The organism is Arthrobacter sp. GAS37 (assembly GCF_044908325.1).
Classification (GTDB): domain Bacteria; phylum Actinomycetota; class Actinomycetes; order Actinomycetales; family Micrococcaceae; genus Arthrobacter; species Arthrobacter ramosus.
In genome coordinates this window covers 114,777-281,957 of the sequence record NZ_JBIYDB010000003.1, presented here as the reverse complement: position 1 = coordinate 281,957, position 167,181 = coordinate 114,777, and the positions used below count along the sequence as shown (strand labels likewise).

The following is a 167,181-nucleotide window of genomic DNA, read 5'->3' as shown; positions in this document are numbered from 1 at the left end:
TGCATCGAAAGGGTGCTCCTCACGATCAGGAAAATATGGCGTCGAATACCACTATTTTCCCTTGTCGGAGCACCCTTTCACCGGTTTAACACACCCCCCCCCGGCAGACCTGCCATGAAAACCCCGGGTTAGGCGCTGCTTTCGCGCACGCACAGGGTTGGTTTCAACCGGATGGATTCGACGCGTTCACCGTCCAGAAGCCGCTTCAGGAGCTGCACCGCCGTCCGCCCGATATCCAGCATGGGCGAGCGGACAGAGGTCAGCGGGATCGGGAGCTCCGAGGCCAGGGAGGTGTCATTGAAACCCACGACCGCCACGTCACGGCCGACGGTGAGGCCATGGGATCGTATTGCCCCCATGGCGCCGATCGCGGCAAAGTCATTGACGGCGAACAGGGCAGTCGGGTGAGGGTAGCAGTCGGTCAGGATTGCCTCGGCAGCTTCTCGCCCTCCGGCAGTGTCGAACCGCGACCACACCACGGCTTCCTGGGCAATTTTGCCACCCAGAGCATGCCATCGATCCACGAAACCGGCCGTCCGGTCAACCGCGGTGCTGGCATAGGGCTCACCGGCGATCACGGCGACGTTCCGATGCCCCTTGCTCCACAGATGGTCGGCCACAAGCTGGCCGCCGATGACATCGTCGCAGGTGGCCGATGGGTAGCCAGGCACGCGGCGGTTCATGAGCACGAAAGGAACCTTGCGGGCAGTCAACTCCCGCAACAGGCTGCCGTCCAGGTGTGCGTCTCCGATGATCAGCCCGTCCACCCGGCGGGCCAGCATGGTGTCCGTTTTCCTGCGTTGTTCCTCCGGGTCGTCTCGGGAGTTCATGACAAAAGTGGAATAGCCGTGCTCGGCCGCGGCCTCTTCAATGCCCTCGTACATGATGGCCAATACGAGGTCCGAAAGCCGCGGCACAATCACACCCAGAAGGTGGGTGCGCCGTGTCCGCAGGCCAGTGGCCTGGGGGTCCGGAGAGTAGCCCCGTTTCCGTGCCAGATCACGCACGCGTTGGGCAGTCACAACGGAGGCCGCCCCTCGCGCCACTTCGGAGCCGGAGTGCAGGATTCTGGACACGGTCGACGGGTGTATACCCAGCTCGTTTGCCAGGTCCTTCAGCGTGACTGTTCGGCCGTCGTCCGTGCTGTCGTCCAATTCATTCCCCTGCCTCAGCGCAAAAAGTCTTCAGCACCCAGCGTGCCCGATGACCTGCGGATCTCTGGTTTCTGAACCCTTGACGTGCCGCACTTCACATTCTATAGTCATTTCAGCATGTACCCAATCGATTGGGTAGATGCGATACCGGCACCCGGACGGCGTATTTGCATCTTCGAACCCCCGGGCGTCACCGCAGGAAACATCACAAGCATAATTTACCCATCTACCCAATCGATTGGGTATGAGCCTGGCAGCAGGTACAAGACATTACGGAGCGGAAATGACTGTCACAGATTTGCGTGGAGCCCATGTGGTGCTGCTGGCCACGGGCGGAACTATCTCTTCGCGTGCGTCAGGGGACGGGGGAGCCGCCGTGGCCTCGGACACGGGGGAGCAGGTGTTCGCCAGTATGGGGGTCCCGGCCTCTCATCCGGTCCGAGTGGTCGATGTTTTCCGAAAGGGTTCATACCTGCTGACCGTCGATGACATGATCGCCATCTGCGCCAAGATAAAGGAGACCCTGGCTGACCCCCAGGTACTTGGGGTAGTGGTCACGCACGGTACCGACACGATGGAGGAGACGGCCTACCTTGTCGCTCTCACCCACGATGATCCCCGCCCCGTGGTGTTCACCGGAGCGCAGGAGTCCGCCGACTCCGCGTCCCCGGACGGTCCAGACAATCTCAACCGTGCCATCGCTGTCGCCGGCTCCCCCCAGGCCCGCGACAAGGGCGTGCTGTTGGCGTTTGCCGGCACGATCTTCCCTGCTGCCGGAGTACGCAAGAGTCACACAACGAGGCTCAATGCTTTCTCCAACCCGGATTTCGGAACAGCGGGATGGGTGTCTGACAGTGGCGAAGTCCGGATCCAGAAGGCAGCGCCCGGCATCGAGCCGCTGCCTCTGCCGTGCGCAGCAGCCGGGTCGCCGCGCGTGGACCTGATTGCCGCCTACCCTGGAGCGGATTCCACACACCTGCGGGCCTCCCTCCATGGCGGGGCGGCGGGAATTGTTCTCCAGGGGACGGGAACCGGCAACGCCAACCGCGAACTGTGCCCGGAGATTGCTGAGGCTACGGCGGCCGGAGTCGTCGTGGTCACAAGCACCCGGGTGGACGCCGGTGCCGTGGTCCCGCGCTACGGCGACGGCGGCGGGGAGGACCTGCGCGCGGCCGGCGCCATACCGTCCGGGCTGCTCCGGCCATCCCAGTCGCTGATCCTTCTCAGTCTTCTGCTCAGACTAGACACTCCGAAGGCCCGCATCGCGGAGATCTTCGCCCGCCGCGGCAAGCTCCCCTGATCGTTCCCCCTAAACACAAACACAACGTAAACAAAACAAACGCAGTGAAAGGTTGATCTCATGACTAAGGACATCCAAGTCGCATTCGGCGTCGACGTGGACGCCGTCGCCGGAATGCTCGGATCCTACGGGGGCGAAGACTCCCCGTGTGACATCTCCCGCGGGCTGTTCAGCGGAGAAGTCGGCGGCCCGCGCCTTATCCGGCTCTTTGAAAAGTACGGACTGCCCGCTACCTGGTTCGTACCGGGTCACTCAATCGAGACCTTCCCGGACCTGACCCGGATGATCGTCGATGCCGGGCATGAGATCGGCGTTCACGGGTACTCGCACGAGAACCCGATCGCCATGACTCGTGAGCAGGAGACGGCTATTTTGGACCGGTCGATCGAACTGATCGAAAAGGTCTCAGGCCGCCGTCCCACCGGCTACGTCGCACCGTGGTGGGAATTCTCACCTGTCACCAACGAAATCCTGCTCGAACGCGGGATCAAGTACGACCACTCCTTGATGCACCGCGATTTCGAGCCCTACTACGTCCGGGTCGGCGACAGCTGGAAAAAGATCGACTATACAAAGGCCGCCGAGACTTGGATGGAGCCCCTGGTCCGGGGTCAGGAAACCGACTTGGTCGAGATCCCCGCCAACTGGTACCTCGACGACCTGCCACCCATGATGTTCATCAAGGCCGCTCCGAACTCACACGGATTTGTCAGCCCCCGGGACATCGAACAGATGTGGCGCGACCAATTTGACTGGGTGTACCGGGAAATGGACCAGGCAGTCTTCACCATGACCATCCACCCGGACGTCTCCGGTCGCCCCCAGGTGCTGCTCATGCTCGAACGGCTCATCGAACACATCAACTCCCACGACGGCGTCAGCTGGCTCACTTTCGACCAGATAGCCGACTCCTTCCTCGCCCGCAGCCCCCGAAAGGAAAACAACTGATGAGTACCCAGCAGGCCGCCGTCGACCTGACGCAACCGGCACCGAACGAGAAGCGCCGCTTCCCGGTCTTCTCCAAGCGCAACACCAGCATCGCCACCGTCCTCGCCCTGCTCGCCTGGACCGTCGCCGTCTTCGACTACGGACTGTTCGGCACACTCCTGCCAGCCATGCAGGAGGAATTCGGCTGGACAGCAACAGAAGCTTATGCAATCAACACCTGGATCGCCGTCGGTACCGCCGTCGTCTGCTTCGGCATCGGCCCGGTCATCGACCGCCTTGGCCGCCGCAAGGGCATGATGACCACTATCGGGGGAACCGCTGTAATCTTCGGGCTGACCGCGCTGATCCCGACCGGGATCCCGCTCCTCAGCAACGGCCTGCTGGTCCTGATCCGTTCTTTCGGCGGGCTCGGATTCTCCGAACAGGCCGTCAACGCCACCTACATGAACGAGGTCTACCAGGTCACCGAAGTCGCCGACAAGCGCAAGCGTCCCGGCTTCCACTACTCGTTCATCCAAGGCGGCTGGCCGCTGGGCTTCCTGCTGGCCAGCGCACTCGCCTTGGTCTTCCTTCCCTCCCTTGGATGGCGTGCCCTGTACCTGATGGCGACCATTCCGGCCGCGATCATCGTCTGGGTCATCTCAAGGAAACTGAAGGAGACCCCTCAGTTCGAACTGCACCACAAACTGACCCAGCTTGAGAAGGCCGGCAAGTCCGGGGAAGCCCACTCCCTCGCGCACGCCTACGGCGTCGAGCACTCCTCCGCGGCCCCGCTCAAACGCATCTGGGAACCTCACCTGCGCCGGAACACGATCATCTTCTCCCTGGCCTGGATCTTCAACTTCTTCGGCATCATGATCTTCAGCATCCTCGGCAGCTCCGTCCTGAAAAACGCCAAGGGCGTGGAACTCTCGGACGCCTTCTGGATGCTCATCGTGATCAACATGCTCGCCTACTTCGGCTATGTCTTCCACGGCTGGCTTGGCGACAAGATCGGCCGGAAGCGGACCATCATCGGCGGCTGGATCCTCTCCGGAATTTCCTTCACGATCATGCTCAGCCCCATCGCCACCAGCCCGTTCATGATCATCCTCACCTACGGTGCCGGACTGTTCTTCCTGGTTGGGCCCTACGCAGCGATCCAGTACTTCATGGCCGAGTGCTACCCGGTGAGCTGCCGCGCCACGGGCACCGCATTCATCGGCGCCATGAGCCAGCCCGGCGTGATCCTGGGCGGGGCCCTCTTCACGGCAGCAGCCGCCGGATCCGGAACAGGCCCCGCCGCACTCTGGGTCGGAGCCGTGGGAACACTGTTCTCCGGACTCCTCATGATCGCCGCCAAGCCGCCCGTTGAAGCCCTGATCGAAGACCACCCCCGTGACATATGACAACAAGGTAGCCATCATCACCGGAGCAGCCAGCGGCATCGGACGAGCCCTGGCGGTCCACTACGCACTACGCGGAGTGCGCTCCATCATCGGCACGTTCCCAGGAGATCCCCATGATCCGGAGGAAACCCTCCGCCTGGTGAAGGATGCCAACGGTGAGGCGGTCATCCAGGAAGTGGATGTCCGCACCACCGTCTCGGTGGACGGGCTTGCCCAACGGGCTATGGATGAGTATGGCCGGTTGGACTACGCCATCGCGAATGCGGGGATCCTGCGGAACTCACCGCTGGAGGAGATGTCCGATGAACGATGGCACGACATGCTCAACGTGGACCTCACCGGGGTGCTCCGGACCTTGCGTGCCGGCGCGGCGAGAATGACGGAAGGCGGGGCCTTGGTGGCTGTCTCCTCCATCGCCGGCGGCGTTTACGGGTGGGAGGAACACGCACACTACGCCGCAGCCAAGGCCGGGATCCTCGGCCTGATCCGCAGCGTCGCCGTGGAACTTGGGCCGCGCCAGATCCGCGCCAACGCTGTTATACCTGGTCTCATTGAAACCCCGCAATCTCTGGACCCCGTCAACTCGCTAGGCCCTGAGGGACTACTGCGGGCTGGAAAAGACATTCCCTGGGGGCGTGTCGGGACGCCGGAGGAAGTCGCAAGCGTCATCGGCTTCCTCACCTCCGACGATTCCCGCTACATCACCGGACAATCCCTGATCGTAGATGGTGGACTCACCGTCAAAATGCGATCCTAACGGGGAAAGGACACAATGAGCACCCAAATAGACACTTCCATGGCCGGATCTGGTCGGGCCGTAGTGGTCACCGGCGGCTCCAGCGGGATTGGCCGGGCGATCGCAGACGCATTCAGGGACAACGGTGACAGCGTGGCGGTCCTGGACAGGGCCGCAGGGAACGGAGTCATCCACGTTGATGTCGCAGACGAACCCAGTGTCAAGGCGGCCTTTGCGGAGGCCCGTAAACGGCTCGGTCCGATCGACATACTTGTCAACAGTGCAGGGCTTCTCACAGAATCCCCGCTGGAAAACATGTCCCTGGACAAGTGGAATGAAACCATTGCCGTGGACCTGACCGGCGTATTCCTTTGCTGCCGAGAGGTGGTGGGGGAGATGCGTCAGCAAAAATGGGGACGCATCATCAATATCGCCTCCCAACTGGCAATCAAGGGCGGTGTGGGACTGAGCCACTACAGCGCCGCCAAGGCCGGAGTCGTAGGGCTGTCCAAGGCACTCGCTCTGGAATTGGCACCCGACAACGTCCTGGTCAACTGCATCGCCCCCGGCCCGATTGAAACGCCCCTCGTGGAAGGCATCTCGGAAAGCTGGAAAGCGGCCAAACGTGCGGAACTTCCGCTGGGACGCTTCGGCACGCCGGCCGAGGTAGCACCCGCTGCGTTACTGCTCGCCAGCGATCCCGGCGGGAACCTGTTCGTCGGACAGACCCTCGGCCCCAACTCCGGCGACGTGATGCCCTAAGAAAGGGGGACCGCATGTGCGGTGCCTGCGGAACAACCACCGTACCTGACCCGGTCCTCGGACCAGTGCGGACCAAGCGAATGCACCTCGTCGTTGCCGGCACGGTCAACGAGCTGTGCAGCGGACGACCCGGAGCCCCCAAAGTCAGCGCGCTCCCCGACGGCTGGCTAGTTTCCGGACCGTCGGGGGCGGCGCGGCTGTTCCATACCGTCGAAGAGCTGTGGGGCGGCGTGATCGGGTGTTTCACCGACGAGTCCCCACTGCAGGGCCTGCTCAAGGAGCAGCAGACCTATGCAGCCGAACCGGAGAACGCCGGACTGCCGGCGCGCACGGCCCGAACTGGCATCGGGCTTACCGAGCTGGCAATATCAACCCCGGCAAGGACTCCCCGGTGCCATACCCCGCGCATTCCTCCCACACGAGAAGACTCTCCTCAATAGCCGAGGAGATCGCCCGAAAACGGCGGGGCCGGCAAAACTCCCTTTCCCGCTGTCCGACGCCTTGACCTGCAGAAAAGCCGTCGGTGATATTCCCATAAATGGCCCACCCCTCGCAGTCCCCGAAGCCTCGGCCCGGCTTCACTGACTTCGCGGCCGGCTACCAACAACGGCACCGCCCAAGGGCCAGCCCATACAACACAGAGAACCGAAGGATAGATAATTGGGAACAAGCAACCCCGAACTGACGCTGAAGGTGTCGGCCACGGACCGTGCCAGCATGGACCGCCAGCTCGACATCGCGGTAACTGCCGCCCGAGCCCGGGCAATGCGAGAACGACGCCGGGGAATTCTCGTGACACGTCACGGACACGATTCCTTCACCGTCGCACTCAGTGACACCGTGCCCTTTGGCCTGACCCGGGAACGCGACGATTGGTGAACTGAGTCCGAGACAAGCGAATAGGCGGCAGCGGCCAAAGGACCCGGAATGAATCCAGTGGCCAGTTTCCTCAGTCAGTCAGGCTGATGATTTGCGCGCCGAGCGGCTGGGTATCCGATTATGAGCCTGGACGCAACCGTTTTCGATGATGGGGTGCGCCCTTCGCTCCGATGGGCTGACTCCTTTTCCCCGGAAATCCCTAAAGAATATGAAGGAGGTAGTTGGGCCGAATTTCGCCCCGCTCTGGTCAACCGTTCAACTCGGAGCCACTGAGCTACCCGATCGTGCAGCCTCGGCCTCGGAATTTTATCTCTGGTTTTCAACGGTTTTGTAACTGCACAGCCTCAAGTGTCGCGGTCATATCGGGCTCCTCCCAGCCAGGCTCACCCCGCCCGGCTAGTCAAGCCGGATACACCGTTATCTCCACAGTCTCTTCTAGGGAGGCGAGCAAGCGTTTATCCAGTCTAGGAGGCTTGAGCGCCTGGTCCGAATCCAGCCTGCCGGCACCGCACACCGGCCCTTAGCCTGGATCTACCGGTGTTGCTGGGGAGTTACCGGCGCCATTCCCCGGAAGTTTCCGGCCGCTTCTGTAGTGTTGGTTGTTGAGACCGAACGAAGGCGGGATGCTCCTTGGGCCGCAAGACACTTGTTGACGATGTGGTCGACGGACTGTTGGATGACATCCTTGAAGGCAAGCTTGGGCCTAATGATGTCCTCCCCAGCGAGTTGGAGATAGCCGACCTCTACGACGTCAGTCGGCTCACCGTGCGTGAGGCGCTCAAGGTGCTCGGGGCACAAAACATCTTGTATGTGAAGGCTGGCCGCGGCACGTTCGTCAACCCGCCGGAGACCTGGACGGGACTCGGTGCGATCTTCCGGGCTGCCTCACGCGGCAGTAGCGCGGAGCAGGTGGCGGCTGGGCTCATCGAGGTGCGTCGCATGGTGGAGACGGGGGCGGCCGGGCTTGCAGCAAAGCGGCATTCTCCCGAGGACGCGGAACGGATGAGGCAGTGCATCGACGACATGAAGCTCTCGCGAGCCGCTGGCGATCTGGATCGGTTCGTGGCGGCCGACATCGGGTTCCACGACGCCGTGCTTAGGGCCTCGGGCAATCCGTTTGTCCGGGCGCTCCTCGCCCAGCTGGGTCAGCTCCTGTACACGGCCCGGCGGGAAACCTCCGCCGTACCGGAGATCCAGCTCCACGCCATCCACTTTCATCAGCGCGTGCTGGATAGCATCCTCACCGGTGACGCCGAGCTCTCCCGGCAAGTCATGGATGAGCACATGGACCAGACGTTCGAAGACTACGAACGTTACGTGCACAGCGCCAAGCCCTGAGGCAGGCAGTAGCTTCTCATTGCCAGGGTGCTATGCAGAAGTCACATTTCGATCCGACTCTTGACGCCCCTTCAATGCCATCGTATTCTTCTTGTCAGATCAGATGTCTGACATCTGACTGGCTGAATGAATGCCTCCAACTCAAATCCCCGGATTCACGCCGAGCGCAGTTGCACGGTGCGGGTCCCACAGACAGAAGGTCAAAGATGACTTCCCTCACGATGCGGTCCGCAGCCCTCGGTGAACTAGGTGAGCGCACGCTGCGCAAGGTACGCCGCCGCATCATGCCCCTGATTGTGCTGTTGTACTTCGTCTCTTACCTCGACAGGAACAACGTTGGTTTCGCCAAATTGACCATGAGCTCGGACATTGGCCTCAACTCAGCCGCCTACGGACTCGGTGCCGGGATCTTCTTCCTCGGATACGCCCTGCTCGAAATTCCGAGCAATGCGGGCATGTATCGCTTCGGCGCACGTAAATGGCTGGCCCGGATTCTCATCACCTGGGGCCTGCTTGCCGCGGCCATGGCCCTGGTGAACGGCGAGTCCACTTACTACATCGTCCGTTTCCTTCTGGGGGCGGCCGAGGCCGGGTTCTTCCCGGCCATCCTGTTCTACCTGACGCTTTGGTTCCCCGCAGCGCAGCGAGTCACCGTGCTGGGGATCTTCATCCTCGCGCAGCCATTGTCCAACGCGCTGGGCGCTCCGGTCTCCGGACTGCTGCTGCAGATGGACGGCGTCATGGGCCTTCACGGCTGGCAGTGGCTCTACATCTTCGAGGGCATCCCGGCGGTCTTCCTGGGTCTTCTCACACCGATTCTCATGACGGACCGGCCCCGCGACGCCAAGTGGCTCAAAGACGACGAGCGCGAATGGCTGGCTGACACCATGGACGCGGAACTTGCCCGCAAATCAAAGTCCGGACACCACAACTTCCTCGCCGGACTCAAGGACAAGCGCACCCTTGCATACTCGGCCCTGTACTTCGGTCTGGTCTGCGGCATTTACGGACTGGGCCTGTGGATGCCTACCATTGTCTCGGCCCTTGGCAAGTTCTCGACGACGGAAGTCGGCTTCATCGTCTTCATCCCTTACGCCATCGCCGCCGTGTTCGTGTACTGGTGGAGCAAACGGGCGGATGTGACCGGCAAACGTGCCTGGCACACCGCCGCCAGCATGGTTCTCGCCGGCGCGGGCCTGCTCGCAGCGGGCTTCCTGCTCCCGATCAACCCCCTCGTCGCAATGGTGGGCCTCATCGTCTCCGCCATGGGCATCTATGGGGCCATCGCACCGTTCCTCTCCATGCCCTCGGCTGCGCTCACCGGCGCAGCCGCAGCCTCGGGCCTTGCCCTGATCAACTCACTGGGCAACCTCGGCGGCTTCGTGGCACCCTACGCGGTGGGCCTTTTGAAGGACGCCACCGGCAACAACCAGAGCGGCCTCGTCTTCCTCTCCCTGTGCCTCGCCGCTACCGGCGTTGCCACTTACCTTTACGCACGCAAACGCCCCGAAGGCGACGCCACTCTCGCCCAGGCAACCGGGCCTTCCGACGCCTCCTGATCCCGCACTACCGAAGGAAACCAAGCAATGACCTCCACCAATTTCCCCGCTGAACGCACCGCTGTACTGACCGGAGCAGCGTCGGCCCGAGGCATCGGGCGGGCAGCCGCGGACCGCATGGCCAGCGAAGGCTGGGCCGTGGCCATCCTGGACATCAACGGCGTCGACGCGAAGGCTGCAGCTGACGAGATCACCGCAAAGCACGGCGTCCAGACGATCGGGCTGGCCGCCGACGTCTCCGACAAGGACTCGGTGGACACCGCAATCGCCCAGGTGGAGGCGGAACTGCCGCCAATTGTCGGCCTCGCCAACATCGCCGGTATCAGCAACCCCACCCCGTTCATGGAAGAAACCGTGGAGGGATGGGACCGAGTGTTCGACATCAATATGCGCGGCACTTTCCTGGTCAGCCAGGCCGTACTCAAGGGCATGATCGAACGCAAGGTCGGGCGCATCGTCAGCATCTCCTCCATCTCGGCCCAGCGCGGCGGCGGCACCTTCTCCAAGGTGGCCTACAGCGCCTCCAAGGGAGGCGTCATCGGCTTCACCCGCGCCCTGGCCCGCGAAGTCGGCGAGCACGGCATCACCGTCAACTGCGTCGCACCTGGCCCCATCGACACCGACATCATGGGCGGCACCCTCACAGAGGAACGCAAGGCAGAAATGTCCCACGGCATCATGATGGGCCGTGTGGGCACCCGCGAGGAAGTAGCTGCACTGATGAGCTTCCTCCTCAGCGGGGAAGCAGGCTATATCACCGCAGCAACATACGACATCAACGGTGGCCTCCAGGTCTCCTGATCGTTCGAACGGCAAGAATGAGTGTGGCCCGCAGCGGGAGCTGCGGGCCACACCCATTTGTGCGGGCAGGGGCGCAACGTCGACGTCCGTTGATTCGCGACGGGGATCTTGAAGGTCTCCAGCCAGGAACCCGCACTGAACCCCCGCAGCGCACCGGAGCACACGGCCTGGCCTCGGAGGTTTTGGGGCCTGCCTTCAGCTTTGACGCCCGCGACCTCGCCCTGCCTGCCGGCTTCACCGACCTCCTCGGCGAGCTCAAGAACCGGGTCCGGGCCGCCCGCACCCAGGCAATCCGGACCGTCAACACCCAGCTCATCGCACCGCACTGGTCCATCGGCAAGACCATCCTGGAACGCAAGCAACTGAAGGATGGGGGAGCGGGGTCATCGGAAGGCTGGCCGAAGACCTGGGAGCTGAGTTCCCGGACATGAAGGGCCTGTCGCGGTCAAACCTGCAGTACATGAGCAGCTTCGCTGAGGCCTGCCCAGCATTCGACCCAAATGTCCTACAGCCTGTGGGACATTTGCCGTGGGGCTATATTCGCACTATTCTCGACAAACGTCTCGAGCCGCTGGCAAGGGATTGGTATGCCGCTGCCGTCCAGCATGGCTGGTTCCGCAACATGCTTATGAACAACACCCTGGAGCGTGAAGTCGTCGTGCTTGGGGAGAGCCACGCGGAGGCTCACGCCGATGTGACTGGTATCCAGGGTGGTGCGCACGAGGCTTTCCTGTGGCCAGATGCCCAGGGTGTGGCCGATGAAACTGAGGACATCGGCAGGGGTTTTGATGGTGAGCGTTTCCATGATCTTTCTCCCTCAGAGGCGGCATCGGCCGTGGGCGTTAGTTTTCGGCGTCGTTCTGATAGAGGATTCACTGCTGGGCATGAGGGGCCGGAGTGCAACTTGGGGAACCGGGAACGATCCAAAAGTTCGCGAGGAAAGAAGCGGAGCGCCGAGCGAAGTTTTGGATCGGGGCCGGCGCAAGGCGCCCTGGTTGCGCGGAGGGCCCGCCCAGCGATGATCGAGCATCAGAATGACAAACAGCGAAGAGTCGGCCCGGTTTCGTGCCACCCCGGCGCTTGCTGCGTGAACACGGGGGCGCCGCATCCGGTGCCCAAACCGCCACAAGCTGAACTACACACAAATCCGGGCTCCGCGTTCTCTGCCGCTCGGAGGAGTGTCTCGAAATCTTGGTGTTTTGAATCCCATGCCATGCAGGACAAGGCAGCCTGGGGATATGAGAGCGAACGATGAGGAAATGAGGTCATTTGGCGCTGACCCCGAATCCGGTGAGGGATCGGGGGTCTTCTCCCCCTGATCGACCGGCTAGCGACTATGACTTATTGCCAGATGCGCATGCCGAACCTCACGGTCGCCAGAACTTATGGCAGTCACAATGACGACGTGATCATGTTCGTGAAAGTCCTCCAGAACATCCTCTTTGCTGGCGGCTTTATCGCCATCCGTGTTCTCGCTGCAGTGATCAGCGCTTTAGGCAAGCCCGGGCTGGGGGTAGCCATCTTAGTAGTCGTCTCGGCCCTGGCTTTGATGCTGGCGGTCGCCACGGGCATCGCGAACACGCGCCGTAAGCGGGCCGTCAAAGCAGCGCAAAAGGCTCGGGCTGCCCGCGTTTCCATTCCGGCAACGACGTACAGCGCGCGCAAACGGCAGAGGCCTTTGATCACGACCCCGAAACGGTCTGGGCGCTCATTCGGCCCGCCGAGAGCGCTGTCCTGCTCTCGGACGCCGAGCGTGCCTTCACCGTCCCCGGAACACCAACCGGTGTAGGAGAGCAGCAATGCATCATCGGACGCGACGGCACGATGTCCATCATCGAAGTCATTGGCGAGGAGACCCCGAGGTGGGCCGCGACAAGGTCTGTCACGCCCGACAAGACGAACAGCCGATCCACCTACACGCTTGAACCGACGCCAACAGGATGCACCCTGACCATGGGAATCGTCATGGAACTGCCGGCAGGCTTCAAATTTACCGAAGACCCCGAGCACTGGTGGGAGTCCCGCGCCCGCACCTATCTGAAGCGAGTCAAGGAAGTCCTCTCCGCCCGACAGGGATGACCCTCTCCGAGACCGCGCTCGAACCGGCATTACGGTGTTTTTGTCAATCCACCCCGGCGGCTTAGGGGAATGAGCCGAAAAACAACTCGCTGGACGAAAAGTTCTCAAGGCCCAGCCGAAGGCATGCGGCATCGGGGATCGTCAACCATGAAGGACCAGCGGGGGGCTGCGGAAATCCCTCCCGGCGGACAGGAGGAAGTAGCGGCTGTGCGGGGTTTCGGACGCGCGGCGGTCGGGCATTACTGGCGGACCCCATTGCAACCGACTCACCTTTAACTCACCTTAATCAGCGTCAACCAATGACAATTCATCACCCATCGTTGCCTCCAAAAACCCCGAGAATCCGGGCGAAAACACTTGGATTCAAGGCGCACAGAGGCCTTTGGTCCTAAAGCGGGGGTCGTCGGTTCGAATCCGACAGGGGGCTCCGATTGTGACTTTGACCTGCGGGTTTAGTGCCGTACGTGGGCTGGCAAGGGGCCAATTCCAGCAGCGATTCGGCGGGGTTTCTCGGTTCGAATCCCATCGCGGATTGAACAGGGCTCTGACGCGAAGATTGAATTCGCGTCAGAGTCCGCTGCTGCGGTCAGCTAACGCGGTCGAGGGTCACTTGGTAGCCCATGGTTTCGAGCTGGTGGACTGCCCGGCTCTTTGCCCGTTCCGGCTGTAAACGGGTGTAGAAATCGCTGCCGGGGTCCTCGTAGAGGGTCCCGTCCATGCCCGTGTGCCATATCGAGACGAGCATTTTGTGCTGGATCGCGACGTTTGCCTTCTGCGGACCCCGCCGGGAAGCGATCCGACGGTATCGGGCGCCGAGGTAGGTTGTCGGGTTCTGTGCACAGGCCATTGCCGCGGCGCCAAGGGCTCCTTGGAGGTAGGGGTTGCCTGGACGGGTCCTGGTGGATTTGACCCGTCCAGCGGACTCGTTACTGCCCGGGTCGTGCCGGCCCAGGATGCAAGGTGGCCGGGTGTGGGGAATCTGGACATGTCCCCTCCGATTTCGGCGATGATCACGTCGGCGGTCAAGACGCTGATGCCGGGAATGGTGGTGATCAGCTCTCGGAATCCTTGAAAGGGTTTGATCACCGCTTGGATACGCGCGGTGATGTCCTCGATCGCGGCCGAGTGCCGGTCGATCAGGTCCAAATGCACCTGGGCGAGGAACGCGTGGTGCTCGCTGAACTGGCTGGTCAGCGCCTCGATCAGCTCCGGGATCTTCGAGCGCAGCCGTCGCTTGGCCAGGTCCGCGGGGGCTGAGGGGTCGCGCTGGCCCTCGATCAGGGACTCGAGCATCAGCCGTCCGGAAACACCGGTGATGTCGGAGGCCACCGCGGAGAGTTTGATCCCGGCGTCTTCGAGGAGTTTCTCGAGCCGCTGGATCTCACGGCCTCGTTCACGGGTGATCGCGGTCCGGGCCCTGGTCAGGTCCCGTAATCTACGTATCGGCTCCGGTGGAACAAACGAACCACGCACCAGGCCGTGCGCACGGAGCTGGGCTAGCCAGGTGGCGTCGGAGACATCGGTTTTGCGGCCTGGAAGATTCTTCACGTGCCGGGCGTTGACCAACATCACCTCGACGCCCGGCAGGTCTTCGAGCAGGTAGTAGAAGGGCTTCCAGTAGTCTCCGGTCGCTTCCATCACCACACAGGTGACCCTCTCAACGGCAAGGTGTTCTCGCAATGCGAGGATCTGGTTGGTCATCGAGGCCCAGGTCGTCACGGTCTCGATTGTTTTGCGACGCCCTGACGCGGCGATCCGGACACAGACCTTTGCGTCCCTCTTGGAGATGTCGAGCCCGGCACAGCGGACATGGACGACTTCCATGGCTACTTCCTCCTCCATATCAAACAGGACCATCACTGATGTCCGTCGCGGGGAGGGCAGGGAGAAAAGGTAAGTCTGACGCTCGTGCTCGAAGGCAACAATCCACGGTTCCCGTGGAGCCCATCCACCACCATGCTGACCTACAGGCTCAGCGGCACTACAGAGCAATCGGGGTCGACCACGACGGACCCTTTCAGTGTGCGCCATGTAGGCGAGCAACGACCACAGACCAGCCGCTGCCAAATCTTCGCGCACCACGGCGCGCCCAGGAACGAAGGCGCCGCATTGCTGACCTGCGGTTTTAATTCGGCAGGTGGCATGGAAGAAGCCGATTCCAACCATTGCTCACCATGAACTCACCATAATCAGACCGCTTAAGACCGGCGGATTCAGACGACGGCTACACCCTCAAATGCGATGAGGGGCAAACCGGCTGGCGTGCCACTCATTCTCTGTCCTTACGTGATGCAAAGAACGTCTCATATCGATGAATGTGCCAGGAACATCCACAACAACAGAGCCGTTGGCTTCAGGGACGCGAATTTTCGCCTAGGATCAAGCGCGGAGCTTTTCATTGCTGTCGGGGGACGATGCGGCTACTCGGTGGCGGAAATTTCCAGGATTCTGAGCGCGATACGCAAGGCGAATTTGGTGTCAGGGTTTTCGAGCGGTGCGTCCAGGAGTTCCTCGATTCTTTCGATCCTCTTGACCACCGTGTTTCGATGGACTTCAAGGGCGCGCGATGTTTCCGCGAGGTTAGATTCGCTTTGAAGGTAGGTGTTAAGCGTTTTCCTCAGATAGTCGGCGTCTGGTTCGGACAGTCGTTTTAGAAACTTGGTGGCTTGTCGAACGAGTGCGGGATCATGGAGCGTAGTGCGGATCAATTGGGTGGCGACGGATTCCTGGGCGTCAACAATCTGCCGGCGTCCCTTGCTGGAGCTTGCTTGGCGAGCGAAGTCTTCGGCCTCGGCGATGCTTCTTGCAAATCCCTCCGGTCCAAGGCGTGGCCTGGCGACGCCAAAAACGATTCCTGTTTCTGGCGGTGGTCGTAGGGAATCCAGAGCGGCGACGAAGTCCCGGTAGTCTCGCCGGGTTGGTTGGTCCTGCCGTGTTTCCCAGATAAGCCAATGATCGATGTATTCGGACGAGTCCACTGTGTAGTCATACCGGGTCAAAGCGGCTGGAAGCATTCTTCCGATGTCGTGGGCCAGGGATTTCCGTGGGGCACGAACGCTTACGAGGGTGTGCCATCCGTTTAAGTTCCAGCCGACGCTGAGAGCTTGAGAGATGACGTGATCCGGAATTGCTCCGCCAGCGACAGCGAGCTGTGAGACGATCGCTGATCTTGCGGATTGAAACTGCTCGCTCGCGAAGCGTTGACGGCTGAGCCACCTGAGCAACGAAAGGGCCCCTAATTCCATGAGTTCTTGTGCAGCCTCCAGCTCGAAGGGCGGGGCGTCGGGCTGGAATTCCGCGAGTATCCAAAGCGCTGGATCGTCGTCCTCCATGAGCGGGGGCAACGGAACCGATATAAGGTTTGGGGTTTGGCTGGGGTCAAACAAGGGCGACGCCTCGATGTTGCCGAATGCGAGCGGCCGTTCCACTGCGCCTGCGAGCGGCAGGCCGAGCGAATTGATCACTGCTATCCGCGCGTTGACATACTTTCTGAGTTCAGCAACGACGCCCTCGGGGCTTGGCTCCATCTGATGGACGGCGTGGGTGAAGGCCGTCATATTAATTGACCGTGCCCAGAGATCCGATCCCATGAACCTGCTGAGGGAAGCGGCCACGGCCACAGTCGCTCGGGGCTGGTGGAGCGCAACCACGTTCATTCTCAGTTTTCGCGCAAGTTCCAGGGTAGAAAGGCCGAACTCCGAGAGTGGTTGGAAGTCTTGAGGCGTGGTTGGTATCAGGATCACTGCGCCCACGCCCTTTCGCTTCAGCTGCGGAAGCAGAATTTCCAGGGCATAGGAGGGAATCCAAGAGGATATCCAGATGCCTTCGAGACTGCTGACCTGCACTTCGTCTGGTGGATCAAGATAGGCAGTGGTGGCGGCGCCGCTGGCGCTGATCTCGTTAGTGCAGATGAACGTGAAGCTCGAAACGGGGTGTTCCAGGATCACGGAGCTGTCCAGCAGCATCGGACACCGCAGCAGTTCACGGAGGGTCAGCCGGGCTGTCACGGCGAGTCTTCAAGGGAAGGGATTGTGTACCCGTAGCCGGAAATGTCGACCAAGGCCTGCGCAGCGGATTCGCTCCATTCGCCCGGGGCCTCAAAGACAACGATGTCTACCCCGTAACCGGGCAGGATACGTTCGCTGAGGAGGGGAATGCCGGTATGGCTGTCCAGGAGGCAGATAATCTGGGGGGCCTTAGCAAGCAGCCGGCCTTCGTCCAGGAGCAGCAGGAATTCGTTCTGTGCCTCGATTCTAAGGTATCTTCCTGCGGCCCGAACAATCATCGTTCCTTTGGCCTGCACCCCGGCACCGGAATCACGGGGGGCGGGTTCCCAGCGGACGTCCACAACACTTCCTCGGCCCACGAAAAGGCATCCCGCAGTGTGGGAACAAAAATGAGATATCGCATCACTCACGGACTGCGTTAGTTTCTTGGAGTGCTGGAACTGGCGTCCAAGCTCCAATGCTCGTCCAAGCGTCCGGCTTATGCCGCCTTCCCTCGCCTGTAGCGCATCCATGGGGTACCCCGCGAACGCCACCCAGCCGCCAAACAATCCCATGAGAACGCGCAGGGCACGCTCGGCTTCCTCGGCAGTTGATCCTGAAATTTCGACGCACCTCCCTGAAGTGTCGACCAAAGCACAAGGAGTCATCGAGACACCCTGCGCGTTGAAAGTTGTCTGATGCAGTCCTGAGAGTCCTCGCCCCATGCCATCCATGTCGACCAGCGGGATGCCCAGGGCCGCGGCCACAAGGATCGGTGCATAGGCATTGATCCCAGCCATTTCGAAGGCACAAACAAGTGCTCGCCGCCCTGGAAATTTCTGGGCAACCGCATCAAAAGCTCTTACGTACGGCTCCGATCCGCTGGGCTTTTCGCTGAAGGCCAACGCCGACCCGGCCAGACCAACGGCCACTACGACATCGCCAGGAAGGATTTTACTTGGCGGAAATACGGTCACGCCGCCGCAATGTTCCAACAGACTCCGAGTCAAAAGCGACATGGCGTGAGTGTCACCGGCCCCTCCCGAGCCCAGCATTCTCGCGCCAAACTCCAATGCTTCCAGGTCCGTGGCCGTTAGAAGCCAAGACATGGGCTCCCTCCTTCGGATGCGTGCGTGGGGGACGAATGTGTTAAGTATGCACATGATGAGGCCATTTAGTAGTCAGAGCAACCATTGATAAACGACCGCCACGGGCCGTAGCTTCGTTTCATTCCCTCCTATCCCTGGACCTCTTCCGGGTAGGTACCTCATAGCCAAGGAGCAGCGATGGCAACAACTACTGATAAGAAACACTCGGGGGAGGAGGACTACGCCCTGGAACGTGTTCCTGACCACGCCCGCTACAGCTGGTGGTCGGTGGCCGTTCAAAGGTTCGGCCAGATGTCAGCGCTTTCTCAGTTCCTTCTGGGGGCAGCCCTGGGATTTGGAATGGACTTTCCCACCGCCTTGCTCGCCATCTTCCTTGGATCAGTGATCCTGGAGGCGGTTGCCACCATGACGGGAATCCTTGGCCAAAAAGAAGGCCTCTCAACTTCCGTTCTCGCTAGATGGACGGGCTTTGGACGTCATGGATCCAGCATCATCGCCCTGTTCATCTCACTTAGCCTGGTCGGATGGTTTGGTGTCCAAAGCGGCGTGGCCGCTGGAGGACTTGCCAATCTGGCGCCAGCTATTCCCGCATGGGCGTGGGCCCTTGCGGTCGGCGGCGTCGTGACGGCGGTAGTCATTTACGGCTTCAAGAGCATGGCCTGGACCGCTTACATTACGATCCCCGCGTTCCTCCTGCTCGCCGGTTGGTCGATTCTCTCTGAGCTGCAAAGGCACAACCTCGGCGATCTGGTTAACCAGCCGGCCCCTGGACCGGTCCTTAGCCTGGCCGCTGGGACAACACTGGTGGCAGGCGGATTCATTGTCGGCATGGTAATTACCCCGGACATGACGCGCTTCAACCGCAGACCCTCCGACGTCGTCAAGCAGACGCTGCTCGGCGTCACCCTCGGGGAATTCATGGTGGCCATCGCCGGCGTTCTCCTTGCCCATGCACTTAAGACCAACGACATTATCGCAATTGTCACGTCCAGCAGCGGGTTTGTCGGCACGATCATCATCGTTGCCGGCACGATCAAGATGAACGACTGGAACTTGTACTCGGCATCCCTGGGTATTGTGAACTTCGTCGAGACAGTATTCAAGAAGCGAGTGAGCCGCACGAGCGTCACCATCTTTATCGGGATCCTGGGCAGCGCACTCGCCGCTGCCGGAATACTGAACTACTTTGTCGATTTCCTGATCCTGCTCGGAGTCACGTTTCCCCCCATCGCCGGCATCATGGTCGCCGAATATTACATCGTAAAGAAATGGCGCGGCGTCCTATCCGCATCTGCCCCCGGCCTGCCGGCAACAGAGCCAACGTGGGTCATTGGGACCCTGGTGGTCTGGGCCGCCTCGGTGCTGATTGGAACGTTCCTGCCATGGGGGGTAGGGTCCCTGAATTCGCTTGGTGCTTCCCTGATTCTCTACGTCATCGCGGGCAAACTCGGCCTGATCAAAGGCACATCCGAAAAGGCGCTCTCACGCCGATCGATTACTGAACAACGCGCACTGCAGGAGGAATACAAGTGAAGATAGGCATCGATGTCGGCGGGACCAACACGGACGCGGTACTCATTGACGGAAGCGAGGTCCTCGCAGGTGTAAAAAGTCCGACAATGAGCGATGTCGGAGAAGGGATTACCGGGTCCCTCCGGCGACTACGGAGCGCGTACCCCTTTGATTCTGCCGACATAGACGCCGTCATGATCGGCACCACCCATTTCATCAATGCGCTTGTCGAAGCCGAGCGGCTGGCACCGACGGCGGCAATCCGGCTCGGACTTCCCGCAACGGGCGGGCTGCCCCCGTTCGTCGGCTGGCCGACACGGATTACTGAAGCGCTGCACGCCTTGCCCTACATGTGCCGCGGCGGTCATGAGTTCGATGGACGGGAAATCTCTCCGATCGATCCTGACGAGATACGCAGGGCTGCCCAGGACGCCGTAACCAATGGGGCACGCAGCTTCGCAATCTCGTCCGTGTTTTCCCCAGTCAACTCGGAGTTTGAACAGAGGGCAGCGGAAATCATAAACGCCGAGTTTCCCGAACTTCCGGTCAGCCTTTCCAATGAAATCGGCAGAGTCGGGCTCCTCGAGAGGGAAAATGCAACTATCATCAATGCCGCCCTTCGTGAGCTTTCAGCAGATGTGTGTTCCTCACTCGATCAATCCCTGATGGCGCTAAACATCCACGCCCCGCTGTTCCTGAGCCAGAACGACGGCACATTAATGGATGTCGATTTCGCCCGAAAATACCCAGTGGCCACCTTTGCCTCAGGACCGACCAACTCAATGCGGGGCGCCGCCTACCTCTCGGGCCTCAAAGACTGCATAGTGGTCGACGTTGGCGGAACAACGACTGACGTCGGAGTTCTCCAGTCCGGCTTTCCCCGCGAGGCGGCAACAGAAATCGAGGTGGCGGGAATCCGAACCAACTTCCGTATGCCTGATGTGTTGTCAGTAGGCCTCGGCGGCGGCAGCCGCATCAGGTTCGACAATGGTGTGACCGTCGGGCCCGACAGTGTTGGCTACAAGGTCACGGAGGAGGCGCTCGTTTTCGGAGGCAAAACTCTGACGGCGACCGACATCATGGTCGCGGCGGGTGATGCGGAGATCGGTGACCCCGGCCGTGTCAGCCATCTGAATCCTTCAATGGTGAAGGCGGCCAAAGTCGAAATTCACCGAAGGATCGCGGAGACGGTCGACCGGATGCGCACGAGTTCCGACCTCGTCCCGGTGGTCGCAGTCGGCGGCGGTGCGTTCCTGGTACCAGAACAGATGGCCTGCGCCAGTGACGTTGCCCGTCCGGGGCACTCCGGAGTAGCAAATGCCATCGGCGCCGCTATAGCCCAAGTCGGTGGCGAAGTCGACCGTATCTTTGCTATCCCGCCAGGAAAGCGCGAAGAAGTGCTCGACCAGGCCAGGGAGGAAGCAATCAGCAAAGCCGTAGCTGCCGGAGCCAAAGCCAGCACTGTCCAAATCGTGGAGATCGATGAGCTGCCCCTGGCCTATCTGCCAGGAAACGCGTCCCGGGTACGCGTCAAAGCGGTCGGCGACCTGCCGTCGTCGAAATAGCCCCACCCGGAACGCTGACTGCAGGAAGTAGAAGGAAGAACAACATGAGTTTCTATCTGTCACTAGACGACGTCCCTGACTTGGCGCGGGGCGCGGCAATACTGGGTACAGGCGGCGGCGGAGATCCGCTCATCGGCCGCCTCCTCGTCGAGGAATGCCTCAAAAACGGAAAGAAGATCGAAATCCTCGATCCGACCGAACTTGATGATGATGACTTTGTCATTTCCACGGCCATGATGGGCGCTCCGACTGTCGTAGTCGAGAAGGTCCCCGCCGGCACTGAGGCAGTCCGGTCGCTCCGTGCTTTGGAGAGACACCTCGGAAAAACAGCCGATGCAACAATCCCCATGGAGTGCGGTGGACTGAATTCCATGATTCCTCTGGTCGTCGCCGCCGAAGCGGGTATCCCAGTAGTGGACGGCGACGGAATGGGGCGAGCCTTCCCGGAGCTTCAAATGGAAACGTTCGGAGTCTATGGAGTGTCCGGATCGCCGCTCGCTGTTTCTGACGAAAACGGGCACACGTGCATCGTCGATACGGGCCACGACAACCAGAGGATGGAGACTTTCGCCCGCGCGGTCACCATCAAGATGGGGGGCGCGGCATACATCGCCGAGTATCCAATGAGCGGAGCAGACGTCAAGCGTACTGCGATCCGCAACACCGTCACCCTGGCCCTCAATATCGGCCGGACTTTGCGTAAGGCCAAGGACAAACATCTTGATCCGCTGGCAGAACTCAGTGCTTTCCTGAAGGACACAATATACGGTCATGGAACCGTGCTCATGCGGGGAAAAATCGTTGACGTTGAGAGGTTCGTTAGGGACGGGTTCACCCAGGGGTTTGCCACTGTGGAGTCGTTTGATGTTGGCGACGAGATGCGGATCCAGTTCCGGAACGAGAACGTCATTGCACACAAGAATGGTGCGGTCGTTGCCATTGTTCCGGATCTTATTACGATAGTTGATGTTGATCTGGGCACACCCATCACTTCCGAGGCCCTGCGGTTCGGACAGCGGGTGGCCGTCTACGGAATCTCGACTCCTGCCATCATGCGGACCCCGGAAGCGCTGCAAGTCTTTGGCCCCCAGGCTTTCGGACTCCATGAGCCATGGGTTGCCCTAGAGGAATTAAGCGCCGCCCGATGACATCGTTTCAGACTCGTTCCGCGCTGGCCGACACCCTGGTTTTTGACGGCCATAACGACTTGCCTTGGGCTCTGCGGCAGAAATTCGATTCCCGCGTCGAGGAGATCGACTTGTCGCAGCACCAGCCCCGCTTGCACACAGACATTCCGCGGCTCCGGGAAGGCCGGGTCGGTGCCCAATTCTGGTCAGTCTTCGTCCCGTCCAACATGCTGCCGGCGGACGCCGTTGTGGCGACACTCGAACAGATCGACTGCGTGCACCGGATCATCTCCAAGAATCCCGAAACCTTCAGCCTGGTGGACTCTGCCGCTGGCGTAAGAACCGCCGTCGCAGAGGGAAAAATTGCCTCGCTGATGGGTATCGAAGGAGGGCATTCCATCGACGCGTCGCTTGGCGTGCTTCGGATGATGAGACGTATAGGCGTCCGCTACATGACTCTCACACATAACGACAACACGCCGTGGGCGCGCTCGGCGACGGGCGAGCAGGTCGACCATGGGCTCACCGATTTCGGCAGACGCGTGGTCGGCGAAATGAACCGTCTCGGGCTGATAGTGGATCTATCTCACGTAGCCGAGCAGACGATGCATGACGCGCTGAATACGAGCTCTGCTCCTGTAATTTTCTCCCATTCATCTTGCCGCAGCGTCACCGACCACGTCAGAAACGTGCCGGATGCCGTGCTTGAGAGATTGCCTGGGAACAACGGTGTGCTCATGCTTACCTTCGTTCCCGCCTTCATCTCAGAGGCCTGCGCGGACTTTGAGCGACATTCTGATGAACTCCGGCAGAGACTCGGCCTTCGGACAGGGTTCCATGCGGGCCAGGCGGAAGAGGACATCGCGGCCGCCGCAGAGTTTGCCCGGTGGACGTCCCAGAACCAGGCTCCGCAGGCCACCATCGCCGACATCGTTAGACACATGGAACATGCACGCGAAGTAGTAGGACCCCAGCATCTCGGCATTGGAGGGGATTTCGATGGCATCGAACAACTGCCCCGCGGAATTTCCGGGGTATCAAGCTACCCGACGGTCATGGATGCACTAGCCGAACGGGGCTGGTCCACTGCTGATCTGCGCAGCCTCGCTTTCGGCAATGTCCTCCGGGTGCTGGAAGATACGGAGGCGGCCGCGAACCAAGATCTGATCCCTACGTCCCGGCAGCATGCAGAAATCGCCCACCAACGCTGATGTCTGTCGCTAGCGTAAGGCGGGCAAAATCAGCGAGGAAGCTGCCCAGGTTATGACGAGGCCATTGCATTGAAGCGCTCTTTAGCACGTCCATGCTGGCTGGCGGACGCGGCTAAGACTCCTCTGGACAGTAAAAATACCCGATCGAAGGGCAACACATGATTGGCAATCCGTTGCGGGATCTGGAACTCACCGACGAGGTGACTGTCCTGATGCACAAGTTGTACCGCCATCTGCACGCCAACCCCGAACTGTCCATGCAGGAACATCGGACCGCAAGGCTCATTGCCGATCATCTCACTGCCATCGGTGCCGAGACCTTTCGCTGTGGCGGGACCGGCGTCGTCGGGGTACTGCGCAACGGCGAGGGGCCAGTCGTGGGTTTCCGGGCCGACATCGACGGTCTGCCGATCAAAGAGGAAACAGGACTTGATTACGCCAGTCAGGCCACCGGTGCCCTGGCTGACGGGACTCAGGTTCCGGTAATGCACGGTTGCGGCCATGACATGCACATCACCGCAGCGTTGACTGCGGCGGCCTTGCTCGCGGATGCCACCGATACCTGGACCGGGACAGTCGTCTTCCTCTTCCAACCGGGGGAGGAGACGGCCGCCGGAGCCCGGGCGATGGTCGACGATGGTCTGTGGAACAGGGCCCCCAAACCGGAGATAATCTATGGCCAGCACGTCGTGCCGAGTATGGCGGGCACGGTAAGCATCAGCCGCGGTACCGCTATGGCCATGGCCGATTCCTGGAAGGTCACCGTGCACGGGCGTCAGGCGCATGGTTCCCAGCCCCAAGAAGCGATCGACCCGATCGTGCTCGGAGCCCACATGTTGGTCCGGCTGCAAACCATCGTTTCGCGTGAGCTGGACCCCATGCAGTCCGCAGTCGTGACAATCGGAACCTTCCACGGGGGCCTAAAGGAAAACATCATTCCCGCCACGGCCGAGTTCACCATAAACGTACGGACCTTCGACCAGAAAGTGCGCGAAGCCGTGCTGGCATCAATCCGGCGGATCATCCGCGCAGAGGCAGAAGCCTCCTCTGCGCCGCCTCCTGAGATTGAGGAGCTGTATTCTTTTCCACTGTGCTACAACGATCCGGCGGCGACAGATCAACTTATCGAGGAATTTCGGGTCATGATCGGAGAGGATGGGGTCCGCGAGGTTCCGCCGATGATGGCCAGTGAAGACTTCGGGACGCTCGCAGCCGCTATCTCGGCCCCCTCGGTTTACTGGACCTTCGGAGGCTATACCGCGGAGACCCTCAAAGCTGACGGGCACATCGCCGGCAACCACTCGCCACATTTCGCCCCAGCTGCGGAACCCACCCTGAGCACTGGCGTCCGGGCTGCTATGACGGCGATCCTGTCCAAAGTTGGCTGCTGACAGCCCCCGCGAGCCTTTGGTGGGCAGCCGGCGCGAGCATTGGGAAGTTCAGGAGGAAGTCTGGACGCATCACGTACTTTCCGTCGGCGCTATTCGACACGATCTGTCCCGTGTGTCTGAGGCGCGCAAGTCTCGCCGGTGAGCCACCAGGTCCGATAGCCGAATTCGGAGATGTATGAGTGCTCGTGATTTTCGCGGCGATGTCCATAGACACTGAGCAACATGCCATGCTCCGTCGGACGATGGTTAAGCGTCACAATCGTGCGCATTGGTCCCTGAGCGCCGGGATCTCGTGGTCAAGGACCCGTCGTGGTCACGACTGCCTGGGTTTGGCTTCTACTGGGTGAGCTGGGCGATAAGGGTGTAGGTGACCAGGATGGCCAGCAGTACGACGAAGATCCGCAACGCCCACAGGGCTTTGCGGGTGCCGGGGCTCATTGCGATCGGGGGGACCGGGCGGGATTTTGCTGCGGACAGCTGGCCTTGTTCAAGAACCGCGGACGGATCCTCGCTGTGATACTCAAAGCTCTTCATCGTGGTCCTTGTCGGTTGCGGAAGTTCCGCGGATTTGGGGTTCGTTGGGTTAGGCCGGGATGAGGCCGATGGTCTGGAGGAAGGAGATGATTCCGTAGCCCGCGGCGCAGAGGGCGATGAAAACGATCACCAAGGTTCCGAAAATATTCGTCACGCGCGTGTTGGCCCATTCGCCCATCAGCTCACGGTCGCTGGCCAGCATCATCAGGAAGACCAGCGTGACCGGGAGTAGCACGGTGGCCAGCACATTCGCGTTCAGTGCGATGGCCAGCAGCGGCGCACCGGGGATGAGGATCACTGCTGCTGAGATCAGGGCCGTGGTGACGCTGACCCCGTAGAATAGGGCCGCGCCGCGGGGGGAACTGTTGAAGCTTGCCGAGACCCCGATGCATTCGCCGGCGGCGTAGGCGGTGCTGGCTGAGATGGTCAGGATCGCCACCGCTCCGGCTTCGATGAGACCCAGAGCGAAGACGGCGCCGACCGGTGTTCCCGCCACGGCGCTGAGGGCGGCAGGGAACCCTGCCCCGGCGAGGCCCTGGATGGCTTCGCCGCCATGGGTGAACAGAACCGCTCCGGCAATGAGGGCTGCGCAGCCAAAGACCGCGGCTAGTCCTGCCCCGACTGCCGTGTCGAGGCGGCCGTGTTTGAGGTCATGGTGGGTTATTCCTTTATCTGCCGAGGCGCTCTGCTGGAAGAACACCATCCACGGTGTGACGGTCGCCCCGATGGTTGCGGTCAGCAGAAGCAGAAGCGTTGTGAGCCCTCCGGTGGGTAAGGGTGACCAGGTGGCGAAGGCGTGGCCGATGGCGGCCGGATCCGGGTGGACCATTATTGCGGCGACCAGGAACAGGCCGTTGAACACGGCCAGGGCCAGGACGATCCGTTCCCAACGCCGATATTGCCCTCCGGTCAGGGTCAGGATCACCAGGAGGATGCCTAGGGCTGCAGCGAACGGTGCTCCCAGACCGAAGAATGCCAGGCCGACACGGATGGCGACGAACTCGGAGACCAGGGTGACGAGGTTGGTGAGCACGAGGTCCGCTGCTCCGAACCACCCCCAGAGGCGGCCGTAGCGTTGCAGGACGAGTTCCCCGTATCCGCGGTGGGTCACGGCGCCGACCCGCATGGACATTTCCTGGCAGAGGTAGGACATCGCGAATAGGACAACGATGAAGGGCAGGAAGAACCCGGTGCCGTAGCTGGCTCCGTCGGCGGCGTAAGAGACCATGCTGGGCCCGTCGTTTTCCCCCAGCATGGCCAGCAGCCCCGGACCGGCCAGCAGCCACGCTAGATGGTGCCGTTTTCCGGAGCGCCGTGCCCGCCTGACCCGTGCCCGGTCAGAGGACCGGACCACGTCCTCCCGAGTCAGGGATGAACCGTTCGTATCCACGACGGTCACCACCCGGCCCGGCGGACCGAAACAGGCGGGCAACGGACACACACCGGCGCTGACCGGACGTGGACCGTTGGATGGGACACGGCAAATAAGGAAAGCCTCGTATCAGAATCAGAATCAGAATCAGAATCAGAGGCTGCGGAGGAGACAGCGACGCGAACAGAATGGGGGCTGATCTTTAAGAGCATTGGTTCCTTCCGGAAGGGTCTTGGACAGGCTGTCCCGGCCCGAGGCTGGTCCAGCCCTGGGCCGGGAAGGACACCCCGGCCGGGGGTGACAATGTCTTCTTCAGCACGCCTCGGCTGGCTTTGTCTGTCGATGGACGCCACCCACCAGCGCCTGAGCGAAGCATGTTATTGCCAACCGAAATTGGACGGTTTGGGTGGCTTCTTCAAACGACGCCTTTCTGGAGCATGAAGCACGCATAGGGCTGATCTTCGGTGGTCTGCACCACGACGAAGGAATCCTGTACCCGCCTGTAAAAGTCGTGTCGCTCCACGGCTCCGTAGACCAGTTCTAGGCCGGTGGACTCGGCAGCGGGTTGATGTTTCTTAGCATGGATCTTCTTTCGATCTACGAGAACAGGTTGACGACCGGCGCTAAATCTTTTTATGCCCGAAAAGCAACTGCGTAATGGGCAGGTCCCTAGGAAAGCCGGCCAATATTGGCCCAGGCCTGACTCACTGCCGAGCGAAGCGAACGTAACCCGCGGCAGACCAGCGGGCCTTCACGGGCAGCGCGTCCCTCCCTCCGCGGCGAACAACATCCCGCAGCTGCCTCAAGTTGCGCCCGGACTTCGGAACGGCGGAGGTTTGGAAAATTGCTGACTATAGACAACAGCGCCGGAAGGCCTCTACGCTATCGATATTGTCAATATTCACTCTATCTAACATTCATTTTGAGTGGAACACAAGGAGGTCGTGTGTGAATAAACTCATCGGATCACGGAATATTACTCGGGTGCTGGCGCGCGTTGCCGTCGACGCCGCAGTCAGAAAGTCCACGGAGATGGGTGTGTGCGTCAGCATCGCAGTGGTCGACAGCGCCGGACACCTAGTGTGTTTCGAACGAATGGACAGTGCGCCCTTTCAGACGGCGAAAATCGCAGTTGACAAGGCGTACTCTGTCGCCGGTAACGGCATGGCCACGCACGAGTTCTGGGAAGTTGTCCGTCAGGAGGAAGCCCTGCTGCATGGCGTGGCCACGATCGAAGGGGCAACCATTATCGGTGGAGGACTACCTGTCCTGCACGACGGCGAACTGATCGGTGCCGTTGGAATCTCCGGAAAGAGCTCCATGAAACAGGACCGTGAGATCGCCGAAGGTGCCATCGAGGCTGTTGCAGCTTCTCTGGCGCCCTGAAGCTTCGATTTCGCGTAGCTCGAGCACACCTTTCCTCGCAGAACCCCTGCCTCAACGTCCCAATGTAGATGTCCAGCCCCAAGGAGCACCTTATGTCAATACAGCCAATTCCCGACTTTGCCCTCAACGACGGATCTACAATTCCCCAGATCGGCCTGGGCATCTTCGGCCCAAACGACGCCTCTGCCGCCGACACCGTGGCTACGGCACTCAAGCTTGGATACAGGTCATTGGATACGGCCGAACAGTACCAAAATGAATCCGGCGTGGGCGAAGGAATCCGCCGCTCCGGTGTCCCTCGGGACGAAATATACGTCACCACCAAGTTGGGCAATGAAAGCCACGGCTATGACGCGGCGCTCCGCGGATTCGAAGGCAGCCTTAAGCGGCTCGGCCTCGACTACGTCGATCTCTTCCTGATCCATTGGCCGATGACAAAGATTGACAAATACGTCGAGAGCTGGCGGGCACTTGAGCGTCTCCAAAAAGGAGGCCTGGCAAAATCAATCGGCGTCGCAAATTTTCAGATCCACCACCTTGACCGTCTGATGGCGGAATCACGCGTGGTTCCCGCCGTCAACCAAATCGAGCTCCATCCCGCCCTGCACCAAGCCGAGTTGAAGGCATACAACACCTCACATTCCATTGCGACGATGGCCTGGTCCCCCTTGGCCGGGAACCCGTTTGCTAACCGCAAGCTGACCGACAGCCCCGTCCTCCTGAAGATCGGCGCGAAGTACGGGAAGACTGTGGCCCAGGTGATCATCAGATGGCACCTCGACCAAGGAAACGTCGTCATCCCCAAGACCGTGAGTCCCGACCGAATGATCGAGAACACGCACGTCTTCGACTTCGAGCTCGAGGAAACCGATCTCGCTGAGATCGCCGCACTCGAGACCGGAATCCGGAACCCCTACGACCCCGACCTCATGGATTGAGTACGCTCCAACCGCTTTGCGTGACCACCATGTAGTTTGCAACATCAAATAACAAATTTCTTGGCCGGAAGCTTCCGCTTTCGAAGACGTGACGATAGTGTTATTAACCACATCATGTAACACTCAACGACGAGGATACAAAAATGATTCAGCGTTCATTGACTGCCAGGCAGTCGAACCCCAGTTGGACCTTCATTCGGGCGGCCGCCTTTGTGGGCGCCGCTGCCATTGCACTCTCCGCATGTGCAGGAAGTCCGGGTAATGCCGGAGCCTCGAAGGAAGACTATTACCTTCCCGAGAACCTCGCCCTTTATGCGCCCGACAGTGCCACGGTACTCAAACCGGCTCCGGGGAGCCCGGTCACAGGACCCGTCACAAAACAGACCCTGACCCTCCCTTATGCAGGAGCCTTGCCCGTCCCCGACGGACCCATCGGAGACCCGGCGAAAACCTACACCTTCTGCTTCTCTCAAGGGCTGGCCAACAATCCCTGGTCCACTGCACAAAAGGAAAGCCTCATGATCGAGGCCGCCAAGCATCCCAATGTCCAGATCAAGTACACAGAAACGAATGATCCGAGCGCACAAGTCGCGGACCTCCAGTCCTGCGTGAGCCAAAAGGTCAACGGCATCCTGGTATTTCCCCAGTCAGTGGGTCCACTGACTCCTGCCATCGATGCAGTCTGCAAAGCCGGCATTTTCGTCATCGGCATGGAACGGACGGTAGACACCGACTGCCCTGATTCCTGGATCTACCTCGACTACAAGCAAGGTGCCATCCAGATTGCCAACACCATCGGCGACTCGCTGAAGGGTAAAGGTACCGTCGTGGAGACGCAAGGAACGATGGGTTCCTCTCCGCAGATTCTGCGGCACGAAGGGTTCATAGCCACCCTGAAGTCCAAGTACCCGGACATCACCCTTAATGAAACTTCTCCCGGCGACTTCGATCGCACGAAGGCATATCAGGCCGCACTCAGCTTCCTCCAGTCACCTCAGGGGCAGAAAATCGACGCGTGGTACACCCAATACAGCGAAATGGCGCTGGGTGTTTACGCCGCGATGCAGCAGACGGGACGGACGAACATTCCTCTATATACGTGGGGGGACGACAAGGCCACTACTGCGGCCATCCAGCGCGGCGAAGTCCTAGCCGCTGTTCCCGCCACGCCCCTGCACGCCGATCTGGCCCTTCGAGTAGCCATCCAAGCCATTGATAAAAAAGATTTCCCGAAGCGCATCATGCTTCAGCAGCCGCTTCTCCTGACCAAAGAAAACGCCGACGCGTACGACAAAACCACCTGGGGCTCCGCGGGCTAAGCGGGGTAAAAGCCGATTCTCGGCTGCCATTAACGCCGACCAGGAAAGGTAATTCTCATGTCAAAATTCTGGCTTCCAGCACGACAAGAACCGGAGCAAGCCGCCCCCGAGGCCGTCAATGGCACCGGCGACGGGCCTGTTGTGGCTCTGCGTGGCATAACCAAGAAGTATCCAGGCGTGCAGGCACTCACCTCTGTGGACCTGGACATCTTTCCGGGGACCGTCCACGCGATTAGCGGCGAGAACGGTGCAGGAAAGTCGACGTTGTCGAAGGTCATCTGCGGACTCGTGCAGCCCGATGCAGGGGAGGTGTATATCGACGGAAAAAAGGTGCATCTCACCTCTCCTCAAGACGCCCGCCTTCTGGGAGTCAGTGCGGTCCCGCAGGAACTTTCCCTTGTTCCCAATATGTCAGTAGCGGAGAACATCTGCGTCGCCTCCTTCCCTGCGCGCTCCGGGGTGGTCTCACGCAAGGCTCTCAGGGCCAAGGCGCAACCGGTGCTTGACTCGCTCGGCCTCACCATCGATCCGTTCTCAGAGCTGAGCGAGCATTCCCCCGGCATCCAACAACTGGTCATGATCGGAAGGAGTTTTGTCGGCAAAGCCAGGATCATCATTCTGGACGAGCCAACCGCTGCTCTGACGGAACCGGAAGTCGCGCACCTTTTCGAGGTTGTGGAAAAGGCCAAAGCTGCCGGCACAGCTTTCATACTGGTCAGCCACCGCCTTCAGGACCTCTCGCGGATTGCCGACACGGTTACCGTGCTTCGGGACGGGGTCAAAATCGTCACCGAGCCAATGAGCCGGATGAGCCATGACGATATCGTCAAGGCAATGGTGGGGCGGCCCATTGAACGGTTCACACATGAGATTCACGACGGCGGCGGCATCCAGTTCGAGGTCAAATCCGGCCATCTCGAGATGACCCCGAGACTGTCGGTGAAGAACCTGTCGAGCCTCGGCAAATTCGAGGACATCAGCTTTGAGTTGAACCCCGGAGAAATCGTGGGCATGGGCGGGCTGCTGGGAGCAGGCCGCAGCGAAGTTGCACGGGCGATCTTCGGCGTCGACAGCTACGATTCCGGCACCATCGAGGTGAACGGGGTGCCGCAACGGCTACGCAATCCCCGGCAAGCCATCCGCGCGGGCATCGTGATGGTTCCTGAGGAAAGGAAAAGCCAGGGACTGGTACTGGACATGACCATCGAAGAGAACTTCACGCTCTCGCAACCGGAGGTCATCTCTAAAGGCGGGTGGCTCAGTAGGACGGGGTCTGCGCAGCTGGCACGGGACCTGATCGGCAAGCTCAGCGTGAAGGCGGCCGGAGCCGGCGTCCCCGTAGGGACATTGAGTGGGGGAAACCAGCAAAAAGTTGTCATTGCCAGGTGCTTCCTCAACGACTTTCCGGTCTATATCTTCGACGAACCCACGCGGGGGGTCGACGTGAACGCGAAGTTCCAGATCTACCGACTCATCAATGGACTCGCAAAGGGTGGAGCCGGGGTACTCGTTATCTCCTCTGAGTTGTCTGAGTTGCTGGCGATTGCGGACCGGATCCTTGTCATGCGGGACGGCCGCCTTGTGGATGACATTCCGGCCATCGGGGCCACAGAAGAACGCATCCTCTCCTCCGCGATGGTCTAGATCAGGCCCCGGAACCATTCTGATTCTCTGAGAAGGAACAACGCACATGAGCACTGAAGTCGCAACGCCGACTCCCCAAAAGCAGAACTTACGTCGGGAATGGGCCCCGGCGGCCCTACGCAAAGCCGGAGCGCTCCCGGCACTCGTTGTCGTCCTGATCCTGGGGTCGGCCCTTTCCCCATTCTTTATGACTGTCGACAACATCCGGAACGTCCTAGGTCTAGCCTCGATCATCGGCCTACTGGCAGTGGGACAGGGATTCGTGATAATCGCTGGCGGCGCCGGCATTGATCTTTCGATCGGAGCCACCTTGGCCCTGGCGGCCATCGTCGGGGCGAAGATGGCGCCATACGGCCCCGTCGGAGTAATCGTCGGCGCGTTGTTGACTGGACTTTTCGTCGGCACAATCAACGGGCTGGGAATCGCCTTCGGTCGGTTGCAGCCCTTCATCATCACCCTTGGAACAATGACCATCGCCACTGGCGCCGCTTTTTTCCTCTCGGGCTCCAACCCGATCCGGCTGCGGGGCGACAACGCGCTGAAATGGCTCAGCACTGACTTATTCGGCATACCGGTTCCGGAGATCGTTTTCGTTCTGACCGTTGCGATTGCTCAGATTGTGCTGTCAAAGACTGTTTTTGGGCGTCAAATCTACGTCTTGGGCGGCAACGAGGAGGCGGCCCATTTCGCCGGCATCCCGGTCGTTCGGCACCGCATGACGGTTTACATGATTTCAGGTCTCTGTGCCGGCATGGGAGCGCTTGTCCTGATGTCACGACTTCAGACTGCTGACCCGGCCTACGGCCGTGGCTATGAACTTGCAGCCATCGCGGCTGTCGTCGTCGGCGGCGCCCCGCTCACGGGCGGAGTCGGAACCATTCGCGGCGTTGCAGTCGGCGTCCTGATCATCCAGTTCATCACCAACATCCTTGATCTGCTCAACGTCAATCCCTATATCCAGGCCATGGTTCAGGGACTCATCCTGATCGCGGTCGTCGCACTCAACAGGCGCGGTTCGGCAACCTCGGTCCAAGCGCTGAAACGGTCTGTGCCGCTGATATGTGGTCTGGCACTGGGCGCGATCCTCCTCTTCGGCTTACCGCACTGACGCGTTCAGTCCGGCACCCGTTCAATCCAAAAAGGTCACCGCTTCAGAGGTGCAAAGAAAGGTTAGGTAGTCATGATTCCCAGGAAGAAACCTGAGCCGGTCGAAGTATTGATCATCGGCGCAGGCGCCTCCGGCGGCACGGCCGCCAAGGTGTTTACAGAGGCCGGGATCCGTGTGGTCGCACTTGACCGGGGCCCATTCTTGCGAAATGAACAATTCTCCGGTGACGAACTCAAATACCTGAACCGGAACTACGTATGGCCTGATCCTCAGCTGAAGCCACGTACGTACAGGCCCGACGAGGAAAGCCCCGAAGAAGAAGTCCAGTTCTCCCCGACTCCACAGGGTGTCGGGGGCGGAACGATCCATTGGGGTGGCATCGTTCCCCGGATGACGGAGGACGACTTCCGCCTCCGTTCGCTGCACGGTGATATTCCCGGCGCGAGCCTGGTCGACTGGCCCATCGAATACGGTGACCTTGAGCCTTACTACACGCGCGTTGAATGGGAGCTTGGCACTTCGGGACTTGCAGGCGCCAACCGATGGGAAGGACCGCGTTCCAAGGGATACCCCACGAAGCCGGTCGAGCTAACGCACTATGGGCGTGTTTTTGCACAGGCCATGAAAAAGATGGGCCAAAGCACGTTCCCGATTCCGCAGGCAATGGTCACCGAGCCGTATCGAGGCCGCAACGCGCACGTGAATTCGGGCTTCTGGCAGCAGTATGGCGACCCCGTAGGGGCCAAATCTTCAACGGCGAATACGTTCATTCCGGACGCACTTGCCACGGGGCTGCTTGATCTCAGGCCGGACTGCTATGTCCGGGAGATCATTCTTCACCCGGACGGAACAGCTAAGGGCGCCATTTACACCGATGCCGACGGCAATGAGGTTAAGCAGCTTGCCGATATCGTGATCTGCTGCGCCGGGGCAATTGAAACCACACGCCTGCTCCAACTATCGAAATCAGCGAGCCATGCCAACGGGCTCGCCAACAGCAGTGGTCTGCTAGGAGCAAACGCCACTTTCCACGAGTACCTGTTCGCGATCGGGCTGTTCGACAAGGAGGTGGTGGATCCCCTGTATCCCTGGGCCGGCCACTACATGAACACCATGTCGTTCGACTACTACCAGACTGACTATGACCGCGGTCACATGCTGGGGACGCTCATCTTCGCCTCGATGCTTGGCCATCCCGTCAACTGGACCTTCCCCGGGCGACCCACTTGGGGGCAGGCCTCGAAGGACGCTGATCGCGATCTGTTTAACCACAGCATGAAGCTCGGTGTCATGGTCCAGGATCTACCCGTGGAATCCAACCGGGTAGACCTCGACCCAAACGTCGTCGATGCCTGGGGACTGCCAGTCGCCCGCATTACCCACACTCCCCATGCCAACGACTTCGCTCAGGCAAAGTGGCAGGTCGCGAAGAACATGGAAATTCTGGAGGTGGCAGGCGCCAGCAAGATCATCCCGGTCAACCTCGAAAAGATCACAGGCAACTGCTGCCACGAAATGGGTACTGCACGGATGGGTAACGACCCGTCAAAGTCCGTCGTCGACAAATGGTGCCAGACCCACGATGTGCCGAACCTTTACATCTTCGACGGCAGCTTCTTCCCAACCTCGACCGGCGTGAATCCGACGCTTACCATCATGGCCAACGCCTGGCGGTGCACTGAACGCATCATCCATGTCCGAGGCAAAGGCCGCACAGCAGACTGATGCCACTTTCCCTGATTAAACAGACAACAAGGAGGGTTTCTCCCATGGTCAGCCAATCCCAGGCCCACTGGCCCACGGTGCCGATTTCGGCTCGAGACGTAGACGGGCCCCTGTTCTTTACGGACGAGGAGTGGACCCTAGTCCGGGCCGCGACTGCCAGAATCATACCCACGGATTACGATCCCGGAGCGGCGGAAGCCGACGTCGTACGATTTCTTGACCGTTTTCTTTCCGGTGACTTCGTGTATGCCAGCGCCACTGGTGACGGATTCCTGGAAATACGCGGGAAGGAAGCCGAAGCCTGGCAAGCGCGAATCAAGCACAGGCAAACGGTATACCGCGAAGGACTAGCGGCCCTGAAAGCGCTCAGTTTGGACAAATACGCCAAGGACTTCCACGAGCTGTCGGATGACGAGCAGGACGCACTGCTCGTTGAAACCTCCGGACGGCCAAAGCCGCGGCATGTTCAGTTGCACGATGACGAAAATTTCAACTCGGGGGAGGGCGGCCCGCCCCCGACCAACCAGCCCGTCAGCGACAGTGGCCTCGGATTCTTCGACATGCTCGTCGCCCACACGCGTCAGGGCTTCTACGCCGATCCCGTGTATGGGGGGAACAGGGACTTTGTCGGGTGGCGAGTCATTGGGTTCGACGGGCCGAAATCATTGGGGGACACTGTAGCCGGCCATTATACGACGACTGACTACATGATCATGGGAGCCACCTGGCCGTATGCCCAAAGTCCCAGGGTCCAGCGCTTCGGCCGCTAGGGCGGGCTGAAGCCTGGCAAGTTTTCGTTACCGAGCCCAAGCACAGGCGCCTCATGTGTTATTTATTGTTATAAGAATCATCGAAATCCTGAAGTTAGGGCTAAAAACCCTTGACGGACCCCTTACCAGCTGTAATAGACTGATAAATGTCACAAGATGTTAGACATAACATAACTGTTTGTCCAGCCAACGGAGATTGGAGTAAGAAAAGTGGAAAAGACCCGCATCATTCTCGATACGGATATTGGAACCTACTACGACGACGCCTTTGCGGTGATGTTCGCGGCTCAGTCGCCGGAGCTGATCGTCGAAGGCGTCACTACCTGCTACGGAGACACGCACCTGCGCGCTCAGATCGCAGTCAAGGTCCTGGAGGCGGCCGGCCGTAGCGACATCCCCGTGTTCAAGGGCATCGGTATGCCGATGCGCGGCCACGCACTGATGTTTGGTTTCGAGGGCGAAGGCATTCTCGAAGACGGTGAGGAGCCCCAATACGAGGATCAGCACGCGGTTGATTTCATCATCGAGACGATCATGAACAACCCTGGTGAAATCAAGGTCGTCACGCTGGGTACGGTGTCAAACGTCGCCCACGCGATCCTTCGCGAACCGCGGGTCGTGGAGAACATCAAGGAACTCATCATCATGGCCGGCGTTGTTATCCCGATTGTGGATGAGAAGGGCGTCCGTCGCTCGCCTCGCGAGGAGTACAACTTCAACAACGATGCCATCGCTGCTGAAATTGTTCTGAACTCCGGCATGCCGATCACGTACGTTCCGTGTGATGTGACGCTCTACACCCCACTCTTGAAGGAAGACGAAGACCGCATCAGGAAGGCCAACACTCCTATTACGGAAATGGCCACCCGGATCCTCGACCTGTGGCCCCCGCAGGAGAAGCTGATCTACACCGCCGTGGGAATTGCAACCGAACACACGGCGCTGTGGCTGCATGATCCGCTCGTTGTCATGCATGCCTTCGATCAGACCCTGCTGAAGCTGTTCCCGCTGCACATCGCCACGGAGTACAACCTGACGCCGATCGAACGTGATATGTATGTTGCGAACGCGAATGGACAGCAGGATCTCTTGCGTACCAACCCCAAGAAGCTGCCTCCGAACATGGACGTGGCGCTCGAAGTGGATGGTCCCCGAGTCAGCCACTTCTTCGCAGATCGTCTTACCGCACCCCTCGGAAACGGCGTTACGAAGGAACTGGAAACCCAGGGCGCCTCTGCGTAGATTCCGCATATCGAACATGAGCCGCTCCGCCCGAACACAGGGCGGAGCGGCTCATGGCTCTTGGGCAAACTCCCGGTGGAAGGATGTTTCGCCTACTCATGATCGTTTTCAACAGAAATCCAATGCCGGCGCGACCAGGTGCTGGCCGCATATTGGTGAAATGAGCAGGACATGAATCCAGGTCTGGGACAAACATCCCTTGGGAGGCGCACTAGAAAGGCAGCCACTGAAGGCCGACCCGGTCCGCGGCTCCCAGGACGACGTACGATCTTTGTGCTGATTCTCTTGGTTTCGTGGATTGCGACGTTTTTCCAGGACAATGTGGGTGCAGCCGCTCAGAAGGCTTGCTATGAAGCCATCAGTGCGGCCCTGCACGATTCCGGCTCGATTGCATTCAGCGATGTCACGAGATCGGGAGGCGACCCGGAGTGGACGGTCAATCTGACCGCCGACGTGGAAAATCCACAGGGAGCTGCAACCCACCTCAAATATGTGTGCCGAACGCGCCATGAGCCCGGCAGTACAGAATGGAACGTCGACTCCTTGTCACGGTAAGGCGACGCCGGCACGGTTCCGCCGACGCGCTCATCGGGCAGGTCGCAACAACATCCCTTCCCCAGCAGAAAGTGAAGAAACAACTTGAATACCACACGTAACAAGCAAGTCGTCGTCGGCGCTGACTTTGCGGGATTTCCGCTCAAAGAAGCCGTCAAGCGGCATCTCATCGAGCGCGGCTGGAGTGTTACCGACCTGACACCAGTTCAAAAAGATGCGCCAATGTACCATCGCGTAGGGTTCCTTGTTGGCTCACGCATCTCTGAGCGTGAATTCGAGAAAGGATTGCTGTTCTGCGGTTCCGGCATGGGGATCCACATCGCCGCCAGCAAGTGTCCCCACGTGCACGCCGCTGTCTGCGAAAGCGTGGTGACGGCTCGACGCGCCGCGACGGCAAACAATGCGAACGTTCTTGCAATGGGAGGCTTTTACACCGCGCCACGCCTCGGAATGGCGATGGCCGATGCTTTTCTCGAAAGCAGCCTTGGTGACGGATACGAAGACTGGGACGGCTTTTTGGATTACCACCGGATCGGCTTCGACGAGTGTGAGAGCTTCGATTACAACTCCTACAAAGCCAACGGATTCGAGGTCATTGATCCGATGCACGCCGACCTCGGTCCAGAGCCACGCGGCCTTGCCTTTTAGAGGACAACTCTCAGCACAATGAGGGCCTTTCAGGCTTGTGGGCCTCGGTGCGGGGATGGCGCGCCATCACGGGCTTCACGAGGCTGATGCCGTCCCCGCCCCGTCTGCTTACGCTCGGCGATGGCAACCAATGCTTCAGCCGTGATCGAAAGTCCCAAAACCTTCGCAATCTGCGCCGAGTTTATGGCATTCCGCCCAGCTTACGCTCATGTCACACAGGATCACTTGCAAAGGAGTCACCTTGGACGTTTTGGCGAAATACGCACTGACTGGCCGGAAGGCAGTAGTTACCGGCGGCAACAGAGGCTCGGGCCTCGGGCGCTCTTGGAAGCAGGCGCTCAGGTCGTTTTTATTTCCCGCGACGGGGCGAGAAATGACCTGGTAGTAAAGGAATTACGTCCTGAGGGCTACCATGTGGCTGCGCTAGTGGCAGACCTCACGAGCAAGACCGAGCTCGTCGAAGCCATCGATAGTGCGGCATCACGGTTGGGTGGCATTGACATTCTTGTGAACAACGCTGGCACGTGTTTCCACGGAGACGCAGAGGACGTCAAGGAGGAAGAGTGGGACGCTGTCTTCGACTTGAACGTCAAGGCTCTCTTCAACGCGAGTGTGCTGGCTGCTGATCATATGAAGGGCAACGGCGGCGGTTCGATTGTGAACATCGGATCCATGTCCGGTCAAATTGTTAACCGACCACAAAACCAGCCGGCGTACAACGCGTCGAAGGCAGCTGTTCATCACCTCACAAAATCCTTGGCGGCCGAGTGGGCGAAGTTTGATATCCGCGTTAATGCGGTTGCTCCGGGATATGTTAAGACAGAATTGGCACCTGTTGATCGGCCGGAATTTCAACGCTTTTGGATTCAGGACGCACCAATGAACCGCTGTGCCGCTCCCGAGGAAATAGCACCATGTGTCGTATTTCTAGCAAGCGAAGCGGCGTCGTTCATCACAGGAAGCATTCTGGTGGCAGATGGCGGATATACAGCCTTTTGACAATGATCGACATTGATTTTCGACCAGCGCTGACAGGGTAGCCGATGTCACCGGACGGGCAGGTACTGCAAGACCGGAGACAGTTTTGATTCCTCGTGGCTCCGCAGGTCATTGGCCGTCGGGTAGGAAGACTGGGCGCCGAGTCTCATGACTGAGAAGGAGCCCGCAGCAACGCCCAACTGGACCGCCTCCGACAGTGATCCGCCGCCGGCCACGCACGCCGCGAGTGCGCCGACGAACGCATCCCCGGCCCCGGTGGAATCGACCACGGAGCCAATCGCTGGAGCCGAAACGTGGCCCTCATTCTTCTGGTCGAGCCAGTAGGCGCCTGCCGCGCCCATTGTGATGACTACCGAGGAGGCGATCTCGCCGAGCTGACGGGCTGCATCGCCGGCGCTTGCTTCATCGAATACGGGCCTGGATATCAGCGCGCTGGCCTCGGACTCATTCACCACAAGGGGATTGGCATGGCGAAGGAGACGTTCATCAATAGGCACGTATGGGGCGAGGTTAAGTACACATCGCAATCCAGCCCGCTGTGAGGCATTCAAGGTTTCCTGGATAGCAGCCACCGGCACCTCTGCCTGGACCACAACGACTGCACCGCGGCGAACGTCGTTCAGGGATTCTCTGACGTGGGCCTCGGACAGGCCAAGATTCGCGCCGGCAACCACCGAGATGGAATTCTCCCCGTTGGGGAAGACCGAGACAAACGCGGCGCCACTTCGTGCGCCCGGCAGGATCTGGACCTGGCGAGTATCTATTCCCTCAGCCTTTAGGCTGCTGAGCATTGATGCGCCCTCGGCGTCGTCTCCGAAGGCTGCGATGAACCTGACGGAACTCCCCAAGCGTGCCGCGGCCACGGCCTGATTGGCACCCTTGCCGCCTGATTGCGTGTGGAAGCGGTGTGCCAAGACTGTCTGCCCGGGTTCTGGCGGCGCATCAAGCTCAATGATGTAGTCCTGATTTGCGGACCCGACGATGACTACTTCAGCGGACATGCTTCTCCTTATGGCATCTTGGATGCCGGTTGTTGATTTTGACCGAAGCGAATCATCGGCCGGGCATGCGACGGCGACGTTCACGGCACGAACGTTCCGCAATTTTGTAGGTTCTTCATCGGAGGAAGGCTGCGGCGACGCCCGCGTCGACCGGGATGTGCAGGCCGGTGGTGTGCGAGAGTTCGTTGCTGGTGAGCACGGCGGCCGCGTTGGCCACGTGCTCGGGCAGGACTTCGCGCTTGAGCAGGGTGCGCTGGGCGTAGTACTTGCCCAGTTCCTGCTCCTCGACGCCGTATACGGCGGCGCGCTTGGCGCCCCAGCCGCCGGCGAAGATCCCGGAGCCGCGGACCACGCCGTCGGGGTTGATGCCGTTGACGCGGATGCCGTGCTCGCCCAGTTCGGCCGCGAGGAGCCGGACTTGGTGGGCTTGGTCGGCTTTGGTGGCGGAGTAGGCGATGTTGTTCGGGCCGGCGAAGATGGAGTTCTTGGAGGAGATGTAGATTATGTCTCCGCCCAGGCCTTGGTCGATGAGGACTTTCGCTGCGGCTTTGGAGACCAGGAAGGAGCCTTTGGCCATGACGTTGTGCTGCAGGTCCCAGTCCTTTTCGGTGGTTTCCAGGAGCGGCTTGGAGATCGAGAGGCCGGCGTTGTTTACCACCAGGTCGAGTCCGCCGAACGCGAGCACGGCTTCCTGGATCGCGGCCTGGACCTGGGTTTCGTCGGTCACGTCGGCCCGGATGCCGATGGCGACGTCGTCACCGCCGAGTTCCGCGGCGACGGTTTGGGCGTTTTCCAGGTTCAGGTCGGCGATCACCACGCACGCGCCCTCGGAGGCGAGGCGGGTCGCGATCGCCTTGCCGATGCCCGACGCCGCGCCCGTCACCAAGGCGATGCGCGTGGCGTGGGACTTCGGCTTGGGCATCCGGGCCAGCTTGGCCTCTTCAAGGGCCCAGTACTCGATGCGGAATTTCTCGGATTCCTCGATCGGGGCGTAGGAGGAGATCGCTTCGGCGCCGCGCATCACGTTGATCGCGTTCAGGTAGAACTCCCCGGCGACGCGGGCGGTTTGCTTGTCCTTGCCGTAGGAGAACATGCCCACTCCCGGGACGAGCACGATCGCGGGGTCCGCGCCGCGCAGGGCGGGCGAATCGGCGTGGGCGTGCCGGTCGTAGTAGGCCTGATAGTCCTCGCGGTATGCGGCGTGGAGTTCCTTGAGCCGGGTGATGGAGTCCTCGATGGGCGCGTCCGCGGGCAGGTCCAGGACCAGGGGCTTGACCTTGGTCCGCAGGAAATGGTCCGGGCAGGAGGTCCCCAAGGCGCCCAGCCGCGGGTGCTTGGCACCTTCGAGGAATTCAAGGACGACGGCGTCATCACTGAAGTGCCCCACCTGCGGTTTGTCCGCCGACGCCAGGCCGCGGATCACCGGGGCGAGGGCGGCTGCTTTGGCTTTGCGTTCCGCTTCAGGGAGTGCGGCGTAGCCGGGCAGTTTCGGCCCGAACGGCTCGGCCCGGCCGTTCTCGGCGATGAACTTCTCGGCCTGGTCGATGATCCACAGCGAGTTCGCCTCGGCTTCCTCGCTCGTAGCCCCCCAGGCGGTGATGCCGTGGCCGCCCAGGATGGTGCCGATGGCCTGCGGGTTGGCGTCCTTGATCGCGGCGATGTCCAGGCCCAACTCGAAACCGGGACGGCGCCAGGGCACCCAGAGGACCTTCTCGCCGAAGATCTTGGACGTCAGCGCCTCGCCATCCACCGCCGTCGCGATCGCGATCCCCGAGTCCGGGTGCAAGTGATCAACATGCGCGGCATCGACCAGGCCGTGCATCGCGGTGTCGATCGACGGGGCGGCGCCGCCCTTGCCGTGCAGGCAGTAATCGAACGCGGCCACCATCTCGTCCTCGCGCTCAACGCCCGGGTAAACACTCTTCAACGCCCGGAACCGGTCCAGCCGCAGCACCGCAAGGTTGGCTGCCGTGAGCGTGCCCAGGTCCCCGCCGGAACCCTTCACCCACAACAACTCCACATCCTCGCCCGTCACCGGGTCCGTCCCGGTGCCCTTGGCCGAAGTGTTCCCGCCCGCGAAGTTGGTGTTCCGCTTATCCGCGCCCAAGCGGTTGGAACGGGCAATCAGGTCTTCAACAGCGTGGTTTTCCATGTGACTCATGCTTCCAATCGGGCTAGGTGCTGAGGTGCTCAGCGGCTGTTTGGTCAGCGTTACTCGGTTGGCAGGACAACTCGCTGTCCCGCTCATCGAACGGAGGGCGTTTGCCGCTGGAGGGGCAGATTTCCCCGCCAGCGGCACCCCCAACGTCGACGTGGTGCTCGACTTAGAAGTCGTATTTGCCGATGTTGCTCTTGTCGAAGACGATCGGGTCACCTACGTCAAGGACTCCGTCTTTCCCGACGGTGTATTTCCCCAGCCGCCCGGCCGTGAAGGTTTCGCCTTCCTTGCCGCTGATCGTTCCCTTGGTGAGCGCGTCGATCGCGTAGGTCGCCAGGTAGCCCATGTCCTTCGGGCTGTACAGTGCAAAGGCTGAGACGGTGCCGTTGTTGATGTAGTCCCGAGTCGCGTTCGGCGTGCCGAGGCCGGTCAAAGCGACCTTGCCCTTGAATGACGAGTCGGAGATGTAGCGCGCCGCGGCCGCCAGGCCCACATTCGTGCAGGCGATGATGCCCTTGAGCTGAGGGTGTGACTGCAGCAAGGCGGCGGTCTTGTTGAACGACTCCTGGTCGTCGTCGTTGCCATAGACGGTATCCACAAGCTTCAGGTTCGGATGGTTCTTGGCCAGCTCGGCCTTCATTCCCGAAATCCAAGCGTTCTGGTTCTTAGCGTTTGCCGATGCACCGAGGATCGCGACCTCTCCGCTCTCGCCGATCTGCTTTACGAGCAGGTCCACCTGAATCTTCGCAATGCTCGCATCAGTCGCCGGGGCTATGAACAAGTCCCTGAACTTAGGCTCAACGTCGGAGTCGAAGGTCACTACTTTTGTGCCGGCCTTGCGTGCCGCAGTCAGGGCCGAGCCCGGAGCAGTCGGGTCGCTTGCCGAGAGTACGATTCCGGTAGTCCCCTGTTGGCTGAGTGTGTTGATGAAGCTGACCTGGGCATCTGCAGCCGAAACAGCGGGGCCGACCTCAGCAAACGTCCCCTTGAGCTCCTTCGACGCTTCCTCGCTGCCTTTGGCGGCATCCTGGAAGTAGGGATTGCCCAGCGCCTTGGGCAGGAAGCCAATGCTCAGGTCCTTGGCCGCGCCCTCCTGGGAGGAGCCGGGCGATCCAGAGGTCTCGCCTGCGCCGCAGGCGGAGGTGACAAGGGCCACGCTGGCGGCGACCGCTGCCAGTGCTGCCAGTCGAGAGGGACGTGACCCCCGGGATGTGAATAGCGACATTTCTTTGGTTCCTTTCAATGACGAACAAAAATGAGATGGCCTGGATCGGAGATTCGCCTACCCACGATTGGCTGGGGCTTTCGATGCCCTTTCTTTGGCGGCCCGGGGAATTTTCCCCTTGAGCCAGGCAAAGAAACTTGGTGACACAATCGACGCGACCAGCAGCGCGCCGACCACAATGTTGATGACGTCGGAGGTTACGTTGACAAAACGCAGGGCACTTTGAAGCGTGCCGATCAACAGGACTCCGGCGAGCACTCCGTGAAGGGCGCCCTTCCCGCCGAAGATGGAGACGCCGCCTAGAAGGACCGCGGCGATGACGGTCAGTTCCAGTCCTTGCGCGTTGTCACCGCGCGCGCTCCCGTAACGGAACGTGAAGTAGATGCCTGCAAGGGCCGAGACGAGTCCCGACAGGACAAAGAGGATGAACTTTGTCCGCTGGACTTTTACACCGGAGAAGGCGGCGACTTCCTGGTTGCGTCCGATGGCGAATATCCCGCGTCCGAAGGGCGTGAAATGAAGCAGGAGGACGAAGGCCAGGGCCAGAATGACGACTAGAACGATGACGTAGGGGATGCCGCTTTTGCCGAATATGGACGTCGTTAGTGTCGTCCAGTACTCGGGAAAGTTCACCACGGATTTCGTTCCAAGGATGCCGACGGCGATTCCACGAAATAGCGCTAGCGTCCCGATTGTCACGGCCAGGGAGGGTAGCCCGACGACGGTGACGAGAAGACCGTTGATGGCACCGCAGAGAATACCGAGCACCAGAGCTGCCAGCGCTGCGAGTTCAACGGGCCAACCGGCGTCGAACAAGGCTCCGAGCGTGACGTTACTCAGTCCGACTATGCTTGCCACCGAAAGATCGATTTCCGCTGAGATCAGAATCAGGGTCATCGGCAAGGCGATGAGGAGGATCGGCGTGGCATCCAGCAGCAAGTATCCCAAGGTGAGGGGACTGGAGAACTTGCGGATCGACGTCGATGCGCCGACAGCCACGATGATCAAGGCGATGACCACCGCGAATTCGCGGGTGAGGAGGAACCGCTTCCACGCCGGGGAACTGTAGTAGGGATAGGCTCGGCTCCGGGACGGGGCGGAGTGTAAGGATGTGGATGAGTCAGTCATTTGCGTTGTCCCTGATCTCGATGAGTTTGTGGAATCGGCGAAGGGCGAGAACCCGATCCAGCGCGATGGCGCCGAGGATGAGGGCACCGACGACCGCCTGCTGCCAAAAATCCTGCACTCCCAGGAGCGGCAGGGCCCGATTGATGGTCAGCAGGAGCACGGCACCGATCGCGGCTCCGAGCACGCTTCCGCTTCCGCCGAAAATAGCGATTCCGCCGACGACGGCGGCCGCGACAGAGATAAGTTCAAAGCCGGTTCCAGCCTGCGAATCGACAGTCCCATAACGGGCGGCGAACAGGACGCCGGCGAGTCCGGTCAGGGCCCCACATGCCACGAACGCGAGTATTACCCGCTTAGCGATGCGCAGGCCATACAGCGTTGCTGCTGAGGGATCGGAGCCGATGGCGTAAAGCTCGCGGCCCCCGCGTGTAGTCCTCATGTACCATCCGACGGCGACGAGCACGAGCGCGGCGATGATGGCCAGTGTGGGAATGTTCAGGAACGAGCTGACGCCGAAGCCGAGGAAGTCGCGTGGCATGTCCGACGCGTTGATCGGCTTGCGGCCGACCCACCACACGTCCACACCCCGGTAAATGTAAAGCGTACCCAGCGTGACCACGAGGGCGGGAACTTTTGCGCAGGCGATCAGTGCTCCGTTAATCAGTCCGAGCAGAGCACCGAGGGCGATTCCGGCAATAATGACGACCGGAATCGGCAACCCCGGGAAATCAACGAAGAGGCGTCCGGTCAGGTAGGCGGTGAGCCCGACGACGGATCCGACTGAAAGGTCAATGTTGCGGGTAATGATGACCATCGCCTGTCCGATGGCCAGGAGCACAAAGATTGCCGGAGTGAGGAGGAGGTCCCGGAAGCCGTCGGTGCTGACGAGAAACGCGGGGCTTCGGACCGTTGTCACCACGAGGACCATGAGGAGGGCGAGAACTATGCCCGTTTCGCGGGACTTCACGAGCGTTTCGATAGCCCGCGCTGCGGGGTTCTTGCGTGCGGGGGAGATGAGGGTTGTCACTGTGTCGGCTCCATCACGTTCGTGGCGGCCACGACCTGTTGTACGTCGTGCGTTGCTGCGAACATCACCGCTTCCGCCGTCGCCTCTGCGCGGGGGATCTGTGACGTGATTCTTCCTTCACGCATAACGAGAACACGATCGGCCATGCCGAGTACCTCCGGTAGTTCTGAGGAAATCATGAGGATTGCGAGCCCCTGGCCCGCAAGTTGCGAGAGCAGGCGGTGGACCTCCGCTTTGGTTCCCACGTCGATGCCGCGGGTCGGCTCGTCGACGATCAGTACCCGTGGCTGAGCCGCGAGCCACTTGGCCAGGACAATCTTTTGCTGATTGCCGCCCGAGAGCGTTCCTGCTGCCGTCGCCAGGGAATGGGACTTGACCTGCAGGCGCCGGGCCCACACGTCAGCGGCCAGGTTCTCCGCCTTGGCGGAGAGGAGACCGAAACGAACGAGTCCTCGGCAGATGGACAGCGTCAGATTTCGTGCCACACCGAAATCCAGGATGAGGCCCTGCTGACGCCGGTCCTCAGGCACAAGCGCGACGCCGAGCTTCATTGCCGCGGCAGTGTTTTTTCGCGGAACCGTTTCGCCATAGACCGACACATGGCCCGAATCGTAGCTGTCGACACCGAAGATGGCTCGGGCGACCTCACTACGCCCGGCCCCAACGAGGCCGGCGAGGCCAACAATCTCTCCGGCCCGGACGGTGAAGTTGATGTCGTGGAACGTTCCCGTGGAGTTCAGGTTCCGGACCTCCAGGGAGACCTCGCCGATTGTGGCTTCCTCCTTTGGAAAGAGTGAGTCCACATCCCGGCCGACCATCTTGCGCACGAGCGAAGGGACGTCCGTCGCATCGATCGGATCGGTGGAGATATACTCGCCATCACGCATGACGGTCACCGTGTCGCAGAGTGCATACACTTCCTCGAAGCGGTGCGAGATGAACAGCAACGCACGCCCCTCGTCGCGGAGTGCCCTGGCGACGGCAAACAGCCGGTCCACCTCGGCGAGGCTAAGGGCCGCCGTCGGCTCGTCCATGACCAGGACCTTCGCATCCAGCGATATCGCCTTGGCAACTTCGATGATTTGTTGATCTGCGATGGACAGTCCCTGGGCGGCCCTGTCAGGATCAATATGCACATTTAGGCGGTTGAATATCTCCTGCGCGTGCTTTCTCATCGCGGCCCGGTCGATCCGTCCCCAGGACTTCATGGGCTGGCGGCCCATGAAGATGTTCTCGGTGACGGAAAGGTCCGGAAAGAGTGTCGGCTCCTGGTAGATGACCGCGATGCCGGCATTCTTGGATTCGGCAGTGGACGGAAAATCCACTTCGGTACCGTCGAGAGTAAAGGAACCGGTATCCCGGTGGTACAGACCTGCAATGATCTTGACGATTGTTGACTTGCCGGCTCCGTTCTCACCCATCAAGGCATGAATGGAGCCGGCCTTGAGCGTCAACTCGCCGTTTCGGAGCGCCTGCACCGCCCCGAACGACTTCGAGACTTTGGACAGCTCAAGCACAACGTCGCCGGTGGCGCCGATCTTGGCCGAGTGGCTGGACAATTGGATCAATCCCTTCCCGTCGGGGTGGTGGTCATCAATGGGTTCAGAATGAACCGGGGCGGCACTGGGTTCACTGGTGTGGACCGCCGGGACTGAGAAGCTCCTTGCGGCGGAGGTGTTCGTCCGGACGCGAGTCAATGCGCTCGGCGTCTGGTTCGGACAGGTGTGTGGTGTTGCCGATGGAAAGGGCGCCACCGATGATACGGGCGCATTTCACAGCCATTTCTGTGATCTGCAGAGCCTCCGTGGCAGACTGCCCCAAGGCAAACATTCCATGATTGACAAGGTAAAGAGCCTTCGGGGGACCGCCGAACGCGGCGATATGGTGCTGAAGCTCGCGGCGTGCGATGCGGGCCAGTTGGAGCCCCGGGTCCGTGTAGGGAATGAGCAGCTGGTGCTTGCCCAGGACCACCACCTGATCGGGAAAGAGGGTTCCTGAGACGAGCTCCGTGGCTTGGTCGGAACACAGCAACGCATTGACGCTGACGGGATGGGTGTGAGCGACAACCGGCGTCCCACCGTATTCTTGGCAGACAGCGTGGAGCAATGCCTCAACGGATGGCCTCTTGTCTTCGGAGTCGACGAGGCTTTCCATCAGCACGCGGGCAACCGTTTCATCGTCGGCCGTGTCATCGTCCAGGAGGGCCAGAAGCGGGGCCAGCCGGACCTCAACTAAGTCTTTTCGGGCGGCCGTCGCCATGTTGGACCCTGACGCCTTGACAAACATTGTCTCCGGCGTGGCCCGCCCGGAGACGTTTCCTTCGGCAAGGATCACTAGGTCCCGCCCGGGTTCCCCGAGGGTTCGGCAGAGCCTGACAATGTCGTCGGCTATTTTATGGCTCACGACTGTTCCTTTCGCGCGGCTTGGATGTAGTGCAGCTTTTGCCCGGCTGTCTGCCAGGCAAGCAATGAGGACTTGTTGGAGGCCGGGTTGTACCGCAGCGGTTCGGTGCTGGCCCGAACGATCTTGCGGGCGTGGGCCACGTTTTCGACGGCACCCGTCGAGATGGCTTGGACCAGGAGATTGCCCATGGACGTGGCTTCGGCGGGACCGGCAAGAACGGGGCGCTGGCACGCATCGGCGGTCAGTTGGCACAACAGCGAGTTTCTGGCACCTCCGCCGATCATGTGGATCACCTCGACGGGTTCCCCGCTGATCTTGCGGGCAGTGGTGATCGCCGCCCGGTATGCCAGCGCCAGACTGTCCACGATGCATCTGGTCATTTCGGCATGACTTTCGGGAACCGTCTGACCGCTTTGTCGGCAATAGCCCGCAATTCGTGCGGGAAGGTCGCCAGGCTCCAGGAAGGCAGGGTCGCTGACGTCGATGACAAATTGACGGGCCGGCACACCCTGGGCTGCCTGCAGGAGATCCGGAATTGTGAAGCGGCTACGATCGTTTCCGTTCCATTGCCGGACACATTCCTCGAGCAGCCATAGACCTGCCAGATTCCTCATGAAAAGTGTCGTGCCGTAGGCGCCTTGCTCATTCGTGAAATCTGCTGATCGTGCATCCTCGGTAAGTACCGGCCGGTCCAGTTCGAGTCCCACGAGCGACCACGAGCCGCACGAGATGAACGCATGGGGTTCTTCGGCGGGTAACGCCAGCACGGCCGACGCGGTGTCATGTTCGGCGACGCGGTACACCGTCAGCGGCTCGTCCGCTGAGATGGCGTCGCGGACGGCGGGAAGAATTTCCCCGGCGAGGGTCCCGGTATCGCACAACTGCGGCAAGGCAGAGAGTGGAATACCGGCCCGTGAGGCCAGTTGCGGAGACCAGTCACCGGTAGTTACGTCCACGAGTTCGGTGGTCGACGCTATTGAACGCTCCGCCCCGAAAGTGCCCGTGAGGCCGTGCACCCACAGATCCGGGATCAGTAGGGCTTTCTCCCCGCCCGTCAGTTCACCTCGCTCGGCGGCATCCGACAACTGGTAAAGGGTATTGATGGGGAGGGGATTGATGCCTGTGATGCTGTAACCGACCCGCGCCGGAATCCGCCGACGGAGCCGTTCAACGGTCTCGGACGAAGCTGACCTGTAGTGGCGCGCACGCGGGAGGGCCTGTGCGCCAGGGCGGACGATGCCGTAGTCGACACCCCAACTGTCGATGCCTGCGCCACTGGCCGAATGGCCCCGTTCGCGCAGTGACGTAATCGCGGTGCGAAGACCAACGAGCGTCTGTTGAAACAACCGGGTAGTGTCCCACTCCAAAACGCCCGCGATCAGGAGCGGGTCGTTGCTAAATCGTGTTACTTCTTTCAGCTCGATCTGTGTATCTTCGATGATTCCGTAACAGACCCGCCCACTCGTTGCTCCAAGGTCAACCGCTATAAACGCAGGCATGGATCCTCACTCTCGACACTGAAAGACGGCGATGCACCGAGTGGTACATGTTGTGAAATTTATCAACGAATTTCACCCAACGCAAGGCATCTAAACATGAACTAACAAATGTCGGCTAGGATTACGCTCATAACAAGCGAGGGGAAGACATGACGCTAAGCGGCTCTGCAGCCACTGAAGAACGGCGAGAAATGCTCAGGGTGATTCTTCGCGAGGAAGGCACGGTTGATTTGGCCGCAGCCTCTGAAAAACTCGAAGTGCACCCCATGACCGTTCGCCGCGATCTCGATTTCCTGGAACAGGAAGGGATCGCTCGGCGTGTCCGGGGCGGTGCGGTCTACGTCGGCACCGAGGATTTTCATCAACGCCAAGGTCGGCATTTTGCCGCAAAACGACGTATCGCCGAGAAGTTAGTGCCCCTGATCAAGTCAAACCAGGCCATCGGTCTCGATGCATCAACGACGGTCTTTCAGCTCGCAAGCGCGCTAAAGGACGTCGAGCAACTCTCGGTTATCACGAACGGACTGGCCACCTTCACGGCCCTTCAACATCGGCCAGGGATACGCGCGTACCTCACCGGAGGGGAATCCGAGGAGCAAAACGCCAGCCTCGTCGGGCCGTTGGCTGTGGCTTCGTTGTCCAGTTTCCTGCTGAATACATGTTTTCTCTCGACGACTTGCATCGACCCGGTCATCGGCACCAGCGAACCCACTATGGCTCAGGTTGAGGTGAAGAAGGCGATGGCGGACGCGTCCCAGTTTGTCGTCATTGCCACGGACTCATCGAAGCTCGGTACGCGGTCCGTCGCTCGTGCCCTTCCAATGACCAGGATCGATCTGCTCGTCACGGAACTCGACCCCAAAGACCCGAAACTGGACCCTTTCCGAGACGTCGCTGACATCCTCTGAAGCAGGCACAAGGCTCCTCCCAAATGGCAAGGGAATGGGCGGTCCCCACCAGATGCTCGGTCCGACATCGGTCGACAAGCCCAAGAGGAGGCAGTTTCCGAGACTCAGTGAGGGACTGCGGTAGGGAAGGTCACACCTTGATCCCTGCAAGGCAGTGGATCCGTGGTCGGAACGACATCATCACGGCAACTTATGGCCAGTTCAGATTCCTCCACCAGATCAAGCAGGTCGTCCCAGACGCCAGAGGGGATCCTCCACTGGGCAAGGTCCGTGACAAAATCGGCTTTCGACGGGGTGCTGGCGCCAACGATCGTTGAGGCAACCCGTGGATCAAGCGTCGAGAACTGCAGGGCAGCTGCCGCCAGGGGGATGCCATACGCCGCACAGATCAAGCGCATCTTATCGCTGCGTTCTAGACGTGCCGGACCCCTCTCCCGGTTCATGCCCTGGGTAGACCTTTCCTCCCCATCCAGAAGTAATCTGCCGGTGAATGGCGCGGCATTTACGAAGGCCACCTCCCGGGAGACGGCATTCTGGATCAGCGGCTCGGCCGCACGATCCAGCAGGTTATACGGAACGTGGCTGATCACCGCGTCGAACGCGTCAGTTTGCAGGTACTTCAGTTGAAGATCTATCGGACCGCCCGCAATACCGAGATGATTGATCAGGCCCTGATCCCGCAACCCAACGAGCGTTGCAAGAGCGCCGCTACGCGCCGTTGCTGATTCAAAGCTGAACTCTTCGGGTTTACGCAGCAAGACGAGCGGGAGAAGGTCGAGGCCAAGGCGCTGAAGGCTCTCTTCCACGGCGCGGACAATGCCGTCCCCCGAGAAGTCGAGCGCTAAGGCGGGTCCCACGCTACGCGTCAGGACGAATCCATCTGGCAAGCCGCCTGCTTCAGAAATGGCCCGCCCAATACACCGTTCTCCTTCGGCTCCCTGCCAGTATTCACCATTCGCATCGATGAAGTTGAAAGGTCCTTCCAGCACTCTCCGGATGGTCTCCAAAGCGGTTTCGAAACCGGGCCCGTAATGCAGCTGGCTAGTGCACGCATCCATCGTGCTAAGGTTGATGCCCACTGATGACGCCGACAGGCCCGCACGGCCAAGCATTCGTTTTCTCATCTTTACCCTCGTGCAACCCTTCGTTTGGTTTTGTGACCTTCCTTAGCCTCGGTAGCTGTAGCCGAGAATTTCTGCCACTTTTACAACCCACCCCTCGTTGGCTGTAAGGGCCGCCCGGCACCGGCCACCTGCCAGTGCCGACACAGGCGTTGTGGCTGCCCGGTCTTCTCTAGGCACCCTGATAGGCGCCTTTATCGTCTCGCGGCTTGTACTCGCTCGTGAGTGAGCGCGTCGCCGCCGGGAAGGCTGACGAAGGCTTCCTCTTCTATGCCGAGATCCGCGTACACCTTGTGCAGTGCGGCGACCACGGCGCCGACGGCACCCGAGAAGTCACCCAACTCGGCAGGAGCGAGCCGGGGAGACACGCGGAGATTCTGCTCTAGAGCCGCCTGGTAGCGGTCGAGTGTCGACGCGAGGGAGTTCGCGATGCCGCCGCCGAGGACGATCGTCTGCGGATCGCATGAAACCGTTGTGGCCGTGAGAACGATCAAAAGAGCTTGATCGAAGTGGGCGCGCAATGCCTTCAGTGCGGGGCCCGCATCGCTAGCGAAGAGCTGGCTAGGGGCGGCGAGATCGATGCCCGCTTCGGCGGCACGGCGGATGATCCCGGCACCGGTGACCATGTGCTCAAGGCGAGTCCCAAGGGGTCCGACGGGCAGCTGCCCGAATTCACCGATTAGTCCGTGGTCGCCCTGAAGGATTCGGCCATCGATCGCCAGGCCGGCGCCGAGACCGGAACCGATCGTGACCATTGCAGCGTTGGACGCGGAACGTGCCGCGCCGAAATGCTGTTCACCGAGGAGCGCATAGTTGGCGTCGTTGTCGAAGCCGACCGGCCTGCCCATCGCATTCTCGACGTCGTCCAGGAACGTTGGCGCCTCGATCTGGGCCAAGTTGGGTGCGTTGGAAATGGTGCGCTTCTGCTGACTCACAGCCCCCGGCAGGCCAACGCAGAGGTGTTCGACCCGATCCCAGACGTCTCCGGCCGATGTGCGCGCCGTGGAGGCCAACCAGTGTGCAAGCTCGCGCGCGGTCGTCGCAGTGGGCGTCGCGATCTCGAGGGCAAGGAGCGGACGAGCAAGCAGGTCGGCGACGACGAGACGCACGTTGGACGCTCCGAGGTCCACGCCGACGACGAAACTGCGATTGGACACCACGTCGAGCTCGACGGCCCGACGTCCGCGGGATTCGGAGATGATCTCGGCAGTCTCGGTGACGATTCCTTCAGCGATCAGCTGGTCGACAGCACGGGTGACTGTCGCCGCGGAGATGCCTGATGCTTCGGCAATCCATTTGCGGCTGGCAGGTCGCGACATCATTAGGGCCGTCAAGACCGCCTTGCGGTTCAGTTCTCTAGTGTCTTGGACCATCGGGCCTCCTTTTGCAATCAGTGTGAATTCAAAGTTAGCCTAAATCGCCCTGGCGATCCAGCCATCTCGGGGGTCGGTTTACTGGCCGGTTCTTTTGTGATGACACTTGCCGGGCGGGATTCTCCAGCAGAGGCGGCTGCGCGATTGGCCTCGTCCCGCGTGACTGAGTATGACCCGTAGCCCTGATTTCACGGGGCCAAACCGTCGGGCGACGACGCCGCTCAGACTTCCCAGTGAGAGTCGTGAACGGGGCGAAAGCGCAGGGCGGAAGGTGCCCCGCGTCTTCGTCTGTGATCCCTCCGAGACCTATTCGTTATAATCGGGGGGTTGACTTTAGTTGCGCACTGAAATCAAAATGGATTACGCACAGTCGAAGATGACAGGGCCACGGACCAACCGCTACCTGTCACCGGAACTGGCATCCCACCCGGTCACGGAAGGTAGACCCCATGAGCACAGCACCCACGGTCCGACGGTTCGGCCTTCGTGCCGCCGTCGGCGCACTTGCGATCACGCTCGCCCTCGCTGGCTGCTCCAGCGGAGGCGGCGGCACGGCCGCTTCGTCCGGGCCCGCAGCCAAGCCCAGCCTGGAGTTCGCAGGTCCGAACGGCGAGAAGCCCGGTGCCCTCTCGGAGCTTTCGCTGACGAGTAGCGAGCAGGCGAAGGTGAAGGACGGCAAGTACACCGCCGCCTTCGTCTGGCACACGTCCTCGGACTTCGTGACCGCCGTCGAGAAGGGCGCGCGTGAGGAGTTCAAGAACCTCGGGATCGACGTCGTCGCGAGCACGCAGGCCAACTTCAACGCCGCTACCCAGGCCAACAACGTTCAGACAGTCCTCGCGCTGCACCCGAACATCATCGTTACCATCGCGGTCGACCCCACTTCCGCCGCCGAGGCGTTCAAGCCCGCCGTCGACGCTGGAACGAAGCTCGTCATCATGACCACGCCCCCCGCCGGATACCAGGCCGGCAAGGACTTTGTGTCCATCGTGACGGAGAACCTGGCCCAGGCAGGGCAAGCCAACGCCGAGATCCTGGGCGACGCCCTCGGCAAGACCGGTGAGGTGGGCTATATCTCGTACAACGCCAACTTCTGGTTCACGAACCAGAGGGACAAGTCATTCAAGGATTGGCTGGCCTACGAATACCCCGACATGAAGATCGTTGACTCCGAAGGCTTCGCCGATGAGACGGCCACCCAGACGATCGCGGCCGCTATGATCGCGAAGAACCCGAACATCAAGGGCATCTACGTGTCATGGGCGACGGCTGCGCAGGGCGTCGTGGCCGCGATCAAGGCGGCCGGGCGGAGCGACATCCAGGTGGTCACGAACGACCTGGACACCACCCTCGCGGCCTCGATGGCCTCTGGAACGAACGTGGCCGGAATGGTCGGAAACGGATCCCTCGGAATCGGCAAGGGTCTCGCCTTGGCCGGAGCATACGGCGTCCTCGGCAAGACCGCGCCGGCGCTGGTCGCCTCGGACCCGACCAAGGTCACTAAGGCAGACCTCGACAAGGGATGGCTTTCCGACTACGGCACCCAGCCGCCGTCTAGCATCACCGGCGGTTGACCTCGAACCGAGCGGGGCGGACGGTCTCCCCCCACCGCCCGCCCCGCTCGCCACGCACCCCAAGCACCAAGCACCACGAAGGAGACATCGATGTCAGGGCAAGTCACAACCGTTCTCGGTACGGTTCCGACCGATGACCTCGGCAGGGTCATGCCACACGAACACCTCCTCTCGCTGACCCCGGGACCATGGCTCACCGGCGGGCTGCGGGACGACGCCGTCGATCGGGCGGTGGAGGCCCTCGGGTCGCTCCGAGAGCTCGGATTCGGGACCGTCGTCGACCTCAGCCCTTACGGTGTCGTCGGTCGTGACGACAATGGCGACAACGCTGCACTGCTCGCCGAGATCTCGCGCAAGACGGGCCTGCACATCATCTCCGGAACCGCGTTCTACCTTGAGTCCTACTCTCCCGAGTGGGCACACGACGCCGACGCCGGCGTCCTCGCCGAGCGCCTGATCCGGGATGTCGTCCACGGCATTGGCGATTCGGGCATCCATGCAGGCATCTTCGGCGAACAGGCGACAAGCCTGGGTGAGATCACCGCGTACGAGGAGAAGTGCCTCCGCGCCGTCGCCCGCGCTCAACGCGAGACCGGACTCGCGATCATGACCCACACCACCCACGGCACGATGGCGTTCGAGCAGCTCGAGATACTCAGGTCCGAAGGCGTTGACCTGGACCGAGTGGTCATCGGCCACTTGGACACCCAGCTGAGCCCCGAATTCGTACGCCGCGTCCTGGATGCCGGGCCCCGCATCGCCATCGACACGATCGGCAAGGAGAGCTGGGATTTCTTCCTTAGTCCGGCCCCCGCCCCTCGCCCGGACGGCGAGTTCGACAAGCACGCCTTCCACCGGTCCGACGCCGGACGCGCCGACCTTGTCGCGTGGCTGGTCTCACTCGGATACACCGACCGCATCCTGCTCTCCCAAGACCTCACCGGAGCCGAAGTCTGGATGAACCCGAAAACCCACGGGATCCACGGCTACTCCTACCTCGGCGCTGTCTTCGTTCCCGAGCTCCGCGCACGCGGGGTCTCGGACGCGGACTGCGAAAGGCTCCTCACTGCCAACCCCGCAAGCGTGCTGGAGGTGCTGTGAACGTTCTTCAGCATTCCTCCGTCCCGGTTTCGCGGTTCGTCGTCGGTGTCGATCTTGGCGGAACCAAGGTGCGTGCCGGCATCGCCGGCCTCGACGGTCGGGTGCTGTTCCAGATGACCGAACCCACCGCTCCGGATGCTGGGCCCGATCTCGTTCCACAGTTGTCCGCACTGGTGGCTGCCCTGGCCTCGGCTGTCGGGTCCGATGTATCGGCAGTCGTCGCTACGGCGGTCGGAGGAGCGGGTGTTCCCGACGGCGACTCGGGCCGATTCGAGCGCGCGCCGAATCTCGGCGAGCTCGACGGTTTCAGCCTGGCAGCCGACCTCGAGGAGGCGCTGGGGCATCCGGTGGTGCTGGAGAACGATGTCAACATCGCGGCTCTCGGCGAACTGTACGACGGCGTCGGCCTCGCGTACGACAGCTTCGCGTTCGTATCGGTCGGCACCGGCATCGGCGTCGGTCTCATCCTCGACCGTCGGCTGTGGGCCGGAGCGAGCGGCGGCGCCGGAGAGATCGGATACTTGCCGTTCGGTGCCGACCCGCTCAACCCCGCCAGCCACCGTCGCGGTCCGCTCGAAGAGGTGGTCGCGGGCGACGCCATCGGCCGTCGGTACGCGGCGTCCTCCGACGCAGCCGCCCCCGAAGCCACTCCCGATGCCGTCGAGGTCTTCGACCGGGCCGGCCGCGGGGACCCCTGCGCGGCCGCCTCGCTCGACGAGGAGGCGAAGTGGATCGCCTATGCCCTCGTCGCGGTCGACGCTGTCGTGAACCCGGGACTCTTCGTCCTCGGCGGGGGAATCGGCACCCGCATCGAACTCCTCGCGCCCATCCGCGCGTGGATGACGCGCCTCGGCCGAGCCGACCTCGAGGTCGTCATCAGCCGGCTCGGCCCCCGCGCCCCCATCGCCGGCGCCGTGCGCCTGGCCATCGACAAGGCCCTCCAGCCACAAGAAAGAGAAGCATCATGACCATCACGACCCACGTCAAGACAGGGACGGCCATCGACGTCCTCCGGCACATCGATTGGAGGCAGTATGTCGTCTACATCGGCTTCGTAGTCGTCTTCGCCTACTTCGCCATCACCCAGGCCGGCAACTTCCTCAACACCACGACCCTGGTCAACATCATCACCCAGGCCGCCCCCATCACCGTGATGGCGGTCGGCGCGGTGTTCGTCTTGAGCGTTGGTGAAATCGACCTCTCCATCGGTTCCACCGTCGCACTCGCGTCCCTCGGGTCGGCCGTGACGCTGCAGGCGACCCACCAATGGTGGTTGGCCGCGTTGGCCGGACTCGCCATCGGCGCTGGGGTCGGCGCGGTCAACGGGATCTTTATCACTCTGGTGCGTCTGCCATCCTTCCTGGTCACCCTGGCCACAATGGGCCTGGTGGCCGGACTCGCCCAGCAGGCGACCAACCTGCAATCGGTTCCGGTCACGAACAGCGCCTTCGGTTGGCTGTTCGGCGGCGGGACGCTTCTCGGGATCCCCATTCTGATCTGGTGGACAGTCGCGATCGTCGCCATCGGCTGGCACGTGCTCCGTCAGCGCTCGTTCGGCGCGCACGTGCTCGCAGTGGGCAACAAATCGTCGGCAGCGGCGGTGAGCGGCATCCGAGTGAACCGCGTGAAAATGATCGTCTTCATCGTGAGCGGCATGGCGGCGGCCCTGGCCGGCCTCCTCTACGCGGGTCGTCTTGCCGGCGCGACGTACACGCTCGGCAGCTCCGACCTGATGAGCGTGCTCGCCGCGGTCATCGTCGGGGGCACCTCCCTCACCGGAGGCAAGGGCTCCATCATCGGAGCCCTTGTCGGCAGCCTGTTCATGAGCATGATCAACTACGGTCTGCTCCTGGGCGGCCTCAACGTGGCACAGCAGCTAATCGTGCGCGGCATCATCATCCTCGCCGCCGTCTCCCTCTCGCTCCGCGCCAAGAAGAACAGTTAGGCCCACCGATGTTCGTAGACCTCCTTCGCCGCCGCAACCCGGCGCTTCTGCAAGCGGCCGCCCGGTTCCACCAGAACGGTCAGATCCCGGCCAACACCTATGTGATCGACCTCGATGCGGTGACCCGAAACGCGGCCGCCATCTCGGCCGAAGCCAGCCGACTCTCCCTGACGCCCTTCGCCATGACGAAACAGATCGGGCGCAACCCTGACGCCTCCCGGGCAATCGCCGCCGGCGGCATCGACAAAGCGGTCGGGGTGGACCTCGAGTGCGCGATCGCCGCCGCAACCGGGGGCCTCGGGATCGGTCATCTGGGGCACCTCGTCCAGATTCCCAAGCATCGCGCCGCTGAGGCCGCCGCACTCGAACCGCTCTACTGGACGGTTTTCTCGGAAACGAAGGCAGCCGAGGCCGGCGCGGCCGCTCTGGCGCACGGCCGGGTCCAAGACGTCCTGTTGCGTATCCAGGCCCCGGGCGATCGTTTCTATCGCGGACACGAGGGCGGGTTCGACGCCACCGACGTCGTCGGCGCTGCCGACCGGATCGACGCCATTGGGGGCGTTCGGTTCGCTGGCATCACCACCTTCCCCGCAACGCTGTTCGACGCCACAACAGGTGCCACCCGCTCCACTCCGAACCTCGCCACGCTCACCACGGCCTTGCGGGCACTGGAACGGGCGGGCCGCCGGGATGTGCAGGTGAACGCGCCAGGAACGACCTCCGTTTCCATCCTGGCAACGCTCGCCGAAGCCGGTGCCACCCAAGTGGAACCGGGACACGGCCTGACGGGCACCACTCCGATCCACGCGGTGCAGGACCTCGTGGAGGAACCCGCCATCGCCTATGTCTCCGAGGTCTCCCACCTCTGGAATGGCGACGCCTACGTCTTCGGCGGTGGCCTCTACGTCGACCCGGTGCTCGGCGGCTCGACGACCACAGCGCTCCTTGTGGCGCCGGATACCAACGCGGTCACTGCGCCTGAGCTACGGGTGGACATGCCGGCAGCCGACGCGATCGACTATTACGCCACCGTTCCCCTCGGTGACCATCGCGCACAACCAGGCGACACCGTGCTGTTCGGGTTCCGCCCCCAAGTGTTCGTCACCCGCGCCCTCACCGCCGGCATTTCGGGTCTCTCCACCGGAACGCCGACGGTCGCCGGTATCTGGTCTTCCGACGGCTCAGCACCCCTCACCATCTCCGACACCCTCGCTGCACCCAGGAGGACAGCATGATCATCGCAGACCCCACATCCACGCCCAAACCCAACGACGGAACGGTCAAGCCGCTCCGGCTCGACGGCATCAGCAAGCACTTCGGCGGCATCGTTGCCATCAAGCGGTTCGACCTCGAGATCGAGCCCGGCGAGATCGTCGCCCTTGTCGGCGACAACGGTGCCGGCAAATCGACGCTTGTCAAGATCATCTCCGGCCTCTACCAGCCCACCGACGGGGAGATCTGGTTGAACGGGGAACGCACCATCTTTCGTGACGCCTCCGATGCGCGCACGAAGGGCGTCGAAGTCGTCTACCAGGATCTCGCACTCGTCGACCTCCAGCCGGTGTACATGAACCTGTTCCTCGGCCGCGAACTGCGCAAGCCGCCGTTCGGCACGCTCGATCGCAAGGAGATGGCAACACGCACGCAGGCGCTCGTCGACGAGCTGGATGTGCGCATCCCCTCTGCGAAGTCGACACTCAGCGACCTTTCGGGCGGCCAACGACAGGGTATAGCCATCGCGCGCGCTACCCATTGGGCCAGCAGCCTTGTGCTCATGGATGAACCGACGGCGGCCTTGGGGGTGGCCGAGACCGCGAAGGTCGAGGAGACCATCCTCAAACTCAAGGAGCGCGGCGCCGCCGTACTCGTCGTCAGCCACAACATGGAGCAGGTCTTCCGCATCGCCGACCGGGTCACCGTCCTCCGACGTGGGACACAGGTAGGAACCCGGCGTGTCGCCGACACGTCCCACAATGAGCTGATCTCGATGATCACGGGGCTCGCCTCGTGAGCGCGGCGATCATCGACGGGCCCGGGGCACTAATGCGGGCGGAGATCGCCGAGCAGCCCAGCCGCTGGCTCGACCTGCTTGATGACCAGCGGCCCGCCATCGACGCCGCCGCCGACCTGATCCGTGAAACACAACCGGAACTGCTCGTCTTCGTGGCACGAGGGTCAAGCGACCATGCCGCGATGTACGGCCAATACCTCGTCCACAACCTTCTTCACATCCCGGCCATGCTGGCGACCCCGGCAACGGTGACCGCGTTCGACACCAGCCTCCGCTACCCCTCGACTGTCGCCCTCGCCGTATCCCAGTCGGGCCAGTCCCCAGACCTGCTCGCGACCGCCGAATCCATTGCCGAAGCGGGCGTGCCCATCGTCGCGATCACCAACGACTCCCGGAGCGCCCTCGCCGCACTCGGCTGCGTTCATATTCCGCTCGCGGCCGGGCCGGAACTCTCAGTTGCCGCGACCAAGACATACACCGCGGAGCTCCTGGCCATCGCACTCGTGGTGTTCCGCGTCGCTGGCCTCGATTGGGACGACATCGGAACTCGCGTCCGTGCCACAGCGGAGGAGGCGATCGCAGTCCTCGGTCAGCCGGTCGACGAGTTTGTCGATGCTTTCGAGGGTCGCGAACGCATCCTCATCGTCGGCCGAGGCTACGGGATGGCTACCGCGAAGGAGGGCGCCCTCAAGCTCATGGAGACGAATGCGATCGCCGCCTCGGGCTGGAGCGCCGCCGATGCGACCCACGGCCCGCTCGGGCAGATCGTTGCTGGTACGGGCATCATCGCGTTGACGGGCGGCGACGCAGGCCGCGACTCCGTCATCTCCTTCGCCGAAGCGGCCACCCGGCTCGGCGGGCTCGTCGCTGAGCTGGGCGGCCGGACAATCGCGGACGCCCAGGTCCGCGTGCCGAGCGCCACCGTGGCGACCGAACTGTCGCCGCTCGTCGACATTCTCCCGCTGCAGAGACTGGCCCTGGAACTGGCACTACGCCGCGGACTCGACCCGGACAATCCAGTGGGTCTCGCCAAAGTCACCAAGACCCACTAATCCGCGCGCGATGCCCCGGGCCCGCCCGGTCGCCCCGGTTGATCGTCAGGCTCAACAAGTGCGGAAACGTGGGCGTATCCCTGCCCTGGCCGTGGGCAACCAGCAACGCAACACCAGAGGCGGGCCGTTGCCGTCAACCAGAATGGCAAACAGCCAAGATCCTTCTGGCTATTCACGGCTGGGTTGTGGCATGCGGCATGACGCTAGGAGTCCATTAGCGTCCTCGTCGCGCCCAGGGTATCGGACGAAATGACAGACAGAGCCAGGCAGCCCGCAATTGCAACCGACTCACCTTTAACTCACCTTGATCAGCAACAACCAATGACAAATCGTCGCCCATCGTTGACTGCAAGAACCCCTAGAATCCGCGCGAGAACTACCAGTTTCGAGGCGCACTTAGGCGTCAAGGCCTAAAGCGGGGGTCGTCGGTTCGAATCCGGCAGGGGGCTCCGATTGTGGCTAAATGGCTCTGCTGATGCGTGCCACGCATATGCGGCCGTTGTCCTGCCTCTGGATGAGGGCCAGCCGTTTGCCGTCCGCGATGAGCTTAAGGGTGACTTTGTCGCCTTTACTTGCAGGGCCGATCGGGCTTGAGAATCGGTAGAAGATATAGAACGAGCGCCGGTTTCCTGCGTGGTCCTTCGCTTCGAGGCGGATCGTGACGCCGTTCCGGGCGGCGGTCTTCCGTGCGACCGTGACCTCGACCTGACGCCACTGGGCTCCGGAGGCAAGTAATTTGCGGATTCCGCCATAGTCTCCTAGCTCATTCCTGAGTACGAGGGCGATTGCGGTCGGGAGGATCAGCAGAAATATGCCCATGGTCACGGGATCGGGATGGTTCGCGTCGTTGGCGCCGTCGATCCAGATGTCATGCGGATCGGCTGTGTCGACGTCGATCGTTGTCCGGAACCCGGGCCCGGGCAGAGTATTGCACTTCGCGTTGACTTTGGCGACGCTGTGCAGCTGGTGGCCGTTGACGGTGTAGTCCACGTCCAGCTGACACGAGGAAACGCGGCGTGCCGAGGTATCGGTTTGTGCCGTGACCGTCCCGTCGTTCTTGGTGTAGCTGGCGAGTGTGTGTTTGATCCCCGCGATGATGGCCCATCCGAGCCAAGCTGAGACCAATGCGATGACGACGACAGCGGCGGCTCGTTTGAGCCAAAGCCTCCTGCGAAGCCAACTTCCTTTCCACGTCGGGGGTGCGGAGTCCGGCGGTATGGTGGCCTGCAACCGAGTGCTCTTGGTGAGCTGGACCCATGGTCCCGTCGCCTCGCTGCCCCTGACCGCCGACGGAGCTTCGATGGTTTCGCGTGCAGAGTGCCGAGGGGTTCTCAGTGGAAGATTGCCGAGCTCGGACGAGGTCAGGTTCGCCTTTGCCGTGAACCATGTGCGGGACATGGCGCTCGTGTTCCACTCGCTCTCGACCTTGCGCGCCGCATCCGAGCCTGTCAGCGTCCAGGGCAGATACTGGCCGGTTCCGAATGCCCCCGGAACCAATGATCCTTCGGAAACGAGCTCTTTGATCGCATCCAGGGTGAATTCCCTAGCCTGTCGATGATCCGAAAGAAGACCACTGCCCCTTGCGAGGGCGACTAAGTCGGAGGCGCTGAGCCACCGGTCAGCGGCCGCTGCCATCAGCGGCTCCCGAAGAGCGTCGGCCTTCACGCGGGCACGTCGGCAGGAACATCGCCTGGAGCCCGAGCCGAGTTGTGTCCAAAGATGTGGGTCATTGCGTTTCCCCCGCCGCGGATGCTTCCCCGTTCTTACGGCAAACTATCGCATAATCGGGGAGCGGCCGAAACGGCGATCTGGTCTAATGTTGACCGATGATTGAACCGCGCCAACTTAGTGAAAGCGTCAGCATGCGCGTACTGCGCATAAGTGATGCGGCTGCGCTCGCAGCCGCATATGTGCGCAACCGTGACTACCTTTCACCCTGGGAGCCAATGCGGCCCGAGGAGTACTACACCGTAGATTGGCAGTCCTCGGACATTGCCAACCGCCTCGTCGCGCAAGAGGCAGGGGAGGCGTATCCGCTCGGGCTGTTCGACGGCGATCGACTCGTCGGCCGATTCAACATGGCAGGAATCGTCCGCGGTCCCTCCCAGAGCGCGGGCCTGGGTTACTGGGTGGACGGCGCCTACGCGGGCCGCGGACTGGCGTCGGCGGCAGTCCACGCGATAGTCGAAATGGCGCGCGACGAACTCGGACTGCACCGCATCGAGGCGAGCACCCTTCTGCACAACGCTGCCTCGCAGCGCGTGCTGCTTAAGGGCGGGTTCCAGCAGATTGGCATGGCGCCGCGATACCTGCAGATTGCCGGAAAATGGCAGGACCACAATCTCTACCAAGTGGTCCTTCACGACTAGAACCGTATACGGGCTCGCCAAGTACGCTATCGCCATGCAGATTCGTGAATGCACCCTCGACGACCTGGCGCAGGTGAATTCGCTCTGTGACGCCAGTGAGCGAAAGCGCTGGACCAGCGACATGATCGCCCCAAGGAGCGACCGAGTCGTTTTAGTGGCCGTAGCAGACGGCGAGGTCATCGGCGTGGCCAAGACGCATTTCCACTCGGATCCGGAAGGCCGCTCGCCCGCAGGCCACTATCTCGGGGGCGTGGTGGTCGCTCCGGGGTTTCGACGGCGACGGGTCGGTTCTGCCCTCACCCTGGCGAGGTTGGAATGGATCTGGTCCCGGGCGTCGATTGCTCACTACTTCGCAAACGAACACAACACGGCATCCATCAGAATGCACGATGCTCTCGGCTTCCAACCGGTCGCCCGATTCTCGGAGATTCGCGGAGTGACCGCCGACGACGGCCGGTCTGAACTCATTCTCTTCGCGGCGTCCCGGTAAGCGATTGGGCTCGTTGACTACGGCGCCTCGCCTGACAGCCGGACGGCCTGCCCGCACAAGTGTGCGGGCAGGCCGTCAGCTCTTGAACGCTTTGAAGTGTCAGGGGCGGAAGAGTTCCTCGAAGGTGCCCGAAGTGGTGGGTGAGCAGGTGTTCGCCAGGCAGCCCAGGTGCCACAGGTGCTGGACCGTGGAGAGCAGGGTGTAGTGGTCGGAGAGCTGGTTCGTGGTCTTGTGCGGGCCTTCGGCCGAGTTGATCACGATCATTGGTGCGTGGCCGCCGCCCAGGACCGCGCCGTTCTGTCCGACCGGGCTGCCCGGGCCGCCCGTTGAACCCGAGTAGTCGTTCTCGTCCCAGGCCAGGACGATGCTGGACTTGCTCGTCTTCCACGTTGGGGAATCCATGATCTGCTGGACGGTCTGCTTGACGTAGGCATCGCCGAGCTGGATCGCGCCGTGGTCGAGGCCGGAGTCCGGGTAACCGCACTGGGGCAGTCCGATGAGGGCTGCTCCGGAGGGTGAGATCCCGTGCATGTCGTGGCACTGGTTGGGACTGATCCAGACGAAGTTGGGCACGTTGCCGCTCGCGAGATCGGTCTTGAGGTTGTTCTCGAGCGGCACGATGTTCTGCAGGCGCGGGCTGCCCGGGTAGTTGATGTCCGAGAAGTACATGAACGGGTTATGCTTCTGGGCGTACAGCTTGACCGTGGTGGAGCCGATTGTGGGTGCGTATTCGACCTGGGAGCCGGCGCTCGGGAGGTTCTCCATGTATGCCTTCCAGCTCAGTCCCTTGTTCTCGAGCTGGTCGACGATGGTCTGGCCGGAGAACATATGCGGAGTCGCGGAGGCGCTGGCCGCCTGTTCTGGCGTGAGCTGCCCGGTGACTCCTGTGTCGCTGGAACCGGGTACGAACTCTTCGGGGGCGCACGTGACATTCGCGCCCGCTTTGCAGTCGTCCCAGATTCCTTGGAAGCTGCCCGAGATGGCTGAGAGGTAGTTCGGGAGGCTCGGGTGGGTGACGCCGTGGTAGTTCGCCGCGGTGTTGTAGCGCTGCGCGAGGGTGTTGATGTAGGGCGCGTCGGCGGTGTTGCCGATGATCTGGTCGTAGCCGTGGTTCTCCATCATGATGACGAAGACGTGGTCAGGACCGTTGGCCCCTTGCCCGCTCGCTTGGGCGACGGAGCCGGACGTGACCTGCGCCGTGGCGGGGGCAACCGCGCCGACGACTGCGGCGCCTGTGAGCGCGACGGTGGCTGCCATGGCAACCATGGCTCCTGCCTTGCGGCTTTTCAGCACATTGAGCATTGAAATTGTCCTTTCGGGTTGCGCTCCAGTCGGAGCGCCCATAGTCGGGGTGAAGCAGCGGGGTGAAGAACAGTTGGCGACGGGTGGGCGACAGCCCGTCATCGGCCGAGCTGGGGGTCGGACGTGAGCGCCCGGCTGTCGTCGAGGCGCCCTGCGAGGACCCGCACGAGCTTCGGATCCGCCGCGGCGGTGAGCTTGAGGTCGTACCAGCCGCCTTGCGCCGGGATCACCACGGTCTTGGCCTGGCCCGGGTTGAGCGCGAGGGCCTGCGACCCGGCGCCGTATGCGTCCGTGAGCGTGAGGGCGGCCGCGGCAGGGCCAGCGTTCTCGATCCGGAACCGAGCGTGTCCGGACACGCCGTCGCGGGTGACGGTCGCCCGGATGTCCGCGGCCGCCGTCGTGCCCGCGAAGCGGCGGTACCAGCCCGCCGGGCCGTGCATCTGCACGTCGTACTCGGCGCCAAGCGCCCACGACGCATCGAGGGTCGCGCCCGCTCCGATCGTGTACGAGTACGGGCCTGCGGGAAGGAGATTCGAGCGGACCTGCACGTGTGCGCCGAGCGCCCCGGCGTTCGACCAGTGAGCGGAGAGCTTGCCGCCGGCCACCGAGACCGCGACGTCGAGTGCGTACCCGAGCGGGCGCGACGGGCGCGTGCCCTTCTCCTGGGCCGGCATCGAGTTGACTGCCGGAGGCGTCGGCACGTAGCTCGGATGCCGTTTGTGGTCAGCGGGCTTGAATGCCGAGGTGTCGGGCAGGGCCGGCGCCGCGCCCCCGTTCGCCGAGAAGTCGAACGCGCTCGTGAGGTCGCCACACACTGCGCGGCGCCATGGCGAGATGTTGGGGGACTTCACACCGAAGCGTGACTCGAGGAAGCGCACGATCGAGGTGTGGTCGAACGTCTCCGAGCAGACCCACCCGCCCATGCTCCAGGGCGAGACGACGAGCATCGGCACGCGTACGCCGAGACCGTAGTGGCCCGGGACGTCGGCGATGCCGGAGAACGTCATCCGGCCGTCGTACCACTCGCCCTCGGTCGAGACCGTGGATGCGCCCGGGATCTGCGGGGTGTTGGGGTGCGGCGGGACGACGTGGTCGAAGAAGCCGTCGTTCTCGTCGTACATGAAGAACACGGCCGTCTTGCTCCAGACGTCCGGGTTGGACGTGAGGATGTTGAGGATGTTCGCCGTGTACCAGGCTCCGAAGTTCGGCGGCCAGTTTGAGTGCTCGGTGTATGCCTCGGGGGCCACGACGTAGGAGACCTGCGGGAGCTTCCCGCTCGCGACGTCCTCGCGGAAGATCCGGAACAGGTCGTCGCCGGCCTTCGCGTTCGTGCCGCTCAGCGCCTTCTCGTACAGCGGGCTGCCGGGCTTCGAGTTCTGGTACTGCGTGAGGTATAGGAGCGAGTTGTCGCCGTAGTTGCCGATGTGCGCGTCGCCCGTCCAACCCCAGGAGCCCGCAGCCGTGAGGCCGTCGCCGACGTCCTGGTACACCTTCCAGCTCACGCCGGCCTTCTCAAGCTCCTCGGGGTACGAGCTCCACGAGTAGCCGACCTCGGCGTTCCACAGGTCGGGGCCGCCGGCCTTGTAGTCGTTGCCGTCCCAGCCCGTGAACATGTAGTAGCGGTTGGGGTCCGTGGGGCCGAGCAGCGAGCAGTGGTATTGGTCGCAGATCGTGAACGCGTCCGCGAGGGCGAAGTGGAACGGGACATCGCCGCGCTCGTAGAACGCCATCGTGGCCTCGGACTTGGCGGGGAGCCACTTGTCGTACTTGCCCACGTTGAAGGCCTCGTGGGTGAGCTTCCACGAGTGGTCGAGGTCCTCCATGAACTGCATGCCGAGATTCGGCGCGGTCGGGTGGTAGGGGAGGATGTCCCGCGTTCCGTTGTTCTGCGCGAACGCGTCCTTCCCGCTCGGGAGGATGGCCGGATGCGGGTCACCGAACCCGCGTACGCCCTTGAGCGTGCCGAAGTAGTGGTCGAAAGCGCGGTTCTCCTGCATGAAGACGATCACGTGCTCGACGTCTTTGATCGAGCCGGTGGCACGGTTGGCCGGGATGGTCGCGGCGCGCGCGATGCTCTCGCCGAGCATCTCCGCGATTGCGGTACTCGCCGCGGTAGCCCCTGATAGTTGAAGAAAACGTCGACGGTTGAGACCTGACATGAGCTGCTCCCAGTGCTTGGCTTTGCTGACGAAAACCCCCGACCGACTCTTCCAGCACTAGGCAAAGGCTAAGTGCCGGAAAAGCAAACTTTGGACAACATGCGGGGAGGCGAGCATGTGGCGTTCATCTGCCTTGAGCCTCGCCCCGGGGGTGGCTGGGCTTTTCGGTCTTTCGGGCGGTGAGATAAAGACGGTGGGCGGTGATGACCAGGACCAGCCAGGCGGCGCCGAGGGTCCAGGCTGCCAAGACATCGGTGAGCCAGTGGTGGCCCAGGAACACCCTGCTTAGGCCGATGGTCAGGGCGAAGAGGGCCGCGGCGGTCACTGTCCACGCGCGGGCCCGGCGGGAGCGGCAACGCAGGATGACCAGGTAGGCGACGATTCCGGCGATCACGAACGAATTCAGCGAATGTCCACTGGGAAACGAGGGGGAATACTCGTAGGGCGGCACGGCATCGCTGAGTGGTGGCCGGGCACGGCCGATGAGCTGCTTGCCGGCGATGGTCATGAGGAGGGAGCCGGCCGCCGCGGTCACAATGAGGATCGCTGGCGTCCAGGAACGGCGCCGGAGGACCAGCACGGCGGTGGCGATCACGGCCAGGATCGGCATCCCGATTCCCCCGCCCAGATCGGTGTAGGCAGTGGCGGTGGCGTCCAATGCAGGGCTGCGCAAGGTCATCGCTGCCTCCAAGACCGGGTGGTCCAGGGCGGCCACGCCATCTGCTTCTGTCACCGCCTCGTACACCCCGCCGGTCGCGAAGGCCAGCAGTGATGCGACTACGGCTCCGGCAGCCAGGATCAGGATCAGCGCACCGTATGGGCCGAGACGGGCACTGAGGCGTTGTGCGCGGGAAGCGAGCCACCTTCCGGCGGGGGTCTTCCACCGGGCCAAGTCAGTGTCACCGACGAACCGGTCGTCGATGAGCTCGCCTTTCCCTCCGGCTGACTCGTCGTCGGACGTGCCTTGGGGGTGAACGCCCATTGTCTTCCGCCTCACATCGTGAATGGATTTGATCAGTAAGGTTACCTTCTAGGCTGTTTGAAGACCGGACACCAGAGGATTGGCCTCGGCCCCCGGAGGGAGCACTGAGTGGATAGTGATGCTGGCACGTGGTTCCTGAGTCGCGCTGAGCGCGGGAATCTGGCCACAGATGTGCACTCGGGCGGTGCCGGGTCTCCGGCGTGGTCGGAGGGCAACCTCGTGCGTCCCCTGATTCATGGAGCGAGCTACTTTGCCCGACTGCATGAGGAACTGACTGCTCTGCAGGCGGGAGACCGTGTGTGGTTCACCGACTGGCGTGGCGACGCCGACGAGCGGCTGCTGGCCGACGGACCGACGATCGGGGACTTGCTCGCGGGGTTGGCCCGCGCGGGGGTGGAAGTGCGGGGCCTTGTCTGGAGATCCCACGGAGAGCGGGTATCGGCCCCGATGAGCGGCCGATCCAACGAGCTTCTCAGTCGCAAGATCAACGACGCCGGCGGGGAAGTGTTGCTGGATCAGCGTGTCCGCCTGTTCGGCTCCCATCACCAGAAAATGTTCGTCATCCGCCGTCGTGACGATCCATCGCGGGACGTCGCGTTCATTGGCGGGCTCGACCTTTCCCACAGTCGACGGGACGACGCCGATCATGCGGGAGACCCGCAAGCGGTGACCATGGATCCCCGGTACGGGAAACGTCCCCCATGGCACGATGCCGCGCTCGAGCTGCGTGGCCCCGTGGTCGCGGATGTCCTGGCAGTGTTCGCTGAACGGTGGAACGACCCCCACCCACTGGACCGACGCACCCCGTACCGGATGCTGCTGCAACGCCTGGCCCGTATGCCCCGGCACCCCGAACCGCTCCCGGCCGCTGCACCGCCGCCGCCCGCTGCCGGCCCCCATGCCGTGCAGCTGCTGCGCACCTACGGTGTGAAACGTCCCCCGTTCCCGTTCGCGCCCGAAGGGGAACGCAGCGTTGCCCGCGGATATGCGAAAGCCTTCGCCCGCGCCCGCTCGCTGATCTACATCGAGGACCAGTACCTGTGGTCGACCGAGGTCGCAGCCGGAATCGCAGAGGCCCTCGGACGGAACCCCGACTTGAACGTGATCGCCGTCGTGCCCCGCTACCCCGACTCCGACGGCCCCCTAGCAGGGCCGCCTAGCCGGATCGGGCAACTTCGCGCCCTCAGGATGTTGCGCCAAGTCGCACCCGACAGGGTCGGCGTGTTCGACCTGGAGAACAGCTCCGGAACTCCGATCTACGTCCACGCCAAGATCTGCATCATCGACGACATCTGGTTCACCTGCGGCTCAGACAATTTCAACCGCCGGTCCTGGACCACCGATAGCGAGCTCACCTGCGCCGTATTCGACACCGCTGCCGACAACGGGGAGCCGCCCGGCACTGACGGCCACGACGCTTCCCGGCCGCTGGCCCGCGGGCTCCGGCTCCAACTCTGGGCAGAACACCTGGGCATGGACCTGAACGATCCGCGGCTCCGCGACCCGGCGGCTGGGCTCAAGCTTTGGAACACCAGCGCCGACGTTCTCGACCACTGGCATGAAACCGGGCGCCGCTCGCCCCGCCCCACAGGAAACGTGCGGCATCACATCCCCGAACCCGTTTCGGTCCTCCAGCGTATCTGGGCGGATCCGCTCAGCCGCTTCGTCGTGGACCCGGACGGCCGTTCCCGTCGGCTGCGCGGCACCACCCGGTTCTAGGCAAGCATTGGTTGAAGCGCCCCCAGCGCGTTTATGGCCGCCCGGATTCAGGCGGCCATCACAGTGTCGGCGGATGACCGGACGGAGATGTTGACATCTGACTGTTGGGGATCGATCAGGGCCGGAAGTCGGCGGGATTTCGAGCAGCGGCGGAGCGCTTCCATGGCCGCCGGATCGACGTTGGCGCCGCTAACGTCGATTTCAAGGGCCAGACCATGCATGAGGGCGTTGGCCCGCCTCGCGACTACGTAAAGGGCGTGGAGGCTCCGGGAGGTTAGCCGTCCATGGGCTGTGATGCGGACTTGGGCACCATCGATGTCCATTTTTACGAGAAGCCGGATTTTTTCGGTCATGAGTCCTCTTCCGATCAGGAACCGCGACGCTGCGGCCCGGAACAAAGACTAAACGGAGGATGTGACGCAGGCAACAGTTACCTCCGTTTGCGGCCTAACTGATTGCGAACCATCACTTATGACTGGCCCATAGCTCTTCAGGGAATCCTGGCATAGGGTTTGACCCATTACCCGCTGGCTGCCCCATTGGGTTCATACGCACGATGTGGGCGTCCGGGCATGAACTTTGAACGCGGGATCTGGCCGACGCCGATTCCCGAATGATGAAGACGTGAGGGAGAAACATGACGCTTGCTCGTGCTGGACATCGAATGGCCACTCATCGTCCCTGTGTTCCCGCAACGCCGCCCAGGGTGCCGGCGTGTGGGCAGTGCGGTCCTGGGTTTCCTTTGACCTTCCATGAGTATGTTCCGGCGGTCTATGCGGTCGATGGCAGCGGATTGCGGCCGCCGTCGGCAAGCTACAGCTGTCCAAGATGCGGTACAAAGGACAACCATCAGGTTCCGTCGGGCTGGGCCCCGCCTGAGTGGCAGTGGTACTCCTGAGCCGCGTCGCTTAACGCATGGGACGACGGCGGGAGGCCCCGCCGTCGTCCGCTGTTCAGTCTTCAAGGAAAGCTGGCGTGAACAGTAGGTTCAGGCCCTCTGCCATGGTCGGATGGGTGATGACTGCATCGCGCACGGCGGCGTAGTCCAGTCCTGCAAGTATTGCCATCTGCACCGCGGCAATGACTTCGCTGGCTTCGGGTCCTAGCAGGGCGGCGCCGAGAATCCTGTTGGTCTCGCGGTCTATGACCGCCTTCCAGATACCCTCCAGGTGTCCCACGGTCCGGGCCCGGGGAATGGCCGAAACCGGCATTTTGGCGATGCGGACCTTGTAGCCTGCGTCCCGGGCGTGCCGCTCGCTCAGTCCAACACGGCCAAGTTCGGGGGTCGTGAATACGCTGTAGGGGATCAGCCGGCCGCTGGTGCTGCGTGGCTTGCCAGCGCCCTTCCTTGCCGCCAGGTTGGTCTTCAACACCCGGTAGTCGTCATAGGAGGCATGCGTGAACTGGGGCGTCCCTGCGGCGTCGCCTGCTGCCCACACTCCTTCTGCCGTGGTGTGCAGCTGATCATCGACCCTGATGAATCCGTGGTGGTCAAGTTCCACGCCGATACCTTCGAGATTGATGCCGTCGGTCATTGGTTTGCGTCCCACCGCCACCAGGATGTCATCGGCGGTGACTGTGTCACCGGAGGAGAGCGTCACGGTAACGGTTCCGTTTGCGGCGCGGCTGATCCGTTGTGCCCTGGTCCCCAGCCGAACGGTTATGCCGGCGTCAGTGAAGTTCTGTTCGATGGCAGCGGCGACGTCCGGGTCCTCCCGAGGAAGCAGTTGCCCGCCGCCCTGGACGACGGTGACTTTTACCCCGATGGTGTTGAGCAGGTCCGCGAATTCGCAGCCGACGTATCCGCCGCCAAGGATGATGATGCTCTCCGGCAGGGATTCCAGTTTCAACAGGGTGTTGCTGGTCTGCACTTTCGATTCCGGCAGGCCCTCGATGGTCGGCAGGAGCGGTTCGGTGCCGAGATTCAGTACGACGTCGGTGCCTCGCAGAGTGCGCACGCCGCCGTCGTTCAAGGTCACCTCGACCGTCCGGGGAGCGACGAACTTCGCCTCGCCGAGAACGAAGTCCATTCCCGATCCAATGAAGGAGGACAGCTGGCCCTTGACCATGGTCTCCACGACGTCTTCCTTGCGGTGGCGCAGCAGTTTGAGCTCCATGAGCGGGTCCTCGGCCCCGGAAATGCCAAATTCGGCGGCCCGGCGGATGGTTTCCAGTACCCGGCCGCTGTTGATGAGGGTCTTGGTGGGGATGCAGGCAACATTGATGCACGTCCCCCCGATCATCGAACGTTCGATCATTGCAACGTTCCTGCCCGCCCGGGCCAAGTCCATCGCCAGGGTTTTCCCGGCCTTTCCACCGCCGACCACCAGCAGGTCCACGTCCTCGGGGCTCATGGTGTTGCGCCTTCCGTCGCCAGGTAAGACAGTGCTGAGACTACGTGGGTTTGGACGCCAATGGACAGAGTCGGGTCGATCACCGGCGCGAAGAGCGGGGAGTGGTTGGCCGGAATGTCCCGGGCTACTGTTCCGCGTTCGACGGCGGCCCGGTAGGTTTCGGGATCCACGCCGCCTAGGAGCCAGAACGTGTATGGCACCCCGAATGCGTCCGGAATGCGGCTGAAGTCCTCGGACGCGGTCTGCTGTAAGGCCTGGCGCACGGAGTCCGCCCCGAAGTGGGCGGAGAATGCGGCCCGGACCTTCTCTGTCACGGCCTCGTCGTTGCTGGTGAGCGGGAATTGCTCGTAGTACTCGAAATCAGGGTCTTGTGGTGATCCGGCGGCGGAGCACTCGCCCTTGACTATCCGCTCAATGGCCGCGAGGACGGACGCACGGACCCGGGTGTCGTAAGTGCGGATGTTGAGCAAGAGGGTAGCTCGGTCCGGGATGATGTTCGACGTCGCTCCGGCGTTGAGCGCCCCCACAGTGACAACCGCGAAGTCGCCCGGCTTGGTCTCCCGCGAGACGATGGACTGCAGCCTGATCACGATCGAAGAGGCCAGCACCACCGGGTCAACGGACATGTGCGGCATCGAGCCGTGCGCGCCCTTCCCGTGCACGGTGATCTTGAGCGAGTCCGCGGCCGACAGGACTGGGCCGGCCGTGGTGGCGATCCTCCCCGCCGGGATCGGCATCACATGCTGGGCGAAGGCGACGTCGGGCCGCGGCACTTTGGCGACGAGTCCGTCGTCGACCATCGTCTGGGATCCAGCCCCGATCTCTTCGCCAGGCTGGAACAGCGCGATGTACGTCCCGGACCATGCCGCGCGCCCGTCGGCCATGAGCTTGGCTGCGCCGAGCAGTCCGGCGACGTGCAGGTCGTGTCCGCACGCGTGCATGACCCCGTCGACGGCAGACGCATAAGGCAGCCCGGTAGCCTCGGTCACCGGTAGCGCGTCCATGTCTGCGCGGGCAAGCACCGTTGGGCCGTCCCCGTTTGCGAGGATACCGACGACGCCGGTGCCCCCGATGCGTGTTACGGCATAGCCGAACGCCGCGAGTTTCTCCTCGAGGAGCATCGAAGTCCCATGCTCCTCGAGGCTTAGCTCGGGGTGCCTATGCAGATCGATGTACGTATCCCGGATCCAACCGAGCTGTGCTTCAAGGCCTGCCAGGACTGCTTCGCAACCGCTCATGGACCATCGCTCTCAGTAGCAGATCGGAGGAACCAGCATAGACCCAGAAACCGAACAGGGGGAGTGTAAATTGAGTCGATGATTCACGTTGAGCCCGACGATCCGGCACGCGCGGATGTCAACCAACTCCTGAGCGAACACCTGGCGGACATGTTCGCCACATCGCCGGCCGAAAGTGTCCACGCGCTGGATCATTCGGCGCTTTCCGCGCCGTCGATCACCTTTTGGACGGCCCGCGACGGCGGCACCCTCCTCGGGTGTGGCGCGCTCAAACTCATTGAATCCTCGGACGGCGCAGCGAAGCACGGCGAAATCAAGTCGATGCGCACCACGGCCAGTGCGCGGGGGCGCGGCGTCGCCACTCTCGTGCTCAAGCACATCCTGGACGAAGCCCGAAGCCGAAACTACGAGCACATTTTCCTGGAGACAGGAACCGAGGACTATTTCGCTCCCGCACGGCGCCTGTACGTCCGCAACGGATTCACCCAGTGCCCACCTTTTGCCGACTACACCCTGGATCCACACAGCGTTTTCATGGAACTCCGCCTCTGAGCGAACGGAACTCAGCAGACGTTTCCGAAGCCGCGAGCAGGTCACTCCGCGTCGCGGCTTCGGGAGGGGCGGTACTAGTCAGCGAGGATGTGGTATAGCGCTCGCCGGGTTTCGTCGATCTTTTCCATGGCCGCCGTGCGTTGTTCGTCGGTTGCGGCGAAGCGGAATTGGTGGATAACCCCCATAAGCTTTGCCACGCTCTGGTGAAACGCGGGTCCTGATCCTTCTGGATCGATGTTCCACGCATTTTCCAGCTCCTCGGCGTGCTCCGCTACGTATGCTTTCCCTGCATCGGTGAGTGTGAACTCGGTGCGCCGACCTTCGCCGACGGGTGCAATGAGCTCCTCGTCAACGAGCTGCTGCAGCGTCGGATAGACGGAACCCGGGCTTGGGCGCCACGATCCGGACGTCTTCTCGGCAATTGTCTTGATGAGTCCGTATCCATTGGATGGCGCTTCGGCCAGCAGGGAGAGGATCGCGAAACGAACGTCGCCCTTATTGGCCCGGCGCTGGCCGCCGGGACCAAAGCCCGGGCCGAAGCCCGGCCCGAAGCCCGGTCCGAAACCGCGGCCTGGCCCAAATCCGCGGCCAGGTCCGAATCCGCCGTGTCCGTGGGGTCCGCGACGGCTCCGGCCGCGTCCGAAGCGTTCCATGTCCGGACCGCAATCTGTGTGCTTGTTGTCGTGAATGCCTTTCATAACGGCATCGTCCCTTCAGTGTTGTGTGGGTTGCCCTGAGGCTCGCAGTTTGTTCTGCGATAGTTAACGATATATCGCTGACTGTCGTTAAACAAGACCCGCACTTTTGCCCGAGCTGGGCTGCGACGCCGCCCGGGGATACCCGATCGCTCCGACGACGGCCCCCTCGGAACTTAGGATGGTCGTGAACGAGATTGAGGACACTGAATGAGTGAACAACTTACGACCATCGAGGTCGAAGAATTCCTGCCGTATTCGCCTGCCAAGGTTTGGCGGGCGCTGACGGAGCCCGGGCTGATCGCCCGCTGGTTGATGGAAAACGACTTCAAAGCAACCGTCGGGCACCAGTTCCAGATGCGCGGGATTCCCGTTCCGGCAGTCGGTTTCAGCGGCTTGGTGGCCAGCGAAGTCCTTGACGTCGAAACGGAGAAGCTACTGCGTATCTCATGGCGGGACGCACACTCCGGAAACAGCCTCAACAGCACGGTGACCTGGTCAATCACCGCGGAGGACCCGGGCACCCGGCTGTCCCTTGTCCACGACGGGTTCGATCCCAACGAGCCGACCCATGTGGCATCGCACCGCATCATGAGCGGCGGATGGCGAAACCACGTGCTCCCGCTGCTCGGTCAGACCCTGGCCGAACTCGACAGCCCTGAACTCGACAGTGCTGAATCCGACAGCTAAGGCAAACAATGCAATTCGTCGTCTTCTACAGCTCGGATCCTTCGGCACTCCCGGGACTCCAGGCCGTCTACCCCAGGCACGTTGAATATATGCAGGCGTTCGCCGCCGAGGGCGGCCTGATCGGCATCGGGACTTTCAACAACCCCGCCGTAAACGGTTCGATGGGCATCTTCACCAGCAAGGAAAGGGCGGAGCAGTTCATCGCGGGCGATCCTTTCGTCCTGGAAGGGCTGGCCGTACCGAGCGAGATCCGGGAATGGAACGCAGTCATGTTCAGCTCACAGGGTCCCGACTGACACTCGGTCAACTTCCGCCCACCTCAGCGGCAAGTCTCCATAACAGGCTGCGGCGCCTTAGGTTCGATTCCCCACGCGGCCCGGTGTAACGCGGTCGCGAGCCAACCCCGCAGTCGAGCCAGCCGCAGTCGACTTGCCGGGCGTGCTGGAACAACCGGTGCCCCGGGCAGAGCACTGCGGCTGTCACTGTTCACGATGCTGATGACTGCGCAAGCCATCATCAACGAAAATTCCATAGTCATCTTCTTCTCATCTAAACGTGGAGCCCTGAACTGGTAAATCAGTTTTGCGGCTGGAAGAAACCCGAATACTCAAAGGCGGAACCGCCGTCGTTCAAGGTTCTGATAAAGACGCTAAGCGCTCCGGAAGACGATGTCAGCAGCTGTGCCGCTCCCTGCTTTTCCTAGGATTGACGGTCCCACCCTCACCGCGCGCGGGCCGGGCGATATCGAACAAATGGGCGGATACGGCTGGCTGCCGTATCCGCCCACGGTGCTTGGTTGGGTTGGGAGTTAGTGACCGGGGCCGCCGGTTTCGGTTGCGGTGATTTTGAAGCTCGCATCGAGCTTGACGGTGGCGTGTGTGCCGTCCGACTTGGTGATGTGGGCTTCGTAGGCGGCGCTGCCGTCGTCTTCGGTGGTCATGTTCTCCACCGTGGCGCCGGAGTTGGCGGCCAGAACAGCGGCCTTGACCTTGCTCGCGGTGTCACCGCTGAGGTCGGTTTCGTTTCCGTGGTTGCCATGGCCGCCCTTCCCGCCTCCGGGGCCGCCGGTTTCGGTCGCGGTCACCTTGAAGCTCGTATCGAGCGTGACGGTGGCGTGCGTGCCGTCCGACTTCGTGATGTGGGCTTCGTAGGCGGCGCTGCCGTCGTCTTCGGTGGTCATGTTCTCCACCGTGGCGCCGGAGTTGGCGGCCAGAACAGCGGCCTTGACCTTGCTTGCCGTGTCGCCGGTCAGGGCCGTTTCGTTTCCGTGCGTGCCGCCGTCCGTGGCGGGGGCGGATGGGCTGGCGGTCGAGGTGTCGGTAGTTGCGGCGTTGGCCGGCAGGGCCATGGCGGTGAGGGCTCCGCCGCCTGCGACGGCGCCGATCAGGGCCGCTCCCACTGCGATTTTCCGGACTTTGTTCACGATGTTGCTCCTTAGAGGTTCAACTCCGAGGGGTTCGAAGCTATACCCATCCTCGAACCCCACACTTTGGCCCCTCTATACCTGTGCTGTGCCTGAACTGTGACAATTCCGTCTGGCTCACAGGATCCGAAAGCGTGGCACCACGCGCTGTCCATCAGCAGGCTGGCCGGTTACGAACGTCGCTCGAGACATGCTGCTTGAGCAGCGAGCCGCCGGCTTCTGCCTTCAGTTCTCGGTTTTCAACCATGACCTGCCCGCGCAGGACCGTCATGCTGGGCCACGCGGCCACCTCGTAGCCGTCCCACGGGGTGTAGTCGGCCTCATGCAGGTCCTCAGCGTGGATGGCCCGCTTCACAGTGGTGTCCAGGACCGCCAAATCGGCGTCGCTGCCCACCGCGATCACGCCCTTCTGCGGGTACAACCCGAGGATCTTCGCCGCGTTGGCGGAGGTGATGTCAACAAAGCGGGTGAGATCGAGACCGCGCTTGGCCACCCCTTCGGTGTACGCGACAGCCATGCGCATCTCGACGCCGGCATGACCGCCCGTGGCGTCAAGAATGGTCTTGCCACGGGTCTTCACCTCGAGGTCGGTGCACACGCCGTCGGTTGCCAGGGTGCTGAGTGAGCCTTCGAGCAGCGATTCCCACATGGAGTCGCGGTCGGTTTCCGATTTCAACGAAGGGTAGGTGTGGTAAATCGCGCCGTTCTTCTGTTTGTAGTCTTCCGCGGTGAAGTACGCGTAGTGGGGGAGGATCTCGCCGTAGACCGCTTGACCGCGCCCGCGTGCCTCGCGGATGGCATCCACACCTTCGCGGGCGCTCACGTGCATGAGGTAGATGGGCGCACCGACGTGCTCCGCGAGCGTAATGACTCGCTGGAAGGACAACTTTTCCGAGAGGTTGTTGTGGGCATGGTGCATGTTCTCCAGCCCGATCCTGCCTTCGCGCTGCAATTGCTTGTAGGCGTACATGACGATGTCGTCGTCCTCAGCGTGCACCGCCAGCATCGCCCCGGCCTGGGCTGTTTGTTGCATGAGTCCCCACATATTGCCGAGGTCCGTCTTCTGCTTGGGGCGCGTCGGGGTGGTGTTGGTCATCCAGACTTTGTAGCTTCCATGGCCGGCTGCGACGGCGTCGGGAATCTGTTCGAGTACTTCGAACGGAATCTCCGGTTCCTTGAACGTGCCGTGCAAGGCGTAGTCGGTGTAGCTTGATCCGGCCCACTCGGCCGATTTGCGGGCAAAGGACTCCGAGAGCTCATCGCCGGGTTGCCAATGCGCGAAGTCCACCAGGGTGGTGGTGCCACCGTAGATGGCGCCCTCACTCACGCGATCAGGGCCAAAACACTTGATTCCGCTTTCGGCCGCCGTCGGAAGAACGGAGTTGGTGTGGACATGCGGGTCCACGCCGCCGGGGACAAGCAATTGGCCGCGGAGATCGACGGTACGTGTCGCCTCCTCCGTGGGTCCGAGGCCGGTCTCGCGGAGGGACACAATCTTGCCCCCCGCAATGCCGATGTCCAGGGTTTTGGCGCCGGACGGGGTAACGACCAGGCCGTTGGTGAGAACGAGATCAAGCATCAGGGAGTCGCGCCTTTCAAAGTTGGTAGCGGTTCAGTGTTGGTGAGGGTTGAGGGAAAACGGTGCGGACGTGAAGTAGCGGTCTGCGAGGGAGACTTTTACCGAGGCGCGGGCATTGACGAGCTGGGACACAGAGACATCCGCGGCTGCGCTCATGAGCATCGCCGTCTTCTCACGGGTCCACTTCCGGTCCGCTTGCAGGAGTTCGAGCATGTCGTCGAGCGCCAGCCGCGCGGCGTCGTCGAGGGTCTCGCCGTCGCCGATCGTGATGACGGAACCGCCGGACAAGACCACCGGCCGCTTGACGTTGACCCCTGCAAGGACGTGGCAGGAGAGGACAACGCTGCCCTCGACCTCGACGGCGGTGAGGGAGCACTCGCCGTCGCCCTGTACTGCATGGAGGTCCCCGGCGTAGAGCAAGGCGTTCGCGTTCTGCACGGGCAAGATGACGGCGGAACCAGCGGTCACGTCCTTGCAGTCCATGTTGCCGCCGTGCACTCCGACCGTGCTTGAATTGGGATTCCCGTCGGCCGGTGCCACGCCGATTTTGCCGATCATCGGCCGGATGGGAATCCGGATGTCGTCGTCGAACCGGACGCTCCCGTCGACAATGTCGACAACCCGGCCGGATCGCCCCAGCCCACCGGTGAAACCGCCGCGCCCGGGGAGGGTGACCATCGCGCCCCGGTCCGCTATCCGGATCTCGTGGACGTCTATGCGGAGTGTGTCCCCTGGATTGACGCCGCGTACCGCGACCGGCCCGGTCACGGGGATCGACAGCTTCTCGTACTCCCCGGTGCTTTCGAACAGGCCGCCGGTCAGCAGGCTCCGGGCGCCGAGGGAGAACTGCTCGCCCTGGCTTACTTCAATCACGGGGGTGGCGTCGCGGTCGAAGGATCCCGACGCCGATTCATGGCTTGCGTGGAGCATGTTCAGCATGCTGCCCCTTTCGTTGAGGCGGTGCGGTGAAGCTATGCGGTGGGGTAGACGGGGAAGGCCCACTTTTGATCGGCGGCGACTCGTCCGACGACGGCCTGCCGGTACGCCTGTTGAAGCTGGCGGGTTAGTTCGCCGGCCGTCCCCTCGCCGATCGGCGTGCGGTCCACGGAAGAGACGTGGTTGATTTCGGCGGCGCTGCCGCACACGAAGATTTCGTCAGCCGAGTAGAGCTCCGTGCGGTCGATGGCCCGGATGTCGACGTCGACGCCGAGGACGTTTCGTGCCAGATGCAGGACGCTGTCCCGGGTTATCCCCTCCAGGATGCTGTCCGTTGCGGGAGGCGTGCACAGCCGGCCCTGGCGAACCATGAACACGTTGTAGCCGGCACCTTCGGCAACATGACCGTCTTCGGTCAACAGCAGGGCCGCATCGTACCCGTTGCGCCGAGCCTCCAACATGGCAAGGCGCCCGTTTTGGTAATTGGCGATCGATTTGACCCGGGGAGGCATAGAGCGGTCGGACAAGCGGGCCCAACTGCTGATCTGCACGTCCAGTCCGCTGGCCCCGAAATAGTTGCCCATGGGGATGGCCGCCATGAAGACGGTGACCGGACCGGTGTCCTCCGGCTTGCCATCGCTCGAGTCGACGAATACTTGTGCGCGCATGTGGAGGTTCCCGCGCAGCTCGTTCGCACGCACCAGGCCGAGCAATTGTTCACTCAAAACGCCGATGTCGCGGGGCCCGTCGATTTCCACCACCCGCATCGAGTCAATCAACCGGCGCATGTGGTCGGCCACCCGGAAGGCGTAGAGCTGCTGGTCCTCATCGCTCCAGTAGGCGCGGAACCCTTCGAATACCCCGACGCCGTACTTCAACGTGGTGCTCAGGACATGGAGCTTGGCATCTGCGTACTCCACCAGTTCGCCGTCACGGAGCAGGTAGCGAACACTGGGCTCGAATGCGGGCGCTTTGGTGTCGGTCACAGTTGCGGATTCACTCAGATTGGTCATTGTTGTCTCCAAATCGTGTTCGGAAAACAGATCAGGGGCTCGGCTTCACACCAAGGTCGACATCCGTCTTCATCTTACTGCCGGTATTGTCACCATAATGAAGATGCTTGATGGTCCTGTCAACAGTGACCATTGACACTCGATGAAAGACTTCAATAAAGTGATGAAACTTCGATATGCAAATTCTCGGCAGGATGTCGAGTGGCTGGAGCCCGGATGCGCCAGTCAAAAGAAGGCTTTCACCTACACCCGTCAACCGGATCGAGTGCCAATTGAGTGAAACTACGACAGTCGAGTCCCGGACTCCAATGACATCCCTGGGCGGACGTGCGTCGGGCTGGACCAAGCAAGGGAGGGCCTGGGCGTACAAGCGATCAGGGGCGGTCCTCGCCGTCGTCGCCGCCGGCATCATTGTGGGACTCCCGCTTGCGGCGATTTTTCTCCACCTTCCCCAAAACCCCCTGCAGCCGGACGTGGAATCCATGGCCCTGGCCCCCAACTCCGTTCATTGGTTTGGCACGGACGGCAACGGCATGGATGTGTTCTCCCGGACGATTGAATCGGCGAGGCTCGACCTTCCCATTTCGCTGGCGGCCACGGCTATTGCCCTTGTCATCGGCGTTCCCCTGGGCCTGTTCGCCACTACCGGAATGGCTGGCGAAGCGATCATGCGGGTAGTTGACGCCTTCGCCGCGCTCCCCATCATCGTGATTGCCGTGGTGTCCATCCAGCTCATGGGCGGCGGAGCCACCGATGTCATCCTCGCCATCGCCCTGGTTGCGGCTCCGCGCTTTGTTCGCTTGTCCCGTGCAGCGGCGATTTCGCTCCGCTCGTCGAGGTACGTGGAAGCAGCGGTAGCCATCGGATGTTCGCCCATCCGTGTGGCCTTCAACCACATCTTCAGGAACGCCTACGGTGTGATCCTCGTGCAGGCCACGCTGACCACCGCCGGCGCCTTGAGCACGATTGCCGCCTTGAACTTCCTCGGCGTCGGGGTCAAACCGCCGCAGCCAAGCTGGGGCGCGATGATCGAAGACGGCGTCAGCATGCTCATCCGGGGCCAGTGGTGGGCCGTGGCCTTTCCCGCGCTGGCCCTCCTCCTGGTCATCGGCTCGCTCAACATCATTGCCGGTGCCATTGAGAACAAGATGGAACGAGTGGAGCACGCCCGATGAACAAGAATCTCCAAGTCCGGGAACTCGAAACCGAGTTCCACACTCCCCGCCGTGTGGTCCGGGCATTGCACGGCGTTTCCTTTGAGGTGCAGGACAACGAGATTGTCGGGATCGTCGGTGAATCCGGATCGGGAAAATCGACTGTGGTCCGTTCCATCACGAAGTTGTTGATGCCGCCGGGCAAAGTGTCAGCCGGCAACGTTACCTTCGCCGGACGCAGCCTCTTGGACCTGCCCGAGCGGGAGATGCGCCAAATCAGGGGAAAGGAAATCGGATTCATTGCCCAGAATCCGTTCAGCGCCCTGAACCCGGTGACCCGCATCGAAAAGCAGTTTGCCAATATCGCCAAGGCACACGGAGTGAAGGTTGACGCCTCCGAGCGCAGCCGTGCATTGCAGCTATTGGAATCGACAGGAGTCCGCGATCCGGAACGCGTGATGCGCGGTTACGCGCACGAACTCAGCGGCGGCATGGCCCAACGCGTCGTCATCGCCATGGCGCTTTACCTCAACCCGCAGTTGGTGATCGCCGATGAGCCGACGACGGCGCTCGACCTCACCGTCCAGCGCCAGGTCCTCGATACTCTTCGCCGCCTGACGGTCGAGAGCGGCCGCTCGATGCTGATTGTGACCCATGACCTCGGGGTGGTGGCCGCATACTGCAACCGCGTACTTGTCATGTACCGCGGAAATATCGTGGAACAGGGACTCGTTGACGACGTTTTCGTCCGTCCGCAGCATCCTTACACGATCTCCCTGCTCAACTCCGTAGTGCGCCCCGAAGACGAGACGCCATACGTCCCAGGGGAGGCTGAGGCACCGGATATCGCGGAGCCGGAAACGCCAGACCCCTCCAAGGTCCAATTGTCCGAAGCCCGGAGGTCTTGAGAATGCCGCTCCTTGAACTCGTGGATGTCACGAAGATCTTCCGTACTCCCCATGGAGAAGCGCGCGCCGTCGATGGAATTACCCTGTCCGTGGAAGCCGGCGAGACACTCGGCATCATCGGCGAAAGTGGTTCCGGCAAGTCAACGCTCGGCCGCTTGGTCCTGAGGCTGACCGAGCCGGATTCCGGATCCGTCGTCATCGAGGGGCAGGACGTGTTGGCCCTCAGCCGTGGCGAACTCCGCCGCAAGCGGCGCCATTGGCAGATCGTCTTCCAGGAACCCTTCGCGTCATTGAACCCGCGCCTGACGATCCGGCAGATCGTCGAGGAGCCGCTCATCGTCGCCCGGATGGGCAACCGTGCCGAGCGCCGGTTGCGAGTCTTGGCGACCTTGGAAGAAGTTGGCCTCTCGGCTGATTTCATGGACCGGCGTCCGGCGAACCTGAGCGGGGGACAACAACAGCGCGTAGGCATCGCACGCGCCCTGGTCACGAATCCCAGCCTGGTGGTCCTGGACGAGCCAACGTCCTCGCTGGACCTGACCATCCGGGCCTCGATCCTGCGTACCCTCGCCCGGCTCAGGGCATCGCGAGGCCTCACCTATGTATTCATTTCCCATGACATCGAAACCGTGCGGCATTTCTGTTCCACGGTAGCTGTCATGCATCGCGGCAAAATCGTCGAAGTTGGCCCCACCCAGGACGTCTTGATGGCGCCGCAGCACCCCTATACCCAATCGCTCATTGCCGCCGCGTTGCCGGTGGTTCCCTATTCCGCCGTCGTTGGCACGACGAATTCCCAGGGGCAGATTTCATGATCCGCTACATCATTTCAAGGCTCCTGATTGCAGCCTTACTGCTGTGTGGCCTCATCACCCTCAGTTTTGGCCTCGTCTCCCTTCTTCCCGGCGACCCGGCCGTGGCCCTTCTGGGTGAATACGCAACTCCGGCAGACGTCGCCCGTATCCACGCGGAACTTGGCCTGGACCTGCCTTTCTGGGAACGCTACCTCGGTTACATGTCCAGGACCCTGAGTGGCGACCTTGGCCATTCCCTCTTCACAGGCAGTTCGGTTTCCGGCGAAATCCTGACCCGGCTCCCCAATACCTTGATCTACTTGGTGCCAGGACTCGCCTTGGCCCTCATCATCGGCATGGCGAGTGGAACGTTCGCGGCCTATCGCTACCGGCGCTTTGCGGACAAGGCCTTCACCTTCTGGATATCCATCCTCATGGCCATGCCGGAATTCGTGCTGGCCCTCTTGTTGCTGTTTGTCTTCTATCAACAACTGCGCATCGCGCCCGCGCCGATCGGCATGCTCTCGAGTGCGCAAATCACTCCGCCGCACGTCACGGGATCCATCCCTCTTGACGCGATAATTGCCGGCCAGTGGGGAACGTTTTCTTCAATCCTCGGCCGCGCCGTCCTTCCTATTGTCACTATGGGATTGTTCTTCGCTGCCCCGTTCGGAAAGACAGTGCGCTCAGGACTACTGCAGGTGCTCCAATCACCCCAAATCGAGTTTGCGAGGGCCTGCGGACTGCGTCCTGCACAGGTCTTCCGGTATGCCCTCAGCGACATTCGCGGGTCGCTCATGACCTACTTGGTACTTCTTTTTGCCGCGTCCCTCAGCGGAGCGGCCATCGTGGAAAGTGTCTTTTCCTGGCCCGGAGTGGGCGGTTGGTCGCTCGACGGCGTACTCAAAGGCGACGTGCCCGTCATTCAAGGCTTTGTCCTCATCATGGGATCCACGAGCTTGCTGGGCTATGTCATTCTCGACGCCTTGATAACCCTTCTGGACCCCCGTACACGCAGCAAAGCCGTGGCCGGACGCCGTCAGCCGCGCCCGGGCGCAACGCCAGCAGCCATCTCCTAAGAAGCCCCCAGCCGCCTCCCGAGAAGTCTTGACAGACATCTCCTGACTTCAATAGATTGAAGATATGTTCACTAAAGTTCATGAAGATAAAGTTATCGCCCTCGGTGGAACCATTCCGCTCGACGGCCGCGTGAGCTGGGTACCGGCCGGAGCAAGCGGCTTCCAGCCGTCGAATTGCTATCTCCTCAGTGAGGGGTCCGGCCGGCTGTTGGTCGACACCGGGCTCGCAGTCCACAGCCAGGAGATCCTCGATGATCTGGTTGAGCTGCTTGACGACGACGGCCGGCTCTCCATGTTTTTCACGCGGAGCGAGATGGACTGCGTTTCGAACCTTGAACCCATTGCCGGGAAATTCGACATCGAGCGCCTCTTCACCGGCGGCGCCATCAACCCCTTCGATGCCTTCGACGACCTCAGCCGCCTCGCGCTCCGAGGCCGTCGGCAGCAGATCGACCAGAAGGGAGAGGGCGGGGATTCCATGGCCCGCACTCCCGAGATCGAGGTGGCGCCCGGCCGGCACTTGACCATCGAATCGCCGCTCCTGCGGCTCCTCCCGACCTTCTGGGGTTGGGACGCGAACACCGGGACCATCTTCACCTCCGATACCTTCACCCACGGCACCATGACGAGCCCGGACGGTTCACGCATCATTGACTCCCTCGCCCAGGACGCCACCACCGCCAAGCAGGTCGCTGAGCACCTCTACGCGAAATACGAGTGGATCCCGCGGGCCACGTGCGAACCGCTTCGGGAATGGCTTTCGGACAAGTTCGAGACTCTCGCCCCCGAGACCATCGCCCCTTCCCGCGGCTGCGTCATCCGCGGGCGTGGGCTCGTCCGCCGGCACCTTGATTTCATGCTCGCCGCGCTGACACCGGAAAAGGCATAGGAGAATCCCCATGGAAGAGCTAGTAGAGACTATGAGCCGCGACCTTCCGCGTGAGGTAGCCGACGGCGTCACTTGGATGAGCTCGTGCCTGCCGTTCCACCTCCAGGACCGCGTGATCCACGGGCACACCTCCACGTATCTGGTACAAGGGACCGAGTCGTCAATTCTCATTGATACGGGCAACCCCTCCAGCTGGAACATCATTTCGGAAACCCTTGACGGGTTGCTGGGGGACAAGCCTCTGAGCTACGTCTTCCCGACGCATCCGGAGCTTCCGCACACGGGAAACCTTCCCCGCCTCGTCGAGAAGTACCCCGACATCAAGGTTGTCGGTGACATTCGGGACTACCACCTCTTTTACCCCCAGATCGTGCCCAACCTTCATGCCCGGGTTCCCGGGGACAAGGTGGATCTCGGCGGCGGATACGAATTCGTGATCGTCGAGGCGATGATCAGGGACCTGCCAAATACCCAATGGGGCTTCGTGCCGAAGTCGGGCGTGCTTTTCACGGCCGACGGCTTTTGCTACATGCACCGCCCGGAACTCGATGACGAGGATCCGGTGCACCTCCCCGGCGAATGTGGCCTGACAACGGATGAACTCTCGGCGCCGATCGCGGTCGAGAACGCAGCCTTCTTCACCGGCAGCGCGTTGTACTGGGCCAGATTCGCCAACGACGCCGACCGGGTTTACGACCGGGTCGGCAAACTGATGGACGACCTTGGGGTCAAGATCGTAGCGCCCACCCACGGCAACGTGATCACCAATATTCCGGAGGTGGCGCCCATCATCCGGGCCGGCCACAAGCACGCCTACCGTTACTAATCCACTGCCCACATCAGCAGCGCACTACTCGTAACACGTCCTTTCCCTCTGTACAGAAATTGGAACCAGGCTTATGAAGAATTCGCGTTTATTGCTCGGCTGGGTTGCAGCCGCCGCAGCTGTTTCGCTCACCGGATGCGGGGGAGCCACTCCCACCGCAGCGGTGGCCAAGCCGGAGTCGGTCGTCATCGCAGTCGGCGCCCTCCCGGACAGTCTCACCCCCGCACCGTGGGGCGGCAGTGCATCGCACGTGGTGCTCAGCGGCCTCGGTTCCCAGTTGCTGGAGTACAAATCCGGCGCGAGCGATGACCAATCATGCTCGACGCCGTCTACCGCGGTCACCGGTCGGCTCGCCGAGAGTGCGGTAGCCGCCCCGGACGGCAAGGGTGTCATCGTCAAGCTACGGAAGCTGACAAGCCAGTTTGGAAACACCCTCTCGGCCGAGGACGTGAAATGGAGCCTGGCGATTGGCATGGTGCGGCAGCCCGTCATGAAGGGGACGCTCAAGAGCAGCGGATTCAACGTGGACAACCTCGTCACCGTGATCGATGACCGCACTGTTGAACTCAACACCCTGGGGATGACGTCCTACACGCTCGAGTCACTGCAGAACAATCTCTTCTACATCCACGACAGCAAGGAAGCGAAACTTCACGTCACGCCCGATGACCCCACGGCCAACAAGTGGCTCTCGAAGAACCTGGCCGACTACAGCGGTTGGAAGCTCGAGGAGTTCACTCCCGGCACGTCCCTGACGGTGACGGCGGACCCGAACTGGGGAGGCGATCGAGGCTCGGTAAAGCGGGTTGTGGTCAAGGCCGCCCCCGACACCGCGACCCGGACCCAATTGGTGAAGACCGGTGAGGCCCAGATTGCCAACGGCTTCGAATATGACCAATACAGCTCCATGACCGGTGTCAGTGGGGTCAGTGTCCTAAAGTGTACGAGCCAGACCCGCGACACCATGATGTTCAACACGAAGACCGGTCCTTTGGCAGATGAGAAAGTTCGCCAGGCGGTTTCCATGGCGATCGACCGAGCAGCCCTGGCCAAGGGCGCCTACGCCGGCCTCGCGGACCCGGCCGGCTCGATCTTTCCGACGGTGAAGGATTCGCCCACCTACAAATACGACCCTGACGGAGCCAAGAAACTGCTGGCGCAGACCCAGTACGCGAACGGGTTCCCCCTGACACTCAGCTACAGCGTCAGCCGCCCGGGCCCCGTCGCGAAGAGTTCAGCCGTCCTCATCCAATCCATGCTGGCGAAGGTCGGAATCACAGTGCAGCTGTTGAACGTGGCGAGCCCGACCGACTTCTCCTCAGCGCTCATCGACGGCCGCTTCCAAGCCGTCCTGTACTCCGAGCCGATCGTCATCGCCGACCCCGCGTTCTACACCTACGCGTTCTACTCCACCGGAGCCCCGAGCAACAGCACCGGATGGTCCAATCCTGAATTCGATGCCACGCGGACCCAGCTGGCCGCAACCCCGAGCGCGAACACGGACCAGAGGGCAGCCCTGCTCAAGAAGATGGCCGGATTGGTGGACCAGGGCGCCCCGATTCTCTCCCTGGTGCAGGTCCGGAACCTGATCGTCAAGCAGGACACCCTGACGGGGGCCGTGCCGCTCACCAACGACCAGGTCTATTTCGCCGGTCTGGGCAAGTAACAAACCCTGTGAAGCACATGGTTCTGGCCGGCGGGCGACCGTCGGCCAGAACTCACCCGACCCCGGATCCGCTTTGACGCTGGATCAGCTTGAAGGAAGAAAACCATGATTGAAATCTGCGGCAAACCCGTCCGCGACACCCTCCAGGAACTGCTCGATCCCGCCACCACAGCCTTGGTTGTCATCGACATGCAGGTGGGGGCTGTTTCGTCCGGTGGCGCAATAGGAGATTCCGGACATGACATGAGCATGATGCCGTCCGTCGTCGAAAAGTGCGGTCGCGCCATCGCCGCGGCACGTGCCAATGGGGTGCCGGTTTTCCACATTCGCGTCGAGAACCTTCCCGACGGCGCAAGCTCGCCGGCGGCCTGGCTGCGTGCCCTATATACCGCAGCGAACGGTCGCCCCATTGACCTCGGCAAGCTCAGTGCCAAAGGCGACCCCGCGACGGAGTTTTGCGAACCCTGCATGCCCGAAGACGGGGAAGTCGTGATCACCAAGCGACGCCCCAGCGCCTTCATCGCCACGGAACTCGCCTTGCTGCTCCGCAGCCAAGGGATTGAGTCGGTGGCGCTCGTGGGCGTTTCCACCGGTGGCTGCGTGGAAGCAACCCTGCGCGACGCAGTGCACAACGACTTCTATGCCGTGCTGCTCGAGGATGCGGTGGGAGCCTACGACACGGTGGTGCACAACGCCGCGTTGACCGTCATGCGGGCCAGGCACGACGTCTGCACGCTGGATGAAGCTGTTGCTGTCTGGGAAACAGCCAGCACCTCCTGAACCATCCGGATCCAAGGGAAGCGGTGAAAATGAGCGGCTTGCTGAGCGGCCGGATCTACCGGCTCGGCGAGGACATCGAACTGGATGAGCGCGTGAGCTGGTGTCCGCCTGGCGTACGGCGTGCGCAAGCGGTGAACTGCTACTTGATCAAGGGGACATCGGGTTCAGTCCTGGTAGACACCGGGCTTCGCCTTCATCAGGAAGACGTCATCGAACAGCTTGATCGGCTGCTGTCACCCGGAGAGCCGCTATCCATTGTCCTGACCCGGACCGAAATGGAATGTTGCCTCAACATCCCGGCCATCGAGGAGCACTTCACGGTTGGCTCGGTCTGGTACACGGGCGGAATTACCGTGCCTCGTTCGAAGGCCGAATCCAAGCGGATCGCCGTGGATCCGGGGACATCGATGCGCGTAGAAGTGCTGGACGGCGTCGTCGTCGAACTCGTTTCACCGCTCCTCCGGCTCCTGCCGACGCTCTGGGTTTTCGATCCGGAATCGGGCGGGTTGCTGACCTCGGATGCATTCACGCACGGCGGCAGTGCCGAGCCGGAGACCCGTGAGGGACTCCGGAAATTTCGCTGGTTCACCGGGGCCGATACCACTCCGATCGCCCGGAACGTTAGGGACATCTTCCGGGACCGCGATGTCCGTACCGTCGGGCCCGGCTACGGAACTCCCCTTATTGGCAGGGACATGTGCCTTGAGCAGGCAGGGGAGCTGGCGCGGGCAATCGAGGAATTGGGTATCCAGTGAATGAGAGTCCAGTGAAGCACGATGCAGTCGAACTCCGGTGGCTTGCCGAAGGAACCTACTGGCTGGGTGGCTGCCTGTCGGCCAACGCCCAGGGACAGGAAGTCCACTATCACGTCTCCTCCTATCTGGTGGTGGGCTCGACAGCGACGCTCTTGGTGGACACAGGGGATCCGGCTCACCGTGCCCTCCTGCTCGCCCAGCTGGAATTGGTTCTCGGTGAACGTCCCCTGGACTATGTCTTCCCGACCCATCCCGAAATCCCTCACGCCGGGAACCTGCCGGCCCTGCTGGACAAGTATCCCGGGGCGCTCGTGGTGGGTGACGTCCGTGATTACCATCTGCATTTCCCCGAATACCGCTCCAGGTTCAGGACCCAGGCGGCCGGTAGCCGGATCGATCTCGGCGATCGGGAGTTCCGCTTCCTCCCGGCCTTCATCCGGGACCTGGAGAACACGCTATGGGGCCACGACGACGGCGCCGGGATGATGTTTGTTTCGGACGGCTTCTCCTTCATCCACGATGTTCCCGCGGCGGACGGGGCAGCGGCAGAGGACGACGACGAACCGGTCCACCTTCCCGGCCAATGCCGCTTGTTGTCGGGCGAGATGCTGGAACCTCCCACCGTGGACCAAGCGGCGTATGGCACCGGCCGGGCTCTCTACTGGACGAAGTTCGTGGACGTCAGCGAGGCCTTCGACGGCATTGAAGCAGTACTGGACACGCTTCCCACGAAACTGATCGGTCCCGCCCACGGCAACGTGATCGACGACGTCGACGGAATGCTCAGGACGTCACTGGCCGCGCACAGGAAGGTCTACGCGGAGGGCCGCTGATTGTATAGTGAAGTTAAGTTCAATATAATGAAAGATGCGACGCTTCGATTGATAGCGACGAACGGCAAGGAGTGAGTCAATGCGAGACCTCATTGGATACGGGGAAAACCCTCCGGTCGTAACTTGGCCAAATGGTGCCAAGGTGGCCATCTCCATGGTCATCAACTACGAGGAAGGCGCGGAGAGCTCCATAGAAGCCGGTGATGAAAGCGATGAAGACGTCACGATTTTCGGCGGCTGGTCTTCGGATCCGGGCCGGCGGAGTTTGATGAAGGAATCCTTCTTCGAGTACGGCAGCAGGGTGGGCATCTGGCGCTTTTTGGCTTTGCTCCGGGACTACAACGTCCCCGCGACATTCATGGCTTGCGGTGTGGCCCTGGAACGAAACCCCGAGGCCGCCCAGGCGATCGTTCGCGACGGTCACGAGATCTGCGCGCACGGCTACAAGTGGCGGGGAACCGTCGGAATGACTCCGGCCGAAGAACTGGCCGAAATCAGGGCATGCGTCGAGGCGATCGAGGGAGTCTCGGGTGTCCGGCCGGTGGGTTGGTATGTCCGCGAAGGAATCACGGAGAACACCCGCGCGATCCTCAAGGACGAGGGCTTTCTCTATGACTCCAATTCCTATGCGGACGACCTGCCGTATTTCGTGACCGCCGGAGAATCCCGCCACCTTGTGGTCCCCTACTCGGGCGACACCAACGACGCGAGGTTTTGGGGCCCCGGAAGCCTCGGGACAGCGGATGACTTCTTCAATGTACTGAAGGACAGCCTCGACTGCCTTCTGATCGAAGGGGAAACCGTACCCAGGATGATGTCCGTAGGAGTGCACTTGCGCATCGGCGGGAGGCCCAGCGTCGCCTTGGGGGTCAGGCGCTTCCTGGAGTATGCCCTCGCGCGGAACGACGTTTGGTTCGCCACAAGGGAGGAAATTGCCCGGTGGTGGATCGCCAACCCGCCTGCCGCCGGCCAGCTCGAAGCAGCGTACGAAGGCCGCGCGTGACGACGTCAATGCCGGGAGAAAGGACTCCGATGGCCACGGATATTTCGCGGTTGGTCCATAACGTGGATGAACAGGGCTTCACGGCGCTGGAGAAGACGGGACTTCGCGGACAAAAGGACCAAGGCCTCGTCTCAACGCTCATCTCGCGTGACCTGAGTGGGTCCGACGACCTATGCGTCAGCTGGGGCAGGATCCTCCCCGGACAGCATCACTTATGCCATCACCATCCCGATGCCTCCGAGTTCTACGTGGTCATTTCGGGCGAGCCCCTCGTCCATCTGGGCGACACCGAGTACAGGGCCAAGCCTGGCGATGGCATCTACATCCCCCGGGGCACCACCCATGGCATAACCAACGACGGCGACGAAGACGTCAACCTGGTTGTCGGCGTCAGCAAGCCCGCCGACTGGCAGTTCGTGGCGGACGAGTGATGGCGACGTCGTCCCTGGTTCGGCAGGTCGGACTCATCACGGCCGAGCCAACCCCCACGCTGTTGTCCGTGGTTGCCTACCGAAACCTGGATTTCGTGGTCCTCGACGCAGAGCAGACCACGTTGACGCTGCAGCAATGCGCGGATGCGGTCCAGCGACTGTCAGGGGCTAATACGCGGGTCGCCGTCCGTGTCCCTGATCTTGAGGACATGACTTTGGTAGCGTTCGCCAACACGGGAGTGGACGAGATTGTGCTCCCCAGGGTGCGGCATCCGAAAGAACTTGAACGGGCCTACCGGGCGACGAGGTTCGGCCCCCATGGGTTCCGGCCGAAACAGGCTTCGTTCGCCTCGGCGTTTGGTGCGGACTATTCGCTGGAGCCCCGGCTGACTGTGCTTTTTGAGACGATGGAAGCCGTCGACGCCGTCGAAGACTTCGTGGCGTTGGAGTGTTTCGACGGCGGCTGGGTGGGCCCCACGGACCTAGCCGGCGAACTGCTGAAACACGGGAGGCCCGGGGCGGTCGTGCTTGACGAATCCGTCCAGCGCGTCGTTGACGTCCTCGGAGCTGCCGGCCAAAGCGTGGGCCTTCCCGCAGCCGACATTGCCAGTGCCGGTGATGTCCATGCCCGGGGCGCCGATCGCGCCGCGGTGTACTGGGAGCGGGAGCTCGCCTCGATGATCGCGCAGCTGGCTGCAGCCGCCGCTCCGGAGACGCACTGGACGAGGTGTGACTCCCTGTGAAAATGAGCCGCGTGGTTCTTCTGCAGCGATGCCGATGCTGGCATGCTGTGACGATGAAGGCAGGCTCGCCGCCGGAGGATCCTGCCAGGATTCTTCGTTTAGTTGACGAGTCTTCGATATACTGATGAGTGCTGGAACACTGAGGAGCTGTATTGGGAAGCACGGAAGTTGTTAAAGTCGACGACGATGACACTCTGCACCGCAACCTGTGGATCACCCACCTGGGCGCCATGCTCAAGGAACAGCGTGCCGGGCGATTCACTGTTGAGGAATTGGCGGACCGGGCCGGTGTGAGCGCCGGACTGATCAGCCAGATCGAGCGCGGCATCGGTAATCCGTCATTTGCCACGCTCCTTCGCCTGGCCAATTCCCTCGGCGTGCCGCTGGCGAGCATGTTTACCGACCCCAGCGAGACCCAGAACCACATGCTGGTGCGCCGGGCCGATCGCCGCCGCATTGAAATTCCTTCCCAGGGAATCGTCATGGAATTGATCGTGCCCGATGCGGACCGGAAGCTTGGCGTCATCAACATGACCATTCCTGCGCACTTCGACGGCGCAGAGGTTCCGCATTCGCACGAGGGTGAAGAATGTGTCGTGGTCCAGACCGGCACGCTCGTGGCGAGTGTCGGCGGGCAGGAATTCACCTTGGGCGAGGGCGACAGCCTGACCTATGACGCCACCCTGCCGCATTGGTGGAGCAACCTTACGGACACTGCAGCGGTCATGGTGGCGATCTCGACGCCGCCGTCGCTGGGTAAATCCCATTGATGAGCCGCCCGCCCGGCCCGTCTTCCCGCTTGGGAATGCTCGTGCCGTCGTCGAACTCCAACGCGGAGTCCCTGACGGCTGACATCCTGGCCGGATCGCCCGACGTCGGCGTCCACTACAGCCGCTTCCGGCTCCCGGCAGACCTCGATGACCGCATCGACGCGAAGGTTCTCGGCGACGCGCCGTCACTGCTCAGTGATGCCGGGCTGGATGCCATCGCGTTCCACGGAACGTCGGGATCCTGGACCGGCCTCGAAGGGGACCGGGCGCTCGCCGAATCATTGACGGAGGCCGCGGGCGCGCCGGCCACCACCGCATCCCTGGCGCTTGTGGCCGCCCTGGAGGCGCTCGACGCCGGCCGGGTCGCCGTCGTTTTTCCCGGCCCCCCGAGCATCATGGCGCTCATTGAACGCGAGTACGCAGCCAGCGGCCTGGAAGTAGTGCGCTCTTCGGTGCCCGCGAGGTCAATGTCCAATCCGGAGATCTCGCGAATGTCCGGCGCGGATATCGGCGCGCTCATGAGGCCCGCCTTTGGCTCCGACGCCGACGCGGTCGTCTGTATCGGGACGAACCTTCGCTCGGCTTATCTGGCGGCCGGCTTCGAATCCGAGTTCGGTGTGCCCGTCGTCGACAGCGCAACAGCCACGCTGTGGCATCTCCTCCGCTTGGCCGGAACTGCGCGCCCGATCCCGGGATGGGGCGCGCTGCTCGCTCGCGCCTAGTGCGCTCGCCGGGTATTCAGCAGCCACGCCTCGATGATCTGCGAACGCGTCGCGATCCATGCCGAATTCTTGCCCGCGTGCGACAAGAAGGTGTCCAGGGCGGCTGCGTAGGCTGGCCGGCCAATGAGGCGCGGGTGCAGGCCCACGTTCATGACGGACGGACCGGACCGGCTGTCAGTGAGCATCATGTCCAGGGTGCCGCACAATTGGCGGGCGAATGCGGTAGCCGTGGGGAACTGCCTGAAGAGGCCCGAGTCGTTGGTGTCACCGGCGTAGGGCAAGACTGGCAACCCTGTTCCGCCCTTCCCCGCGTTGTCTATCCCGGTTCCAAAATGCGGCAAGTCATCGTTGAAGCTATTGGACTCATACACGAATCCAGCGGCGGCGAGAATGTCCCGTGTACCGGGGTTTAGTCCGTCGCGGGAGTACCAGTTGGTGGGCGGAACGCCGGTGCTCCTGGCGATGGAATCGCGGGACGCGGTAATGAGCGCGCGTTCCTCGTCGGGAGCGAGCCCGGCGTGGGTGTCCCAGTTGTAACCGTGGTCGGCAATTTCGTGGCCGTCCCTGACGAGCGCGGCCGCGATCTGGGCGTTCTGCTCAAGTGCCGTGGCGCAGCAGAAGGCAGTTGCCCTCACCTTGTGGCGCCTCAGAATGCGCAATACCCGCCAGATGCCTGCCCTGGATCCGTATTCGAAAGCCGATTCCAGTGTGAGATTCCGGACCGTGGGGTGGGCGGGGTGCTTGATCCAGTGGGCGCCAAGATCGTCCGCAGGGCCTCCGCGCGCGATGCTGCGCTCCGCCCCGTCTTCCACATTGATCACCAGGGACACGGCAACGCGTGCACCTCCAGGCCAGCGGAACTCCGGTGGATGCTCGCCGTAGCCCACGAAATCCCGGGTGGTGGAGGGGACCGACACGGTGGAATCTCCTCTGTGGTTATAGTGAAGATACTTCGATATCATGAACGTAATCGATAGGGAGTCGAATGTCTACGCTCATCCACGGTGGCACCGTAGTGCCAGGCACAGGCAATACGGTGCTCGAATCAGGAGCAGTCATCCTGCGCCACGGGCGCATCTCCGACGTTTTCGAGCGTTGGGACCGCGAGCAAGCCTTCGACGGCGAGGTGATCAATGCGATCGGATGCGTCGTGATGCCCGGTCTCATCAACAGCCACGTCCACGGGGTGACTCCCGGCCCGCTCATGCCCAGCGGTGCTCCCGCGCTGCCCGACGACGAGTGGCTGGCGAACCTTGACCGCCACCTTCTTGCGGGAACCACCACGGTGCTGAACCTTTGCGGTTTTTGCACCATGGACCATGTCCGGGAAGCGGACCGCCGGCATGCGGTCCACGTCCGGGGAGCCACGACGCACTTGCCCGAGGCTGAGCGGGCCGCACGAATGGCTGACGGCAGGGGACTGCCCGCGCAGTCCGGCCACAGCACGGTAGAGAAGATGCTCGACGACGGCGCGATCGCGATCGGCGAACTCGGCGGCGGGCAGACCCTCGGCGGGGGAGGCCAGGACCTGAGCTACATCCCTCGCGCGATCGAAAGGGCAAGCGGCGTGCGCGTGCACTCGGCGCAGGCCCGGCGGATGAAGGAAGCCGTGCTTGGCCGGTTCATCGAGCCCGACGCTTGCGACATGGCCGAACTGCGCGCCGCGGCCGCCGAGGCAAGGTTGGAAGGACAAATCGACCTCGTTGAATTGCGGAAAATCATCGCGGATTCCGTCTTGCCTTCCGTCGAGCCGGCACTCAACGGCATCCGGGAGGGCGTCCAGGCCGCGGCTCGATTCGGCGTGCCGGCGATCCTGCACAGTGCAGCCGCGACAGCCCGCGTCATGCGCGAACTCATGGACGGGACACCACGGGTCAAGACGGGCGGGCCCAAGACAGTCGGGGCCAAGGCGAGTGTCATCGCCTCCCACGCCAACCACCCCTCGCACACTCCCGCGGAGGCCCTCGCGCTGGCCAGGCTCGGCAGGGACCACGGTTGGTCAGCCGAAGTTTCCGTTTTCGACCTCCTGCACCGCAAACAGACCGTGACAACGCGCGAGCACTGGGATGTTTTGCTTCAGGAACCCGGTCTCGTGGAGGTCCTAGCCACCGACTACGGACACGAGGGACATCACGACGAATTGATCTCGGCCGTACAGGATGTCGCCGAGCACGGCTATCAATCCTTGGCAGGAGCAGTGGCCATGGCGACGTCTGCAGTGACTGCGTTGATTCCGGGGATCGCGCCGAATGGTGGGCGGATTGAGCCGGGGCGGGATGCCGACGTCGTCGTGGCCAGCGCCGAAGACTTCCGGGACGTACGCTTCGTCTTCGTGGGTGGGGTCTGTGTGGTGCGGGATGGTCGGCTGACTCCGGCGGCCCGCCGGTGAGCGGGCACCTGACTCTGGAGCAGTCCGCGCGACTTATCGAGCTCGTTGGCGAGACGATCCAGCGGGAGGACGCTGCCGCCGTCGAACGCTCATTCAGTGACTTTCAGCGCGGCATGGCCGCGTTGAGGGCCGATTTCGACCCCCGACGTTTGCAGGAAGCCCCTGGAGGTGGCGCGAATGACTGAGGCATGGGAACTGGGAATTGCCGAGGCGTCCGCGCTCCTGCGCCGCGGCGAACTCTCCGCAGCCGAACTCGTGGAATCGGTCATCGGGCGGCTCGAAGCCACGGAAGATTCGGTGCATGCGTGGGCCTACGTCGACCGGCGGGGCGCTCGAGACGAGGCGCGCTCCGCGGACAATAGCGCGGCGCGCGGCGAGTTCCTCGGACCGCTCCACGGGATTCCGCTCGGAGTGAAGGACGTCATCGACGTGCGGGGGATGCCTGCTGAAGGCGGGTCGCTGGCGCTCAGGGGCAGGGTTGCTTCCGACGACGCCGGCGTGGTTCGGCACTTGCGGCGGAACGGGGCAGTGATCCTGGGCAAGACGGTGACCCATGAGTTCGCCTTCGGACAGGGGACCCCGCCGTCGAAAAATCCCTGGGGAGCCGAGCGCTATGCGGGCGGTTCCAGCATCGGTTCGGGAGTGGCCGTGGCCGTGGGTAGCGCACCGGGCGCCCTGGGCACGGATACCGGCGGATCCGTGCGGAATCCGGCATCGGTGAACGGGCTGGTGGGCCTCAAGGCGACGGCCGGGATGGTGGATGGATCGGGCGTGCTCAACGTCAGCCATACCCTCGACCACATCGGGCCGATCGCTCGAAGCGTGGCGGACTGCGCGGCGATGCTCCAAAGCATGGTGGGCCCGGAGACGGCGGCCCGGCTGCAGGAGATGGTGCTCCCCGAGGCCATGCCCGCCCTGACCCGCGTGGCGGTGGATCGTGGCGCCTGGGCCGAGTGGGAGGTCACACCGGAAGTGGTCGCGGTCCTTGAACGGGCTGTGTTTGCCTTGCAGGAACTCGGGGTGGAGGTTGTCGAGCTGTCCCTCCCTGAACTGAAGATGGCCCTGCCGGCGAGCTTGGCGATTTCGCTGTCCGAATCGGTCGAACACCATCGCGAGCTGCTGGCCAGAAGCGCTGGCAAGTATCTGCCCGGCACCCGCGTGATGATCGAGACCGGCGCCCTGGTGCAGCGCGAGGATGTCGAGCTGGCGCTCCGAGTGCGCTCGTATCTTCGCGCGTCCTTGCGGACTGCCATGGACTTCGCCGGAGTCCAGGCATTGGTTTCTCCGACGCTGCCGTCCATCGCGCCGATCGAAGCGGACATGTCCCATTCGCTGACCGGTTCAACAGGCAAGGACTCCCTCTCCAGCGCGCTCATGATGCTCTCACCGGCCAACCTCACCGGAATGCCCGGACTGAGCATCCCCTGCGGATTTGCCGGAGGACAACCGGTCGGGATGCACTTCCTCGGACGGGAATTCGCGGAGGCAGACCTCTTGGGCATCGCGCACGTCTATGAGAAGCACACCTCGTGGCACGCCCAGGTGCCGGTCCGCGGCTGAGCCGTAGTAGCCGTGAACTTTGTCACATAAGCTACAGGGAGAGTAGGAAGAGGTTGGCGGTGCATCCAGAGTTGCGTGGCTTGCGATTTTTCGGCGCGCGTTGGAAGGCGCGGCCGCTTGCCTCCCAGATCCTGGTGTGGCTGCTCTGCATCCTCTTTGTGACAGTCACCTTGGGCGCGCTTCTCTACACCCAGATCAGCAATCAGACCCTTGAGGACCAATACCGGCTTCGTGCGCTGGGGATCGCCACGACTGTGGCGCAAATGCCGGAAATCGTGACGTCGCTGGGGAATGGAGATCCAACGCACTCGATTCAGGCGATTGCGACGAAGGTCCAGTCCCAAGCGCAGCCGGACTACGTCGTCGTCACCGACCGGAAAGGTGTCCGGTACTCCCACCCCAATCCGGGCCTCATTGGACAGACCCTGGAAGAACCCGTAGCCGTCCTGGACGGGCAGACCCATGTCGGCATCGACAAAGGCAGCCTCGGCGACTCGGTCAACGCCAAGGCGCCGGTACGCGCGGCGGACGGGACCGTCGTCGGGCAGGTCTCGGTGGGAATCCTGGAGACCACGGAAAGCAGCGAACTCGCCAAACAGGTGTTGCTGATTGCCGGCTATTCGGCCGTAGTCCTCGTGATCAGCGCCATGGGCTCCGCCCTGCTGGCGCGCAGAATCAAGCGGGTCACTTTCGATCTCGAACCGGTGGAGATTGCGTCCCTGTTGCAGGAGCGCGAAGCCCTGCTGCACGGCATCCGCGAAGCGATGATCGGCTTTGACGACGACGGCCGGGTCACCGTCATCAACTCCGAGGCGCGCACCCTGCTGCACCTGGAAGAAAACGTGCTGGGAGAGAAGATCGAGGATCTTCTGCCCGCCGGGAGGCTTCGTTCCCTGCTGACCGGACAGATCAGCGGTACCGACCAGATCGTGATCACCGAGGACGCCTTGCTGGTGGTGAACCGGATGTCCGTTGCCTTGGCCGGGAGGAGCATAGGCTCCGTGGTCACCCTGCGCGACCGCACGGAAGTTGAAGGCCTGGTGCGTGACCTTCGCTCCGTCGAAGGCCTGATGGAGGCCCTGCGTGCCCAAGAGCATGAGTACGCCAACCGCCTCCACGTGGTGGACGGACTCCTGGAACTCGGAGACGTGGACCAGGCGCGGAATTTCGTCTCCCGGATTTCGGACACCTCGCGCTCGCTTGGCGAGGGCTTGCGCTCGCGGATCGAGCCGCCGGAGCTCGCGGCCCTGCTGCTCGCGAAAATCACCGTGGCTGCTGAGCAGGATGTCGGGATCTCGGTGACGGACGACTCGCAGCTGCGCCAACCGTTCCTCGAAACCCAAGCGCTGCTGACGATCGTCGGGAACCTCCTGGACAACGCCGTCGAGATCCTCGCCGAGCAACCCGCGCCCCGTGAGGTGACCATCCAGTTGGACGATTCCTCGGGCATTTTCATCTGTGTGACCGACAATGGGCCCGGCGTTCCTGCAGCATTGGTGGGCACGATCACCGCCGACGGGTTCACGACCAAGGAACCGCGGCCGGGAATGCGTCGTGGGATAGGCCTTGCTCTGGTGAGCAGGATCGTTCACCGGGCAGGCGGCACGATGGATGTTTTCCCGGGCCCGGGGGGACGCTTTGAAATCTGGTTGCCGGAACCGCACATGGAATCCGACGCCCCGGTCATGACAGGAAAATCAATCGAATGATCCGCACCTTGGTGGTCGACGACGACTTCCGCGTAGCGCGCATCCACGCCAGCCGCGTGGCCAAAATCGAGGGATACGAATGCGTCGGTGAGGCCCACACCGCGGCGGAGGCCAGGGAAGCGGTGCGGCTGCTCAAACCAGACCTGCTTCTCCTCGATGTCTACCTTCCGGATGAAGACGGAATCAGCCTATTGAGGTCGCTTCAGGGAGCCGGCGAAAAGCTCGACGCCGTCATGATCACCGCCGCCCGGGACCTTGAGACTGTACGGGCTGCCATGCGCGGAGGAGCGGTGTACTACCTCGTCAAACCGTTTGGCTTCGAGCAACTGCAAACCCAGCTCGAGGCCTACCGGCGCTGGCGGCAGGAGTCAGAGTCCCGGACCGTGGCCGACCAGGCGACCGTGGACCAGCTCTTCAGCCTGCGCCGGACGGCTCCTCCCGCCAAAGCACCCCGGCGCCTGCCGCCCACGATGCAAAAGGTCCTCGATATGGTGGTTCACTCCACGGAACCCTTGGGCGCATCGGAGATTGCGGGCAGCGTCGGAATCAGCCGCCCCACGGCCCAGCGCTATCTCAGCGAACTCGAACGCAAAGGACTCGTTGACCTGCATTTGGCCTACGGTTCGACGGGGCGCCCGGTGAATACGTACTTGCCGCGCAAGGGTTGAGGAATCAGATCTGCAACCTAGGGGTTGCTCTTTCGAAAAGTTAATGCAACCCTTTAGTTGCAGTAACTGACTGAAAGGAACAGAATCATGACTATGACTGCAAACCAGGCCTCTGTCGTCGACGCCGGCGAATTCACTGTGAGGCGCACCATCGCCATCGCCGCTCCGATCGAGAAGGTTTGGGCCGCGATCACCGAGGCCGAGCACATTGCGCGGTGGTTCGGGCAGACCGCCGTCCTCGATGAGGTCGCCGTCGGTGCCGGCGGTGTCTTCTCTTTCGAAGGATACGGCGCCTTCCCGGTGCTGATCGAGGAGCTCGACCCGCCGCGAATGATTGCCTACCGCTGGAGCAACGACGACGCGCGCGGCACCCAGCCGGCCGAGGTCGACCCTGACCATTCGACCGTGTTCCGCTTCACGCTTGAAGCGCTCGACGGCGGAACGCGGCTCACCGTCGTCGAGACCGGCTTCGACACGGCGAGCGATCCGGCGTTCAACATGGAGAGCCACCGCCAGGGCTGGGACTCGGAGCTGGACGAACTGGCAGCTTATGTCGAGGGTGGGTCGTGACCACGAGCACCCTGGTTCCAGTGTTCGCCGCGCTCGGCGACGAGACGAGGTGGAGCATCCTGGCTGCGCTCGGCGAGGGCGACGCATCGGCGTCGGCCCTCGCCGGGCGGCTCCCGGTCACCCGACAAGCGATCGCCAAGCACCTCGCGGTGCTGCAGGAGGCCGGACTCGTTGAATCGGTGCGCGTCGGCCGCGAACTGCGCTACAGGGTGCTCGGCTCGCAGCTGAGCGAGACGGCACGCAGCCTCGATCGCATCGGCGCAGAGTGGGACCGCCGCCTGGCCGCGATCAAGCGCATCGCGGAGGGGCTGTAATTCTTCGACAACGGGCGCGTCTAAGTTGAGCGCCGGTTGCGCGCTTGGTGCGCCAGCTGGATGAATCCGTAGATGAAGGCGGCCTCGATGAGCACCATCAATCCGAGCCACAGCAACTCGCCCGTGCCGATAAAGTCAATGATCCCGACAAGGACGAGCACGGTTCCGAGGACCAGCGCGTAGACGGCGAAACCGAAGGCCACTCTTGCGCTCCGCACGCCCGTCTGGAAGCCAAAACCCAGGGGTTCTCCTCCCGGATAGCCCTGGACGCGATCGTGTCCCGCGGGCTTGAGCCTGTCGAACTCATCCCAAGGATCCAGATCCTGATCGGCCATAGTTCCATTATCCCGCGAATCGGGCCGGATGCTTGAGGGGTTCGTTGCCGTGTCAGGCCGCGGCGCCACGCGTCACATTCGGGAAACGCTCGGGAAAGCCCTGAACAATGGGGGCCATGATGCCCGAAGAACTCACCGCCAGCCCGCGGGTCAAGGACACCCTGGCTGTTGGCGGACAACTGCAAAACGCCGTCTCCCGAGCCTCCGCCTCGAAAGTACCCGAGGTGACAGTCCTGTTCTGGGTAGTGAAGATCCTCACTACCGGGATGGGCGAAACTACGTCCGATTTTCTTGTCCACCGTTTCGAACCCGAGATCGCTTTGGGCCTCGGGTTCGCGGCATTGGTGATTTCGTTGGTTCTGCAGTTCCGGGTCCGCCGGTATATCCCCTGGGTGTACTGGACCGCCGTCGCGATGGTCAGCGTGTTTGGGACCATGGCTGCGGACGCCGTTCACGTCGGGCTTGGCGTCCCCTACCTGGCGTCGACGCTGTTCTTTACCGTGGCGCTCGCTGTCGTTTTCCTGCTCTGGCACCGGAACGAAAAGACCCTCTCCATCCACAGCATCACCACCCGGCGTCGGGAGTCCTTCTACTGGGCTGCGGTGCTGACAACCTTCGCACTTGGCACGGCCACTGGAGACCTGACCGCCTACACGCTGGGCCTGGGCTACCTTGCCTCAGGCATCATGTTCGCGGTTGTCATCGCTGTCCCCGCACTTGCCCACTGGCGTCGCCTGCTGGCTGCGATCCCGGCCTTCTGGTTCGCGTACATCTTGACCCGGCCATTGGGGGCGTCCTTCTCTGACTGGACCGCTGTTTCCCCCGACCGAGGGGGACTCGACTGGGGCACCGGCCCCGTCAGCCTGGCCCTCGCCGCAGCGATAGCCGTCCTGGTCACGTTCCTGACGATGAATTGGAAGCGTGCCCTCAAATAGGGCGATCCGTTGCCGCTTGGCTTTTCGTACTGTTGTTCGCATGTCCTGACATATTTGCGTTAATTCTGCCTCCGGTTAACCCCGGATTCATGGGCCATGACCCACTCCTTCACCTTGCCCTTGGATGGTAGTTCCTGCCCTTGGGGGACTTTCCGGTTCAAGATGAAGGAACACCATGACCAACCGCTTTCTAGCAGCGGCCGCCGTCGCCGTTGTTGCAGCCACCGCTGTGACCGGCTGCGCGCAAAGCAGCACCGCTTCGGCCCAGAACAATGGCGCCAGCGCATCCCCGGACAAGACGATCACCGTGTTCATCAGCGGGGACACGAACGTCCAGAACCTGTGGGAGAAGAGCCTCGTTCCCGCCTTCGAGAAGGCCAACCCCGGCTACAACGTTAAGGTCACCCTCGATCTGCACGGCGAGCACGATGCCCAGACCCTGGCGAAACTGACCAGCGCCACGGAGCAGAACAAGGAACCTGATTTCGACCTCGTCGATGGCGGTTTTGTCTCCAAGGCCTCCGCAGCCAATCTGCTGACCTCCGTGAGCTCGCAAACGATTTCCGCCCTGAACGATGTCCCGCAGGACGTCATCAAGGCCGGCGGCACCGGTGGCATCCCGTACCGCGGCTCCGCGGTGCTCCTGGCATATGACACCAAGACAGTTGCCACTCCGCCGAAGACCCTTGACGAACTGCTCGCTTGGATCAAGGCAAACCCGGGCAAGTTCACCTACAACTCGCCTAAGTCGGGAGGGTCCGGCGGTGCATTCGTTGCCACCGTTCTGGACAAGTTCGTCCCTGCCGACGCCCGCGCCAAGATGACGGTGGGCTACGAGAAGGACCTTGAGAAGTACTGGGACCAGGGCTTCGCGACATTGAAAGACCTCAACTCGTCCGTCTTCCAGAGCGGCGTCTACCCCAACGGCAACCAGCAGACCCTTGATCTGCTCGCCAAGGGACAGATCTCCATGGCTCCGGTGTGGTCTGACCAGTTCATCACCGGCTTGACCAACGGCCAGATCCCGTCCACCGTGAAGGCCACCCAGATCAGCAACCCGTCCTTCACGGGCGGTGCCGCCTACCTCGGCATTCCCAAGTCCTCGCCCCGCCAGGAAGCGGCGCTGAAGCTTGCCAACTTCGTCCTCTCGCCGGACGCGCAGACCATGATCATCAAGGAAATGTCCGGTTTCCCGGCCATCAGCCTCGACAAACTGCCGGCTGATGTGAAGGACAAGTTCAAGGACGCAGACACCAACAACCTGCGCAAGGGCTACTTCGACCAGATGGGCAAAGACCTGAACAACCTCTGGGACCAGAAGGTTCCCGGCCAGTGACAACCACGCTTCAAAAGCCGGCGGAACTGCAACAAGCAGTTCCGCCGGCTGGTGCCACGCGCCCCAAGCGACTGGGCCAGCGCGCCGTCGGGTTCTTCATGGCCCTCCCGCCGATCCTGTTGATCGCACTCTTCGTCGGCTTCCCGATCGTTCTCGCCTTCGGCTTCAGCATCGGCCTGACCGGCGGGTTGAACCACACCATCGCCACCATTGGCCAGAACGTGCACGAGGCAGACGCCTGGTGGGGAACGCTGGCCGCGTACCAGGAGATGTTCACCAACAAGCGTTTCCTCGGGGACCTTCTGGTCACGGTCATTGTGACGCTGGTGAGCACGGCAACGGTCATCTTCCTGGCCCTGGGCATTGGCCTCTATCTCAAGCTCAAGGGTGGTCGAATGGCCCGCCTCCTCTCCGGACTGGCGATCGTGCCGCTCTTCATCCCGGTGGTCATCGCCTCGTGGGCAATCCTGACCTTCTACTCCGGCACGGGCTTCCTTCGGAGCGTCTTCGCTCTCTTCGGGCTTGACTTCCCCGTGTGGGCCTTCACCATGGTCACGGTCATCATCGGCTCCGTCTGGACGTCGCTGCCCTTCGCTGTGCTCATGGTCTCCTCCGGGCTGCAGTCCGTGCCGAACGCCATGATCGAAGCAGCGCGCGACGCCGGTGCCGGCTCCTTGCGCACGATCGTCTCAGTGATCGTTCCCATGGCGGCCGTTCCCATCATTATCGCGACGACGTTTACGGCCATCGGAATTGTTGGCTCGTTCACGGTCCCGTACTTCACCGGGCCCAATTCACCGAACATGCTCGGAGTGGACATGTCCAACTACTTCTCTGCCTTCAACCAGCCCCAGCAGTCCGCCGTCATGGCCTTCACCGTCTTCCTGATTGCCTCCGGAATCGCCGCGCTCTACGTGTGGGCCAACTTCCGTTCCGCCAAGGAACAGGGGAAAGTCTGATGGCTATCTCTACCGGATCGCCCGTTGCTTCCCGCACCCGCCGGCCCCTCACGTTGGACTCGATTGTCCGCCGTGCGCTGGTGGGCCTGTTCGTGGTGCTCATGGTCGTTTTCATCCTGGGACCCCTGCTGTGGCTCGGTGTCCGCGCCTTCGCCGGTAACTGGACTTTCCCCAACCTCCTTCCCGATGACTGGACTTTGCGCTGGTGGCAGGTTGTCGTCAACGACGGCGCGCTCGGCATCGCGGTCCAGAACTCCTTGTTCTTCGCCCCGCTGACGGTCCTGGTGTCTGCGATCATTTGTTTGCCCGCGGCTTACGCCTTCGCCCGCTTTGATTTTCCCGGACGCCGCTTCTTCCTGATCAGCCTGTTCGCTACCAACGCCTTTCCCAAGATGGGCTTGTTCGTCACCCTTGCGGCGCTCTTCTACGCCTTGAATTTGATGAACACCATTTTGGGAATCCTCGTGGTGCACGTATTGGGCACGGTGGTCTTCATGACGTGGATCCCGGCGGCGGCGTTCGCTGCCGTGCCGCGAAACCTGGAGGAAGCAGCCCGCGACGCCGGAGCCTCCAAATTGCGCGTGTTCGCCTCCGTGACGCTCCCCATGGCGCTGCCCGGGATTATCGTCGCGGCCGTGATGTCCTTCCTGGCGTCCTTCGACGAAGCACAAGGAACGTACTTGGTGGGTGCGCCGGCCTTCATGACCATGCCCACCCAGATGTACAGCCTCGTGCTGAACTACCCCACCCAGGTGGCTGCCGTCTTCTCCATCCTGCTGGCCATCCCCTCCGTGGCCCTCATGCTCGCGGCGCACAAGCACATCCTCGGCGGCCAGCTCGCCGAAGGCTTCCAGATTAAATAGCGCCCCGCGCCCAACGTCAGACAGAGAACCCATGACAATTCATGAACCATTGACTGAACCACCTGCCAGCACCACAAAGCCGGGAACTCCGGCGTCGGACGGCGGCCTGACCATCCGCGGCCTCCACAAGATCCTCGGCGGCCGCACAATCATCGACAACCTCGATCTGTCGGTAAAGGAAGGCGAACTGGTGTCCTTGCTGGGGCCCTCCGGCTGCGGCAAGACAACGACGCTGCGCATGATCGCCGGCTTCCTCGAGCCGGACTCCGGCTCCATCGAGGTGGAGGGCCAGGAAGTCTCCCACTTGGGCGCCGAGAACCGCCCGAGCGCGATGGTGTTCCAGAACTACGCGCTATGGCCCCACATGACCGTGGCCAAGAACGTCGGCTTCCCGCTGAAGCTCCGCAAGATGTCCAAGGCCGAGATCAAGGACAGGGTGGAAGCCGTCCTGGAGTTGGTCAGCCTTTTGCACCACAAGGATTCCAAGCCCGCCCGCATTTCCGGCGGCGAGCAGCAACGCGTGGCTTTGGCCAGGGCACTGGTCCAGGAGCCGAAGCTCTTGCTCCTCGACGAACCCTTGAGCAACCTGGACGCGAAACTGCGTGTCAAAGTACGTGAAGACATCCGCAAGATCCAGCAGGAACTGGGCATCACCACGGTCATCGTCACCCATGACCAGGAAGAAGCGATGTCCATGTCAGACCGGATCGCCGTCATGAATGCGGGCCGGATCGAGCAATACAGTACCCCGGAAACGCTCTATGCCCGCCCGGAAACCGAGTTTGTAGCCACCTTCATCGGCAGCATGAACCGCCTCGAGGGTTCGCTCAACAACGGACTCATCACCGAGGGCCCGGACATTCTCGGGATCCGACCCGAGGACGTCATCCTGGCAGACGCGCCCTTCGCAGATGCGGTCCCGGCGACCGTCGAGAGGGTCGTCCCACGCGGACACTTCCAGGAAGTATACGTGCGCAGGGCCGACGCCCAGCTCCGCAGCTTCGTCAGCGGCGAGCTCATGCAGCCAGGCCAACAGACATATGCCGGGATCCGCAAGGCTATGACCTTCCGGGACGGACGCCTCGTGGCAGAGGCAGGTGCCGCACATTGAGCAACACCATTGACACCAAAAGGACCCGCGCCACGGCCCATCGGGGCGACTCCAGCAAACACCTTGAGAACACGCTGCCCGCCATCGCCTCAGCCATCGAGGCGGGTGCGGACCTCGTGGAAGTGGACGTCCGGGTGACCAAGGACGGGCAGGTGATCCTGCTCCATGATGCCTCGCTGCTCAGGATCTGGAGCCTCGACGCGGACGCTGCAGACGTCGGCTATGACCGAATCAGGCAACTGGGCGCCGGCGAGGAGCGGATTCCCCTGCTTTCCGAAGCCCTAGAGCTTTTCCGCGGCCGCCGGTCAACCTTGCTCATCGACATGGACGAGCCCGGCCCCGCGGGGGCGACTGCCGCCGTCGTGCGCGAAAGCGGCATCGAAGTGGCCTGGTGCGGGAACCTGGACGGAATGCGGATCATCCGCGCCCTCGACCAGGACGCCCGGATTTGGCTGCCCTGGAGCAAGAGGACCGCCCCGCCGGAAGAGCTGCTGGCCGAGCTGAAGCCCGAGTTCGTCAATTCCGAGCACGTGGTTCTTAGCAAGCACATGGTCGAACAGATCCACGCCGCGGGAGCCAAAGTTGCATGCTGGACCGTGGACGACTTGGAATCCATGCGATGGGCCTTGGGACTCGGCGTGGATTCGATCACGAGCAACCAACTGGACCTGCTGCAAAGCGCCATCGCGGAAGACCCGCAGGCATGGGCTTCGGCCCAGGCTCCCGGAGGACTGGCCGGAGACGAAGTTCTTGAGTCCCGGAAAGTCGCGTTGGAGCTGGCCGAATGGGCCGTCGGGTACATGCGCGACGCCGATCGCGGCCAGGTCTCGACCAAGGCGCACCCCGCTGATCTGGTCACGGAAGTCGATGTCGCCGTCGAGCGCCATGTCCGCGAAGTGATTGCCGCCCGCCTTCCCGGCCACACGGTGGTGGGCGAGGAAATGGGCGGAGTCGCAGTGCCAGGCGCACCGTGTTGGTACCTTGATCCCGTCGATGGAACCACCAACTACGTGAACCACATTCCCTGGACCGCGTTCTCGCTTGCCTTGGCGGTGGACCGCAAGCCCGCGGTGGCCGTCGTCGCAGATCCCTGGCGTGGCGAGATTTTCGAGGGGTGGGCCGGTCATGGTGCCTGGCTGAACGGAACGCCGCTATCGCTGGCTCCTGCGGGAGTTTCGACGGCGGCCCTGGCCGGAACCGTGGTGGCGACCGAACTCGCGGGGCACTTGCCGTGGCCCGGAATGCTGGAACTGCTCGCCGAGCTCGGCGAACGGCACAGCATCATGCGGATCATGGGGTCAGCCACCATGACGGTGGTTGGCGTAGCTGCCGGGCGTGGTGCGGGGGCCATCATTGGGAGCTTCAGCCCGATCGACCACCTGGCCGCGACGCTCGTTGTTCAAGAGGCCGGAGGCATCGTCCTCAATTCCGAAGGCGAGATGGACACGTTCCCGGAACAGGGCGGGATCCTTGCGGTCCGTCCGGAATACTCGGCCGAGCTTTACGAACTGTGGAGCCAGGCACATGCCGACGCCGGCAATTGAGCGCCTCGCCGACGCTGTCTCCGCTCTTGACCGGCGAAGCCGCTTCGAACTGGTTGATGAGATCCGCCTCGACTTTCCGACCCACCACCCGCAGGGCATGGCCTTCGCCAAGGGGCTGACGTTCTTGTCGTCCGTTGAGATCCACGAAGCGCCGCGCCCTGCGGCGGATCCGGCGCTGCGCACTCCCGGGCGGGGGACCGGGCACGTGTTCGTCCTCGAGGCCGGCGGCGAATTGATCCGCGATATCCACCTGGGCGAGGACACCGTCTACCACCCGGGTGGGATTGATTTCGACGGCCACCACGTGTGGGTGTCTGTCGCTGAGTACCGGGCCGGGAGCAGAAGCATCGTCTATACGATCGATCCGGACACCTTCGAGGTCCGTGAGCGGTTCCGCGTGGACGACCACATCGGCTGGATTCTCCGCGACCCAGGACTGGACCTGGTGTTCGGCGGAAGCTGGGGTTCCCGGCAGCTCTACACCTGGGATACGGAAGGTCGCCTGGTGGACGAATGGGAGAACCCCGGCCACTTCGTCGACTACCAGGATGCCCAGCTCCTGGGTCCGGGACTGCTGCTGTGCAGCGGGATTTCCCTGTTACCGCAGGCCGATGGCACCACCCTCGAACTCGGGGGCCTGGCCCTGGTGGAACCGCTGCGGCAAAGGATCACGTGGGAGGCGCCTATCAGTGTGTTCAGCGGTGCCGGTCACGTCATCACACGCAATCCTGTCGCGGTCACCGCGGATGAATCCGGACTGCTGATTCACGCGGCGCCGGATGACGGGGACGACGACGGCGGTACACGGATACTGAGCTACAGGATCATTTAACACAGCCGTGACAGACCGGAAACCGGTCCTGAACGGGGCCTCGATAGCGTGGCCGCATGATCGTATCCATCATGTCCAAGATAAGTGCCTGGATCGAAGCTGCCTACTTCTACGACGCCGCCGAGCTGGGGGCTTCCGGAGCTACTGAAACCACCCGCTACGGTTGGCTCCCGGCCCTCAGCGGGGTGGCTATCGCCGACGCCCAGGCGCGGAAAATCCGGGCCGCGGAGTAGCGCAAACCCCGGGATTCCGGGGTTTTTGAGTGGCCAAATGTCTTGTTGAACACACTATTCGTTGATGGCGTGTACTATGCCCTAAACTGCTTCACTGAGGTGCCTGAAATGGCACTATGCAGCAACGAAAGTGAACCACAACAATGGCTACCGATTACGACGCCCCACGCAAGACCGAAGAAGAGTCTCCCGCCGAATCGCTCGAGGCCCTTCAGGCATCGCGCGGCTCCGGTGCCCAGACTGCTGTCATCGATGTCGACGAGAACGACACAGCCGAGGGCATCGACCTTCCGGGCGCCGATCTGTCCGGCGAAGAACTGACCGTCATCGTTGTCCCGGAGCAGTCCGATGAATTTACGTGTTCATCGTGCTTCCTGGTCCGTCACCGGTCGCAGATCGCACTGGAAAAGAACGGCCTCAAGTACTGCCGCGACTGCGAAGGCTAAACCCCGCACGCAAAGCAGCCCCGCCCGACTGGAAACCAGCAACGCCAAACCAGCCGGGAGGGGCTTTTGCATGCCTGCGGTACCGACGTGCCTGCAGCGCGGCCCCTCAGGCGGCTTGGAGTTCTGTGGCGCGGGCGTATTTGAGGGCCTTGGCGTGGTGTCGTAGCTTGCGTCGGTGGCGCCTGGAATGCGGGGCGGTATCGGGTGGGTCTGTGCCTTGTATCCCGGTACCGGGTAGGGGCGGGGCTGTGGAGCGGTAGTGGTGTCCGGTGGGGGTGCGGATTTCGACGACGTGCCGTGTCCCGGGGCTGGTTTTTGCTCTCCAACCGGTGAGTTCTTTGGTGTGGTTGCAGGCTTCGCACATGCCGGCCCCGTTACTGAGGCTGGTGGTGCCGCCGTCGTGCCAGGGGACGACATGATCGAAGTGCCGGATCGGTGCATCGCAGTAGGGGGTGCGGCAGGTGTCGTCGCGGGCCTGGATGAATCGCCGCATGCCTGCCGGAAAAAGCCGCGCCTTCGAATCGGCGGCGACAAGCTCCCCGGATCCGGGGGCGGTGAAGAGGCGCCGGAGCCAGACTTTGAAGGCTTGGTCCGGCCCAGACTGGCCGGGTTGCCCGGGTTCGGCGTGGCCCTTGTTCCCGGTGAGGATTGCCCGTGCCCAGGCGGCGGGGACGATGCCGTAGCCGGGCAGGCGTGCCGGTTCGGCATCGCCCTGGAACAGGGTCCGGTCGGTCATGACGAGCTGGACTTCCACCCCGCTGATCCCGCCTGGGGTGCCGGTGATGCGTTCGACCAGGGCGTCTGCCATGATCTGTCCCCGGGACCGGGTCTCCCCGGAGGAGCGGAGGGTGTCGGCGTGCCGGGACAGGGCCGCGTGCACGGCCACGCCCTGGGCAACCGGGAGGAGGGCGGTGAGGTAGGTCATGGTGTCCGGTGCCGGGCGCAGGCTGACGTGCCGTTCGGTGGCGGCGTGGCTGGCGCGCTGCGTGACGGAGCGCGGGTCCCGCCGGTAGGCCGCGGTCCTAGCCGCGGCGATAATGGCCCGGTCGCCGGCACCGTCGAAGGTCCCCGTGTCGGCGGCGAGTTCCTCGTCCACGGCGCAGCGGTCTTCGGCGGACAGGCAGGCAGTTTCCTTCACCAGCAGCGTGGCGCGCCATTCGTTCAGCTGTCCGGTGTCGAGGGCGGCGAGGGTGTGCGGCATTTCGGCCACGAGGGCTTTGGCGAGTCCGTGGAGCCGGGATCCGCGGGCGGGAGACTCCCGCCGGGCCAACGCGATTTGGGCTCCGACGCCGCGTCCCTGCTCCTCAGCGGGGACGCCCAGCTCTTTCTCGGCGCTGCGCTGGGCGGCATCGAACGCGACGGCGATCCTCGCCTGCGCGGCCGCGGACGCGGACTTCAGATCCTCCAGGGCACGCAACTGGTCAATCAATTCGGCCGGTGCCGCGCCGTTCGTGAGGCCTGGGCGAAGCGACGTCACGACATCGATCAGGTCCCGCACCCGGACGCGCGGGACGCCGACACCGGGGGCAGCATCCGGGTCCGCGCCGCCGACTGGCGCGCCCGCTCCGATCAGCTGTGTTCCCCGAATGCCGGCCATAAACCAAGCATTTCAGGGACCTACGACATTATTAGGCCGAAATGACCCGTCCAATCGAAAGAACTTAGAAAAAATTTGAAGAACTGCACAGGACTGGCCATCAGTAGGGAGCAGTCGACCCGGCGGAACCTAGGCCGAAGCCAAGACTCCGAACCGCGTTGGCACGTCGCTCGCCCAGCCCCGGGGCCGGCGGCCTGTTTCGTCCGGGGCCGGCGCCCTGTATCGTCCGGGGGGCGACCGGCGGGTGCTCCTCATGAGTCGTCGTCTTCGGCGAATCATAGTTGCGTCATCGTCTCGACAGTGCCGTCGACCCCTGGTCCGCGGCCACACCGGCCGACGAAGACGCCGATTGAACAGCCGCTTGGCTCGAAGCCACCGCTCCGGCGTCGTTATCCCTGATAACGAACTGAGGCGAGAAACCACCCCGAAACCCCGGAAAACCGAGGAAACCAGGCCCCTGAATCACGTCCCCGTGACCCTTAGCTGGGTCCGCTAACAGTTGGGCGCCGAAGCGGATACGAAGCTCCTGAAAGGGCCCCGACGCTCCTACGCTTGAAGTATCGGATCGCTCAAGCACTCAAGGGGATGGGCCCAAGTGAGAAAGTTTCATGCGTGGTTGGCGGCATTTGTAGTGGCCGCCGGTCTTGGTCTCGTGGCTCCAGGGCCAGCGTCCGCAGCCCCTTATTGCGGGATCGTCTGGGGATCGTTGGCGAAGTCCAACCCCGCGCTGACCCAGGCACAAGTGGTCAATGTCAGGACGGGCCAGCAACCCTGCTTTGACCGCCTGGTGATCGACCTGAACGGCGCCGTTGCCGGCTATTCAATCCGCTACGTTCCACAAGTACCGCACGACGGCTCGGGACTTCCCGTCGAGCTGAGGGGCAATGCGTTCCTGCAAGTCACGGTCAACGCCCCCGCGTACAACTCCGCCGGAAATGCCACATACAACCCGGCTGACAAGAACGAGCTGACGAACGTCACGGACTACAAGACCTTCCGGCAAGTGGCCTTCGCTGGCAGCTTCGAGGGATACACCAGCCTTGGCCTGGGTCTTCGCGCCCGGCTCCCCTTCAGGGTCTTCACGTTGGCTGGTCCGGGAACGGGAACGCGCCTGGTGATCGACGTCGCCCACATGTGGTGAGCGGCCCGCGGGAACGCAGGCCAACCGACACACAACAAAAGCCCTGCTCCGGGTGATTCCGGAACAGGGCTTCTGCCGTACTAGAGGCTACTCAGGTACTCGGGTTACTCGGGTACCACGAGGGCAGGCGTATCCTTGCGGAGGGTTTCGCCGCGGAAGAAGCCGGGCCGAACGCGGGCCATGACCACCATGACCACCGCTCCGAGCGCCAGGATGCCGATGCCGATGATGAACACGAGGCCGACACCGAAGATCTCGGAACCGCTGCCGAAGGACGGAGACCAGCTGTCCACCGCCGTCTGGATGAAGACGAGGGTCAGAACGACGCCACCGATCACCGGGAAGAGCAGGCGCATGAAGAAATTGCGGACGCTGCTGAACACGCTGTGCCGGAAGTACCAAGCGCAGGCAAAAGCGGTCATTCCGTAGTAGAAGCAGATCATCAAGCCCAGGGCCAGGATGGTGTCGTTGAGGACGTTCTCGCTGACCACCTTCATGATGGCGTAGAACCCGCCGGAGATAGCCCCGGCCATGATGGTTGCATAGCCTGGAGAACCGAAGCGCTTGCTCACGGTGGAGAACTTCTGCGGAAGGGCGCCGTAGTGACCCATGGCGAGCAGGCTTCGGGCGGGGGAGGCCATGGTGGACTGCAGGGACGACGCTGTGCCCGCGAGTACGGCCAAAGACATCAGGATGGCCAAGGGGCCCATCACGGGGGAAGCCAAAGCGGCGAAGATATTGGACTGGTTGTCCGGGTTGTTGAGGCCGATGCCGTCGCCGCCAACGCCTGCGACCATCATCGTTGCGACGATCACTGCGACGTAGAGTCCCAGGACGGCGATGGCCGTGGTGGTTCCAGCTTTGCCGGCAGTACCCTTGCCGCCCTTGGTCTCTTCATTGACCGTCAGGCAGACGTCCCAGCCCCAGTAGACGAAGACCGCCAGGGACATGCCGGCAGCGAACTGCTCGAAGCTGCTGATCTTCGTGGGGTCGAACCAGTCCCAGCTGAAGGCGATGGCGGTGGGGGTGTCGCCGGAGGAGGCGTGGGTGAGGGCCATGACGATGAACACGCCCAAGACCACTACCTGGAATCCCACCATGGCGTACTGCACGAGTTTGGTGGCGTGCAGGCCCCGGTAGCTGACCCAGACGGCCAGTGCCACGAAGGCCAGGCATGTGGCGATGTTCAAGGGCTTGTTGGAGGTGAGGTCGGCAAGATCGGGATTGCCGAAAACCTGGGCGAGGAAGAGGTAGAAGAAGTCCACCGCGACGCCTGCCAGGTTGGAGAGGACGATGATGTTCGCGGCCAGCAGCCCCCAGCCGCCCATCCAGCCGATGAACGGGCCGAAGGCCTTGGTGGCCCACGTGAAGGTGGTGCCGCTGTCGGGAGAATCTGCATTGAGCTCGCGGTAAGCGAACGCCACGAGGATCATCGGGATGAAAGCGACGATGAAGATCGCAGGCAGTTGCAGGCCCACCGCGTTGACCGCCGGGCCCAGTGAGCTGGTCAGGCTGTAGGCGGGTGCCACGGAGGAAATACCAAGGACGACGACGGCGAGGAGCCCCAGCTGCCCCGTCTTGAGTCCTTTGCCGCTGATGCCGTGTTCGGTGCCGGCGGGATCGTGGGCCTCCACGGTTTTCCTTGCGCTTGGGCGGGTTATTTGAGTCATGTGCTTGGCTCTTTCTAGATGGCCGAGAGGTGTCGCTGTGTGATGCCGGGGCATCCGGTCATGCAGATTGTTCTCTAGTGAGACGGGAGTCACTAAATGAATGACGTTCATTTAGTATGGACGCGGAGAAGCCTTGGCGCAAGTGTTATTGCCAAACAATTTTGGTTCGGGGTGGATCATCTGAGCGAGCGTCTGCCGGAAACGGCCCAAAAGTGAGCGAGCGTCTGCCGGAAACGGTGCAAAAGTGAGCGAGCGTCTGCCGGAAACGGTCCAAAAGTGAGCGGGCGTCGGGTTTCAACAAAAGGGGGCGGGTGCTGCTTAGGCGCTCAGCTCGGCCCGGAGGGGGTATTCCTTGCTGTCAAGGAGAAGCTGCGTGCAGCGTCCGGTTTCCGGGTTTAGCACGATGGGGGCCGCGAGATTGACCGTGGTCTTTTCCGGAGTCGGGTTGACCACCACCAGGGTGGTTACCAGCTCAGCCCGGTCCAGCCCGAGATCCTCCAACGTCGAGCGGGGGATGGCGGGCGCGTAGTCCGGAACGTAAACGGCGGCCTCGGCCAGGAACATCCGGATGCGCGGGCTGGCCGACTCCATCGCGTAGAGTCCGGGGGCGCCGTCGATTCCCCGCAAAGCGAAGTCAGAAGCTTCAAGCCCCGGCATGGGCGCGGTGAAGCTCAACTCCCGGGAAGCCTGTGCCGTGCTCATTTGAGGAAATCCATGAGCGTGGGCTGGAGTGTCTTGGCGGTGACCGCGAGGGCAACCTGGTAGTTGGTCTCCTGCAGCTTCAAGTCCATGACGACCTTTCCGATGTCTGCGTCTTCAATTCCGGAGCGCTGTGCGTCGAGCGACGCCTTCAGTCCATCGACGGAATCCTGGGCGCGCATGAGTTTGGTCTGCCTGGCACCGACGTCCGCGCGTCCGTTGACGACCGACTTGATCTTGTCACCGATCGCCGTCAAACGGCTGCTGACATCCGCACCGGAGCGGATATCCGCGACGACGTTGCTCACCAAAGCGAAAACCGAGCCGGCGCCGTCACCGAAGATCGCACCGCCGTCGGCGTCTACCCGCATCGTCTGCGTTGCGTCAATCCGCCGTTCTACTGTCCCGCCCGGTGTTCCGTTGTACGCAGGCGGCGCGGCGCTGCTGAATGCGCCAGCGGAATCGGAACTTCCAGCGAAGACGTTGCGACCCAGGTACTGCGTGTTTGCCTGGGCGAGGAGGTCCTTGTTGAGGCCTTCGATTTCGACGGCGATCGCCTCCTTGGCGGTGTTGTTCAGGGAACCGTTGGAAGCCTGGACCGTGAGGTCCCGGACCCGGTTGAGTATGTTGGTGGCTTGACCGAGGGCCGCGTCCGCGGTCGTCAGCCAGCCATTGCCATCGTTGATGTTGTTCGAATACTGTCCGGCGGCGCTGAGCTGGCTTTTCGTAGCGAGCAGGTTCGCCGTGGCTGCGGGATCGTCCGAGGGCCTGGTGATGTTCTTGAGGTTGCTGGCCTTGTCCTGCAGCGCGGCGAGCTTGGCCTGCCCGGCCTGCAGGTTAAACTGCGCGGCCGCGGACATCGTTTGGTTCGTGACACGGTTCAGCATGGCTTACCTTCCCACCAATCCGGTGTGGTTGATCAGGACGTCGAGGGCTTCATCCACGGCGGTCATGGCCCGGGCAGCCGCTTGGTAAGCGTGCTGGTTGCTCAGGAGGCTGATGTTCTCCTCGTCGAGGCTGACGGACGCCCCGGAGGAACGCTGCCCGACGGCGGCAGTGCTCGCCGCGTCGGCGAGCTGCTGGTGCTGCTGTGCCGATTGGGACGCCGTGCCGATTCCTGTGACGATTCCGGACCACAAGGCGTCAGGGGATCCTTGCCCGGTGCCGATTTGGGCAACCGCGTCCGCGATCTTGCCGTCGAGGGCGCCGGAGCCGGGGCTGCCGGTCGCGATTCCTGCGGCGCTCGTCGGGACAACGGTGAGTGACAAGGCTGCCGGGGCACCAGGGGTGGTCGCGAAGAAATCGAGGTTTGAGGCACCGGTGGTGGACAGCCCGGTGCGGTGCGCGGCATTGACGTCGTTCATGAGTGTGGTGGCGAACGCGTTGTAGGAAGCGGCGGCCTCGGAGATGGCGCCTCCCGCGCCTCCCGCCGCGGCGGGGGCAAGGAGGGAGACCGCGCCGGCGAGCTTTCCGCCGTCGAGAGGAACCGCCACACCGGGGCGATCGGCCCATTCCAAGTGCACCGCTGAGCCCGGCGCGCCCATGCTTGCCTGGCCGCTCAAAGTGAGGTCGCGGTGGGAAGTACCCGAGACGATGGCGTTGCCGCCGACGAAGACATCCACCGTGCCGTCGGCGTTGTCCCGGACGGTTCCACCCGCGAGGGAGGCGATGGTTTCAGTCACCTTGTTGCGGGCGTCGATGATCTCATTGGCGGAGCCGCCCGAGGCTGTGACGGAACGGATCGTTGCGTTGAAACCGGCCACCCGGGCTGCGGCATCGTTCAGGGTGGCGACGGTGCTTTGGGCTTCTCCGCGAATCCGCGTCCACTGTGAATCCAAGGCCTTGTAGCCAGCCGACACGGTATTGGCGAGGGTGGTACCGGCTTGCAGCAGCACGCCGGCCGGGGCTGCTTCGCCCGGGTGGTTGGAGACTCCCTGCCAGGAGGACCAGAAAGTCTGCAGCGCCGTCGATATTCCGGCGGGCCCGGGCTCGTTCAGCGAGCCTTCGAGTTGCTGGAGTTCGGTGGAGCGATAGCCGGCGTAACCGGCCTGGGCGGCGCCGGAGCGCACCCCGGCATCGAGGAAGCTGTTGCCCAGGCGGGCGATCCCGTCCACCGACACGCCTTGACCGGCTTGGGCGCCCGTTGCGAAGAGGCCCGTGCGCGCGGGTGCGCCGACGGCCGATTGCTCGATCCGCTGCCTGGTGTACCCGTCAGTGCCGGCGTTGGCGATGTTCTGTCCGGCAACGTTGATGCCTTGCTGCGCCGCGGTGAGGCCCAGGTAGGCCGTATTGAGTCCGCCGAATGTGCTCACTGCTTTGTCCTTTGGGTGATCCGGGCCCTTGGTGGTCCGGCCTTTTGTTGTCCGGCCGTGTTCCGGTCAGAATTGCTGGTCGAAAAGGCGGGACGGGGTTGAGTCCGCGGTCCTGCCCTGGGAACCGGTCCGACCGTGGGAGTCGTAGGTCCCGGCCGCCGGCTTCAGATCCGCCATGGTTTCCTGGGTGGAACGGACGGCAGCGCGAAGGAACTGCTCATTTGAATCACGCAGCTCCTTGATGGTGGCGGTCTGCTGCTGCATCGCGTTCAGGTGCGAGGACAGGACATCAGCCCAGGCTTCTTCCGGAGCAGACGAGGCCAGCTCGCCCAGTGAAGATTCGGCAGGCAAGCCCCATTGCTCTGCCACCGCCGCCACTTCCACCGCCCTTGCAAGCCCGGCCTTGGACAGGTGTCCCAGGACCTGTTCCACTTCCCGAGTGCCATGCGGCAACCAACGGGATTTGCCCGCCGTGAGGAGCAGTTGCTCTTCCTCCAGCTTGAATGTCAGCAGATCCAGTAGCTCACGTTCTCGCCACAGCAGGGCCGACAGTTCATGGATGGCCATGTCGGGTCAACTCCAGTTCCGGGTTGGTTTCTCGGGTGCGTTGCCGCGGGAAAGCACTTCCCCTGTGCCTTCGCCGCGTTGAAAACAACTATCGGCTGCCGCGGCCAATGCGTTAGGCGTTGTTTATGCATGATTTATTCACTTTGTCCAGTCAAGTGACGCGCGGTGGATCTTGTGGCCCGCGGCAAATTTTCCTCCGGCTTTTTGCTAACCAAAGGCGACCGTTGTTCCGATAACCAGAAGTGACAGGCCACGGACGGCCTGGGAGTACCAGCAGACCCAATCACGGAGGAATACATCATGGGCATGGCAATCAACACAAACCTGATGGCGAACAACGCTTACGGCAACCTCAACCGCACGCAGAACGACGTGTCAAAGTCGATGGAGAAGCTCTCCAGCGGCCTGCGCATCAACCGTGCAGCTGACGACGCAGCAGGCCTGGCAATTTCGGAAGGCCTCAAGTCCCAGGTCAGCGGCTCGGCAGTCGCCGCCCGTAACGCCCAGGACGGCATCTCGGTCATCCAGACCACTGAAGGTGCACTGACTGAAGTCCACTCGATCCTCCAGCGCATGCGTGACCTCGCTGTCCAGGGCTCGAACGACACCAACAACGCCGCATCCCGCTCAGCGATCAAGGGTGAAGGTGACTCGCTCGGCAAGGAACTGGACCGTCTCACGCAGTCCACCCAGTTCAACGGCATCGACCTGCTCAAGGGTGCGGCTGGAAACAGCGGCGCGGCCCTGAACATCCAGGTCGGCACCGGCGGTAGCGCCAACGACAAGATCGCCGTGAACCTCGGTGACGTCGCAACCGCCGTCGGAACCGGCGCTACGGGCCTCTCCGGCGCCGCAGGTGCTGCAGGCTTCAAGGTGGACACGAGCGCCAACGCCCAGCTCACCATCGCTGCTGTTGACACCGCCATCGCGGCAGTTTCGGCTCAGCGCGCCGACTTGGGTGCAACCCAGAACCGTTTGGAGCACGCCACGAAGACCCTCCAGGTCTCCGGTGAAAACCTGCAGGCGGCCGAGTCCCGCATCACGGACACGGACATGGCTTCGGAAATGGTCAAGTACACCAAGGCCAACATCATGTCCCAGGCCGGCACCGCAATGCTGGCCCAGGCCAACCAGTCCGGCCAGGGCGTTCTCTCGCTCCTGCGCTAAAACCTTCCGGTAGCAGACCGGTAATAAGCGAATGGCGGCCAGGGCGGGAACACCCCCTTGGCCGCCATTCGCGTCCGGATCCCGCCCACATAACCAACCCATCCGGAAGGACCAAACGTGGCAAGCTCGATCGACGGCCTCGCCAGCGGCTTGAACACCACCTCCATCATTAATTCGCTCATGGCGGTGGAGGCACAACCGCAGACACAACTGAAGACGAAGCTAGCGTCAGACCAGACAATGATTTCGACCCTTCAGTCGCTCAACTCGAAGTTGTCATCACTGAGGGACCTCGCGAGCGGCGACTCAGCCGTGAACGCCTTGAACTTGTTTAGCGCCACCACGAGTTCGCCCTCGCTCAGCGCGACGGCGACCACCTCCGCGACCGCAGGCTCCATCGACGTCACAGTCACCCAGCTGGCCCAGAGCCAAGTGGACGTCACCGCAGCCATGAGCAGCTGGCCCACGGACGGCTCGGGTGCCCCCGCGCCCCTGACACTCGTCGACTCCACGGGAAAACAGACCGAGCTCACGCCCGCATCCACCTCTCTTGACGACGTCGTAACGGCAATCAACGCCGCGTCCGGCCCGGCTCGTGCCGTGAAGGTCCCGGCAGGCAACGGAGCCTATCGCCTTCAACTGACCACAACCACCTCAGGCGCGGCTGGAGCCTTCAGCGTCTACCAGGGCACGGCAGCGCAGGTGAGCGCGGGCACCGCGACCGACCTGATGGCGGACCCTTCCGCCGCCGTCGTCAAGGCCGCCCAGGATGCCAAAGCAACCCTGTACGCAGGCACTCCGGCGGCACAGACAATCGCGTCCGGAACCAACACCTTCACCGACTTGCTTCCCGGCGTGTCAGTGACGGCCTCCGCCGTCACCGCAGCACCGGTGACCGTGAACATTGCGAGCGACTCCGCAGGGATCACCAAAAAGGCAGGGGACTTGGTGAACGCGGTCAATGACGTCCTCGGCTTCGTGTCCATCTACAGCGCGGTGACCCAGACGACCGACGCTAATGGCGCCTCAGCGGCCAGCGGCGGGATCTTCAGCGGCAACAGCGGTGTCCGCTCGGTCAACGACCAAGTCTTCTCAGCCATGTCGATGCCCGTGAACGGGAAGTCTCCCTCCGAATACGGAATCAATGTCACGAGGGATGGAAACTTCACCTTTGACGCGGCCAAGCTCCAATCGTCCTTGGCTTCGGATCCGGCGGGGACGCAGGCAGCGCTCCAGACCATTGCGTCCCGGGTGTCCGACGCTGCCACCAGCGCTACCGATCCGTTCACCGGCTCGGTAACCGCCCTGATCAAGGGGCAACAATCCGAAGTGGCTGACCTGGGCAGCCAGATTTCGGACTGGGACCAGCGCCTGGCCACCAGGCGGCAGACCCTGCAAACCACGTACAACGCCATGGAAGTCGCCCTTGGCCAACTCAACGCCCAGCAATCATGGCTCACAGGCCAGATTGCCGGCCTTTCGAGCTCAACGAAGTAAGGAGCGTAAAGCATGACCTCCACAGCCCTCCGCGCCAGCCAGCTTTCCCGGTACAACGACGACGCCGTCCTCTCGGCCCCGCCGGCCAGGCTCCTCACGATGCTTTATGACCGGCTGCTCCTGGACCTGAACCGCGCCCAGTTCGCCCAGGAGAATGCCAACTGGGGTGTCGCAAGCGAAAACCTGCTGCATGCCCAGTCGATCGTCACCGAGCTGTCCTCCACCCTGAAGACCGATGTTTGGGATGGGGCATCCGGGCTGCTGAGCATCTACCAGTACGCGATGGAAGCCATGATCGGCGCAAACATCTACCGTGACGTCAACCGGACCAAGGAATGCATTGTGCTCTTGGAACCGCTCCGGCAAGGCTGGCACGACGCCGCGTCGCAGCTGCCTGTCCAGGCCACGGTATCCGGCACGGCAAGGACGAACGGCACGCTCGGTGTGGGCTGATCCGGTTCAGGAATGGTCCGGAATCCTGGACCGGCTTGAAGCAAACATCGCCTTGGCCGTCTCCGGCGGCGAGCCCGAGCCATGGAATCCGCCCGCCGAGGCCGAGACCGGACCACTTCCTGAAGAGCTGGCGGACCGGGCACACCGGATCCTGGACGCGCAAATGGAGTCCATGGCCATGCTCGGCAAGGTCCGCAACGACGCGCTCGCCCACTTGGACGCCCTCAACGCCGTCCCGGACAGCCAAAGTTCAGCCCGCCCGCTGTTCCTCGACGTGCAGGGCTGAAGAGAAGTATCGAAAACAATCCCCTAATCGGCTAACGGATGCCCCGTGCTTGCCGATGGTGGAAGTTGAGCAGGGATGCTCGATGCACGGCCACGGATCGGCCTCTTCATACTATTCGCGAAGGCAGGCCGTCGTGTTCGAGTCAGTGACTTCTGTTGCCCTTGGTAGCGCCCTGGACGGGCTCTCATTGCGCCAGCGCACCATTGCCAACAACATCGCCAACATCAACACGCCGAACTACCACGCCAAAAGGGTCCAGTTCGAAGACGCACTTGCGGCCTCGGTGAGCGCCGGAGACGGGCAGGCCGCGCCCACAGTCACTACCTCCCAGGAACCCACCCAGCTCAACGGCAACAACGTGAACCTGGACACCGAAACCCTCTCGAATGTGGACACCGTCTTGCGCTACCAGTTCGCCTCCCGGGCCATCGGCGAGCAATTCACCGCACTCCGCACGGCCATGAGGACCAGCTGATGACTTTCGACGCGATCGGGATTGCCGGCTCCGCGCTGACTGTCCACCGCAAATGGCTCGACGCCGTTTCCGACAACCTGGCCAACATGAATACCGTCACGCGCACCAGCGGCAAGGCGTTCCAAGCCCGCTACGTCGAAGCCGCCGAGGGCAGCGACGGAAACGGCGTGTACGTCAAGAGCACCCCCCAAGGCAGCGCAACCGGCAGGCTCGTGTACCAGCCTGACCATCCGCTTGCCGATGCCCAGGGCTATGTCCGTTACCCGGACATCGACCTCGCCGAACAGATGGGTGCCCTGATTGTGGCGCAACGCGGCTACCAGGCCAACGCCCAAGTGGTGGACCGCGCCCGTGAGACTTACCAGGCAGCGCTTGAGATAGGAAAATCCTGATGGCTTTGGACCCGATCGGCGCAATTCAAGGCGGCGGGGGGCTTTCCGTGCAGGGCGTCACCGGCACCGGGTACCTGGGCGGCACCGGCAACGTCAGCGGAACCGCCGGGGCGGCGGGAAGCAACGGCTTTGCGACGGCGCTGACCGGTGCCGTGGACAACCTCCAGTCCCTGCAATCGACGTCGAACCAGCTGGCAGTATCAGCGGTGACGGGCAACCTTGACGACATCCACAAGGCGACGATCGCTGCCACCCGCGCCCAGATCACCATGGAGCTTGTCTCCACGGTACGGAACAAGGGCGTTGACGCGTTCAACGAGATCATGAGGATGCAGGCCTGATGCCTCCACAGATTGCCGCCTTCTTCCGCAAGATGGGCGATGAATTCAAGGGGTTCACTGCCGGGCAGCGCACCATCGCCATCATCGGCATCGCCGTTCTGGTGCTCGGCGGAGTAGCCCTGTCAGCGTGGTTGGGCAAGCCGTCCTACTCGCCTTTGTTCTCCGGGTTGAAGGACACGGACGCCAACGGGATCGTGGAGCAGCTACGTAAGGACAATGTCCCGTACGAGCTCAGCAACGGCGGTTCCACCATCCTGGTTCCCGATGACAAGGTCAACGATGAACGGCTGAAAGCGGCAGCCGCGGGCCTTCCGGCGGCCGCGGCCACCGGCTATTCACTGCTCGACAAGCTTGGCGTGACCTCGTCCGAGTTCCAGCAGTCGGTAACCTACAAGCGCGCGCTCGAGGGCGAACTCGCCACCACCATCCAGGCCATGGACGGAGTGAAGACAGCGGCCGTGCAGTTGGCCATTCCGGCCAAAACAGTGTTCGTTGACAAGGCTCCCGACGCCACGGCATCCGTGTTCGTGGAAACGCAGCCGGGTGTCACCCTGTCTGCCGATAAGGTCCAGGCGATTGTGCACTTGACGTCCGCCGCGATCGAAAACCTGAAGCCGACCAACGTGACCGTGGTGGATTCCCAAGGCAACGTCCTCTCCACTGTGGGAGGGGGAGCCACTGGTTCCGCGTCCAAGCAAGCCGCCGACTACCAACAGCGCACGTCCGACTCGGTGAAGGCCGTGCTGGACAGGGTAGTGGGACCGGGCAACGCCACCGTCGCCGTCGCCGCCGACGTGACCGCCGAGTCCGCGCAGCAGCGCAGCGAGACGTTCTCCACAGCCAAGGATGCCGCTCCGCTGAGCGAGACCACCAAGACCGAGAAGTACACGGGAACCGGCGGCGGCGCCTCCGGTGTCCTTGGTCCGGACAACATTGCCGTGCCGGGCGGAACCAACGGCAATGGAACCTTCGACTCCAGCGACACCACCAAGAACAACGCCGTCAACAAGGTCACGGAAGACCGCACTATTCCGCAAGGCGCCGTGAAACGCCAGACCATCTCAGTGGCCATCAACCAGTCGGCGGCGGCGGGACTCAACGTCAACTCCGTCAAGGCACTCGTCACTTCCGCGGCCGGCGTCGACCCCACCCGCGGCGACGTAGTGACGGTTGAAGTGCTGCCCTTCAGTACATCGGCTGCAGACGCGGCGGCTCAAGCACTGGGCGCGGCCAAAGCGCAAGCCGACGCCAAGCAGCAGTCGGATTTGATGAACACGCTCATCCTGGCCGGCAGCATCCTGCTGGCAGTGGTAGCGCTGATTGTGCTTATGCTGATCCTCCTGCGGCGCCGGCAGCGCCGCGAACCGGTTGACCTTGGCGAACGGCTTGACTACGAAATGCTGCCCCAAGCCGTCTCCACACCGGCGCTCGAAGGACCGCCAGCCACGACGGCGATCGAACTGCCGCCAGTGCATCCCGTTCCGGCGTTGCCGATGCATGCGTTGCCGATACCAGGCGCCGAGGCTCTCGACGGCGAGCGGCGGCGGGCCCAGATTGAGGCCATGGTTGCCGAGAACCCGGCCCGGACCGCCGATTACCTGCGTGGGCTCATGGATGAAAGGCAGTCGGTATGAGGGCCGGGGAGTTGGACGTAAGCGGCTTGACCGGTGCCCAGAAGGTGGCCGTGGTGCTGATGCAGATGAGCCCGGGCAGCGCAGCTTCCGTCATGACCCAGTTCTCCGAGTCCGAGGCCGAGGACATCGCCGCCGAGATCGTGCGCTTGCGCCGCGTCTCCTCATCCGTGGCGGACCGCGTCATGACCGAGTTCCACGACCTTGCCGTTAGCGGACGCCGCACGGCCCGCGGCGGCCAGGAATTCGCCGTCGGCCTCCTGGAAGCGTCCTTCGGCGCGGACAAAGCGGCCGGTTTCATGGACCGTCTCGCGTCCACCATGGCCGGGAAGTCCTTCGAATTCCTGGAAATGATGGATTCCGGCCAGCTCCTGGCCCTCATCGACGGCGAGATGCCGCAGACCATTGCCTTGATCCTGGCTCATTTGCGGCCGGGCAAGGCTTCCGCTGTCATGGCCGGCCTGGGCGACGTGCAGCGGAGCGAGGTGGCCCGTTGCATCGCCACGATGGGAATGGCGTCGCCGGAGGCCGTGGGCATCGTGGCCGAGACCCTCAAGGTTCGCGCCGGGGCCGTCATGTCGCAAAGGAAGTCGAGCGAAATTGTCGGGGGCATCCAGCCCCTCGTTGACATCATCAACCGCTCCGACATCAACACCGAACGCTCCGTGCTGGAAGGCTTGGAAACGCTCGATCCGGAGCTGGCCACGGAAGTGCGCGCCCGGATGCTGACCTTCGTGGACATCGTGAAATTGGAACGCCGCGACATCCAGCAGATCCTGCGTGGCGTCAATGCCGAAGTGCTCGCTGTCGCCATGAAGGGTGCCCCAGCAGTGGTGCTCGAGGCCGTACGCACCAACGTGTCCGGCCGCAACCTCGAAATCCTGGAAGCCGAGATGGCTTCCGCCGGGCCGGTGCGCGCCTCCCAGGTTGAAGAGGCCCGGGCAGAAATTGTCCGTTCCATCCGTGAGCTGGAAGCCGAAGGCGCCATCGTCGTCCGGCGCGGCGAAGAAGACGACTATGTCTACTGAGGCTGAACTCCAGCGGGTGGTCTTTCCGGACATCCAGCCGGCCGCGCGATCGCGCAAGGAGGACCGGGGCTACACCCAAGGACACGCGTCAGGTTACGCAGCCGGGATCCAGGCTGCAGCTGCGGAACTGCGCCGTCTGCGCGAACAGTTTCACGCCGAACACCGCGCAATGCTCGACGCCGGACGCCTGGCTGTGGCGCAAGCTGTCCGCGTGCTCGAAGCTGCCGCCACCGCGTCCCAGCAGCGCCGCGGCGCTGTGTTGGAGGAAGCACAGGACGTGTTGGCAGCCAGCGCGATGGAGCTTGCCGAAGCCCTCCTGGGCTACGAACTCAACGACGGCGGGAACACCGCCCGCGCCGCGTTGGCCCGTGCCTTTGGTGCCGTGTCCGGAGTGGAAACCGTGACCGCCGTGCGCCTCCACCCGGCGGACCTTGCCGCGCTGGACGCCGTCGACGTCGGGAGCGTGGCCGGCGTCGAACTCAAGGCCGATGCCGCACTGAACCCCGGCGATGCGATCGCGGAATATCCGCAGGGTTGGCTCGACGCCCGGCTCAGCACCGCTGTGGACAGGGCCAAGGCAGCCTTGCTGGGGAACGACGCATGAGCATTACCGAATACCGGCCGCACGCGGGCCGTTTCCGCGCAGCCCTCGCCGCCGCGGCACCGCAGCGCGTAGGTACCGTGACGTCCGTGCTGGGCCTCGGCCTGGAGGTCTCCGGGTTGGACTGCGCGGTGGGGGATCTGGTGACCGTGGGCGAGGCGCCAGGGCTCGACGCCGAAGTGGTCGCCTCGATCAGTGGGGCCGTGCGATGCATGCCGCTGGGACGGTTGACCGGAGTGGCCGCGGGAGACCTCGCACGTTCCAAGGGCGCTCCGATCCTGGTCCCTACCGGCCGCGGCCTCTTCGGGCGCGTCTTGGATGGGCTCGGGCGTCCGATCGACGGCAAAGGCCCCTTGCCCGCAAGCCCCAAGGTCCCTCTCGACAATGAAACGCCGTCGGCCATGCACCGCGCCCGGGTGGACACCCCGCTGCAGACCGGCGTCCGCGTCCTGGACACCATGGCTACTCTTGGCCGCGGCCAGCGCATGGGGCTGTTCGCCGGCTCGGGCGTCGGAAAGTCCTCCCTGCTGTCCATGATCGCCCGCGGCACGGACGCCGAAGTGTCCGTGATTGCCTTGGTGGGGGAGCGCGGACGTGAAGTGCGCGAGTTCCTGGAAGACGACCTGGGCCCCGAAGGCCTGGCCCGCTCCGTGGTGGTTGTTGCCACGTCCGATGAGCCTGCCCTCATGCGCCTGCGCGCCGCCGTCACGGCCACCCGGATTGCCGAATCGTTCCGCGAAGCCGGCCAGGACGTGGTGCTCATGATGGATTCGCTCACCCGCGTAGCCATGGCCCAGCGCGAAATCGGCCTGTCCGCCGGTGAGCCGCCCGCCACCCGCGGCTACCCGCCGTCGACCTTTTCCGTGCTGGCCCGGCTCCTGGAACGCGCCGGGACCGCCGAAACCGGATCCGTGACAGGTATCTACACGGTGCTCGTGGACGGCGATGACCACAACGAACCGATTGCCGACGCCGCCCGCTCGATCCTGGACGGGCACGTGGTCCTGGACCGGAAGCTCGCCGTCACGGGGCACTTTCCCTCGGTGGACGTGCTTGGATCGGTGTCCCGTGTGGCCTCCAAGGTCAACTCCGCTGATCGCATCGCGCTCGCGGCCTCCTTGCGCAAGGTCCTCGCCGCGCGGCGCAGCGCCCAGGACCTGATCGACGTCGGCGCTTACCACCGTGGCAGCAATCGCTTGGTTGACGCGGCACTGGACCACGAAGCCGCCATCAATGGATTCCTGCAACAGAGCATGGACGAATCCACACCATACAGCGAGTCGTGGCCGGAGCTCTTCCGCCTCTCAGCAAGCCTCGAAGGAGCCGCGTGAACCGTCAATTCTCCCTGGCCGGGCTGTTGCGCCTGCGCCAGACACAGCAGGACGCCGCCGCCAGTGGACTGGCCCGCGCCAACTCCCGGACCGCATCCTTGCGATCCCGCCGGGCTACGGCCCGGGAGGAGCTGGCCGAGTCCGCCGGAGCTGCTGGAAGCTCCGCGTCGCTCTTGGCCATCGCGGCCTCCCGCGCGTCCGCGCAAAGCATGTTGGCCGAGCTTGACGCCTTGGCCGCCAGTGCGGAGGCCGAAGCCGCAGAGGCCCGCGCGGAATACACCGAAGCCAAGCGTCGCGCCGTAGGACTCGAGAAGCTCGAAACCCGCCATGGAGCCGCCTTCGAGGCTTCCGCGCTACGCGCCGAGCAAGGGGTCCTGGACGAGATCGCGTCCTCCGCTTGGCACCGGAAGGCCACCTCATGAGCATGACCGAGGCCATCGGCCGCATCCAGAGCATCGAGTCGATGTTGCAGCAACTGAGCCAAGGCGTCCGCCCACAGACCGCGACCAGCGGGACAGCAGACCCTTCCGCGGGCACCGCTTCTTCCCCGGACGCGGCGTCCTTCGCACAGGCGTTGAGCTCCGCCGTCGGGGGCTCGACGACGCCTGACGTGGGCCAGCTTGCTTCTTCTTCGGGGCTCGACGGCACTACCGCCCTCTCGGGCCTCTCCGGTACCGCGGGCACGGGGGCGCTTTCGGGTGCCGGCACTGGCGCTGTCACGGGCGATGCCGTAGTGGCCGACGCCAAGAAATACGTGGGTGTGCCCTACGTTTGGGGCGGCACGAACCCGGCAGTGGGCATGGATTGCTCCGGCTTCGTGCAGCGCGTCTTCAAGGACCTTGGCGTCGACCTGCCGCGCGTCGTCAGCGACCAGATGCGGCAAGGCACCCCCGTGGCGTCCTTGGCCCAAGCCAAGCCCGGCGACCTGCTGGTCAGTTTCGGCGGCGAACACATCTCCATCTACCTCGGTAATGGCAAAGCGATCGATGCGCCCGTGCCCGGCCAGACCATCCAGATCCGCGATGCGTGGGAACAGCAGTCCAATCTGACCGCCATCCGCCGCATTGTCCCCGCGGGAGGCTCGTGATGCAGTTGCCTCCGGCGGGTGCGGCCTCTCCGCGTCCGGCCGTTCCCGGCTCTCCAACTGTGCCGCAGCCTGGCGCCGCCGCCGGTTTTGAGGCCGTGATGAACGGCGTGCTGGCGTCCGACTCGAAGACCTCCGATGGGACCACACAGCAAGCGCCCGACGGCGGCGCTCAGGGAAAGCCTGCCGCCGACGGTCCCGGGACGATCGCCCGAGCCGCCAAACCGGAAGGGTCGAAGGTCGCCAAGGACACGGTTGATGCGGCTGACACTTTGGGCGCGGTGGGTGCGGTGGGTGCGGCCAGTGCGGTGGCCGCTGTTGTGGGCGGACTCGCGATGGCCGGAGTCGCCCCGGAGACCGCTGCTTTGCAGGCGAGCGGACCGGGCGTTGCTGTGCCGGTCAAAGAAGGTGTCGTTGACGGTACGGCCCCAGCCAAAACGATTGCAGGCACCTCGGAAACAGCAAGTCTTGTCGTTGGGATGCCTGCGGGCAGCACTCAGGCGGCGCCGGCTGTTACTTCCTCCCCGGCGCCCGTGATCCCTACTCCCACTGTGCGGGCTGCGCTGGTCGGGAACCCTGGTCAAAGCTCACCCCAGCCTGGTCCGATTCCGACCAGCCCGCTGCCTGCCAACCCGCTGCCCCCTGGCCTCGAACCCAGGGTCAACGTGACCGCAGCCCGATCACACGAGTCCGGCACCGCCGTCGTACGTCTCGCCGGGAAACCCGCGACGCAACAGGATCCGCAGCCGGTCCTCGGGCAGGGCGCCCCGGGCGCCCCGATACCCGGGCTTCCCGCGGGGATTCAGGCCGGAATTCCGGGGCTGGTGCAGCCCGCGTCGCCACTCCAACAAGCCGCTTCGACAGCCCCGCCAGGCATGGCAACGCCCACACCCCAGGCAGACCCGGCGAAACTGCTGCCCCAAGTGTCCGGGCCGCTGTTCTCGCTGGCATCGGCAGCGCCCGGCGCGCACGTCATGACCTTGAAGCTGTCCCCGGAAGACCTCGGTCCGCTGACGGTCCGGGCGCATATCGAGGGCGCAGGGGTGCGGATCGAATTGTTCGCCCCCGGAGACGCCGGCCGTGAGGCTGTCCGCAGCATCCTGCCGGAACTACGGCGGGAACTCGGGGAATCAGGCTTCGGCGCCAGCCTCGACCTGTCCGAACGCAACGCTCCCGCCGATGCCGGTGCGGGCGGCTCGGACCCCCGGGACCGGCGCCCGGCGGAAAGCCCTGCCTTCCCACGGGGCAGCGACGGCGAGTCGGTTCGCCTGCCGCGGACCGCCGTCGTACTTCCCCGAAGCAGTACCAGCAGCCTGGACATTCTCGTCTGATAAAGGAGAGCCAATAGTGACCATCCAAGCCATCGCGGCAAGCAGCGGAGTCCAGCCTGGAACCACCGCGCCCAAACCCGCGCAGACCATGGACTCGAGCATGTTCATGTCCCTGCTGGTGACACAACTGAAAAACCAGGACCCGAGCGCCCCCATGGACACCAACCAGATGATGAGCCAGACCGTGCAGCTGTCCATGATGGAGAAAATGACGGAGCTCACCACCGACGCCAAGGAGAGCTTTTCGCTCCAGATGCGCAGTGCTGCGGCACAAATCATCGGCCACAACGTCAGCTACGCGCTCGCGGACGGGACGAAGGGATCGGGCGTCGCGAGCTCGGTTTCCTTTGCGGCCGGAACCCCCACTGTGGCGGTCGGGGGAGTGAACGTTCCGCTCGATTCGATCAGCGGGATGACGGCAACATCCTCGCCCGCCGCCTGACGCTCCACAATCTCCCCGAACCACCCGAAGAAAGGCAACACCATGCTTCGTTCGCTGTACTCCGGAATCTCCGGCCTCCGTGCCCACCAGGCGATGCTGGACGTCACGGGAAACAACATCGCCAACGTGAACACGGCCGGCTTCAAGGCTTCCTCCACCCAGTTCCAGGACACGCTGTCGCAAATGACCCAGGGCGCGGGCGCCCCGCAGGCCGAAACCGGTGGCACCAACCCCGCCCAAATCGGCCTCGGGGTGCGCGTCGCGGGAGTCAGCACCAACTTCAGCCAGGGTTCATCGCAGAACACCGGGCGAGCCACTGACATGATGATCTCCGGCGACGGGTTCTTCATCACGAGCAAGGCCGGCCAGCAGCTCTACACCCGCGCCGGTGCCTTCGACATGGACGCGGCCGGCCGCCTCGTAAGCCCCGACGGCGGCATCCTGCAGGGCTGGTCGGCAGCCAACGGTGCGGTGAACCTGGGAGGTCCCGTTGGCCCGATCGCACTCTCGCCCAACACGACGTCGGCCGCCGTCGCCACCACCAAGGCCTCGCTGGACGGCAATCTGCCGTCCGACGTAGCCGTGGGGACCAGCGTCGAGCGCCAGGTCAAGATCTTCGGCGCCGACGGCGCCTCCCGCAGCCTGACGCTGACGTTCAGCCGATCTGCGGGCGGCTGGGATGTGGCCGGGGCAGATGCGAACGGCGCCATAGGCAACTCGACACTTACGTTCGCGAACGGCGCGCTGACCTCGGGCGGTGCCATGACCGTCGGCGGCATAACAGTGGACATGTCCACTGTTACCGGCTTCGCCGCCATGAGCACGCTCACGGTCGGCAGCCAGAACGGATCCGAGGCAGGCAAGCTGGAGTCCTTCACTCTCGGCGGCGACGGCTCGCTCATCGGCTCGTTCAGCAACGGTGCCAAGCAGGTTCTGGCACGCGTGGCCCTCGCCCGCTTCACCAACCCCGGCGGCCTCGAGAAAGCCGGTAGCTCGACGTACGTGGCCACCGCCAACTCCGGCGCCACCCAGTTGGGCGCGCCGGGCGACGCCGGACTCGGCACCTTGACTGCCGGAGCCTTGGAGATGTCCAACGTGGATCTCTCCCAGGAATTCACCAACCTGATCGTGGCCCAGCGCGGCTTCCAGGCGAACGCCCGCATCATCACGACGTCGGATGAGGTTCTGCAGGAGCTGACGAACCTGAAGCACTAGCGCTTGCCGGGCCGGCGTCACGCCACGCACTTTTTTGGCGCCCGAACTCCGCCAAAGCCGCGGAATCCCGGGCTTGCGGTCCGTTGGTGGCGCCGAAAACCTGCTCGGCGTGACGCTGCCCTTCAGTCATTGCTGCACAACTTAGAGGCCGGCGACCCCGTTCGGAGTGCCGACGCCCGTGGGTCCGTCCCATCCGGTACCGGACAGGCACCATTGGCTCGTGGAGCAAGTGCCCGTCGAACCCGAGGCGACGTCATTGAATTTCCCGGAGTTTGTGTACGGGAGGGAGTTGGCCAGCGCCGTGGAGCTGCCGGAGTTTCCGGAAAGCGCATACATGGCTGCGATCAGCGGTGAGGACAAGCTCGTGCCTCCATACTGGGCCCACGACGAGGTGGTACTGCTGCTCGGCGCATAGACCGCCAATCCGGTCTGCGGATCTGCGACGGCGGCGACGTTCGCAGAGGCGCGCTTGCCGCATCCCGTGCCGAACGTAGCTGCTGCCGGCAACGCGGCATTGACACTTGAGCATCCGGATCCCGAGCCGGACCAGGCAGACTCGCCCCACCCGCGTGTGCTGGTGTTCTTGACCAACGATGTGCCTCCCACCGCGGTGACGTAACTCGAGGAAGCGGGGTAGGACGAGCCGGAGTACCCGTTGTCACCGGTTGACGCCGTTACGGCGATGCCCGGGTGGTTGTAGTAGGCGCCGTAGCTGGAGTCTGAGGAATCCCCGCCGCCGTAGCTGTTGGAAATCGCCGCGACGCCTGGTTGTTTGGCGGCCGTTGCCACGGCTGTACCAAGATCGCTGATGCTGGCCGTTGTAGCCTGCACAACGAGGATCTTGCAGTCCGGGCACGCTGCCGAGACGGCATCGACGTCGAGGGCGGTTTCGTCGGCCCATCCGGAATTGAACCTGGGAAGCTTGCTGCCGCCGTTTTGGTCCTTGATGGTGAGGCAGCCGTTGCTGACCGTGCATGCCGGAAGACCGAACTGTGAGCGGTAGACGCCGAGATCGCGTTCAAGGTTCGGATACCCATAGGCATCTACGATTGCGACGGTCCGGCCGCCGGACTTGAGGCCAGCGATGTTGTAGGCGCTCTGTATATCCGCTGGGGTCTTGCCGGTGGCGGGCGGCGTGCTCGAAGCGGGCTTGGCTTGTCCTCCTTGCGCCAGCGCCTTGGCCGGGGCCGTCGAATCATCGACGTATTTGAGCGCAAAACACGACGCAGCGCCGCTTGGGACATCGGCGCAGACCCTCTCCGCATGCCAATTGGCGGACGGAGATGGTTGGGCAACTGCCGCCGGCGCCGTTGCCGAGACCGCACTCAGCAATAGCAACAACGCACCAATCACTACTCTTGTCACCCACGTCACATGCACCCCCCGTGGTTTCAGGGGCCTCCGCGGAGCGGAGATTCACCGTTGGATTACCGGTGGTTGGTGTGACGAGGACTGTGGATGTGTTCGCGGCGGAAGCCAAGGCCGACGATGCGGCCCAGTAGACGTTTGACCGGTGGCATGTGGCTGATGAGCCGCATGAGTTGGATCGGTGGGCTTGTTTGGGCGAGGCGAGCGAGCTGGCGGGTCTGCTGTCGCTGCAAGGCCTGTGCAAGACGTACCGCGGGTTCGCGTCGTCGTTGCAGGCGCTGGAGGTCCGCGACGGCGATGGTGCCCCTTTGCAGCGGTACTGCGAGGTGATTGGCCGTGGCGACGGCGTCGGCGATCGCGTAATTCACCCCGGCGGCGCCGGCCGGTGACATGGCGTGCGCGGCGTCGCCGATACATAACAGGCCGGGCTGGTACCAGCGGCGCAGCCGATTGGAGCGCACCGAGAGCAGCTTGATCTGGTCCCAGTCGGTCAGCGCGGCCAGGCCGGCGGCCAGGAAGGGTGCGGCATGTGCCACCCGGTCTCGGAACGCGGCCAGGCCCGCGGCCTGAACCTGCGTGAGTGTTCCTTTTCCGATGATCGTGCCGCACTGCCAGTAGTCGCCGCGGTCGATGGCGAGCACGATCTGCCCGCCGCCGAGGTAGCCCAGGGTCGGCGGCGCATCCTGGCTGCGTGGCACGCGGAACCACAACACGTCGATCGGCATCGCGAACTCCCGAACAGGCAGGTCCGCGTGTTCCCGGATAACGGAGAACCGGCCGTCACACGCAACCGTGAGATCTGCGCGGATCTCCACATCGCCTTGGGCGGTGCGCGCGCGTACGCCGATCACTTGCTCGCCGCGGCGCAGCAGGCCGGTTGCCTCGGTGCTCATTTCCAGTCGGAAGGCGGGGTATTGCCTGGCCTGGGCGGCCAGAAAGTTCAGGAAGTCCCACTGCGGCATGAACGCCATGAACTTGCAGCGGGTGGGCAGGTGCCGGAAGTCCACCAGCCCGAAGGTCTGTCCGTCGATGCCGAGGCGCAGTTCCGGTATCTCTGTGTGCGGCAGGCGCAGAAACTCTTCCAGCAAACCCAGTTCGGCCAGTACGTCGGTGGTCGCCGGATGGATGGTGTCGCCCCGGAAGTCGCGGAAGAAATCGGCGTGCTTCTCAAGCACTGTCACCTCGACTCCCGCGCGGGCCAGCAGATAGCCAAGCATCATGCCGGCCGGCCCGCCACCGACCACACAACAGCGCGTGTCCCAAGAACGTGGGCCGGGACCGGGTGTGGTTTCGGATTCGCTGGGCATCTCTAGCTCACCCCATCGAGCGGCTGAGGCCGTCGAGGATGAGGTTTAGCCCGAAGTCGAATTCGTCCCCGAAATCGTAGCCGGGCTTGAGGACGTGTTCGGTGGCGATCTCGATCATGTGGGGGTATTGCCCGGTCGAAAAGCGTTCAACGATCGGCGCTGTGATCTCAGTGGCGGTGTCCCGGCCGTCAAAAGGCAGGGCGGCTTCCTGTAGCGCGAATCCGTAGATGTAACTGTCGAGCAGGGCGTAGGCATGGGCTGTCATCTGAACGGAAAAGCCTGCTGCCCTCAAAGTCGCCAGCGTCGCTTCGTGGTGGCGCAGGTTGGCTTCGCCCGGGGATGAACGGCTTTCCAGCAGCCCGACTGCCCACGGATGGCGTTTGAGCGCGCTGCGCACCGCGTGGGCCCGTCGGTACATTTCCTCCCGCCAGTCGCCCGCGGGGGAGGGAAGTTCGATTTCGCTGAAGACCATGTCCACGATGCCATCCAGAATCTCATCCTTATTGGCCACGTAGTAGTAGAGCGACATGGGCTTGGTTTCCATGCTTTGGGCGAGCGAGCGGATGGTCAGCGCTGCGATTCCGGACTCGTCGGCGAGATCCACAGCGCAGCCGAGCACCCTTTCGCGGCTCAGCGGAAGGCGCCGCCGGGGGAGGGGCTGTGCAGTGTCCGGCATCGGGACTCCTTGGGCTCTAGCGGTTTAGTACATTGTACGATAATCTCTTTTAGTACAGCGTACGAAAAGCTACGCACCCCATTGACTGGAAAGGAACGGCCATGACCTCTGGTCAGCATGCTGCGGAGACTCCGATTTCGGGCGGCTCGCCCGCGGCGCAGCCGCATGCGTCCGGCACGATGCGGGCCATCGTGCAGGAGGCTTACGGCTCCGCCGACGTCCTGCACATGGCGCAGATTCCCACGCCGAAGATTGCCGAAAACGAGGTGCTGGTTCGGGTCCACGCTGCGGGCCTCGACCGGGGGACCTGGCATGTAACCCGGGGCCTGCCCTACGCGCTGCGCCTGGCCTTCGGCATCCGCGCCCCGAAAAACCCCGTCCCCGGGCTGGACCCGGCAGGCACGGTCATGGCGGTCGGAGCGGCAGTGACCCGGTTCGCCGTCGGGGACCACGTCTTCGGGGTCGGGAAGGGCGCTTTCGCCGAGTACGCGACGGCCCGCGAAAGCCAGCTCGCGCTCAAACCGGCGAACATCAGTTTCGAACAGGCCTCGGTGGTCCCGGTTTCCGCCTGCACTGCGCTGCAGGCTCTTCGCGCCGCGGGCCAGGTAGCGCCGGGACAGAAGGTGCTGATCCTTGGCGCCTCGGGCGGAGTAGGCAGTTACGCTGTTCAGCTCGCCAAAGCAGCCGGGGCCGAGGTCACCGGCGTTTGCAGTACAGCCAAAATGGACCTGGTGCGCTCGCTCGGCGCAGACCACGTCCTCGACTACACCAAGCAGGACTTCGCCGACGGCACTGAACACTATGATCTGATCCTGGATATCGCCGGAAACCCCACCCTGGCTCGCCTCCGCCGGGCTCTCACCCCTACCGGCACGGCCGTTATCACCGGCGGCGAAGAAGGCGGCTCCTGGACGGGCAGTATCCACAGGCAATTCAGGGCCCTGGCGCTGTCTCCGTTCATCAGTCAGCGGTTCGCCATGGTCATGGCGACGCAAGGCGCTGCAGACCTCGAATATCTTGCCGGGCTCATCGACGCCGGAACCCTCACCCCGACTGTCGACCGCAGCTATCCTCTGGAGCAGGTTCCGGACGCCATGCGCTATTTCGACGCCGGCAAAGTGCGGGGGAAAATCGCCATCACCATCCAAGAAGCTCAAGGCGGCTGAAGCAGGCACTGGCAGTACCCGGTATAACAGGCACTCCCACGCGGACGCGGGGACTGGTTTTCTTGAATCAGTCAATCACGGCACTAGCGAAAGGAAGACACGATGAAACTCGTTCCCCCTACCCCCACGGCCAAAGCCCCGCAGGAGAGGTTCACGGGAGATGTCGACCTCAACTCCCTCCACAACGGCGAGGCCCCTTCGCGTCTCGTGGCGGCGATGGTCCGCTTCACCCCCGGCGCCCGTACGAACTGGCATTCCCACCCCCTTGGCCAGACCTTGCACTGCACAGACGGCGTCGGATTCGTTGCTAGCCGGGACGGGAGTGTGATCCTCATGCGCGCAGGGGACACGGTCCACACGCTGCCCGGCGAGGAACACTGGCACGGCGCCACCCAAGACAACATGATGTGCCACCTGGCTTTGGTGGAGCACGACAACGGGGAGAGCGCCACGTGGCTTGAACCCGTCAGCGACCAGGACTACGAAGCCGCGCACGCCAAAGCCAGCCGATAACCCTGCTCTGCGTGACGCCCGGGCAGCCCGCACCACACACTGAGTTCCCGCCCCGCCCTCTTACAGCAAACTTGCAGCTTCTGTCCGGTTTCCGCACTGTGTTCCGGTTCTATCCTGAGGGGGTGGAGCAGAATACGGAGTCTGGGAGTGGTGAGCGGGACGACCGTGAGTCCCACTTCAGGTTGAGCCGGCGCGGGTTCCTTGGCGGTGCGGGGATGGCAGGCGCGGGATTGCTCGCCGGGCTCGGCATCGCCAGGACAGGCGTATTGCCCGGAGGCACGGCCCCGGTCAGCGCAGCCACACCGACGCCGGTGGCGTCACCCTCGCCGTCGGCGGGCAGCACGGCTTCCGCCCCTGCGATCCGCAGCTTCGTTTCCACCGCTTTGACCGCTGCCCGCGTTGCCAGTTGGGCTACCGGGCCTACGGGCGCTGGACTGCTGTTCGTGGGACCGATGGGCCACGGCACCAACGGGCTGATCATGGACAACCACGGGGAACCGATATGGATGGAACCCACAGGTTCCGGCGTAACGGACCTTCGCGTGCAAGCCTTCGAAGGCCAAGCGGTACTGACTTATTGGACGGGAATCGGAACCGGTGGACATGGTGCAGGAAAGGGCGTCGTTAGGGACGTCCACTACCGCACCGTGGCCGAAGTGAACACGGGCAACGGGCTCCAAGCGGATCTGCATGAGTTCACCATCACCCCCGCCGGGACGGCGTTGATGATCTCCTACCCGACCGTCCAGCACGACCTGACGTCGGTGGGCGGACCTGCGCAGGGCTACATGTTTGATTGCCATGTCCAGGAAATCGGCATCCGTTCCGCCGAGATCCTCTTCGACTGGACAGCCTCAGACCACATCGACCTGACTGAGTCCTATGTGCGCCCGTCCGACAACCCCAAGGCCGACGGTTCCGACGCCACCAAAGCGTTCGATCCTTTCCACCTCAATTCCGTGGACGAGAGCGGCGACGCACTCCTTGTTTCGTCCCGCCACACGCACACCGCCTATTTGATCGGCCGCTCGGATGGGAAGATCCGCTGGCGTCTGGGCGGGAAACACGGCGACTTCTCGATGAGTCCGGAATCTGTCTTCGCTTGGCAGCATGATGTTCGACGCCGGCCCAACGGCATCATCAGCATGTTCGACAACCATTACAACCAAGGCACCACCGGGACGTCGCGCGGGCTTCTCCTCTCCGTTGACGAAAAGGCGCGCACCGCCGTCGTCAGGCAGGAGTTCAGCAGGGGCGGCCACCGGGGCGACGCCGAAGGGAACCTGCAGTTCCTTGACAACGGGCACGTCCTGGTGGGCTGGGGAGCGGACCCCGCGGCTACGGAATTCACTCCCGATGGGAAAGCGGTATTCGAGGCGACCGGACTGGGCGACGCCTCTTACCGCACCTACCGCGCGCCGTGGACAGGCCGGCCGGACACCGTCCCCGACCTGGCCGCGGTGCCCGGCAATGGGTCCACCATGCAGCTTTACACCAGCTGGAACGGCGCAACCGAGGTTGCCAAGTGGAGGTTCCTGACCGGAGCCGGCCCAGGGTCCCTGTCCGAGGCAGTGACGGTTCCGCGTCGGGGCTTTGAAACGTCGACGGCGGTGGCCGCCGCGCCGAGGGCCGCCGTCGAGGCTTTGGATAAGTCCGGCAACGTTTTGGCGACGTCCACGGTCATCGCCACCGCGTGATCCCCGTCTAGAACGGTGCTACGGCAATATGTGGTCGTGCGCGGCCGCCTCCAGGGCGTCGGCTTCTGCCTTGGCCAAGCGGGTCTCTGCCTCGACGTCGATACGCCGGGTCATCAGCCAATACAGCCCAGCGGAGACGGGGAGCCCAATAAACAGCGAGATATCGGCGCCGTCAAGGGCATGGGCTATGAATCCGACGAAGAGCTTGCCGGCGGAGAAGAACGGAATCATCAACACAAAGCCGACGAGGTAGGAGATGATGCCGGCCCAGCCCCAGCGTCGGTAGATCCCGTCCGGCTTGAAGATCTCTGCGATGGCGTAGTGGCCCTTGCGGACGATGAAGTAGTCGGTGAGGTTGACCGCGGTCCACGGAATGAAGAAGTACAGCACCAGCAGCAGGAAGTCGTTGAAGTTGGCGAGGAAGTCGGCAGAGGCAAGGTTCGCCAGGACCACGGAAATGAGGGCGGTGATGGAGATGGTGATGATCCGGATCCTCAGCGTCGGACGGATCTGCCGCAGGCTGTCGATGGACGATATGAGGGTCAGCGATCCTCCGTACATGTTCAAGGCAGTCACGGAAAGCAAGCCCAACGCGGCGACGAACAGCGCGATGCCACCGAATCCGCCGAAGAGCTGGTCGGCCGTGGATTTGATCGAGCCGATGGTTTCGAAGTTCTCCCCGGCTGCGGAGCCAATGTACGCGCCCAGGAACATCACCCAAATGCCGCCGAGGGCGCTGCCCCAGAACGTCCATCGGAAGGTGCCCCGTCCGCTGGACGGCGGAAGGTAGCGGGAGTAGTCCGAGACGTAGATGGCCCAGGAAATCTGGTAGCCGGCCGCGACGCCCAGCTGGCCCAGGAACGGCACCAGATGGAAGTCGGCCAGGTTGTATGCACCGGCGGGTATGGCCAGCTTTACGGCTGCAATGGTGAGCAGCGCCAGCATGACGATGGTCAGGTACGTCAGGTAGCGCTCAAAGGCGTGGATGAGGTCGTAGCCGAACAAGGCGATGACGACGGCAAGAATGGTGACCACCCAGAACCACAGGTTTTGGGATCCGAAGTTCACCGACTCCGCGATGGCTTGGCCGGCCAGGATGGTGTTGAAGATGTTGAAGCCCGCGTACTGCAGATAGGCGAAGAGCCAAACCAGCAGGGCGCCGATATAGCCGAACTGCGGCCGGGACTGGATCATCTGTGGCAGGCCGAGCTGGGGGCCCTGCGAGGAGTGCGCCGCCATGAACAGTGTGCCGACGAGCACCCCGATGGCGATCGCGAGCAGCGACCAGATCAGGTTGCCGCCGGTGGTGATGCTGATCAGCCCCACCGCCAGGGTGGCGATCTGGGCATTGCTGACAAACCACAACGGCCCGATGTGCGAGACCTTGCCGTGCCGCTCGTTCAATGGAACGTAGTCGATCGACCGGACCTCCAGTCCGCGGCCCGATCCTTTGTCCGTGGTAGTGCTCATGGCGTATCTCCTTCGATGCGCGGGTGCATCTTGACTTTGGTTTAGCACAGAGTGGGGCGGCCTAGAAGAGGTCACGAGATTCCTAGTGGATCCGGTGGTGCCGCCATGTGGGGAACTGCTCCCGGGCTGCCTGGACGGCATCCGGTGAAATGTCCAGCGTCGCGGTGGCCGGCTCCGTGCCGAGGCTATGCAGGACAGTTCCTAGGGGGTCAATGAGCATGCTATAGCCGATGGACACCGGCGGAGTCTGGGAGACCGCCGCCACGTACACGCCGTTCTCGATTGCCCGGGCCTTGGCCAACGTGGCCCATTGCTCGGTCTTGGCCGTGCCGGGAACCCATGAGGAGCAGACGAGGAGCACCTCGGCCCCCGCATCGGCCAGGATGCGCGCCAACTCGGGGAAGCGCAGGTCGTAGCAGGTCATCAATCCGAAGGTCATGCCGCCGCAGGAAAAAGTGACAGGCACTGGCTCAGGCGCGGCTTTGATGTAATCCGATTCGCGGAATCCTTGGCAGTCAAACAGGTGGATCTTCCGGTAGCTTGCAAGGCGGGAACCGTCCGGACCGATGGCCAACAACGTATTGAAGGCCCGGTCCCGTTCCACCGATCGGTCCCGTTCCACTGATCCGTCCCGTTCCCGGGACGCTTCCAGGAGGCCCGCGACGACGGCGATCCCGTAACGTGCCGCCGTCGCCTGGAGCTTGGCAGCCACCGGGCCGTCAAGGGGTTCGGCCATGTCCACGAAGCTCTGGTCCACCCGGCTTTTCTCATAGCTCGAGTACTCCGGAAACACGATGAGGTCAGAGCCCTCGCGGGCGGCCCGGGCACAGTAATCCGCGATGAGGTCGAGGTTACGGTCGACGTCCGTGCCGGAATCGATCTGGGCTAGGGTGATGCGCACGCAGTCCTCATTTCTCAGTGTTCCGGCAGCACGCTGTGATCTGTCGTCATACCAGGGCGGCTTCTTTTTCCTCCATCACCATTTCCGGCGGTGCCTTCCGGAACCCCTTGGTGATAATGCCCAGTACAACGACGCCGACGCAGAGCCAGATCAGCCCGAGCGTGATGGCATTCGAATCCAGCTGGGAGAGCAGGAAGCCGTCGATGATGGCGCCGATCGCCGGCATGACCACGTAGAACAATACGCTGAGCCGGTGCCCCGAGCGTCGTTGGCGCAGGTAGTAGGCAATGACCGATATGTTGACGAGCGTGAAGGCCGTAAAGGCGCCGAAGTTGATGAACGACGTCGACGTGGCAACGTCCAGGAACATGGCGATGAGTCCCACCGCCCCGGTGATGACCAGGTTGAACACCGGCGTGTGGAAGGACTTGTTCAACGCCCCGAAGACCTTCTTCGGCAGGACTGAATCCCGGCCCATTGCGTAGAGCAGTCGTGAGGCGCTGGCCTGTGCCGCGAGTCCGGAGGCAAACTGGGACACCACGAGTCCGGCCAGGAAAACCGCGCCGAAGAATTGCCCGCCGATCTTCAGGGCAATGTCCGACGCCGCCGAGGCCGAATCGTCGAACACCCCGCCGGGGTGGATCAGCTGGGTCGTGTATGACACGACGACGAAGATCGCCCCGCCGATGAGTGCGACGAGCATGATCGCTTTCGGCACCGTCTTCTTCGGCTCGATGGTCTCTTCGGTGAGGGTCGACACTGCGTCGAAGCCAAGGAACGAGTACGCGGCGATGGCGGCTCCGGCGGTGATCTTGTCGAAGCTCGACGTGTCGTTGAAGAAGGGAGCGGTGCTGACCAGGGCGCTCGCGCCGGAGGTTGAGACCAGGGTTCCAACGGACAAGGCAACGAAGAGGACTATCACCAGAAGCTGAAAAGCCATCAGCAGGTAGTTGGCCTTGTCCGCCACCTTGACGCCAACCACGTTGAGCAGTGTGGTGATGGCGATGAACGCGACGATCCAGACCCCGATGGGAATGTCGGGGAACTGCGCCGTGAGGTAGGAGCCCCCGATCAGCCAGATGACCATCGGCAGGAACAGGTAGTCCAGCAGGACAGCCCAACCGGCCAGGAATCCGATCCGGGAATCGATGGAGCGCCTGATATAGGTGTACGCGGACCCGGCCACGGGATAGGCGACAGCCATGCGTCCGTAACTCTGCGCGGTGAAGAGCATGGCGACCATCGCCACAAGATAGGCGGACGGCGATGCTCCGCCGGTGGTTTCGGCGATCACGCCGAATATCGCCAGCACGATGAGCGGGGTCAGGTAGGCCAGCCCGAACAGGACCAGCGAGGGCAGTTTCAGGGCGCGCGTGAGGCTCGGTTGCGTTGTCACCGGTGGTTCCTTAGGAGTTGGAGGACCGCGGGGTCCAAGTTGTCGGGTCGATGCGGCCTTGGTAGACGGGCAGCTCGATGGCCGGTTCGCCGGGACGGAATTGGGACCAGGGACGGTTGAGGTTTTCGGTCCCGTGCGTGCGGACATGCTCGACGGCGGAGAGGTCCAGTTCCGCGGCGAGAAGGGTGGGGGCGTCGTCGTCGGCCTCCGCTATGGTGTTCCCCTCGGGGTCGACGATCAGGCTGAGGCCTTTGCCTGTAGGGCCCGCGCAATTGACGCTGACCATGAAGACCTGGTTCACAATCGCGTTTGCCTTGGCAAGGACGAGTTCTTGCTTGCGGTCCGGCGTCGTGGTCTTGACGACATTAAGGATGACTTCGGCGCCCATCCACGCCAGCTGGCGGGTTACCTCGGGGAACCAGGCATCGTAGCAAATGTTCAGGCCCACCCTGCCGATCCCTTCCAGGTCAACGGTCGTGAATCGATCGCCAGGATCGTAGGGCTCAAAGGGGCGCCAAGGAAAGACCTTGCGGTAGTAGCCGGCAAGGTCGCCTTCCGGGGAAAGGACCAACTGGGTATTGAACAATTGCCCCTCGGGGCCTCGTTCGCAGACGCTGCCCGGGACCAGCCAGATACCCAAATCCGCTGCGAGCTGCCGCAGCTCGTTGACGCGTGGGCCGTCCAGCGGCTCGGCTGAGTCCTGCAGCACTTCCGTGCGCTGCAGGTCCGGGTTGGAATCCCCGAACAAGTGCAGCTCGGGGAAGACCACAAGCTTGCTATGCGGTTGGATCGCGACGGCGGCGGCGACCTCGGCGGCGAAAGCCTCGATCGGCTCGCCGATCAGCCGGGGTGACGCTTGGGCGGCGATGAGGGGAAGGATGCGTTGCACTGGTTTCTCCACGTTGTCGTTGTGACTCGCCTCATATTAGATCATAATGATCAAATAAAAGGAAGGTGGATTTTGCCCCGTAAAGTAGCGGATATGACCCGTCAGCTCGAGGACGCCACCGGCGACTCACCCATCGATGCTGCCCCTTTGCTCGGAATCGACCGAAGGAGCGCAATCGACGCCGTGCGGCTGCGGATCGGCATGGCCATATCCTTGGGGCTGCTTCAGCCGGGGGAGAGGCTGCCCGACCAGCAAGACGTCGCGCTGGGCCTATCGGTTAGCCCGATCACCGCTCGCAGGGCCTTGGCAAGCCTTGCTGATCAGGGCGTCGTTGTCCGGCGGCGCGGACGCGGGGGCGGCACCTTTGTCGCGGACGAGCCACCGCAGAACGTGCTCGAGCAGCTCGCTGCGTCGCCCGCAGAATCCCTTGCGGTGAACCGGTTGGTGGACCGTCGGCTGCTGTTCGAATGCGCGGTCACCCATTTCGCTGCAGTCAATGCCACGGCGGCGCAACTTGATGAGCTCGAGCGGCTTACCCATGAAATGGCCGGATCGACCAATTGGTCGGAGTATCACCAGGCCGACGAGAGGTTTCATCGGCTTGTCGCGGTGTGCTCGGGCTTGGGAGCTGCGGTCGAGGCCTACAACGAGGCATTGGCGGAGCTCTACGCATACTTCATCCCGTACCCGATCGAGTTTCTCCATGAGTCCAATCGGGACCACATCGCGCTAGTGAACGCCCTGCGGGCCGGCGACGATCGCGGCGCGGTGGAAGTCTCGCGGCGGCACGTGGACGTGTTGCACAAGACGATGTTCATGGGCCTGGCCGGCCGCGGGGACCGCCAAACGGGGTAAATCACAACTCTGGCCTTATCGTCCGGGATATCGGACGAAAGATGGGCACCTTTCCGTGATCACTGTCACCTTGCGTGCTCTGATTGATTCTCAGTTGGGGACATCGGACTTCGGTTGTCAAAGTGAGGATCAGGCATGCAGGCCACAGGAAAAGCGGGAACGGGTGGGCCGCGCGTTGAGCGTCGTTCCATTGACTTTGTCCCGGAAAATGAACGCCATGGTTCGCCTGGCCAGCAGTTCACGCTCTGGTTCGGCGCGAACATGCAGATTACTGCCATCGTCGACGGCGCCTTGGCAGTACTGTTCGGCGCTGATGCGCTGTGGGCGATCATCGGCCTCCTGGTCGGAAACCTCTTGGGCGGCGCAGTCATGGCGCTCCACGCGGCCCAAGGGCCGAAGCTCGGCTTGCCGCAGATGATTTCCAGCCGGGCGCAGTTCGGAATCTTCGGGGCGGTGATTCCCTTGGTACTCGTGGTCGTGATGTACCTCGGTTTCGCTGCAACCGGTACCGTCCTCTCCGGACAGGCAATCAGCCTCATCCTTCACACGGGCACTCCGGCCGTGGGCATGATCGTCTTCGGGGTGCTGACCATCATCGTGGCGACCCTGGGCTACAAGTACATCCACATGTTGGGCCGCATTGCGACCGTCGTGGGTATCCTCGGCTTCACTTACCTGGGTATCAGGTTGTTGACCAGCCAGGACGTCGGAGCACTCTTGGGAGGCGGCGGTTTCGAGTTCCCCACCTTCCTGCTCGCCATTTCGCTTGGCGCGGGGTGGCAGCTGACGTACGGTCCGTACGTGGCCGACTACTCCCGATACCTGCCTTCCAACACCCCAACACGCAAGACCTTCATGTCGGCGTACCTCGGCACAGTGATTGGTTCCCAGTGGTCCATGACCCTGGGCGCGCTTTTCGCTGCCCTCGCATTGCCCAAGGGCGCACGGTTCCTGGACGGCCAAGTCGCTTTCCTCGGGAATTTGAGTGGCGGCGGACTGATCGCGGTGGTCATTTACCTGGTCATCGTGACCGGAAAACTGACCGTCAACACGCTGAACGCCTATGGCGGCTACATGACCATGCTCACGTCGGTCACAGCGTTCACCCGCAAGTCAGCGGTAGCTTCATGGACCCGGTTCGCGTATGTGATCGGCTTCATCGGACTCTCGGTACTCATTGCAGTCCTTGCTTCCCCCGACTTCATCGCCAACTTCAAGAACTTCGTCCTTCTCCTGCTGATGGTATTCATCCCCTGGAGCTCCATTAACCTGGTGGACTACTACCTGGTTTCCAAGGAAAAGGTAGACATTCCGGCCCTCTACGACCTGAACGGGCGCTACGGGCGTTGGAACAAGACCGCGCTGTTCAGCTACGCGATCGGCATCGTCGTCCAGATACCGTTCCTGGCGCAGACCCTCTATACCGGCCCGATGACCGACCTTCTGGGCGGGGCGGATATCTCCTGGCTCGTAGGCCTCGTGGTCACGGCCGTCGTGTTCTACCCGCTGGCGAAGAGGAACTCCAACGCTCCGGCCGGGATGGTTTACCCGACGGAACCCGGCTGGGAGGCAGTAGCTCCGCTGGCCGGCTCAGTGCCGAACACCGCAGCAGTTTAGGCTTGGGTGCCGAGCCTGCGGGAAATCTCCCTGGCGCATCTGGTCACTTCCGGAATCCACTCCCGGGCGACGTCTTCAATGCGGACCGCCCGTTCCTCGGCGGTCTCGGCGTCCTTGGCCCTGTGCCGGGTGGACCGACCTGGAAACGCCCGGTTCGACACCGTCAACGTCACGCTGGCCACCGGATAGCGTTGGCGGTCGAGGACGGCGACGGCCACAGAGGAAAACCCCTCCGTGACCTCGTCCTGCTCCCAGGCGTATCCAAGCGACCGTGCCCGCGCCAAGAGATCCTGCAATGCGGGCAAAGATTGCGGGCCGTTGCTGTGGCGCTCCGCGAAGGCCTCCGGTCCCGGGAAAAGCGCAGCCACCTGGGCCGGGTCCATCTGGGCCATCATCGCCCTGCCGCTGGCCGTCAGGTGGGCCGGAAGCCGGACCCCGGTGTCGGTGACAAGGGGGCTTTGCCGCGGCGCCCGCTCCTCGATCACGTAAACGACGTCGCGCCCGTGCATCACGGCAAGATGGGCAGTCCGGCGGGTCCGGGCGACGAGCCGGGAAAGAGGGAACCGGGCAATCCGCTGGATCGGAGCTTGCCGCGAATACCCTGTCCCCAACTCATGGGCGGTCACTCCCAAGGCATACTTGCGCTCCTCGGGAAGGTGAACCAAAAAGCCGTCATCGATCAGCGAGGTAATGAGCTGATACGTGGTTGACCGGGGCAAGCCAACATCGCGCGCAATGATGGACGCGCTGACCGGGCCGGCCTGGCCTGCGACGTATCTAAGAACCGCCAGTACCTGGGCCGCAGCCGGTGCCTTGGGCCGCACGGATTGACTGTACATTGTCCTAGAATACGCGCCGGAATGTCCGGTATATCGGACGTTGAGGCCACGCTCCGTTCTAGGACAATCCCTCCAATCGGGTCCGCGCCGTTTCCGCGGTCCTGCGTTCCCGCGCGGCTAGCCGCACCGCCAGTTTGCGGTTCCGCTCGGCCAGGGTGATCGCCCACTCCGTCGCTGCCAGCTCCTGCTGCAACGCAGCCAGCTTGTCTTTGGCAGCTTTGACTTCGACGGCGAGTTGCTCGCTCCGGCGCACCGCCTCCGACTTTTCGCGCTCAGCCCGGGCGAGCTCCAAGTCGGCCTTGTCCGCATTGCGCTCAGCCTCCACGAGTGCGGTTTGTGCCTTCTCGCGTTCACGCTCCGAGTCAGCGCGGCCGCGCTGGGAGTCTGCCCGCCCGCCGTCGTCGGGCTCTTCTTGGGTGGTACCCGCCGCGGGAAGTGCACCGGCAATCGCCACCGCGCCCGAGAGGTCCACGGGTTCCAATCCGTTCGTGGCGAGCGAACGCACAAGCTGCCCGCTGCGGAGCGCCGCAGCAGCTCCGGGATCCGTCATCGCGGCCCTCAGCGTGGCCTCGATCTCCATCGCGGCGGCGCCACTGACCTTGACACCAAGGCCTTCCGCCACTGCCCGGGCCTGTTCGACGGCGGCGCCCAGGACGCGCGGACGCTGCTGGCCGAGCGTGCGGAGGCGGTCGTGATCCTGCTGCTCCTGGGCACTCCCGAGCGACGCCCCGAGTTCCAGGACGCCCGCGAATTCCTTGGTGCCGTGCCGGACGAGCATGTTGACGGCCCACGCCGCCGTCGAAGGCTTGGGCAACTGGGCGATCTGTTTCGCCAGTTCGGCGTCCCCCGCGGACTTTGCTTCCTTGGCCCGCGCAGTGCGGGCCGCCGTGAACGCCGAGGGAACCAGCGTGTAGAGCTCGACGGCGATCGCGGCCAGGTCCATCGTCGAAGCCAGCGCCGTACTAACCGGCCAGGAACTCAGCGAGTGCGTCAGCCATGACTCCGGGTTCCCAGCCGTGGTTGGCGCCCGGAATGGTGGTTTTGCGGGCACTCGGGATGTTGGCCACGATGGAGTCGGCCGCTTTCGGCATGATCGGGATGGTTTGCTCGCCGACGATCGCAAGGGTGGGCTGAGTGATGCCGGACCACAGCTGGGCGCGTGGCGCGGATTGGGTCCACGCGAGGGATTCGGCGTCGGCGGAAAGGCTCGGGCCCATTCCGAGCATGATGGGCCATCCCGGACTGTTCTTGGCGCCGGCCAGCCACTCCGGCGGCATGTCCTTCATGTAGTACTCGATGGTGCTGGCCTTGTCGCCGGATGCGATCCGTTCCTGGAGCCCGGCGAAGAATTCGGCCCCGCCGGTGCCGAGTTCATCGCTCAGGGGAGTCTCCCAGAGCGCCAGCTTCGTGACGGGTAGGCCCGCGCCGCCGCTGCCAGGGAAATCGAGCCACCGGAAGAGCTCCCGAAGAGCGCAGCTTTGCCTCCTGCGATGTCGATGAGCGTGGCGAGATCGTCGATATTGTCCTTCAAGCTGAATGACGGAGCCTCGGCGCTTTCCCCGCGGCCGCGCCTGTCGAAGTTGAGGACCGTGAACCCCTTGCCGGCCAGAAGCTTGGCCATTTCCACGGTGTTGGGGTCGAAGCCCCTGAATTGCATCGCACCGCCAACCAGGACAACCGCAGGGCCCTCGCCGTATTGGTCATACCCGATGCGGGTACCGTCTTCCGAGATCGCAAATTCGGACATCCCAGATCCTTCGTTTTGGCGGACAGTAGGTTCCTAACTCTGGGGCTCAGTCACTTACGGGTCAAGGGGAGAAGGGCGCTGAGCAGGAGTTCTTAAGAGCTTCTTAAATGCCGCGCGCGAGAGTGGAAGCAGGCCGCACAACGGCCGTCACCCCCCGAACCGGAGATTTCATGCGATCACACGCCAAGCAGAACACTTCCACGGAAGGCCGCACTTCCGCCGTCGTCCGTCACAGTGTGCCGTTGCTTCCGCAGCCCAGGTACTGGCTTCTGTGGGGCATTGCCCTCGCCGCGGCAGTCCTTGCCATTGGCTTCAGCGTGCAGTCGGTAGCGGGCCTGACCGCCAACGAATTCGGCGTTGACCAGGAACTCAGCCGCCATCACGTGGGCGCTCTGACCACCGTGGCCATGGCACTGAACTTCCTCTTCGCCCCCGTAGCGGGAGTGTGCATTGTCCTGGTGATCGGCTTGTACGTTTTCCTGGTTCGGAAGTCCTTCGTGCGGGCGGTCATGTTTGTGCTCTTCGCATGTTCGGGCTGGGTTGCCAGCGAGGTGTTCAAACTCATCGTTGCCCGCCACCGTCCCAATCCTGCGCTTCTTTTCGACCCCCTGGCCCCGGAAACGGGTTCCAACAGCTTTCCCAGCGGCCATACCGCCTTCGCCGTAGCGCTCGCCTTCGCCGTGTACTTCCTGGTCAGGGGCACCCGATGGGGCGTCTTCACCGCATGGGCCGGCGCCGTCTTGGCCGTAGTGGTGGCGTGGTCTCGGATCTACATCGGAGTCCATTACCCCAGCGACGTTGTGGCGTCATTCCTGGCCACCAGCGCCATAGTCATCGTCTTGGCCGGGCTCTGGAACCGGTACGTACCGCGAGTCATCGGGCGGCTGCCGTTTGGCGTTGCGTCAGAAGCAACCTCGTCAGAAGCAACCGCAACCCAAGCACACGGATCCTGAGGAGGACCCCCATGCACGTACTTTCTGCCATGCCCGCATTCCTTGATCCCACCACCCTCCTTCAGGGCTTGGGTCCCGCGGCGCTGGGCGTAGTGGCGCTGATCGTCTTCATCGAATCCGGACTCCTTTTCCCCTTCCTGCCCGGTGACTCTTTGCTGTTCACTACCGGCCTGCTTCACCAGCAACTGCAGCTTGAACTGCCCGTGTTGATCGCCGTCGTATCGGCCGCCGCCATCGCCGGAGACCAGATCGGCTACATGCTCGGGCGCAAGTTCGGACGGCGCTGGTTCAAGGATGATGCCCGGGTCTTGAAGACGGCGCACCTGGACACGGCCGAGGAATTCTTCAAGCGCCGTGGCGGCCCCGCGATCGTCTTGGCCCGCTTTGTCCCCATTGTGCGGACATTTGCCCCGCTGAGCGCAGGCATCGCCCGCTACAACTACAAATCCTTCACCCTGTGGAACATCGCTGGCGCCGTCATTTGGGCAACCTCCGTGACACTTCTGGGCTCCTGGCTGGGCCACTATGAGTTCGTGGCCAAGAACATTGATGCGATCGCCGTTATCATGGTCCTGATCTCCGTCCTGCCGTGGGGAGTCGAGTTCCTCAAAAAGCGGCGCGAGGCCAAGGTGGGCGCCGCGAACGGGCATGCCGGGGAAGAATAGACAGCATGACAACAGCTGAGCGGCCGTCCCTCCTCCTGGTCGAAGACGACGCCGCTCTGGGGCCGCTCATCAGCGAACTCCTGGAGCCGGACTTCTCCGTTCACCTGGCTGTCAATGGGCGCGACGGGCTCCACCTCGGCTTGACCCGGAGTTGGGATGCGATGGTCATTGACCGGGGGCTGCCCGTCATGGACGGTATTGACTTGATCAAGGCCCTTCGGGGCAAGGGGATCGCCACCCCGATCCTCATCCTGACGGCTCTCGGTGCCACCGATGAGAAGATCCGAGGCCTTGATGCGGGGGCTAACGACTACATGAGCAAACCGTTCGACGCCATGGAGTTGGCCGCCCGCTTGCGAGCCCTCACCAGGACATACGCCCAGCCGCCCCAGACTCTGGGAATCGGGGACTGGGAGCTCGACGCCGGTGCCCGTTCCATGCGCTCTGTGTACGGTTCCGTGGTCACCCTGACGGCGAAGGAAGCCGGGCTTCTCGAAACCTTGGCCGGCGAACCCGAACGTGTCTTTACCCGTGAAGACCTCATCAACACCCTGTTCCACCCCACGGACCAGCCGGGCGTGATCGACACCTACGTCCACCACCTGCGCCGTAAGATCTCCAAAACGGTGATCCGGACGGTCCATGGCCTCGGATACCAGATCGGCGACCCCCATGACTGAGAACAATCCCCATGACTGAAAACCCGGACCAGGCGACGCTCCGCAAAGCCTCCCTCAAGATCGCGGTGCGGATCAGTGCGGCTTGCGCGATTTTGGTTCTTTGCCTGCTGGCGGCCGCCGCGATCTACCTCTTCAACCAGGCACAGCATCCAACGCTGCCTGGACCAGGCGAAACCGACTCTGTCTACGCGTATCTGGACACAAAGGACCTCCTGAAGGCCATGATCGTTGCCGGCATTGCGGGGATCCTCCTTGCCGGGGCCATCGGCTGGCTCAGCGCGCGGAGTGCCATCAGGCCCCTGGGAGAAGCGTTGGCATTGCAGCGACGGTTCGTGCAGGACGCCAGCCACGAATTGCGCACGCCCCTGGCCATCCTGGATGCACGGGTCCAACTGGCCCAGCGCGATGCCCCCGCGGACTCAAGGACCGGGGAAACACTCGCCCGCATCCGCAATGACACTGCGACCCTCACCGGTATCGTCAACGAATTGCTTGTCGCAGCCACAGGCTCGCCTCCGGATGCCGCCGCAGAGCCGGGAGATCTCGCCAAGTTGGCGGGCGCCGTCGTCGAGAGCTTGCAACAGCTCGCGGCGGAGAAGAACGTCCGCGTCACCCTGACGGAAAAGGACCGCCCCTTCGCCCTCATTGACAGCAATGGCTTTCGCCGCGCCCTCCTTGCCCTGGCCGACAATGCGCTGGCGCACACCCCCGCTGGCGGCCACGTCGGGATCACGACGGCGGTGCTCGGCAACCGCGCGGTGGTCACCGTCTCGGATTCCGGGGCAGGGATCAAGGGAGTGGACCAGACACGGATCTTTGACCGCTTCGTGAGGACACACAGCCCCGAAGGCGCACCGGGCCAGCGCAGCTTCGGAATCGGCTTGGCGTTGGTCCGTGAAATCATCACCGGGGCCCGCGGCACTGTGGAGGTTGAGCGCAGTGGTCCGCGGGGAACGATCATGAAGATCACGCTGCCACTTGCCCCGAAAGACACGGTTCCGAATGAAACGGCGCCAGGCTCGGCATAGCTTTCTCAGGCGGCTTGGAGTTCTGTGCCGTGGGCGTACCTCAACGCTTTGGCGCGGTGTCGTAGCCGGCGGCGGTGGCGCCTGGAATTAGGTGCCGCGGTATCGGGTCGGTCTGTGCCTTGTATCCCGGTACCGGGCAGGGGCGGGGCTGTGGAGCGGTAGTGGTGTCCGGTGGGGGTGCGGATGTCGAAGACGTGCCGTGTCCCTGGGCTGGTTTTTGCTGCTCCGGTTTTCGTGGTCCAGCCGGTGAGTTCTTTGGTGTGGTTGCAGGCTTCGCACAGGCCAGCCCCGTTACTGAGGCTGGTGGTGCCGCCGTTGTGCCAGGGGATGATGTGGTCGAAGTGCCGGATGGGCGCGTCGCAGTAGGGGGTGCGGCAGGTGTCGTCGCGGGCCTGGATGAAGCGCCGCATGCCTGCCGGGAAAAGCCGGGCCCGGGAATCGGCTCCGACAAGGTCCCCGGATCCGGGGGCGGTGAAGAGGCGCCGGAGCCAGAGTTTCAGATCCTGGGCCTGCCCGCGCTGGCCCGGATCGACGTGGCCGGGCTGTTTGTCTCCGTCTTGGCTACGTTCGTCTGGGCCCCGGTTCCCGGTGAGGATTGCCCGTGCCCAGGCGGCGGGGACGATCCCGTAGCCGGGCAGGCGGGCAGGTTCGGCATCGCCCTGGAACAGGGTCCGGTCGGTCATGACGAGCTGGACCTCCACCCCGGTGATCCCCGCGGGGGTGCCGGTGGTGCGTTCGACGAGGGCGTCGGCCATGATCTGGCCCCGGCTCCGGGTCTCTCCGGCGGAGCGGAGGGTGTCGGCGTGCCGGGACAGGGCCGCGTGCACGGCCACGCCTTGGGCGACGGGAAGCAGGGCGGTCAGATAGGTCATCGTGTCCGGTGCCGGGCGCAGGCTCACGTGCCGCTCGGTGGCGGCGTGGCTGGCACGCTGGGTGACGGAGCGGGGGTCCCGCCGGTAGGCCGCGGTCCTAGCCGCGGCGATGATCGCCCGGTCTCCCATACCGTCGAAGACTCCGGTGTCGGCGGCCAGTTCCTCGTCCACGGCGCAGCGGTCTTCGGCGGACAGGCAGGCTGTTTCCTTCGCCAGCAGGGTCGCGCGCCATTCGTTCAGCTGTCCGGTGTCCAGGGCGGCGAGGGTGTGCGGCATTTCGCTCACGAGGGCTTTGGCGAGGCCGTGGAGCCGGGATCCGCGGGCGGGGGACTCCCGCCGGGCCAGGGCCACCTGCGCCGCCACCCCGCGTCCCTGTTCCTCTGCCGGTACACCGGCCGCCGCGTCGGCGCTGCGCTGGGCGGCATCGAACGCGACGGCAATCCTCGCCTGCAAACCCGCGGCCGCGGACTTCAAATCCTCCAGGGCACGCAACTGGCTTATCAGTTCGGTGCCCCCGCCCGGTTCGGTGCCGCCGGCGTATGGCCGGAACGAGGCAACGGCATCGATCAGATCCCGCACCCAGGTACCTAACACCGGAGCATCCGGAACCGCGCCGCCGGACGGCGCGCTTGATCCGATCAGCTGTGTTCCCCGGTTCCCGGCCATAACCAAAGCATTCCAGAGGGGTCTGACATTAAAAGCTCAAAGAACACCTGCCCGCCGAAAACCCGAAATTCGGCAGAATTTTCTAGAACCAACCAGCCTCGCGGGGCCGCCGTCGGGGCGCGCCTATGGCGTTTCGCGGTGTCGCCCGGCGAGCTCGGCCCGCTCCCGCCCAGCTCTGGCGTGCGTCGCCGAAGCAGACGAGAATGGCCTCGTGGTTCCCCCTCGTCCTGGCGGGGACGGCACCTTGATGAACCCCGCCGCCAGAAAGATTCAAAGCATCTTTCTCACGTTGACCCTTGGCAATACCCTTGCGGCCTCGTTCATTTGGGGGATCAATACCCTCTTCCTGCTGGATGCGGGACTCAGCAACCTTGAGGCCTTTGCAGCGAACGCCTTCTTCACGGCCGGGATGGTCGTGTTCGAAGTCCCCACTGGAGTGGTGGCCGATGGTTGGGGGCGCCGGGTTTCATTTCTTCTTGGCACGGTGACATTGGCCGGATCCACCTATCTCTACTATTTGCTTTGGCAGCTTTCCGCCCCGTTCTGGTGGTGGGCTGTTGTGTCGGTATTGCTCGGTCTGGGCTTCACCTTCTTCTCGGGTGCGGTGGAGGCCTGGCTCGTCGACGCGTTGCGCTTCACCGGATATGAGGGCGGCCTGGAGACGGTGCTCGGGCGCGGGCGGATGGTGTCGGGCGCCGCCATGCTTGTTGGCTCGGTGGCTGGCGGGGGGATCGCGCAGGCCACCAACCTGGGCGTGCCGTTCCTGATTCGCGTGGGCGTGCTCCTCGTCATGTTCGTCGTGGCCTTCTTGCTCATGCGCGACGTCGGGTTCACCCCCGAACGCTCTGCCCATCCCCTCAAGGCGACCCGCGCCGTACTCGACGCCTCGATCGAGAACGGTTTGAAAAATCCGCCCGTACGGTACGTGATGCTGGCAGCGCCGTTCAGCGCCGGCGTCGGGATCTATGTGTTCTATGCCCTGCAGCCGTACCTGCTTCAGCTCTTCGGTGACCGGCGCGCGTACTCCGTGGCCGGGCTGGCGGCGGCCATCGTGGCCGGAGCGCAGGTGTTGGGCGGGTGGCTTGCACCGCGTATCCGGCGCCTCGTTCGCAAACGCACCACCGTGTTGATCCTGAGCGGAGTGGTGAGCGCATTGATTCTGGTCGTGCTGGGGTTCACGAATGTTTTCTGGGTGGCCCTGGCCTTATTGACGTTCTGGGCCATGGTCGACTCGGCGGCCACACCGGTGCGGCAGGCCTACGTGAACGACATGATCCCGTCGAAGCAGCGGGCAACAGTGCTCAGCTTCGACTCGCTCATGGCCTCGAGCGGCGGAGTGGTGGTGCAGCCGCTGCTCGGCCGGGCGGCGGATGTGTACGGCTATTCCACCTCATTGGCGATCAGCGGCGTCATCGAGCTGATCGCAGTGCCGTTCCTGGTGGCGAGTCGTCGGCAGGGCTCTTCGGCCGATCAGGCCAGCTCCTCGATCGCCACATCCGACGCGGAACCCCGTAGGAATTGACCTACGGAAGCCGTGAAGCCCGGAGGAGCGTGGCCTGGCCGGCCTTGTCGGGATCAAGCGGTACGGGGCTAATTAGCACAGCTGGGCCACGATGCAGAATGCCATCCGAAAGCGGTTGGCAGCGCACGCCGCCGCGGCCTCGCATGGCGGCGTGCGCGCCCGGAGCCAGGACTTGGTCCATCCAAGCGCAGGGGTGGGCAGGCCGTCCGCCCCGGAACCGTACAAGGCCGCCGCCGGATTCCAATGCGAACTCCCCGCCCAACAGGGGAGCCAGGTGGGCTCCTCTCAGGACTACGTTGCGGCGCGTGAGGAGCGGGTCAAAGGGTGCGACGCCCAACTCAGCAGCCATCGCTTCGAGAGACTCGATGGCTATCAAGGTGACTGCGGCATCCATGTGCGCGGCCTTGCCGAAGAACCGGTCACCGACGATGCCCTTGCCGCTTACGACGTCGACCTGCTCGGCATCCGTGGTGGGCACCTCGGCGGCACCATCGCGTGCACGACCGAAGTAGGCGTGGCTGGATGACACGAGAAGATGCAGGATCTCCACGTCGTATCTGTAGCTTGCGGTCATGCCATAAGGCTATGCCTGTCCCGGAGTCAGCAACCCCGGGCGTTCTAATCTGAAACCTTGAAAGCTAGTTCTTGCGACGCTGGAAATCAGCGAACGCTCCGATGCCGGTTCCAACAAGGGCGATACCCGCAAGTATTGCCCACCATAGTTGCATACTCCCGGCGGACTTTATGAATAGCAGAACCGCTACCAGCGCAAATAGAAGCAGGGAAATAGGAATGTTGCGAGTATCTTTAGGAGTCAAAACACGCTTCCTTGATCCACGACTCCCCTGGCGACAAGCGCGACAAGTAGAAGACTTCCGATTGAACCTAGCTTAGATCTGTTTGACATGGATCACCTTTCAGAGAGACAGGCGCTTCGCGATCAAATTATGCAAATGAGGCAAATGAGGCAAGAGTTTTTATGAAACAGGTCGAGGGAATTGTTTGGCTATTCCCAAGTGGGAGTAACCGATTACGTTTCTCTCGTATGTATCAATACTCAATCCATAGTCCGTCGCCACTCAATTTATGACTTTTGACCACTCAATTTCAGGTATCCATCACTCAATGGGAGCAAAAACTCTTGACATTAATGCGATTCTTATGATCGAGGATGTAGCCAGGGACTGAGCTGCGAAGGTGACCGAGGCGGCGGTTGACCGCCTCGGTCGGCCTCCTAGGCATGAACGGTTGTCGTCACGCCTACAGCGTCAGTAGGGTTCGATCCACTCAGCTCCAGAACTCGGTGAGCTGCCCGGCAAGGGCCCTGCCTTGCTCGTAACCCGACTGGGCCGCGGGTGGACGCAGCGACAGATCCATGGCATTGGCGCCGAACATGTGCTCGGAGTTGCTGTCCGGGAAGATCGTTTCGACTCTGCTGCCGTGTGCGCGGAGTTCGTCGACCTGCGTTTCGAGATGCGTGCCCCACTCCAGCGGTTGCAATGATCTGCCACCGAAGGGTGAGAGCACCAGTATCCGCTCGTATCCGGCTGCCAGATCGGCATTCTCTGCGTTGGATCGGTAACCGCCGTCGATGTATCGGTTGTCTCCGATCCTGTAGGGCAAGCCACTGGAACAGCTGGCGGCCACGGCGTCCGGCAGGCCGACTCCGCAGTCGCGGTCGAACGCGACCGGTTCGCCGGTACGGGCATCGACCGCCGTGATGAGCACCGTCCGTTCCGGCCAGTGCTGGCTGGGTAGCCGCGCGGCGACGGTGGTGCGCCATTGTGTTGACCAGGAGCCATCTGACGCCGCATCCATCTCGAGCGCTGCCGCGCCCAGTCGCCGGCGCATGTCAGCCACGTCCTGAGCATCGGCGATGATCTTGTTGATCCGCTCCAGGTGGTTCACTACTGGCCTGGCCGGTGCGCGTCCCGGTCCGGACCCCGACGGAGCAGTCCGTGGCTGGGGTGTGGCGTCAAGGATGGCAGCAAGCAGTTCAGTCGGGGTTGCGCCAGCAATCTGGGCTGCGGCCGTCGATCCGGCCGACGTGCCGATGGTCAGATCGGCGTCGGTCACGTCCAGCCCGGCTTCGAAGAGGCCGGCGATGACGCCGATCAGCCAGGCATTGCCTGTCGATCCGCCGCCGCCGAGGACCAACGCTCGCTCGCGGGAGTGTAAAGATGAAGAAGGTGTTGTGTTCATGGGAGTCGCCTTTCGCGAATTGCCTGTTTGGCGCTCCCGGTGGCGACTAAGTCAGTCGCGCGATCGTGGACTGCAGGGGAGCACCCATTGCGGATACTGCGTTCATGGGACTCACCTCCTGCTGATAGATCACGATCGCCGCAACGCTAGCACGCCCGCGACGCAGTGTGCAACGGGCCGGCATCAGGTGCCAGCCAGATCCTCCACAGGGAACGCCACGCCTTCGCCCACCACGCGGAGGCACAGTTCCGTGCCGGGCTTGGTGATGGAAGCGTTCCAGTGCCGGATGGTGATGATTTCGCCACCTCCCGGGTAGGCCAAGGATGCGCCGGCCGCCGCAACGCGCGGAGCGAGCTTGATGCGCACCGTGGTCTCTGGGCCGAAGTAGTCGGTATCAACCACGACGCCGCGGATGGGACCGTCGGGCGCAATCCGGATCTGTTCCGGGCGGAGCATCAACTGTACGAGGCCCTGTGCCGGGGGACGGCGTACGGGTATGCCTCCCAAGGAACACGTGGCCAGGGAGCCTTCCATCCACGCGTCCAGGATGACGGCATCGCCGAGGAATTCGGCCGTTGCCCGGTCTGCGGGGCGCGTGTACACAACGAACGGGTTGCCGATCTGCGCCAGCTTGCCGCCGCGCATGATCGCCACTTGATCCGCGAAGGACAGGGCCTCGGCTTGATCGTGCGTCACCAAAATGGTGGTGACCCCGGCTTCGTTCAGGACCTTCGCTACGGCGCGCCGGGTGGCCACGCGGAGGCCGGCGTCGAGCGCGGAGAACGGTTCGTCGAGCAGCATGAGTTGCGGTTCGCGGGCCAGTGCCCGGGCGAGTGCCACCCGTTGCTGCTGGCCTCCCGAGAGTTGGTGGGGCCGCCTCTTTGCCATGTCTGCATCGAGGGAAACCATGTCGAGCAACTCCTGGACGCGCGTCTTCACGGCGCGGCGGCCGCCGTCGAGCGCTGACTTGTCCAGCCCGAACGCGATGTTCTGCCCCACCGTAAGGTGCGGGAAGAGCGCGCCGTCCTGGGCAACATAGCCAACATGCCGCTTGTGGGCGGGTACCCAGATCCCGTTCCCGGCTACCTTGTTTCCGTTCAGGCTGATGGAACCGGTGTCCGGGTGTTCAAAGCCGGCGATCAAGCGCAACAGGGTGGTCTTGCCGGAACCGGAAGGCCCGACGACGGCGGTGGTTCCACCCTTGGCCACGGAGAGGTTCACGCCCTTCAGCACGGCCTGCGAGCCGAAGTTCTTGGTGACCTCGGCGATGTCCAGATGTGTGTTGGTGGTGGGAGCCACCGAAGCCGCTACGCGGGGTGACGGAAGCCTTGAGGGGGATTGTTCGGTCACTGTCCGGCTACTTTCTTGGACTGTTGGAAAAGCAAGTACGTCATGGGGGCAGACAACAGGATCATGAGCAAGGCGTAGGGTGCCGCGCCCGAATAATCGATCTCGCTGCTCTTGCTCCAGAACTCGGTGGCCAGGGTGTGCGTGCCGTTGGGGGATAGCAGCAGTGTTGCCGTCAGTTCGTTGACGATGGCGAGGAACACCAGCGCAGCCCCGCCGGCGGCGGCCGGAGCTGTAAGGCGCAGCGTCACTTTCAGGAAGGACACCAGCGGGGCCTTGCCGAGCGATTGCGCAGCCTCGTCGAGTTCCTTGGGGGCCTGAGCCAGTCCGGAACGGATGTTGACCAGGGCCCGCGGCAGGAACAGCAGCACATAGGCAGCAATCAGGACCCCGGACGTCTGGTACACGCCCGGAACCATGCGGATGCTCACGGTCACGAAGGCGAGGCCCACCACGATGCCGGGCAGGGAACTGGTGACGTAATTGGAGAGTTCCAGCATCTTGCTGAACCAGCTCGGGTGCCGCACGGCCAGATAGGCCATGGGGAAGCCGACGACGATTGTCGCCGCGGCGCCCGCGGTGCCGTAAGCGAGGGTCTGGAGCAGTGCCGGAAGGAATTCGTCGGCTGACCAGACGCGGGCGCCACCGGCCAGCACCCAGCGCAGGACAAAAAAGATCGGCAATCCGAAGGCCAAAACGGTGAGGGCAAGCAGGGCGAGCTGTGACGGAATCTGGTAGTGGTGCAGAGGAAGCTTAGTTGGCTTGGCCTGGGCGCCGGAACCGATGCGGGCGTAGCGTGCGTTACCGCGGCTCCTGACTTCGGCCAGGAGCAGGATGAGGCAGAAGAACACCAGGACGCTCGCCAACATGTTCCCGGCGGTGCCGTTGAACGTGGATTGGAACTGGGTCATGATCGCGGTGGTGAACGTGTCGAAGCGGATCATCGCGAACGCGCCGTATTCGGCCAGCAGGTGCAGCGACACCAGGAGCGCGCCACCCGTCATGGCGATCCGTAGTTGAGGCAGGACAACCCGGAAGAAGATGGCCCACGGTCCCAAGCCAAGGGAGGCTGCGGACTGCTCAATCGCGGGGTCGAGGCGCCCAAGCGTCGCCGCCGCGGGAATGTAGACAAGGGGGAAATAGGAAAGCGTGGCGATGAGTACGCCGGACCAGATGCCCTCCAGTGAGGGGACTGCGGTCACCCACGCATAGCTGTTGACGAACGCCGGGATGGCCAGTGGGGCTGCCAGGGCCACGGCCCACCAGCGATGTCCCCGAAGTCTGGTCCGCTCCACGAGCCACGCGCCACCGACTCCCAACACCAGGCATATGGGCACCGTAAAGACCACCAGCATGACGGTGTTGAGGAGCAGCTCGCCAACGCGCGGCCGGAAGATGAGCGCGACGGCGGTGTCCCACCCGGTCGCGGCCGTCATGTAAGCGACGTACCCCAGCGGGATGAGCGAAAACAGTGCGATCAGCACGGCCAGGAGGGATATTGCGGAAACGCCGAAAGGCGGGCGGGGGCGCTTGCCCCTGCCCGCCGTCGTCGTGCTCGCCGAAGCCCCGGGAATTTCCGGGGAGATGCGGGCCGATAGATCAGTGGTCACAGAATTACAGCAGTCCTGCCTTGGTCATCAGGTCGGTGACCTTTGCGGAGTTCAATTTGGCCGGATCCACGGCGGGAGCTTGCAGATCCTTGATGGGAACGAGTTTAGCGTTCGAGTCCACGTTGGAAGCGATCGCGTATTCGTAGGAAGTGCCGTTCTTGAGGACTTCCTGGCCCTGCTTGCCGGTGATGAACTTGATGAAGGCCTGGGCAGCTGCGGAGTTCTTGGAGGATTTCAGCACGCCGCCGCCGGAGACGGACAGGAAGGCGCCCGGGTCCTGGTTCTTGAAGAAGTACGGGGTGACCTTGTTGGAGTTCTCGCCGGTCTTGGCCTGGTCGCCGTAGTAGTAATAGTGGTAGATCAACGCGGCATCGACCTCGCCGGCGTTGACTGCCTTCATCGCAGTGCTGTTGCCCTTGTATGCCTTGAAGTTGTCCTTCATGCCTTTGAGCCACTCCGTGGTGGCGGCCTCGCCCTTTTGTTCGAGGAGGGCCGCAACGATGGCCTGGAAGTCAGCGCCCGACGGCGAAGCGGCCCACCGGCCCTTCCACTCCGGCTTGGCCAGATCCAGCATGGACTTGGGCAGCTTGTCGTCGCTGATCTTAGTTTTGTCGTACACCAGGACGGTGGAGCGGGCAGCAATGCCTGTCCACTTGTTGGTGGACGGACGGTACTCGGCCGGGACCTGGTCCACGGTGGCCTTGTCGATGTCGGCAAAGAGGCCGGCGTTCTCAACCTGGGCCATGGCGGGGGAGTTCTCCGTGAGGAAGACGTCGGCCGGAGATGCCGCGCCTTCCTGGACGATCTGGTTGGAGAGCTCGGTGTCGGAACCTTGGCGGACCGTGACCTTGACGCCGGTCTGCTTCGTGAACGCGTCTACCCATTCCTTGGTCAGGGTGTCGTGCTGGGCGTTGTAGACGGTGATTTCGCCGGCCACTTTAGTGGAAGTAGCAGTGTCGGTGGAGGCGGAGCCGGTGGCTGCGGAGGAGGCGGTGCCGTTGCCGCAAGCGGCCAAGCTGAGGGCTGCAGTGGCGGCGAGTGCGATGGCGGTCAGCGCATTTGCGCGAATCTTCATGAGGGCTTCTTTCTGCGAGCAAATCCAAGGGAGCCCGGGGGAAGAACTGCGGGCTCACAGCTTGAAACTTTAGGTTAGCCATACCTAAATTTCCATCCAGAATGCCCCATCGTGACCGGAATCACATGTATTACGCAAGATTTACATGACCTAATACGCGGGCAGTGGACGTGCCGCTCAGTGCGCCTCGGATTCTTCTGAGTAGACCCTGCTTGCGTAGTCCTCCAAAGCCTGTGCGCATTGGGCCAGGGCGGCATCCGCCTCAGTGGAACCAGGTGCCTGGAAGGTGTCACGCGCCCGGATCTTGGCGAGCCAGTTGACGAGCTTTGTGTAGTCGACCTCGTTTTCCTCGAGCTCGGCATACGTGAAGTGGTTGGCCTGGTATTCCTTCTCGATCCCGGCGAGAAAATCCTTGCAGCGGTCAACGATCTCGTCGTATTCGTCGGTGCGGGCCGATTGGTACAGGTTGAGGATGTGGGAGTCGCCTGCGATGACGGTGGAAGACATCAGGATTGCCGTTCCGGGCATGTCAAGGATTTCGTGGCGCAGTTTCTGGAGTGCCCGTTCCGCTGCCGGTGACTTCGGGAGCGCTGCGATCGAGTTTTGCAGATAGACGGCGCCCAATCCTTTGAGCCGCCGCCAGACCGCTGCCCGCAACCGGGTGGGCTCGGAGGGGACGCGATAGACGAGGATCAGCCATTCGGCTGCCTCTCCCGCGTCCGGAGTGTCGGTCGATTCGGCAAGGCGCATGTTCGGATTCTATCCGCCGCCGCCCCGCCACCACTCTGTGGCTCCCGTCTGGCTTTCCAAAGGCGTCAGGGGCGGGGTGTTGACAGCCCTTAACTTTTCATTCACTAGAACAGTAGAATCTGTTATGAGCCTAAGGTCACGACTATTAGGTTGATGATCTAACAGCCGTTACAACTTCGAAAGAGAGCGACACCCTTGAATACCACTGCGTTGCTGCTGTCCGTCTTCCTTGCCTGTTTGGTCGAAGCAGTGGAAGCTGCCACCATCGTCCTGGCGGCAGGCACGGCCCGTGACTGGCGTTCAGCCCTTTCCGGCGTCGGCGCCGGCCTGGTTGTCCTGGCCGCCGTCGTCATCGTCTTCGGGCCCGCGATCGCCCTGATTCCCTTGGACATCCTGCGCATTTTCGTCGGAGGGCTCCTCCTTGTCTTCGGCCTCCAGTGGATGCGCAAGGCCATCCTTCGCGCCAGTGGTCACAGGGCCCTCCACGACGAGGACGAGATCTATCGTCGGGAACTTGCCGCGGCAGAGTCCGCGTCCGGTGGGTCCGGCTTCGGAGTGAGCGATTGGTACGCCTTCACCCTCTCCTTCAAAGGCGTCCTGCTCGAAGGACTGGAAGTTGCGTTCATCGTGGTCACCTTCGGCAACATCCAAGGTCAACTCGGACTGGCCGCGTGGACCGCCGCAGCGGCAGTTGTCCTGGTGGCCGTGGCGGCGATCATCGTGCGCGGACCCCTTTCCCGCGTTCCGGAGAACACCATGAAGTTCATCGTCGGCATCATGCTGACGGGCTTCGGCATCTTCTGGGGCGCCGAGGGTGCCGGCGCCGTGTGGCCCGTGGCTGATCTGTCCCTCCTGGTCATCATCCCGGCCTTGGCTGTCATCGCCCTGGCGATCGTGCTTGTGCTTCGCCGCCGTCCGTCCAAAGCAACGCCCGCCGCGGTGTCCGCGCCAGTCCATTCCGACCCAGGCTTCAGCGGTGCCATCCCCGACGGCGGTTCTCCGGCGGGAGCATCCTTGGAATCAGCTGATCCGGAAACCGCCGCAGCGCGGACCCGCACCGTGACCGCCGGGGCGACCCCTCCTGAAGGGCCACGCAAGACCTCGGTGGTGGAGTCGCTGAAACGGTTCGGCTTGTTCTGGTACGACTTCATCATTGGCGACGACTGGAGGGTGGCCCTTGCCGTAGCCGCGTCCTTTGCGGTCACCGCGGCGCTCAGCTCCGTGGGAGTCGCGGGGAGCTGGTGGGTGGTCCCCGCCGTCGCGGTTTTGACGCTTCCCATGGCGCTTTCCCGCGTGGTCCGCAAGTCCTGATCGCGGTCGATGGACCCGGGCTGATGAGGTAGCTGGAGAGACGCAGATCGGCTGCAGGCTAACGCAAGCGTGCCGCTGGCCGACAGTAGGAACTGAACCGCCCTCCTACAAGCGTCTCCCTAGCTAAAGCAGAAACGGCCCATGATCGTTGTCACCCGCCTGAACGGCACCCGCTTTGCCGTGAATCCGGACATTATTGAACGGATCCACGAGAGCCCGGACACCCACCTGGTGACGCTCGACGGCGCTACGTACGTTGTGCGGGAAAGCCTCGCGGAGGTAGTGGAACTGATTGCGAATTACCGGGCCTATATTCTTCGGCGGGCACAGGATCTCCCCACCGTGACGGGCTATCCCTTGAGCCTCGTGCGCACACCGGACCCGGACGGAAGGTAAGCCGTGGATCCCTCAACAATAATCGGCCTGTTCCTGGCCTTCGGCTCGGTGGTCGCCATGGTGACCCTCGAAGACGCCAACCTCATGGCCCTCCTGCTTCCCGCGCCCATGGTCCTGGTTTTCGGTGCCACCCTGGCCGTAGGTCTGGCCGGGAATACCTTCCGGGACACCGTGCGGGCGTTCAAGGACCTCCCCAAAGCGTTCAAGGGAAAGACGGACAAGCCGCAGGACAGTATCGACCAGCTGATCGGTTTTGCCGAGAAGGCGCGGAGCGAGGGTCTTCTCTCCCTTGAAGAGGCGGCTGTGGACGAGAAAGATCCCTTTCTGGCCCGGGCACTCCAGAACATCGCCGACGGCACGGATGCTGAAGAGCTGCGCATCCTCATGGAAGACGAGATCGATTCCAAGATGCGCAGCGACCACGTCTCTACCAAGTTCTTCGCCAGCTTGGGCGGTTACGCACCAACCATCGGCATTATCGGCACGGTGGTATCCCTGACCCACGTCCTTGAAAACCTCTCCTCCCCGGATCATCTGGGACCAATGATCGCCTCCGCTTTCGTGGCTACCCTCTGGGGTTTGTTGTCCGCGAACTTCATCTGGTTGCCGTTCGCCTCGCGGCTCAAACGACTGTCCGAGCTCGAAATCGAGCGGATGACCCTCCTGATGGAGGGCATCCTGGCGGTGCAAAACGGGACCCAGCCTCTCCTGCTCGCCGAACGGCTCCGTGCCATGGTTCCCGCAGACAGGCTCGGCAAAGCGAAATCCGCAAAGAAGAGCGACGACGACGAAGCCCGCCCCGGCAAATTCGCTTCGTCCAAGGCGGCATGAGGTCCCGGCGCCGCCGCGGTTCTCCTCCGGCGGAAGAACACGTCGACGAACGCTGGATGGCTTCCTACATGGACATGGTTACGGTGCTCATGTGCATGTTCATCGTGCTCTTCGCAATGTCCACCGTGGACCAGGCCAAATTCGACAAGCTCCGCAATTCGCTGGCCACGGGTTTCGGCACGGTGGCCAGCCAGAAGGTGGACACCGCCACCGGGACCGTCGTTCCGCCGGAATACACAAGCGCCGACGCCCAGGGATTCTCCAACCTGGACCTGGCCCTCAAGGAAGCGGACCGGCTCACGGCCTTGCGCGACGAGATGAAGTCCAAGCTCGACGCCGCGGGGCTGGGTGCCAATGTGCAGTTCCAGATCAGCGAACGCGGACTCACGGTGAAACTCGTAGGATCGCAGACCTTCTTCGAACCCGACCGGCCGGAACTCACGCCCCGCGCGAGCGAGGTTCTTGGCATGATTGCACCTCCCATGGCCAAGGCGGCCCTTGAGGTCATGGTCGAAGGCCATGCCGCAAACGGCGTCACCTCGTACCCCTCCACGTGGGAGCTCTCTTCGGCGCGCTCCGTCAACGTCCTGAGGTACCTCGTCGACCATGGGGGCATTTCGGCAGGGCACATCGGCGCCGTCGCGTTCGGATCCGCCAGGCAGGTCAACGATGATTCCACCGAGGCGCTGATGGAGCTCAACCGCAGGGTCGACGTCGTCGTCCTCTCGGATAAACCCGAAGTGGTCCGCGCCCTCATCCCCGAGGCACTCAAGGCGAGGGCCGGCGGCCAATAGGGCGGCGCGCTTGTCGCGGCAGGCGACCGGACGGCGTCGGGATCCGTGGAAATGACCAGCGTGCCGAGGTACGCTCGTGGCATGACCCCGGAAGACATCGCCAGGCTCACGTACTTGCGCAAGGCCCGCGACCTGATCGACCGCGAGTACGCCGAGCCGCTCGACGTGCCGACCATGGCCAGCCATGCGTTCATGTCACCGGCGCACTTCTCGCGGCAGTTCCGGGCCGCTTATGGCGAGACCCCTTACAACTACCTCATGACCCGCCGCATCGAGCGGGCGATGGCACTCCTGCGCGGCGGAATGAGCGTGACCGACGCATGCATGGAAGTCGGTTGTACGTCGCTTGGCTCCTTCAGCTCGCGTTTCACTGAACTCGTGGGGGTGCCGCCCAGCACGTACCGCGCCCGCGAACACCTGGCCGTGGCAGCCATGCCTGCGTGCGTGGCGAAGATCCGCACGCGGCCCAGCCGGAACGAAGCGAACAAGCGCCGGGAAGCGCTTGCGGTCGCCGCCGACTGACTAGCTGAAGCCGTAGCCGGCCAACATACGCCAGAGGTTCCGCCCCCGGATGGGGCGGGACCTCTGCTGCGTCCGGGACGTCTACTAGCCGGGACCACCGGAAATGTCGGTCACATTTGATTTGCGGAAGATACATGCCGTCACAACCGCATTTGAGGATTATTCTGAAGCCATGCCAAATATTCGAGTATCTGAAGCAGCTCGGTTCCTGGGCGTCAGTGACGACACCGTCCGGCGCTGGACCGAGAACGGCATCCTGACCCCCGTCAAGGATGATTCCGGACGGCTGGCCGTGGATGGGCTGGAACTTGCCCACGTCGCGAGGGACCAGGCCCAACTGCCTGAGGATCCCACCCGGGTGGGCCGTTCGGCACGCAACCACTTCGTCGGCCTGGTCACCGGCATCACGGCCGACAAGGTCATGGCACAGGTGGAACTCCAATGCGGTCCCTTCCGTGTCGTCTCCCTCATGAGCAGCGAGGCGGTCCGGGAGCTCGGGCTCGAACTCGGCTCGGTCGCCACAGCCGTGGTCAAGGCGACCACCGTCATCATCGAAACACCCCAAGGAAAGAGCGTCATATGAGGATCACCCGCAAGCCTTTCGCCGCGCTGCTCGTTGCCGGCGCCCTCGCGGCCAGCCTGGCCGGCTGCGGTTCAGGCAGTCCCGCCAGCACTGTAAGCAGCGGATCCGCCAGCGCCAGCGCAACGCCAAAGCTCTCCGGTACGGTGACGGTTTACGCGGCTGCCTCGCTGAAGGCAACGTTCACCAAGCTGGCCGGCGAATTCGAGGCTGCGAACCCGGGCACCAAAGTAGCCCTGAGCTTCGCCGGGTCTTCAGACCTCGTCACGCAGATCACCCAGGGCGCTCCGGCGGACGTTTTTGCCTCGGCAGACACGAAGAACATGGCCAAGCTCTCCGACGCCAAGCTGCTTGACGGAACGGCCAAGAATTTCGCCACCAACGTCCTGACCATTGCCGTCCCGCCGTCCAACCCGGCGTCGATCAGTTCCTTCGCGGACCTGGCCAAGCCGGGGGTCAAGGTGGTTGTCTGCGCCAGCCAAGTACCCTGCGGCTCCGCAGCCCAAACTATCGAGAAGGCCACCGGCACAACCCTGAAGCCTGTCAGCGAAGAGTCTTCCGTGACTGACGTCCTGGGCAAGGTCGCCTCCGGGGAGGCCGACGCCGGACTCGTCTACGTCACCGACGTCAAGGGCTCCGGGGACAAGGTCAAGGGCATCACTTTCCCCGAGTCTGACAAGGCCGTCAACACATACCCGATCGGCACCGTCGGCACCAGCAAGAACAAGGACCTGGCCGCGGCTTTCATCGCGCTGGTGACAGGAAGCGAAGGCAAGAAGGTTCTCGGCGACGCCGGCTTCGGAACGCCGTAGCCCCCTGGAAAGAAGCGAGCAGGATTCGAGAAGCGCTCGTCAACGCTTCCGACTAACGTCGTTGCCATGACTATTTCACTGCAGTACTCACACATCACTGTCAACGATCCCGACGAAGCACTCACCTTCTACCGGGACGCCCTCGGCCTTGAGGTGCTCAACGACGTCGCGCAGGGCGGATTCCGTTGGGTGACGCTCGGCAGCGCGGACCAGCCGGGTGTTGAAATCGTGCTTTCCGAGCCGCACGCGGGCCGCTCCAAGGCCGACGGCGACTCCCTCCAGGAGCTGCTCACCAAGGGCGTCCTGGGGCCGATCGTCTTCCGCTCCGACGACGTCGACACGCTCTTCGAGAAGGTCAGGGCTTCCGGCGCGGAGGTCATGCAGGAGCCGATCGACCAGCCGTGGGGTCCCCGCGACTGCGCCTTCCGCGATCCTTCGGGCAACATGGTGAGGATTTCGCAGGCTCCGGCCGCGTAGCTTGACCTGCATGCCCGGGCACGTTGGGTCTATTCTTAGCGGTGAAGACCAGCTGTTCCGGTTCCGCGTGCAACCGGAGTCTGCCGCAAAGGAAGATTCGGGGATCTGAGGCTCACCATGGATGCTGCACACGCCGCCCTGGAGTTCTCCGCGCCCCTCCAAGGCACCTTCCATGGTTGACCCCGGCGTTGCAGGGGGAGCTCTTGGTGACGCTGATCTGTGTACACCGTTTCTGACCCAGCTACCCGTGAGCGGGGCTGCCGTGTCCATGTTCGGCGGGGCCGCGTCGGAGACCCTCGTGTGCGCGAGCGATCCGCTGGCGGCCAGGCTAGATGAGCTGCAGTTTGATTTGGGGGAAGGTCCAAGATGGGAAGCCTTGCATACCAAGCTCCCGGTTCTGGTCCCCGACGTGCGATATTCCCACCCGTACTCGTGGCCGGTTTTTAGCAAAGCAGTCCTGGAGACCGAAGCTGCGGCGCTGTTTGCGTTCCCGCTGACCCTGGGCGCTTTGGATCTCGGGGTTGTGGAGCTCTACCATACGAAACCGGGGAGCCTGAGCTACGCCGATTACTCGACAGCATCGGTCCTCGCCGGCCAGACGGCGTGGCACTTATTGCGACGGGTTCTGTCGGTGAACTCGCCCGACACGGACCCCGCCGTGGAAGCCGCGTTGATGTCCCGGCGGGAAATCCACCAGGCCACGGGAATGGTCCTGGCACAATCAGGGAGTTCCGCTGCGGACGCACTTTTATTGATGCGTGCCCACGCGTTCGCGCATGCGCTGTCCTTGCGCGAAACAGCCGAGGCAGTGCTGCGGGGAAGCCTGAGTTTTGCTCCGGGGAATGACACCCATGGCAGTCGTGGTCTGCAGTAATATGGCGACATGGTGACGATAAGCCGTGCCGAGCGCGTCAGTGCGGCCTTCGTAAAGATCACGAACACGTTGGTTGCCGACTACGACGTGCTGGACTTGCTCCATGCGCTTGTCGAGGCATCCGTGGATCTGCTCGATGCCGCCGCTGCCGGGTTGCTGCTTGCTGATCCGCACGGCGAGCTGCAAGTCCTGGCCTCCACCAGCGAGCGAAGCCAGCTTGTTGAAATTCTTCAGCTGCAGGCGG

At 63.0% G+C, this 167,181-nt stretch carries 166 protein-coding genes and 1 pseudogene (1 of these 167 cut by a window edge); 112 read left to right on the top strand and 55 right to left on the bottom strand.

Annotated elements, in window-relative coordinates:
- Positions 1-128: 128 nt before the first annotated feature.
- A complete protein-coding gene (locus ABH924_RS05035; protein ID WP_404497388.1) occupies positions 129-1,154 on the bottom strand; it encodes a LacI family DNA-binding transcriptional regulator in 1,026 nt (341 codons plus the stop codon).
- A 283-nt stretch (positions 1,155-1,437) separates the two neighbouring features.
- On the opposite strand from ABH924_RS05035, the gene ABH924_RS05030 reads away from it, so the two are divergent.
- The 14 genes from ABH924_RS05030 to ABH924_RS04965 all read left to right on the top strand — a co-directional run bounded on the left by ABH924_RS05030 (position 1,438) and on the right by ABH924_RS04965 (position 12,944).
- Positions 1,438-2,454, top strand: a complete 1,017-nt coding sequence (locus tag ABH924_RS05030; RefSeq protein ID WP_404497387.1) for an asparaginase — start codon at positions 1,438-1,440, stop codon at positions 2,452-2,454.
- 60 nt (positions 2,455-2,514) lie between these two features.
- Positions 2,515-3,402: a polysaccharide deacetylase gene (locus ABH924_RS05025; RefSeq protein ID WP_404497386.1), complete on the top strand. Its 888-nt coding sequence runs from the start codon at positions 2,515-2,517 to the stop codon at positions 3,400-3,402.
- Complete coding sequence (locus ABH924_RS05020; protein WP_404497385.1) at positions 3,402-4,790, top strand: MFS transporter; 1,389 nt, start codon at positions 3,402-3,404, stop codon at positions 4,788-4,790. The genes ABH924_RS05025 and ABH924_RS05020 overlap by 1 nt, the downstream gene beginning before the upstream one ends.
- Positions 4,780-5,547 (top strand): SDR family NAD(P)-dependent oxidoreductase, encoded by a 768-nt coding sequence (locus ABH924_RS05015; protein WP_404497384.1) that lies wholly within the window; start codon positions 4,780-4,782, stop codon positions 5,545-5,547. The genes ABH924_RS05020 and ABH924_RS05015 overlap by 11 nt, the downstream gene beginning before the upstream one ends.
- A gap of 15 nt (positions 5,548-5,562) precedes the next feature.
- Positions 5,563-6,288, top strand: coding sequence for an SDR family NAD(P)-dependent oxidoreductase (locus ABH924_RS05010; RefSeq protein ID WP_404497382.1), 726 nt, complete (start codon positions 5,563-5,565; stop codon positions 6,286-6,288).
- An 80-nt stretch (positions 6,289-6,368) separates the two neighbouring features.
- Positions 6,369-6,728 (top strand): hypothetical protein, encoded by a 360-nt coding sequence (locus tag ABH924_RS05005; protein WP_404497380.1) that lies wholly within the window; start codon positions 6,369-6,371, stop codon positions 6,726-6,728.
- A gap of 220 nt (positions 6,729-6,948) precedes the next feature.
- Positions 6,949-7,167: a hypothetical protein gene (locus tag ABH924_RS05000; protein WP_404497378.1), complete on the top strand. Its 219-nt coding sequence runs from the start codon at positions 6,949-6,951 to the stop codon at positions 7,165-7,167.
- 630 nt (positions 7,168-7,797) lie between these two features.
- Positions 7,798-8,505, top strand: coding sequence for a FadR/GntR family transcriptional regulator (locus ABH924_RS04995; RefSeq protein ID WP_404497376.1), 708 nt, complete (start codon positions 7,798-7,800; stop codon positions 8,503-8,505).
- A 206-nt stretch (positions 8,506-8,711) separates the two neighbouring features.
- Complete coding sequence (locus ABH924_RS04990) at positions 8,712-10,064, top strand: MFS transporter (protein ID WP_404497374.1); 1,353 nt, start codon at positions 8,712-8,714, stop codon at positions 10,062-10,064.
- Between the two features lie 27 nt (positions 10,065-10,091).
- On the top strand, positions 10,092-10,865 hold the full coding sequence (locus tag ABH924_RS04985; RefSeq protein ID WP_404497372.1) for an SDR family NAD(P)-dependent oxidoreductase: 774 nt from the start codon (positions 10,092-10,094) through the stop codon (positions 10,863-10,865).
- 89 nt (positions 10,866-10,954) lie between these two features.
- Complete coding sequence (locus ABH924_RS04980; protein WP_404497370.1) at positions 10,955-11,296, top strand: hypothetical protein; 342 nt, start codon at positions 10,955-10,957, stop codon at positions 11,294-11,296.
- A complete protein-coding gene (locus ABH924_RS04975) occupies positions 11,191-12,120 on the top strand; it encodes a DUF1016 N-terminal domain-containing protein (protein ID WP_404497401.1) in 930 nt (309 codons plus the stop codon). Before ABH924_RS04980 ends, ABH924_RS04975 begins: the two co-directional genes overlap by 106 nt.
- A 150-nt stretch (positions 12,121-12,270) precedes the next feature.
- Positions 12,271-12,654, top strand: a complete 384-nt coding sequence (locus ABH924_RS04970; protein ID WP_404497368.1) for a hypothetical protein — start codon at positions 12,271-12,273, stop codon at positions 12,652-12,654.
- A 35-nt stretch (positions 12,655-12,689) separates the two neighbouring features.
- Positions 12,690-12,944, top strand: a complete 255-nt coding sequence (locus ABH924_RS04965; RefSeq protein ID WP_404497366.1) for a hypothetical protein — start codon at positions 12,690-12,692, stop codon at positions 12,942-12,944.
- Between the two features lie 586 nt (positions 12,945-13,530).
- On the opposite strand, the pseudogene ABH924_RS04960 reads toward ABH924_RS04965, so the two are convergent.
- The 3 genes and pseudogenes from ABH924_RS04960 to ABH924_RS04950 form a co-directional block, all read right to left on the bottom strand.
- Positions 13,531-14,768: pseudogene (locus tag ABH924_RS04960) on the bottom strand (IS110 family transposase).
- Positions 14,769-15,364: 596 nt separating this feature from the next.
- Positions 15,365-16,951: a PucR family transcriptional regulator gene (locus ABH924_RS04955; RefSeq protein ID WP_404497364.1), complete on the bottom strand. Its 1,587-nt coding sequence runs from the start codon at positions 16,949-16,951 to the stop codon at positions 15,365-15,367.
- Entirely contained in the window at positions 16,948-18,039 is a 1,092-nt protein-coding gene (locus ABH924_RS04950; RefSeq protein WP_404497362.1) for a DUF917 domain-containing protein, read from the bottom strand. The genes ABH924_RS04955 and ABH924_RS04950 overlap by 4 nt, the downstream gene beginning before the upstream one ends.
- A 177-nt stretch (positions 18,040-18,216) precedes the next feature.
- On the opposite strand from ABH924_RS04950, the gene ABH924_RS04945 reads away from it, so the two are divergent.
- The 5 genes from ABH924_RS04945 (at position 18,217) to ABH924_RS04925 (ending at position 24,845) form a co-directional block, all read left to right on the top strand.
- Positions 18,217-19,572: a purine-cytosine permease family protein gene (locus tag ABH924_RS04945; protein ID WP_404497360.1), complete on the top strand. Its 1,356-nt coding sequence runs from the start codon at positions 18,217-18,219 to the stop codon at positions 19,570-19,572.
- Entirely contained in the window at positions 19,569-21,116 is a 1,548-nt protein-coding gene (locus tag ABH924_RS04940) for a hydantoinase/oxoprolinase N-terminal domain-containing protein (RefSeq protein ID WP_404497358.1), read from the top strand. The genes ABH924_RS04945 and ABH924_RS04940 overlap by 4 nt, the downstream gene beginning before the upstream one ends.
- A 44-nt stretch (positions 21,117-21,160) precedes the next feature.
- Positions 21,161-22,264, top strand: a complete 1,104-nt coding sequence (locus ABH924_RS04935) for a DUF917 domain-containing protein (protein WP_404497356.1) — start codon at positions 21,161-21,163, stop codon at positions 22,262-22,264.
- Complete coding sequence (locus ABH924_RS04930; RefSeq protein ID WP_404497354.1) at positions 22,261-23,454, top strand: dipeptidase; 1,194 nt, start codon at positions 22,261-22,263, stop codon at positions 23,452-23,454. Before ABH924_RS04935 ends, ABH924_RS04930 begins: the two co-directional genes overlap by 4 nt.
- Positions 23,455-23,612: 158 nt before the next feature.
- Positions 23,613-24,845, top strand: a complete 1,233-nt coding sequence (locus ABH924_RS04925) for an amidohydrolase (protein WP_404497352.1) — start codon at positions 23,613-23,615, stop codon at positions 24,843-24,845.
- A 336-nt stretch (positions 24,846-25,181) separates the two neighbouring features.
- Here ABH924_RS04925 and ABH924_RS04920 read toward each other — a convergent pair whose 3' ends face one another.
- From ABH924_RS04920 to ABH924_RS04910, 3 genes are all read right to left on the bottom strand, one after another.
- Positions 25,182-25,379 carry a hypothetical protein gene (locus ABH924_RS04920; protein WP_404497351.1) on the bottom strand — a complete coding sequence of 66 codons (198 nt, stop codon included), beginning with the start codon at positions 25,377-25,379 and terminating at the stop codon, positions 25,182-25,184.
- Positions 25,380-25,428: 49 nt separating this feature from the next.
- Entirely contained in the window at positions 25,429-26,769 is a 1,341-nt protein-coding gene (locus ABH924_RS04915; RefSeq protein WP_404497349.1) for an NRAMP family divalent metal transporter, read from the bottom strand.
- A 397-nt stretch (positions 26,770-27,166) separates the two neighbouring features.
- Positions 27,167-27,289, bottom strand: coding sequence for an RbsD/FucU domain-containing protein (locus tag ABH924_RS04910; protein WP_404497399.1), 123 nt, complete (start codon positions 27,287-27,289; stop codon positions 27,167-27,169).
- 410 nt (positions 27,290-27,699) lie between these two features.
- On the opposite strand from ABH924_RS04910, the gene ABH924_RS04905 reads away from it, so the two are divergent.
- From ABH924_RS04905 to ABH924_RS04855, 11 genes are all read left to right on the top strand, one after another.
- A complete protein-coding gene (locus tag ABH924_RS04905) occupies positions 27,700-28,137 on the top strand; it encodes a heme-binding protein (RefSeq protein WP_404497347.1) in 438 nt (145 codons plus the stop codon).
- Between the two features lie 92 nt (positions 28,138-28,229).
- Positions 28,230-29,075 (top strand): aldo/keto reductase, encoded by an 846-nt coding sequence (locus tag ABH924_RS04900; protein WP_404497345.1) that lies wholly within the window; start codon positions 28,230-28,232, stop codon positions 29,073-29,075.
- Positions 29,076-29,218: 143 nt separating this feature from the next.
- Positions 29,219-30,394 carry a sugar ABC transporter substrate-binding protein gene (locus tag ABH924_RS04895; RefSeq protein ID WP_404497343.1) on the top strand — a complete coding sequence of 392 codons (1,176 nt, stop codon included), beginning with the start codon at positions 29,219-29,221 and terminating at the stop codon, positions 30,392-30,394.
- A gap of 57 nt (positions 30,395-30,451) precedes the next feature.
- Complete coding sequence (locus ABH924_RS04890) at positions 30,452-32,038, top strand: sugar ABC transporter ATP-binding protein (protein WP_404497341.1); 1,587 nt, start codon at positions 30,452-30,454, stop codon at positions 32,036-32,038.
- A 46-nt stretch (positions 32,039-32,084) separates the two neighbouring features.
- A complete protein-coding gene (locus ABH924_RS04885) occupies positions 32,085-33,146 on the top strand; it encodes an ABC transporter permease (RefSeq protein ID WP_404497339.1) in 1,062 nt (353 codons plus the stop codon).
- Between the two features lie 72 nt (positions 33,147-33,218).
- Entirely contained in the window at positions 33,219-34,871 is a 1,653-nt protein-coding gene (locus ABH924_RS04880; RefSeq protein WP_404497337.1) for a GMC family oxidoreductase, read from the top strand.
- Positions 34,872-34,915: 44 nt separating this feature from the next.
- A complete protein-coding gene (locus ABH924_RS04875) occupies positions 34,916-35,641 on the top strand; it encodes a gluconate 2-dehydrogenase subunit 3 family protein (RefSeq protein ID WP_404497335.1) in 726 nt (241 codons plus the stop codon).
- A 210-nt stretch (positions 35,642-35,851) separates the two neighbouring features.
- Positions 35,852-36,883 carry a nucleoside hydrolase gene (locus ABH924_RS04870; RefSeq protein ID WP_404497333.1) on the top strand — a complete coding sequence of 344 codons (1,032 nt, stop codon included), beginning with the start codon at positions 35,852-35,854 and terminating at the stop codon, positions 36,881-36,883.
- Positions 36,884-37,156: 273 nt separating this feature from the next.
- Complete coding sequence (locus ABH924_RS04865) at positions 37,157-37,438, top strand: hypothetical protein (protein WP_404497332.1); 282 nt, start codon at positions 37,157-37,159, stop codon at positions 37,436-37,438.
- An 84-nt stretch (positions 37,439-37,522) separates the two neighbouring features.
- Positions 37,523-38,086, top strand: a complete 564-nt coding sequence (locus tag ABH924_RS04860; RefSeq protein WP_404497330.1) for an RpiB/LacA/LacB family sugar-phosphate isomerase — start codon at positions 37,523-37,525, stop codon at positions 38,084-38,086.
- A 120-nt stretch (positions 38,087-38,206) separates the two neighbouring features.
- Entirely contained in the window at positions 38,207-39,085 is an 879-nt protein-coding gene (locus ABH924_RS04855; protein ID WP_404497328.1) for an SDR family NAD(P)-dependent oxidoreductase, read from the top strand.
- Positions 39,086-39,132: 47 nt separating this feature from the next.
- Here the strand turns inward: ABH924_RS04855 and ABH924_RS04850 are convergent, their stop codons facing one another.
- The 8 genes from ABH924_RS04850 to ABH924_RS04815 form a co-directional block, all read right to left on the bottom strand.
- Entirely contained in the window at positions 39,133-40,086 is a 954-nt protein-coding gene (locus ABH924_RS04850; protein ID WP_404497326.1) for a ribokinase, read from the bottom strand.
- 115 nt (positions 40,087-40,201) lie between these two features.
- Positions 40,202-42,238 carry a bifunctional aldolase/short-chain dehydrogenase gene (locus ABH924_RS04845; protein WP_404497397.1) on the bottom strand — a complete coding sequence of 679 codons (2,037 nt, stop codon included), beginning with the start codon at positions 42,236-42,238 and terminating at the stop codon, positions 40,202-40,204.
- Between the two features lie 172 nt (positions 42,239-42,410).
- The gene (gene rhaS, locus ABH924_RS04840) at positions 42,411-43,469 is read right to left on the bottom strand and encodes a rhamnose ABC transporter substrate-binding protein (protein ID WP_404497325.1); all 1,059 of its coding nucleotides are present in this window, start codon (positions 43,467-43,469) and stop codon (positions 42,411-42,413) included.
- 57 nt (positions 43,470-43,526) lie between these two features.
- Positions 43,527-44,597 (bottom strand): ABC transporter permease, encoded by a 1,071-nt coding sequence (locus tag ABH924_RS04835; protein ID WP_404497323.1) that lies wholly within the window; start codon positions 44,595-44,597, stop codon positions 43,527-43,529.
- Complete coding sequence (locus ABH924_RS04830) at positions 44,590-45,624, bottom strand: ABC transporter permease (RefSeq protein WP_404497321.1); 1,035 nt, start codon at positions 45,622-45,624, stop codon at positions 44,590-44,592. Before ABH924_RS04830 ends, ABH924_RS04835 begins: the two co-directional genes overlap by 8 nt.
- The gene (locus ABH924_RS04825) at positions 45,621-47,183 is read right to left on the bottom strand and encodes a sugar ABC transporter ATP-binding protein (protein ID WP_404497319.1); all 1,563 of its coding nucleotides are present in this window, start codon (positions 47,181-47,183) and stop codon (positions 45,621-45,623) included. Before ABH924_RS04825 ends, ABH924_RS04830 begins: the two co-directional genes overlap by 4 nt.
- 70 nt (positions 47,184-47,253) lie before the next feature.
- The gene (locus ABH924_RS04820; protein ID WP_404497317.1) at positions 47,254-48,027 is read right to left on the bottom strand and encodes a class II aldolase/adducin family protein; all 774 of its coding nucleotides are present in this window, start codon (positions 48,025-48,027) and stop codon (positions 47,254-47,256) included.
- Positions 48,024-49,526 carry a rhamnulokinase family protein gene (locus ABH924_RS04815; RefSeq protein ID WP_404497316.1) on the bottom strand — a complete coding sequence of 501 codons (1,503 nt, stop codon included), beginning with the start codon at positions 49,524-49,526 and terminating at the stop codon, positions 48,024-48,026. The genes ABH924_RS04820 and ABH924_RS04815 overlap by 4 nt, the downstream gene beginning before the upstream one ends.
- 149 nt (positions 49,527-49,675) lie before the next feature.
- Between ABH924_RS04815 and ABH924_RS04810 the strand changes: the two genes are divergently transcribed.
- Positions 49,676-50,434, top strand: a complete 759-nt coding sequence (locus tag ABH924_RS04810; RefSeq protein ID WP_404497314.1) for a DeoR/GlpR family DNA-binding transcription regulator — start codon at positions 49,676-49,678, stop codon at positions 50,432-50,434.
- A 104-nt stretch (positions 50,435-50,538) separates the two neighbouring features.
- Here the strand turns inward: ABH924_RS04810 and ABH924_RS04805 are convergent, their stop codons facing one another.
- Positions 50,539-51,513: an aldo/keto reductase gene (locus ABH924_RS04805; protein WP_404497312.1), complete on the bottom strand. Its 975-nt coding sequence runs from the start codon at positions 51,511-51,513 to the stop codon at positions 50,539-50,541.
- Positions 51,514-51,749: 236 nt separating this feature from the next.
- A complete protein-coding gene (locus tag ABH924_RS04800; RefSeq protein ID WP_404497311.1) occupies positions 51,750-52,928 on the bottom strand; it encodes an ROK family protein in 1,179 nt (392 codons plus the stop codon).
- 449 nt (positions 52,929-53,377) lie between these two features.
- Between ABH924_RS04800 and ABH924_RS04795 the strand changes: the two genes are divergently transcribed.
- The 7 genes from ABH924_RS04795 (at position 53,378) to ABH924_RS04765 (ending at position 60,611) form a co-directional block, all read left to right on the top strand.
- Positions 53,378-54,502, top strand: a complete 1,125-nt coding sequence (locus ABH924_RS04795; RefSeq protein ID WP_404497309.1) for a substrate-binding domain-containing protein — start codon at positions 53,378-53,380, stop codon at positions 54,500-54,502.
- 90 nt (positions 54,503-54,592) lie between these two features.
- On the top strand, positions 54,593-55,603 hold the full coding sequence (locus tag ABH924_RS04790) for a phosphotriesterase (protein ID WP_404497308.1): 1,011 nt from the start codon (positions 54,593-54,595) through the stop codon (positions 55,601-55,603).
- Positions 55,600-56,571, top strand: coding sequence for an ROK family protein (locus tag ABH924_RS04785; RefSeq protein ID WP_404497306.1), 972 nt, complete (start codon positions 55,600-55,602; stop codon positions 56,569-56,571). The genes ABH924_RS04790 and ABH924_RS04785 overlap by 4 nt, the downstream gene beginning before the upstream one ends.
- Positions 56,568-57,548: an ABC transporter permease gene (locus ABH924_RS04780; RefSeq protein ID WP_404497304.1), complete on the top strand. Its 981-nt coding sequence runs from the start codon at positions 56,568-56,570 to the stop codon at positions 57,546-57,548. Before ABH924_RS04785 ends, ABH924_RS04780 begins: the two co-directional genes overlap by 4 nt.
- 8 nt (positions 57,549-57,556) lie before the next feature.
- On the top strand, positions 57,557-58,783 hold the full coding sequence (locus ABH924_RS04775; RefSeq protein ID WP_404497302.1) for an alanine racemase: 1,227 nt from the start codon (positions 57,557-57,559) through the stop codon (positions 58,781-58,783).
- The gene (locus ABH924_RS04770) at positions 58,780-59,559 is read left to right on the top strand and encodes an ATP-binding cassette domain-containing protein (protein ID WP_404497300.1); all 780 of its coding nucleotides are present in this window, start codon (positions 58,780-58,782) and stop codon (positions 59,557-59,559) included. The genes ABH924_RS04775 and ABH924_RS04770 overlap by 4 nt, the downstream gene beginning before the upstream one ends.
- Entirely contained in the window at positions 59,556-60,611 is a 1,056-nt protein-coding gene (locus ABH924_RS04765) for an SIS domain-containing protein (protein WP_404497298.1), read from the top strand. The genes ABH924_RS04770 and ABH924_RS04765 overlap by 4 nt, the downstream gene beginning before the upstream one ends.
- A 459-nt stretch (positions 60,612-61,070) precedes the next feature.
- Here ABH924_RS04765 and ABH924_RS04760 read toward each other — a convergent pair whose 3' ends face one another.
- Positions 61,071-62,246, bottom strand: a complete 1,176-nt coding sequence (locus ABH924_RS04760) for a hypothetical protein (RefSeq protein WP_404497296.1) — start codon at positions 62,244-62,246, stop codon at positions 61,071-61,073.
- Positions 62,247-62,437: 191 nt separating this feature from the next.
- Between ABH924_RS04760 and ABH924_RS04755 the strand changes: the two genes are divergently transcribed.
- Both ABH924_RS04755 and ABH924_RS04750 read left to right on the top strand, forming a co-directional pair.
- Complete coding sequence (locus tag ABH924_RS04755; RefSeq protein WP_234751408.1) at positions 62,438-62,980, top strand: GNAT family N-acetyltransferase; 543 nt, start codon at positions 62,438-62,440, stop codon at positions 62,978-62,980.
- A 34-nt stretch (positions 62,981-63,014) separates the two neighbouring features.
- Positions 63,015-63,470, top strand: a complete 456-nt coding sequence (locus tag ABH924_RS04750) for a GNAT family N-acetyltransferase (protein ID WP_404497294.1) — start codon at positions 63,015-63,017, stop codon at positions 63,468-63,470.
- A gap of 99 nt (positions 63,471-63,569) precedes the next feature.
- Here ABH924_RS04750 and ABH924_RS04745 read toward each other — a convergent pair whose 3' ends face one another.
- The 3 genes from ABH924_RS04745 to ABH924_RS04735 form a co-directional block, all read right to left on the bottom strand.
- Complete coding sequence (locus tag ABH924_RS04745) at positions 63,570-64,772, bottom strand: alkaline phosphatase family protein (protein ID WP_404497292.1); 1,203 nt, start codon at positions 64,770-64,772, stop codon at positions 63,570-63,572.
- Between the two features lie 98 nt (positions 64,773-64,870).
- Entirely contained in the window at positions 64,871-66,931 is a 2,061-nt protein-coding gene (locus ABH924_RS04740) for a phosphocholine-specific phospholipase C (RefSeq protein ID WP_404497290.1), read from the bottom strand.
- Positions 66,932-67,055: 124 nt separating this feature from the next.
- Positions 67,056-67,913, bottom strand: a complete 858-nt coding sequence (locus ABH924_RS04735) for a phosphatase PAP2 family protein (protein ID WP_404497289.1) — start codon at positions 67,911-67,913, stop codon at positions 67,056-67,058.
- Between the two features lie 108 nt (positions 67,914-68,021).
- On the opposite strand from ABH924_RS04735, the gene ABH924_RS04730 reads away from it, so the two are divergent.
- Positions 68,022-69,632, top strand: a complete 1,611-nt coding sequence (locus ABH924_RS04730; protein WP_404497287.1) for a phospholipase D family protein — start codon at positions 68,022-68,024, stop codon at positions 69,630-69,632.
- A gap of 47 nt (positions 69,633-69,679) precedes the next feature.
- Here ABH924_RS04730 and ABH924_RS04725 read toward each other — a convergent pair whose 3' ends face one another.
- From ABH924_RS04725 to ABH924_RS04715, 3 genes are all read right to left on the bottom strand, one after another.
- The gene (locus tag ABH924_RS04725; RefSeq protein WP_404497285.1) at positions 69,680-69,985 is read right to left on the bottom strand and encodes a hypothetical protein; all 306 of its coding nucleotides are present in this window, start codon (positions 69,983-69,985) and stop codon (positions 69,680-69,682) included.
- A 600-nt stretch (positions 69,986-70,585) separates the two neighbouring features.
- Positions 70,586-71,986 (bottom strand): dihydrolipoyl dehydrogenase family protein, encoded by a 1,401-nt coding sequence (locus ABH924_RS04720; RefSeq protein WP_404497283.1) that lies wholly within the window; start codon positions 71,984-71,986, stop codon positions 70,586-70,588.
- Positions 71,983-73,224, bottom strand: a complete 1,242-nt coding sequence (locus tag ABH924_RS04715; RefSeq protein WP_404497282.1) for an amidohydrolase — start codon at positions 73,222-73,224, stop codon at positions 71,983-71,985. The genes ABH924_RS04720 and ABH924_RS04715 overlap by 4 nt, the downstream gene beginning before the upstream one ends.
- A gap of 78 nt (positions 73,225-73,302) precedes the next feature.
- Between ABH924_RS04715 and ABH924_RS04710 the strand changes: the two genes are divergently transcribed.
- Entirely contained in the window at positions 73,303-73,776 is a 474-nt protein-coding gene (locus ABH924_RS04710; RefSeq protein WP_404497280.1) for a GNAT family N-acetyltransferase, read from the top strand.
- Between the two features lie 74 nt (positions 73,777-73,850).
- Here ABH924_RS04710 and ABH924_RS04705 read toward each other — a convergent pair whose 3' ends face one another.
- Positions 73,851-74,474 carry a PadR family transcriptional regulator gene (locus ABH924_RS04705; protein WP_234751417.1) on the bottom strand — a complete coding sequence of 208 codons (624 nt, stop codon included), beginning with the start codon at positions 74,472-74,474 and terminating at the stop codon, positions 73,851-73,853.
- A gap of 207 nt (positions 74,475-74,681) precedes the next feature.
- Between ABH924_RS04705 and ABH924_RS04700 the strand changes: the two genes are divergently transcribed.
- Together ABH924_RS04700 and ABH924_RS04695 are read left to right on the top strand one after the other, a co-directional pair.
- Positions 74,682-75,161 (top strand): SRPBCC domain-containing protein, encoded by a 480-nt coding sequence (locus ABH924_RS04700; RefSeq protein ID WP_404497278.1) that lies wholly within the window; start codon positions 74,682-74,684, stop codon positions 75,159-75,161.
- Positions 75,162-75,169: 8 nt separating this feature from the next.
- Entirely contained in the window at positions 75,170-75,457 is a 288-nt protein-coding gene (locus tag ABH924_RS04695) for a YciI family protein (RefSeq protein ID WP_404497277.1), read from the top strand.
- A gap of 512 nt (positions 75,458-75,969) precedes the next feature.
- On the opposite strand, the gene ABH924_RS04690 is transcribed toward ABH924_RS04695, so the two are convergent.
- The 4 genes from ABH924_RS04690 to ABH924_RS04675 all read right to left on the bottom strand — a co-directional run bounded on the left by ABH924_RS04690 (position 75,970) and on the right by ABH924_RS04675 (position 80,112).
- On the bottom strand, positions 75,970-76,584 hold the full coding sequence (locus ABH924_RS04690) for a PepSY domain-containing protein (RefSeq protein ID WP_404497275.1): 615 nt from the start codon (positions 76,582-76,584) through the stop codon (positions 75,970-75,972).
- 154 nt (positions 76,585-76,738) lie between these two features.
- Entirely contained in the window at positions 76,739-78,163 is a 1,425-nt protein-coding gene (locus ABH924_RS04685; protein ID WP_404497273.1) for a dihydroorotase family protein, read from the bottom strand.
- Between the two features lie 33 nt (positions 78,164-78,196).
- Positions 78,197-79,102, bottom strand: a complete 906-nt coding sequence (locus ABH924_RS04680) for an acetamidase/formamidase family protein (protein ID WP_404497271.1) — start codon at positions 79,100-79,102, stop codon at positions 78,197-78,199.
- Between the two features lie 32 nt (positions 79,103-79,134).
- The gene (locus ABH924_RS04675; protein WP_404497269.1) at positions 79,135-80,112 is read right to left on the bottom strand and encodes a branched-chain amino acid transaminase; all 978 of its coding nucleotides are present in this window, start codon (positions 80,110-80,112) and stop codon (positions 79,135-79,137) included.
- Between the two features lie 308 nt (positions 80,113-80,420).
- Here ABH924_RS04675 and ABH924_RS04670 point away from each other — a divergent pair, with 308 nt between their 5' ends.
- The 15 genes from ABH924_RS04670 (at position 80,421) to ABH924_RS04600 (ending at position 93,465) form a co-directional block, all read left to right on the top strand.
- A complete protein-coding gene (locus ABH924_RS04670; protein ID WP_404497268.1) occupies positions 80,421-81,287 on the top strand; it encodes an ABC transporter permease in 867 nt (288 codons plus the stop codon).
- Positions 81,284-82,174, top strand: a complete 891-nt coding sequence (locus tag ABH924_RS04665) for an ABC transporter ATP-binding protein (RefSeq protein ID WP_404497266.1) — start codon at positions 81,284-81,286, stop codon at positions 82,172-82,174. The genes ABH924_RS04670 and ABH924_RS04665 overlap by 4 nt, the downstream gene beginning before the upstream one ends.
- Positions 82,175-82,176: 2 nt before the next feature.
- Positions 82,177-82,989 (top strand): ATP-binding cassette domain-containing protein, encoded by an 813-nt coding sequence (locus ABH924_RS04660; RefSeq protein WP_404497264.1) that lies wholly within the window; start codon positions 82,177-82,179, stop codon positions 82,987-82,989.
- A complete protein-coding gene (locus ABH924_RS04655; RefSeq protein WP_404497262.1) occupies positions 82,986-84,047 on the top strand; it encodes an ABC transporter permease in 1,062 nt (353 codons plus the stop codon). The genes ABH924_RS04660 and ABH924_RS04655 overlap by 4 nt, the downstream gene beginning before the upstream one ends.
- A gap of 64 nt (positions 84,048-84,111) precedes the next feature.
- A complete protein-coding gene (locus tag ABH924_RS04650) occupies positions 84,112-84,936 on the top strand; it encodes a hypothetical protein (protein WP_404497260.1) in 825 nt (274 codons plus the stop codon).
- A 10-nt stretch (positions 84,937-84,946) separates the two neighbouring features.
- Positions 84,947-85,762: an MBL fold metallo-hydrolase gene (locus ABH924_RS04645; RefSeq protein ID WP_404497258.1), complete on the top strand. Its 816-nt coding sequence runs from the start codon at positions 84,947-84,949 to the stop codon at positions 85,760-85,762.
- A gap of 73 nt (positions 85,763-85,835) precedes the next feature.
- A complete protein-coding gene (locus tag ABH924_RS04640) occupies positions 85,836-87,428 on the top strand; it encodes an ABC transporter substrate-binding protein (RefSeq protein ID WP_404497256.1) in 1,593 nt (530 codons plus the stop codon).
- Between the two features lie 105 nt (positions 87,429-87,533).
- A complete protein-coding gene (locus tag ABH924_RS04635) occupies positions 87,534-88,208 on the top strand; it encodes a cysteine hydrolase family protein (RefSeq protein WP_404497254.1) in 675 nt (224 codons plus the stop codon).
- Positions 88,209-88,237: 29 nt separating this feature from the next.
- Positions 88,238-88,963 carry a hypothetical protein gene (locus tag ABH924_RS04630; protein WP_404497252.1) on the top strand — a complete coding sequence of 242 codons (726 nt, stop codon included), beginning with the start codon at positions 88,238-88,240 and terminating at the stop codon, positions 88,961-88,963.
- A gap of 11 nt (positions 88,964-88,974) precedes the next feature.
- A complete protein-coding gene (locus ABH924_RS04625) occupies positions 88,975-89,796 on the top strand; it encodes an MBL fold metallo-hydrolase (RefSeq protein WP_404497250.1) in 822 nt (273 codons plus the stop codon).
- A gap of 79 nt (positions 89,797-89,875) precedes the next feature.
- Positions 89,876-90,799 carry a polysaccharide deacetylase family protein gene (locus ABH924_RS04620; RefSeq protein ID WP_404497248.1) on the top strand — a complete coding sequence of 308 codons (924 nt, stop codon included), beginning with the start codon at positions 89,876-89,878 and terminating at the stop codon, positions 90,797-90,799.
- Positions 90,800-90,828: 29 nt separating this feature from the next.
- Positions 90,829-91,230 (top strand): cupin domain-containing protein, encoded by a 402-nt coding sequence (locus ABH924_RS04615; RefSeq protein ID WP_404497246.1) that lies wholly within the window; start codon positions 90,829-90,831, stop codon positions 91,228-91,230.
- The gene (locus ABH924_RS04610) at positions 91,230-91,973 is read left to right on the top strand and encodes an aldolase/citrate lyase family protein (protein ID WP_404497244.1); all 744 of its coding nucleotides are present in this window, start codon (positions 91,230-91,232) and stop codon (positions 91,971-91,973) included. Before ABH924_RS04615 ends, ABH924_RS04610 begins: the two co-directional genes overlap by 1 nt.
- Before the next feature lie 152 nt (positions 91,974-92,125).
- The gene (locus ABH924_RS04605; protein WP_059388278.1) at positions 92,126-92,743 is read left to right on the top strand and encodes a helix-turn-helix domain-containing protein; all 618 of its coding nucleotides are present in this window, start codon (positions 92,126-92,128) and stop codon (positions 92,741-92,743) included.
- Positions 92,743-93,465: an aspartate/glutamate racemase family protein gene (locus ABH924_RS04600; RefSeq protein ID WP_404497242.1), complete on the top strand. Its 723-nt coding sequence runs from the start codon at positions 92,743-92,745 to the stop codon at positions 93,463-93,465. Before ABH924_RS04605 ends, ABH924_RS04600 begins: the two co-directional genes overlap by 1 nt.
- Here the strand turns inward: ABH924_RS04600 and ABH924_RS04595 are convergent.
- On the bottom strand, positions 93,462-94,382 hold the full coding sequence (locus ABH924_RS04595) for a polysaccharide deacetylase family protein (RefSeq protein ID WP_404497240.1): 921 nt from the start codon (positions 94,380-94,382) through the stop codon (positions 93,462-93,464). The genes ABH924_RS04600 and ABH924_RS04595 overlap by 4 nt on opposite strands.
- Positions 94,383-94,450: 68 nt before the next feature.
- On the opposite strand from ABH924_RS04595, the gene ABH924_RS04590 reads away from it, so the two are divergent.
- The 7 genes from ABH924_RS04590 (at position 94,451) to ABH924_RS04560 (ending at position 100,675) form a co-directional block, all read left to right on the top strand.
- A complete protein-coding gene (locus ABH924_RS04590) occupies positions 94,451-95,854 on the top strand; it encodes an amidohydrolase family protein (protein ID WP_404497238.1) in 1,404 nt (467 codons plus the stop codon).
- Positions 95,851-96,039 (top strand): hypothetical protein, encoded by a 189-nt coding sequence (locus ABH924_RS04585; protein WP_404497236.1) that lies wholly within the window; start codon positions 95,851-95,853, stop codon positions 96,037-96,039. The genes ABH924_RS04590 and ABH924_RS04585 overlap by 4 nt, the downstream gene beginning before the upstream one ends.
- The gene (locus ABH924_RS04580) at positions 96,032-97,414 is read left to right on the top strand and encodes an amidase (RefSeq protein ID WP_404497234.1); all 1,383 of its coding nucleotides are present in this window, start codon (positions 96,032-96,034) and stop codon (positions 97,412-97,414) included. Before ABH924_RS04585 ends, ABH924_RS04580 begins: the two co-directional genes overlap by 8 nt.
- Before the next feature lie 80 nt (positions 97,415-97,494).
- Complete coding sequence (locus tag ABH924_RS04575; RefSeq protein ID WP_234751423.1) at positions 97,495-99,123, top strand: sensor histidine kinase; 1,629 nt, start codon at positions 97,495-97,497, stop codon at positions 99,121-99,123.
- Positions 99,120-99,791, top strand: a complete 672-nt coding sequence (locus ABH924_RS04570; RefSeq protein ID WP_404497232.1) for a response regulator — start codon at positions 99,120-99,122, stop codon at positions 99,789-99,791. The genes ABH924_RS04575 and ABH924_RS04570 overlap by 4 nt, the downstream gene beginning before the upstream one ends.
- Positions 99,792-99,878: 87 nt before the next feature.
- Positions 99,879-100,361 (top strand): SRPBCC family protein, encoded by a 483-nt coding sequence (locus tag ABH924_RS04565; protein WP_404497230.1) that lies wholly within the window; start codon positions 99,879-99,881, stop codon positions 100,359-100,361.
- Positions 100,358-100,675 carry a metalloregulator ArsR/SmtB family transcription factor gene (locus tag ABH924_RS04560; RefSeq protein ID WP_234751427.1) on the top strand — a complete coding sequence of 106 codons (318 nt, stop codon included), beginning with the start codon at positions 100,358-100,360 and terminating at the stop codon, positions 100,673-100,675. Before ABH924_RS04565 ends, ABH924_RS04560 begins: the two co-directional genes overlap by 4 nt.
- Positions 100,676-100,695: 20 nt before the next feature.
- On the opposite strand, the gene ABH924_RS04555 is transcribed toward ABH924_RS04560, so the two are convergent.
- Positions 100,696-101,010, bottom strand: a complete 315-nt coding sequence (locus ABH924_RS04555) for a hypothetical protein (protein WP_234751429.1) — start codon at positions 101,008-101,010, stop codon at positions 100,696-100,698.
- Positions 101,011-101,126: 116 nt separating this feature from the next.
- On the opposite strand from ABH924_RS04555, the gene ABH924_RS04550 reads away from it, so the two are divergent.
- The 9 genes from ABH924_RS04550 (at position 101,127) to ABH924_RS04510 (ending at position 109,269) form a co-directional block, all read left to right on the top strand.
- Complete coding sequence (locus ABH924_RS04550) at positions 101,127-101,945, top strand: hypothetical protein (RefSeq protein ID WP_404497228.1); 819 nt, start codon at positions 101,127-101,129, stop codon at positions 101,943-101,945.
- A gap of 175 nt (positions 101,946-102,120) precedes the next feature.
- Positions 102,121-103,281: an extracellular solute-binding protein gene (locus ABH924_RS04545; RefSeq protein WP_404497226.1), complete on the top strand. Its 1,161-nt coding sequence runs from the start codon at positions 102,121-102,123 to the stop codon at positions 103,279-103,281.
- Positions 103,278-104,240, top strand: a complete 963-nt coding sequence (locus ABH924_RS04540; RefSeq protein WP_404497224.1) for an ABC transporter permease — start codon at positions 103,278-103,280, stop codon at positions 104,238-104,240. The genes ABH924_RS04545 and ABH924_RS04540 overlap by 4 nt, the downstream gene beginning before the upstream one ends.
- Complete coding sequence (locus ABH924_RS04535) at positions 104,240-105,103, top strand: ABC transporter permease (RefSeq protein ID WP_234751433.1); 864 nt, start codon at positions 104,240-104,242, stop codon at positions 105,101-105,103. The genes ABH924_RS04540 and ABH924_RS04535 overlap by 1 nt, the downstream gene beginning before the upstream one ends.
- Before the next feature lie 49 nt (positions 105,104-105,152).
- Complete coding sequence (locus tag ABH924_RS04530) at positions 105,153-106,214, top strand: ABC transporter ATP-binding protein (protein ID WP_404497222.1); 1,062 nt, start codon at positions 105,153-105,155, stop codon at positions 106,212-106,214.
- Positions 106,211-107,758: an inositol monophosphatase family protein gene (locus ABH924_RS04525; protein ID WP_404497220.1), complete on the top strand. Its 1,548-nt coding sequence runs from the start codon at positions 106,211-106,213 to the stop codon at positions 107,756-107,758. Before ABH924_RS04530 ends, ABH924_RS04525 begins: the two co-directional genes overlap by 4 nt.
- Positions 107,739-108,590, top strand: a complete 852-nt coding sequence (locus ABH924_RS04520) for a DUF6454 family protein (RefSeq protein ID WP_404497218.1) — start codon at positions 107,739-107,741, stop codon at positions 108,588-108,590. The genes ABH924_RS04525 and ABH924_RS04520 overlap by 20 nt, the downstream gene beginning before the upstream one ends.
- Positions 108,591-108,646: 56 nt before the next feature.
- Positions 108,647-108,823: a hypothetical protein gene (locus ABH924_RS04515; RefSeq protein WP_234751437.1), complete on the top strand. Its 177-nt coding sequence runs from the start codon at positions 108,647-108,649 to the stop codon at positions 108,821-108,823.
- A 143-nt stretch (positions 108,824-108,966) separates the two neighbouring features.
- Positions 108,967-109,269: a DUF4193 domain-containing protein gene (locus tag ABH924_RS04510; RefSeq protein ID WP_028266109.1), complete on the top strand. Its 303-nt coding sequence runs from the start codon at positions 108,967-108,969 to the stop codon at positions 109,267-109,269.
- Positions 109,270-109,375: 106 nt separating this feature from the next.
- Here ABH924_RS04510 and ABH924_RS04505 read toward each other — a convergent pair whose 3' ends face one another.
- Complete coding sequence (locus ABH924_RS04505) at positions 109,376-110,866, bottom strand: DUF222 domain-containing protein (protein WP_404497215.1); 1,491 nt, start codon at positions 110,864-110,866, stop codon at positions 109,376-109,378.
- 595 nt (positions 110,867-111,461) lie between these two features.
- On the opposite strand from ABH924_RS04505, the gene ABH924_RS04500 reads away from it, so the two are divergent.
- Positions 111,462-112,007 carry a hypothetical protein gene (locus ABH924_RS04500; RefSeq protein ID WP_404497213.1) on the top strand — a complete coding sequence of 182 codons (546 nt, stop codon included), beginning with the start codon at positions 111,462-111,464 and terminating at the stop codon, positions 112,005-112,007.
- Positions 112,008-112,111: 104 nt separating this feature from the next.
- Here the strand turns inward: ABH924_RS04500 and ABH924_RS04495 are convergent, their stop codons facing one another.
- The 5 genes from ABH924_RS04495 to ABH924_RS04475 form a co-directional block, all read right to left on the bottom strand.
- Positions 112,112-113,677, bottom strand: a complete 1,566-nt coding sequence (locus tag ABH924_RS04495; protein ID WP_404497211.1) for an APC family permease — start codon at positions 113,675-113,677, stop codon at positions 112,112-112,114.
- A gap of 318 nt (positions 113,678-113,995) precedes the next feature.
- Complete coding sequence (locus tag ABH924_RS04490) at positions 113,996-114,379, bottom strand: flagellar assembly protein FliW (RefSeq protein WP_404497209.1); 384 nt, start codon at positions 114,377-114,379, stop codon at positions 113,996-113,998.
- Entirely contained in the window at positions 114,376-115,263 is an 888-nt protein-coding gene (gene flgL / locus ABH924_RS04485; RefSeq protein WP_404497207.1) for a flagellar hook-associated protein FlgL, read from the bottom strand. Before flgL ends, ABH924_RS04490 begins: the two co-directional genes overlap by 4 nt.
- A gap of 3 nt (positions 115,264-115,266) precedes the next feature.
- Entirely contained in the window at positions 115,267-116,688 is a 1,422-nt protein-coding gene (flgK, locus tag ABH924_RS04480; RefSeq protein WP_404497206.1) for a flagellar hook-associated protein FlgK, read from the bottom strand.
- A 66-nt stretch (positions 116,689-116,754) separates the two neighbouring features.
- Positions 116,755-117,255: a flagellar protein FlgN gene (locus ABH924_RS04475; protein WP_234751446.1), complete on the bottom strand. Its 501-nt coding sequence runs from the start codon at positions 117,253-117,255 to the stop codon at positions 116,755-116,757.
- Positions 117,256-117,555: 300 nt separating this feature from the next.
- Here ABH924_RS04475 and ABH924_RS04470 point away from each other — a divergent pair, with 300 nt between their 5' ends.
- From ABH924_RS04470 to ABH924_RS04395, 16 genes are all read left to right on the top strand, one after another.
- Positions 117,556-118,422 (top strand): flagellin, encoded by an 867-nt coding sequence (locus ABH924_RS04470; RefSeq protein WP_284982081.1) that lies wholly within the window; start codon positions 117,556-117,558, stop codon positions 118,420-118,422.
- A gap of 117 nt (positions 118,423-118,539) precedes the next feature.
- A complete protein-coding gene (gene fliD, locus ABH924_RS04465) occupies positions 118,540-119,919 on the top strand; it encodes a flagellar filament capping protein FliD (protein ID WP_404497203.1) in 1,380 nt (459 codons plus the stop codon).
- Between the two features lie 12 nt (positions 119,920-119,931).
- On the top strand, positions 119,932-120,372 hold the full coding sequence (fliS, locus tag ABH924_RS04460; RefSeq protein WP_234751449.1) for a flagellar export chaperone FliS: 441 nt from the start codon (positions 119,932-119,934) through the stop codon (positions 120,370-120,372).
- Positions 120,362-120,658 (top strand): hypothetical protein, encoded by a 297-nt coding sequence (locus ABH924_RS04455; protein WP_404497201.1) that lies wholly within the window; start codon positions 120,362-120,364, stop codon positions 120,656-120,658. The genes fliS and ABH924_RS04455 overlap by 11 nt, the downstream gene beginning before the upstream one ends.
- A 133-nt stretch (positions 120,659-120,791) precedes the next feature.
- Entirely contained in the window at positions 120,792-121,133 is a 342-nt protein-coding gene (locus ABH924_RS04450; protein WP_234751452.1) for a flagellar basal body rod protein FlgB, read from the top strand.
- A complete protein-coding gene (locus ABH924_RS04445) occupies positions 121,133-121,525 on the top strand; it encodes a flagellar basal body rod protein FlgC (RefSeq protein WP_234751453.1) in 393 nt (130 codons plus the stop codon). Before ABH924_RS04450 ends, ABH924_RS04445 begins: the two co-directional genes overlap by 1 nt.
- A complete protein-coding gene (gene fliE / locus ABH924_RS04440) occupies positions 121,525-121,866 on the top strand; it encodes a flagellar hook-basal body complex protein FliE (protein WP_234751454.1) in 342 nt (113 codons plus the stop codon). The genes ABH924_RS04445 and fliE overlap by 1 nt, the downstream gene beginning before the upstream one ends.
- Positions 121,866-123,500, top strand: a complete 1,635-nt coding sequence (gene fliF / locus ABH924_RS04435; protein ID WP_404497199.1) for a flagellar basal-body MS-ring/collar protein FliF — start codon at positions 121,866-121,868, stop codon at positions 123,498-123,500. The genes fliE and fliF overlap by 1 nt, the downstream gene beginning before the upstream one ends.
- Positions 123,497-124,525: a flagellar motor switch protein FliG gene (gene fliG / locus ABH924_RS04430; protein ID WP_234751456.1), complete on the top strand. Its 1,029-nt coding sequence runs from the start codon at positions 123,497-123,499 to the stop codon at positions 124,523-124,525. The genes fliF and fliG overlap by 4 nt, the downstream gene beginning before the upstream one ends.
- A complete protein-coding gene (locus tag ABH924_RS04425; protein WP_404497197.1) occupies positions 124,515-125,129 on the top strand; it encodes a FliH/SctL family protein in 615 nt (204 codons plus the stop codon). Before fliG ends, ABH924_RS04425 begins: the two co-directional genes overlap by 11 nt.
- Positions 125,126-126,457 carry a FliI/YscN family ATPase gene (locus tag ABH924_RS04420; protein ID WP_404497195.1) on the top strand — a complete coding sequence of 444 codons (1,332 nt, stop codon included), beginning with the start codon at positions 125,126-125,128 and terminating at the stop codon, positions 126,455-126,457. The genes ABH924_RS04425 and ABH924_RS04420 overlap by 4 nt, the downstream gene beginning before the upstream one ends.
- Entirely contained in the window at positions 126,454-126,879 is a 426-nt protein-coding gene (gene fliJ, locus ABH924_RS04415) for a flagellar export protein FliJ (protein WP_234751461.1), read from the top strand. Before ABH924_RS04420 ends, fliJ begins: the two co-directional genes overlap by 4 nt.
- Entirely contained in the window at positions 126,876-127,544 is a 669-nt protein-coding gene (locus tag ABH924_RS04410) for a C40 family peptidase (RefSeq protein ID WP_404497193.1), read from the top strand. The genes fliJ and ABH924_RS04410 overlap by 4 nt, the downstream gene beginning before the upstream one ends.
- Positions 127,544-128,872: a flagellar hook-length control protein FliK gene (locus ABH924_RS04405; RefSeq protein WP_404497191.1), complete on the top strand. Its 1,329-nt coding sequence runs from the start codon at positions 127,544-127,546 to the stop codon at positions 128,870-128,872. The genes ABH924_RS04410 and ABH924_RS04405 overlap by 1 nt, the downstream gene beginning before the upstream one ends.
- Before the next feature lie 16 nt (positions 128,873-128,888).
- On the top strand, positions 128,889-129,314 hold the full coding sequence (locus ABH924_RS04400) for a flagellar hook assembly protein FlgD (RefSeq protein WP_404497190.1): 426 nt from the start codon (positions 128,889-128,891) through the stop codon (positions 129,312-129,314).
- Positions 129,315-129,356: 42 nt separating this feature from the next.
- Complete coding sequence (locus ABH924_RS04395; RefSeq protein ID WP_404497188.1) at positions 129,357-130,529, top strand: flagellar hook protein FlgE; 1,173 nt, start codon at positions 129,357-129,359, stop codon at positions 130,527-130,529.
- Positions 130,530-130,670: 141 nt separating this feature from the next.
- On the opposite strand, the gene ABH924_RS04390 is transcribed toward ABH924_RS04395, so the two are convergent.
- From ABH924_RS04390 to ABH924_RS04380, 3 genes are all read right to left on the bottom strand, one after another.
- Positions 130,671-131,894 (bottom strand): hypothetical protein, encoded by a 1,224-nt coding sequence (locus tag ABH924_RS04390; RefSeq protein ID WP_404497186.1) that lies wholly within the window; start codon positions 131,892-131,894, stop codon positions 130,671-130,673.
- A 62-nt stretch (positions 131,895-131,956) separates the two neighbouring features.
- Positions 131,957-133,204, bottom strand: a complete 1,248-nt coding sequence (locus ABH924_RS04385) for an FAD-dependent oxidoreductase (protein WP_404497184.1) — start codon at positions 133,202-133,204, stop codon at positions 131,957-131,959.
- A gap of 7 nt (positions 133,205-133,211) precedes the next feature.
- A complete protein-coding gene (locus ABH924_RS04380) occupies positions 133,212-133,880 on the bottom strand; it encodes a TetR/AcrR family transcriptional regulator (RefSeq protein ID WP_404497182.1) in 669 nt (222 codons plus the stop codon).
- Between the two features lie 101 nt (positions 133,881-133,981).
- Here ABH924_RS04380 and ABH924_RS04375 point away from each other — a divergent pair, with 101 nt between their 5' ends.
- From ABH924_RS04375 to ABH924_RS04365, 3 genes are all read left to right on the top strand, one after another.
- Complete coding sequence (locus ABH924_RS04375; protein WP_404497180.1) at positions 133,982-135,046, top strand: NAD(P)-dependent alcohol dehydrogenase; 1,065 nt, start codon at positions 133,982-133,984, stop codon at positions 135,044-135,046.
- 102 nt (positions 135,047-135,148) lie between these two features.
- Complete coding sequence (locus ABH924_RS04370; RefSeq protein WP_404497179.1) at positions 135,149-135,559, top strand: cupin domain-containing protein; 411 nt, start codon at positions 135,149-135,151, stop codon at positions 135,557-135,559.
- 122 nt (positions 135,560-135,681) lie between these two features.
- Positions 135,682-137,256 (top strand): arylsulfotransferase family protein, encoded by a 1,575-nt coding sequence (locus ABH924_RS04365; protein WP_404497177.1) that lies wholly within the window; start codon positions 135,682-135,684, stop codon positions 137,254-137,256.
- A gap of 18 nt (positions 137,257-137,274) precedes the next feature.
- Here ABH924_RS04365 and ABH924_RS04360 read toward each other — a convergent pair whose 3' ends face one another.
- The 4 genes from ABH924_RS04360 to ABH924_RS04345 form a co-directional block, all read right to left on the bottom strand.
- A complete protein-coding gene (locus ABH924_RS04360) occupies positions 137,275-138,726 on the bottom strand; it encodes a purine-cytosine permease family protein (protein WP_404497175.1) in 1,452 nt (483 codons plus the stop codon).
- A gap of 82 nt (positions 138,727-138,808) precedes the next feature.
- A complete protein-coding gene (locus ABH924_RS04355) occupies positions 138,809-139,627 on the bottom strand; it encodes a carbon-nitrogen hydrolase family protein (protein ID WP_404497173.1) in 819 nt (272 codons plus the stop codon).
- A 46-nt stretch (positions 139,628-139,673) separates the two neighbouring features.
- The gene (locus tag ABH924_RS04350) at positions 139,674-141,023 is read right to left on the bottom strand and encodes an APC family permease (RefSeq protein ID WP_404497171.1); all 1,350 of its coding nucleotides are present in this window, start codon (positions 141,021-141,023) and stop codon (positions 139,674-139,676) included.
- Between the two features lie 10 nt (positions 141,024-141,033).
- Complete coding sequence (locus ABH924_RS04345) at positions 141,034-141,924, bottom strand: carbon-nitrogen hydrolase family protein (RefSeq protein ID WP_404497169.1); 891 nt, start codon at positions 141,922-141,924, stop codon at positions 141,034-141,036.
- A gap of 81 nt (positions 141,925-142,005) precedes the next feature.
- Here ABH924_RS04345 and ABH924_RS04340 point away from each other — a divergent pair, with 81 nt between their 5' ends.
- Entirely contained in the window at positions 142,006-142,767 is a 762-nt protein-coding gene (locus tag ABH924_RS04340) for a FadR/GntR family transcriptional regulator (RefSeq protein ID WP_404497167.1), read from the top strand.
- A 135-nt stretch (positions 142,768-142,902) separates the two neighbouring features.
- Positions 142,903-144,384, top strand: a complete 1,482-nt coding sequence (locus ABH924_RS04335; RefSeq protein WP_404497165.1) for a purine-cytosine permease family protein — start codon at positions 142,903-142,905, stop codon at positions 144,382-144,384.
- Here ABH924_RS04335 and ABH924_RS04330 read toward each other — a convergent pair.
- The 4 genes from ABH924_RS04330 to ABH924_RS04315 all read right to left on the bottom strand — a co-directional run bounded on the left by ABH924_RS04330 (position 144,381) and on the right by ABH924_RS04315 (position 146,970).
- Entirely contained in the window at positions 144,381-145,223 is an 843-nt protein-coding gene (locus ABH924_RS04330; protein ID WP_234751479.1) for an IclR family transcriptional regulator, read from the bottom strand. The two genes, ABH924_RS04335 and ABH924_RS04330, sit on opposite strands and share 4 nt — an antisense overlap.
- Positions 145,224-145,281: 58 nt before the next feature.
- A complete protein-coding gene (locus ABH924_RS04325; RefSeq protein WP_404497164.1) occupies positions 145,282-146,166 on the bottom strand; it encodes a hypothetical protein in 885 nt (294 codons plus the stop codon).
- 19 nt (positions 146,167-146,185) lie between these two features.
- Positions 146,186-146,509 (bottom strand): alpha/beta fold hydrolase, encoded by a 324-nt coding sequence (locus tag ABH924_RS04320; protein WP_404497163.1) that lies wholly within the window; start codon positions 146,507-146,509, stop codon positions 146,186-146,188.
- Between the two features lie 92 nt (positions 146,510-146,601).
- Entirely contained in the window at positions 146,602-146,970 is a 369-nt protein-coding gene (locus tag ABH924_RS04315; protein WP_404497161.1) for an alpha/beta fold hydrolase, read from the bottom strand.
- Positions 146,971-147,140: 170 nt separating this feature from the next.
- On the opposite strand from ABH924_RS04315, the gene ABH924_RS04310 reads away from it, so the two are divergent.
- From ABH924_RS04310 to ABH924_RS04295, 4 genes are read left to right on the top strand one after another with little or no spacing between them, the layout of a single operon-like run.
- Complete coding sequence (locus ABH924_RS04310) at positions 147,141-147,923, top strand: phosphatase PAP2 family protein (protein WP_404497159.1); 783 nt, start codon at positions 147,141-147,143, stop codon at positions 147,921-147,923.
- Between the two features lie 11 nt (positions 147,924-147,934).
- A complete protein-coding gene (locus tag ABH924_RS04305) occupies positions 147,935-148,588 on the top strand; it encodes a DedA family protein (RefSeq protein WP_234751485.1) in 654 nt (217 codons plus the stop codon).
- 5 nt (positions 148,589-148,593) lie between these two features.
- Positions 148,594-149,268, top strand: coding sequence for a response regulator transcription factor (locus ABH924_RS04300; RefSeq protein WP_234751486.1), 675 nt, complete (start codon positions 148,594-148,596; stop codon positions 149,266-149,268).
- 11 nt (positions 149,269-149,279) lie between these two features.
- Positions 149,280-150,296: a sensor histidine kinase gene (locus tag ABH924_RS04295; RefSeq protein ID WP_404497157.1), complete on the top strand. Its 1,017-nt coding sequence runs from the start codon at positions 149,280-149,282 to the stop codon at positions 150,294-150,296.
- Between the two features lie 5 nt (positions 150,297-150,301).
- Here the strand turns inward: ABH924_RS04295 and ABH924_RS04290 are convergent, their stop codons facing one another.
- On the bottom strand, positions 150,302-151,834 hold the full coding sequence (locus ABH924_RS04290) for an HNH endonuclease (protein ID WP_404497155.1): 1,533 nt from the start codon (positions 151,832-151,834) through the stop codon (positions 150,302-150,304).
- Between the two features lie 247 nt (positions 151,835-152,081).
- On the opposite strand from ABH924_RS04290, the gene ABH924_RS04285 reads away from it, so the two are divergent.
- Positions 152,082-153,356 carry an MFS transporter gene (locus tag ABH924_RS04285; protein WP_404497395.1) on the top strand — a complete coding sequence of 425 codons (1,275 nt, stop codon included), beginning with the start codon at positions 152,082-152,084 and terminating at the stop codon, positions 153,354-153,356.
- 1 nt (position 153,357) lies between these two features.
- Here ABH924_RS04285 and ABH924_RS04280 read toward each other — a convergent pair whose 3' ends face one another.
- The 6 genes from ABH924_RS04280 to ABH924_RS04255 all read right to left on the bottom strand — a co-directional run bounded on the left by ABH924_RS04280 (position 153,358) and on the right by ABH924_RS04255 (position 160,340).
- Positions 153,358-153,930 (bottom strand): MOSC domain-containing protein, encoded by a 573-nt coding sequence (locus ABH924_RS04280; RefSeq protein WP_404497153.1) that lies wholly within the window; start codon positions 153,928-153,930, stop codon positions 153,358-153,360.
- A gap of 713 nt (positions 153,931-154,643) precedes the next feature.
- Positions 154,644-155,558 carry a patatin-like phospholipase family protein gene (locus ABH924_RS04275; RefSeq protein ID WP_404497151.1) on the bottom strand — a complete coding sequence of 305 codons (915 nt, stop codon included), beginning with the start codon at positions 155,556-155,558 and terminating at the stop codon, positions 154,644-154,646.
- Between the two features lie 183 nt (positions 155,559-155,741).
- Complete coding sequence (locus ABH924_RS04270; RefSeq protein ID WP_404497149.1) at positions 155,742-156,908, bottom strand: ABC transporter ATP-binding protein; 1,167 nt, start codon at positions 156,906-156,908, stop codon at positions 155,742-155,744.
- The gene (locus ABH924_RS04265) at positions 156,905-158,515 is read right to left on the bottom strand and encodes an ABC transporter permease (RefSeq protein ID WP_404497148.1); all 1,611 of its coding nucleotides are present in this window, start codon (positions 158,513-158,515) and stop codon (positions 156,905-156,907) included. The genes ABH924_RS04270 and ABH924_RS04265 overlap by 4 nt, the downstream gene beginning before the upstream one ends.
- Positions 158,516-158,519: 4 nt before the next feature.
- A complete protein-coding gene (locus ABH924_RS04260) occupies positions 158,520-159,590 on the bottom strand; it encodes an iron ABC transporter substrate-binding protein (protein WP_404497146.1) in 1,071 nt (356 codons plus the stop codon).
- A 177-nt stretch (positions 159,591-159,767) separates the two neighbouring features.
- Positions 159,768-160,340 (bottom strand): Chromate resistance protein ChrB, encoded by a 573-nt coding sequence (locus tag ABH924_RS04255; RefSeq protein ID WP_234751500.1) that lies wholly within the window; start codon positions 160,338-160,340, stop codon positions 159,768-159,770.
- A gap of 195 nt (positions 160,341-160,535) precedes the next feature.
- Here ABH924_RS04255 and ABH924_RS04250 point away from each other — a divergent pair, with 195 nt between their 5' ends.
- From ABH924_RS04250 to ABH924_RS04205, 10 genes are all read left to right on the top strand, one after another.
- The gene (locus tag ABH924_RS04250) at positions 160,536-161,651 is read left to right on the top strand and encodes a COG4280 domain-containing protein (protein ID WP_404497144.1); all 1,116 of its coding nucleotides are present in this window, start codon (positions 160,536-160,538) and stop codon (positions 161,649-161,651) included.
- A gap of 141 nt (positions 161,652-161,792) precedes the next feature.
- Positions 161,793-162,047, top strand: a complete 255-nt coding sequence (locus ABH924_RS04245) for a flagellar FlbD family protein (RefSeq protein ID WP_269994903.1) — start codon at positions 161,793-161,795, stop codon at positions 162,045-162,047.
- Positions 162,048-162,050: 3 nt separating this feature from the next.
- Positions 162,051-162,878, top strand: coding sequence for a motility protein A (locus ABH924_RS04240; RefSeq protein ID WP_404497142.1), 828 nt, complete (start codon positions 162,051-162,053; stop codon positions 162,876-162,878).
- Positions 162,875-163,672: a flagellar motor protein MotB gene (locus ABH924_RS04235; RefSeq protein ID WP_234751505.1), complete on the top strand. Its 798-nt coding sequence runs from the start codon at positions 162,875-162,877 to the stop codon at positions 163,670-163,672. The genes ABH924_RS04240 and ABH924_RS04235 overlap by 4 nt, the downstream gene beginning before the upstream one ends.
- Positions 163,673-163,753: 81 nt before the next feature.
- Positions 163,754-164,194, top strand: a complete 441-nt coding sequence (locus ABH924_RS04230) for a helix-turn-helix transcriptional regulator (protein WP_404497140.1) — start codon at positions 163,754-163,756, stop codon at positions 164,192-164,194.
- A gap of 172 nt (positions 164,195-164,366) precedes the next feature.
- Complete coding sequence (locus ABH924_RS04225; RefSeq protein WP_404497138.1) at positions 164,367-164,777, top strand: molybdopterin-binding protein; 411 nt, start codon at positions 164,367-164,369, stop codon at positions 164,775-164,777.
- Complete coding sequence (gene modA / locus ABH924_RS04220; protein WP_404497136.1) at positions 164,774-165,586, top strand: molybdate ABC transporter substrate-binding protein; 813 nt, start codon at positions 164,774-164,776, stop codon at positions 165,584-165,586. Before ABH924_RS04225 ends, modA begins: the two co-directional genes overlap by 4 nt.
- Before the next feature lie 66 nt (positions 165,587-165,652).
- The gene (locus ABH924_RS04215) at positions 165,653-166,063 is read left to right on the top strand and encodes a VOC family protein (protein ID WP_234751509.1); all 411 of its coding nucleotides are present in this window, start codon (positions 165,653-165,655) and stop codon (positions 166,061-166,063) included.
- Between the two features lie 172 nt (positions 166,064-166,235).
- Positions 166,236-166,937, top strand: coding sequence for a GAF and ANTAR domain-containing protein (locus ABH924_RS04210; protein ID WP_344788720.1), 702 nt, complete (start codon positions 166,236-166,238; stop codon positions 166,935-166,937).
- Between the two features lie 9 nt (positions 166,938-166,946).
- On the top strand, positions 166,947-167,181 hold the 5' portion of the coding sequence (locus ABH924_RS04205; protein WP_404497134.1) for a GAF and ANTAR domain-containing protein. 479 nt of this gene lie beyond the right edge of the window; 235 of the gene's 714 nt are visible here — the first part of the coding sequence; it begins with the start codon at positions 166,947-166,949; the stop codon falls past the right edge of the window.

Coding starts and splice junctions, on each gene's coding strand:
- fliE (WP_234751454.1), top strand. CDS start 121,525: ATGGCTTTGGACCCGATCGGCGCAATTCAAGGCGGCGGGGGGCTTTCC.
- ABH924_RS04315 (WP_404497161.1), bottom strand. CDS start 146,970: ATGTCCGAATTTGCGATCTCGGAAGACGGTACCCGCATCGGGTATGAC.
- ABH924_RS04890 (WP_404497341.1), top strand. CDS start 30,452: ATGTCAAAATTCTGGCTTCCAGCACGACAAGAACCGGAGCAAGCCGCC.
- ABH924_RS04745 (WP_404497292.1), bottom strand. CDS start 64,772: ATGCTCAATGTGCTGAAAAGCCGCAAGGCAGGAGCCATGGTTGCCATG.
- ABH924_RS04655 (WP_404497262.1), top strand. CDS start 82,986: ATGATCCGCTACATCATTTCAAGGCTCCTGATTGCAGCCTTACTGCTG.
- ABH924_RS04475 (WP_234751446.1), bottom strand. CDS start 117,255: ATGGCCATCCATGAACTGTCGGCCCTGCTGTGGCGAGAACGTGAGCTA.
- ABH924_RS04535 (WP_234751433.1), top strand. CDS start 104,240: ATGGCTATCTCTACCGGATCGCCCGTTGCTTCCCGCACCCGCCGGCCC.
- ABH924_RS04950 (WP_404497362.1), bottom strand. CDS start 18,039: ATGTCTTGGCTTCTAACGGCCACGGACCTGGAAGCATTGGAGTTTGGC.
- ABH924_RS04715 (WP_404497282.1), bottom strand. CDS start 73,224: ATGAGCGGTTGCGAAGCAGTCCTGGCAGGCCTTGAAGCACAGCTCGGT.
- ABH924_RS04545 (WP_404497226.1), top strand. CDS start 102,121: ATGACCAACCGCTTTCTAGCAGCGGCCGCCGTCGCCGTTGTTGCAGCC.
- flgL (WP_404497207.1), bottom strand. CDS start 115,263: ATGCTGAACCGTGTCACGAACCAAACGATGTCCGCGGCCGCGCAGTTT.
- ABH924_RS04325 (WP_404497164.1), bottom strand. CDS start 146,166: ATGGACCTGGCCGCGATCGCCGTCGAGCTCTACACGCTGGTTCCCTCG.
- ABH924_RS04790 (WP_404497308.1), top strand. CDS start 54,593: ATGTCAGGGCAAGTCACAACCGTTCTCGGTACGGTTCCGACCGATGAC.
- ABH924_RS04705 (WP_234751417.1), bottom strand. CDS start 74,474: ATGAAAGGCATTCACGACAACAAGCACACAGATTGCGGTCCGGACATG.
- ABH924_RS04985 (WP_404497372.1), top strand. CDS start 10,092: ATGACCTCCACCAATTTCCCCGCTGAACGCACCGCTGTACTGACCGGA.
- ABH924_RS04965 (WP_404497366.1), top strand. CDS start 12,690: ATGTCCATCATCGAAGTCATTGGCGAGGAGACCCCGAGGTGGGCCGCG.
- ABH924_RS04925 (WP_404497352.1), top strand. CDS start 23,613: ATGATTGGCAATCCGTTGCGGGATCTGGAACTCACCGACGAGGTGACT.
- ABH924_RS04495 (WP_404497211.1), bottom strand. CDS start 113,677: ATGACTCAAATAACCCGCCCAAGCGCAAGGAAAACCGTGGAGGCCCAC.
- ABH924_RS04285 (WP_404497395.1), top strand. CDS start 152,082: ATGAACCCCGCCGCCAGAAAGATTCAAAGCATCTTTCTCACGTTGACC.
- ABH924_RS04740 (WP_404497290.1), bottom strand. CDS start 66,931: ATGTCAGGTCTCAACCGTCGACGTTTTCTTCAACTATCAGGGGCTACC.
- ABH924_RS04335 (WP_404497165.1), top strand. CDS start 142,903: ATGCAGGCCACAGGAAAAGCGGGAACGGGTGGGCCGCGCGTTGAGCGT.
- ABH924_RS04550 (WP_404497228.1), top strand. CDS start 101,127: ATGATGCCCGAAGAACTCACCGCCAGCCCGCGGGTCAAGGACACCCTG.
- ABH924_RS04685 (WP_404497273.1), bottom strand. CDS start 78,163: ATGCTTGATCTCGTTCTCACCAACGGCCTGGTCGTTACCCCGTCCGGC.
- ABH924_RS04385 (WP_404497184.1), bottom strand. CDS start 133,204: ATGCCCAGCGAATCCGAAACCACACCCGGTCCCGGCCCACGTTCTTGG.
- ABH924_RS04770 (WP_404497300.1), top strand. CDS start 58,780: ATGATCATCGCAGACCCCACATCCACGCCCAAACCCAACGACGGAACG.
- ABH924_RS04225 (WP_404497138.1), top strand. CDS start 164,367: ATGCCAAATATTCGAGTATCTGAAGCAGCTCGGTTCCTGGGCGTCAGT.
- ABH924_RS04620 (WP_404497248.1), top strand. CDS start 89,876: ATGCGAGACCTCATTGGATACGGGGAAAACCCTCCGGTCGTAACTTGG.
- ABH924_RS05010 (WP_404497382.1), top strand. CDS start 5,563: ATGAGCACCCAAATAGACACTTCCATGGCCGGATCTGGTCGGGCCGTA.
- ABH924_RS04700 (WP_404497278.1), top strand. CDS start 74,682: ATGAGTGAACAACTTACGACCATCGAGGTCGAAGAATTCCTGCCGTAT.
- ABH924_RS04300 (WP_234751486.1), top strand. CDS start 148,594: ATGACAACAGCTGAGCGGCCGTCCCTCCTCCTGGTCGAAGACGACGCC.
- ABH924_RS04600 (WP_404497242.1), top strand. CDS start 92,743: ATGAGCCGCCCGCCCGGCCCGTCTTCCCGCTTGGGAATGCTCGTGCCG.
- ABH924_RS04370 (WP_404497179.1), top strand. CDS start 135,149: ATGAAACTCGTTCCCCCTACCCCCACGGCCAAAGCCCCGCAGGAGAGG.
- ABH924_RS04885 (WP_404497339.1), top strand. CDS start 32,085: ATGAGCACTGAAGTCGCAACGCCGACTCCCCAAAAGCAGAACTTACGT.
- ABH924_RS04650 (WP_404497260.1), top strand. CDS start 84,112: ATGTTCACTAAAGTTCATGAAGATAAAGTTATCGCCCTCGGTGGAACC.
- ABH924_RS04505 (WP_404497215.1), bottom strand. CDS start 110,866: ATGGCCGGCATTCGGGGAACACAGCTGATCGGAGCGGGCGCGCCAGTC.
- ABH924_RS04920 (WP_404497351.1), bottom strand. CDS start 25,379: ATGAAGAGCTTTGAGTATCACAGCGAGGATCCGTCCGCGGTTCTTGAA.
- ABH924_RS04580 (WP_404497234.1), top strand. CDS start 96,032: ATGACTGAGGCATGGGAACTGGGAATTGCCGAGGCGTCCGCGCTCCTG.
- modA (WP_404497136.1), top strand. CDS start 164,774: ATGAGGATCACCCGCAAGCCTTTCGCCGCGCTGCTCGTTGCCGGCGCC.
- ABH924_RS04645 (WP_404497258.1), top strand. CDS start 84,947: ATGGAAGAGCTAGTAGAGACTATGAGCCGCGACCTTCCGCGTGAGGTA.
- ABH924_RS04930 (WP_404497354.1), top strand. CDS start 22,261: ATGACATCGTTTCAGACTCGTTCCGCGCTGGCCGACACCCTGGTTTTT.
- ABH924_RS04635 (WP_404497254.1), top strand. CDS start 87,534: ATGATTGAAATCTGCGGCAAACCCGTCCGCGACACCCTCCAGGAACTG.
- ABH924_RS04800 (WP_404497311.1), bottom strand. CDS start 52,928: ATGGTCCAAGACACTAGAGAACTGAACCGCAAGGCGGTCTTGACGGCC.
- ABH924_RS04320 (WP_404497163.1), bottom strand. CDS start 146,509: ATGAAGGACATGCCGCCGGAGTGGCTGGCCGGCGCCAAGAACAGTCCG.
- ABH924_RS04290 (WP_404497155.1), bottom strand. CDS start 151,834: ATGGCCGGGAACCGGGGAACACAGCTGATCGGATCAAGCGCGCCGTCC.
- ABH924_RS04750 (WP_404497294.1), top strand. CDS start 63,015: ATGCAGATTCGTGAATGCACCCTCGACGACCTGGCGCAGGTGAATTCG.
- ABH924_RS04795 (WP_404497309.1), top strand. CDS start 53,378: ATGAGCACAGCACCCACGGTCCGACGGTTCGGCCTTCGTGCCGCCGTC.
- ABH924_RS04835 (WP_404497323.1), bottom strand. CDS start 44,597: ATGACTGACTCATCCACATCCTTACACTCCGCCCCGTCCCGGAGCCGA.
- ABH924_RS04720 (WP_404497283.1), bottom strand. CDS start 71,986: ATGAGCCCCGAGGACGTGGACCTGCTGGTGGTCGGCGGTGGAAAGGCC.
- ABH924_RS04410 (WP_404497193.1), top strand. CDS start 126,876: ATGAGCATGACCGAGGCCATCGGCCGCATCCAGAGCATCGAGTCGATG.
- ABH924_RS04360 (WP_404497175.1), bottom strand. CDS start 138,726: ATGAGCACTACCACGGACAAAGGATCGGGCCGCGGACTGGAGGTCCGG.
- ABH924_RS04305 (WP_234751485.1), top strand. CDS start 147,935: ATGCACGTACTTTCTGCCATGCCCGCATTCCTTGATCCCACCACCCTC.
- ABH924_RS04295 (WP_404497157.1), top strand. CDS start 149,280: ATGACTGAAAACCCGGACCAGGCGACGCTCCGCAAAGCCTCCCTCAAG.
- fliS (WP_234751449.1), top strand. CDS start 119,932: ATGACCTCCACAGCCCTCCGCGCCAGCCAGCTTTCCCGGTACAACGAC.
- ABH924_RS04630 (WP_404497252.1), top strand. CDS start 88,238: ATGAGCGGCTTGCTGAGCGGCCGGATCTACCGGCTCGGCGAGGACATC.
- ABH924_RS04660 (WP_404497264.1), top strand. CDS start 82,177: ATGCCGCTCCTTGAACTCGTGGATGTCACGAAGATCTTCCGTACTCCC.
- ABH924_RS04675 (WP_404497269.1), bottom strand. CDS start 80,112: ATGACCAATCTGAGTGAATCCGCAACTGTGACCGACACCAAAGCGCCC.
- ABH924_RS04590 (WP_404497238.1), top strand. CDS start 94,451: ATGTCTACGCTCATCCACGGTGGCACCGTAGTGCCAGGCACAGGCAAT.
- ABH924_RS04845 (WP_404497397.1), bottom strand. CDS start 42,238: ATGGAAAACCACGCTGTTGAAGACCTGATTGCCCGTTCCAACCGCTTG.
- ABH924_RS04230 (WP_404497140.1), top strand. CDS start 163,754: ATGACCCCGGAAGACATCGCCAGGCTCACGTACTTGCGCAAGGCCCGC.
- ABH924_RS04510 (WP_028266109.1), top strand. CDS start 108,967: ATGGCTACCGATTACGACGCCCCACGCAAGACCGAAGAAGAGTCTCCC.
- ABH924_RS04945 (WP_404497360.1), top strand. CDS start 18,217: ATGGCAACAACTACTGATAAGAAACACTCGGGGGAGGAGGACTACGCC.
- ABH924_RS04755 (WP_234751408.1), top strand. CDS start 62,438: ATGATTGAACCGCGCCAACTTAGTGAAAGCGTCAGCATGCGCGTACTG.
- ABH924_RS04215 (WP_234751509.1), top strand. CDS start 165,653: ATGACTATTTCACTGCAGTACTCACACATCACTGTCAACGATCCCGAC.
- ABH924_RS04235 (WP_234751505.1), top strand. CDS start 162,875: ATGAGGTCCCGGCGCCGCCGCGGTTCTCCTCCGGCGGAAGAACACGTC.
- ABH924_RS05025 (WP_404497386.1), top strand. CDS start 2,515: ATGACTAAGGACATCCAAGTCGCATTCGGCGTCGACGTGGACGCCGTC.
- ABH924_RS04775 (WP_404497302.1), top strand. CDS start 57,557: ATGTTCGTAGACCTCCTTCGCCGCCGCAACCCGGCGCTTCTGCAAGCG.
- ABH924_RS05030 (WP_404497387.1), top strand. CDS start 1,438: ATGACTGTCACAGATTTGCGTGGAGCCCATGTGGTGCTGCTGGCCACG.
- ABH924_RS05020 (WP_404497385.1), top strand. CDS start 3,402: ATGAGTACCCAGCAGGCCGCCGTCGACCTGACGCAACCGGCACCGAAC.
- ABH924_RS04850 (WP_404497326.1), bottom strand. CDS start 40,086: ATGTCCGCTGAAGTAGTCATCGTCGGGTCCGCAAATCAGGACTACATC.
- ABH924_RS04470 (WP_284982081.1), top strand. CDS start 117,556: ATGGGCATGGCAATCAACACAAACCTGATGGCGAACAACGCTTACGGC.
- ABH924_RS04780 (WP_404497304.1), top strand. CDS start 56,568: ATGACCATCACGACCCACGTCAAGACAGGGACGGCCATCGACGTCCTC.
- ABH924_RS04515 (WP_234751437.1), top strand. CDS start 108,647: ATGATCGTATCCATCATGTCCAAGATAAGTGCCTGGATCGAAGCTGCC.
- ABH924_RS04565 (WP_404497230.1), top strand. CDS start 99,879: ATGACTATGACTGCAAACCAGGCCTCTGTCGTCGACGCCGGCGAATTC.
- ABH924_RS04555 (WP_234751429.1), bottom strand. CDS start 101,010: ATGGCCGATCAGGATCTGGATCCTTGGGATGAGTTCGACAGGCTCAAG.
- ABH924_RS04245 (WP_269994903.1), top strand. CDS start 161,793: ATGATCGTTGTCACCCGCCTGAACGGCACCCGCTTTGCCGTGAATCCG.
- ABH924_RS04520 (WP_404497218.1), top strand. CDS start 107,739: ATGCCGACGCCGGCAATTGAGCGCCTCGCCGACGCTGTCTCCGCTCTT.
- ABH924_RS04445 (WP_234751453.1), top strand. CDS start 121,133: ATGACTTTCGACGCGATCGGGATTGCCGGCTCCGCGCTGACTGTCCAC.
- ABH924_RS04935 (WP_404497356.1), top strand. CDS start 21,161: ATGAGTTTCTATCTGTCACTAGACGACGTCCCTGACTTGGCGCGGGGC.
- ABH924_RS04875 (WP_404497335.1), top strand. CDS start 34,916: ATGGTCAGCCAATCCCAGGCCCACTGGCCCACGGTGCCGATTTCGGCT.
- ABH924_RS04725 (WP_404497285.1), bottom strand. CDS start 69,985: ATGACCGAAAAAATCCGGCTTCTCGTAAAAATGGACATCGATGGTGCC.
- ABH924_RS05005 (WP_404497380.1), top strand. CDS start 6,369: ATGCACCTCGTCGTTGCCGGCACGGTCAACGAGCTGTGCAGCGGACGA.
- ABH924_RS04680 (WP_404497271.1), bottom strand. CDS start 79,102: ATGCTGAACATGCTCCACGCAAGCCATGAATCGGCGTCGGGATCCTTC.
- ABH924_RS04880 (WP_404497337.1), top strand. CDS start 33,219: ATGATTCCCAGGAAGAAACCTGAGCCGGTCGAAGTATTGATCATCGGC.
- ABH924_RS04670 (WP_404497268.1), top strand. CDS start 80,421: ATGACATCCCTGGGCGGACGTGCGTCGGGCTGGACCAAGCAAGGGAGG.
- ABH924_RS04275 (WP_404497151.1), bottom strand. CDS start 155,558: ATGAACACAACACCTTCTTCATCTTTACACTCCCGCGAGCGAGCGTTG.
- rhaS (WP_404497325.1), bottom strand. CDS start 43,469: ATGTCGCTATTCACATCCCGGGGGTCACGTCCCTCTCGACTGGCAGCA.
- ABH924_RS04260 (WP_404497146.1), bottom strand. CDS start 159,590: ATGAAGATTCGCGCAAATGCGCTGACCGCCATCGCACTCGCCGCCACT.
- ABH924_RS04615 (WP_404497246.1), top strand. CDS start 90,829: ATGGCCACGGATATTTCGCGGTTGGTCCATAACGTGGATGAACAGGGC.
- ABH924_RS04735 (WP_404497289.1), bottom strand. CDS start 67,913: ATGGGCGTTCACCCCCAAGGCACGTCCGACGACGAGTCAGCCGGAGGG.
- ABH924_RS04570 (WP_404497232.1), top strand. CDS start 99,120: ATGATCCGCACCTTGGTGGTCGACGACGACTTCCGCGTAGCGCGCATC.
- ABH924_RS04695 (WP_404497277.1), top strand. CDS start 75,170: ATGCAATTCGTCGTCTTCTACAGCTCGGATCCTTCGGCACTCCCGGGA.
- ABH924_RS04280 (WP_404497153.1), bottom strand. CDS start 153,930: ATGACCGCAAGCTACAGATACGACGTGGAGATCCTGCATCTTCTCGTG.
- ABH924_RS04665 (WP_404497266.1), top strand. CDS start 81,284: ATGAACAAGAATCTCCAAGTCCGGGAACTCGAAACCGAGTTCCACACT.
- ABH924_RS04710 (WP_404497280.1), top strand. CDS start 73,303: ATGATTCACGTTGAGCCCGACGATCCGGCACGCGCGGATGTCAACCAA.
- fliG (WP_234751456.1), top strand. CDS start 123,497: ATGAGGGCCGGGGAGTTGGACGTAAGCGGCTTGACCGGTGCCCAGAAG.
- ABH924_RS04310 (WP_404497159.1), top strand. CDS start 147,141: ATGCGATCACACGCCAAGCAGAACACTTCCACGGAAGGCCGCACTTCC.
- ABH924_RS04810 (WP_404497314.1), top strand. CDS start 49,676: ATGACGCTAAGCGGCTCTGCAGCCACTGAAGAACGGCGAGAAATGCTC.
- fliF (WP_404497199.1), top strand. CDS start 121,866: ATGCCTCCACAGATTGCCGCCTTCTTCCGCAAGATGGGCGATGAATTC.
- ABH924_RS04760 (WP_404497296.1), bottom strand. CDS start 62,246: ATGGCAGCGGCCGCTGACCGGTGGCTCAGCGCCTCCGACTTAGTCGCC.
- ABH924_RS04380 (WP_404497182.1), bottom strand. CDS start 133,880: ATGCCGGACACTGCACAGCCCCTCCCCCGGCGGCGCCTTCCGCTGAGC.
- ABH924_RS04610 (WP_404497244.1), top strand. CDS start 91,230: ATGGCGACGTCGTCCCTGGTTCGGCAGGTCGGACTCATCACGGCCGAG.
- ABH924_RS04340 (WP_404497167.1), top strand. CDS start 142,006: ATGACCCGTCAGCTCGAGGACGCCACCGGCGACTCACCCATCGATGCT.
- ABH924_RS04855 (WP_404497328.1), top strand. CDS start 38,207: ATGGCAACCAATGCTTCAGCCGTGATCGAAAGTCCCAAAACCTTCGCA.
- ABH924_RS04375 (WP_404497180.1), top strand. CDS start 133,982: ATGACCTCTGGTCAGCATGCTGCGGAGACTCCGATTTCGGGCGGCTCG.
- ABH924_RS04640 (WP_404497256.1), top strand. CDS start 85,836: ATGAAGAATTCGCGTTTATTGCTCGGCTGGGTTGCAGCCGCCGCAGCT.
- ABH924_RS04255 (WP_234751500.1), bottom strand. CDS start 160,340: ATGCGCCTTGCCGAATCGACCGACACTCCGGACGCGGGAGAGGCAGCC.
- ABH924_RS04895 (WP_404497343.1), top strand. CDS start 29,219: ATGATTCAGCGTTCATTGACTGCCAGGCAGTCGAACCCCAGTTGGACC.
- ABH924_RS04405 (WP_404497191.1), top strand. CDS start 127,544: ATGCAGTTGCCTCCGGCGGGTGCGGCCTCTCCGCGTCCGGCCGTTCCC.
- ABH924_RS04900 (WP_404497345.1), top strand. CDS start 28,230: ATGTCAATACAGCCAATTCCCGACTTTGCCCTCAACGACGGATCTACA.
- ABH924_RS04210 (WP_344788720.1), top strand. CDS start 166,236: ATGGTTGACCCCGGCGTTGCAGGGGGAGCTCTTGGTGACGCTGATCTG.
- ABH924_RS04990 (WP_404497374.1), top strand. CDS start 8,712: ATGACTTCCCTCACGATGCGGTCCGCAGCCCTCGGTGAACTAGGTGAG.
- ABH924_RS04330 (WP_234751479.1), bottom strand. CDS start 145,223: ATGTACAGTCAATCCGTGCGGCCCAAGGCACCGGCTGCGGCCCAGGTA.
- ABH924_RS04425 (WP_404497197.1), top strand. CDS start 124,515: ATGTCTACTGAGGCTGAACTCCAGCGGGTGGTCTTTCCGGACATCCAG.
- ABH924_RS04815 (WP_404497316.1), bottom strand. CDS start 49,526: ATGCCTGCGTTTATAGCGGTTGACCTTGGAGCAACGAGTGGGCGGGTC.
- ABH924_RS04420 (WP_404497195.1), top strand. CDS start 125,126: ATGAGCATTACCGAATACCGGCCGCACGCGGGCCGTTTCCGCGCAGCC.
- ABH924_RS04490 (WP_404497209.1), bottom strand. CDS start 114,379: ATGAGCACGGCACAGGCTTCCCGGGAGTTGAGCTTCACCGCGCCCATG.
- ABH924_RS04395 (WP_404497188.1), top strand. CDS start 129,357: ATGCTTCGTTCGCTGTACTCCGGAATCTCCGGCCTCCGTGCCCACCAG.